217 protein-coding genes, 4 tRNA genes, 6 pseudogenes and 1 riboswitch (1 of these 228 running past the window's edge) are annotated in these 225,287 nt (G+C 64.2%); of the genes and pseudogenes, 144 read left to right on the forward strand and 83 right to left on the reverse strand.

Annotated elements, in window-relative coordinates; translation table 11 throughout:
* Positions 1–125: 125 nt before the first annotated feature.
* The 3 genes from AC56K1_RS00005 to AC56K1_RS00015 all read right to left on the reverse strand — a co-directional run bounded on the left by AC56K1_RS00005 (position 126) and on the right by AC56K1_RS00015 (position 2,234).
* Positions 126–371, reverse strand: coding sequence for a hypothetical protein (locus tag AC56K1_RS00005; RefSeq protein WP_497155821.1), 246 nt, complete (start codon positions 369–371; stop codon positions 126–128).
* Between the two features lie 141 nt (positions 372–512).
* Positions 513–794 (reverse strand): hypothetical protein, encoded by a 282-nt coding sequence (locus AC56K1_RS00010; protein ID WP_497155822.1) that lies wholly within the window; start codon positions 792–794, stop codon positions 513–515.
* Positions 795–1,229: 435 nt separating this feature from the next.
* Positions 1,230–2,234, reverse strand: a complete 1,005-nt coding sequence (locus tag AC56K1_RS00015) for a helix-turn-helix domain-containing protein (RefSeq protein WP_497155823.1) — start codon at positions 2,232–2,234, stop codon at positions 1,230–1,232.
* Between AC56K1_RS00015 and AC56K1_RS00020 the strand changes: the two genes are divergently transcribed.
* Entirely contained in the window at positions 2,233–2,565 is a 333-nt protein-coding gene (locus tag AC56K1_RS00020; protein ID WP_497155824.1) for a DUF1330 domain-containing protein, read from the forward strand. The two genes, AC56K1_RS00015 and AC56K1_RS00020, sit on opposite strands and share 2 nt — an antisense overlap.
* Entirely contained in the window at positions 2,562–2,987 is a 426-nt protein-coding gene (locus AC56K1_RS00025; RefSeq protein WP_497155825.1) for a hypothetical protein, read from the forward strand. Before AC56K1_RS00020 ends, AC56K1_RS00025 begins: the two co-directional genes overlap by 4 nt.
* Here AC56K1_RS00025 and AC56K1_RS00030 read toward each other — a convergent pair.
* Positions 2,977–3,288, reverse strand: coding sequence for a putative glycoside hydrolase (locus AC56K1_RS00030; RefSeq protein WP_497155826.1), 312 nt, complete (start codon positions 3,286–3,288; stop codon positions 2,977–2,979). The genes AC56K1_RS00025 and AC56K1_RS00030 overlap by 11 nt on opposite strands.
* Before the next feature lie 233 nt (positions 3,289–3,521).
* Here AC56K1_RS00030 and AC56K1_RS00035 point away from each other — a divergent pair.
* Positions 3,522–3,965, forward strand: a pseudogene (locus tag AC56K1_RS00035) (IS110 family RNA-guided transposase); the annotation flags it as partial.
* A 5-nt stretch (positions 3,966–3,970) separates the two neighbouring features.
* Here the strand turns inward: AC56K1_RS00035 and AC56K1_RS00040 are convergent.
* Complete coding sequence (locus AC56K1_RS00040) at positions 3,971–4,504, reverse strand: IS630 family transposase (protein ID WP_497156617.1); 534 nt, start codon at positions 4,502–4,504, stop codon at positions 3,971–3,973.
* Positions 4,476–4,970, reverse strand: a complete 495-nt coding sequence (locus AC56K1_RS00045; protein ID WP_497155827.1) for a helix-turn-helix domain-containing protein — start codon at positions 4,968–4,970, stop codon at positions 4,476–4,478. Before AC56K1_RS00045 ends, AC56K1_RS00040 begins: the two co-directional genes overlap by 29 nt.
* Positions 4,971–5,029: 59 nt before the next feature.
* Here AC56K1_RS00045 and AC56K1_RS00050 point away from each other — a divergent pair.
* Positions 5,030–5,611, forward strand: a pseudogene (locus AC56K1_RS00050) (IS110 family RNA-guided transposase); the annotation flags it as partial.
* A 304-nt stretch (positions 5,612–5,915) separates the two neighbouring features.
* Here the strand turns inward: AC56K1_RS00050 and AC56K1_RS00055 are convergent.
* From AC56K1_RS00055 to AC56K1_RS00085, 7 genes are all read right to left on the reverse strand, one after another.
* The gene (locus AC56K1_RS00055; RefSeq protein WP_497155828.1) at positions 5,916–6,296 is read right to left on the reverse strand and encodes a hypothetical protein; all 381 of its coding nucleotides are present in this window, start codon (positions 6,294–6,296) and stop codon (positions 5,916–5,918) included.
* Between the two features lie 105 nt (positions 6,297–6,401).
* Positions 6,402–6,800: a hypothetical protein gene (locus AC56K1_RS00060; RefSeq protein WP_497155829.1), complete on the reverse strand. Its 399-nt coding sequence runs from the start codon at positions 6,798–6,800 to the stop codon at positions 6,402–6,404.
* Positions 6,801–6,888: 88 nt separating this feature from the next.
* Complete coding sequence (locus AC56K1_RS00065) at positions 6,889–7,290, reverse strand: hypothetical protein (protein ID WP_497155830.1); 402 nt, start codon at positions 7,288–7,290, stop codon at positions 6,889–6,891.
* 154 nt (positions 7,291–7,444) lie between these two features.
* Positions 7,445–8,263, reverse strand: a complete 819-nt coding sequence (locus AC56K1_RS00070; RefSeq protein WP_497155831.1) for an abortive infection family protein — start codon at positions 8,261–8,263, stop codon at positions 7,445–7,447.
* Between the two features lie 165 nt (positions 8,264–8,428).
* Complete coding sequence (locus AC56K1_RS00075; protein ID WP_497155832.1) at positions 8,429–8,920, reverse strand: hypothetical protein; 492 nt, start codon at positions 8,918–8,920, stop codon at positions 8,429–8,431.
* A 1,018-nt stretch (positions 8,921–9,938) separates the two neighbouring features.
* A complete protein-coding gene (locus tag AC56K1_RS00080) occupies positions 9,939–10,361 on the reverse strand; it encodes an SMI1/KNR4 family protein (protein WP_497155833.1) in 423 nt (140 codons plus the stop codon).
* 182 nt (positions 10,362–10,543) lie between these two features.
* Positions 10,544–11,560, reverse strand: coding sequence for a hypothetical protein (locus AC56K1_RS00085; protein WP_497155834.1), 1,017 nt, complete (start codon positions 11,558–11,560; stop codon positions 10,544–10,546).
* A gap of 676 nt (positions 11,561–12,236) precedes the next feature.
* Here AC56K1_RS00085 and AC56K1_RS00090 point away from each other — a divergent pair.
* Positions 12,237–13,663, forward strand: a pseudogene (locus tag AC56K1_RS00090) (IS1182 family transposase); the annotation flags it as partial.
* A 320-nt stretch (positions 13,664–13,983) separates the two neighbouring features.
* Here the strand turns inward: AC56K1_RS00090 and AC56K1_RS00095 are convergent.
* Both AC56K1_RS00095 and AC56K1_RS00100 read right to left on the reverse strand, forming a co-directional pair.
* Positions 13,984–15,276 (reverse strand): PQQ-dependent sugar dehydrogenase, encoded by a 1,293-nt coding sequence (locus tag AC56K1_RS00095; protein WP_497155835.1) that lies wholly within the window; start codon positions 15,274–15,276, stop codon positions 13,984–13,986.
* Entirely contained in the window at positions 15,273–15,761 is a 489-nt protein-coding gene (locus AC56K1_RS00100; protein WP_497155836.1) for a DUF2231 domain-containing protein, read from the reverse strand. The genes AC56K1_RS00095 and AC56K1_RS00100 overlap by 4 nt, the downstream gene beginning before the upstream one ends.
* A gap of 61 nt (positions 15,762–15,822) precedes the next feature.
* Between AC56K1_RS00100 and AC56K1_RS00105 the strand changes: the two genes are divergently transcribed.
* Entirely contained in the window at positions 15,823–16,173 is a 351-nt protein-coding gene (locus tag AC56K1_RS00105; RefSeq protein ID WP_497155837.1) for a hypothetical protein, read from the forward strand.
* 306 nt (positions 16,174–16,479) lie between these two features.
* Here AC56K1_RS00105 and AC56K1_RS00110 read toward each other — a convergent pair whose 3' ends face one another.
* The 8 genes from AC56K1_RS00110 to AC56K1_RS00145 all read right to left on the reverse strand — a co-directional run bounded on the left by AC56K1_RS00110 (position 16,480) and on the right by AC56K1_RS00145 (position 25,720).
* Complete coding sequence (locus tag AC56K1_RS00110; protein WP_497155838.1) at positions 16,480–16,854, reverse strand: response regulator; 375 nt, start codon at positions 16,852–16,854, stop codon at positions 16,480–16,482.
* 14 nt (positions 16,855–16,868) lie between these two features.
* Entirely contained in the window at positions 16,869–18,332 is a 1,464-nt protein-coding gene (locus tag AC56K1_RS00115; protein WP_497155839.1) for an ATPase domain-containing protein, read from the reverse strand.
* A 203-nt stretch (positions 18,333–18,535) separates the two neighbouring features.
* Positions 18,536–19,687: a sensor histidine kinase gene (locus AC56K1_RS00120; RefSeq protein ID WP_497155840.1), complete on the reverse strand. Its 1,152-nt coding sequence runs from the start codon at positions 19,685–19,687 to the stop codon at positions 18,536–18,538.
* Positions 19,684–20,070, reverse strand: a complete 387-nt coding sequence (locus AC56K1_RS00125) for a response regulator (protein WP_497155841.1) — start codon at positions 20,068–20,070, stop codon at positions 19,684–19,686. The genes AC56K1_RS00120 and AC56K1_RS00125 overlap by 4 nt, the downstream gene beginning before the upstream one ends.
* Before the next feature lie 223 nt (positions 20,071–20,293).
* Entirely contained in the window at positions 20,294–23,002 is a 2,709-nt protein-coding gene (acnA, locus tag AC56K1_RS00130) for an aconitate hydratase AcnA (RefSeq protein ID WP_497155842.1), read from the reverse strand.
* Positions 23,003–23,076: 74 nt separating this feature from the next.
* Positions 23,077–23,640, reverse strand: coding sequence for a hypothetical protein (locus AC56K1_RS00135; protein ID WP_497155843.1), 564 nt, complete (start codon positions 23,638–23,640; stop codon positions 23,077–23,079).
* A complete protein-coding gene (locus tag AC56K1_RS00140; protein WP_497155844.1) occupies positions 23,640–24,629 on the reverse strand; it encodes an HpcH/HpaI aldolase/citrate lyase family protein in 990 nt (329 codons plus the stop codon). Before AC56K1_RS00140 ends, AC56K1_RS00135 begins: the two co-directional genes overlap by 1 nt.
* A gap of 101 nt (positions 24,630–24,730) precedes the next feature.
* Entirely contained in the window at positions 24,731–25,720 is a 990-nt protein-coding gene (locus AC56K1_RS00145; protein ID WP_497155845.1) for a malate dehydrogenase, read from the reverse strand.
* A 256-nt stretch (positions 25,721–25,976) separates the two neighbouring features.
* Between AC56K1_RS00145 and AC56K1_RS00150 the strand changes: the two genes are divergently transcribed.
* From AC56K1_RS00150 to gltA, 7 genes are all read left to right on the forward strand, one after another.
* Positions 25,977–26,750 carry a GntR family transcriptional regulator gene (locus AC56K1_RS00150; protein ID WP_497155846.1) on the forward strand — a complete coding sequence of 258 codons (774 nt, stop codon included), beginning with the start codon at positions 25,977–25,979 and terminating at the stop codon, positions 26,748–26,750.
* A gap of 341 nt (positions 26,751–27,091) precedes the next feature.
* Positions 27,092–27,505 carry a succinate dehydrogenase, cytochrome b556 subunit gene (gene sdhC, locus AC56K1_RS00155; RefSeq protein ID WP_497156618.1) on the forward strand — a complete coding sequence of 138 codons (414 nt, stop codon included), beginning with the start codon at positions 27,092–27,094 and terminating at the stop codon, positions 27,503–27,505.
* Between the two features lie 2 nt (positions 27,506–27,507).
* Positions 27,508–27,876 (forward strand): succinate dehydrogenase, hydrophobic membrane anchor protein, encoded by a 369-nt coding sequence (gene sdhD, locus AC56K1_RS00160; protein ID WP_497130315.1) that lies wholly within the window; start codon positions 27,508–27,510, stop codon positions 27,874–27,876.
* Between the two features lie 2 nt (positions 27,877–27,878).
* Positions 27,879–29,657: a succinate dehydrogenase flavoprotein subunit gene (sdhA, locus tag AC56K1_RS00165; RefSeq protein ID WP_497155847.1), complete on the forward strand. Its 1,779-nt coding sequence runs from the start codon at positions 27,879–27,881 to the stop codon at positions 29,655–29,657.
* Positions 29,658–29,706: 49 nt separating this feature from the next.
* The gene (locus tag AC56K1_RS00170; RefSeq protein WP_259207986.1) at positions 29,707–30,417 is read left to right on the forward strand and encodes a succinate dehydrogenase iron-sulfur subunit; all 711 of its coding nucleotides are present in this window, start codon (positions 29,707–29,709) and stop codon (positions 30,415–30,417) included.
* Between the two features lie 283 nt (positions 30,418–30,700).
* A complete protein-coding gene (locus tag AC56K1_RS00175) occupies positions 30,701–30,967 on the forward strand; it encodes an FAD assembly factor SdhE (protein WP_497155848.1) in 267 nt (88 codons plus the stop codon).
* 68 nt (positions 30,968–31,035) lie between these two features.
* Positions 31,036–32,337 (forward strand): citrate synthase, encoded by a 1,302-nt coding sequence (gltA, locus tag AC56K1_RS00180; protein WP_497155849.1) that lies wholly within the window; start codon positions 31,036–31,038, stop codon positions 32,335–32,337.
* Between the two features lie 58 nt (positions 32,338–32,395).
* Here the strand turns inward: gltA and AC56K1_RS00185 are convergent, their stop codons facing one another.
* The gene (locus AC56K1_RS00185) at positions 32,396–34,879 is read right to left on the reverse strand and encodes a hybrid sensor histidine kinase/response regulator (protein ID WP_497155850.1); all 2,484 of its coding nucleotides are present in this window, start codon (positions 34,877–34,879) and stop codon (positions 32,396–32,398) included.
* Positions 34,880–35,079: 200 nt separating this feature from the next.
* Between AC56K1_RS00185 and AC56K1_RS00190 the strand changes: the two genes are divergently transcribed.
* The 3 genes from AC56K1_RS00190 to rnk all read left to right on the forward strand — a co-directional run bounded on the left by AC56K1_RS00190 (position 35,080) and on the right by rnk (position 37,404).
* Complete coding sequence (locus tag AC56K1_RS00190; RefSeq protein ID WP_497155851.1) at positions 35,080–35,964, forward strand: PhzF family phenazine biosynthesis protein; 885 nt, start codon at positions 35,080–35,082, stop codon at positions 35,962–35,964.
* A gap of 324 nt (positions 35,965–36,288) precedes the next feature.
* Positions 36,289–36,636 carry a TfoX/Sxy family protein gene (locus AC56K1_RS00195; RefSeq protein ID WP_497155852.1) on the forward strand — a complete coding sequence of 116 codons (348 nt, stop codon included), beginning with the start codon at positions 36,289–36,291 and terminating at the stop codon, positions 36,634–36,636.
* A gap of 360 nt (positions 36,637–36,996) precedes the next feature.
* A complete protein-coding gene (gene rnk / locus AC56K1_RS00200; protein WP_497155853.1) occupies positions 36,997–37,404 on the forward strand; it encodes a nucleoside diphosphate kinase regulator in 408 nt (135 codons plus the stop codon).
* On the opposite strand, the gene AC56K1_RS00205 is transcribed toward rnk, so the two are convergent.
* The 5 genes from AC56K1_RS00205 to AC56K1_RS00225 form a co-directional block, all read right to left on the reverse strand.
* Positions 37,349–38,161: a phosphatase PAP2 family protein gene (locus AC56K1_RS00205; protein ID WP_497155854.1), complete on the reverse strand. Its 813-nt coding sequence runs from the start codon at positions 38,159–38,161 to the stop codon at positions 37,349–37,351. The genes rnk and AC56K1_RS00205 overlap by 56 nt on opposite strands.
* Entirely contained in the window at positions 38,139–39,779 is a 1,641-nt protein-coding gene (locus AC56K1_RS00210) for a phosphoethanolamine transferase (RefSeq protein ID WP_497155855.1), read from the reverse strand. Before AC56K1_RS00210 ends, AC56K1_RS00205 begins: the two co-directional genes overlap by 23 nt.
* A gap of 111 nt (positions 39,780–39,890) precedes the next feature.
* Positions 39,891–41,114: a sensor histidine kinase gene (locus AC56K1_RS00215; RefSeq protein ID WP_497155856.1), complete on the reverse strand. Its 1,224-nt coding sequence runs from the start codon at positions 41,112–41,114 to the stop codon at positions 39,891–39,893.
* The gene (locus AC56K1_RS00220) at positions 41,101–41,838 is read right to left on the reverse strand and encodes a response regulator transcription factor (RefSeq protein WP_497155857.1); all 738 of its coding nucleotides are present in this window, start codon (positions 41,836–41,838) and stop codon (positions 41,101–41,103) included. The genes AC56K1_RS00215 and AC56K1_RS00220 overlap by 14 nt, the downstream gene beginning before the upstream one ends.
* A gap of 29 nt (positions 41,839–41,867) precedes the next feature.
* On the reverse strand, positions 41,868–42,011 hold the full coding sequence (locus AC56K1_RS00225) for a hypothetical protein (RefSeq protein ID WP_497155858.1): 144 nt from the start codon (positions 42,009–42,011) through the stop codon (positions 41,868–41,870).
* 289 nt (positions 42,012–42,300) lie between these two features.
* Between AC56K1_RS00225 and AC56K1_RS00230 the strand changes: the two genes are divergently transcribed.
* Positions 42,301–42,783 (forward strand): nuclear transport factor 2 family protein, encoded by a 483-nt coding sequence (locus AC56K1_RS00230; protein WP_497155859.1) that lies wholly within the window; start codon positions 42,301–42,303, stop codon positions 42,781–42,783.
* A 49-nt stretch (positions 42,784–42,832) separates the two neighbouring features.
* Positions 42,833–43,732, forward strand: coding sequence for a tRNA glutamyl-Q(34) synthetase GluQRS (gene gluQRS, locus AC56K1_RS00235; protein WP_497155860.1), 900 nt, complete (start codon positions 42,833–42,835; stop codon positions 43,730–43,732).
* On the opposite strand, the gene AC56K1_RS00240 is transcribed toward gluQRS, so the two are convergent.
* From AC56K1_RS00240 to AC56K1_RS00270, 7 genes and pseudogenes are all read right to left on the reverse strand, one after another.
* On the reverse strand, positions 43,725–44,324 hold the full coding sequence (locus AC56K1_RS00240) for a CHRD domain-containing protein (RefSeq protein WP_497155861.1): 600 nt from the start codon (positions 44,322–44,324) through the stop codon (positions 43,725–43,727). The two genes, gluQRS and AC56K1_RS00240, sit on opposite strands and share 8 nt — an antisense overlap.
* 129 nt (positions 44,325–44,453) lie before the next feature.
* Positions 44,454–44,753 (reverse strand): annotated as a pseudogene (locus AC56K1_RS00245) (DUF421 domain-containing protein); the annotation flags it as partial.
* 84 nt (positions 44,754–44,837) lie between these two features.
* Entirely contained in the window at positions 44,838–45,017 is a 180-nt protein-coding gene (locus AC56K1_RS00250; protein WP_497155862.1) for an oxidoreductase-like domain-containing protein, read from the reverse strand.
* A 3-nt stretch (positions 45,018–45,020) separates the two neighbouring features.
* Complete coding sequence (locus AC56K1_RS00255; protein WP_497155863.1) at positions 45,021–45,401, reverse strand: BlaI/MecI/CopY family transcriptional regulator; 381 nt, start codon at positions 45,399–45,401, stop codon at positions 45,021–45,023.
* A gap of 62 nt (positions 45,402–45,463) precedes the next feature.
* Complete coding sequence (locus AC56K1_RS00260) at positions 45,464–45,886, reverse strand: hypothetical protein (protein ID WP_497155864.1); 423 nt, start codon at positions 45,884–45,886, stop codon at positions 45,464–45,466.
* 86 nt (positions 45,887–45,972) lie between these two features.
* A complete protein-coding gene (locus AC56K1_RS00265) occupies positions 45,973–46,635 on the reverse strand; it encodes a response regulator (protein WP_497155865.1) in 663 nt (220 codons plus the stop codon).
* Complete coding sequence (locus AC56K1_RS00270) at positions 46,632–48,263, reverse strand: ATP-binding protein (protein WP_497155866.1); 1,632 nt, start codon at positions 48,261–48,263, stop codon at positions 46,632–46,634. The genes AC56K1_RS00265 and AC56K1_RS00270 overlap by 4 nt, the downstream gene beginning before the upstream one ends.
* A 282-nt stretch (positions 48,264–48,545) precedes the next feature.
* On the opposite strand from AC56K1_RS00270, the gene AC56K1_RS00275 reads away from it, so the two are divergent.
* Complete coding sequence (locus AC56K1_RS00275) at positions 48,546–48,974, forward strand: KGG domain-containing protein (protein ID WP_497155867.1); 429 nt, start codon at positions 48,546–48,548, stop codon at positions 48,972–48,974.
* Positions 48,975–49,122: 148 nt separating this feature from the next.
* Here AC56K1_RS00275 and AC56K1_RS00280 read toward each other — a convergent pair whose 3' ends face one another.
* Genes AC56K1_RS00280 through AC56K1_RS00300 form a run of 5 tightly spaced genes read right to left on the reverse strand, consistent with a single transcriptional unit; the run spans position 49,123 to position 53,585 of the window.
* A complete protein-coding gene (locus tag AC56K1_RS00280; protein WP_497155868.1) occupies positions 49,123–50,514 on the reverse strand; it encodes a sulfite reductase subunit alpha in 1,392 nt (463 codons plus the stop codon).
* Complete coding sequence (locus AC56K1_RS00285; protein WP_497155869.1) at positions 50,511–51,515, reverse strand: FAD:protein FMN transferase; 1,005 nt, start codon at positions 51,513–51,515, stop codon at positions 50,511–50,513. The genes AC56K1_RS00280 and AC56K1_RS00285 overlap by 4 nt, the downstream gene beginning before the upstream one ends.
* 7 nt (positions 51,516–51,522) lie before the next feature.
* On the reverse strand, positions 51,523–52,338 hold the full coding sequence (locus AC56K1_RS00290) for a DUF4198 domain-containing protein (RefSeq protein WP_497155870.1): 816 nt from the start codon (positions 52,336–52,338) through the stop codon (positions 51,523–51,525).
* Between the two features lie 17 nt (positions 52,339–52,355).
* Positions 52,356–52,859, reverse strand: coding sequence for a DUF2271 domain-containing protein (locus AC56K1_RS00295; protein ID WP_497155871.1), 504 nt, complete (start codon positions 52,857–52,859; stop codon positions 52,356–52,358).
* Positions 52,860–52,913: 54 nt separating this feature from the next.
* A complete protein-coding gene (locus tag AC56K1_RS00300) occupies positions 52,914–53,585 on the reverse strand; it encodes a PepSY-associated TM helix domain-containing protein (RefSeq protein WP_497155872.1) in 672 nt (223 codons plus the stop codon).
* 296 nt (positions 53,586–53,881) lie between these two features.
* Here AC56K1_RS00300 and AC56K1_RS00305 point away from each other — a divergent pair, with 296 nt between their 5' ends.
* From AC56K1_RS00305 to AC56K1_RS00330, 6 genes are all read left to right on the forward strand, one after another.
* Positions 53,882–56,737 carry a 2-oxoglutarate dehydrogenase E1 component gene (locus AC56K1_RS00305; protein ID WP_497155873.1) on the forward strand — a complete coding sequence of 952 codons (2,856 nt, stop codon included), beginning with the start codon at positions 53,882–53,884 and terminating at the stop codon, positions 56,735–56,737.
* A gap of 66 nt (positions 56,738–56,803) precedes the next feature.
* Complete coding sequence (gene odhB / locus AC56K1_RS00310; protein ID WP_497155874.1) at positions 56,804–58,063, forward strand: 2-oxoglutarate dehydrogenase complex dihydrolipoyllysine-residue succinyltransferase; 1,260 nt, start codon at positions 56,804–56,806, stop codon at positions 58,061–58,063.
* Positions 58,064–58,126: 63 nt separating this feature from the next.
* Entirely contained in the window at positions 58,127–58,468 is a 342-nt protein-coding gene (locus AC56K1_RS00315) for a PspC domain-containing protein (protein WP_497155875.1), read from the forward strand.
* Between the two features lie 213 nt (positions 58,469–58,681).
* Positions 58,682–60,112, forward strand: a complete 1,431-nt coding sequence (gene lpdA, locus AC56K1_RS00320) for a dihydrolipoyl dehydrogenase (protein ID WP_497155876.1) — start codon at positions 58,682–58,684, stop codon at positions 60,110–60,112.
* 81 nt (positions 60,113–60,193) lie between these two features.
* A complete protein-coding gene (zapE, locus tag AC56K1_RS00325) occupies positions 60,194–61,291 on the forward strand; it encodes a cell division protein ZapE (protein ID WP_497155877.1) in 1,098 nt (365 codons plus the stop codon).
* A 20-nt stretch (positions 61,292–61,311) separates the two neighbouring features.
* Entirely contained in the window at positions 61,312–61,995 is a 684-nt protein-coding gene (locus tag AC56K1_RS00330) for a hypothetical protein (protein ID WP_497155878.1), read from the forward strand.
* Positions 61,996–62,229: 234 nt separating this feature from the next.
* Here the strand turns inward: AC56K1_RS00330 and AC56K1_RS00335 are convergent, their stop codons facing one another.
* Positions 62,230–63,021, reverse strand: a complete 792-nt coding sequence (locus AC56K1_RS00335) for a PP2C family protein-serine/threonine phosphatase (protein ID WP_497155879.1) — start codon at positions 63,019–63,021, stop codon at positions 62,230–62,232.
* Between the two features lie 193 nt (positions 63,022–63,214).
* On the opposite strand from AC56K1_RS00335, the gene AC56K1_RS00340 reads away from it, so the two are divergent.
* Positions 63,215–63,415 (forward strand): YdcH family protein, encoded by a 201-nt coding sequence (locus AC56K1_RS00340; protein WP_171081506.1) that lies wholly within the window; start codon positions 63,215–63,217, stop codon positions 63,413–63,415.
* Positions 63,416–63,455: 40 nt separating this feature from the next.
* Entirely contained in the window at positions 63,456–65,537 is a 2,082-nt protein-coding gene (gene yoaA, locus AC56K1_RS00345) for a DNA repair helicase YoaA (protein ID WP_497155880.1), read from the forward strand.
* A gap of 133 nt (positions 65,538–65,670) precedes the next feature.
* On the opposite strand, the gene AC56K1_RS00350 is transcribed toward yoaA, so the two are convergent.
* Positions 65,671–66,645: an NADPH:quinone oxidoreductase family protein gene (locus AC56K1_RS00350; RefSeq protein WP_497155881.1), complete on the reverse strand. Its 975-nt coding sequence runs from the start codon at positions 66,643–66,645 to the stop codon at positions 65,671–65,673.
* A 164-nt stretch (positions 66,646–66,809) separates the two neighbouring features.
* Between AC56K1_RS00350 and AC56K1_RS00355 the strand changes: the two genes are divergently transcribed.
* The 7 genes from AC56K1_RS00355 to rlmD all read left to right on the forward strand — a co-directional run bounded on the left by AC56K1_RS00355 (position 66,810) and on the right by rlmD (position 75,185).
* Positions 66,810–67,418 (forward strand): toll/interleukin-1 receptor domain-containing protein, encoded by a 609-nt coding sequence (locus tag AC56K1_RS00355; protein ID WP_497155882.1) that lies wholly within the window; start codon positions 66,810–66,812, stop codon positions 67,416–67,418.
* Between the two features lie 8 nt (positions 67,419–67,426).
* Complete coding sequence (locus tag AC56K1_RS00360; RefSeq protein ID WP_497155883.1) at positions 67,427–69,409, forward strand: tetratricopeptide repeat protein; 1,983 nt, start codon at positions 67,427–67,429, stop codon at positions 69,407–69,409.
* A 212-nt stretch (positions 69,410–69,621) separates the two neighbouring features.
* On the forward strand, positions 69,622–70,353 hold the full coding sequence (gene surE, locus AC56K1_RS00365) for a 5'/3'-nucleotidase SurE (protein WP_497155884.1): 732 nt from the start codon (positions 69,622–69,624) through the stop codon (positions 70,351–70,353).
* Complete coding sequence (locus AC56K1_RS00370) at positions 70,350–71,246, forward strand: protein-L-isoaspartate(D-aspartate) O-methyltransferase (protein WP_497155885.1); 897 nt, start codon at positions 70,350–70,352, stop codon at positions 71,244–71,246. The genes surE and AC56K1_RS00370 overlap by 4 nt, the downstream gene beginning before the upstream one ends.
* A gap of 150 nt (positions 71,247–71,396) precedes the next feature.
* Positions 71,397–72,329 (forward strand): peptidoglycan DD-metalloendopeptidase family protein, encoded by a 933-nt coding sequence (locus AC56K1_RS00375; protein ID WP_497155886.1) that lies wholly within the window; start codon positions 71,397–71,399, stop codon positions 72,327–72,329.
* 6 nt (positions 72,330–72,335) lie between these two features.
* The gene (rpoS, locus tag AC56K1_RS00380; protein WP_497155887.1) at positions 72,336–73,409 is read left to right on the forward strand and encodes an RNA polymerase sigma factor RpoS; all 1,074 of its coding nucleotides are present in this window, start codon (positions 72,336–72,338) and stop codon (positions 73,407–73,409) included.
* 375 nt (positions 73,410–73,784) lie between these two features.
* Positions 73,785–75,185: a 23S rRNA (uracil(1939)-C(5))-methyltransferase RlmD gene (gene rlmD, locus AC56K1_RS00385; RefSeq protein WP_497155888.1), complete on the forward strand. Its 1,401-nt coding sequence runs from the start codon at positions 73,785–73,787 to the stop codon at positions 75,183–75,185.
* An 86-nt stretch (positions 75,186–75,271) separates the two neighbouring features.
* Here the strand turns inward: rlmD and AC56K1_RS00390 are convergent, their stop codons facing one another.
* Positions 75,272–75,967, reverse strand: coding sequence for a Bax inhibitor-1/YccA family protein (locus tag AC56K1_RS00390; protein ID WP_497155889.1), 696 nt, complete (start codon positions 75,965–75,967; stop codon positions 75,272–75,274).
* A gap of 230 nt (positions 75,968–76,197) precedes the next feature.
* On the opposite strand from AC56K1_RS00390, the gene ndk reads away from it, so the two are divergent.
* The 19 genes and pseudogenes from ndk to AC56K1_RS00485 form a co-directional block, all read left to right on the forward strand.
* Positions 76,198–76,611: a nucleoside-diphosphate kinase gene (gene ndk / locus AC56K1_RS00395; protein ID WP_497155890.1), complete on the forward strand. Its 414-nt coding sequence runs from the start codon at positions 76,198–76,200 to the stop codon at positions 76,609–76,611.
* 86 nt (positions 76,612–76,697) lie between these two features.
* Positions 76,698–77,867 (forward strand): dual-specificity RNA methyltransferase RlmN, encoded by a 1,170-nt coding sequence (gene rlmN / locus AC56K1_RS00400; protein WP_497155891.1) that lies wholly within the window; start codon positions 76,698–76,700, stop codon positions 77,865–77,867.
* The gene (gene pilW, locus AC56K1_RS00405; protein ID WP_497155892.1) at positions 77,867–78,655 is read left to right on the forward strand and encodes a type IV pilus biogenesis/stability protein PilW; all 789 of its coding nucleotides are present in this window, start codon (positions 77,867–77,869) and stop codon (positions 78,653–78,655) included. The genes rlmN and pilW overlap by 1 nt, the downstream gene beginning before the upstream one ends.
* A gap of 24 nt (positions 78,656–78,679) precedes the next feature.
* Positions 78,680–79,684 carry a RodZ domain-containing protein gene (locus tag AC56K1_RS00410; protein ID WP_497155893.1) on the forward strand — a complete coding sequence of 335 codons (1,005 nt, stop codon included), beginning with the start codon at positions 78,680–78,682 and terminating at the stop codon, positions 79,682–79,684.
* Positions 79,685–79,705: 21 nt separating this feature from the next.
* Complete coding sequence (gene ispG, locus AC56K1_RS00415; protein ID WP_497155894.1) at positions 79,706–80,989, forward strand: flavodoxin-dependent (E)-4-hydroxy-3-methylbut-2-enyl-diphosphate synthase; 1,284 nt, start codon at positions 79,706–79,708, stop codon at positions 80,987–80,989.
* Positions 80,990–81,139: 150 nt separating this feature from the next.
* Positions 81,140–82,501 (forward strand): histidine--tRNA ligase, encoded by a 1,362-nt coding sequence (gene hisS / locus AC56K1_RS00420; RefSeq protein WP_497155895.1) that lies wholly within the window; start codon positions 81,140–81,142, stop codon positions 82,499–82,501.
* Positions 82,502–82,578: 77 nt separating this feature from the next.
* Positions 82,579–83,253, forward strand: coding sequence for a YfgM family protein (locus tag AC56K1_RS00425; RefSeq protein WP_497155896.1), 675 nt, complete (start codon positions 82,579–82,581; stop codon positions 83,251–83,253).
* Positions 83,254–83,339: 86 nt separating this feature from the next.
* Positions 83,340–84,512, forward strand: a complete 1,173-nt coding sequence (gene bamB, locus AC56K1_RS00430; protein ID WP_497155897.1) for an outer membrane protein assembly factor BamB — start codon at positions 83,340–83,342, stop codon at positions 84,510–84,512.
* 9 nt (positions 84,513–84,521) lie between these two features.
* On the forward strand, positions 84,522–85,865 hold the full coding sequence (gene der / locus AC56K1_RS00435; RefSeq protein WP_497155898.1) for a ribosome biogenesis GTPase Der: 1,344 nt from the start codon (positions 84,522–84,524) through the stop codon (positions 85,863–85,865).
* Positions 85,866–86,006: 141 nt separating this feature from the next.
* The gene (gene hfq / locus AC56K1_RS00440; RefSeq protein WP_106756584.1) at positions 86,007–86,243 is read left to right on the forward strand and encodes an RNA chaperone Hfq; all 237 of its coding nucleotides are present in this window, start codon (positions 86,007–86,009) and stop codon (positions 86,241–86,243) included.
* 32 nt (positions 86,244–86,275) lie between these two features.
* Entirely contained in the window at positions 86,276–87,487 is a 1,212-nt protein-coding gene (hflX, locus tag AC56K1_RS00445; RefSeq protein WP_497156619.1) for a GTPase HflX, read from the forward strand.
* A 3-nt stretch (positions 87,488–87,490) separates the two neighbouring features.
* Positions 87,491–88,783: an FtsH protease activity modulator HflK gene (gene hflK / locus AC56K1_RS00450; protein ID WP_497155899.1), complete on the forward strand. Its 1,293-nt coding sequence runs from the start codon at positions 87,491–87,493 to the stop codon at positions 88,781–88,783.
* A complete protein-coding gene (hflC, locus tag AC56K1_RS00455) occupies positions 88,783–89,655 on the forward strand; it encodes a protease modulator HflC (RefSeq protein ID WP_497155900.1) in 873 nt (290 codons plus the stop codon). Before hflK ends, hflC begins: the two co-directional genes overlap by 1 nt.
* Before the next feature lie 355 nt (positions 89,656–90,010).
* A complete protein-coding gene (locus tag AC56K1_RS00460) occupies positions 90,011–91,165 on the forward strand; it encodes an ATP phosphoribosyltransferase regulatory subunit (protein WP_497155901.1) in 1,155 nt (384 codons plus the stop codon).
* 3 nt (positions 91,166–91,168) lie between these two features.
* Positions 91,169–92,485, forward strand: a complete 1,317-nt coding sequence (locus tag AC56K1_RS00465) for an adenylosuccinate synthase (protein WP_497155902.1) — start codon at positions 91,169–91,171, stop codon at positions 92,483–92,485.
* Between the two features lie 31 nt (positions 92,486–92,516).
* A complete protein-coding gene (locus AC56K1_RS00470) occupies positions 92,517–93,056 on the forward strand; it encodes a phosphoribosyltransferase (protein WP_497155903.1) in 540 nt (179 codons plus the stop codon).
* A gap of 421 nt (positions 93,057–93,477) precedes the next feature.
* Positions 93,478–94,077 (forward strand): MarC family protein, encoded by a 600-nt coding sequence (locus tag AC56K1_RS00475; protein WP_171081459.1) that lies wholly within the window; start codon positions 93,478–93,480, stop codon positions 94,075–94,077.
* 84 nt (positions 94,078–94,161) lie between these two features.
* Positions 94,162–96,180, forward strand: coding sequence for a hybrid sensor histidine kinase/response regulator (locus AC56K1_RS00480; RefSeq protein WP_497155904.1), 2,019 nt, complete (start codon positions 94,162–94,164; stop codon positions 96,178–96,180).
* Between the two features lie 74 nt (positions 96,181–96,254).
* A pseudogene (locus tag AC56K1_RS00485) lies at positions 96,255–96,485 on the forward strand (RES domain-containing protein); the annotation flags it as partial.
* A gap of 53 nt (positions 96,486–96,538) precedes the next feature.
* Here AC56K1_RS00485 and uvrB read toward each other — a convergent pair.
* Positions 96,539–98,635 (reverse strand): excinuclease ABC subunit UvrB, encoded by a 2,097-nt coding sequence (uvrB, locus tag AC56K1_RS00490; protein WP_497155905.1) that lies wholly within the window; start codon positions 98,633–98,635, stop codon positions 96,539–96,541.
* A gap of 116 nt (positions 98,636–98,751) precedes the next feature.
* Between uvrB and AC56K1_RS00495 the strand changes: the two genes are divergently transcribed.
* The 4 genes from AC56K1_RS00495 to AC56K1_RS00510 all read left to right on the forward strand — a co-directional run bounded on the left by AC56K1_RS00495 (position 98,752) and on the right by AC56K1_RS00510 (position 101,202).
* Complete coding sequence (locus AC56K1_RS00495; protein ID WP_497155906.1) at positions 98,752–99,963, forward strand: amino acid aminotransferase; 1,212 nt, start codon at positions 98,752–98,754, stop codon at positions 99,961–99,963.
* A 114-nt stretch (positions 99,964–100,077) separates the two neighbouring features.
* Positions 100,078–100,153, forward strand: a tRNA-Asn gene (locus AC56K1_RS00500).
* Between the two features lie 171 nt (positions 100,154–100,324).
* Complete coding sequence (locus AC56K1_RS00505) at positions 100,325–101,050, forward strand: alpha/beta fold hydrolase (protein WP_497155907.1); 726 nt, start codon at positions 100,325–100,327, stop codon at positions 101,048–101,050.
* Positions 101,051–101,126: 76 nt separating this feature from the next.
* Positions 101,127–101,202: transfer RNA gene (locus AC56K1_RS00510), tRNA-Asn, on the forward strand.
* A 96-nt stretch (positions 101,203–101,298) separates the two neighbouring features.
* Here AC56K1_RS00510 and AC56K1_RS00515 read toward each other — a convergent pair.
* Positions 101,299–101,442: a hypothetical protein gene (locus AC56K1_RS00515; RefSeq protein WP_497155908.1), complete on the reverse strand. Its 144-nt coding sequence runs from the start codon at positions 101,440–101,442 to the stop codon at positions 101,299–101,301.
* Complete coding sequence (gene purT, locus AC56K1_RS00520; RefSeq protein ID WP_497155909.1) at positions 101,442–102,650, reverse strand: formate-dependent phosphoribosylglycinamide formyltransferase; 1,209 nt, start codon at positions 102,648–102,650, stop codon at positions 101,442–101,444. Before purT ends, AC56K1_RS00515 begins: the two co-directional genes overlap by 1 nt.
* A gap of 134 nt (positions 102,651–102,784) precedes the next feature.
* On the opposite strand from purT, the gene AC56K1_RS00525 reads away from it, so the two are divergent.
* Positions 102,785–102,860 (forward strand) — tRNA-Asn (locus AC56K1_RS00525).
* 119 nt (positions 102,861–102,979) lie between these two features.
* On the opposite strand, the gene AC56K1_RS00530 is transcribed toward AC56K1_RS00525, so the two are convergent.
* Positions 102,980–103,276, reverse strand: coding sequence for a hypothetical protein (locus AC56K1_RS00530; protein ID WP_497155910.1), 297 nt, complete (start codon positions 103,274–103,276; stop codon positions 102,980–102,982).
* Between the two features lie 192 nt (positions 103,277–103,468).
* Between AC56K1_RS00530 and AC56K1_RS00535 the strand changes: the two genes are divergently transcribed.
* On the forward strand, positions 103,469–105,118 hold the full coding sequence (locus AC56K1_RS00535; protein WP_497155911.1) for a response regulator: 1,650 nt from the start codon (positions 103,469–103,471) through the stop codon (positions 105,116–105,118).
* Here the strand turns inward: AC56K1_RS00535 and AC56K1_RS00540 are convergent.
* Together AC56K1_RS00540 and AC56K1_RS00545 are read right to left on the reverse strand one after the other, a co-directional pair.
* Positions 105,100–105,555, reverse strand: coding sequence for a response regulator (locus AC56K1_RS00540; RefSeq protein WP_497156620.1), 456 nt, complete (start codon positions 105,553–105,555; stop codon positions 105,100–105,102). The two genes, AC56K1_RS00535 and AC56K1_RS00540, sit on opposite strands and share 19 nt — an antisense overlap.
* A complete protein-coding gene (locus AC56K1_RS00545) occupies positions 105,555–107,825 on the reverse strand; it encodes an ATP-binding protein (protein ID WP_497155912.1) in 2,271 nt (756 codons plus the stop codon). The genes AC56K1_RS00540 and AC56K1_RS00545 overlap by 1 nt, the downstream gene beginning before the upstream one ends.
* A 182-nt stretch (positions 107,826–108,007) precedes the next feature.
* On the opposite strand from AC56K1_RS00545, the gene AC56K1_RS00550 reads away from it, so the two are divergent.
* A complete protein-coding gene (locus AC56K1_RS00550; protein ID WP_497155913.1) occupies positions 108,008–109,918 on the forward strand; it encodes a hybrid sensor histidine kinase/response regulator in 1,911 nt (636 codons plus the stop codon).
* Positions 109,919–110,112: 194 nt separating this feature from the next.
* Here AC56K1_RS00550 and AC56K1_RS00555 read toward each other — a convergent pair whose 3' ends face one another.
* Both AC56K1_RS00555 and AC56K1_RS00560 read right to left on the reverse strand, forming a co-directional pair.
* A complete protein-coding gene (locus AC56K1_RS00555) occupies positions 110,113–111,309 on the reverse strand; it encodes an esterase/lipase family protein (protein WP_497155914.1) in 1,197 nt (398 codons plus the stop codon).
* 204 nt (positions 111,310–111,513) lie between these two features.
* The gene (locus AC56K1_RS00560; protein WP_497155915.1) at positions 111,514–112,770 is read right to left on the reverse strand and encodes a dienelactone hydrolase family protein; all 1,257 of its coding nucleotides are present in this window, start codon (positions 112,768–112,770) and stop codon (positions 111,514–111,516) included.
* 237 nt (positions 112,771–113,007) lie between these two features.
* On the opposite strand from AC56K1_RS00560, the gene AC56K1_RS00565 reads away from it, so the two are divergent.
* The 3 genes from AC56K1_RS00565 to AC56K1_RS00575 all read left to right on the forward strand — a co-directional run bounded on the left by AC56K1_RS00565 (position 113,008) and on the right by AC56K1_RS00575 (position 114,983).
* Entirely contained in the window at positions 113,008–113,130 is a 123-nt protein-coding gene (locus AC56K1_RS00565) for a hypothetical protein (protein ID WP_497155916.1), read from the forward strand.
* Positions 113,127–113,756: a tRNA-uridine aminocarboxypropyltransferase gene (locus AC56K1_RS00570; RefSeq protein WP_497155917.1), complete on the forward strand. Its 630-nt coding sequence runs from the start codon at positions 113,127–113,129 to the stop codon at positions 113,754–113,756. The genes AC56K1_RS00565 and AC56K1_RS00570 overlap by 4 nt, the downstream gene beginning before the upstream one ends.
* A 105-nt stretch (positions 113,757–113,861) precedes the next feature.
* Positions 113,862–114,983, forward strand: a complete 1,122-nt coding sequence (locus AC56K1_RS00575) for a PA0069 family radical SAM protein (RefSeq protein ID WP_497156621.1) — start codon at positions 113,862–113,864, stop codon at positions 114,981–114,983.
* Positions 114,984–115,143: 160 nt separating this feature from the next.
* Here the strand turns inward: AC56K1_RS00575 and AC56K1_RS00580 are convergent, their stop codons facing one another.
* Together AC56K1_RS00580 and AC56K1_RS00585 are read right to left on the reverse strand one after the other, a co-directional pair.
* Positions 115,144–115,617 carry a YciI family protein gene (locus tag AC56K1_RS00580; protein ID WP_497155918.1) on the reverse strand — a complete coding sequence of 158 codons (474 nt, stop codon included), beginning with the start codon at positions 115,615–115,617 and terminating at the stop codon, positions 115,144–115,146.
* A 149-nt stretch (positions 115,618–115,766) separates the two neighbouring features.
* Positions 115,767–116,696 (reverse strand): helix-turn-helix transcriptional regulator, encoded by a 930-nt coding sequence (locus AC56K1_RS00585; protein ID WP_497155919.1) that lies wholly within the window; start codon positions 116,694–116,696, stop codon positions 115,767–115,769.
* A gap of 87 nt (positions 116,697–116,783) precedes the next feature.
* Between AC56K1_RS00585 and AC56K1_RS00590 the strand changes: the two genes are divergently transcribed.
* A complete protein-coding gene (locus tag AC56K1_RS00590) occupies positions 116,784–118,199 on the forward strand; it encodes a cytochrome P450 (RefSeq protein ID WP_497155920.1) in 1,416 nt (471 codons plus the stop codon).
* A 4-nt stretch (positions 118,200–118,203) separates the two neighbouring features.
* Here AC56K1_RS00590 and AC56K1_RS00595 read toward each other — a convergent pair whose 3' ends face one another.
* The 3 genes from AC56K1_RS00595 to AC56K1_RS00605 are packed head-to-tail and all read right to left on the reverse strand — an operon-like array spanning position 118,204 to position 120,552.
* Positions 118,204–118,779, reverse strand: coding sequence for a gamma-glutamylcyclotransferase (locus tag AC56K1_RS00595; RefSeq protein ID WP_497155921.1), 576 nt, complete (start codon positions 118,777–118,779; stop codon positions 118,204–118,206).
* A 45-nt stretch (positions 118,780–118,824) separates the two neighbouring features.
* Positions 118,825–119,628 (reverse strand): lipid II flippase Amj family protein, encoded by an 804-nt coding sequence (locus AC56K1_RS00600; protein ID WP_497155922.1) that lies wholly within the window; start codon positions 119,626–119,628, stop codon positions 118,825–118,827.
* Between the two features lie 3 nt (positions 119,629–119,631).
* Positions 119,632–120,552, reverse strand: coding sequence for a LysR family transcriptional regulator (locus AC56K1_RS00605; protein ID WP_497155923.1), 921 nt, complete (start codon positions 120,550–120,552; stop codon positions 119,632–119,634).
* 95 nt (positions 120,553–120,647) lie between these two features.
* Here AC56K1_RS00605 and AC56K1_RS00610 point away from each other — a divergent pair, with 95 nt between their 5' ends.
* On the forward strand, positions 120,648–121,667 hold the full coding sequence (locus tag AC56K1_RS00610) for a fumarylacetoacetate hydrolase family protein (protein ID WP_497155924.1): 1,020 nt from the start codon (positions 120,648–120,650) through the stop codon (positions 121,665–121,667).
* Positions 121,668–121,678: 11 nt separating this feature from the next.
* On the forward strand, positions 121,679–122,323 hold the full coding sequence (gene maiA / locus AC56K1_RS00615; protein ID WP_497155925.1) for a maleylacetoacetate isomerase: 645 nt from the start codon (positions 121,679–121,681) through the stop codon (positions 122,321–122,323).
* Positions 122,324–122,463: 140 nt separating this feature from the next.
* On the opposite strand, the gene AC56K1_RS00620 is transcribed toward maiA, so the two are convergent.
* Positions 122,464–122,898: a CBS domain-containing protein gene (locus AC56K1_RS00620; RefSeq protein WP_497155926.1), complete on the reverse strand. Its 435-nt coding sequence runs from the start codon at positions 122,896–122,898 to the stop codon at positions 122,464–122,466.
* 150 nt (positions 122,899–123,048) lie between these two features.
* On the opposite strand from AC56K1_RS00620, the gene AC56K1_RS00625 reads away from it, so the two are divergent.
* The 12 genes from AC56K1_RS00625 to AC56K1_RS00680 all read left to right on the forward strand — a co-directional run bounded on the left by AC56K1_RS00625 (position 123,049) and on the right by AC56K1_RS00680 (position 132,567).
* Positions 123,049–123,819, forward strand: coding sequence for a uracil-DNA glycosylase family protein (locus AC56K1_RS00625; protein ID WP_497155927.1), 771 nt, complete (start codon positions 123,049–123,051; stop codon positions 123,817–123,819).
* Between the two features lie 201 nt (positions 123,820–124,020).
* Complete coding sequence (iscR, locus tag AC56K1_RS00630) at positions 124,021–124,512, forward strand: Fe-S cluster assembly transcriptional regulator IscR (RefSeq protein ID WP_497130446.1); 492 nt, start codon at positions 124,021–124,023, stop codon at positions 124,510–124,512.
* Positions 124,512–125,768, forward strand: coding sequence for an IscS subfamily cysteine desulfurase (locus AC56K1_RS00635; RefSeq protein WP_497130448.1), 1,257 nt, complete (start codon positions 124,512–124,514; stop codon positions 125,766–125,768). The genes iscR and AC56K1_RS00635 overlap by 1 nt, the downstream gene beginning before the upstream one ends.
* Positions 125,769–125,792: 24 nt before the next feature.
* Positions 125,793–126,182 carry a Fe-S cluster assembly scaffold IscU gene (gene iscU / locus AC56K1_RS00640; RefSeq protein WP_497155928.1) on the forward strand — a complete coding sequence of 130 codons (390 nt, stop codon included), beginning with the start codon at positions 125,793–125,795 and terminating at the stop codon, positions 126,180–126,182.
* A gap of 30 nt (positions 126,183–126,212) precedes the next feature.
* Positions 126,213–126,536: an iron-sulfur cluster assembly protein IscA gene (iscA, locus tag AC56K1_RS00645; protein WP_171081410.1), complete on the forward strand. Its 324-nt coding sequence runs from the start codon at positions 126,213–126,215 to the stop codon at positions 126,534–126,536.
* A gap of 6 nt (positions 126,537–126,542) precedes the next feature.
* Positions 126,543–127,058, forward strand: a complete 516-nt coding sequence (hscB, locus tag AC56K1_RS00650; RefSeq protein WP_497156622.1) for a Fe-S protein assembly co-chaperone HscB — start codon at positions 126,543–126,545, stop codon at positions 127,056–127,058.
* A 126-nt stretch (positions 127,059–127,184) separates the two neighbouring features.
* Positions 127,185–129,089 carry a Fe-S protein assembly chaperone HscA gene (hscA, locus tag AC56K1_RS00655; protein ID WP_497155929.1) on the forward strand — a complete coding sequence of 635 codons (1,905 nt, stop codon included), beginning with the start codon at positions 127,185–127,187 and terminating at the stop codon, positions 129,087–129,089.
* A 248-nt stretch (positions 129,090–129,337) separates the two neighbouring features.
* Complete coding sequence (gene fdx, locus AC56K1_RS00660; protein WP_489873244.1) at positions 129,338–129,679, forward strand: ISC system 2Fe-2S type ferredoxin; 342 nt, start codon at positions 129,338–129,340, stop codon at positions 129,677–129,679.
* 25 nt (positions 129,680–129,704) lie between these two features.
* On the forward strand, positions 129,705–129,899 hold the full coding sequence (gene iscX / locus AC56K1_RS00665) for a Fe-S cluster assembly protein IscX (RefSeq protein ID WP_497155930.1): 195 nt from the start codon (positions 129,705–129,707) through the stop codon (positions 129,897–129,899).
* Positions 129,886–130,779 carry a class I SAM-dependent methyltransferase gene (locus tag AC56K1_RS00670; protein ID WP_497155931.1) on the forward strand — a complete coding sequence of 298 codons (894 nt, stop codon included), beginning with the start codon at positions 129,886–129,888 and terminating at the stop codon, positions 130,777–130,779. The genes iscX and AC56K1_RS00670 overlap by 14 nt, the downstream gene beginning before the upstream one ends.
* 7 nt (positions 130,780–130,786) lie before the next feature.
* Positions 130,787–131,818 carry a low-specificity L-threonine aldolase gene (gene ltaE, locus AC56K1_RS00675; protein WP_497155932.1) on the forward strand — a complete coding sequence of 344 codons (1,032 nt, stop codon included), beginning with the start codon at positions 130,787–130,789 and terminating at the stop codon, positions 131,816–131,818.
* On the forward strand, positions 131,815–132,567 hold the full coding sequence (locus AC56K1_RS00680; RefSeq protein WP_497155933.1) for an rRNA pseudouridine synthase: 753 nt from the start codon (positions 131,815–131,817) through the stop codon (positions 132,565–132,567). Before ltaE ends, AC56K1_RS00680 begins: the two co-directional genes overlap by 4 nt.
* Positions 132,568–132,751: 184 nt before the next feature.
* Here the strand turns inward: AC56K1_RS00680 and AC56K1_RS00685 are convergent, their stop codons facing one another.
* The 4 genes from AC56K1_RS00685 to AC56K1_RS00700 are packed head-to-tail and all read right to left on the reverse strand — an operon-like array spanning position 132,752 to position 134,967.
* A complete protein-coding gene (locus AC56K1_RS00685; RefSeq protein ID WP_497155934.1) occupies positions 132,752–133,264 on the reverse strand; it encodes an RDD family protein in 513 nt (170 codons plus the stop codon).
* Complete coding sequence (locus AC56K1_RS00690) at positions 133,251–134,000, reverse strand: DUF3106 domain-containing protein (protein ID WP_497155935.1); 750 nt, start codon at positions 133,998–134,000, stop codon at positions 133,251–133,253. Before AC56K1_RS00690 ends, AC56K1_RS00685 begins: the two co-directional genes overlap by 14 nt.
* A complete protein-coding gene (locus tag AC56K1_RS00695; RefSeq protein WP_497155936.1) occupies positions 133,997–134,401 on the reverse strand; it encodes a DUF3619 family protein in 405 nt (134 codons plus the stop codon). The genes AC56K1_RS00690 and AC56K1_RS00695 overlap by 4 nt, the downstream gene beginning before the upstream one ends.
* A complete protein-coding gene (locus AC56K1_RS00700; RefSeq protein ID WP_497155937.1) occupies positions 134,398–134,967 on the reverse strand; it encodes an RNA polymerase sigma factor in 570 nt (189 codons plus the stop codon). The genes AC56K1_RS00695 and AC56K1_RS00700 overlap by 4 nt, the downstream gene beginning before the upstream one ends.
* A gap of 720 nt (positions 134,968–135,687) precedes the next feature.
* Between AC56K1_RS00700 and AC56K1_RS00705 the strand changes: the two genes are divergently transcribed.
* From AC56K1_RS00705 to AC56K1_RS00730, 6 genes are all read left to right on the forward strand, one after another.
* On the forward strand, positions 135,688–137,415 hold the full coding sequence (locus AC56K1_RS00705) for an acetolactate synthase 3 catalytic subunit (RefSeq protein WP_497155938.1): 1,728 nt from the start codon (positions 135,688–135,690) through the stop codon (positions 137,413–137,415).
* Positions 137,415–137,906 (forward strand): acetolactate synthase small subunit, encoded by a 492-nt coding sequence (gene ilvN / locus AC56K1_RS00710; RefSeq protein WP_171081384.1) that lies wholly within the window; start codon positions 137,415–137,417, stop codon positions 137,904–137,906. The genes AC56K1_RS00705 and ilvN overlap by 1 nt, the downstream gene beginning before the upstream one ends.
* Before the next feature lie 80 nt (positions 137,907–137,986).
* The gene (gene ilvC / locus AC56K1_RS00715; protein ID WP_497155939.1) at positions 137,987–139,003 is read left to right on the forward strand and encodes a ketol-acid reductoisomerase; all 1,017 of its coding nucleotides are present in this window, start codon (positions 137,987–137,989) and stop codon (positions 139,001–139,003) included.
* 194 nt (positions 139,004–139,197) lie between these two features.
* Positions 139,198–139,968 (forward strand): SIMPL domain-containing protein, encoded by a 771-nt coding sequence (locus AC56K1_RS00720; RefSeq protein ID WP_497155940.1) that lies wholly within the window; start codon positions 139,198–139,200, stop codon positions 139,966–139,968.
* Between the two features lie 73 nt (positions 139,969–140,041).
* Entirely contained in the window at positions 140,042–140,905 is an 864-nt protein-coding gene (pssA, locus tag AC56K1_RS00725; RefSeq protein WP_497155941.1) for a CDP-diacylglycerol--serine O-phosphatidyltransferase, read from the forward strand.
* 291 nt (positions 140,906–141,196) lie between these two features.
* Complete coding sequence (locus AC56K1_RS00730; RefSeq protein WP_497155942.1) at positions 141,197–142,102, forward strand: alpha/beta hydrolase; 906 nt, start codon at positions 141,197–141,199, stop codon at positions 142,100–142,102.
* Position 142,103: 1 nt separating this feature from the next.
* On the opposite strand, the gene AC56K1_RS00735 is transcribed toward AC56K1_RS00730, so the two are convergent.
* Positions 142,104–142,604 carry a hypothetical protein gene (locus tag AC56K1_RS00735; RefSeq protein WP_497155943.1) on the reverse strand — a complete coding sequence of 167 codons (501 nt, stop codon included), beginning with the start codon at positions 142,602–142,604 and terminating at the stop codon, positions 142,104–142,106.
* 175 nt (positions 142,605–142,779) lie between these two features.
* Between AC56K1_RS00735 and rpsO the strand changes: the two genes are divergently transcribed.
* From rpsO to AC56K1_RS00780, 9 genes are all read left to right on the forward strand, one after another.
* On the forward strand, positions 142,780–143,049 hold the full coding sequence (gene rpsO, locus AC56K1_RS00740) for a 30S ribosomal protein S15 (RefSeq protein ID WP_171081371.1): 270 nt from the start codon (positions 142,780–142,782) through the stop codon (positions 143,047–143,049).
* A 181-nt stretch (positions 143,050–143,230) separates the two neighbouring features.
* The gene (gene pnp / locus AC56K1_RS00745; RefSeq protein WP_497155944.1) at positions 143,231–145,333 is read left to right on the forward strand and encodes a polyribonucleotide nucleotidyltransferase; all 2,103 of its coding nucleotides are present in this window, start codon (positions 143,231–143,233) and stop codon (positions 145,331–145,333) included.
* A 532-nt stretch (positions 145,334–145,865) separates the two neighbouring features.
* Positions 145,866–146,729 (forward strand): STAS domain-containing protein, encoded by an 864-nt coding sequence (locus AC56K1_RS00750; protein ID WP_497155945.1) that lies wholly within the window; start codon positions 145,866–145,868, stop codon positions 146,727–146,729.
* A gap of 9 nt (positions 146,730–146,738) precedes the next feature.
* The gene (locus AC56K1_RS00755; RefSeq protein ID WP_497155946.1) at positions 146,739–147,095 is read left to right on the forward strand and encodes an STAS domain-containing protein; all 357 of its coding nucleotides are present in this window, start codon (positions 146,739–146,741) and stop codon (positions 147,093–147,095) included.
* Positions 147,095–147,562: an anti-sigma regulatory factor gene (locus AC56K1_RS00760; RefSeq protein WP_497155947.1), complete on the forward strand. Its 468-nt coding sequence runs from the start codon at positions 147,095–147,097 to the stop codon at positions 147,560–147,562. Before AC56K1_RS00755 ends, AC56K1_RS00760 begins: the two co-directional genes overlap by 1 nt.
* Positions 147,550–148,596 carry a SpoIIE family protein phosphatase gene (locus AC56K1_RS00765; RefSeq protein ID WP_497155948.1) on the forward strand — a complete coding sequence of 349 codons (1,047 nt, stop codon included), beginning with the start codon at positions 147,550–147,552 and terminating at the stop codon, positions 148,594–148,596. The genes AC56K1_RS00760 and AC56K1_RS00765 overlap by 13 nt, the downstream gene beginning before the upstream one ends.
* Positions 148,593–149,969 (forward strand): ATP-binding protein, encoded by a 1,377-nt coding sequence (locus AC56K1_RS00770; RefSeq protein ID WP_497155949.1) that lies wholly within the window; start codon positions 148,593–148,595, stop codon positions 149,967–149,969. The genes AC56K1_RS00765 and AC56K1_RS00770 overlap by 4 nt, the downstream gene beginning before the upstream one ends.
* The gene (locus AC56K1_RS00775; RefSeq protein WP_497155950.1) at positions 149,966–151,867 is read left to right on the forward strand and encodes a hybrid sensor histidine kinase/response regulator; all 1,902 of its coding nucleotides are present in this window, start codon (positions 149,966–149,968) and stop codon (positions 151,865–151,867) included. Before AC56K1_RS00770 ends, AC56K1_RS00775 begins: the two co-directional genes overlap by 4 nt.
* An 82-nt stretch (positions 151,868–151,949) precedes the next feature.
* Entirely contained in the window at positions 151,950–152,267 is a 318-nt protein-coding gene (locus AC56K1_RS00780) for a DMT family transporter (protein WP_497155951.1), read from the forward strand.
* Between the two features lie 124 nt (positions 152,268–152,391).
* Here AC56K1_RS00780 and AC56K1_RS00785 read toward each other — a convergent pair whose 3' ends face one another.
* Together AC56K1_RS00785 and AC56K1_RS00790 are read right to left on the reverse strand one after the other, a co-directional pair.
* Complete coding sequence (locus AC56K1_RS00785; RefSeq protein ID WP_497155952.1) at positions 152,392–153,804, reverse strand: M16 family metallopeptidase; 1,413 nt, start codon at positions 153,802–153,804, stop codon at positions 152,392–152,394.
* 11 nt (positions 153,805–153,815) lie between these two features.
* Positions 153,816–155,216 carry a M16 family metallopeptidase gene (locus AC56K1_RS00790; RefSeq protein WP_497155953.1) on the reverse strand — a complete coding sequence of 467 codons (1,401 nt, stop codon included), beginning with the start codon at positions 155,214–155,216 and terminating at the stop codon, positions 153,816–153,818.
* Between the two features lie 377 nt (positions 155,217–155,593).
* Between AC56K1_RS00790 and AC56K1_RS00795 the strand changes: the two genes are divergently transcribed.
* Together AC56K1_RS00795 and AC56K1_RS00800 are read left to right on the forward strand one after the other, a co-directional pair.
* Positions 155,594–156,379 carry a GIN domain-containing protein gene (locus tag AC56K1_RS00795; protein WP_497155954.1) on the forward strand — a complete coding sequence of 262 codons (786 nt, stop codon included), beginning with the start codon at positions 155,594–155,596 and terminating at the stop codon, positions 156,377–156,379.
* Positions 156,380–156,499: 120 nt separating this feature from the next.
* Complete coding sequence (locus AC56K1_RS00800; RefSeq protein ID WP_497155955.1) at positions 156,500–157,111, forward strand: tetratricopeptide repeat protein; 612 nt, start codon at positions 156,500–156,502, stop codon at positions 157,109–157,111.
* Between the two features lie 136 nt (positions 157,112–157,247).
* Here the strand turns inward: AC56K1_RS00800 and AC56K1_RS00805 are convergent, their stop codons facing one another.
* On the reverse strand, positions 157,248–157,553 hold the full coding sequence (locus AC56K1_RS00805) for an SGNH/GDSL hydrolase family protein (RefSeq protein WP_497155956.1): 306 nt from the start codon (positions 157,551–157,553) through the stop codon (positions 157,248–157,250).
* A 350-nt stretch (positions 157,554–157,903) separates the two neighbouring features.
* Here AC56K1_RS00805 and AC56K1_RS00810 point away from each other — a divergent pair, with 350 nt between their 5' ends.
* From AC56K1_RS00810 to AC56K1_RS00970, 33 genes are all read left to right on the forward strand, one after another.
* Complete coding sequence (locus AC56K1_RS00810) at positions 157,904–160,204, forward strand: FdhF/YdeP family oxidoreductase (protein ID WP_497155957.1); 2,301 nt, start codon at positions 157,904–157,906, stop codon at positions 160,202–160,204.
* Entirely contained in the window at positions 160,201–161,043 is an 843-nt protein-coding gene (fdhD, locus tag AC56K1_RS00815; RefSeq protein ID WP_497155958.1) for a formate dehydrogenase accessory sulfurtransferase FdhD, read from the forward strand. Before AC56K1_RS00810 ends, fdhD begins: the two co-directional genes overlap by 4 nt.
* A gap of 35 nt (positions 161,044–161,078) precedes the next feature.
* A complete protein-coding gene (locus AC56K1_RS00820; RefSeq protein ID WP_497155959.1) occupies positions 161,079–162,074 on the forward strand; it encodes an MYG1 family protein in 996 nt (331 codons plus the stop codon).
* Between the two features lie 84 nt (positions 162,075–162,158).
* Entirely contained in the window at positions 162,159–162,341 is a 183-nt protein-coding gene (locus tag AC56K1_RS00825) for a hypothetical protein (protein ID WP_497155960.1), read from the forward strand.
* 147 nt (positions 162,342–162,488) lie between these two features.
* Entirely contained in the window at positions 162,489–164,903 is a 2,415-nt protein-coding gene (locus AC56K1_RS00830; protein WP_497155961.1) for a catalase, read from the forward strand.
* Between the two features lie 211 nt (positions 164,904–165,114).
* A complete protein-coding gene (locus tag AC56K1_RS00835; protein ID WP_497155962.1) occupies positions 165,115–166,095 on the forward strand; it encodes an NAD(P)H-quinone oxidoreductase in 981 nt (326 codons plus the stop codon).
* Between the two features lie 129 nt (positions 166,096–166,224).
* Positions 166,225–166,974, forward strand: coding sequence for a triose-phosphate isomerase (tpiA, locus tag AC56K1_RS00840; protein ID WP_497155963.1), 750 nt, complete (start codon positions 166,225–166,227; stop codon positions 166,972–166,974).
* A 64-nt stretch (positions 166,975–167,038) separates the two neighbouring features.
* On the forward strand, positions 167,039–167,554 hold the full coding sequence (gene secG / locus AC56K1_RS00845) for a preprotein translocase subunit SecG (RefSeq protein ID WP_497155964.1): 516 nt from the start codon (positions 167,039–167,041) through the stop codon (positions 167,552–167,554).
* Positions 167,555–167,799: 245 nt separating this feature from the next.
* Positions 167,800–167,884, forward strand: a tRNA-Leu gene (locus AC56K1_RS00850).
* Between the two features lie 166 nt (positions 167,885–168,050).
* Entirely contained in the window at positions 168,051–168,410 is a 360-nt protein-coding gene (locus AC56K1_RS00855; protein ID WP_497155965.1) for an NADH-quinone oxidoreductase subunit A, read from the forward strand.
* Between the two features lie 3 nt (positions 168,411–168,413).
* Entirely contained in the window at positions 168,414–168,890 is a 477-nt protein-coding gene (locus AC56K1_RS00860; RefSeq protein ID WP_020654624.1) for a NuoB/complex I 20 kDa subunit family protein, read from the forward strand.
* Between the two features lie 15 nt (positions 168,891–168,905).
* A complete protein-coding gene (locus AC56K1_RS00865) occupies positions 168,906–169,499 on the forward strand; it encodes an NADH-quinone oxidoreductase subunit C (RefSeq protein WP_497155966.1) in 594 nt (197 codons plus the stop codon).
* Complete coding sequence (locus tag AC56K1_RS00870) at positions 169,499–170,752, forward strand: NADH-quinone oxidoreductase subunit D (protein WP_497132302.1); 1,254 nt, start codon at positions 169,499–169,501, stop codon at positions 170,750–170,752. Before AC56K1_RS00865 ends, AC56K1_RS00870 begins: the two co-directional genes overlap by 1 nt.
* Positions 170,753–170,768: 16 nt before the next feature.
* Positions 170,769–171,245 (forward strand): NADH-quinone oxidoreductase subunit NuoE, encoded by a 477-nt coding sequence (nuoE, locus tag AC56K1_RS00875; protein ID WP_497155967.1) that lies wholly within the window; start codon positions 170,769–170,771, stop codon positions 171,243–171,245.
* Positions 171,242–172,537 carry an NADH-quinone oxidoreductase subunit NuoF gene (nuoF, locus tag AC56K1_RS00880; protein ID WP_497155968.1) on the forward strand — a complete coding sequence of 432 codons (1,296 nt, stop codon included), beginning with the start codon at positions 171,242–171,244 and terminating at the stop codon, positions 172,535–172,537. The genes nuoE and nuoF overlap by 4 nt, the downstream gene beginning before the upstream one ends.
* A gap of 21 nt (positions 172,538–172,558) precedes the next feature.
* Positions 172,559–174,889, forward strand: a complete 2,331-nt coding sequence (nuoG, locus tag AC56K1_RS00885; RefSeq protein WP_497155969.1) for an NADH-quinone oxidoreductase subunit NuoG — start codon at positions 172,559–172,561, stop codon at positions 174,887–174,889.
* Positions 174,890–174,924: 35 nt separating this feature from the next.
* Entirely contained in the window at positions 174,925–175,971 is a 1,047-nt protein-coding gene (gene nuoH / locus AC56K1_RS00890) for an NADH-quinone oxidoreductase subunit NuoH (RefSeq protein ID WP_497156623.1), read from the forward strand.
* Positions 175,972–175,980: 9 nt separating this feature from the next.
* A complete protein-coding gene (gene nuoI / locus AC56K1_RS00895) occupies positions 175,981–176,469 on the forward strand; it encodes an NADH-quinone oxidoreductase subunit NuoI (RefSeq protein WP_489875349.1) in 489 nt (162 codons plus the stop codon).
* Between the two features lie 20 nt (positions 176,470–176,489).
* The gene (locus tag AC56K1_RS00900; protein WP_497155970.1) at positions 176,490–177,182 is read left to right on the forward strand and encodes an NADH-quinone oxidoreductase subunit J; all 693 of its coding nucleotides are present in this window, start codon (positions 176,490–176,492) and stop codon (positions 177,180–177,182) included.
* A complete protein-coding gene (gene nuoK, locus AC56K1_RS00905; RefSeq protein WP_171081295.1) occupies positions 177,179–177,487 on the forward strand; it encodes an NADH-quinone oxidoreductase subunit NuoK in 309 nt (102 codons plus the stop codon). The genes AC56K1_RS00900 and nuoK overlap by 4 nt, the downstream gene beginning before the upstream one ends.
* A gap of 40 nt (positions 177,488–177,527) precedes the next feature.
* Positions 177,528–179,597 carry an NADH-quinone oxidoreductase subunit L gene (gene nuoL / locus AC56K1_RS00910; RefSeq protein WP_497155971.1) on the forward strand — a complete coding sequence of 690 codons (2,070 nt, stop codon included), beginning with the start codon at positions 177,528–177,530 and terminating at the stop codon, positions 179,595–179,597.
* A 26-nt stretch (positions 179,598–179,623) separates the two neighbouring features.
* Positions 179,624–181,123 (forward strand): NADH-quinone oxidoreductase subunit M, encoded by a 1,500-nt coding sequence (locus tag AC56K1_RS00915; RefSeq protein ID WP_497155972.1) that lies wholly within the window; start codon positions 179,624–179,626, stop codon positions 181,121–181,123.
* A 6-nt stretch (positions 181,124–181,129) separates the two neighbouring features.
* On the forward strand, positions 181,130–182,647 hold the full coding sequence (nuoN, locus tag AC56K1_RS00920) for an NADH-quinone oxidoreductase subunit NuoN (protein ID WP_497155973.1): 1,518 nt from the start codon (positions 181,130–181,132) through the stop codon (positions 182,645–182,647).
* 11 nt (positions 182,648–182,658) lie between these two features.
* Positions 182,659–183,000, forward strand: coding sequence for a DUF2818 family protein (locus AC56K1_RS00925; RefSeq protein WP_497155974.1), 342 nt, complete (start codon positions 182,659–182,661; stop codon positions 182,998–183,000).
* A 43-nt stretch (positions 183,001–183,043) separates the two neighbouring features.
* Positions 183,044–183,601, forward strand: a complete 558-nt coding sequence (locus AC56K1_RS00930) for an NUDIX domain-containing protein (protein WP_497155975.1) — start codon at positions 183,044–183,046, stop codon at positions 183,599–183,601.
* A gap of 4 nt (positions 183,602–183,605) precedes the next feature.
* Positions 183,606–184,313, forward strand: a complete 708-nt coding sequence (locus AC56K1_RS00935) for a hypothetical protein (RefSeq protein ID WP_497155976.1) — start codon at positions 183,606–183,608, stop codon at positions 184,311–184,313.
* Positions 184,310–185,053: a 2-C-methyl-D-erythritol 4-phosphate cytidylyltransferase gene (gene ispD, locus AC56K1_RS00940; protein ID WP_497155977.1), complete on the forward strand. Its 744-nt coding sequence runs from the start codon at positions 184,310–184,312 to the stop codon at positions 185,051–185,053. Before AC56K1_RS00935 ends, ispD begins: the two co-directional genes overlap by 4 nt.
* Positions 185,054–185,065: 12 nt before the next feature.
* Positions 185,066–185,578, forward strand: a complete 513-nt coding sequence (ispF, locus tag AC56K1_RS00945; protein WP_497155978.1) for a 2-C-methyl-D-erythritol 2,4-cyclodiphosphate synthase — start codon at positions 185,066–185,068, stop codon at positions 185,576–185,578.
* Positions 185,579–185,664: 86 nt separating this feature from the next.
* Positions 185,665–186,960: an MFS transporter gene (locus AC56K1_RS00950; RefSeq protein ID WP_497155979.1), complete on the forward strand. Its 1,296-nt coding sequence runs from the start codon at positions 185,665–185,667 to the stop codon at positions 186,958–186,960.
* Positions 186,961–186,963: 3 nt separating this feature from the next.
* Positions 186,964–187,272, forward strand: coding sequence for a hypothetical protein (locus AC56K1_RS00955; RefSeq protein ID WP_497155980.1), 309 nt, complete (start codon positions 186,964–186,966; stop codon positions 187,270–187,272).
* 78 nt (positions 187,273–187,350) lie between these two features.
* The gene (locus AC56K1_RS00960; RefSeq protein WP_497155981.1) at positions 187,351–187,905 is read left to right on the forward strand and encodes an NADPH-dependent FMN reductase; all 555 of its coding nucleotides are present in this window, start codon (positions 187,351–187,353) and stop codon (positions 187,903–187,905) included.
* Positions 187,906–187,991: 86 nt separating this feature from the next.
* Positions 187,992–188,366 (forward strand): ion transporter, encoded by a 375-nt coding sequence (locus AC56K1_RS00965; RefSeq protein WP_497156624.1) that lies wholly within the window; start codon positions 187,992–187,994, stop codon positions 188,364–188,366.
* A gap of 231 nt (positions 188,367–188,597) precedes the next feature.
* Positions 188,598–189,173: a phasin family protein gene (locus tag AC56K1_RS00970; RefSeq protein WP_497155982.1), complete on the forward strand. Its 576-nt coding sequence runs from the start codon at positions 188,598–188,600 to the stop codon at positions 189,171–189,173.
* Between the two features lie 52 nt (positions 189,174–189,225).
* Here AC56K1_RS00970 and AC56K1_RS00975 read toward each other — a convergent pair whose 3' ends face one another.
* The 7 genes from AC56K1_RS00975 to AC56K1_RS01005 all read right to left on the reverse strand — a co-directional run bounded on the left by AC56K1_RS00975 (position 189,226) and on the right by AC56K1_RS01005 (position 195,860).
* The gene (locus tag AC56K1_RS00975) at positions 189,226–190,458 is read right to left on the reverse strand and encodes an acyltransferase family protein (RefSeq protein ID WP_497155983.1); all 1,233 of its coding nucleotides are present in this window, start codon (positions 190,456–190,458) and stop codon (positions 189,226–189,228) included.
* A gap of 42 nt (positions 190,459–190,500) precedes the next feature.
* Entirely contained in the window at positions 190,501–191,262 is a 762-nt protein-coding gene (locus AC56K1_RS00980) for a LytR/AlgR family response regulator transcription factor (protein ID WP_497155984.1), read from the reverse strand.
* A complete protein-coding gene (locus AC56K1_RS00985) occupies positions 191,250–192,302 on the reverse strand; it encodes a sensor histidine kinase (RefSeq protein WP_497155985.1) in 1,053 nt (350 codons plus the stop codon). The genes AC56K1_RS00980 and AC56K1_RS00985 overlap by 13 nt, the downstream gene beginning before the upstream one ends.
* 93 nt (positions 192,303–192,395) lie before the next feature.
* Positions 192,396–193,382, reverse strand: a complete 987-nt coding sequence (locus AC56K1_RS00990; protein WP_497155986.1) for an FHA domain-containing protein — start codon at positions 193,380–193,382, stop codon at positions 192,396–192,398.
* Positions 193,379–194,836: a S1 family peptidase gene (locus AC56K1_RS00995; protein ID WP_497155987.1), complete on the reverse strand. Its 1,458-nt coding sequence runs from the start codon at positions 194,834–194,836 to the stop codon at positions 193,379–193,381. Before AC56K1_RS00995 ends, AC56K1_RS00990 begins: the two co-directional genes overlap by 4 nt.
* Positions 194,837–194,904: 68 nt before the next feature.
* Positions 194,905–195,555, reverse strand: a complete 651-nt coding sequence (gene ribA / locus AC56K1_RS01000; RefSeq protein ID WP_497155988.1) for a GTP cyclohydrolase II — start codon at positions 195,553–195,555, stop codon at positions 194,905–194,907.
* A gap of 89 nt (positions 195,556–195,644) precedes the next feature.
* Positions 195,645–195,860, reverse strand: a complete 216-nt coding sequence (locus AC56K1_RS01005) for a DUF3820 family protein (protein ID WP_497155989.1) — start codon at positions 195,858–195,860, stop codon at positions 195,645–195,647.
* Positions 195,861–195,923: 63 nt separating this feature from the next.
* On the opposite strand from AC56K1_RS01005, the gene AC56K1_RS01010 reads away from it, so the two are divergent.
* The 5 genes from AC56K1_RS01010 (at position 195,924) to sppA (ending at position 202,650) form a co-directional block, all read left to right on the forward strand.
* Entirely contained in the window at positions 195,924–196,343 is a 420-nt protein-coding gene (locus AC56K1_RS01010; protein WP_497155990.1) for a DUF1810 domain-containing protein, read from the forward strand.
* A 640-nt stretch (positions 196,344–196,983) separates the two neighbouring features.
* Entirely contained in the window at positions 196,984–198,522 is a 1,539-nt protein-coding gene (locus AC56K1_RS01015; protein WP_497155991.1) for an NYN domain-containing protein, read from the forward strand.
* 242 nt (positions 198,523–198,764) lie between these two features.
* Positions 198,765–199,199 (forward strand): hypothetical protein, encoded by a 435-nt coding sequence (locus AC56K1_RS01020; protein WP_497155992.1) that lies wholly within the window; start codon positions 198,765–198,767, stop codon positions 199,197–199,199.
* A 92-nt stretch (positions 199,200–199,291) separates the two neighbouring features.
* A complete protein-coding gene (locus AC56K1_RS01025) occupies positions 199,292–200,761 on the forward strand; it encodes a sodium:solute symporter (RefSeq protein WP_497155993.1) in 1,470 nt (489 codons plus the stop codon).
* A 32-nt stretch (positions 200,762–200,793) separates the two neighbouring features.
* Positions 200,794–202,650: a signal peptide peptidase SppA gene (sppA, locus tag AC56K1_RS01030; RefSeq protein ID WP_497155994.1), complete on the forward strand. Its 1,857-nt coding sequence runs from the start codon at positions 200,794–200,796 to the stop codon at positions 202,648–202,650.
* Between the two features lie 541 nt (positions 202,651–203,191).
* On the opposite strand, the gene AC56K1_RS01035 is transcribed toward sppA, so the two are convergent.
* On the reverse strand, positions 203,192–203,443 hold the full coding sequence (locus AC56K1_RS01035) for a WGxxGxxG family protein (protein ID WP_497155995.1): 252 nt from the start codon (positions 203,441–203,443) through the stop codon (positions 203,192–203,194).
* Positions 203,444–203,850: 407 nt separating this feature from the next.
* On the opposite strand from AC56K1_RS01035, the gene AC56K1_RS01040 reads away from it, so the two are divergent.
* From AC56K1_RS01040 to AC56K1_RS01055, 4 genes are all read left to right on the forward strand, one after another.
* On the forward strand, positions 203,851–205,992 hold the full coding sequence (locus AC56K1_RS01040; protein ID WP_497155996.1) for a S46 family peptidase: 2,142 nt from the start codon (positions 203,851–203,853) through the stop codon (positions 205,990–205,992).
* A 104-nt stretch (positions 205,993–206,096) separates the two neighbouring features.
* Positions 206,097–206,690, forward strand: a complete 594-nt coding sequence (gene pnuC, locus AC56K1_RS01045) for a nicotinamide riboside transporter PnuC (protein WP_497155997.1) — start codon at positions 206,097–206,099, stop codon at positions 206,688–206,690.
* Positions 206,687–207,238 (forward strand): AAA family ATPase, encoded by a 552-nt coding sequence (locus tag AC56K1_RS01050; protein ID WP_497155998.1) that lies wholly within the window; start codon positions 206,687–206,689, stop codon positions 207,236–207,238. Before pnuC ends, AC56K1_RS01050 begins: the two co-directional genes overlap by 4 nt.
* Before the next feature lie 62 nt (positions 207,239–207,300).
* The gene (locus tag AC56K1_RS01055) at positions 207,301–208,275 is read left to right on the forward strand and encodes an HDOD domain-containing protein (protein ID WP_497155999.1); all 975 of its coding nucleotides are present in this window, start codon (positions 207,301–207,303) and stop codon (positions 208,273–208,275) included.
* A 40-nt stretch (positions 208,276–208,315) separates the two neighbouring features.
* Here the strand turns inward: AC56K1_RS01055 and AC56K1_RS01060 are convergent, their stop codons facing one another.
* On the reverse strand, positions 208,316–210,448 hold the full coding sequence (locus AC56K1_RS01060; RefSeq protein WP_497156000.1) for a TonB-dependent siderophore receptor: 2,133 nt from the start codon (positions 210,446–210,448) through the stop codon (positions 208,316–208,318).
* 92 nt (positions 210,449–210,540) lie between these two features.
* Positions 210,541–210,645, reverse strand: a riboswitch (TPP riboswitch).
* 151 nt (positions 210,646–210,796) lie between these two features.
* Entirely contained in the window at positions 210,797–211,768 is a 972-nt protein-coding gene (locus AC56K1_RS01065) for a DUF535 family protein (RefSeq protein WP_497156001.1), read from the reverse strand.
* A gap of 327 nt (positions 211,769–212,095) precedes the next feature.
* On the opposite strand from AC56K1_RS01065, the gene AC56K1_RS01070 reads away from it, so the two are divergent.
* Complete coding sequence (locus AC56K1_RS01070; protein ID WP_497156002.1) at positions 212,096–212,803, forward strand: glutathione S-transferase; 708 nt, start codon at positions 212,096–212,098, stop codon at positions 212,801–212,803.
* A 42-nt stretch (positions 212,804–212,845) separates the two neighbouring features.
* On the opposite strand, the pseudogene AC56K1_RS01075 reads toward AC56K1_RS01070, so the two are convergent.
* Positions 212,846–213,238, reverse strand: a pseudogene (locus tag AC56K1_RS01075) (MFS transporter); the annotation flags it as partial.
* 130 nt (positions 213,239–213,368) lie between these two features.
* Between AC56K1_RS01075 and AC56K1_RS01080 the strand changes: the two are divergent.
* From AC56K1_RS01080 to AC56K1_RS01095, 4 genes are all read left to right on the forward strand, one after another.
* Entirely contained in the window at positions 213,369–213,842 is a 474-nt protein-coding gene (locus AC56K1_RS01080; protein WP_497156003.1) for a VOC family protein, read from the forward strand.
* A 97-nt stretch (positions 213,843–213,939) separates the two neighbouring features.
* Positions 213,940–214,788, forward strand: a complete 849-nt coding sequence (locus tag AC56K1_RS01085) for a PhzF family phenazine biosynthesis protein (RefSeq protein WP_497156004.1) — start codon at positions 213,940–213,942, stop codon at positions 214,786–214,788.
* 238 nt (positions 214,789–215,026) lie between these two features.
* A complete protein-coding gene (locus AC56K1_RS01090) occupies positions 215,027–215,815 on the forward strand; it encodes an N-acyl amino acid synthase FeeM domain-containing protein (protein ID WP_497156005.1) in 789 nt (262 codons plus the stop codon).
* A gap of 109 nt (positions 215,816–215,924) precedes the next feature.
* A complete protein-coding gene (locus AC56K1_RS01095; protein ID WP_497156006.1) occupies positions 215,925–218,873 on the forward strand; it encodes a putative bifunctional diguanylate cyclase/phosphodiesterase in 2,949 nt (982 codons plus the stop codon).
* A gap of 68 nt (positions 218,874–218,941) precedes the next feature.
* Here the strand turns inward: AC56K1_RS01095 and AC56K1_RS01100 are convergent, their stop codons facing one another.
* From AC56K1_RS01100 to ompR, 6 genes are all read right to left on the reverse strand, one after another.
* Positions 218,942–219,319 carry a DUF4124 domain-containing protein gene (locus AC56K1_RS01100; RefSeq protein WP_497156007.1) on the reverse strand — a complete coding sequence of 126 codons (378 nt, stop codon included), beginning with the start codon at positions 219,317–219,319 and terminating at the stop codon, positions 218,942–218,944.
* Positions 219,320–219,415: 96 nt separating this feature from the next.
* Positions 219,416–219,790: a RidA family protein gene (locus AC56K1_RS01105; protein ID WP_497156008.1), complete on the reverse strand. Its 375-nt coding sequence runs from the start codon at positions 219,788–219,790 to the stop codon at positions 219,416–219,418.
* A complete protein-coding gene (locus tag AC56K1_RS01110; protein WP_497156009.1) occupies positions 219,790–220,761 on the reverse strand; it encodes a threo-3-hydroxy-L-aspartate ammonia-lyase in 972 nt (323 codons plus the stop codon). Before AC56K1_RS01110 ends, AC56K1_RS01105 begins: the two co-directional genes overlap by 1 nt.
* A 45-nt stretch (positions 220,762–220,806) precedes the next feature.
* A complete protein-coding gene (locus tag AC56K1_RS01115; RefSeq protein WP_497156010.1) occupies positions 220,807–221,439 on the reverse strand; it encodes a class I SAM-dependent DNA methyltransferase in 633 nt (210 codons plus the stop codon).
* A gap of 3 nt (positions 221,440–221,442) precedes the next feature.
* A complete protein-coding gene (locus AC56K1_RS01120) occupies positions 221,443–222,816 on the reverse strand; it encodes an ATP-binding protein (protein ID WP_497156011.1) in 1,374 nt (457 codons plus the stop codon).
* Positions 222,816–223,517: an osmolarity response regulator transcription factor OmpR gene (gene ompR, locus AC56K1_RS01125; RefSeq protein WP_497156625.1), complete on the reverse strand. Its 702-nt coding sequence runs from the start codon at positions 223,515–223,517 to the stop codon at positions 222,816–222,818. Before ompR ends, AC56K1_RS01120 begins: the two co-directional genes overlap by 1 nt.
* 301 nt (positions 223,518–223,818) lie before the next feature.
* On the opposite strand from ompR, the gene AC56K1_RS01130 reads away from it, so the two are divergent.
* Positions 223,819–224,244 (forward strand): hypothetical protein, encoded by a 426-nt coding sequence (locus AC56K1_RS01130; protein ID WP_497156012.1) that lies wholly within the window; start codon positions 223,819–223,821, stop codon positions 224,242–224,244.
* Between the two features lie 171 nt (positions 224,245–224,415).
* Positions 224,416–225,287, forward strand: the start of a protein-coding gene (locus tag AC56K1_RS01135) for a flagellar assembly protein A (RefSeq protein WP_497156013.1). Its footprint extends 1,024 nt past the window's final position; the window shows 872 of its 1,896 coding nt (coding positions 1–872); it begins with the start codon at positions 224,416–224,418; its stop codon lies off the right edge, out of view.

Raw genomic sequence — 225,287 nt, forward strand, 5'->3', positions numbered from 1 at the left:
ATCAGGGTCCAGCACCTGAGGCAGGTGCAGTAGTACGAGACCGGATATACGTGAGCAGTCGTACCTCACGGCCTGAAGACGGATTGTTTGCAAACGAGGAGGAGTCCATATACGGACACAGGCACCTACTCTACATCGTCTCGCAATCTGTCTCGTGCCGTCTGCAACAGCTCCAGATAATCGAGTCGAAAGGGGGAAACAAGTTGCTTATGAAAGAGACAAAGCAAATTCCAAAGTGCTCTCTCTTCGGCTTGGTCAACGATCGTCAAATCGCTCGACTTCTCAAAGCGGCTGAGAAATTCGAACAAGACTAGCGCTTCGTCGGCAGTGAGCGAAATGTGTACTTCAGGAGTGTCGTTGTGTGTGTTCATCTTTTTTCCACTGACTAGCTTAGGAACCCTAACGTCCACTCCTGGCCGAAGGCGGCCGTTGAGCTCAGCATAGCAGGCCCCAGGAGCCGAAAAATCACAGGTTGTCACGAAGGACCGGGACCGACCCAAAGCAGACGACGATCAACCAACCCTAATGCTGTTCCAAGCACTTTGAAAAAGCACTTCGGAAATACCGTTGAGTGTCCCGTATTCGGGCTTCGCTGCCTCCCTCGCATCCCATGGCCCTTCGGGTAATGCCCCAAAGGCATCCGCCGGATTTTTATCGGTGTACTTCAGCGCACCCCCTTTTGACCGAACTTCGAGGTAGCGAGAGCAGTATCCGTCATCAGCAATCTCGAAGAAGCCTATGTACTCATCAAGGCCGTGTGTGTTTCCTGACGAGCAGTACAGGTAATGCTTCATCCAGTCGTGTCCTGATGGGCTGTTGTTATTCTGAGTACGTCCGCTGTTGGCCGAAGGCGGCCGTCCAGCTCAGCATAGCAGGTCGCTAGGGCGGAAAAATCCCGGACTGTCACGAAGGGCAGCAACCGACCCAAAGCGGTCTTCGCATTAGCAAGCTGCTGGGCGAGCTGACCGGCTCTCCTTGACAGGATCATGGAACCGGCAATAGCCGGCGTGATGCACGATACCAGGGGCCTACTGTCCACGTTAACGGTCACGGTCAGGGTGAACTGATCACCCCATTGCGGCTTGTAGTAGCTAATCCGAGGCCAAGGTGGAGGTGCGAAGTCGAGCGTGATGTGCGCCGCCGTACGGCAAGCCCGGCTGCGCGCGTGACACTGCACACATGGTGGAACTGGCGCGCGCGGCCGGTGTCGAGGCGCGCGCCTTCCTGCTCTAGGCTTGGTCGCCAAAGGTGGACTTGAACCAGTCCTCGGTCACGCTGTCGGCGGGGAAGAAGGTTTCCACCCGCAATTCGTGCAAGGTCACGTCGCGCGGCGTTCCCAGCGTGGCAATGGCAGTAAACAATTTCAACTCAACACCATCCTTGCACAGCGTGATCGGCAGGAAGGGCAAATTATTGCGGTCGGCAGCTTTATCCCACTGCGCCCACTGCCGTCCCGCATTGCCGGCCAGCGCCGTCAGCTCGAGCAGCAGCTTGCTGGCCTGGCTGCCGGGCCCGTCGCTCATCGCTTCGCGCTCGATCCAGTGCAGCGAATCGGGCGCCACGTCATCCCAGTTGGCAATGTAAGGTCGCACGCCGGCCGGGTCGAGCATCATCCGCAGCACATTGATGGCGCCATCGCCCGGAATCGCCTGGGCTGCCGGCATGTCCAGCAGCCACTTGAACATCCCCGCCGCCGGGCCATTGAGCATCTGCAGGTTCCACAAACGGTCCACGACCAAGGCGGGAAACGGCGCCTGCTGGCGCAGCATGAAGTCGAGCGCGTAGCGGACCGACGCCAGTTCTGGATCAGACAATTTACGCTCCTGATAGGCCGGCGCGAAACCGGCAGACAACAGCATGATGTTGCGCTGACGTAGCGGGATGTCAAGCACCACGCCCAGTTTGAGGATCAGTTCCTTGCTCGGCTGCGAACGGCCGCTCTCGAGGAAGCTGATATGGCGCTGCGAAACGTCGCCGATCATCGACAGCTGCAGCTGGCTATGGCCGCGCTTGCCGCGCCAATAGCGCAGCGCGGACGGAAAATCGGCGAAAAACTCGCTCGCCTGCGGCCGTTCCATCGTTTCGCTCATAACACCTCCCCTTGGTTTGATCGACATGCACAGCTTGAACCCACTGGGCCCCGCTGGCAACTGGCCACGATTACCTAGGAGGTAATTGCCGTGAATTGCGTCCAGGATGACACTGGCTTCACACCCAACCAGGAGAAAACCCATGAAAGCTTATGCCATCGCTCACTTGCTCAACGTCAAGATGGGAACGTCTATCGCCACCTACATCAAGCGCGTCGATGCCACGCTGCCCGCTTTCGGCGGCAACTTCCTGGTGCATGGCGTGGAGATCGAACGGCTCGAAGGCCCGTTCGACAGCAACGTCGTGATGATCGAATTTCCCGATATCGATGCCGCCCGCGGGTGGTACGCGTCCGACGCTTACCAGGACATCTTACCGCTGCGCACGGAAAACGCCGATTGCAGCGTCTTCCTGGTAGAGGGCGTCGCCCCCGGATACAAAGCCACCAACTTCCTCAACGGAGAAACAGCATGAAAACCATCGCCCCTATCCGCCTGCTCAAACTTGCCTTGTTTGCCGATGCCGGCGCCAGCGCCACACTCGCCGCCGGGCAACTGATGTTTCCCGCGCTGCTGGCAGAACAACTGTCGCTGCCTTCGGTGCTGCTGATGGAATCCGGAGTCTTTCTTGTAGGATACGTATTGATGCTGGTGGTGCTTGCCAGCATGGCCCGGGTCTGGGCCGCGGCCATTCAGTTCGTGGTGATCGGCAATGTCGGCTGGGCGCTGGGCTGCCTTGTGCTGGCGGCCACGCCAATGGTGTCGCCGAGCGGGCTGGGGGTTGCCTTCCTGATGTTCGAGGCGGTGTCGGTGCTGCTGTTCGCCTGGATGCAGCGCTCTGGCCTGCGTGCCTCGATCGACGCGCCGGCCAGGCCAGCCGCCGTAACTATCGCTTGATCTCGCTGCAGGCCAAGGCGCCCTTCGCCTTGGCCCCGCCGCCGACTATCTGAATATTGGCAAACGCAGCCTTGAACGCGCCGTCGGTCGCAACACTGAACGGCGTGCCGATATTGGCAAGATCGACGCCCGCAAAGCAAGCCAGCGGAATGATCACTGTATGCTTGCCTTTGCCGGCAAGCGCAGCAAGTGCCGGCGCAAGATCCAGCGTGCCTTGTCGATGCCCACCAGCACCGGCGCAAGACGCCGTTGACCAACACTGCCAACTGTGCCGCGAGCTGCCCCTGGTACCGTGTATCACTCCGCTATTGCCGGTTCCATGATCCTGCCAAGGAGAGCCGGTCAGCTCGCCCAGCAGCTTGCCAATGCGAAGACCGCTTTGGGTCGGTTACAGTCCTTCGGCTTAGACCGCTTTCGGTTACAGTCCTTCGGCTTAGACCGCTTTCAATGGGATGGACGCCCCCACCCGTAACGGCATCAGATGTGCCAAAGTGGAAGTGTCAACCAACCACTTGAGTCGAGGGGGGCGTCACCATGAAGATTACGACAATCGGCATCGATTTGGCGAAGAACGTGTTTCAGATTCATGGGGTCGATGCGCATGGCAAAGCAGTACTTAAGAAGCAGATTAAACGTGAGGAGATGGCAGGCTTCTTCGCTAACCTGGCGCCGTGTCTAATCGGCATGGAAGCATGCGGCGGGGCTCATTACTGGGCCCGGAAGCTGCAGAGTCAGGGTCACACAGTCAAGCTCATGGCCCCGCAGTTTGTTAAGCCATACGTCAAGACCAACAAGCACGACGCGGCTGATGCCGAAGCTATTTGCGAAGCGGTAACCCGTCCGACGATGCGCTTTGTTCCAGTCAAGCATGTCGAACAGCAGTCAATTCTGGCGTTGCATCGAGCTCGACAGGGTATGGTCAGAGCCCGTACTGCACAGGCAAACCAGATCCGCGGCCTACTAGCCGAATTTGGACTAAGTAATCACGAAAAATTTACTATGAATTCTGTCCCGAAACCTTTCATCAGGGACCGGATTTCGTCGAGCAGTGCCGTGCCATTCGTGGCGACGAAACGACGCCAGAAGTACTTGGCGTGCTTCCAGAGGATCTCAATGCGATTGAGTTCCGGGCTATAGGGCGGCAAATAGTAAAGGTGCAGGCCCTGACGTGCCCAGCGCCGCCGCTTTTTCTGCATCACCTCACCTTTGTGAATTGCCGCGTTATCGAGCAAGACAATGCGTGGCACCGAATGCGGCTGATCTGCGATCTGATCGAAAAAGGCAATGACATCTTCGCGCCTGGTCGGTCGCTGTTGAGTAGTCCAAATCAGCTGGCCGTCGTGGCGCAGTGCGCCAAGCACGTTGACCCGTTGCCGGTGTGCCAGCGGCTCTACGGACCGGGTTTCACCAATCCGGGTCCAGCCGTATTGCAACGAGGGATTCGGGCTGAAACCTGACTCGTCGAAGTACAGTAATTCGCACCGGTGTTCATGGTCGAGCCGGCCCAGGGCCCCGATTACCTTGCCGGCGCGCTCGAACGCCTCCCGGTTGCGTTTTTTTTAAACTGTACCGATAGCGTTTGTAGGTGAAATTCATTTCCTTGAGATAGCGTGCAGCAGTGCCCTGGCTGATCGATGCCTGATCATGGCGCTCCTTCAGGTGGCGCAGCAGTGCGGCAACGGTGCCGCCCTCTGATTGCGCCAACACCCCCAGCGCTTGCTGTTGCTGGGGCGTCCATTTCCGCGGCCGTCCCGTGTGGCGTCCCTCGTATAACCCCGCTAATCCAAGCTTGTTCCAACGCTGGCGCCACTGCTCGACACTGTTCAAGTGCACCGAGAACTCGTCGGCCGTCTCTTGCAGCGTCAGTCCCTGACTCAACCGCAAGATGCCCTGGGCACGCATGCGGGCCCGTGGATGAGGATGGAAAATTCCCATTTCCCGCAGTGTCCGCCGTTCAGTATCGGACAACATTAATAGTTTCATCGCAGCGACTCCTGCAGCAGTCTCCCATCTACATTTGACTCAAAATTTTGCGAGACTACTTAGTCGTCCCTCAAGGCATTACGCATCTATATCAACGTGTACCGCTGGTGCTAGAGCAAGCGAAAGACGAGCTACCTGGCCTATTCCGACAACTAATACAGCGTCTCATCGCGCACCTGAAACTAATCGACCGGCAAGTAGATGAGATGGAGCTCGAGATTCCGATGTGGCACCGTTCGAACCCATTGTCGCGCAAGCTGGAAAAGATTCCCGGCATTGGACCCCTCGCAGCAAGTGCCATGGTTGCATCAGTAGGCGATGCGAAGAGCTTTGACAACGGGCGGCAGCTCGCAGCGTGGCTGGGACTGGTACCCAAACAGCATTCCAGCGGAGGCAGGCCCACATTGCTGGGAATGAGCAAGCGAGGAGATTGCTACCTTCGCACATTGCTGATTCACGGGGCTAGGGCGGTGATTTACGCGCTCAAGCGCAAGCCACCAACTACAGGATGGCTTGCCAACTTACTGGCACGACGCGACAAGAATATTGTCGCTGTCGCTTTGGCGAACAAGAATGCACGAATCATCTGGGCGCTTCTGGCCCAGGATCGAGAATTCCGGTCTGATTACGCAACACCGTAATCAGACCGGTGAGCGGCGACGAAATAAAGAGGCTGTAGGCAGATCAAACCACCGATTGCTCAGGCAAACACGAAGTGATGGCAAGGCAGGTAAGACCATAGTCGGTAAAGCCCGTTTGGGTCGGAGCATAAAAAATGCGCGCTTTCGATTGGGGCGCCGACTAGCAAATCCCATCAGGGACCGTAGCAGTTACTGCTGCACCAAAGTCCGGATGTACGGGTGCAATCTTTACCTTCTGCTTATCATGGAACGAATGCTTGGCAAACCGGGGGCGTCCATGTACGACCCAAAGCGGACATACCAGTTAGCCGAGCCAACGCGAATGGAATTTTCTTCCAGATCGCGACGTGATGGTAACTCGGGTATGAAGCTCATAGCCTTTTTGATCCCAAGGGGCTGGCGTGGCATGCAAAACCATTGATGACACGTCAGTTTCTGAAAGGCCGTGTTTGCTCAAGATTTCAAGAGCTGTCGAGCGGAGAGCAGCCATGGCCAGCCTTAGTGGCTCAACTTTAGCGACAAGAAGTGGATAAGGATTGGCAGCTATAAGATCAACGTCTGTCGTCTCAAGATGTGCTTCGCGAAGTGCAATCGCCAGATGCGGGGAGATGCAGCTCAAGCCACTCGCCGCATGGTGGGCAATGTCGTGTGCTACGCCTGCGAGAACAGCAATTCGTCCCACCATGACTCCTTAATAATTATTTGGTTTGCGTCTGCTTCTGGCCGAGAGCGGGATCTCTAGCTAAATTCTTAGAAATCGATTCCTTATCATGGAATGGGCACTCAAGCTTCAAGCCGAGGTCCCAAGGCTCATCATTGCCCGCAACGCTCCTATAAAAAGGTTTGCGGAAAGCATCAGCCCGAATCCGATTGCTGTTAGCGACATACCTTCGCGCCAGCCGAAAAATTTTCCATCGACCGTTGCAGCTCGGTCACGAAAATACCAACCACCAATTATTATGGTTGTAAGCAAGCCGAGAAGCAAGAAAAGCCATTCTCCCAGTACGTTAATCAGCTCCTGCCCTGTAACGTTTTCGATGATTTTTAGCAGTCCGATAATAAAACCGAAGACAAAGCAGTGTTTCCAACTAAGTGATGTACGTCGATAAAACCTTGCCCCCAACTTTTGAAAGCAAGACACGCTAATTATAGAGAGGCCGACACTAATTAAATTAACGTGGTTTTGCATTTAGGTTTTCTGATTTGCTTCAAATTAGTTGGCAAAGACCGGTTTCGACCCATTCCGGACCTTCGGCATGAGCCAGTTTTCTCGAACCCTAGTCCTCTGCGGTAAGGACGCCGCGATAATGGGTCAGCTTTCCTTTGCCGTAGTGATCTAAGAACTCGGCCATGGCAGGCGTCACTTCAGATTTCACAGCAATCGTCCAGAATTTGGCTTCGCCAATCATAGGCACAAACCCCTCAATCAATCCGCGACTGGCGTTGTGGCTCGATGAAAGCAGCCAGTGCTGCAGAAGTCGAGTGACTTCGTTGGTTGGAAGCTGAGAAGACCGGACCATTGCAACCGCATACCTGTGATTGTGCCTGTACAGACCTTCAATAAAATCTACACGCTGCGGTACAGGCAGTGAGCGTATCCACTGACGAAGTTCGGTATCAACTTTGGCAGTGCCGGATCGACGCGTGAACTGCTCAGGCTTAAAACGAAGCTCATCCATGGCGTTGTCGCACGAAGTGTTTGGCGTAATCGCAAGTCATTTATGTTGTCGGTCCGCTTCTGGCCGCCTGCTGCCTTTCAGTGTTTTTCAGCGAACGCTCCCAAGCGCACCTTGGGAACAGCAGAGGCGTCTAGTCGGCTGGATACCTGCTAAGTCACGAGACCTTCTGTTCCCAAGACTCCAAAATGAACAAGGCTGCTGTATGAGCACTGTGAATTGCCAAGCGGGCATGTCTAGGCTGAAGTTTATATTGTTTCTTACCGGCGCCATGAGCAGAACTCGTATGCGTCCTTAGTGCACCGATTCCCTCAACGATAGCGAAGAGCCCAGTAAGAATTACTTGGAGATCTTTGTCTTCAACCACACCAGGATCGAATCCAAGGTCCTTTCGAACTACTGACCAAACGGACTTTAAGTCTTGCTTCGGCGGCGCCTCAAGACATCGTTCGGCAATGTAGACCTTGCAAACGCTCTCAAGAATATTGCTTGCGGCCGAGACCGCTTCTCTTGGGCTATGCTCGACATTGGCCAGCGCCCTGCTAAATTCATGATCGATTGCAGGCAGGTCGCGGGCGCCAATGTAGTCTTCTAGTGCTTTCGAAGGCGTGCCGAGCGTCCCAGAAATCAAGCCTCCGCGGACGTACTGAAGATCATAACGAGCAAGCGCTTTTCGAATTTTTTCTTGGTCATCCGTTTCGGTTCGTGGCGGGCCTTTATCGAACGGACTGGGTTCAGGCGGATCCTCTTCCATGTACGTTTCTATCAATCGGCCTAAAACACTTCGTGGCTGAACCGTTTCCTCTCGATTGACCCGACGTAGCCATTCCTGCGCCTTGACCCACTTGCTACCTTCAGGGGGTTCACCTGGGGCACCGGCATGCATGAACAAATTGTCCAGTGACGCGTGCGTGGTACGCTGTGAAAGCATCTCTGCGACGGCGGCAATCACTGGTGCCGGAATCAGCTTGCGCATAACCACCGCTCATTAAACAAGAAAGTGTCAGTGTAGCTCATTGCCAACGTCCGCTCCTGGCCGAAGGCGGCCGTCCAGCTCAGCATAGTAGGTCGCCAGGGCGGAAAAATCCCGGACTGTTACGAAGGGCAGCAACCGACCCTTTGCAGACGTTCCATGATGTATTTAGCCGCGGAATACTGAGGAGATCAAGTAGTTTTCCAAATCGTGTTCCGGGTTAAAAACATCTTGCGTTACCGGTGTCTTCAGCGCGAGCTGATACGGTCCGGCACCGTTGCAGATGATTATCACCTCTTGGTGTCGATTTGTTATCGTAATGCCGGATTCTGCGCTGAAATAGCCTGACTTCCTGAATACAAGTTTTTCGATCAAAGCGATGTTCTGCCACCTGTCTCCTAGTTCGACAATTGGTCTGGCAACATCAGACGCTTTGACCCGCTCGATCTCGAGACTACCGACCTCATCCCAGTTTTCCAGGTCATGCATCTCAGGCTGAACTCTCAACACTGTATCGTCACTCAAGCGGAGCCAAACAGTGGTAACGGAAACGTGTGTTCCGTAGTCTTTTCTGTTCCACGAAAATCCACGAAGTCCAACTGAAAGAATGTCTCCTAGAAGGGCTTCTCCAACTATAGGGAACACTTGAAATGTCTTCATGAAATTTTTTCATTCGATTGTGCTGCAAAGGTCTGCTCTTGGCCGAACCTGGCCGTTGAGCTCAGCATAGCAGGTCGCGAAGACGGAAAAATCGCGGACTGTCACGTAGGGCAGAAACCGACCCAGAGCGGACCAAGCCCATACGGTCACCGTCCTGATTCCAGAACGGCCATAAGGCACCAAGCAGCGCGTGCCGGCGCAGGGCAACGACCTCTTCTGATATGAATGGAAGTGGCCCCTCGCCGTTCGGATCGGTGGATCTCCCAGTGATCGCAATTCCCCCGCGAACAATCAGGTTCATGAACGTTCTACTGTCGGCCAGTTTTACGTCTACCCAATGAACGTCCATCTTCATTTCTGGGCCAAGCTTCGAACGAAGATGGGACGACAAAAGGATACTGGACATTGGTAGCCTGTATAAATTAGGGAACGGGCGTCTGTAATTGATGAGCGACACCAGCAAGCCAAGGTTTGCTCCTGGCCGATCTCGGCCGTTCAGGCCATGGCAGCAACCGACCCGAACCGGACTTTGTCCAACGCCGGCCTCACAGGGGTCCATCTACGAAGGGCTTGAGAGATTCGACTTCGGGAAGTTCATCTGCATCTCCTAAGCAATCGATCGACGAGATCTCTATACCAGCTAATAGGCCACCTTGTGAAAAGATCATGATTGCGAATAGGTAACCGCGTATGTCTCGCCAATAGAATTCCGAAAGCGGATACATCCCAGATGTTTGAGGTGTCTGACCAGCGACTGCAAAATCGACGCTTGGGCAGTCACTGCAATGGGCGACAACTTCCGCCTGGTCTAGCTGTTTCAAGAATCCGCGAGCGTAATCATCGGAGTGGCTTAAAAGCCAAGTGGCGAGCTCGCGTTCAGCATGGCTTAACGGACGAGGTTCCGATAGTGTTTCGAATTCATGAGTCATCGTTGTAGAAAAACTTTCGTAGAACCATCGCTCGCCGATGGCAGCCGATGTGTAGTGGCCGCTTGCGACCCAAAGCAGACAAAGCAGACTCAACGCTTTGCTTGAAAGCCTTCGATCACGAACGTGAGAAGGTCGCGCAAGCTGATGTCGCAATCGTAGGTGTTTCCCTCGTAGTCAGATGAGGGTAGCTGATGCGCATGATCGTAGTACATGACCCTCCAGACTCCGCGCTCCTTCAACAAAATAAAAAAAGCTCCGCCAGGACCGCTACCAATAGCCACGGAGCCTTTCGGAAGATCGTCCGCAAGCTCGCTCTGCCAGAACTCGAAATCAACGCCTGGTTGAAGATTGAACCCGAACAGACAGTCGCATAGCACCTCGGTTCCATCGCTCAGCCTGATGATGCGATTCTGCCGACAAATGCCTCCGTTATGGGTAGCTAAAAATTCGACGTACTCAGCTGGCAGGCCGAGGCCACCGGCTATGTCGAAAGCAGATTGAGTTGAATTCATCGAATAACTGGAGCGTTAGGCTATTGAGTGTAGCAGTGGCCGCTTCTGGCCGAACCCGGCCGTTGGACTCAGCATAGCACCTTGTCAGGGCGGAAAAATCGCAGACTGTCACGAAGGGCAGGAGCCGACCTAAAGCGGCCAGTCAGTCTTGCCTAAATAATTTCAACTCATGCATGAGACGATTAGGGTGAGGGTGTAAGGCTTGCAATGAGTGTCGGTATTGCCCAGGCAGGCAATAGCTTATGCTGGATGGTGCCGAAACAGGTCCTGCGTCCTTGTGCATCAAATTCAGGAAGAGCCCACGGACGATCAGGTTTACTACGCTCCGCAATGACAAGCCCAGAAGAAGGTTCAACGGCGAGGCAGAACTCCGGATTCGCAACACCAAGTTGATTAAAGTCAAGTCGGATTGGATTGTCCGGCGCATCCAGCCACAAAGCAAGTTGCCGGGAATTTCGCATCACATCAATACATGCCATGCTTACGGAAGTCGAGGTAACGGCTGACGTAACACCACCTCCGAGACCGAAGTAATGTTCTCCATTATGCTCGACAGGCGCCGTGATGCCGGCATTGCGCAGTAGCTTAATGTCATTCGACGACTTCGGCCCGGACACTACACGCATTCCAGTGACTCGATATGGCTCCGCCTGCTCTGGCCAGGAATCGATGAACGTCTTCAAAAGATCGTCCTGGGTCCACAAATCGCTCTCATTGTGGCCGCGCACATCGATTAAAGCTACTACGTCATCATAGACCATCAGGAAAAGCAGCCAGTCCGAACGTGCGGAAAAGCGCGCACCCGGAGCAGTGGGGGTGGTCGTCAAATGCATGTGATGGATACGCCAATCAGCCCATAGTCCATCGGTCCGCCGCTGGCTCTTGGATGAACTAATGTCGTTACCGATCGTGGTCTTGCTAAGATATGAGTTAACATCTTCTCCGTTGGCAAAGCGGGCTTCAATCTCGGATAGCGCCTGATCGATTTCTGCGGGCAAGTTTTGAACGGGGAAGCGCGACGATTTTTTAACTACGCGTGGTTGCGGAGCGATATGTCGTAACCGGTAATCCATCCAACGGTACAACACTTTGTCGTTCGCAATTGTGCCAGTAGCAGTAAAGGTCAGGCCATAAGCACGCACAAGGTCATGTGCAAGTTCTTCTATGTCAGTTTGGAATTGTTCTGCCGTTGTTTTCATCGTTGTCTTTTGTGATTAAGTAGTTTGTCGTCTCAAAGGCTCTGCGCGGACGCGAAATATCCAAGAATTATTTATACCTCGACTGTCTGCTTTTGGCCCAGGCTGTGTAAAAACGCACTGCGCCCCTCAGAGGAGTGCGTTAATTTGTGGTCGGTCTGAATCCAAGCTACGGGATAGCGCGGTTACGTTTTCTAGGGAAAGTTGCCCGGTTTGCGGTGAATCGGTAAGGAACAACCAATCGTGGTTCGCTAGCGCAACACTCACTCCACCAAGCTGGAAATTTCTACTTAAGTCAGCCGTGAAAAAAATCTGGGGAGAGTCATCGAAGTGCGCCCCGACGAGTACGACAATCATGCTGGCAGTCGTTGATCTTAGTGTCAATGACGCTTCATTCAGAGACGTAATTGAAGCAAGTCCTGTTTGAATCATGCCGCCCCCCGAGCGCAGATAGACTATTCCTAGTTGTTGCTGAGCAGATTGCCACCGGGAGATGGTGGACCAAATTTCTGGTGTAGTACTCATGCGTCATCCATAGTTTAAGGAAATGCAATCGGGGGGACACGTGTGATTTGCCTGCGGGCCGCTGCAGATACTATGCAATTCAAACTTATAAAGTTGGGTAAACGGTTATGGTTCTGTAAACGTTAAGCCAGTATCTCATCACTACGGGTGCGAAATGAAGCGCTTTATTACGGGCGAAGACCGCGGACAAGGCACGCTGCTACCCGAACACCTGGAGGACTACGTGGCCGAGGATAATCCGGTTCGTGTAGTCGATGTGTTCGTCGACGAGCTTGATCTTGCCACCCTGGGTTTTGCTCGGGTGGCGCCAGCGAAGAAGGGCCGACCGGCTTACCATCCGGCCGTGTTGCTAAAGCTCTACATCTACGGTTACCTCAACCGCATTCAGTCGAGCCGGCGGCTTGAGCGTGAGGCGCAACGCAATGTCGAGTTGATGTGGCTGACGGGACGCCTGGCGCCAGACTTCAATACAATAGGGAACTTCCGGAAGGATAACGGCAAGGGCATCCGGAACGTCTGCCGGCAGTTTGTTGTTGTGTACCAGCAGCTCGATTTGTTCTGAGACGCGGTTGTCGCGATCGACGGCAGTAAATTCAAGGCAGTCAACAGCAGTGACCGCAATTTCACCGACGCCAAGCTCAAGCGCAGGATGGCGGAAATCGAGGCGAACATCAGCTGCTACCTGGCCGAACTCGACACCGCCGACCGGCAGGAACCGGCAGTTGCATAGTCCAAAAGCGCTCGTCTAAACGACAAGATCGCCGCGTTGAAATCGCAAATGGCGATGCTCAAGGAAATTGAAGCGAAGCTGGAAACAACAGGTGAACGCAGATTTCGCTCACCGACTCGGACTCGCGCTCGATGATGACGCGTGGCTCAGGCATTGTTGCCTATAACGTGCAAACTGCGGTCGAGGCCAAACATCATTTGATCGTTGAACACGAGGTAACCAATAACGGTAGCGACCGCGACCAATTGTCTGGCATGGCCAAGAAAGCCCGTGCTGCTATCGGCACGAAAACATTGACGGCAATTGCTGATCGCGGCTACTTCAAGGGCGAGGAAATCCTCGCTTGCCATGCTGCGGGCATTTCCTCCCTGGTGCCACCGACGAAAACCTCCGGGGCCAAGGCAGACGGTCGATTCGACAAGACCGACTTTTTCTACGATCCGCAAACGAACGAGTACCGCTGCCCGGCGGGCGAATCCCTGATTTGGCGCTTCGCGAGTGTCGAGAAAGGGATGAAGAACCACCGCTATTGGAGCTCGAACTGCAAAGGCTGTCCGCTCAAGAACCAGTGCACGCCGAGCACGCAGCGGCGAGTAACCCGCTGGGAACATCAGGACGTGCTCGATGCGATGCAGGGGCGTCTTGAACAGACGCCGGATGCCATGCGAATCAGGCGCTCGACGGTCGAGCACCCATATGCAACGATCAAGGCATGGATGGGAGCGACGCACTTCCTGACGAAAGGGCTGGAGCGTGTGAAGGCCGAGATGAGCCTGCACGTGCTTGCCTATAGCTTCAGGCGCTTGATGTCGCTGCTTGGCATGCAGGGAATGCTGGCAGCGATCAGGGCGTACGCCCGTATTTTGACGCTACAAGGCTTGCTCAAAGTTGTATTCCTGCTGGCCTTGCCGAAAATGTTAAAACGGAATTGCAACGCCGTGGGCAATGCAATGCACTTCAGGATTCGCTTTGATCCGTACAATTCGACGCGCAGTCCTTCGTTTTGAGTTTTTACACAGCCTGGGCCGATAGCGGAAGTTCGAACAGTGTACGGCAGCTGTTGCTTGTCTTGCAAAAAATGACTCTGTGTGAGCCATTTTTTCAATAACTGCATCAGAAATTTTTCACTAACTTGGCACAGTTTTCACGTTCTGTGTCATCCGACACGGCATCAACGATTCCGGGCAACCCGCCACACCGTGTTTGCCAGGTCATCCGCGACGATGAGCGCACCGCGCGGATCGACCGTCACGCCCACTGGCCGCCCGCGCGTCTTGCCATCGGCATCGCGGAAGCCCGTCACGAAATCGACCGGCTCACCTGAAGGTCGCCCATTCGCGAAGGGCACGAAGATTACTTTGTAACCCACGGGCCGGGCGCGATTCCAGCTGCCATGCTCGCCGACGAACACGCCGTCGGCATACTTGTCGCCCATCACCGGGGACGAGAAGCTCAGGCCCAGCGCAGCCACGTGCGAACCCAGGCTGTAGTCGGGCTTGATGGCGGCAGCGACCTTTTTCGGGTCCTGGGGCATGACGCGGGTGTCGACGTTCTGCCCCCAGTAGCTGTAGGGCCAGCCGTAGAACCCGCCTTCGCGCACCGAGGTGAGGTAATCCGGCACCAGGTCCGGTCCAAGTTCGTCGCGTTCATTCACCACTGTCCAGAGCTGTCCGGTTCCCGGCTGCATCGCCAGGGCGGTCGGATTGCGCAGGCCCGTGGCATACGGCTTGTGGGCGCCCGTCGCGACATCGATTTGCCAGACCACGGCCCGGTCGAGCTCGGCTTCCATGCCGCGCTCGGTGATATTGCTGTTCGAGCCGATGCCGACGTAGACAAAGCGGCCGTCCGGGCTGATGGTCATCGCCTTGGTCCAGTGGTGGTTGATCTCGGAAGGCAGCTTGGCGATGCTGGTGGGCGGGCCGCCCGCCTTGGTCTGGCCTGCTTGGTAGTCGAAGCTGACCAGCTCGCCCTGGTTGGCGACGTACAGCTTGTTGTTGGCGAAGGCCAGGCCGTAAGGGGCATCGAGCTTGTCGGCGAACACGGTCTTGAGCTCGTACACGCCGTCGCCGTCGGCGTCGCGCAACAGGGTCAGGCGGTTGCCGCCCTTGACCTTTGTATTGCCCTTGGCCTTGATGTAGCCTGCGATGACGTCTTTGGGTTTGAGCTTGGCCGCCTTGCCGCCACGGCCTTCGGCCACCAGGATGTCGCCATTGGGCAGCACCAGGGTCTGGCGCGGGATAGCCAGGTCGGTGGCGATCGCGGTGACGGTGTACCCGCTTGGTACGGTCGGCTTTTGCTTGCCCCATTGCACCGGCTCGGCAATCTTCATGCTAGGCAGCAGGCCGCGCTGGGGAGCGGGCAGGGTGGGATTGGCGCCGCGTGCCTGCGTGCTGGCGCCCTTGTCGTTGCATGCGCCAAGCAGCAGCGCCGTGCCGAGTACAGTCAGTGCGCGGTATCGGTTCATGTCGGCGCTCCCGTACGCGTGGTAAGGCCCATCCAGGCCGTCATGCAGATCAGGAAGGTCACGACCACCGACAAGACCAGGCCGCCCGGCATGACCGCCCAGGCATCCTTGGCGTGCTGGAAGGCATTGATCAGCCCGAGCACCCAGGTCGCCAGCAGCAGCAGGAAATACACCAGCGGCGATCCCGCCTTGCGCTTTGACCGGACTAGATTGACCAGTGCAAACACCAGTGCAAGCCCGGAGAAGAGCAGGCCCCCGACGATCAGCCAGGATGCGAAATTACTCCATTGGATCTGATGGCTCTGGTCGTAGGCGATATCGCTCAGCAAGGCTCCTGAAAACAGGGGAACGGAGCCGGCAAGGAGGATCGCATGGAGCGGTCCGGGCGGGCTTCGGTAGTTCGGGCTGGCCGTTGCGGCAGTGGGCATGGGATTGTCCTTGATAATAGGTGATGGCTCCAACCTTATCGATAATGCAATGGTCATGTCGCATCGTTGATTCACGCGCGTGGCGTCAGGGCAAAATGGGCGAATTCAATTGAGGCGTATGATCGTTCCCAAGGCTGTCAGTTGGAAGACAGTTCTATTGCTTAAGGAGAATATTATGCGCATATTGTCGTTGACGGCGGCGACCGCACTCTGCCTGCTGGGGTGTGCAAGCCCACAGGAACGAGCACTGCAGCAGCAGGCTGAGATGGAGCAGATGATGGCGGAATACGGACCGGCCTGCACACAGCTGGGCTATGCGATGAACTCGGATCCATGGCGGGATTGTGTTCTTCAGTCGGAGATGCGTAGCGGAGGCCGGCGTGGGGGCGTGTCGACGTCGATCTTTGGCGGTTGGGGCAGCGGGGGCCGCGGTTCCGGCATCGGTATCGGCTTCGGGATAGGGCGCTAGCGACCATTGGTTAGCCTGTGTGCGACTATGTCGGCATGAAAAAAGGCTGGAACCTGTATGGTTCCCACCCCTTTTCGTCATTACAGGCCTGCGTGAACGGGCCCCAGGCAATTACGCGAACGGCAGGATGCGGCCGTGCTCGTAGTAGTCGACGTCGATCGGGGTGTCGATGCGAAGCAGCACTTGCCATTGCTGCGACTGGCCGTTTTTACAGTGTAGAGACGCGAACACCGGGCTGCAGGCATTGGCGTTCGAACTGGGCAGAGAGGTAAGGCGGGTCAGCTTTCTTGCTGCCTGCCTACTGGTTCAAGGAGTACGACTCGCCAGTAAGCTGCGGATTTCCGGCATCAGGCGGTCGAAGAACACTGGCTTGCGCAAGAAAACCTCGTAACTCGGACTGTCGAGATCGTGCCGCTCGGGCGCGCCGCTCATCAGGATGATCGGCGTGTTCCGGGTGCTCGGCCGGGCCTTGACCTGCACCGATAACTCGACGCCGTCCATATGCGGCATCATGCAGTCGGAAATGATCAGATCGGGCGTCCTGCTCGCAAGGAGCTCAATTGCCTGCAACGCGTTGTTAGCCGTGATGACCTCGAATCCCTCAAAGCCGAGGTACAAGGCATAGGTCTCAGTGATGTCCACTTCATCATCGACCACCAGGATCAGGGGTTTGCTATTCACGTTCGTCCCCATCCTCAACCGACGTTTCCGTCGGGTTCGGGCTCGCTGAAGTTCGCTTGGGACGTCAGGCCACCAACGGCCATTCCTTCGCCCGAAATCGTCATGATGCGGTTCGCCCCGTCGTATTCGTTCTCGCGCAGCTTCATGACCGAGATGCGGCGATGGTTGATATCGCCTACCGCGAAGTACTCCAGCAACATGATGTTCTCGTAGAGCATGGATGAAGAAGCTTCTGCCGCTGGCGAGCCCTTCTTGAAGTAGTGCAGCTGTTCGGTCACGTAGACCGTGACCCCTTGCCGCCTGAGTTCATTGCTCAGTGCCACGAAGAACGCGCGCGAACGTTCCGGATGCATGATCAGGTTGTCCAGCCCTTCCATGCCGTCGATGAACAAGCGCTTGACCTTGTGCGTGCGGATGCAGTCAAGCATGCGCGTCGCCAGGTCGTCGACCAGGATTTCCAGCGGCAGCTGCCACATCATCTGCAGCTTGCCGCTGTCCACATGCGGCTGCAGTTCGATCGAGATCTTGCGAGCTTTATGCACCAGGGTCTCGGGCGACTCGTGGAAGCCAACGATGAGGCAGCTTTCGTTAGCCGCGAGACCGGCGCCGATAAAATGCAGGCCCATCATCGTCTTGCCTACGCCTGGACTGCCAAGCAGGCAAGTGATCGAGCCCGCAACCACGCCTCCGCCAATGCGTTCGTCCCAGCTCGGAATGCCCACGCTCAAGCGACCCGTCGCGGCAGGCGGTGCCTGGGCATGTGTTGCCAATGCCTCGAAGCGCGGGTACACACGCACGCCTTCGCTGCCCATCTCGAACACATGCTTGCCCAGCAACTGTTTGGCGCCACGGATTTTAAAGACCTGCAACTCGCGGATCACGTTCAGACCCTGGCTGAATTGCCCGAGCTCGATCACGCCATCGACCAGCGTGTTTTCGATGTCGGTAATATTGCCCTCGACCGGCGAGAGCAGGAAGGTGGTGCAGGCCATCGATGAGACCAGCGAATTAAGCGAGTGCATGAACTCAGCCAGTGCAAGATCAGTGGCGCTCGAATTGCGTATTGACCGGAATCCGTCGATGATCAGGATGTGGGGCCGCTCTTCCGACAAGGTTGCGACGATCAGCTGCAGGAGCCCGCCCAGGCCACCTTTGACGAGGCTTGCATATGCTGAAAAAAATATGATTTCCTTGCCGACCAGTCCTTCATCGAAAAAACTGAAGTTGGAGAAGTGGTTGATCATCTTGGCATGCGACTCGCCAAGCAGGGTCATCACCACCACCTTCTTGCCCTGCTGCGCATGGTTGAAACCGACCTGGCAGGCCAGGGTGGTTTTCCCTCTGCCGGCCAAGCCCTGGATGAGGTAAAGATGCCCGGCCGGCAGTCCTCCACCGAGTACGGCATCAAGCCCGGCCACACCGGTTTGCAGCAAGGGCTGCGAGCCATGTGGCGTGTCGTTTTCTATATCTGCAAACATAATTTCTTCATAGCGATTGTCGGCTGGGCGGGATCGCCGTGCGCAAATCTCGGGTTATTAAGCGGACAAGGAGTAAAAGGCAAGCCGCATTAGCGGCCGCGCACATAAACAGGCGCAGCACTGTATGGACTCTCGATTCAATCACCGGAACGGGTCTGTTGAGGACAGATGGCGCAAGCAGGCTGCAATGAAAGGACAGGTGATCAGTCATCGCTCCTGCGATGCGGTATCACACGTGGTATGCGTACCGAGAAAATTACCCCATCCGCCTCGCTCGACGTCACGGAAACCTCACCTTTGTGGGCTGCGACAATCTCCTTAACCACGTAAAGACCTAATCCCAGATTTTGCGCCCCAGCCCTGACCCGCTCGTTTGAAGGACGTATGGCAAAACGCTTTACAGGATCGAAGAGTGTCCGCAATTTAGCCGGCGGGATGACATCGCCGTCGTTTTTCACCTGGTAGACCACCTCATCGGCAAGACCGAGTATCGAAACCTTGACGACACTTTCCGGCTTGCCGTGCTGGAGGGCGTTGGATATCAGATTCGCAAAGACTTGAGAAATGCGATCTCCATCCCACACGCCGGTCAGGTCGCCTTCGACCAGCAACTCGATCTTGCGGTCTGGATGGAAGGTGTTGGCCTCTTCAACCACGCCATGACAGATTTGCAACAAGTCGACCGTAATGGGATCAACCGGTATGCCGTCGCCGAGGTGCGATGTCGAGAAATCAAGCAGGTCCCGGACGATTGCATCCATCCGTTTCGTGCTGTTGAAAATTCGGAGAGCTACCTTGAGCGCCTGCGATGGAAGCGTCTGGTCCTGCAGCAGTACCTGGGCACCCATGCTGACCGCGCCGAGCGGGCTGCGGACATCATGGCCGAGAATCGCCAGGAAGAGGTTTTGCGCTTCACGCAACATCTGTGCATATCGCGCCATTGACTCGGTCTGCGCCTGGTCGATTGCCTCATTGAAGCGAATCATGTCCTGAATATCGCCGGCGGTGGTGATCTCGGCCTGGCCCGCCCAAAGGCGCAGCACGCTCGAGCGAAGGGCGCGGTACTCGGCCATCACCTGTTCACCTGTAAAGCCGATGGAGACCCGGCCAGCCCCGTGGATCTCGGCTGCGGTATCATCCGCCGCTTGCGGCCCGAGGCCTTTGGATTTGGCAATGCTCTCGCGTTCGCACTGGGGAATGTCGAGGTCGGCCGCGATGACCTTCAAGACCGCCGCAGCATGATCACGCAATTCTTTTTTGTTTGCATCGACCAGCGGTTCGATCGTCGAAGCGAAATCTTCCCACTCCTGCAGGATGCACTCGAGCTCGGACAGAATGAAAGTCGATAACCTCATGGATTCCCTTTTCTGTTCGGCTCGGCGTTGCCGTGATTTGCCAGCAACCTGCGTACTTCGAGCAGAAGAACTTCGGCTAGAAACGGTTTGCGCAGAAATCCGTCATAGCTTTCGCCCGGAGCAACATCGCACTTTAACGAACTACTCATCAATAAAACTGGAAACTGGCGATCCGCAGGCCTGGCCCTGATTTCTTCACTCAACTGCAGTCCCCCGATATCGGGCATGACGCAGTCGGAGATGAGAAGATCCGGCTGCGCTTCAAGGATCTTTCTCAGGGCTTCGGCACCATTGGATACCACGCTCACGGCATACCCATGCGCTTCCAGCATGACCGAACAGTTCTCTGCAAAATCAACATCATCATCTGCTATTAAAATCATCACCATCTCCTTGTAGGCCGTTTATTTGTCACCGAACGGTCCACGGGAATCGGTAAAGGGCTAAAGGCTCTCCCATCCTGAAAGTATGAGGAGGTGCTTCCATGGTATCCGTGCGCCAGGCCACACATAGGCTGGCTCATTGCGAGGAAATGCAAAAAAGGCCGAACCCGCCAGGGTTCGGCCTTTTTTTTGTCGAGGAGCCCGCTTGCGCGGGCCCCGGCAATTACGCAGCCAGCAGCTGGCGCAGCACGAACGGCAGGATGCCGCCATGCTTGTAGTAGTCGACTTCGATCGGAGTGTCGATACGCAGCAGCACTTGCACGTCCTGCGACGAACCGTCTTCACGGTGGATCACGAGGGTCGCCAGTTGTTGCGGCTTGATCTCGCCTTCAAGGCCTTTCAGGTCGTAGGTTTCCTTACCGGTGATGCCCAGGGTCTCGACGCTGTCGGTACCGATGAACTGCAGCGGCAGCACACCCATGCCGACCAGGTTCGAGCGGTGGATGCGTTCGTACGAACGCACGATCACGGCCTTCACGCCCAGCAGCTGGGTGCCTTTGGCTGCCCAGTCGCGCGACGAGCCGGTGCCGTATTCTTCGCCGCCGAAGATCATGGTCGGGGTACCTTGCGCCACGTACTTCATGGCCGCGTCATAGATCGACAGCTGTTCGCCGGTCGGCTGGTGGATGGTGATGCCGCCTTCGACTGCCGAACCGTCAGGCTTGGCCGGGATCATCTTGTTCTTGATGCGCACGTTGGCGAACGTACCGCGCATCATGATCTCGTGGTTGCCGCGGCGCGAACCGTAGGAGTTGAAGTCGGCCTTCAGGACGCCGTGCGCCTTGAGCCACTGGCCCGCAGGACCGTCTTCCTTGATCGAACCGGCCGGGGAGATGTGGTCGGTGGTGATCGAGTCGCCGAACACGCCCAGTGCGCGCGCGCCCTGGATGCCGGTGGCGGCAAGCTTCGGAGTCATCTCGAAGTCTGAGAAGAACGGTGGTTCGGCAATATAGGTTGACTCTGGCCAGTTGTAGACCTGGCCTTCGGTCGTCGAGACGCGCTCCCACAGTTCGCCCGGGTTGCCCTTGACGTCCGCGTAATTCTTCTTGAAGACTTCCGAGTTCATCGCGAAGCGCATCAGTTCGCCGATTTCCTGCGAGGTCGGCCAGATGTCGCCCAGGTAGACGTCGACGCCATTGGTGTCCTTGCCGACTGGTTCGGTCATCAGGTCCTTCGTCATGTTGCCGGCGATCGCATAGGCGACGACCAGCGGAGGCGAGGCCAGGAAGTTCGAGCGGATGTTCGGGTGGATGCGCGCTTCGAAGTTGCGGTTGCCCGACAGGACAGCCGAGGCGACGATGTCGTTCTCGATGATCGCGGCGTTCAGTTCCGGGGTCAGGTCGCCGGCGTTACCGATGCAGGTGGTGCAGCCGTAGGCGGTCACGCCGAAGCCCAGCTTGTCCAGGTAAGGCAGCAGGCCGGCGGCGGTCAGGTATTCGGTGACCACGCGCGAGCCAGGGGCCAGCGAGGACTTGATGTGCGGTGCCACGGTCAGGCCGCGCTCGACGGCCTTCTTGGCCAGCAGGCCGGCGGCCAGCAGCACGCTCGGGTTCGAGGTGTTGGTGCACGAGGTGATCGCGGCGATCAGGACGTCGCCGTTCTTTACGCGCACGCCGTTGGTGGTCTCGTACAGCTTGTGCAGGTCGTCCGGGTTCTTGTTGAAGCCATTCGCGGTGGTTGGCTTGCTGAACAGGTCGGCGAAGGTGTTCTTCACGTTGCCCAGTTCGATACGGTCCTGCGGGCGCTTCGGGCCGGCCAGCGACGGGGTCACGGTCGACAGGTCCAGTTCGATCACGCGGGTGTAGTCGATCTCGCCTTCCTGCGGGATGCCGAACATGCCCTGGGCCTTGTAGTAGCCTTCGAAAGCAGCCAGTTCTTCTTCGGTACGGCCGGTGCCGCGGAAGTAATCGACAGTGGCTTCGTCCACAGGGAAGAAGCCCATGGTCGCGCCGTATTCCGGGGCCATGTTGGCGATGGTCGCGCGGTCGGTGGTCGACAGCGAACGGGTGCCGGCGCCGAAGAACTCGACGAACTTGCCGACGACTTTCTCGCGGCGCAGCATTTCGGTGACGGTCAGCACCAGGTCGGTCGCGGTGCAGCCTTCGCGCAGCTTGCCCTTCAGGTTCACGCCGATGACGTCCGGGGTCAGGAAATAGACCGGCTGGCCCAGCATGCCGGCTTCGGCTTCGATGCCGCCCACGCCCCAGCCGACGACGCCGACGCCGTTGATCATGGTGGTGTGCGAGTCGGTGCCGACCAGGGTGTCAGGGTAGAACACTTCGCCCTGCTTCATGACGCCGCGCGCCAGGTATTCCAGGTTGACCTGGTGGACGATGCCGAAGCCCGGCGGCACGACGCCGAAGGTGTCGAATGCCTGCATGCCCCATTTCATGAACTGGTAGCGCTCGTTATTGCGCTGGAATTCCAGTTTCATGTTCAGGTCGAGCGCGTTCGGCTCGCGGAAGTGGTCGATGGTGACCGAGTGGTCGACCACCAGGTCGACCGGCACCAGCGGCTCGATCTTCTTGGCGTCCACGCCCATCTTGTTGGCGACGTTGCGCATCGCGGCCAGGTCGGCCAGCAGCGGCACGCCGGTGAAGTCCTGCAGCACCACGCGCGCCACGACGAAAGGAATCTCGTCGGTACGCTCGGCGGTGGCCTTCCAGTTGGCGACCTGGTTGATGTGCTCTTCGGTGACCTTCTTGCCGTCGCAATTACGCAGCACGGATTCCAGGACGATACGGATCGACACCGGCAGGCGCGACAGGTTCACACCGAGGGCTTCGCCCAGCGCCGGCAGCGAGTAGTACTGGCCGGCCTGGCCGGCGCCGACCGGGAATTCCTTCAGTGTGTTCAGGGTGTTGCGAGACATATGCTCTCCTTCAGTGGGATATTGTTATTCAAACCCGTTATTGCAACCAGGGATCCGGGGCTTGCGGCCGTGGATCAGCTTTTCTTTTCAACAGGCAGGGCGACCGTGACCGGCTCCGACTGCTTGGCGTTCTTGCATTCGTTGGCCAGCTGGCGGTTCAGGCGCGAGTCCAGCAGGATGCCCTTGGACGGGATGCCGATCCAGATCAGGCCCCAGTACGCGTTCTCGAAGCGCAGCGCGCCGGTGGTGGTGCCCACGCGGCTCAGGCGGTGCACCCGCTTTTTCCAGCGCAGCGCAATGTTGGCCGGGTCGTTCTCGTTGGTGTAGATCGTGACCTTGTTATTGAGCTCGCAGGCGTACTCGACGGTGACCGTGTCGGTGATGTCCGGTTCGGTCTCCTCGTGAGCGTCGTAGACGGCGGCAGCGCGCACCGACGCGTCGGCAGCTTCGGACTTCGCGGACTTGCTGGTTTTGCCCTTGGATTTCGCCTCGGCCCTGGCCTTGGCTTTCAGGACCGCTTCGGCTTTCGGATGCGTCTCGGTGGTTTTGGTGGTTGCCGCAGTCGCGTTTGCGCACATGCTGCTCGCGGCCAGCGCAAATGCGCAGGCGGCGAGGAATTGGGGGAGTGGGGTGGCCATCAGTTGGAATCCGTGTAGTTGACGATTGCGGCAGCGGCTTCCGGCAGCGCAAGGCCAGCCAGCTTCGCGCGCTGTAGAACGGTCCAATAATATCGGTAGCTTGCACGGTCGTGCAAGCGCCCATGTTGCGCGATCGGTCCCCACCCGGCGTTCATCGCCTCGGTGAGGATATTGGTCGCTTCGTTGACTTCGGACAGGCGCGGCGTGAAGGCCTTGAGGATCGGCTTGACCTGGCCGGGGTGGATGCTCCACATCCGGGTGAAGCCGAATTCGGCGGCGGCGCGCTGGGCGTCGTTGGCGACCGTGGCGCTGTCCTTGATGTCGGTGGTGACGTTGTGCGAGGCCACCTTGCCGTGGGCATGGCAGGCCGCGACCATCTCGAGCTTGGCGCGCACCACCAGCGGATGGGTGAACTGGCCCGGGGTGCGCATGGCGCTGGCCGGCACCGCGCCGTAATGGGCCGAGACGAAATCCATGATGCCGAACGACAGGCATTCGACCTGGGGCAGGGCGGCGATGTCGTAGGCTTCGCGCAGGGCGCCGTGGGTTTCGATCAGCACATGCACCCGAAGGTCAGCGCGGCCGGCCTTGGCGGCATGCTGGTTGACCAGGTCGATCGCGCGGATGACTTCCGCGGCGCTGTCCACCTTGGGCAGCACCACATAAGCCAGGCGCCCGCCTGCGCCGCCGACGATGGTGGCGACGTCGTGTGCGAAGTGCGCGCTCTTGGGGTCGTGCAGGCGCGCGCCGATGCGGTTGAAGCGGTTGTCCTCGCTGTTGACGAGGACCGTGACAAGCGCGGCGTGCTCGCTTTCGCTGCCGGCGGCGGCGCCGTCTTCACAGTCGAAGGTGATGTCGAACAGAGGGCCAAGCTCTTGTTGCAAGGCCATCGACTTGCGCATCAACTTCTCCGAACCGGCGTAGTGATCGCAGGCGGGAAGCAGGAGCGGCTGGCGTTTGCCCTGGAATAAAACCTCGGAAGGATGCATGTGTTTGTCGCTGGAAGCAGAAGCAGCCGTGCCGCCTGGGGTGGCGGCACGGCGGGTGCGGCGGACGGGAGGCTTGTCAGGCTCCATCTGCCGCGTGAAACTCAGGCCAGCAGGTGCGCCACGCCTTCACGTTCCTCGGTCAGTTCCTTGAGGGTGAGGTCGATGCGCTCTTGCGAGAAGGCGTCGATCTCCAGGCCCTGGACGATCTTGTATTCGCCGTTTTCGATGGTGACCGGGAAGCCGAACATGGTGTCCTTCGGGATGTTGTACGAACCGTCCGACGGGATGCCCATCGTGGTCCACTTGCCGCCCGTGCCGACGTGCCAGTCGTGCATGTGGTCGATGGCGGCGTTGGCAGCGGAGGCTGCCGACGACAGGCCGCGCGCTTCGATGATGGCGGCGCCGCGCTTGCCGACGGTCGGCAGGAAGGTGTCGCGGTTCCAGGCGTCGTCGTTGATCATGTCCTTGACCGATGCGCCGTCGATGGTGGCGAAGCGGTAGTCGGCGTACATGGTCGGCGAGTGGTTGCCCCACACGGCCAGCTTCTCGATCGAGGCGACTGGTTTGCCGGTCTTGGCGGCGACTTGCGACAGGGCGCGGTTGTGGTCCAGGCGCAGCATGGCGGTGAAGTTCTTGGCCGGCAGGCCAGGAGCCGACTTCATGGCGATGTAGGCGTTGGTGTTGGCCGGGTTGCCGACCACCAGCACCTTGACGTTGCGCGAAGCGACGGCGTCGAGCGCCTTGCCCTGCACGGTGAAGATCTGGGCATTGGCTTCCAGCAGGTCCTTGCGTTCCATGCCAGGGCCGCGTGGACGCGCGCCGACCAGCAGGGCGAAGTCGACATCCTTGAAGGCGGTCATCGGGTCGGCGTGGGCGGTCATGCCGGCCAGCAGCGGGAATGCGCAGTCGTCGATTTCCATCATGACGCCCTTGAGCGCCTTCTGTGCCTTCTCGTTGTCGATCTCGAGCAGCTGAAGGATGACCGGCTGGTCCTTGCCCAGCATGTCGCCGTTGGCGATGCGGAACAGCAGGGAATAGCCGATCTGGCCGGCCGCGCCGGTGACGGCGACGCGCATTGGGGTTTTAGCCATGATGAATCTCCAAAGTGGGAAAGAAAACAGTAGAGCAGAGGATGCGAATTCGGGAAAACAGCAATGATACCAAAAGCGGCACCTGTCAATTGGATATCGCGCGCGCGCCTGAGCGGACGCACGGAGGTCCAGCCGACCGCGAGTTTATTCCTCGGCTATTCGATCTGTCAATTCATATCATATGTCTTATATAAGACACATGTCTCGACCGCTATGCACTGGACGTACGTGTCCGTTTATGGTGAAATCGCGGTCTATGAACCCCCTTCCGAACCAGGCCGGTGATGCCGCAAGCGTCGCACACGCCAGCCAGTCCCCGTCGTTCCGCCCGTTGTACCAGCAGATCAAGGCCTTGATCACCCAGAGCCTGCAATCGGGCGAGTGGAAGCCGGGCGAGCTGATGCCGAGCGAGGTCGAGCTGGCCGGGCGGTTCAAGGTCAGCCAGGGCACGGTGCGCAAGGCCATCGACGAGCTGGCCGCCGAACACCTGGTCGTGCGCCGGCAGGGCAAGGGCACCTTCGTTGCCACCCATGCCGAGGAGCGTGCCCACTTCCGCTTCCTGCGCCTGATGCCCGACGAGGGCGTACCCCACCATCCCGACAACCGCGTGCTCGAGGTCAGGCGTATCCGCGCTCCGGCCGAGGTCGCGCGCCTGCTCGAACTGAAATCGGGCGATGCGGTCGTGTATATCAAGCGGGTGCAGTCTTTTGACGGCCAGCCGACCATCCTCGAGGAGCTGTGGCTGCCGGGGCAGCTGTTCAAGGGCCTGACGGCGGAGCGCCTGGTGGAATACAAGGGGCCGATGTACGGCCTGTTCGAGACCGAATTCGGCACGCGCATGATCCGCGCCACCGAACGGATCCGTGCGGTGGCGGCCGATGCCGCGGCCAGCGAGCATTTAGGCGTGGCCGAGGGCACGCCGCTGCTGTGCGCCGAGCGGGTGTCGTTTACCTATGGCGACAAGGCGGTGGAGCTGCGCAAGGGGATTTACTCGACGGTGAATCACCATTACCAGAACGAATTGTCTTAAGAGTTACACCGTAGGGTGGGCGGGGTGATTTCGGGCAATGCGCGGAATGACAAACGCCCGCGCGTTCACATTACGTGTCATGACACGTGCCGTGGTCAATCACACCGGCGTTGAACGCGCGGGCGGCGAAGCCGCCCACCCTACGAGGGGCCAGACCCTGCAGGGATCGCATGAAGCGATTAAAATATGTTGGTTTTGGGTAAGCGACGGACTGACCCGGTTCGCCGCACTGATGTACCGGTCATCTTCGCTGATGCTTGGTGCCCGGGCACAAAATCGGCGAAAATGAAGGGTTCATTGAAAAACTGTCGTCATAAGGGAGGTGTTACATGTCCGAAGCCGTGAGAGAAGCTGCAAAAAAAGGGCGGCCGGAGTTCCGCAATATTGGCATTGGAGATATTACGGGTAAATATCGCATGCCGCCATCGGCCATCGTGTCGATCCTGCACCGCATCAGCGGCGCCGCATTGTTCCTGATGCTGCCGTTCCTGCTGTACCTGCTGCAGGAGAGCCTGCGTTCCGAGATCTCGTTTGCCCACTTTGCGGGCATCGTCGATAACGTGTTCGTCAAGATCATCCTGCTGGGCCTGTCGTGGGCTTACCTGCACCACTTCATCGCCGGCGTTCGCCACCTGTTCATGGACAACCACTTTGCCCTGGACAAGGACGCCGCACAATCGACCGCACGCTGGGTGCTGGGCATCGGCCTGGTGCTGACTGCCCTGGTCGGCCTGAAAATGTTCGGAGTGTTTTAATCATGGCAACCAAGAATAATATCGGACCGCGCCGCCTCGTCGTCGGCGCCCACTACGGCGTGAAAGACTGGCTGGCGCAGCGCGTCACCGCCATCGTCATGGCCGTCTATACCATCGTGCTGCTGGTCTCCTTCCTGACCGCGCAGGACTTCTCCTATGAAGGCTGGGCCGGGCTGTTCTCGAAACAGTGGTTCAAGCTGTTCTCGCTGGTGACTTTCCTCGGCCTGTTCTATCACGCCTGGGTCGGCATCCGCGACATCTGGATGGACTACATCAAATCGGCAGGCCTGCGCCTGTTGCTGCAACTGGCGACCATCTTCTTCCTGCTCGCCTGTGCTGCGTGGACTGTGCAAATTCTCTGGAGCGTGTAATCGTGGCAGCAATCAAAACTGCAATCCCGACCCGTCGTTTTGACGCGGTCATCGTTGGCGCCGGCGGTTCCGGCATGCGTGCGTCGCTGCAGCTGGCTGAAGCCGGCCTGAACGTCGCGGTGCTGTCGAAAGTGTTCCCGACCCGTTCGCACACCGTCGCGGCCCAGGGCGGCATCGGCGCGTCGCTGGGCAACATGAGCGAAGACGACTGGTACTGGCACATGTTCGACACCGTCAAGGGCGGCGACTACCTGGGCGACCAGGATGCGATCGAATTCATGTGCCGCGAAGCCCCGAAGGTCGTGTACGAACTCGAACACTTCGGCATGCCCTTCGACCGCAACCCGGACGGCACGATTTACCAGCGCCCGTTCGGCGGCCACACCGCCAACTTCGGCGAGAAGCCGGTGCAGCGCGCCTGCGCCGCTGCCGACCGTACCGGCCACGCGCTGCTGCACACGCTGTACCAGCGTAACGTCCGTGCGCGCACCCACTTCTTCGTGGAGTGGATGGCCCTCGATATCATCCGCGACGCCGAAGGCGACGTGGTCGGCGTGCTGGCCCTTGAAATGGAAACCGGCGACACCATGATCCTGGAAGCGAAGACCACCATCTTCGCCACCGGCGGTGCCGGCCGCATCTTCGCCGCATCGACCAACGCCTTCATCAACACCGGCGACGGCATGGGCATGGCGGCGCGTGCCGGCCTGCCGCTGCAAGACATGGAGTTCTGGCAGTTCCACCCGACCGGCGTGTCCGGCGCGGGCGTCCTGATCACCGAGGGCGTTCGCGGCGAGGGCGGTATCCTGATTAACAGCAACGGCGAACGCTTCATGGAGCGCTATGCGCCGACCCTGAAAGACCTGGCGCCGCGCGACTTCGTCTCGCGCTCGATGGACCAGGAGATCAAGGAAGGCCGCGGCTGCGGTCCGAACAAGGACCACGTCCTGCTGGACCTGCGCCACATCGGCGCCGACACCATCAAGAAGCGCCTGCCGTCGATTCTGGAAATCGGCCACAAGTTCGCCAACGTCGATGCGACCAAGGAAGCGATTCCGGTCGTCCCGACCATCCACTACCAGATGGGCGGCATCCCGACCAACATCCACGGCCAGGTGGTCGCACCTGACGGCATGGGGAACCAGAAGATCGTCAACGGCCTCTACGCCATCGGCGAGTGCGCCTGCGTGTCGGTGCACGGCGCCAACCGCCTCGGCACCAACTCGCTGCTCGATTTGCTGGTGTTCGGCCGCGCGGCCGGCAACCATGTCGTCGCCTCGAACCTGAAGCAGAAGCTGAACAAGCCGCTGCCAGCCGACGCCGCCGACATCGCGCTGGAGCGCATGAACCGCCTCGAGACCTCGACCGGCGGCGAAAAGGTCCAGCACGTCGCCAATGACATCCGCGCCACGATGCAGAAATACTGCGGCGTGTTCCGTACCGACGCGCTGCTGAACCAGGGCGTGGAAGAGATCATGAAGCTGGACGAGCGCCGCAAGCACGTGTCGTTCCAGGACAAGTCGAAGGTGTTCAACACCGCCCGCGTGGAAGCGCTGGAACTGGACAACCTGATCGAGACCGCGAAGGCGACCATCGTGTCGGCCGCGGCGCGCAAGGAATCGCGCGGCGCCCACGCCCACAGCGACTACGAAAAGCGCGACGACGACAACTGGATGAAGCACACCCTGTGGTTCTCGGACAGCAACCGTCTCGAGTACAAGGCCGTGATCCAGAAGCCGCTGACCGTCGATACCTTCAAGCCGAAGGCCCGTACTTTCTAATATTGCATGGCCGGGGATTTCCCCGGCCTGGATGAACAGGTAAAACAACATGGCACGCACCGTCCAACTGAAGATCTACCGCTACGATCCTGACAAGGATGCGAAGCCTTACATGCAAGACGTCACCGTCGAGCTGCAAGACACCGACAAGATGCTGCTCGACGCGCTCCAGCGCATCAAGTCCGACGTCGACGACTCGCTCGCGCTGCGCCGCTCGTGCCGCGAAGGCGTGTGCGGTTCGGACGCGATGAACATCAACGGCAAGAACGGCCTGGCCTGCACCACCAACCTGAACGAGCTGACCCAGCCGATCGTGTTGCGCCCGCTGCCGGGCCTGCCGGTCATCCGCGACCTGATCGTGGACATGACCAACTTCTTCAAGCAGTACAACTCGATCAAGCCGTTCCTGATCAACGACTCGATCCGGCCGGAGAAGGAACGCCTGCAGTCGCCGGAAGAGCGCGAAGAGCTCGACGGCCTGTACGAGTGCATCCTGTGCGCCTGCTGCTCGACCTCGTGCCCGTCGTTCTGGTGGAACCCGGACAAGTTCGTCGGTCCGGCCGGCCTGCTGCAGGCCTACCGCTTCATCGCCGACTCGCGCGACGAAGCCACCAATGAGCGCCTGGACAACCTGGAAGACCCGTACCGCCTGTTCCGCTGCCACTCGATCATGAATTGCACGGACGTGTGCCCGAAGGGCCTGAATCCGAACAAGGCGATTGGCAAGATCAAGGAATTGCTGGTTCGCCGGGCGATTTAAGGTCGGCGTTTCAGTTCGCGGAGTTGATGTTGCGTCTCGATGTGCAAGCGTGCGTTGAGCGCGCGTACGGCTTAGCCGTACACCCTACGCAGGGTAGGCGGGGTAATTTCGGGCAGTGCCCGAAATGACGAACGCCCGCGCGTTCAAGTTACGCTCGCATCAGGCGCAATCACCGCACCACTTGCGGTATCCGTCGGTAATGATGCCGCAAATACCGTAAAAGTACCGTACTGCCGAAACCCGGCAGGCGGAGTATGATGTTGACCCAACAACGGACTCTAGTGTGAAAACGCATCAATCCGATCCTGCCAACCGTGCACGCCTGCGCTGGCGTTCGCGCCGCGGCTTGCTCGAGAACGATTTGATCCTCACGCGCTTCCTCGATGCGCATGAAGAAGCATTGAGCGACGAGGACGTCGATGCGCTGACCCGCCTGCTGGACCTGGCGGACAACCCGCTGATGGACCTGCTGCTGGCCCGCACCGAGCTGGAGGGCGAGGTCGACCAGCCGCACGTGCGCGCCCTGCTGGCGCGCCTGCGGCAAGCGTAAGCGGCCGGCATCGTCCGCGACAAGTTTCGTTTATTGTTTTTAGATCCACTCCCAAAGAAGGAAGTGCCATGAATATCTCTGATACCAAAGCCACCCTGTCGTTCTCCGACGGCAGCCCGTCGGTCGACATGCCGATCTACAAGGGCACGATCGGCCCGGATGTCATCGACATCCGCAAGCTGTACGGCCAGACCGGCAAGTTCACCTACGACCCTGGCTTCATGTCGACCGCCGCCTGTAACTCGAGCATCACCTACATCGACGGCGACAAGGGCGAGCTGCTGTACCGCGGCTACCCGATCGAACAGCTGGCCGAGAACTGCGACTTCCTGGAATCGTGCTACCTGCTGCTGAACGGCGAACTGCCGAACGCCGAGCAGAAGCAGAAGTTCACCGACACCGTCACCAAGCACACGATGGTGCACGAGCAGATGCAGTTCTTCTTCCGCGGCTTCCGCCGCGACGCGCACCCGATGTCGGTCCTGGTCGGCACCGTTGGCGCGCTGGCGTCGTTCTACCACGACTCGCTCGACATCAACGATGCCAAGCAGCGCGAGATCTCGGCGATCCGCCTGATCGCCAAGCTGCCGACCCTGGTCGCGATGGCCTACAAGTACTCGATCGGCCAGCCGTTCATGTACCCACGCAACGACCTGTCGTACAGCGCCAACTTCATGCACATGATGTTCGCCAACCCGTGCGAAGAGTACAAGGTCAACGACGTGCTGGTGCGCGCCCTCGACCGCATCCTGATCCTGCACGCGGACCACGAGCAGAACGCCTCGACCTCGACCGTCCGCCTGGCCGGTTCGTCGGGCGCGAACCCGTTCGCCTGTATCGCTGCCGGTATCGCCTGCCTGTGGGGCCCTGCCCACGGCGGCGCCAACGAAGCCGCACTGACCATGCTGAAAGAAATCGGCTCGGTCGAGAACATCCCTGCCTTCATCGAGAAGGTCAAGGACAAGAACTCGGGCGTCAAGCTGATGGGCTTCGGTCACCGCGTCTACAAGAACTTCGACCCACGTGCGAAACTGATGCGCGAAACCTGCCATGAAGTGCTGGAAGAGCTGGGCCTGCAGGAAGACCCGCTGTTCAAGCTGGCGATGGAACTGGAACGCATCGCGCTGAACGACGAATACTTCGTCTCGCGCAAGCTGTACCCGAACGTCGACTTCTACTCGGGCATCGTGCAGTCGGCCCTGGGCATCCCGGTCTCGCTGTTCACCGGCATCTTCGCGATGGCCCGCACCATCGGCTGGATCGCCCAGTGGAACGAAATGATCGCCGATCCGGAGCAGAAGATCGGCCGTCCACGCCAGCTGTTCGTGGGTTCGCCAGCGCGTGATGTGCCGGCGATTGACAAGCGTTAATTCACCGGTCGTAGCAAATGAAAGCGGACTTCGGTCCGCTTTTTTTTTGCCTGCTTCGTCAAGCGACCAAGGGGGTGGTCCGGGCCAGCGCGGCGCTGAGAAAGGCCAGGTCGACCGGCTTGGCGTACAGGTCGTCGAAACCGGCCGCAATGGCATCCAACCTGTCTTGCTGCTGGGCGTAGCCGGTGATGGCAATCAGGGTGGCGCCTGCCGTGGCGGCATCCGCGCGCAGGGTGCGGGCAAGGTCGAAACCATTCATTCCCGGCAGGCCGATATCGAGCAGGCAGACGTCCGGGCGGAATGCGGGCAGGCAGGCCAGGGCCTGTTTGGCCGACTGGGAAATCGAGACCTGGTGTCCGCAGGACTCCAGGTACATGGCCAGCATCGCGGCGGCGTCCTCGTTGTCGTCCACCACGGCAATGCGTAGCGCACCTGGCTGCGGCTCCTGGCGCGGCTCGGGGGCGCCATCGCATGCCGGCGCGGCGTCGGCCAGCCGGGGGAGGGTGACCTCGAACATGCTGCCCTCGCCGGGGCCGGCGCTGCGCGCCGTCACCATTCCGCCATGCAGGTGCAACAGGCTTTTTACCAGCGCGAGCCCGATACCCAGCCCACCCTGGCTGCGATCGAGTCCGCGCGCGCCTTGCGAAAATAGCTGGAATGCACTTGCCGTTAGCTCGGGAGTCATGCCGATGCCGTCGTCGCTCACCCGGATGGTATGGACGTCCGGTCCAGACTCGAGCAGGACCTCGATATTCCCGCCATCCGGAGTGTACTTCGCGGCATTGCTCAGCAGATTAGTCATGACTTGCACCAGCCGCTTGCGGTCACCGAACACGGCCGATGGCGTCGGCGGCAGGCGCAGCGCGAGGTGATGGGCGTGCTTTTCAAGCAGGGGGCGCACCTGCTCGACAGCGTCGGCGATCACGTCCCTGACGTCGAGCGCGACGCTGTCGAGTTCGACCTTCCCGCGCGTGACCCGCGAGACATCGAGCAGGTCGTCGATCAGGCCGGTCATGTGGCGGGCTTGCCGGGCGATGATGGCGCTGCTGCGGCGCACGGTCGGCTCGTCGCCGGGACGCATGGAGAGGATGGCGGCGGCAGAGGTGATCGGCGCCAGCGGGTTGCGCAATTCATGGGCCAGCATTGCGAGGAACTCGTCCTTCTTCTGGTCGGCCTGGCGCAAGGCTTCTTCCGCGCGGACGCGGTCGGTGATGTCCATTTGTGCAACGACGGCGCCGACGATTGCTCCGGCCTCGTCGCGGATCGGGGCCCCGGAATTGAGCACGATGCGACGCTGCTGCGATGCATCGAAGGACTGTACTTCAATGATCTGGCGCGGCGCCGCTTCCCCGCCCAGCGCCCGGCTCATGGCCCAGTCGTGCTGCTGCAGCGGCTGCCCATGGCGCGCGGAGCCGTCCGCCCACCATCCCTTCCATTCGCCGTATTCCTCGATATCCACGGGAAACGGATGGGTTCCCCATATCTTGCGGTTTTCGGCATTGACCTGGATGACTGCACCGGTCGCGTCGGCGACGATGATCCCGACCGGCACTGCTTCGAGCAGCGCGTCGAGACGCCGGCGCTCGTTCTCGGCCTGGCGTGCGGTCTCCACAGCATGGTGCTGGCTCGCACGCAGTGCTGTTTCAGCCTGCTTGCGCTCGGTGATGTCGCGGTAGAAGACCGCCAGGCCGTCGTTGGCCGGATAGGCGCGGACATCGATCCAGTAGCTGCGGCCGTCGGGGTAGGCATAGCTGGCCTCGAAGTTGACCGGCACCCGCTCCTGCATTGCGTGCCGGTAGTGGCGCGCCATCGGCAGCGCTTCCGAGCCGGGCCAGGCTTCCCAGTGCGACTGTCCGATGATCTCGGCAGCGGTACGGGTCTCGAACTTCAGGCCGCCCGCGTTGATCTGGCGCACCCGGAAATCGCCGTCGAGGAAAACGAAGCCCTCGTCCATGCCGTGGAGCAGGCGCTGGCTCTGGTCGCGTTCGAGTTCCAGCTCTTGCTGGATCCCTTGCTGGCGGATGAGCAGTTCGCGCTGGTCACGCAGTGCATTGCGCAATTCAATCTGGCTCATGACCTGCTGGGCGAGCGTCTTGAGGATGAACCGTTCCTGCGCGGTGAGCCCCTGCGGCCGCGGCTGCGTATCGAGCACGCACAGCGTGCCGAGCGCCACGCCGTCGGCGGTCTTGAGCAATTCACCCGCATAAAAGCGCAGGCCGGGCTCGTCTGTCACCAGGGGATTGCAGGCGAAGCGATCATCGAGGCGCGTATCAGGCACGACCATCAGGTCTTGCTGGAGCAGGGCGAATTTGCAGATGGAATCGTCGAGCGGCATCTCCCGCGTGCCCAAGCCAACCTCGGCCTTAAAGAACTGCCGCGTTTCCGCAATCAGGTTGACCGCCGCAATCGGCGCATTGAGCAGTTGGCTGAGCAGGAGCGCGACATCGTCGAACGCCTGTTCGCGCGGCGTATCGAGGATACCGTACGAATCGAGGACGGCGAGACGGGCGATATCGCCGCCGTGCGTCAAACCTGCATCCATGGTGAAAATCCTGCCAGTGTAAAGAGAGAGTAGAGCATTGTATCCAGTTGCCAGGATGCATAGCGCGCTTCTGGAGCCAATTCGTCCGGCGAAAGCGAACCTCAGTCCGTTTCTTTATCGGGCAGCAAGCGCCGCGATGGCCGAAGCAAGGTAGTGCCGGTACACTCATGGTCACCCTTCGATTTTCCTATCGGACCATCATGCCAAGCCTACCCCTCAAGACCGTCGATGTATTCACCACCGTGCCCTTCAAGGGCAATCCGGTGGCCGTCGTGCTGGATGCTGAGGACCTGTCGGCCGGGCAGATGCAGCAGATCGCCAGCTGGACCAACCTGTCGGAAACGACCTTCGTGGTCCCGCCCACGGCGGACGGCGCCGACTACCAGGTCCGCATCTTCACCCCCGGCGCCGAGCTGCCGTTTGCCGGCCACCCCACGATCGGCACCGCGCACGCGCTGCTGGAAGCGGGCAGGGTGGCGGTAAAGGACGGCGTACTGGTGCAACAATGTGCGGCGGGGCTGATCCGCTTGACCGTGGAGCAGCTTGACGCGGGCGCCCCCTGGATTTCATTCGAGCTGCCGGCGCCGGCATTCACGGCACTGGACGCGCGCCAGACCGCGCAACTGGAAGGCATCCTTCGCGCCGACCTGGAAGTGAATGTCACGCCCTACCTGGTCGACGTCGGCCCACGCTGGGTGATTGCGCAGTTGACCAGCGCCCGCGCGGTACTGGCATGCGAGCCGGACCTGCAGCGGATGAAGGCGCAGGACGGCAAGGACAGGCATACGGGCGTTGTCATCTTCGGCAAGCACGACGCGGGCAGTGCGGCGGAAATCGAAGTACGGGCCTTTGCGCCGGCCCATGGCGTCAATGAAGATCCGGTGTGCGGCAGCGGCACCGGCGCGGTGGCAGCCTACCTTCGGCATACGCGGCAGCTCGAGGAGTTCGGACGCGAATTCCTGGCCAGCCAGGGCGAAATGGTCGGGCGCGCCGGTGTGCTGCGGCTGTCAATCTCGGACGAGGCGGTCAAGGTAGGCGGCCAGGCAATCACCTGCATCGACGGCAGCATCGGCCGTCCGGATTAGCTGTTCACCGGTTGCCGGTGGTTCCATCGGTAGCCGGCATCTTTCTTCAAGTTGAGGCGCCGCGCCCCAGAACGGCAGGGCAAGCAGGCTGCCGACGCCAAACACTGCGGGATGCCCTGCATGCGCGCATGCGCGGCAGACAGGTTGCAGATGAGCAGCCAGGCCATGATCCCCGGTATCCATGCTCGCATCGCATGCCTGATTGATTTATCGATCAGCCAACTGTATAAGAGTTGATGAGTTGGATGCTTGATCCGGCCTGAACGGTTACAGTCCGGTGTGCGGCCTGCGAGCCGTACCCCTGTCAACAATCATGGAGAAGACGTGTCGACCGATCGCGGTTTTGTGGAATATGTCGCCGAAACGGCGAAGCTGGGCAGCCGGCTGGTGTACAAAAGGCTGTTCGGCGAATATGCGCTCTACCTGGACGAGAAGGTGATCGCCTTCGTCTGCGATAACAGCGTCTACATCAAGCCGTCGCAGGCAGTGAATACCCTCGCGCCGGATTTGCCGCAGGGGCCACCGTATCCCAACGCGAAGGCCTATCCGATCGCGGACGAACTGCTCGACGACCCGGATACGTTTCGCCGCCTGTTGCTCGACACCGCCGAGTTGATGCCGCCGCCGAAGCCGAAAAAGCCGGCCAGGGCCAAGCCGGACAGCGCGGCATAGGAAGCGGCGAGCGAAGGCAGCGCGTTGACGGATTCGCTGCAAGGGCTATACTGGCCTTGCCAGCAATCGACCAAACCCATGAACCCACCACGCTTCACACCGCCGCGCACCAGCGCCTGCCAGCAGGGCAGGGGCTTTGCCGCGTCCGTCGAGCGTGACTGCGCCGCCGTCCTGCGAGCGGTGCAGCAATCGTCGCGCAACCTCGCCTGGCTCTCCCGGGCTCGGTGAGGACCGCGGGAACCCAACCCGCAACCAGCGTCCTCCCGAGCCACCTCCACCCGATCCGATACGCCGGCCGCCCATGAAGGGTGGCCCTCACCGTTTTCGCCCGCCTGCCTGCGGGCACACCCTGGAGTACCTATGAAACCTTCTATCCTCGTCTCGTGGCTGGACATGGACCGCCTCGACCGCCTGTTGGACGCCTTGCCGGCTGCGCAATCGCGGGCGCGCGACGCGCTGCTCGATGAACTCGGCCGCGCGCGGCTCGCCGAGCCGTGGGAAATGCCGCCCGATGTCGTCACCATGAATTCGCGCGTGCGCTTTTCCTTCGAGGCCTCGGAGCAGCCCGTGACGATGACCCTGACCTATCCGAAGGACATGAACGGCGGTGCCGACCAGCTGTCGATCTTGACCCCGGTCGGCACCGCGTTGCTCGGCCTGAAGGTCGGCGACACCATGCGCTGGGAGCGCCCTGACGGCGGCATGTTCGAGGTCAGGATAGAGGGCATCGAGTACCAGCCGGAACGCGAAGGGGTGTACCACCGCTAGGCCAGCGCCCGGCGAGCTGCCGCGCCTGCAGCAGCATGACGAGGGCCAGCACGATGGCGCAGGCGATCCATACCGACCACAGCGTATGGGTCAGGAAGTGGGCGCCGCGCATCTGCTGCATCCATCCCACCGCCATGCCGAACGCGATGGCTGCGCCGGCTGCGCGGCCGGCCTTGCGGGGCTCGCCCGGCAGCCACAGTACCGCCAGCGAGACCAGCCACAGCGCGCTCGAAGCATGGCCCGCCGGCAGGCAGTGGCCGGGAATGGCGCCGGGCGGTAGCGCCTCGAACAGGCGCAGGTAGGGATGGCTGCCGCCGTAGCGCGCCAGGTCCCAGGGGCAGTGCGCATTGCTGCTTTGCTTGAGCAGGCTGATGGTCAGCGGCACCAGCGCCGCCGACCAGGCAATCACCTGCAGGCGCAGCCTTGCGAGCGGGCGTGCATGCGCGGCTTGCGGCCAGATCGCATCGGCCACTGCGGCGGCGATGAACAGCGCGGCGAGCACGGTCAACCCGGTCTTGAGGATACGGTGGCTGAATGTATCGGTAAGCCACGCCCGTCGCCACGGGAATGCGCTTGTCGCGGCGTCATAGAGGGCATCGGCCAGGTCGAGGTCGAGGTCCGTGAACTGTCCGAGCGCGAAGATCGCCAGCGCCGCAAGGGCCAGCCAGGCCCCGATCCGGAAGCCGGCCTTGGTACTCAGCAGTGGTGATGCGTCGTCTCGCGCCGGCGTGGTATCAGCTGTTGCGGACGCATGCATGGAACAAATCCAGTTTCGGGTTGAGGACGGCCGTGTCGACGTTGAGCATTCCGAGTACCGAATGGAATACGTTGTCGTGCGATAGCGCCTGGTCGCGGCGCGCCTCGAGGCAGGCGCGATCGATCCGGAAGCGGTCGCTGAAACCGTCCGACATCCACAGCATCATGGGCACATGCGTTTGCTCGTCGGGAGCGAGGATATAGGGCGCGCCATGCAGGTACATGTTGTGCTCGCCAAGCGATTCGCCATGGTCAGAGAAGTACAGCATCGACGTATCCACGCCTTCGTCCTTGGCTACGGTGCGCAGCAGGACGATCGTCTTTGCCAGGAAATGATCCGTGTAGAGGATCGTGTTGTCGTACGCAGCCACGATCGCCTCGCGCGAGCATTGTTCGAATTCGCCGGTCTGGCAAACCGGCCCGAATCGCCCGAATCCGGCGGGATAGCGCTTCGCATAAGCAGGGCCATGGCTGCCTTTCTGGTGCAGTACGATGACCAGGTCCTTGCGGGAACCCCTGATCAGCTCAGGCAAGCTGTCGAGCAGCCCTTCGTCGTAGCATTCGTCGCCGGCGCATTGGGTGTTGCCGGTGGCCGGTGATGACAGGTCAGTGAAAGCCACCCGGTCGCACACGCCCTTGCAGCCCGAGTTGTTGTCGCGCCAGAGCACGTCGAAACCCGCGTGCGAGAGAACGTCGAGCAGGCCTTCCTGGTGTTTTGCCTTGGTATCGTCGTAGTGTTCGCGGCCCAGCGCCGAGAACACGCAGGGAACCGAAACCGCGGTCGCCGTGCCGCATGACTGCACCCTCGCGAAATTAATCAGGCCCGGCACGCGCGCCAGCTGCGGATTGGTGTCGCGCGGATAACCATTGAGCGAAAAGTTAGCGGCGCGGGCGGTTTCTCCCACCACGATCACGGTGACCGTGCGCCCGGTCTTGCCGGCCCAGCGGTCGCCCCTGACGGCGTCGCGTCCGATCGCGGCCAGCGGAACCGGCGTGCTCCAGCGGTTGCGCAGGTATCCATTCAGGGCCTGGACGACATTGGTCGGGGTGAGCAGGTAGCGCAGCTCGCGGTGCTCGCGCACGGCGGGGGCCAGGCTTTTAAAAAGCAGCATCAGCAGCAGCGTCGCCAGGGCGAGCGAGCCGCCGGCAATGCCTGCGCGGTGGAGCACGCCGCGTACGCCATCGGGAAACCTGATGTGCGCACGGGCTACCAGCAATGACGGCAGGCCGCCCGTCAGGGCCACGAACAGCACCAGTTTCCAGCTCAGCAATTCAAACGCTTCGCGCGAGTCTGTCTCGAAGACATTCTGGATCATCGCCTTGTCGATGACGATGCCATATTGGTTGATGAACCAGGCCGAAGCCGATGCAGCCAGCAGGATCGCGATGAGTGCCGGCTTGGCCAGGAAGCGGAAGCTCACCAGCGTAAGCAAGGCGTGGAAGAGCAGGAGCACGATGGCGAAGCTGCCAAGCAGCAGCGGCAGGCGCCCCGGCGACACCCCCCCGACTGCGGGGATGAAGACCGACCAGAAATGGATGTTGGCGACGGACGCCAGCAGCAGCGCTACGGCAAGGACAAGCAGGTTGGCGCTGATGCGCCGGGAGAGGATGGCGGGCACGTCGTTTCACTTCAGGATGCACAGCCGGAATGGCTGAGTTACCCGTGAAGGGTAGCAAGGCGACCGTGAGCGGCCCGTCAACTGGACGTTAAGTTTTCGTGAACGGCCGCCTTACCTGGCCGGGAACGTAATCGTGAACGAGCTGCCGCCCCCCTCGCGGGGTGCGTAGGCGAAGCCGGCGCCGAGGAAATCGCAGATGCGGCGCGCCAGCGCCAGGCCCAGGCCCGTGCCGGCCGAGCCGACCGAGGGGCCGCCGCCCAGCCCGAGGGTCGCGACCACGGCCGGCGGCAGGCCCGGGCCGGTGTCCTCGACCACGACCTGGCCGGGCAGGAGCATGACCCGGATCTCGCCCTGGTCGGTGTACTGGCAGGCATTGCGCACCAGGTTGCCGATGGCGGCGGCGCACAGTTCGCGCGGCGCACGCACGCTCAGCGGCGGGCCGTCGATGAAGCGGATGGTCACCGGTTTGCCCGCCACCAGAGGACGATATTTTTCGACTTCGTCTTCCGCGATGTCGTCCACTGCCACCGGCGGCTGGGCGCCGAGTTCGGGCGCCCTGGCCAGCAGCAACAGCACGGTGACGCATTCGGCGGCTTCGCGCGCGGCGCGGTAGATGCGCTCGGCCGGCAGCAGCACGGCGGGCGAGGGCGCTTGCTGGATCAGGATCTCTGCTGCGCCCATGATCACGGTGAGCGGGCTGCGCAGCTCGTGGCTGACGTCCCCGGTGAAATAGCGCTCGCGGTCGAGGACGGCGCGCAGTTCGGTGGTGTGGGCTTCGAGCGCGCGCGCCAGCACGCCCAGTTCGTCGCGGCGTCCGCTGAGGGCGGGCGGAACGGTCTCGTTGCCGACCGACTGCGCCAGCTCGCGGATCGGCGTGACCACGCGCGTGCCCAGGAAGCGTCCCAGCAGGGCGGCCAGCAGCAGGAAGCCGGTGAAGGCGAGGGCGAACATCGAATACACCACCACTTCGATCTTGTCGTAGTCGCTTTCGTGGTCGACCAGCACCCAGGGCCCGCGCCCGTCGTGGCCGGCCAGCACGTGCAGGCGGGTGTCGCCGACGTCGACTTTGTGCACGCCGTCTGCAAGCCCGCGCAGCGGCGCCGGAATCGATTCGCTGCGATGAAAGCGCAGGCCGGCCGGCATGTCGATGCCCAGTCCCGCAGCCTCGCGCGGCGCGGCCCAGGCCACTGCGGCATTGAGGCGTTTGTCGACCAGCTCCACCTCGATGCCTTCGACGGCGACGGCGGCAATCACGGCGAAGAAGGCCGAGGCGCCAATGCCGAACAACAGGAATGCGAAGACGATGCGCTGGCGTATTGAATCAGCGCTTTTCATTGGATTGCGTATCGGGCTGCGTATCCTGGCCTGGCTCGCGCCGCGTTTCGAACTGCACCAGCTTGTAGCCGACCCCGGCGACTGTCTGCAGCATCGGGCTGGCGAAGGGCTTGTCGATCGCCTGGCGCAGCGAGTGGATATGCGTGCGCAGCGCATCGCTGTCGGGGCGGTCGTCGCCCCACACCGCATGCTCGAGCGACTCGCGCGTGACGATGCGCGGCGCGGCGGCGAGCAGGGTGCGCAGCAGGATGTAGCCGGTCTTGGTGAGCAGCACCGGCACCCCGGCGCGCGACGCCTCCTGGGTATCGGGGTCGTAACTGAGCTCGCCGAAGCGCATGGTCGCGTGCACCGCGTGGGTGGCGGCCGAGCGCCGCACCAGCGCCTTCAGGCGCACTTCGAGTTCGACCAGCGAGAAGGGCTTGACCAGGTAGTCGTCGGCGCCGCTGTCGAAGCCGGCCACCTTGTCGGGCAGGCTGTCGCGCGCGGTGAGCATCAGCACCGGCGTGGCCTTGCCCAGTTCCGTGCGCAGCTTGTGGCACAGCTGCAGCCCGTTCAGGCCGGGCAGCATGATGTCCAGCACGATCACGTCGTAGTCGTTCTCGGACGCCAGCGCCAGCCCGCCGTAGCCGTTGCGGGCGGAGTCGAGCTGGTGGCCCTTCGGTTCGAGGAAACCGTAGAGGTTGGCCAGGATATCGGGGTGGTCTTCGACAATGAGGATGCGCATGGGCCTATTCTAGTGCAGCCGCGCCGCCGTCAGCCATGGTGGTAGTCGATACTGCAGCATGCGTGCCGCCAGATCTCGAAAAAGCGGTCGCCGCTAAGGGTTGGCCCCTGCGCCCGCGCCTGCGCCGCGATGCGGCCGACCAGTTCGACGTCGTGGCGGTCGAGCGCCAGCAATCCTGGATCGACAGGTTCTGTGGATGGACCGGCATATGCTCGTTCACTGCGCGCACGCCTCGGGCTTGAATGGGAGAGGGCGGCCGGTTGACCATTCTCCGGAGCCTAATGGATGGATTGTCAAGATCGCGTTAAAGAAGAACAAGGAGCCACCAATTCACCCGGGCTGCATGGCGTCCGGCCGGCGCCGTTGGCAAAACCATCCTGCTGCTTTATTGTGAGCGGGTTTGCACGCTGCCTGCAACTTCGCGCTTCCCGCAGCCCTCACGGCCAACTACTGAAAGAGACCATGAAACGACTCCTTGCCGCCGCTGTCCTGTTCCTCGGCCTGATCGGCCTTGCCCACGCCGAGACCGACGCGGCCCTCACTAAACAGGTCAACGCCTTCGTCGACGAATGGCATGGAGATGCCGCCAGCGCGCGCCTGGCCTTTTTCGACAAGATGGCACAGGATGGCGTCTACATCGGCACCGACCGCTCCGAACTCTGGCGCCGCGACGAGTTCAAGACCTGGGCCAGGAAGTATTTCGACCGCAAGTCCGCATGGAGCTTCAAGGCCACCCGCCGCAACGTGTATTCGTCAAGCGACCAGTCGCTGATCTGGTTCGACGAGCTGCTCGACACGCCGAACATGGGGCCGTGCATGGCCAGCGGTGTGATCCGCAAGACGGCCAAGGGCTTCGAGATCGTGCATTACCAGCTGTCGATGGCCGTGCCGAACGAGGTGGCGGGGCAGGTGACAAAGTTGATTGCCGGGCACGCGAAAAAGTAAACCTGCGTGTGCTAACGTAGTTATCTCCAGGACTAGACAAATCAAGCAAGTGAACCCACCCTACATCGGCCGGTTCGCGCCGTCGCCGACCGGCCCGCTGCATGCGGGCTCGCTGGTCGCGGCGCTGGCCAGCTATCTCGATGCCCGGGCCTACCAGGGCGCCTGGCTGGTGCGCATCGAAGACATCGACGAAGGCCGCAGCGTGCCCGGCGCGGCCGAGGGCATCCTCGCGCTGTTGGAGAGGCTCGGCATGCACGCCGACGGCGAGATCGTCTGGCAGAGCCGGCGCAAGCACCTCTACCAGGCGGCCGCCGACCGCATCGCCGAGCATACCTACCCCTGCGGCTGCAACCGGCGCGAGATCGCCGATTCACGGCTTGGGCTGGCCCCGGACGGCGCGGCGATCTACCCCGGCACCTGCCGCTATGGATTGTCCGACGGCCGCAGCATGCGCAGCCTGCGCCTGCGCGTGCCGGACCCGGGCTACGACGTGGTCAGCTTCACCGACCGCTTTGCCGGCGAGGTCACCCAGCGCCTGCATGGAGAGTCGGGCGACTTCGTCCTGAAACGCGCGGATGGGTTCTGGGCCTACCAGCTGGCGGTGGTGGTGGACGATGCGCTGCAAGGCGTGACCGACGTGGTGCGCGGCGCCGACCTGCTCGATTCGACGCCGCGCCAGGTCTTCCTGCAGCGCGTGCTCGGCGTGCCGACGCCGCGCTACCTGCACGTGCCGGTGGTGCGTAATGAATTGGGTGAAAAGCTGTCGAAGCAGACCGGCGCGCTGGCGGTGGCGCCGGGCGACGAAGCCGCGGCGGTGGCTGCGCTGATGCAGGCGGCGGCCTTCCTCGGTTTGCAGATGGAAAAGGCGGTATCGCTCGACGCCTTCTGGCGAGGGGCGATACCAGCCTGGCGCCAGTTGCTGGCGTCCCGTGGCGCTGCGCTTACCTGAACATGGCTGGACGACGGCGCGACAGGACCGCCAGGCCTGCCAGCCCCGCTCCCAGCATGCCCCAGGTTGCAGGTTCCGGAATCGCCGCCACCGACGTATTGACCAGGAAGCCGCGAATCTCGCCCCCCGGGTATAGCGAGGTGTGGATGTTCAGGTAGACCTGGTTGCCCGTCAGCGCGTCGAGCATGGCCGCGCTGGCGCCGGCCGCCGTGCCGCCGAAGGCCGCCAGGAAGCTGGGGTTGTAGATCGCAGCATCGGTCAGGTCAAAGGTCTGGGTATAGGTGCTGGACGTGACCCCGAGCGGAAAGCCGAACAGCGGGATGGCAACGCCTGCCGCACCGGCCAGCGAACCGGTGGTGCAGCAATGCAGGTGGGCGCTCACCGTCGGCGCGGTCAGGTCGCTGAAGGGAATGTCCGCGGTGAGGATGTTCCCGTCGATTTCGAACGTCGCGATGCTGTACCCGGGCGAAGCGACGGGCGTGACTTCGGCGGGTCCACTGGCTACGGCCCGGTAGACTTCCTGGGCCTGGCTTGCCGGCGCCACCGTCAGGGCGAACGCTGTCAGCGCCAGGGCCGAGATTACTTTTTTCATGGCATACCTCCTGGATAGGAAAGAAACCAAAACGGCGCGTCCGACCGGACCGCCGCAGAAAAAAGTAGCACAAGCAATCGTAGCGAGCTACACCTTACGGGAAGTAAAGAGATACCCGACAAACATGTGTAGTACGGCGCTGCCGTCGACTGCCTTTTCAAACGATGCACTGCGCGAGCAGGCGACGGCGATCAGCGCATTGACGGCGACCAGCGTCGCCGCGCCAATCAAGCCGCCGATGAGCGAGGTGTCGCCGCCGCTGAGCGAATTCGACACCGCTTCGGACAGCAGCATGACGATCAGCAGGTCGAAAGGCGTGAACTGGCCGACGGTGCGGCGGCCCGACAGCCGCACCATGATCAAGAGCAGGATGTACACGGCAAGGGCGCGTACGACGAATTCCCACCATGGAAGATCCATGTCAAACATATCCACTCCACGCCATGACCGATGAGTTCATTCTAATCAAGATAGCAAGATCTTGATCCCAAGCGTGCGCGGCGAAAGCGCGGGTCAGGCGGCAGGCGGGACTTGCACTGCGTTGGCGGCTTCCCAGGCAGCCAGCTCGCGCTCGTAGCGTTCGAGCGCGGCTTCGTACAGGTCGAACACGCAGGGTGTGCAGCCGCTGCGGCAGCAATCCTCCAGCTCCGGCGGCAGCGGCGGCTGGGGCCGCGCGGAAGGAGGGGGCGGCATGGCTCAGTCCTTGCGGTTGAGGATCTGCTGGATCTCTTCGCGTTCCTTCTTGCTGACATGGCCGCGCAGTGCTGCCAGCACCAGTTCCTTGCCCGAGCCGGAGAAGGCCTTGTGGATCAGGTCCTTGATGAGGCTGGCCTGGTGCCTGTCCTGCGGCTGGGCCGGCGCATACACGTGCGCGCGCGCGCTTTCGTCGCGGCTGAGCAGCCCCTTGGCATGCATCACCTGCAGCAGGCGCAGCACGTTGGCATAGGCCATGTCGGGACGCACCTCGACCGCCGCCTCGTGCACCTGGCGGGCGGTGGCCGGGCCGAGCTGCCACAGCAGGCGCAGCATTTCCAGTTCGGACGGGGTGGGCTTGGCGGGAACGTCTTGGGTGCGCATGATTCTAGAATAAATGATCTAGACCGCCAAGTCGAGCCGTTCCCGCCGCGGGCGGGGCCGTGTCAGTGGTCGTGACGGTATTCGCGCAGCCGGAACACCGCCTCGCCGTTTTCGCGCCCGCACACCCCGGTCATTGTGGCGCCTCGGCCCAGCTCATAGGTCAGGCGCGCGCCCGCGGCCTTGTCGGCGCAGGCCGCGTGGGCTCCCGCCGGTACCGCCGGGATAGGTGGGGGCGCCGGTGGTGCAGGGGGCGCCGGCGGCACGGGAATCGAGGTCAGCGCCAGCGGAGCGGCCGGCGCCGGGCTGGAAGGCGGGGCTGGCGGGACGGGCGGCGCAGGCGGTACAGGCGGTACAGGAGGCGGAGGACACTTGTCCTTGTCCGCCGCATCGCATGTGTAGTGGACGTGCAGGCCGGGGTGGGCCATGGCCGCGCCAGAGCCCGGCAGGGCCAGCGCGGCGGTCAGTGCCAGCATTGTTGTTTTCATGGTGAACTCCTCTTGGCGGTGGCCCGCCTGGTCCGGCAGGCCATGGATGCATCCTGCCCGCCAAATGTGGAGAAACCGTGGAGGGGCTAGATGTCGCAGCGGTAACCCAGGCCGTAGATCGAGCGGATGGCGTCGAGTCCAGGCGCGGCGGCCTCGATCTTGCGGCGCAGGTTCTTGACGTGGCTGTCGATGGCGCGGTCGGTGGCGTCCAGGCTGTCGGCGCGCGCCGCGTCCAACAGCTGGGCGCGCGAGAACACCTGGCCGGGACGGCGCGCCAGCGCGGCGAGGATGGCGAATTCGCTCGGCGTCAGGTCGAGCAGGTTGCCGTGCACCTTGACGCGTCGCGCGGCCTCGTCGATCCTCAAGGCTTGCGCAGGCGAGGCGGCCCCGGTGCGGCGCAGGATGGCCTTGATGCGGGCCATCAGCTCGCGCGGGCTGAAGGGCTTGCACAGGTAGTCATCGGCACCGGCTTCCAGGCCGAGCAGGCGGTCGATCTCTTCCACGCGCGCCGTCACCATCACCACCGGCAGCTCGCTGAAGGCGCGCAGCTCGCGGCACAGCGACAGACCGTCGAGTCCCGGCAGCATCAGGTCGAGCACCACCAGCGCGGGCGGCGCGGCGCGCATCGCCGCCAGCGCTTCCAGGCCGTTGCCGAAGACGCTAGGTGTGTAGCCGGCGGCGCGCGCATAGTCGGCGACCACGGCGGCCAGTTCCGGCTCGTCCTCGACGATCATCAGGGCCGTGTTCATGCGCTCTCCCTTGCCAGCGGCAGCGAGACCGTCACGCGCAGGCCACCCAGCGGCGAGTGCGCAAAATCGAGCGCGCCGCCCTGGGCTTCGAGGATGCGGCGGCACAGCGCGAGGCCGAGCCCGGCGCCGCCATGCGCGCGGCTGCGCGAGGCATCGACGCGGAAGAAGCGCTCGCCCAGGCGCGCCAGTGCGTCATCGGGCACGCCCGGCGCGCTGTCGTTGATCACCAGGTGCACCTGCCTGCTGTCGGCATGTGCGTGCAGCGCGATGCGCCCGCCAGCTGCGGTGTAGCGCAGGCTGTTCTCGAACAGGTTGTCGAGCACCTGGTGCAGGCGGTCGGCGTCGGCCAGGACCAGCATCGGAGGCGGCGCGGCGCCGGTCTCCAGCACCTGCCCGGCGGCCTGCAGGCGCGCGGCAAAGGCCTGTGCATGCGTGGCGGCGAGCTGCCACAGGTCGAGCGGCGCCGGTTTGCAGTCCAGGGCCCCGACATCGGCACGCGCCAGCGCATACAGCTCGTCGATCAGCCTGTTCAGGGACAGCACCTGGCGCAGCATGGCGCCGACCGTCTCAGGGGTGGCGCTGCGTACGCCGTCCTGCAGCGCCTCCAGCTGGGCGCGCAGCACGGCCAGCGGGGTGCGCAGCTCGTGCGAGGTGTCGGCCACCCACTGGCGGCGCGCGCTTTCCGCGCTGTCCAGCTGCAGCGCCAGCGCATTGAAGTGGCGCGCCAGGTCGCCCAGTTCGTCGCTGCGCGTGTCCGGCAGGCGCACGTCGTAGCGCCCGCCCGCCAGCGCGCTCGCGCCCTCGGCCAGGCGCCCGATCGGCTGGCGGAAGTGGCGCGCCAGCAGCACAGCGGCCAGGGCGCTCAGTGTCACCGCTGCCGCCAGGATCAGCCACAGGCTGCTGCGCAGCTGGTCCAGGAAAGCCAGCGCCATCGCGTCGCTCGGCCGGTGGCTGCGCGCCACGCCCAGGTAGCCGATGGCGCGGCCATCGAGCTCGATCGCGCGCCGCGCCAGCGGCAGGGCGCCCGGCGGGCGACCGGCGAGGTAGCGGCCGTTCAGGTCGAGCAGCGTGGCGCGCTGGTGCAGGTCGTAGGTGACGCCGTCGGCGCGTGGCGCGTCAGGCGCTGCCGCACGCACCGCTGCGATATACGGCGGGGGCAGTGGCATTGCCGGGGGCGCGGGCGGGGCCGGTGGCGCCGGTGGCGCAACGGGGATACTAGCTGCGCGCAGGGGCGCTGGAGGGGGCGCCGGCTCGACCTCGGGCGAAGGCGGCGAAGGCGGCGAGGGCGGCGACTCAGGCGAGGGCGGCGATTCCGGCGAAGGTGGCGAGGGCGGTTCCGGAACTGCGCGCGCACGGCGCTGTCTTTCATCCTGCAGGCGTGCGAGTTCGGTGGCGATCCAGCCGCGGCGCGCGTCGCCATCGGGCAAGAATTCCCAGTTGCCGGCGGACCGGTAACGCACTGCCAGAGCACCGGAAAGTTCATCGAGACGGTCGAGCTCGATGCCGACGGCGTAGTCGCCGAAGCCGGCCAGCACGTTCTGGCGCAGCAGGAAAACGGCGCTGGCGGCCACCGCGAGGATGGCCAGCAGGACGGAGAGGAAGAGGCGGTGGCCGATGGAAAGTTTCACGGGGTCGCGTCAGCGTCGGACTACAGTGCTTGGGATAATTCGTTCTCGATTATTTGCAACAATGCTTCAGCGTATTCTAAGGCATAGCGCAGCAGAGCAATATTTTGGAATAGATTGCCTGTAGTTTGACAGACCAGAAGCCTGGTCGAGCAAGGCATTCTCCTACAAGCTTACTGCCGTCTTTGGGTGGCCGAGCGTGGTTGAGGCGACTACGATGTTCCTCACTCAGCCAGATCTTGGCGGGCTACTGAACACCACCGAACATTATGCTTAGGAGGAAATATGGCAGCGAACAATCAGGGCGGCAACAAAGGCGGCAACCAGGGCAATAAAGGCGGTAACCAGGGCGGCAACAACCAGAGCGACACCAGCAACCGCGGTTTTGCATCGATGGACCCGCAACGCCAGCGCGAAATCGCCAGCGAAGGCGGCCGTGCAGCCCACGCATCCGGCAATGCCCACGAATTCACGTCGGAAGAGGCACGCCGTGCCGGCTCGATGAGCCACAAGAATGACGGCAACAATCAAAGCGGCAGTGGTGGCACCCAGCAGAGTGGCCGCGGCGGGAATAACCAGAGCGACAGCGGCGGCGGCCAGCAAGGCGGGCGTGGCGAACAGGGGGGCAACCAGGCCAGCCGCGGTGTGCAGGGCGGCACGCCCGAGCAGCACGCTCGCGCCGGGGCACAGAGCCACAAGAACGACAAGCGTTAACCGGTTCGATTGACACCGGCTGCAGGCCGAGCGTTTCACGTACGCAGGACGCGTAGCGGGACCTTAACCGGGGCGGCTGGGTGAGGGGCCAGTGGTTTGCACGGAAGTGCGGCCGCTGGCTTTTTTTATGTGCGGGACCCTACAGCGTTTAATACACGTCGCGGCGATAACGACCTTCAGCCGTCAACGCGTCGAGTGCCTCCGTACCCAGCACCTCCACCAGCGCATCGTGTACGCCACCGGCCATGCCCTGCAAACTGCCGCACACATAAATCGCGGCGCCGCGGCTGATCCAGCCGCGCAGCTCGTCCGCCTGTTCGCGCACCAGATGCTGCACATACCTTGCCGTCGCCTGGTCGCGCGAGAACGCGAGATCGAGCCGCGCCAGGGCGTTCGAGGCCAGCCAGCCCTGCAGCTCTTCGCGGCACAGGAAGTCATGCGCGGCATTGCGTTCGCCGAACAGCAGCCAGTTGTCGCCACGGCCGCAATCGATGCGCGCCTTGAGCAGGGCGCGCAGGCCGGCCAGGCCGCTGCCGTTGCCGATGGCGATGAGGGGCCGCGCCGCGTTGCCGTTCAGGCGGAAGCGCTGGTGGGCGCGGATGCGCAGGCGGATCACGTCCTTCGGTCCCGCGCCCTCGCACAGCCAGCCGGATGCCGCGCCCAGGCTGCCGTCGTCGCGCCGCTGCAGGCGCACCAGCAGGGCCAGCTGCCCCTCGGAGGGTAGCGAGGAGATCGAATACTCGCGCGGATGGCCAGGGTCGAGCGGCACGCTCACCTGCGCCAGGTCGCCGGCTTCCCATGCGGGCAGGGCGCCGTCGACGGCGACCAGCGCGATCCGGTAGAGCGGGGCGCCGGCGCTGCCGGGGTTGACCAGAACGCGGCTGGCGATACGCCAGCCGCCATAGGCGGGTGCTTCCCAATCGGGGGCATCGCTGGTGCCGGCAAGGCGTCCGACCTGGTGCTGCCATTCCGCGAGCGCGGTGGCATGGCCACGGTCGACGTCGATGCGCTCGAACAGGGGCGTGGCGCCGCGCGCGGCGAGCCAGCCGTCCAGCGCGCGGCCGAAGCCGCAGTAGTTGGTGTAAGTGCTGTCGCCCAGCGCCAGCACGGCGTAGCGCAGGTGCGCGAGCTGCGGCGCGCCGGCCATCGTGATGCTGGAAAAGCGCGCGCCGCTGTCGGGCGCATCGCCTTCGCCATAGGTGCTGGCGATGAACAGGATGCGGGAAGCAGAGGACAGCGCTGCGGGATCGAGATCGGATATGCACACGGCGCGCGCCGACAGGCCGCCGGTGGCCAGCAGGGCCGCGGTGCGCTCGGCCAGGTATTCGGCGCTGCCGGTCTGGCTGGCGTACGCCACCAGCCAGTCGGCGCTGCCGGTCTGGCTGGCGTACGCCACCAGCCAGTCGGCGCTGCCGGCGCCGGCGCTGCGGCGTCGGTTGCGGCTGGCGTCGCGGGCGCGCCAGATCGCCAGGCACAAGCCGAGGTAAGCGGCGAACAAGGCCAGCGCGCTGCCCCAGCGCACGGGGTCGATCGTCATCATTGCAGCAGTTCGCGCCAGGCGCTGGAGGTGGCTTCCAGTAGGGGGCCGTCGCGGCGCAGCAAGTAGCGCGCCGCGATGCCGCGCGCGTCGGCAAAGGCAAGGCCTGCCTTGAGTCCCATTACGCCCAGGGCGGTGGACAGCGCATCGGCCGCCATGCAGGTGTTGGCCACCACCGTGCAGGAGGCGACCGCGTTGTCGATTGGTTGTCCTGTGCGCGGATCGAGCGTGTGCGACGCGCGCCGTGGGCCATACTGGAAATAACTGCGGTAGTCGCCCGAGGTGGCGATCGCCAGCCCATGGAGCGCGACGATCGGTCGCATCGTGGTAGCAGCATCAGGCACGCCTTCGATTTCGACCCACCACGGGTCGCCCCCCGGCTTGACGCCGGCCCCGCGCAGTTCGCCGCCGACTTCCACCAGGTAGTGCTTGACGCCGTGGCGCGCCAGGCAGAGCCCGAGGCGGTCCACCGTATAGCCCTTGGCAATCGAGGAAAGATCGAGGACCGCGCCGCCCGGCTGCAGCAGGCGCCGGCCGGCGCGGTCGAGTTGCGGCGTGCTTCCGGCGCGCGCCGCGAGCGCTGCAGCCACGGCATCAAACGAAGGCGCATGAAAGCCGGCCTGGTCATAGCGGTCCCTGGGGCCGAAGCCCCACAGGTTGACGAGCGTGCCCGCAGCCGGGTCGTAGGCGCCGCCGGTGTCTTCATGCACCTGCAGCGCGAAATCGATCACGTCGAAAAACTGCGGCGGCAGCGCATGCCAGCTGCCGCCTGGAGCGCGGTTGTAGCGCGAGAGCAGGGAGTCCTCAACCCAGTGGCTCATCTGGGCGACGATGGCGTCGAGCTCCCGCCGCAGCGCCGCGTCCAGGTCGGCCGTGACCCCGCCCGGCACGATCATCTGCGCCGACCAGTCCGTGCCCATTGCCTGGCCCGCCGCCTTGCGCAGCTGGCTGCCCGGGGGCGGCAGGACCAGTTCGATATCGAGCGGAACCAGGACGTCACGCATGCAGGCTTTACTCCGGCAGCACTTCGAGCGTGGCCGAATAGGCATAGCGGCGCGAACCCGGCTCGCCCGGTCCCTTTGCCTGCTCGACCGGGAACTTGGCGCTGAGCCAGTAGCGGTTCGGCTCCGGCAGCTTGAAGCTGGCTTCGCCCTTGGCATCGGTGACGACACGGATCTCACCGATCGTGCCGCGGAACTTGACGCCACCCGGCACCAGCGAGAAGGGGAAGTTCGGCAGCGGCTTGCCGTCCAGCTGGAAGCGGAACTTGGCCGGCTCGCCGGCGCGCAGGTCGTTCGGGTGGGTGACCGGCACCAGTTCAAGGCCTTCGCCGCCCGGCTTGAGCGCTCCGGTGGAGAGCTTGTTGGCCGACACGAAGGTCTCCATGCGGGTATGCGTGGTCGACTTCTGGACGTCGGTGGCGCCGGCCGGGATCTCCTTGGCCACGCTGGCCTCGGTACCGCGGAAGCGCTTGACTTCGCCACCCAGCTTGTAGCTGCCCATGACGTTGTTGCTGACCATGGCGATGCGGTAGGTGCCGTCCTTCGGCAGGGGCAGGTCGAGCGTCGAGCGCAGCTTGCCGAGCACCGCTGCCGGGGCCGGGCTGGTAGCGCCGCCAGGATCGGTGACGGTCACGCCTTCCATGCGCAGCGGGACGTGGTCGAAGTCGAACAGGCCCTCCGACACGGCGCCGTCGATGGTGACCCAGGCTTCTTCCTTCTCGACGAAGGTGGCGGAAGGCAGCATCCAGCCGCGGTGGGCGCTGGCGGCAAACGAGACGCTGGCCAGCGCCAGTGCGAGGACGGTCTTCTTGACGAGATGGTTCATGTGGTCTCCGGATGCTGTTATCGAATCGCGATCGCAACTAGGCCGAGTTCTTCCTTGCCCGGGGCGCTGGCCGCCAGCTTGCCCTTGGCCGGCAGCGTGAACGGCACGCGCACGACTTCGCGGCCGCCCGCTTCGCGCGCCGCTTCCACCACCAGCTTGTATTCGCCGGCCGACAGCTTGCCCGTTGCGCCCGCAAAGTTCATCGTGTGGCTGCCCGCCGCTTTGGTGGCGCCGCTGACGCCGTCCATCGGCAACCGCACGTCGCGGCCGGCCTTGCGCCACCAGGTGCGCAGGTCCTTGACCCATTTCTCGCCCGCGTTGTCTTTCTTCTTCACGTCGTACAGCACGGCCAGGTTCGAGGCCACGCTGCCGTCGCCTTTTTCGATCCAGATCGCGACATAGGGCTTGTGGTATTCGGCCACGTTCATCTGCGGCAGTTCGAACTTCACGGACAGGTCGGCAGCGACGGCCCAGCTTGAAGCGAGCGGCAAGGTCAGTGCGAGCGAGTGGGACAATTTCATTAGTTCGCCTTATATATGGTGGGGTAACTAGAAGCCAAGCAAATAGTTTACAGGTCAATGCACGAACAGCAGCGCCAGCACCGCCGGCAGCAGGATTCCGAAGCCGATCACCGGCCAGGTCGAGGGCCGGTTGGCCGCATGGTATTTCATGATCAAGAAGCCCGTGATGCAGAACACCACGCAGGCGATCGCGAAGATGTCGATGAACCAGCTCCACACGGTGCCGGTATTGCGGCCCTTGTGCATGTCGTTGAGCCAGGAGATCCAGCCGCGGTCGGTCTGTTCGAATTCGGCCGCGCCGTCAAGCGCGATGCGCAGCCAGGCGTCGCCGCCGGGACGGGGCAGGGCGATATAGGCGTCTTCCTCGCTCCACTCGGCGCGCTTGCCGCGCACGTCAACCGGGAAAGCGCCATTGGCCCAGTCGGCCAGCTCGCTCGGTAGCGGCACTTCGGCATCCGCATGGCCAGAAGCATAGGCTTCGAACTGGGCGCGCAGCGGCTCCGGCAGCGTGGCCTTGAGGCGGGTCACGACCGGCTTGGACTCGATCTGGGAGGCGTGGTTCAGGGTAAAACCGGTAAAGCTGAACAGCAGCATCGCCATCAGGCAGATGGCCGAGCTGATCCAGTGCCATTGATGCAACTGCTTGAGGAAGACGGCGCGGCGCGCGCCGGGCAGGGCAGAGGCGGGCGCGGCAGGTGCGGGCGTGGATGTTCCGGTTGAGCTCATCGTTAAATGATAACGATTATCATTTACGTGGTCAACCATCGGATGTGTTCTTTACACAAAGAAACAAATTAATCTGGGACGGCATCTGCCTTGCATGTGAGCATGCGTTACAATAACGTGCGCTAATTGGCAGCAGAGTGTCCGATGGCCGGCTTGGCGCGTTAGGCGCCTTATAGAAATACGTCCTTCCCCACAACTTGAGTAGTAGTGCGATCCGCTAACCGGTCAGGCCGTGTCGCGGAAGGTTACCTGAACCCGCCCAATAATTCGCGAAGCGCGAAGAAAGGTGAGCAAGAATGATGCAGCAACAGAATGCGAACTCGTACCTGTTCGGCGGTAATGCGCCGTATGTGGAAGAGTTATACGAAGCGTACCTGAACAATCCAGGCTCGGTCCCGGAGAACTGGCGCGCCTATTTCGACCAGATGCAGAACGTGCCTGCCGTCGACGGCTCGAACCGTTCCGACGTGGTCCACTCGTCCGTGGTCGCCTCGTTCGCCGAGCGCGCCAAGCAGGGCCCGATCCGCACCGTGGTCGCCTCGACCGACGCTGAACTCGGCCGCAAGCGCGTCGCCGTCACCCAGCTGATCGCCGCCTACCGCTACCTCGGCTCGCGCTGGGCCAACCTGGACCCGCTGCAGCGCCAGGAACGTCCGCCTCTGCCGGAGCTGGATCCGGCTTTCTACGGCTTCACGGAAGCGGACCTCGACACCGTCTTCAACATCAGCAATACCTACTTCGGCAAGGAAACCGCGCCCCTGCGCGACATCCTGAACATGCTGCGTGATACTTACTGCCGTTCCATCGGCGCCGAGTTCATGTACGTCAGCGATCCGACCGAAAAGCGCTGGCTGCAGGAACGCCTGGAGAGCACCCGCTCGACGCCAAGCTTCAACGCCGAGAAAAAGAAGCACATCCTCGAGCGCCTGACCGCGGCCGAAGGCCTGGAACGCTACCTCCATACCAAGTACGTCGGCGCCAAGCGTTTCTCGCTGGAAGGCGGCGAATCCTTCATCGCCTCGATGGACGAAGTGATCCAGCGCGCCGGTGAAAAAGGCGTGCAGGAGATCGTCATCGGCATGGCCCACCGCGGCCGCCTGAACGTGCTGGTCAACACCCTGGGCAAATCCCCGGCCGACCTGTTCGAAGAATTCGAAGGCAAGCACGCCGACGACCTGCCGTCGGGCGACGTCAAATACCACCAGGGCTTCTCGAGCGATATCTCGACCCCGGGCGGCCCGGTCCACCTGTCGCTGGCCTTCAATCCATCGCACCTGGAAATCGTGAACCCGGTCGTCGAAGGTTCGGTCAAGGCGCGCATGGAACGCCGCGGCGACCGCAAGGGCAAGGAAGTGCTGCCGATCCTGGTGCACGGCGACGCAGCTTTCGCCGGCCAGGGCGTGGTCATGGAAACCCTGAACCTGGCCCAGACCCGCGGCTACGGCACCGGCGGCACTGTCCACATCGTCATCAACAACCAGATCGGCTTCACCACCTCGGACCCGCGCGATGCGCGCTCCACGCTGTACTGCTCGGACGTCGTCAAGATGATCGAAGCGCCGGTGCTGCACGTGAACGCCGACGATCCGGAAGCGGTTGTGCTGGCCTCGCAGATCGCGATGGACTACCGCACCGAGTTCGGCAAGGACGTCGTCGTCGACATCGTCTGCTACCGCAAGCTGGGCCACAACGAGCAGGACACGCCTGCGCTGACCCAGCCGCTGATGTACAAGAAGATCGCCAAGCACCCGGGCACCCGCAAGCTGTACGCGGAGAAGCTGGCTGCGCAAGGCACCATCGCCGCCGACGGTGGCGACCAGCTGGTCGCCCAGTTCCGTGACGCGATGGACGCCGGCAAGCACACGGTCGATCCGGTGCTGACCAACTTCAAGAACAAGTACGCCGTCGACTGGGCGCCGTTCCTGAACAAGAAGTGGACCGATGCGGCCGATACCGCCGTGCCGATGACGGAACTCAAGCGCCTGGCCGAACGCATCACCAAGGTGCCGGAAGACTTCAAGCCGCACTCGCTGGTGGACAAGGTCCTGAACGACCGCGCCAACATGGGCAAGGGCGAAGTCAACCTCGACTGGGGCATGGGCGAGCACCTCGCGTTCGCCTCGCTGCTGTCGTCGGGCTATGCGATTCGCCTCTCGGGCCAGGACGCCGGCCGCGGCACCTTCGTGCACCGCCACGCCGTGCTGCACGACCAGAACCGCGAGCGCTGGGACCAGGGCATCTACCTGCCGCTGGCCAACGTCTCGGACAACCAGGCCAACTTCACCGTGATCGACTCGGTGCTGTCGGAAGAAGCGGTGCTGGCATTCGAATACGGCTTCTCGACCGCCGAACCGAATACCCTCACCATCTGGGAAGCCCAGTTCGGCGACTTCGTCAACGGCGCCCAGGTCGTGATCGACCAGTTCATCGCCTCGGGCGAAGTGAAATGGGGCCGCGCCTCGGGCCTGGTGATGATGCTCCCGCACGGCTATGAAGGCCAGGGTCCGGAGCACTCGTCGGCCCGTATCGAGCGCTTCCTGCAGCTGTGCGCCGACAACAACATGCAAGTGGTGCAGCCGACTACCGCCGCCCAGATCTTCCACCTGCTGCGCCGCCAGATGGTGCGCCAGTTCCGCAAGCCTTTGGTGATCTTCACGCCGAAGTCGCTGCTGCGTAACAAGGACGCCGGCTCGCCGCTGACCGACCTGGCCAAGGGCGGTTTCCAGACCGTGATCGGCGAAGTGGACGAGAAGATCGATGCGTCGAAGGTCAAGCGCGTGCTGGTCTGCTCGGGCAAGGTTTATTATGACCTGGTCAACACCCGCAAGACCCGCGGCACGTTGGACACCGCCATCGTGCGCATGGAGCAGATGTATCCGTTCCCGCACAAGTCGTTCGCCGCCGAGATGAAGAAGTTCCCGAACGCGCTTGAAGTGGTATGGGTGCAGGACGAGCCGCAGAACCAGGGTCCGTGGTTCCAGATCCAGCACAACATCTTCGAAAGCCTGGAAGATGGCCAGCGCCTGGCGTATGCCGGCCGCCCGGCATCGGCGTCTCCTGCTGTCGGCTATGCCGACAAGCACGTGGCGCAGCAGAAGGAATTGCTGGAAACCGCGTTCTCGAAGCTCAAGGGTTTCATCCTGACCAAGTAATGCATCCACTGCCCCGGGCTTCGGTCCGGGGCTTTTGCACAAGATAATTAACGGAGTTTACAAAAAATGGCACAAATCGAAGTCAAGGTCCCCGTTCTGTCGGAATCGGTTGCAGAAGCGACCCTGCTGTCCTGGCACAAGAAAGTCGGCGAGCCGGTCGAGCGCGACGAAAACATGATCGACATCGAAACCGACAAGGTGGTCCTTGAACTGCCGGCGCCAGGCGCGGGCGTGATCGTGCAACTGCTCAAGGCCGACGGCGCCACCGTCGTCGCCGGCGAAGTCATCGCCATCATCGACACCGAAGCCCCGACGCAGACCAGCCCGCTGGAAGTGAAGGCCATCCCGTCGGCAGCCCCGAACGCGCCGATCGCCGCCGCTCCTGCTGCAGCAGCCAGCGCCGGATCGCCGGCCGGCTCGATGTCCGGCGTGGCGATGCCTGCCGCCGCCAAGATCCTGGCCGACAACAGCATGACGGCCGCCGGCATCGACGGCTCGGGCCGCGACGGCCGCGTGACCAAGGGCGACGCCCTGGTCGCAGTCGCCAACAAGCCAAGTGGCTCCGCGCCAGCGCCCGCCAAGCCAGCGCTGCAGCAGGTTGCCGCGCCAGTCGCCAACCTGGGCGACCGTCCGGAAGAGCGCGTGCCGATGAGCCGCCTGCGCGCCCGTATCGCCGAGCGCCTGCTGCAGTCGCAGTCGACCAACGCCATCCTGACCACCTTCAACGAAGTCAACATGGCCCCGGTCATGGAACTGCGCGCGAAGTACAAGGACAAGTTCGAGAAAGAACACGGCGTCAAGCTGGGCTTCATGTCCTTCTTCGTCAAGGCAGCCGTCGCCGCACTGAAGAAATACCCGATCGTGAACGCGTCGGTCGACGGTAACGACATCGTCTACCACGGCTATTTCGACATCGGTATCGCTGTCGGTTCGCCGCGCGGCCTGGTGGTGCCGATCCTGCGCAACGCCGACCAGATGTCGATCGCCGAGATCGAAAAGAAGATCGGTGAATTCGGCCAGAAAGCCAAGGAAGGCAAGCTGACCCTGGAAGACCTGACCGGCGGCACCTTCTCGATCTCGAACGGCGGCACCTTCGGCTCGATGCTGTCGACCCCGATCATCAACCCGCCGCAGTCGGCCATCCTGGGCGTTCACGCGACCAAGGACCGCGCCGTCGTCGAGAACGGCCAGATCGTGATCCGCCCGATGAACTACCTGGCGATGTCGTACGACCACCGCATCATCGACGGCCGCGAAGCCGTGCTGGCCCTGGTCGCCATGAAGGACGCGCTGGAAGATCCGGCCCGCCTGCTGCTCGACCTGTAATTCACAACCCGCGGGGCGCGCCGGCAGGCAGCGCCGTGCAGGCACGTTTGGAAGGAGTAAGGCATGAACCTGTCGGACGAAATCAAGCGGCTGCACGAGCTGCACCAGGCCGGCGCGCTGAGCGACGCCGAATTCGAACAAGCCAAGGCGCGGGTGCTGTCTTCCGCCAACCTGGCCGACCCGGGTGTGAACCTGAGCAAGGGCGACGGCACCGTCACCGGTGAGCTGAGCACCCTGCGCCGTTCACGCACCGACCGCTGGCTGGGCGGCGTATGCGGCGGGCTGGCGCTGGTCTCGGGAGTCGATTCCTGGGTCTGGCGCCTGGTGTTCGCGCTGTTCACCCTGACCTTCGGGTTCGGACTCGCGATTTACCTGCTGCTGTGGATTTTTGTTCCCGAAGAATAAACCGTTCGATCTGCTGCATCGGTATTTGCACCAACAGCTCGTCGTTCCCGCGGAGGCGGGAGCCCAATTTTTTCGAACGGCTGCCTGCTTCAAGCGCAGGCGAGACGCAACAAACCTGGATCCCCGCCTTCGCGGGGATGACGGTGCATATGGTGCGCACTGGCGGACGCGCGTTCGCATACACCGGATCGACCCAAACAAGGAATTAACAACATGAGTGACAAACAATTTGACGTCGTCGTGATCGGCGGCGGTCCTGGCGGTTACATCGCCGCCATCCGTGCAGCGCAGCTGGGCTTCAAGGTCGCCTGCGTCGACGAGTGGAGCAATGCCGCAGGCAAGCCGGCCCCGGGCGGCACCTGCACCAACGTCGGCTGCATCCCTTCGAAAGCGCTGCTGCAGTCGTCCGAACACTTCGAGCATGCCGGCCACGCCTTCGCCGACCACGGCATCAAGGTGTCGGGCCTGGAGCTCGACCTGGGCACCATGCTCAAGCGCAAGGACACCATCGTCAAGCAGAACAATGACGGCATCCTGTTCCTGTTCAAGAAGAACAAGGTGACCTTCTTCCACGGCCGCGGCGCTTTCGCCGGGAAGGCGGAAGGTGGCTACACCATCAACGTGACCGGCCCGACCACCGACACCCTGAGCGCGAAAAACGTCGTCATCGCGACCGGCTCGAACGCACGCCAGCTGCCTGGCGCTGAATTCGACGAGAAGCTGATCCTGTCGAACGCCGGTGCACTGGCAATCGAGGCCGTGCCATCGAAGCTGGGCGTGATCGGCGCCGGCGTCATCGGCCTGGAAATGGGCTCGGTGTGGCGCCGCGTCGGCGCGGACGTCACCGTGCTGGAAGGCCTGCCGACCTTCCTGGGCGCTGTCGACGAGCAGATCGCCAAGGAAGCGCACAAGCTGTTCACCAAGCAGGGCCTGAAGATCAGCCTGGGCTGCAAGATCGGCGCGATCACCAAGGGCGCCAACGACGTCACCGTCGAATACGCGGACAGCACCGGCGCGGCGCAGAAGGCTACCTTCGACCGCCTGATCATCTCGATCGGCCGCGTGCCGAACACCATCGGCCTGAATGGCGAAGCGGTCGGCCTGCAGCTCGACGAGCGTGGCTTCGTGGTGGTCGATGACGAATGCCGCACCAGCCTGCCGGGCGTGTGGGCGGTCGGCGACGTCGTGCGCGGCCCGATGCTGGCGCACAAGGCCGAAGAAGAAGGCGTTGCGGTGGCCGAGCGTATCGCCGGCCAGCACGGCCACGTCAACTTCAACACGATTCCTTGGGTGATCTACACCTCGCCCGAAATCGCGTGGGTCGGCAAGACCGAGCAGCAGCTGAAAGCCGAAGGCGTGTCCTACAAGGCCGGTACCTTCCCGTTCATGGCCAACGGCCGTGCACGCGCGCTGGGCGACACCTCGGGCATGGTGAAATTCCTGGCCGATGCCGTCACCGATGAAATCCTGGGCGTGCACATCGTCGGACCGGTCGCCTCCGAACTGATTTCGGAAGCCGTCGTCGCGATGGAATTCAAGGCCTCGTCGGAAGACATCGCCCGCATCTGCCACGCGCACCCGTCGCTGTCGGAAGCGGTGAAGGAAGCCGCGCTGGCGGTGGACAAGCGTTCGCTGAATTTCTAAGTATTTCCCTTAGGGCGGGCGGGGCATGTCAGGCCACTGGCCTGACATGCCCCGCCCGCCCTACGTTAACGGCATCCAAACATGAACGTCCAAGAGTATTACCAGCACGCTCTCACCGAGCGCGGCTTCACGTCCGACCCGGCCCAGCAGGCCGCAGTAGACCGCCTGCAGCAGGCGTACGACGACTGGGTCGAGTACAAGGCCCAGCGGTCGTCCGCTTTCAAGCGCCTCATCAACCGTCCGGACGTGCCGAAAGGCGTCTACATGTGGGGCGGGGTAGGGCGCGGCAAGTCCTTCCTGATGGACTCCTTCTATTCGGTGGTGCCGGTGGTGCGCAAGACGCGCCTGCACTTCCACGAATTCATGCGCGCCGTGCACGGCCAACTGGATGAATTGAAAGGCGTGGCCGATCCGCTCGACGAAGTCGCCAAGCGCATCGCCAGGAAATACCGCCTGATCTGCTTCGACGAATTCCACGTCTCCGACATTGCCGACGCGATGATCCTGTATAACCTGCTGTCCGCCCTGTTCGCGAACGGCGTGAGCTTCGTGATGACCTCGAACTACGAGCCGTCCACGCTGTACCCGGACGGCCTGCACCGCGACCGCATGCTGCCGACCATCGCGCTGCTCAAGGAGAAGCTGGACGTGCTGAACGTCGATGCCGGCAACGACTACCGCAAGCGCGCGCTCGAGCAGGTCGAAGCCTATTACACGCCGATCAACGCCGCATCGGACCGGCTGCTTCGCGAAGCCTATGCCAAGGTGGCCGACACCGCCGACGAGCACCCGATCGTCCACATCGAAAACCGCGAGATCCGCGCGCTGCGCCGCGCCGGCGGCGTGATCTGGTTCGACTTCGCGACCCTTTGCGGCGGCCCGCGCTCGCAAAACGATTACCTCGAACTGGCGACCCGCTTCCACACCGTCGTGTTGTCGGGCATCCCGGCGATGTCGGCCGGCCAGTCGTCCGAGGCGCGCCGCTTCACCTGGCTGATCGACGTGTTCTACGACCACAAGGTCAAGCTGATCATGTCGGCGGCGGTGGAGCCCGAGGAGCTGTACACCCAGGGTATGCTGGCGAACGAATTCCACCGCACCGTCTCGCGTATCATTGAAATGCAGTCGCGCGAGTACATGCTCGCCGAGCGGCGCGGCGCGGCGGACGCCATCGCCTGATCGAACGAAAAAGGACATCCATGACGAGTCATCCAGCATTGCGCAGTGTGGTCACCTTCGCTGCGGCCCTAGTTCTCGGCGCCTGTGCGACGACAGAGCCGGGCCCCTCGGTGACCGCGGTCGAGCCGAGCACATCAAGCGCGCAGGCCGATGCGCGCCTGGCCGCCGTCGCCCTTGAACGCGTCTCGATCGAAGCGCGCTTTGCCGAGCGCGAAGCGGTCTGCTATAAAAAATTCTTCGTGAATAACTGCCTGGACGAGGCCAAGGAACGCCGCCGCGCGGCCCTGGTCGCCCAGCGCAATATCGAGATCGAGGCCGAGCGCTTCAAGCGCCGCCTGAAGGTGGAAGAGCGCGACCGCGAGATCGCCGCCGCGGACGCCGAGTTCAAGGCCGAAGAAGCCGCGCTGGCTGCCCAGCCGCCGGCGCCGCCGCGCGAAACCACCGCCGTGCCCCCACCGAGGCCGTCGCCGGCAGCGTCGCGCATCGCCCGCCGCAATGCCAAGGCCCAGGAAGCGGCGGCCCGCGCGCCGCAAGAAGCGGCCAGGGCGGCAGCCAGTGCCGCCGCGTTCGAAGAGCGCAAGCGCAAGTCCGAGCAGCGCCAGCGCGACGTCGCGGTGCGCAAGGCCGAGCGCGAGGCAAAGGCTGCGGCGAAACGGGCGAATGAAGAAGCGAAGGCGAAGGCGGCTGCGCCGGTTGGGAAGTAAAGCAGGCGGCCGGTACCTAGCCCTTGCCGATAACCCGTATATTATGATCCGTCATCCCCGCGAAGGCCGGAACAATGCTACTGGCATTGTTCCGTCCAAGTTCGCAGCGTGTCGCCTGCGCCTGAATGCATCGGTACGCATACAAATTCAATCCCGGCCTGCGCCGGGATGACGGTCTCAAAGCTGTCGGGTAAAAGAAGGTGGTCTCGGCGCCCCTACTGGTTTCGCTCTTGATTACACACTCTGCGCTACCTTCCCCGCCAGTGCCTGCGCCGTCTTCACCAGTTTCACGATCCCCATCGTGCAGTTCCCGCCCTTGCCCTGGGACCGTTCCGCCGCTTTGTCGATCAGCATCTCCGACGCCTGCCGTGGCGAAGCCCGGTCGATGGCCGCGGCCAGTTCGACGTCGGTAAAGAAATGCCACAGGCCGTCCGAGCACAGCAGGAAGCTGTCACCCGTGTCCAGCCCGGTGCAGTTGCCGATGGCCACGAAAGGCTCCTTGCGGCTGTTGCCGAGGATGTTGAACAGCAGTTTCGACTTGCGGTGGTTTCTGGCCGCGTCTTCCGGCAGGCGGTCGCTGGCCACCAGGTGCTGCACGTAGTCGGCGTCGCTGGTGCGCGATACCGGTTTGCCGTCCTGGAAGTGGTACAGGCGCGAGTCGCCCACATGCCCCCACACCGCTTCGCCGTGCGGCGTCAATATGAGCCCGACGAAGCTGGCGTGCGCCTCGACCTGGGAGGTGAGGGCGTTCATCTTGATGATGAGGTGGGTTTCGCTGACGATGTCGCGCAGCAGCTGGGCAATGCGTTCGATGGAAGCGTGGTCGCCCGGCTTGAATTCGTCGAAGACCTGGCGCGCGGTGTGCAGCACCTGCTCCGAGGCCGCGGCGCTGGCAATGCCGTCCGACAGCACCGCCAGCATGTAGCCCGGCGCACGGGCGCCGGTGAGCAGGGCGATGCGGTCGTTCTGCTGCGGACGGTTGCCGATGTGTTGCGCGGTTCCCGCTTCGATCTTGTATGGTGTCATAAACGTGTTGATTCCGTAGCGCCCGCGCCGATCTTTGTTGGCGGCAACCTCAGCGTAGATTAAACTATGCACCGAGAAGCCGTGGTGTTGCAAGCCGAACACACGCCGGCATGCTCCCGTGCCCGGCTATGCGCCCATGCGCACCGTCTTTTCCCGCAAACGCTTTTGAACAGAACTGTTTGGAACAGCAATCATGACCGACGTCCAGGACCTCCAGCGCCGCATCATCGAACTCGACGTGGAACACCGCGACCTCGATGCCGTCATTTCGATGCTGACCGCGGACGGCCATGGCGACCAGCTTCAGCTGCGCCGTTTGAAAAAGCGTAAGCTGCAGCTCAAGGATCATATTACGCTGCTGAAGATGCAGCTGGTTCCCGACATTCCAGCCTGAACCCATTCGCCGACATACAGGCTACGAAGAAACACGCATTTTGACCGATCATCTCCCCGCATCTGTTCCAGCCGCCGGGCCGGCGGACACGGCGCCGCCGCAGGGTGACGTCCTTCCCGCCAGCGCCCGCCCACCCGGCAAGTACGACGACGAGCTCGACCGTTTATTCGGTGCGGGCGGCCCGCTCGCGCCCGCCGTCGGCACCTTCAAGCCGCGCCAGGCCCAGACGGAAATGGCCAAGGCCGTCGCGCAGGCCATGGCCGACCAGAAAGTCCTGATGGCCGAGGCCGGCACCGGCACCGGCAAGACCTTTGCCTACCTGGTTCCCGCGCTGCTGTGGGGCGGCAAGACCATCATCTCGACCGGCACCAAGAACCTGCAGGACCAGTTGTTTTTGCGCGACATCCCGACCATCCGCGCCGCCTTGCGCGCGCCGGTCTCGGTGGCGCTGCTCAAGGGCCGCTCGAACTATGTCTGCCATTTCCATCTGGAACGCACGCTGAGTAACGGCCGCCTGACGTCGCGCGACGACGTCGGCCACCTGCGCGAGATCTCGCGCTTCATCAAGATGACCAATTCGGGCGACAAGGCCGAGCTGGCCAAGGTGCCGGAAACCGCGACCGTGTGGAACCTGGTCACCTCGACCCGCGACACCTGCATGGGCGCCGAATGCCAGTACTACCAGGACTGCTTCGTGATGAAGGCGCGCAGGGAAGCGCAACAAGCGGATGTGGTGGTGGTCAATCATCATTTGTTCTTCGCCGACGTGGCCCTGAAGGACACCGGCGTGGCCGAGCTGCTGCCGTCTGCCAATACCATCATCTTCGACGAGGCGCACCAGCTGCCCGACACCGCCACGCTGTTCTTCGGCACCTCGGTCTCGACTTCGCAGGTGCTGGAACTGTGCCGCGACGTACTGGCCGAAGGCCTGGCGCATGCGCGCGGGCCCGACTGGGGCAAGGTCGTCACGGTGGTCGAAAAGGCTGCGCGCGATCTGCGCCTGACCTTCCCGGAAGGATCGACGCGCCTGTCGCTGCCGCAGGTCATGCCAACCTCCGCCTTCTTCCCGGCGCTGGCCAAGCTGAAAGAGGAACTGTCCGGCATGATCACGGTGCTGGAAGAACACGCCGCGCGCGCCGAAACCATCGAGGCCTGCCGCGTGCGCGCGCTGGAACTGGCCGCGTCCTACGAAGCCTGGAAGGCCGATCCCGGCCGGGGCAAAGCGCCGGCGGGCAAGCTCGTCGAAGGCGACGAGGCGGTGCTGTGGGTCGAGGCTTTCTCGTCCTCGCTGCAGCTGCACAAGACGCCGCTGTCGATCGCGCCGATCTTCTCGAGCCAGCGCGAAGGCACGCCGCGAACCTGGATCTTCACCTCGGCCACGCTGGCGGTGAAGAACGACTTCAAGCATTTCTCCGAGCAGATGGGCCTGACCGGCGAACCGGCCATGACCTGGCCGAGCCCCTTCAACTATGGCGAGCAGGGCATCCTGTACGTGCCGACCGGCCTGCCGGAACCGAACTCGATGCATTACACCGACGCCGTGGTCGACATCGCGCTGCCGATCATCGAGGCCGCGGGCGGGCGCACCTTCTTCCTGTGCACGACGATTCGCGCAGTGAACAAGGTGGCCGAGCGCCTGCGCACGGAATTTGCCGAGCGCGGGCTGGACTTCCCGCTGTTCGTGCAGGGCGAGCGCGGACGCACCGAACTGCTCGATTCCTTCCGCACCGCCGGCAATGCCGTGCTGGTGGGCAGCCAGAGTTTCTGGGAAGGCGTGGACGTGCGCGGCGAAGCGCTGTCGCTCGTCATCATCGACAAGCTGCCGTTCGCCCCGCCCGACGACCCGGTACTGGCCGCGCGCATCGAGGTGATGGAAAAGCAGGGCATGAACGGCTTCATGCACCACCAGTTGCCGGAGGCGATCATCACGCTCAAGCAGGGGGCAGGGCGCTTGATTCGCGACGTGGATGACCGGGGTGTGCTGATGATTTGCGATCCGCGCCTGATTACCAAGCCGTATGGACGGCGGATCTGGCAAAGCCTGCCGCCGTTCAAGCGCACGCGCGTGCAGTCGGAAGTGATTGAGTTTTTCAAGCCCGCAGGCAACGCCGAACAGTCGTAACTCGCAGGGTGGGCAGGTTCCTTGCCCACGCGTTCAAATCTCGTGGGCTTGGCCCGCTCCGTGGCTTTCATGCGTGCGCTGAACGCGTGGGCAGAATCTGCCCACACCCTACGGTATGGTGGCGCCTCATCTGTCAGGGATTGATGACGACTTTCCCCATCACCTTGCGCGCCGCCATATCGTTCAAGGCCCGCGCCGTCTCCGCCAACGGATATCGAGCCGACACCAGCGGCTTCAGCTTCCCCTCCGCCATCCACCCCAGCATCTGCCGCATCGCCGCCAGGTTCGCCGCCGGCTCGCGCCGCACGAAATCCCCCCAGAACACGCCCACCACCGAGGCGCCCTTCAGCAGCATCAGGTTCCACGGCAGCTTCGGAATCTCGCCCGCCGCAAAGCCCACCACCAGGTGCCGCCCGCGCCAGGCAATCGAGCGCAGTGCCGGCTCGCTGTACCGCCCGCCCACCGGATCGTAGATCACGTCCGGCCCGCGCCCGTTTGTCGCCGCCTTGAGCGCCTCGCGCAGGTCTTCCTTCTCGTAATTGATGACGGCATCCGCCCCATGCGCGCGGCAGATCACCAGTTTTTCATCGCTGGACGCCGCGGCGATCACGCGCGCGCCCAGCGCCTTGCCGATCTCGATCGCCGCCAATCCCACGCCGCCGGCGGCGCCCAGCACCAGCATGGTTTCGCCGGCCTGCAGGGCGCCGCGGTCCACCACCGCATGGTGCGAGGTGCCGTAGGTGAGGGTAATCGCCGCGGCGGTGTCGAAGTCCATCCCCGGCGGCATCGGCATCAGCGCCTCCAGCGGCGCAATGGCCTGCTCGGCAAACGCCCCGGTGCGCGTGAACCCGATCACCTGCTGGCCCGGTGCAAAGGCCGTCACCCCAGGGCCGACGGCGCGCACTGTGCCGGCAAATTCATTGCCCGGCGTGAAGGGCAGCCCGGGGCGCACCTGGTACTTGCCCTGCACGGTCAGCACGTCCGGGAAATTCACGCCGGCCGCCTTCACGTCGACCACCACCTCTCCCGCGCCAGGCACGAGGTCCGGCAAGTCCTCGATCACCAGGCTGTCGATCGGTCCCCAATCCTTGCATCGCACGGCTTTCATTTGCTCTCCTCCAGCTTTAATTAATCGGCGGAATTATGCCTGAAGACCCGCTTCCCCAATACGGACGAGGCCCCCGGCAGGCTTGTGCGCACGCAAAGCAGCCGGGGTCGGCAGCGCTAGAGTCGAGCGGTACGCCTCTGGCAAATTGGAATCGGGAGCAGGAAATGGCTATCCGTTACGGGTGTTTCTTCAGCTACGCACACGGCAGGCATGACCTGATGAAACGGTTCAAGACTGCCCTGGCCGACGCGCTGCGCTGCTATCTCGAACCTTACTTCGACAACGAAGACGAACTGTTCATCGACACCGAGCAGCTGGGCGGCGGCGACGACCTCGACCGCAAGATCGCCCGCGCGATGTGCGAGAGCGTCTGCATGATCCTGATCTACACGCCGAAGTACGAGGCCCATGCCTATACCCGGCGCGAATACGCCGCCATGCGCCAGCTCGAGGCCGAGCGCGCCAGCTGGTACACCTTGCCCAGCCACCTCATCATCCCGGTGATCATGACGCGCCATCCCGATTCGCTGCCGTCGCAAATTACCGAGAGCAGCTTCTACGCGGACTTTTCTCATTTCACGATGGCGACCGCCGACATCAAGTCCAACCCCGACTTCCTGCCGGACATCGACAAGATGGTCAAGCGCATCGCGACGCATTACCAATGCCAAAAAAAGCATACGCCAGCCAACCATGACTGCAACCAATTCGTGCTCCCGGATGTCCCACCCGAGTGGCGCGCGCTGCCCGACCTGACCTTCCCGAAAAAATGAGGAGCCGCATGGATAACAACGAAAACAGGACATTGCTTCCAGCGCTGGAAAGTCCCGGCGCAGTCACCACCTTTTATGCCTACGAGGGCGGCCCCGCCCGTAACGCCCTGGTGACCGCGGCGGCGCTGCAGCTGGCCGGCGATTCTGCCCATGCGCCGGTGCTGGTGATCGACTGGGACCTCGATTCGCCGTCGTTGCACGCCTGGATGGCGCAAGATCTAGACGGCGCCGGCGAAGAGGAGGGTGCGGAACCTGCGCCCGGCCTGCTGGAATATTTCAGCGCCCTGCGCGACGGACTGCGGCGCCAGCGTTTTGTCAATGGCGACTGCGGCGAAGCGCTGGCCGAGGCGGTGCTCGATGCCGTCGACTGGCGCGCCTGCCTGCAGCGCGCCGACGGCCGCCGCCCGCTGTATCTCATGCGCGCCGGGCGCTTCGACGAGGGGTATGCCGACCGCGCCGGGCGCCTCGACTGGGATGGGCTGTTCGATGCCTGCCCGGCCCTGTTCCGCCGCTTCGCCGCGCGCATGCGGCGCCATTTCGGCCACGTGCTCATTGCCAGCGGCGCCGGCCGCTCGTCCTGCGTCAGCGTCTGCACCACGCTGCTGCCCGACCGCATCGTGGGCCTGTTCACGCCGGCCCCCGGCAGCCTCGATGGCTTCGAGGGGGCGGTGAAGCGCGCCATCGATTACCGCTGCACCCACGAAGACGAGCAGCGCCCGCTGATGGTCTACCCGGTGGCCTGCAGCGCCGACGGCGCGCGCAGCGACCCTGGCCAGCGCTGGCGGCGCGGCGACCCTGGCGCCGGCCTGGCTGGCTACCAGCCGCGCCTCGAATCGCTGCTGCGCGGCGCCTACGGCATGACGCGCCTGCGCCTGGACAGCTGGTTCGACGAATTGCAGCTGCCGCTGGCCGACGCGGTGGCCATCGCCCCGGCCGGCGCCGAATACCGCGCGCTGGCGCGCCCGGCCGCCTGCCTGCTGTCCTGGTTCGCGCATGGCCACTTCCCCTGGCAGTCGCTGGCCGAAGTGCGGCTGCGCATGGCGGTGGCGCGCTGCCGTCTTGATGCGGCCGAGGCCTCGCTGCCGGTGCCGCTGGCAGCCTGCCTGGCGCGCCTGGGCGCGCTGTGCCGCGACGAAGGGCGCACCGGCGAAGCCGACGAACTACTCGGCGAGAGCCTGCAGCTGCGCCGCGCCGGGCTGGGCGAGGATCACCCGCAGTCGCGCGCCGGCCTGCGCGCGCTGGCGGGGCTGCACCATGCAGCCGGCCGACTGCACGAGGCGCGCCGCGATTACGAATTGCTGGCCCAGGGCTGCGCCCGCAGCGCCGGCGCCGAACATCCCGATACCCTGGGGGCGCGCGCGCGCCTGGCCTGCGTGCTGGGCCAACTCGGGGAGGGCGAGCGCGCGCTGGCGCTGCACGAGCAGGTGGTGGCCACCTGCGAACGGCTGTGGGGCGACGCGCATGTCGCCACCCTCGACAGCCTGGAAGACCTTGCCGTGACCCTCACCGGCCAGCACGAATTCGACCGCGCGCGCATCCTGTGCGAACGGGTGCTCGATGGCCGCCGCCGCCTGCAGGGCAGCGAGCACGACGACACCCTGCGCTGCAGCCAGCACCTGGCCCAGCTGCTCGGCGAAATGGGCGACCTTGGCAATGCGCGCCGGCTGCTGGAAGCCGTGCTGCGGGCGCGCGAACGCCACGACGGCGCCGACGCCAACCCGACGCTGCAGGCGCGCGAGGCACTGGCCGACATCCTGTCCGCCCAGGGCGACCTGGCGGCCGTGCGCCGCATCCAGGAATCGCTGGCCTGGACCCGCGAGCGCCACCTCGGTGCCAGTCATCCCGACACCCTCAGCATCCAGCTGCGGCTGGCTTCCACCCTCGGCCAGCAGGGCGAAGAGGAAGAGGCGAGCCGGCTGCGCGGGCGGGTGGCAGAGCTGCGCCAGCGCCTGGAAGAGGCAGGCGGCGCAGGCGGCTTTGGCAGGCGCTGAGCGGCCGCGGCAGCGCGCGTGGGCCGGCTGCCTGCGTCGGCGCGCGCCGCCGCCGGGTGTGGCACATCGGCTACGGCGGGGTTGCCTGTTCGTCCACGCTGGTAGACGACGGCCCCGGGAGCGGCTCCCGGACGGCGTTAAAAATCGCCGCTGGGCAACAAAATAGCCTTGGATACGAACGACAAGGCCGTTGCTTCAGGTAAAATCCCTGCATGCGAATCCTTATCAGTAACGATGACGGCTACCTGGCGCCCGGTCTCAATGCGCTGGCCGAGGCTTTGTCCGCGATTGCGGAGATCGCGGTGTTCGCCCCCGACAGCAACCGCTCGGGTGCATCCAATTCGCTGTCGCTCGACCGTCCCCTGTCGGTCCAGCGCGCTGCCAATGGTTTTCATTTCGTCAACGGTACGCCTACCGATTGCGTCCACATCGCCCTGACGATGATGGAGGCGCCGCCCGACCTGGTCGTCTCCGGCATCAACAATGGCCAGAACATGGGCGACGACACGCTGTATTCCGGCACCGTCGCCGCCGCCACCGAGGCCTATTTGTACGGCATCCCGGCGATCGCGTTTTCGCAGGTGAACCCGGGCTGGGCCCATATCGATGCGGCTGCGCGCGTGGCGCGCGAGATCGTCGAGCGCCGCTTCGACAAGCTCGACCTGCCTTTCCTGTTCAACGTGAACATCCCGAACCTGCCGTATGAACAGATCGGTCCCTTGACGCCCGCGCGCCTCGGGCGCCGCCACCAGGCCGAGCCGGTGATCCGCTCGCAGGACCCGCGCGGCCGCGAGATCTTCTGGATCGGCGCCCCGGGCGCCTGCCGCGACGCGGGCGAGGGCACCGATTTCCACGCAACCGCGCAAGGCTGCGTCTCGATCACGCCGCTGCAGGTGGACCTGACCCACAAGACCCAGCTCGAACTGCTGCGGGGGATCGTATGAGCGAAGACCGCACCAGGGAGCGGCGCAGTACCTTCCCGCTGCCGCTGTCTTCGGTCACGGGGGCCGACCGCCGCAACCCGGGCACGCCGCGCGCGCCGGCGCCGGTGGCCACGCCGCAGACCGCCACCCGCAATGCCGCCCGCACCGCCTTCACCGGCGGCGCCGCGCTGCAACCGCAGGCGCCGTCGCCGTCGCCGCGTCCGCCCGGTTATGCCGCCTCGCACACACCGAGCGCGCCGAGCGTGCAGCGCTCCGATCTGATGGCCTCGGAAGCGGTGCGCCGCGCCATGGTCGGACGGGTCGCGCGCCAGGGCGTCAGGGATGGCCACGTGCTGGCCGCCATGGAAGCGGTGCCGCGCCACCTGTTCATCGAGCCGGCCATGTCGGCCCAGGCCTATGTCGACGCCTCGCTGCCGATCGGGCACCAGCAGACGATTTCGCAGCCTTATATCGTCGCCCGCATGATCGAAGTCATGCGTGCGGGCGGGCAGCTGGGCAAGGTGCTCGAGATCGGCACCGGCTGCGGCTACCAGGCCGCGGTGCTGTCGTTTGTCGCGCGCGAGGTGTACTCGATCGAGCGTATCAAGCCCTTGCACGAGCTCGCCAAAACCAACCTGCGCCCCTTGCGGATTTCGAACCTTCGTTTGCAATACGGCGATGGTATGCTAGGCTTGCCGCAGGTTGCGCCGTTCGACGGCATCATCCTCGCAGCTGCGGGTCTCGAAGTACCGCAAGCCCTGCTCGAACAGCTGGCCATTGGCGCGCACCTCGTCGCGCCGGTCGGCGCCCAGGTCCAGCACCTGCAACGCATTACCCGCATCGGCAAAAGCGAATGGGCCAGCGAAACGCTGGAATCGTGCCATTTCGTGCCGCTGCGCCCGGGTACCGTCTAGAACGGTCCGGTTTGACGCCGCCGCAAGGCCGGCCGGAGCTGCCATGCCAGCCTCGGCTGGCCTTGCGCAGCCCTCGCACGGCCGGGTCCGCCAATACGGCCCATCCGTTTGACGCGGCGCCACAGAACATAAATCAGAGCCAGAAAGACGATGAACCAAGTATCTCCAACGACCCAGGCAACCCGCTTAGCCCTGCTTACCCTGACCTTCGGCCTGCTGGCCGGTTGTACTTCCCTGACCCGCCACGCCCCGGTGGTCGAGCGCACCTCGCCGCCGACCCAGGCGCGCCCTCTGCCTTCGCGCGCCGAAGAGCCGAAAGACGAAAAAGGGATGCACACCGTGCGCCGCGGCGACACGCTGCTGCGCATCGCGCTGGACAATGGCCAGAACTACCGCGACCTGGTCGCCTGGAACAATCTGCGCGACCCGGACGATATCAAGGTCGGCCAGGTCCTGCGCGTCGCGCCGCCGGAACGCGGCGAGCGCAGCGCCAACGTGCAGACCCAGCCGGTGCCGACGCCGCCGCCGGCCACGCCGCCGCGCAAGACCGCGCCGCGCGCCGACAAGCAGCCGTACAACGATGCGAACGTCGCCAGCGCCCAGAAGGAGCCTGGCACCCGCGCCGAGCCAGCCCCGGCCCCGGTCGTGACCCCGCCGGCACAGGCGCCCGCAGCGGCCATTGCCGCCGGCAGCACCGTGACCGCGAACGACGATGAAAAGCTGAGCTGGATGTGGCCATCCGACGGCCGCATCGTCGCCACTTTCGACGAAGGCCGCAACAAGGGCATCGACATCGCAGGAAAGGCCGGCCAGCAGGTGGTGGCCGCCGGCGCCGGGAAGGTAATGTACGCTGGCAGTGGTATCCGCGGATATGGTAATCTCGTTATCGTGAAGCACAGCAACAGCCTGTTGTCGGCATACGCACACAACCGCAAGATCGTCGTCAAGGAAGGCGACAACGTGGCCAAAGGCCAGCTGATCGCGGAAATGGGCGATTCGGATGCCGACTCCGTGAAGTTGCATTTCGAGATCCGCCAACAGGGCAAACCAGTCGACCCGTCGAGGTTCCTGCCCGGCCGATAGGATGGTATGACGCAGCCGCCGCACTCGCACGACCAGCAGGAGACGGACGAGTTTCCGGACACGCCCGAAGGCGAGGGGGCGCTTGCGGCCGAAGGCGCGGACGATGTCGCGGACGATGTCGCGGACGATGTCGCGGACAGTAGGAACGGCCGGCAGGATAACGAAGCGGCAGACGCAGTCGACCTTCCGCATTCGCCCGAGCCCGACGGCATCGACGAGCTGCGCAAGGTCTTGCAGGCCGAGCTGGCCACCGACACTACCCAGCACTACCTGAACCAGATCGGCACCCGGGCGCTGCTCTCGGCAGCCGAGGAGTGCCGGGTCGCCACCCTGGCCAAGGCCGGCGACTTCGCGGCGCGCCAGAAGATGATCGAGCATAACCTGCGCCTGGTCGTCTCGATCGCCAAGCACTACATCAACCGCGGCGTCGTGCTGCTCGACCTGATCGAAGAAGGCAACATCGGCCTGATGCGCGCGATCGACAAGTTCGAGCCCGAGCGCGGTTTTCGTTTCTCGACCTACGCCACCTGGTGGATCCGCCAGAGCATCGAGCGCGCCATCATGAACCAGGCCCGCACCGTGCGCCTCCCGGTGCACATGGTGCGCGAGCTGAACCAGATCCTGCGCGCCAAATACCACCTGGAAGCGCAAAAACACGACGGCAAGGAGGCCGCCGTCGAGGACATCGCCAGCCTGGTCGGCCGCCCGGTGGAAGAGGTGCAGGACATCCTGGCCCTGTCCGAACACGCCGCCTCGCTCGACGCCCCGCTCGACAACGATCCCCAGTCCAGCCTGATGGACATGCTGCCCGACGACAACGAAGCCATGCCCGACGTGCTGGCCGAGCACCACGAGATGACGGTGCTGGTGCGCGACTGGCTGGCGCGGCTGCCGGACAAGCAGCGCCTGGTCGTGATGCGCCGCTTCGGGCTCGACAACGACGACCCGGCCACGCTCGAGACCCTGGCCGAGGAAATGGGCGTGACGCGGGAGCGGGTGCGGCAGATCCAGCAGGAGGCGCTGGTCAAGCTCAAGCGGGCGATGGCGGCGCGCGGGGTGGTGAGGGATTCGCTGTTGTAGCGGTGTCGGTTTGCAAAATTGGGGGGGCAATGCCAGTGGCATTGGTCCCGCCTTCGCGGGGACGACATTGGTTTATTGGTCGAGTGATCAGCGGTCGGCGAGTCGCTTGAGTTTGCCTAAAGACCGTCGTACGCGCCACTGGCGCCTACGACTTCCCGCGCAGGCGGGAGCCCAATTTCAACCAGCCGAAGCCTCATCGCGCACTTATCGCAGCCCACACAAACTCCCCCCATAGCGCCTACCCCGTTTCCTTGCTATCATGCCCGCCGGGCCGCTTCAGCCCATTTTTTGTTTCTAACGTCCTTTGATTCTAACGTCCCCCCACGCAGGCACCTGCCCGCTGGCCGGCCTGCCGCCCATTCTTTTTCTCTCGCCATGCAAGAAATTTTTATCGACATCAAATCCCTGGATGCGGACGCACGCGGCGTCGGCCACCTCGAGAACGAAGACGGCTCGCCGGGCAAGGTGGTGTTTGTCGAAGGCGCGCTGCCGGGCGAGCGCGTCAGCTATGAGACCTTGAAGAAGAAGAAGAACTGGGAATCGGGCCGCATGCTCACCCTGCAGCGCGCCTCGTCGATGCGCGTCGAGCCCAAGTGCATCCACTTCGGCGTCTGCGGCGGCTGCTCGATGCAGCACCTGGAGCCGTCGGCGCAGGTCGCGATGAAGCAGCGCGTCCTGGAAGACAACCTCTGGCACATCGGCAAAGTGAAGTCCGAGATGATCATGCGCCCGATGTACGGCCCGACCTGGGACTACCGTTACCGCGCGCGCCTGTCGCTGCGCCACGTGCCGAAGAAGGGCGGGGTGCTGGTCGGCTTCCACGAGCGCAATTCGGCGCTGGTGGCCGACATCGTCACCTGCGAGATCCTGCCGGACCACGTCGCCCGCCTGCTGGTGCCGCTGCGCGAACTGGTCGGCGCCATGTCGCTGTTCCGGGACGTGCCGCAGATCGAAGTGGCCATCGGCGAAGAGAGCACGGTGCTGGTGATGCGCATCATGGCGCCGCTGACTGCCGCCGACGAAGTGCTGGTCAAGGCCTTTGCCGACAAGTGGGAGATCGAGTGGTGGCTGCAGCCGAAAGGCCCGGACACCGCCTATCCGTTCTACCCGGCGGCCAAGGAGCTGTACTACACGCTGCCGGAATTCGGCATCCGCATGCCCTTCAAGCCGACCGATTTCACCCAGGTGAACCACCAGATCAACCGCGTGCTGGTCTCGAAAGCGCTGCGCCTGCTGGACGTGCAGCCAACTGACCGCGTGGCCGACCTGTTCTGCGGCCTGGGCAACTTCACCCTGCCGCTGGCGACCCGGTCGCGCGAAGTCGTGGGCATCGAGGGCAGCACGGCGCTCACCACGCGTGCGCTGGAAAACGCGCGGGCCAACGGGCTGGCGGACAAGACCTCGTTCTCGACCCGCAACCTGTTCGAGGTGACCAAGGACGACCTGGTCGCCCTCGGCCGTTTCGACCGCATGCTGGTCGATCCGCCGCGCGACGGCGCCATGGCCCTGGCCGAAGCCCTGGCCGAGCTGCGCAAGACCCGCGAGGACCTGATGCCGCAGCGAATCGTCTACGTCTCCTGCAGCCCCTCGACCCTGGCGCGCGACGCCGGCATCCTGGTGCACGGCGCCGGGTATGTGCTGCAGAAGGCGGGGGTGTGCAATATGTTCCCGCATACGTCGCACGTGGAATCGATTGCGGTGTTCGAGCTGGGGGCGAAGCCGGTCGCGCCGGTGGTTCCGGTGGATGCCGCGGTCGACGCCGGCGATTCGATTTAACAAGGACAAAACCGAAGCAGATTGCTTGCGCGGTCAAAAAAAAAGCCGACCCCGCAGGTCGGCTTTCTCGTTCCAGTTGAAACCGCTTAATCGCGGTCGCCGCCGGAAATGCCCAGCAGATGCAGCAGGCTGGTGAAGATGTTGTACACGTCCAGGTAGATCGCCAGCGTGGCCGAGATGTAATTGGTCTCGCCGCCGTTGATGATGCGCTGCACGTCGAACAGGATGAAGGCCGAGAAGATGCCGATCGCCAGCACCGAGATTACGATCGACAAGGCCGACATCTGCAGGAAGACGTTGGCAACGACTGCCAGCAGCAGCACGACCACGCCGGCCATCAGCCAGCTGCCCATGCCCGAGAAATCGCGCTTGGAGGTGGTGGCGATGCTGGCCATCACCGCGAACACGCAGGCGGTGCCCCCGAAAGCCGTCATGATCAGGGTGCCGCCGTTCGAATAGCCGAGCGTATGGCGCAGCAGCGGGGTCAGCATCAGTCCCATGAAGAAGGTGAAGCCGAGCAGGAAAGCCACGCCCAGCGCCGAGTGCTTGGTCTTTTCGATCGCGAACATGAAGCCGAACGCGACGGCCAGGAAGATGATCAGGCCGAAGCCGCCGCTCAGCATCGGCAGCTGCATCGACACGCCGATGAAGGCGCCGAGGACGGTCGGGATCATCGACAGCGCGAGCAGCCAGTAGGTATTGCGCAGGACATTGTTGCGCGTGACTCCGCGGCCAGCCTTGGTCAGGTCGATCGTGCTGCGAGGTTGTGAGTTAGGGAACATAGTGCCTCCGGTGAGTGGATGAGCGTCACTGCAAACATACAATGCGAAACTTAAGCGGCAATGAAAACAGGACGGTTTTACCCCATGACTCTACCACTTTGCCTGCCAATGGCGCAATATCGGCTATATGAGGGATGTATGGTAAAATTAAAGGTTGATTGAGCCCCAATTTTGTTCGCGGCGTTCTCAAGAATTTCTCAATTTTAACCTTTCTTTTATTGGAGTTTTACATGGCAATCGAACGCACCCTGTCGATCATCAAACCTGATGCAGTTGCAAAAAACGTCATCGGCCAAATCTACACCCGCTTCGAACAAGCCGGCCTGAAGATCGTTGCAGCCCGCATGACCCAGCTGTCGCGCGAGCAGGCTGAAGGCTTCTACGCTGCCCACAAAGAGCGCGGCTTCTTCAAGGACCTGGTCGACTTCATGGTCTCGGGCCCAGTCATGATCCAGGCCCTGGAAGGCGAGAACGCCGTCCTGAAGCACCGTGACCTGATGGGCGCGACCGATCCGAAGAAAGCAGAAAAAGGCACCATCCGCGCCGATTTCGCCGATTCGATCGATGCCAACGCCGTGCACGGTTCGGACGCTGTCGAAGCCGCACAAGTCGAAATCACTTACTTCTTCCCAGAACTGAAGTAATCGGCATCAGCTTCAAGAACCGCTCGCCCGATGCCCCGGGCCTGGCGAGCGGGGTTTGCATCACTTTTTAGTAATACAGGACAATCATGACGACTCTCACCAACCTGCTGGACTTCGATCCCGCGCAACTCGTGGCTTATTGCGGCGAGCTGGGTGAGAAGCCGTTCCGTGCCAAGCAGCTGCAGCGCTGGATCCACCAGTTCGGAGCCTCGAACTTCGACGACATGACCGATCTCGCCAAGTCGCTGCGCGAAAAGCTCAAGACCCGCGCCACCGTCGAAGCGCCGAAGGCCATCAGCGACCATACCTCGACGGACGGCACCCGCAAGTGGGTGATCGACGTCGGCAATGGCAACGCCGTGGAAACCGTGTTCATCCCGGAAGAAAACCGCGGCACGCTGTGCATCTCCACGCAGGCCGGCTGCGCAGTCAACTGCCGCTTCTGCTCGACGGGCAAGCAGGGCTTCAACCGCAACCTGACGGTGGCCGAGATCATCGGCCAGCTGTGGATGGCCGAATTCGAACTGCGCAAGACCAAGGGCATCGAGCCCGGCCCCAAAGGCGAGCGCCAGATCACCAACGTGGTGATGATGGGCATGGGCGAGCCGCTGCTCAATTACGAGCCGACCGCCACCGCGCTCAAGATGATGTTGGATGACAACGCCTACGGCCTGTCGCGCCGCCGCGTGACCCTGTCGACGTCGGGCGTGGTGCCGAACATCGACAAGCTGGCGCAGGACGTGCCGGTGGCGCTGGCCGTATCGCTGCACGCGTCGAACGACGCCCTGCGCGATGTTTTAGTGCCGCTGAACAAGAAATACCCGCTGCGCGAACTGATGGCCGCGTGCAAGCGCTACCTCGAATTCGCGCCGCGCGACTTCATCACCTTCGAATACTGCATGCTCGACAACTACAACGACAGCGACGAGCATGCGCGCGAACTGATCGCCCTGGTCACCGACCCGGTGGTGGGCCTGAACTGCAAGTTCAACCTGATTCCGTTCAACCCCTTCCCGGAATCGGGCCTGTTCCGCTCGAAGAACCCGCGCATCAAGGCCTTCGCACAGATCCTGATGGATGCCGGCATCGTCACCACCGTGCGCAAGACGCGCGGCGACGACATCGACGCCGCCTGCGGCCAGCTGGCCGGCGAAGTGCAGGACCGTACCCGCGTGGCCGAGCGCATGGAAAAAATGGCCGAGTACCAGAAGAAGTTCGGCGCCGACTTCGGGCGCATCGTGGAGATCGCGTCCTGATGTTGCGCGCCGGCCGCGTCGCCATCGTCTTCGCCTCCTGCCTCCTCGCGGCCTGCGCCAGCCCGGGCAGCGGAGAGCTGAAAACCGCGTCCGACCAGACCGCGGCGGAGAAGCGCGCCTCGATCCGGGTGCAGCTGGCCGTCGGCTACTACCAGGACGGCAAGTACGAAATCGCGCTCGACGAAGTCAAGCAGGCGATTGCGGCCGAGCCCGGCAATGCCGAAGCCTATGGCCTGCGCGCCCTGATCTACACCGCCATGGGCCAGATGCCGCTGGCCGACGAGAATTACCAGCAGGCGCTGCGGCTCGAGCCGGGCAACCCCGAGCTGTCCAACAACTACGGCTCCTTCCTGTGCCAGTCAATGGGCAAGCCGGCGCAGGCCATGCCGTATTTCGACGCCGCGCTGCGCAACCGCACCTACCAGACGCCGGTGAGCGCGCTGGTCAATGCCGGCATGTGCAGCATCCGCAACAAGAATGGCGAAGCCGCCGAGCGCTACCTGCTCGAGGCCTTGCGCTACAACCCCGACCTGCCGGCCACGAATGTGGGCCTGGCGCGGATTTACTACGAGCGGCGCGATTACACCCGCGCCGGTTTTTTCATTAACCGCCTGGTCGGGAGCTCGAAGCTCGACACGCTGTCGGCCGACGCGCTCTGGCTTGCGATGCGCGTACAGCGCAAGCTGGGTGACCGCAGCCGCGAGGCCAGCCTGGCCGCGCAGTTGCGGCGGCGCTTCCCGGGTTCGCCCGAGTACCTGGCCTTCGAGCGCGGCGCGTTTGATGAGTGACACTAGCAGAGTGAGACGAGGACAATGAACGAGCATGCAGACCAGCCCGCGACCCCGGGCAACGACGCCGGACTCCCTGGACAGACCCTGCAGTCCCAGCGCGAAGCGATGGGCTGGAGCGTCGAGCAGGTGGCCGATCAGCTGAAACTGGCGCCGCGCCAGGTGGTGGCGCTGGAAGCCGGCGATTACGCATCGCTGCCGAGCCCGGCCGTGACGCGCGGCTTCGTGCGCGCCTATGCCAAGCTCCTGAAAATCGACGCGGCCCCACTGGTGGCCAAGATCGAAATGAACATGCCGCCGGAAGCGCAAGCCGGCGCCAGCGCCTCGATCCCGCGCCGCGAACAGCGCCCGGCCGCGTTCTCGCAGAGCCGCTTCCCTATCGGCGGCAAGCGCTCGCGCGTGCCGGTGGGCCTGATCGCCGGCGCCATCGCCGTGATCGCCGCCGGCGCCGCGCTCTGGCATTTCGGCCTGATCCCGGGCAGCCGCCAGGAAGCCAGCAGCGAGGCGGTGCTGGAGACCCCGGTCATCACCACGACCCCGGGCACGGCAGCGCCAGCCGGCCAGGATCCGTTGCTGAACCCGTCGGTGCCGCTGATCTCGGTGCCGGCGCCGGGTTCGGAAAACACCGTGCCTGCCACTGCACCCGCGACTGCGCCTGCGACCACGCCGGCGGCCACGACGCCTGCTACCGCCCCGGGCCCTGCGCCGGCTGCCACGCCGCCTGGTGCAGCGCCCGCGACCCCGGTCGCCGCAGCGCCTGCCGCGGCAACGCCTGCGGCAACCGCCGGCGCCGGCGCGCTGGTCTTCAACGTGCGCGAAGACGCCTGGATCGACGTGCGTCCGGCCCAGGGCGGCAAGCCGCTGATCTCGCGCCTGGTCAAGGCCGGCTCGACCGAAACCATCGACGTCGCCGAGCCGGTCAAGCTGGTGGTCGGCAATCCGTCGGCCGTCTCCGCCACCTGGCGCGGCGCCAGCGTCGAGCTGCCGCAGGTGCCGGGCAAGACCGTCTCCCGCGTCGCCCTGAAGTAAAGCCCGAGTATGGAACAGAACATGATGTTGAACGCGCCTTGCATGGGCGAGCCGATTCCTTCGGGCCCGCAAGCGCGCCGCCTGCGCCGCAAGGTAGCGGTCTCGCACGGCCAGCGCACCGTCTGGGTCGGCGGCGACGCGCCGGTGGTGGTGCAGTCGATGACCAATACCGACACCGCCGACGCGATCGGCACCGCGATCCAGGTGAAGGAGCTGGCGCGCGCCGGTTCCGAGATCGTGCGCATCACCGTGGACACCCCGGCAGCTGCGGCGGCAGTGCCGGCGATCCGCGAGCAGCTCGATCGCATGGAAATCGACACCCCGCTGGTGGGCGACTTCCACTACAACGGCCACCTGCTGCTGCGCGACTACCCGGAATGCGCGCAGGCGCTGTCGAAATACCGCATCAACCCGGGCAACGTGGGGCAGGGCGCCAAGCGCGACACCCAGTTCGCCCAGATGATCGAGATCGCCGCGAAATACGACAAGCCGGTACGCATCGGCGTGAACTGGGGCAGCCTCGACCAGTCGCTGCTGGCGCGCATCATGGACGAAAACGCCTCGCGCGCCACGCCGTGGACCGCGCAGGCCGTGATGTACGAAGCCTTGATCACCTCGGCCATCGAGAACGCCCTGCGCGCCGAAGAAGTGGGCCTGGCGCGCGACAAGATCATCCTGTCGTGCAAGGTCTCGGGCGTGCAGGACCTGATCGCCGTCTACCGCGAACTGGCGCGCCGCTGCGACTACCCGCTGCACCTGGGCCTGACCGAGGCCGGCATGGGCAGCAAGGGCATCGTCGCCTCGACCGCGGCCCTGGCGGTGCTGCTGCAGGAGGGCATTGGCGACACCGTCCGCATTTCGCTCACCCCGGAACCGGGTGGCGATCGCACCCGCGAAGTGGTGGTCGGGCAAGAGATTCTGCAGACCATGGGCCTGCGCAAGTTCACCCCGATGGTGATCGCCTGCCCCGGCTGCGGGCGCACCACCTCGACCGTGTTCCAGGAACTGGCCGACAACATCCAGACCTTCCTGCGTGATTCAATGCCGGAATGGAAAAAGCTGTACCCGGGCGTCGAAGCGATGAACGTGGCCGTGATGGGCTGCATCGTGAACGGCCCGGGCGAATCGAAGCACGCGAACATCGGCATCAGCCTGCCGGGCACGGGCGAATCGCCGGCTGCACCGGTGTTTGTCGACGGCCAGAAGTTCGCCACGCTGCGCGGCGAGCGGATCGTGGATGAGTTCAAGACCATCGTGCTGAATTACGTGCAGAAGAATTACGGCCGCGAGGCGGTCGCACAATAAAATAACGGGGGCGCGCGAACACCGGCCACGATTGATGCGGCCCGCACCTCAAATACGTCGTACCCGCGCAGGCGGCTACCCAATGTCGTTGAGCAGTCGGCACGCATGCAAAATTGGCGGGAACGACGGAGTTTACGAGCTAACACTTATATGTCCAAACCAGAAAAAATCCTCGCCGTCAAAGGCATGAACGACATCCTCCCGCAGGATGCCCCGATGTGGGAGCTGTTCGAGAACACCGCAGAGACGATCCTGAAAAGCTACGGCTACCAGAAGATCGTCACCCCGATCGTCGAGGACACGTCCTTGTTCGCGCGCGCCATCGGCGCCGTCACCGACATCGTCGAGAAGGAGATGTACTCCTTCACCGATTCGATGAATGGCGACCAGTTGACCCTGCGTCCGGAAGGCACGGCCAGCGTCGTGCGCGCGGTGCTCGAACATAACCTGGTCTACGACGGCCCGAAGCGCCTGTGGTACAAGGGCCCGATGTTCCGCCACGAGCGTCCGCAGCGCGGCCGCTACCGCCAGTTCTTCCAGTTCGGCGCTGAAGCCGTTGGTTTTTCCGGCCCGGACATCGATGCCGAGCTGATCATGCTGTGTCGCCGCCTGTGGGATGACCTGGGCCTGCAGAACGTGCGCCTGGAACTGAACTCGATCGGCAATGCCGACGAGCGCCAGCGCCACCGCGCCGACCTGATCGCCTATTTCGAAGCCAACGAACCGGTGCTGGATGCCGAGGCCAAGCGCCGCCTGCACAGCAACCCACTGCGCATCCTGGATACGAAAAACCCCGCCATGCAGGAGATGGTCAACGGCGCGCCGAAGCTGCTGGACTACCTGGGCGACGAATCCCTGGCCCACTTGAATGGCCTGAAGAAGATCCTGGACCGCAACGCGGTGCAGTACACCATCAACCCGCGCCTGGTGCGGGGCCTGGATTACTACAACCGCACCGTGTTCGAATGGGTCACCGACGAACTGGGCGCCCAGGGCACGATCTGCGCAGGCGGGCGCTACGACCCGCTGATCGAACAGTTCGGCGGCAAGGCCACTCCGGCGGTCGGCTTCGCGATGGGCATGGAGCGCATCATCGAACTGATGAAGGGCCTGGGCGAGACCCAGGCGCCGAGCCAGTGCGACGTCTACATGGTCCACCAGGGCGAGGAAGCGCAGGCGCAAGCCTTCATCCTGGCCGAGCGCCTCCGCGATGCCGGCCTGGATGTTGTGTTACATTGCGCGACACCGGCCGGTAGCGGCAGCTTCAAGAGCCAGATGAAGAAGGCCGACGGCAGCGGTGCTGCCTTTGCCGTGATCATCGGCGACGACGAGATGGCCGCCGAGAAGGCCGCCGTCAAGGCGATGCGTGGGGACGCGGGCGAGCAGCAGCAAGCTTCCGTGCCCTTCCTGGAAGTGGTCGACTACGTGGTCGACCAGATCGTGGGCGGCGGCGGCGACCACGACTGCGCCGACGAAGATTGCAACGAGCACGGGCATCACCACCGTCCGTAAGCGACGGCGCCGGGCAGCAGCGCCGATCAGGGCACCTTCAATAACAACCGAGTAACAACTAAGAGCTAGAGCAGACAATGGCATACGATCTCGAAGAACAGGAACAGATAGCGACCTTCAAGGCCTTTTGGTCGCGTTTCGGCAACCTCATCACCTGGGTGCTGATTGCCGCACTCGGTTCCTACGCCGCATATAACTTCTGGAATTCGCAAAAGCGCACCCAGGCCGTCGAAGCCTCGGCCCTGTACGACGAGCTGCAAACCGCAGTGAGCGCGAGCGACAACGCGAAAGCCCAGCGCATCGCCGCCGACATGCAGAAGAAATACGAAGGCACGGCCTATGCGCAGATGGCTGCCCTGGGCGCGGCCAAGACCGCCTTCGAAGCCAACGACCTGAAGGCTGCCCGCACCCAGCTGCAATGGGTGGCGGACCACGGCAACGACGAGTACAAGTCGATCGCCAGGCTGCGCCTGGCCGGCGTGCTGCTCGACGAAAAATCGTACGACGCCGCGCTCAAGCTGCTGAACGAATCCTTCCCGGCGCAGTTCACCGCGGCCGTCGCCGACCGCAAGGGCGACGTGCTGGTGGCGCAGAACAAGCTGGCTGAAGCCCGCCAGGCCTATGTCGCCGCGCTGGCCGCGATGCCGAAGGAAAACCCGGGCCGCCAGCTGGTGACGGTCAAGCTCGAAGCAATCGGCGGCACGGCGCCGGTCGATGCGAAAGACACGAAAGACGCGAAAGCAGCCGCGTAATTCACCCCAGATTCACAGGCCCGCGCTAGCCCGAAGGGATGCGCGGGCTTTGCGTCCTCTATAGTCCGAGAACAAGGTAAAAGAATATGCGTATCAGCAGCAAACTTGTTGGTGTTGGTGTACTGGCCCTGATGACCGGTTGCTCGAGCCTGCCGTCGCTCCCGTCGCTCAGCTCGCTCAATCCCTTCGCATCGAAGAGCAAGACCGACCAGCCGGCGCCGCTCGTCGAGCTCAAGGGCACGATGGCCGTGCGCACCGCATGGAAGCTCGACATCGGCAAGGCCGGCAGCTACCAGTTCTCGCCTGCACTGACCGGCAATACTGTGGTGGTGGCCGGCGGCAATGGAGACATCGCACGCGTGGAAGCGGCCACCGGCCGCCAGATCTGGCGCACCAAGGCCGGCACCGATCTGTCGGCCGGCGTGGGCACCGACGGCAACCTGATCGTGGTCGGCGGCACCAAGGGCGTGCTGCTGGCGTTCGACATGGACGGCAAGCCGCTGTGGAAGTCGCAGCTGTCGAGCGAGATCCTGTCGGCGCCGGTCGTGGGGCAGGGCGTGGTCGTCGCGCGCAGCCTGGACAACCGCGTGGTCGGCTTCGATGCCAAGACCGGCGAAAAGAAATGGACCGTGCAGCGCGTGTCGCCGCCGCTGACCCTGCGCAATGCGCCGGGCATGGTGGTGGCCGGCAACGACGTCATCATCGCCCAGCCGGGCGGTAAATTGTCTTCGTTCATCCTGGCCACCGGCGCGCCGCGCTGGGACGTCGAGGTGGGCGTGGCGCGCGGCACGACCGAACTCGAGCGCGTGACCGATATCGGCGGCGCCCCGGTGCTGTTCGAGAACGACGTCTGCGCCGTGTCCTACCAGGGCCGGGTAGGCTGCTTCGACCTGAGCACCGGTTCGGCGCGCTGGACCCGCGACCTGTCGTCGGAAGCCGGCGTGGCCGTCGACCAGCGCTTTGTTTTCGCACCTGATGACAAGGGCGCGCTGCTCGCCTTCAACCGCGATACCGGCGCCTCGGCCTGGAAGAACGACAAACTCGCCTTCCGCCGCCTGTCCACGCCGCTGAGCTATGGCCGCGCGGTCGCGGTCGGCGACTACCAGGGCATCGTGCATTTCCTGTCGCGCGAGGATGGCAGCTTCCTGGCACGCGCCGCAACAGACGGCAGCCCGATCAGCGCCACCCCCGTGGTGGCTGGATCGCACCTGATTTTTCAAACACAAAATGGAACTGTGACCGCTATCGCGGTCGAATAGAATATCTACATGAAGCCGGTAATCGCACTCGTAGGTCGCCCGAATGTCGGGAAGTCGACCCTGTTCAACCGCCTGACGCGTTCGCGGGACGCGCTGGTGGCCGATCTCCCCGGCCTGACCCGCGACCGCCACTATGGCGAAGGCCGGATCGGTGAACGTCCCTTCCTGGTCATCGACACCGGCGGTTTCGAACCGGTCGCAAAAGAAGGCATCATGTTCGAAATGGCGCTGCAGACGCGCCAGGCCGTGGCCGAAGCCGACGTCGTCGTCTTCATCGTCGACGGCCGCCAGGGCATGACCCCGCACGACAAGACCATCACGGATTACCTGCGCAAGACGGGCCGCAAGGTCATGCTCGTGGTGAATAAATCCGAGGGCATGAAGTACACCTCGGTCACCGCCGACTTCTACGAGCTCGGCATGGGCGACCCCTACGTCATTTCCGCCGCCCACGGCGACGGCGTGACCGACCTCGTCAACGAGGCGCTCGATTTCGCTTTCGCGAGCCGTCCCGATGCCGAGCAGATGGGCGAGCACGTCGACCATGGCGTCAAGATCGCCATCGTCGGCCGCCCGAACGTCGGCAAGTCGACCCTGATCAACACCCTGGTCGGTGAGCAGCGCGTGATCGCCTTCGACATGCCGGGCACGACCCGCGACTCGATCGAAGTGCCGTTCGAGCGCGAAGGCAAACAATACACCCTGATCGACACCGCCGGCATCCGCCGCCGCGGCAAGGTATTCGAAGCCATCGAGAAATTCTCGGTGGTCAAGACCATGCAGTCGATCTCGGACGCCAACGTGGTCGTGCTGCTGCTCGACGCCCAGCAAGACATTTCCGAGCAGGACGCGCACATTGCCGGCTTCATCCTGGAGTCGGGCAGGGCGCTGGTAGTGGCCGTCAACAAGTGGGACGGCCTGCAGTCGGACGACCGCGACGAAGTCAAGATCGACCTCGACCGCAAGCTCGACTTCCTCTCGTTCGCCAAGACCCATTTCATTTCGGCGCTCAAGGGCACCGGCATCTCGCAGCTGATGAAGTCGGTGGACGCCGCCTATGCCGCGGCGACCGCCAACCTGTCGACCCCGCGCCTGACCCGCGCGCTGCAGGAAGCGATCGAGAAGCAGGAGCCCAAGCGCAAGGGCAGCACCCGTCCGAAGATGCGCTACGCCCACCAGGGCGGCCAGAATCCGCCGATCATCGTCATCCACGGTAACGCCCTCGAGGCCGTCAGCGAGCCTTACAAGCGCTACCTGGAACGCCATTTCCGTGACACGTTCAACCTGGTCGGCACCCCGGTGCGCATCGAGCTCAAGAGCGGCAAGAACCCATTCGCGCGGGAACAGAAATAGCCGTAGCAGTACGACAAAAAGTGGCAAAACAGGTTACAGTAAGCCTAGGGCCGTCATTCGCGAGAGCAGAATGGGGCCCAAGCACTTGAAAACCGGCAAATCGCCTCAAACTTTTAACTACAACAACATCACGGAGCTGTTATGAGCAACAAAGGGCAACTGTTACAAGACCCATTCCTGAACGCATTGCGTAAGGAGCATGTCCCCGTCTCCATCTACCTGGTCAACGGCATCAAACTGCAAGGCCATATCGAATCCTTCGACCAGTACGTCGTCCTGCTTCGTAACACCGTGACCCAGATGGTCTACAAGCACGCCATTTCCACCGTCGTCCCGGCCCGCGCCGTCAATCTCAACCTCGACCCAGAAGCCGAGTAAGGCCGATGGCTGACGCCCCCGGCATTCCCAGCATGCGCGCAGCGCTGGTCGGCATCGATTTCGGTGCCGGCGACTTCAACGCCAGCCTCGAAGAGCTGTCGCTTCTTGCGCGTTCCGCCGGCGCCGACCCGATCACCACGATTACGGCCAAGCGCAGCAGCCCCGATGCGGCCTTTTTCGTCGGCAGCGGCAAGGCCGACGAAATCAAGATGGCCTGCAAGGTCGACGGCATCGAGCTGGTCATCTTCAACCACGCATTGTCTCCCGCACAGCAGCGTAACCTCGAGCGCCGTCTCGAAGTCGGCGTGGTCGACCGCACCAGCCTGATCCTCGACATCTTCGCCCAGCGCGCCAAGAGCCACGAGGGCAAGCTGCAGGTCGAACTGGCCCAGCTGCAGCACCTTGCCACCCGCCTGATCCGCGGCTGGACCCACCTGGAACGTCAAAAGGGCGGTATCGGCCTGCGCGGCCCGGGTGAAACCCAGCTCGAGACCGACCGCCGCCTGATCGGCGAGCGGGTCAAGCAACTGCGCACCCGCCTGACCAAGCTGCGCAAGCAGCACGAAACCCAGCGCCGCGCGCGCGGACGCAACCAGACCTTCTCGGTGTCGCTGGTCGGCTATACCAATGCCGGCAAGTCGACCCTGTTCAACACGCTGACCAAGGCCGGCGTGTATGTTGCGAACCAGTTGTTCGCCACCCTGGACACCACCAGCCGCCGCCTGTACCTGGGCGAGGAAGCCGGCAGCGTCGTTATTTCCGATACCGTCGGCTTCGTGCGCGAGTTGCCGCACCAGCTGGTCGCCGCATTCCGTGCCACGCTGGAGGAAACCATCCACGCCGACCTGCTGTTGCACGTGGTCGACGGCAATTCGCCGGCGCGCATGGAACAGATCGAGCAGGTCAACGAGGTATTACGCGAGATCGGCGCCGATCACATTCCACAGATCCTGGTATGGAACAAGATCGATGCTGCCGGGCTGGAGCCTGGGGTGGAACGTGATGAGTATGATAAGATCAGCCGCGTTTTCATCAGCGCCCACAGCGGCGCCGGCCTGGACCTGCTGCGCGACGCGATCGTCGAGTCGGCCAAGGCGGCGCCCGGCCTGAAGCATGCAAAAGAAGCGCACGACACCAACGACGAAGCGCACGACGGCTTCGACGACGAGGAGCCCCCGGTGGACGGCTCCCCTGACGGTCCTGCCGATAATATGACAACCACCACCCATGTCGGGCCACACTAGCCTATGCTCGTTTCTTTACTCAAGCGTTGCGGCATCAAATTGTCGCTGAACGATCCACGTTGGGGCCACAAGCCCGGCGGTGACCACAAGGCCCAGGAGGGCCGCCGGCCGGGTGAAGGCCCGCCGGACCTCGATCAACTCTGGCGCGACTTCAATGCGCGCCTGAACCGCCTGTTCGGTTCGCGCGGCAATGGCAACGGCAGCGGCGATGGCGGCGGTGGCCCAGGCGGCCGCGGCGACATGCGCGGCGCCAGCGTCACCGCCGGCGTGGTGGCGGTTATCGTCGGCCTGATCTGGCTGGCCAGCGGCGCCTTCATCGTGCAAGAGGGCCAGACCGGCGTGGTCACCACCTTCGGCAAGCTCAGCCACTCCACCGGCGCCGGTTTCAACTGGCGCTGGCCGTACCCGATCCAGGCCCACGAGACCGTCAACGTCTCGCAGATCCGCACCGCCGAGATAGGCTACCGCGCCAACGTCCGCAACAAGCAGCCGCAGGAAGCCCTGATGCTGACGGACGACGAGAACATCATCGACATCCAGTTCGCCGTCCAGTACACGCTCAAGGACCCGGTCCAGTGGCTGTACAACAACCGCGACCAGGATGACACCGTGCGCCAGGTCGCCGAGACCGCGATCCGCGAAGTGGTCGGCAAGAACAAGATGGACTTCGTGCTGTACGAGGGCCGCGAGAAGGTCGCGGTCGACGTGCACCAGATGATGCAGACCATGGTCGACCGTTACAAGCTGGGCGCCTTGATCACCAACGTGACCATGCAGGCGGTGCAGCCGCCGGAGCAGGTACAAAGCGCCTTCGACGATGCCGTCAAGGCCGGCCAGGATCGCGCCCGCGCCAAGAACGAAGGCGAGGCCTATGCCAACCAGGTGATCCCGCAGGCCCGTGGCCAGGCCTTCCGCCTGATGCAGGACGCCGAAGCCTACCGCTCGATGGTGGTGGAGAACGCGACCGGTAACGCCTCGCGCTTCGACCAGGTGGTGGCAGCCTACGGCAAGGCCCCGGCCGTAACGCGCGACCGCATGTACATCGACACCATGCAGCAGATCTTCTCCAACACCAGCAAGGTGATGGTCGATTCGCGCGCGGGCAACCCGATGATCTACCTGCCGCTCGATAAACTGATTGGGCAGCACGCCGGCAGCGAGGGCGTCGGCAGCAAGTCCGGACCGGTGCAGGTGCCGCAGTCCGCGCCGCCGTCCGACGTCATGCAAGCCATGGACTCGGTGCGTCACCGCGACGACCGCGCCCGCGATTCCTCACGTGACCGGGAGAGCCGTTAATGAACCGCCTCGTAACTTTATTTGTGGCGGGCTTCATTGCCCTGATGCTGCTATCGTCCACCATCTTCGTGGTCGACCAGCGCCGCTTCGCCATCGTCTTCGCCCTGGGCCAGGTGCGCAGCGTGATCACCGAGCCGGGCCTGCATTTCAAACTGCCGCCGCCTTTCCAGAACGTGATCTACCTGGACAAGCGCATCCTCACGCTCGACACGCCTGACGCCGACCGCTTCATCACGGCCGAGAAGAAGAACATCCTGGTCGATGCCTTCATGAAATGGCGCATCACCGATCCGCGCCTGTATTTCGTCAGCTTCGGCGGGGACGAAAGCCGTGCCCGCGACCGCCTGTCGCAGATCATCAAGGCTGCCCTGAACGACGAGATCACCAAGCGCACCGTGCGCGAAGTGATTTCCGGCGAGCGTGGCCGCGTGATGGAAGCGGTCAAAGTGAAGGTCGTGGCCGAAGCGAAAGAGATCGGCGTCGGCGTGGTGGACGTGCGCCTCAAGCGCGTGGACTACATCGAGCAGATCAACAACTCGGTCTACGAGCGCATGAAGGCCGAGCGCACCCGCGTGGCCAACGAACTGCGCTCGACCGGCGCCGCCGAATCCGAGCAGATCCGCGCCGACGCCGACCGCCAGCGCACCGTGATCATCGCCGAAGCCTTCCGCGAGGCCGAGAAGATCAAGGGCGAGGGCGATGCCAAGGCATCGGTGATCTATGCCGATTCGTTCGGCAAGAATCCGGAGTTCGCGAAGTTCTACCGTTCCCTGGAAGCTTACCGCGCCACGTTCAAGAGCCGCAGCGACGTGATGGTGGTGGATCCGAATTCGGAGTTCTTCAAGTATTTCAAGGCGCCGAGCAGCAAGTAATTCTTCACGCGCTAACGCAACGCCACCAAATTGGATCCCGGCCTTCGCCGGGATGACATTGGTGGCGTTTGTTTTTTTGTGGAGGCAGCGACTCCGTTCGATGAATCCACCATCCTTAAAACCGTCGTTCCGGCAAAGGCCGGAACCCAATTTCGCTTGAAAACCCTTTAGCTCAACGGTATAGACAACCGTTGCTCATGACGCACTGACAAGCTCTCATCAGCTGTCAAACCAACATCCCCCGCCTACACCTCCCCATTTTCGGGTAAAATTGCCGATTCGGCGCTCGCACCGTGCGTCAGCACGCCTGCGTGCTCGTCCTTGCTCTTAAAACACAACCCGTTAGCTGTCGCCCATGCCGAACTGGCTTTTGCCCGAGAATATCGCTGATGTCTTGCCGTCCGAAGCGCGCAAGATCGAGGATCTGCGCCGCAAGATGCTCGATACCTTTCGCCTGTACGGCTACGAACTGGTGATGCCGCCGCTGCTCGAGTACGTCGAGTCGCTGCTGGCCGGGGCAGGGCAGGACACCGAACTGCGCACCTTCAAGGTGGTCGACCAGATTTCCGGCCGCCTGCTCGGCCTGCGCGCCGACATGACCACCCAGGTCGCCCGCATCGACGCCCACCTGCTCAACCGCGATTCCGTCACCCGCCTGTGCTATGCCGGCAGCGTGCTGCATACCCGTCCGTCGGGTCTGCACGCCACCCGCGAGCCGATCCAGATCGGCGCCGAAATCTACGGTCACGCCGGCCTGGAAGCCGATGCCGAGATCCAGGAACTCGCATTGGGCTCGCTGGCGCTGGCCGGCTTTAACGACGTGCGCCTGGACCTGTGCCACGTCGGCATCCTGCGCGCCATCCTTGGCGACGATCCGCAGGCGCGCCGCGACGAAGCCCAGCTCACCTGCCTGCTGCGCGCCAAGGATGCGCCGGGCCTGGATGAGTTGACGCAACATTACCTGCCCGGCACCCGCCAGGCGCTGCTGGCGCTGCCGCACCTGTACGGCGACGTCGAGGTGCTGGCGCGCGCGAAAGAAGCGCTGCCGCCGCTGCCGGGCATCACCCGCGCGCTCGGCGAACTCGCCGCCCTCGCGGCCTGCGCGATCGGCCGTGCCGAGGTCGCGATCGACCTGGCCGACCTGCGCGGCTACCAGTACGAAAGCGGCGCCATGTTCGCGCTGTACGTGCCGGGCCTGCCCAATGCGGTCGCGCGCGGCGGACGCTATGACCACGTCGGCGAAGCATTCGGCCGGGCGCGTCCCGCTACCGGCTTCTCGCTCGACCTGCGCGAACTGGCGCGGCTGCTGCCGACGGCCGAGCGCAAGCATTCGATCCGCGCGCCCTGGGGCAATGCCCCGGAGCTGCGCGAAAAAATCGCTGACCTGCGCAAGGCAGGCGAAGTCGTGATCCAGAGCATGCCGGGTCACGATAATGTTCAGGACGAGTTCGAGTGCGACCGCGTGCTCGTCCTCGAAAACGGAAATTGGATTCTCAAAAACTTAGGTTAAGTGATGTCAAATACTAACGTGGCAAAGAACGTCGTTGTGATCGGCACCCAGTGGGGCGATGAGGGCAAGGGTAAGATCGTCGATTGGCTGACCGACCATGCGGCCGGCGTCGTCCGTTTCCAGGGCGGCCATAACGCGGGCCACACGCTCGTGATCAAGGGCCAGAAAACCGCGCTGCAGCTGATCCCGTCGGGCATCATGCGCGAAGGCGTGGCCTGCTACATCGGCAACGGCGTGGTGGTCTCGGTGCCGGACGTGCTGCGCGAAATCGACAAGCTGGCCGCGGCCGGCGTCGAAGTCGTGTCGCGCCTGATGATCTCGGAAGCCTGCCCGGTCATCCTGCCTTACCACGTCGCCATCGACAAGGCACGCGAAGCCAAGCGCGGCGAGAACAAGATCGGCACCACCGGCAAGGGCATCGGCCCTGCGTATGAGGACAAGGTCGCGCGCCGTGCCATCCGCATCGCCGACATGCTCAACGAAGAGCGTTTCGCCGAGAAGCTGAAAGAGAACCTCGATTACCACAACTTCGTGCTGACCAATTACCTGGGCGCCGAAGCGGTCGACTTCCAGCAAACCTTTGATGACGCGATGGCCCTGGTGCCGCGCCTGCGCCCGATGGTCGGCGACGTCTCGTCGGCGCTGTACGCCGCGCACAAGGCCGGCGGCAGCCTGCTGTTCGAAGGCGCCCAGGGTTCGCTGCTCGACGTCGACCACGGCACCTATCCGTTCGTGACCTCGTCGAATTGCGTGGCCGGCAATGCCGCCGCCGGCGCCGGTGTCGGTCCGGGCATGCTGCACTACATCATGGGCATCACCAAGGCCTACACCACGCGCGTCGGTTCGGGCCCGTTCCCGGCCGAACTGCCGACCGATGCAGGCGTCGGCGAGCACCTGTCGCGCGTCGGCCATGAATTCGGCACCGTGACCGGCCGCGCCCGCCGCTGCGGCTGGTTCGACGCCGCGCTGCTGCGCCGCTCTGTCCAGATCAATGGCGTGTCGGGCATGTGCCTGACCAAGCTCGACGTGCTGGACGGTATCGAATCGCTCAAGCTCTGCACCGGCTACAAGATCGATGGCCGCCAGGTCGACATCTTCCCGGTCGGCGCCGAAGAAGCCGCCCTGTGCGAGCCGGTCTACGAAGAGATGCCGGGCTGGACCGAATCCACCGTCGGCGCCAAGTCGATGGAAGAGCTGCCGGCCAACGCCCGTGCCTACATCAAGCGCATCGAAGAGCTGGTGGGCGTGCCGATCGACATGGTGTCGACCGGTCCGGACCGCGAAGAGACCATCGTGCTGCGCCATCCGTTCGCAGCCTGATACAACCATAAGAGCATAGGAATAGCCTGAAATGAATACCCCTGCATCGACCGACAAGGACCTCTGGGTTTCGTGGGACGAATACAACCGCATGGTCGAGCGCCTTGCGCTGCAAGTCTATGATTCGAACTGGAAGTTCGACATGGTGCTGTGCCTGGCGCGCGGCGGCGTGCGTCCCGGCGACGTCATCTCGCGCATCTTCGACGTGCCGCTGGCGATCCTGTCGACCAGCTCCTACCGCGAAGAGTCGGGCACCAAGCAGGGCAACCTGGACATCGCCAAGTACATGACGATGACCAAGGGGCCGCTGGCCGGCCGGATCCTGCTGGTCGATGACCTGGCCGACTCCGGCGTGACCCTGCAGAAGGTGCGCGAGCACCTGCAGTCGAACTACCCGGAGGTGTCCGAAGTGCGTTCGGCCGTGCTGTGGGTCAAGGGCACCTCGAGCTTCAAACCGGACTACCACCTGGAAGACCTGCCGCACAACCCGTGGATCCACCAGCCGTTCGAAGACTACGACGGCCTGCGTCCGCACCAGCTGTCGGCGTGGATGAAGAAGTTCGAGAAGTAATTCACGGCTTCGGTTTTGGTGCACATGGCGGGGAAGGGTGAGAGCTCTTTCCCGCTTTTTATTGGGTCGGTTGCCTTGTGCGGTAGACGCTTGAGCAGGTGGCTACTCATCGGAATTGGCCGGACCAATGCCGGTGGCATTGTTCCGGCCTTCGCCGGGAGTCGCAGGCGCCAGTGGCGCGTACGACGGCTCTCAGGTAATCAGCACAAATTTTTCCTTTGGCCCGCCCCTATGTACGGCGTTCCGGCGAAGGCCGGCACCTGATTTTTTTCGCATACCACCACAATTATTTTGTATCTCTAGTTGTGCATGTGGCGCTTCCACGGAGTAAAACTCATTTCCGCACAGCCAGCATCCCGGCAATGTATATCTGTTAAGATCGCAAGATCCGCACGCCGGGCATCCCAACAATAACAGTGCCATGACCCAAAGCTTTTTTCAGACCTTCATCCTGCTGATCCTCGTCACCGACCCGTTCGGCAACGTTCCCCTGTTCGCCGCCGCCCTGAAGGACACGCCCGTCCAGCGCCGCCCACGCATCGTCGTGCGCGAGTGCGCCATTGCCTTCCTGTTGCTGCTGGTCTTCATGTTCTTCGGCCAGCACTTCCTGGCCGCGCTGCACTTGAGCCCGGTTGCGCTGCGTATCGGCGGCGCGGTGATCCTCCTGATCATTGCGATTCGCATGATCTTCCCGCACCCGGACGGCGTGCTGGGACGCAGCGAGCACGGGGGCGAGCCCTTCATCGTGCCGCTTGCCATTCCTGCGCTGGCCGGACCCTCGGCGCTGGCGACCGTGCTGCTGTTCAGTTCCGGTTCCCTGTCCGAGACCATGGTGCATGTCGCCGCGCTGGCCGCCGTGGCGGTCGTCTGGCTGGCGGTCTTTCTGAGCGCCGAGCGCCTGCAGCAAAAGCTCGGCCCGCAAGTCATGACGGCCTTCGAGCGCCTGATGGGCCTGATCCTGACCGCGATGTCGGTCGAGATGCTGCTCGGCGGTATACGCGAATTCGTCAAGACGCTGTGAGGCTCTGCGGTGTGGTGTAAAACGGGGTAACTCTGGCAAACTTCTGCCACGCACATTGCAGCATTCACCAAGACCAGACATCGCATGAAACAGGAACACGCAACACCCTCCGAATGGCTGCCCTTCCTGAGCGGGGGCGGTCACATGGGGGCCATGATGCGGGCGCATGACTGGTCGACTTCGCCGCTGGGCCATCCGCGCGACTGGCCACAGGCGCTGCGCACGACCGTCGGCCTGATGCTCAGCTCCAAGTTCCCCATGTTCGTCGCCTGGGGGCCGGAGCTCGGTTTCCTGTACAACGATTCCTATGCGGCCATCCTTGGCGAGAAGCACCCGGCTGCGCTGGGCGCTACCTTTCATGCGGTCTGGCGCGAGATCTGGGACGACATCCATCCGCTGATCGTACGTGCCCTCAAGGGCGAGGCGACCTATGTCGACCGGCTCCCCCTGCGCATGAACCGCCATGGCTACGACGAAGACACCTGGTTCCGCTTCTCGTATTCGCCGGTGCGCGACGAGGACGGCACCGTGGCCGGCATGTTCTGCGCCTGCGTGGAGACGACCGCCGAGGTGCTGGCGGAACGCTACCGGGAGGAAGAGAACCAGCGCCTGATGACGCTGTTCGAGCAGGCGCCGGGCATCATCGCCGTGCTGCGCGGCCCGGAGCACGTGTTTGAGATCGCGAACGAATCCTATACCCAGCTGATCGGCCGCCGCGAGCTGGTCGGAAAGTCGGCGCGCGAGGTCCTTCCCGAGGTCGCCGGCCAGGGCTTCTTCGAACTTCTCGACCAGGTCTACGCCACAGGCGAAGCCTTTGTCGGCCATGCGGTGCCGCTGCGGATCCAGCGCGATGCCACCGGTCCGCTGGAAGAGCGCTACATCGACTTCGTCTACCAGCCGATCCGCGACGCCGCCGGGGAGGTATCCGGCATCTTCGTCGAAGGCAGCGACGTCACTGCGCGCAAGCGCGTCGAAGACGAGCTGCGCGCGGCCAACCGCCAGAAGGACCAGTTCCTGGCGATGCTGGCGCACGAGCTGCGCAACCCGCTCGCACCGATCACCACCGCGGCCCAGCTCCTGCAGCGCGGCCAGCTCGACCCGGAGCGCGCGCACCACGCCAGCGCCATCATCACGCGCCAGGCCGAGCACATGACCGACCTGGTCAACGATCTGCTGGACGTCTCGCGCGTCACGCGCGGGCTGGTAACCATCGAGAAGGAAGAACTGGATGTGACCGGGGTCGTGCAGGGCGCGATCGAGCAGGTACGCCCGCTGTTGGACGCCAAGCGCCAGGAGCTGAAGGTCGAGCTGTGGGAGCAGCCGCTGTACGTGGCGGGCGACCGCACGCGCCTGGTGCAGGTGGTGTCGAACATCCTGAACAACGCCGCCAAGTACACGCCGCTTGCCGGCAAGCTGATCCTGCGCGTGACGGCCGAGGAAGAAGAGGCCGTCATCGCCGTGCGCGACAGCGGGCAGGGCATCGATCCGCAAATGCTGCCGTATATCTTCGACCTGTTTACGCAGGCCGAGCGCACGCCGGACCGCTCGCAGGGCGGGCTCGGGATCGGCCTGGCCCTCGTCAAGAGCCTGGTCTCGCTGCACGGCGGGCGCGTCTCGGTCCACAGCGAGGGCCTGGGCCAGGGCAGCGAATTCGTGGTGCGCCTGCCGCTGCTGCAGGCGCTTCCCGCCACCGCTCCCCTGCCGGAGGCGCCGCTGGAAGCCGCGGCGGGTCCGGTGCGGGTGCTGGTGGTCGACGACAATATCGATGCGGCGCAGATGCTCGCCATGCTGCTGGAAGCCCACGGCCACGCGGTCAGCGTGGAATACGACGGCAGTGGCGGCTTCGCGCGCGCCCAGCGCGAGCGCCCCGAGGTCATGCTGCTCGATATCGGCCTGCCCGACATGGACGGCCACGAACTTGCGCGCCGCCTGCGCGCCTCGACCGACACGGCCAATGCCGTCCTGATCGCGTTGACTGGCTACGGCCAGGGCGAAGACCGCGAACGCGCGCGCCAGGCCGGCTTCGACCGCCACCTGGTCAAGCCGGCCGACCTGTCGGAGCTGCTGCGCATCCTGGCGCAAGTGCGCGACCAGCCGGCCTGACTCCTGGCTTCCGTGCGCAGGCCCGGTTCGGGCATGGGTAAACCGGACCCGTCACATTGCAGGGGACCAGCGACATGAGAACCTGGAGAATTGCACAAGAAGATGTGGCGCTCGATCGCAGCTGCGAGGGCGCGCTGTATGCGGCGATGACGGTCGAATTGGCGGTGCTGGAAACCTTCGTGCATACGGAGGGCGACGATCCTTCCCTGGTGCCGGTCGCGGTGGACCTGCCGGACGATCCCGGCCTGGGCATGAAGGTGTCGCGCGAAGAGCTGCCGGATGGGTGGGACGACCTGGAAGACAGCGGCAGCGCGACCGGTACTAAATGTGATCGTGAATTGCGACTGCCGTCACAGCCTTACTTCCCCAGCATCGACACCACATTGTCCGCCCCCGGCGCCCCAAACGCCTGCTGCTTGAGCACATGCAGCTGGTCGCGCACCTGGGCCGCCTTCTCGAACTCGAGGTTCTTGGCGTGGTCCACCATGAGTTTTTCGAGGCGCTTGATCTCCTTGCTGATCTGCTTCTCGCTCATGGACTCGACCTTCGCCGTTTCCGCCGCTTCCTGCGCCCCCTCCAGCCTGCTGCGCTGGGCGGCATTGCTGTAGACGCCGTCGATCATCTCCTTGATCTTCTTCTTCACGCCCACCGGCGTGATGCCGTTCTCAAGGTTGAAGGCGATCTGCTTGGCGCGGCGGCGCTCGGTTTCGTCGATGGCGCGGCGCATCGAGTCGGTGACCTGGTCGCCATACAAGATCGCGACGCCGTTCAGGTTACGCGCGGCGCGCCCGATGGTCTGAATCAAGCTGCGCTCCGAGCGCAGGAAGCCTTCCTTGTCGGCGTCCAGCACGGCCACCAGCGACACTTCGGGCAAGTCCAGGCCCTCGCGCAGCAGGTTGATCCCGACCAGCACGTCGAAGGTGCCCAGGCGCAGGTCGCGCAGGATTTCCACGCGCTCGACGGTTTCGATGTCGCTGTGCAGGTAGCGCACCTTGATGCCGTGGTCGCCCAGGTATTCGGTGAGCTGCTCGGCCATGCGCTTGGTCAGCGTCGTCACCAGCACGCGCTCGTCCTTGGCAATGCGGTCGTTGATCTCGCCCATCAGGTCGTCGACCTGCGAGCGGGCAGGGCGCACGATGATTTGCGGGTCGACCAGGCCGGTCGGGCGCACCACCTGCTCGACCACGTTGTCGGCCTTGCCCTTTTCGTAATCCGCAGGCGTGGCCGAGACGAACACGGTCTGGCGCATCTTCTTTTCGAATTCTTCGAATTTCAATGGCCGGTTGTCCAGCGCCGACGGCAGGCGGAAGCCGAAGTCGACCAGGTTGACCTTGCGCGAACGGTCGCCGTTGTACATGGCGTTGAGCTGGCCGATCATCACGTGCGACTCGTCCATGAACATCAGGGCGTCTTTCGGCAGGTAGTCGATCAGGGTCGGCGGCGGTTCGCCCGGCATCGAGCCGGACAGGTGGCGCGAGTAGTTCTCGATGCCCTTGGTGAAGCCGATTTCGGCCAGCATCTCGAGGTCGAAGCGGGTGCGCTGCTCGAGGCGCTGCTCTTCGATCAGCTTGTTCTGCTGGCGGAATTCTTCCAGGCGGTCGCGCAGCTCGGCCTTGATCGATTCCACTGCTTTCAGCACCGTGCCGCGCGCCGTCACGTAGTGCGAGCCCGGGTAGACGGTGAAGCGCGGGATCTTCTGGCGCACGCGGCCCGTCAGCGGGTCGAACAACTGCAAGGATTCGATCTCGTCGTCGAACATCTCGACGCGGATCGCGAGTTCGGCGTGCTCCGCCGGGAAGATGTCGATGGTGTCGCCGCGCACGCGGAAGGAGCCGCGCGAGAAGTCCATCTCGTTGCGGGTGTACTGCATCTGGATCAGACGCGCGATGATGTCGCGCTGGGCCACTTTATCCTTATGGCGCAGCGTCAGGATCATCTTGTGGTATTCGTTCGGGTTACCGATACCGTAGATGGCCGAGACGGTAGCCACGATGACGACGTCGCGCCGTTCCATCAGCGACTTGGTGCAGGACAGGCGCATCTGCTCGATGTGCTCGTTGATCGACGAGTCCTTTTCGATGAACAGGTCGCGCTGCGGCACATAGGCTTCCGGCTGGTAGTAATCGTAGTAGGACACGAAATATTCCACCGCGTTTTGCGGGAAGAATTCGCGGAACTCCGAATACAGCTGGGCAGCCAGGGTTTTATTTGGCGCGAACACGATCGCCGGACGGCCCGCCTGGGCGATCACGTTGGCCATCGTGTAGGTTTTACCGGAACCCGTCACGCCCAGCAGCGTCTGGTACATCAGGCCGTCGTTGATGCCTTCGATCAGGCCGGCAATCGCGGTCGGCTGGTCGCCGGCCGGCTCAAAAGGCTGGTGCAGCTTGAACGGCGACCCGGGATAAGTGATGACCGTCGGTTCCGGGGCATTTGCGATGGATAAATCAGCCATACTTTCAGACCTTTGCTAGAATGGGAGTTCGCTTGCGGCACTGCAGCACAGTTATTGCAGTAGCGTCGCTGTCTATACAATTGCTGCGAACCCACCGACAAACTCAGTTTATCACGATGACTTCCACAGCCTCCGCCAGCCTCTTCGGCGCCATTGAAATGGCCCCGCGCGACCCGATCCTGGGCATTACCGAAGCATTCAATGCCGACACCAACCCGGCCAAGATCAACCTGGGGGTCGGCGTCTACTACGACGATAATGGCAAGGTTCCTTTGCTGCAGTGCGTGCAGAAGGCGGAAGCGAAGCTGATGGAACAGCAAACCCCGCGTACCTACCTGCCGATCGAAGGACTGGCGGCGTACGACAAGGCCGTGCAAGAGCTCGTATTTGGGGCCGGCAGCGCCGTAATTCAAGAGAAGCGCGCGATCACCGTGCAGGCCATCGGCGGCACCGGCGCACTCAAGCTCGGCGCCGATTTCCTCAAGCGTTTCTCGCCCGAGTCCGAGGTCTATATCAGCGACCCGAGCTGGGAAAACCACCGCGCCCTGTTCGAGAGCGCCGGTTTCGCCGTCAACAACTACACCTATTACGATGCCGCCACCCACGGCGTGAACTTCGAGGGCATGCTGGCCTCCTTGACGGCCATGCCGCGCGGCGCCATCGTGGTGCTGCACGCCTGCTGCCACAACCCGACCGGCGCCGACCTGACCCAGGAGCAGTGGGGCCAGGTTATCACCGCCGTGGTCGACAAGGGCCTGGTGCCTTTCCTCGACATGGCTTACCAGGGCTTCGGCGCCGGTATTCTCGAGGACGGCGCCGTAGTGCGCCGCTTCGCCGACACCGGCCTGCCTTTCCTGGTCTCGAACTCGTTCTCGAAGTCGTTCTCGCTGTACGGCGAGCGCGTCGGCGCGCTGTCGATCGTCGCCACCAGCGCCGAGGAGACCGCGCGCGTGCTCTCGCAGCTCAAGCGTGTCATCCGTACCAACTACTCGAACCCGCCGACCCATGCGGCCAAGGCGGTCGCGATGGTGCTGTCCACCCCGGAACTGCGCCAGCTGTGGGAAGAAGAGCTGGCCGGCATGCGCGTGCGCATCCGCGAGATGCGTGGCGCCTTCGTCGAGAAGCTGAGGGAAAAAGCGCCAGGCATGGACTTCGAATTCGTGCGCGAGCAGGTTGGCATGTTCTCGTATTCGGGCTTGAGCAAAGAGCAGGTGGGCAAGCTGCGCGAGCAGTCGATCTACGCCGTGGACACCGGCCGCATCTGCGTCGCCGCGCTGAACTCGACCAACCTCGACCGCGTCGTTGACGCCGTGGCGAAAGTTCTTTAAAATCCTGGCTCTTCGGAGTTGATTCAGTTCGATGTCGAAGAGCAGCAGCTTGCTTGCGCTGCACGCCGTGAATTTGACAGCGTGTCCTTGCAAACATATAATGTTGCGATCAATTCCCTGATAGCTCAGTTGGTAGAGCGACGGACTGTTAATCCGCAGGTCCCTGGTTCGAGTCCAGGTCGGGGAGCCAGAATTCTGAAAGGCCGCATCGCAAGATGTGGCCTTTTTTGTTTTCATACAAAGTTGCTCATCGGTAGTTGCTTTTCTATGCATAAAGAGTAGTCTGTCAATACATTCTTATTGGAACTGCACAGTGAAGCATTTACCAACGAGTAAAAGTATCGCGGTCGGAGGGCAGGTATTGCGCTTTTCCCTCTCAGGGGAGGGGAGGCCGACCATCGTCATGCTCAGCGGCTCCGGCGGCCCACTGGAAGGGTGGTTCAGGCTCTTTCCCGAGCTTTCCAAACTGGGTACGGTCGTCACCTACGACCGCCCCGGCGTCGGCGCCAGCGCCCGGGCCCGCGAGCCGCAACTGGGCACCACCGTCGCCCTGCAACTGCGTGCACTACTGCGCGAGATCGGGGCCCGGCCACCTTTCCTGCTGGTCGGACATTCTTTCGGTGGACTGCATGCCAACCTGTTTGCCCGCGTCTATCCCGAAGAGACTTGCGGCGTACTCTTCCTGGAGGCGACCGCGCCGGACGACGTGCTCCATATGAAACGCTACTTGTCCGGCCTGCAGCGCGCGGTGGCCGGGCTGCTCGACCGTCTGTCGCCGCCGGACCCGAACGACGAGATCAGTAACGAACTCGAGACCGTGGCCGAGATCGCCGAGGCGCCGCCTTTCCCTCCGATTCCCGTCACCGTGATCTCGGGCGGCAAGCGCCTGCCGCGCTGGATGGCCTCGTTTGAAGCCCAGCGCGAGCGCGAGCGGAACCAGGAAGCGCTGGCGCGCCTCTCGCCGTTCGGCGAGCGCGTGGTCGCGAAGGGGAGCGCGCATTTCCCCCAGATGTCCGAACCCCTGCTGGTCCTGGCAGCGCTGGAAAAGCTGGTGGCGCGGACCCGCGTGGCCCAGGTCGCGCGCTAGCTTCTGCAAGAAACTTGCCTTTCGAAAGCCGAGGGGTTCGCGAAATCGAAAAGCACTGCTATAATGCGGCCTCTAATCCCTGATAGCTCAGTTGGTAGAGCGACGGACTGTTAATCCGCAGGTCCCTGGTTCGAGTCCAGGTCGGGGAGCCAGAATGCATGAGAAGGGCCCGCAGCGATGCGGGCCCTTTTTGTTTTCTGCCGGAATTTTTACACTTGTCAAAAAACCGACGGTCCCGTGGCCCGCCCTCAGCTGCACTTCGGTTGGTTGATCGCCGGCGGCAGCCGGAGCTTGAGCGTGCGGCTGTCCAGTTTCGGGTCGCGCCGCTCGTCCTTGATGCTGAAAGCCATGTGCTTTTCATAAAGCGAGCGCAGGAAGGCGTCTTCGCTCATCAGCCCGGCACCGGCTTGACGCGCGACGCCGCTTCCAGCGCCCGCTGGCGCGCGGTGCCGATATCGCCGGCCGTGGCCAGCGCCACGCCCATGCGGCGGCGTTCGAACGACTCCGGCTTGCCAAACAGGCGCAGGTCGGTGCCGGGCACGCGCAGCGCGTCGGCCACGCCCTCGAAGGCGATGCCGGCGCCTTCCACCTGGCCATAGATGACGGCGGAGGCACCCGGCGAGCGCAGCGTCACGTCGACGGGCAGGCCGAGCACCGCCTTGGCATGCAGCTCGAATTCGCTCTGCACCTGGGTGGCCATCGTCACCATGCCGGTATCGTGCGGGCGCGGGCTCACTTCCGAGAACCACACGGTGTCGCCCTTGACGAACAGCTCGACGCCGAACACGCCGCAGCCGCCCAGGTTCTCGGTCACTTTCGCTGCGATCTCCTGCGAGCGCGCGAGTGCGATGGGGCTCATCGGGTGCGGCTGCCATGATTCGACGTAGTCGCCCTGCACCTGCCTGTGGCCGATCGGTTCGCAAAAACTGGTCTCCACCTGGCCGTCTGGACCGAGCGAGCGCACAGTGAGCAGGGTGATCTCGTAGTCGAAGTCGATGAAGCCTTCCGCGATCACGCGGCCGGCATCGACCCGGCTGCTGCTGGCGGCATGCTCCCATGCGCCGGCGACGTCGACGTCGCCGTCGAGTTTTGACTGGCCCTTGCCCGACGAAGACATCACCGGCTTGACCACGCAGGGAAAGCCCACGGCCGCGCAGGCCTGTTCGAGCTCTTCGAGGCTGCTGGCGAAACGGTAGGGCGAGGTCGGCAGGCCGAGTTCCTCGGCGGCCAGGCGGCGGATGCCTTCGCGGTTCATGGTCAGGAGCGCCGCGCGCGCGGTCGGGATGCAGGTAATGCGGCCCGCGTCTTCCAGCGCGACCAGGGTCTCGGTGGCGATGGCTTCGATTTCCGGCACCACCAGGTCGGGCTTTTCCAGCGCGATCAGGCTTGAGAGCGCCGCGCCGTCCGTCATGTCGATCACGTGCGCCCGGTGCGCCACCTGGTGGCCCGGCGCATTCGGGTAGCGGTCGACCGCGATGACTTCCACGCCCAGGCGCTGCAGCGCGATGATCACTTCCTTGCCCAGTTCGCCCGAACCGAGCAGCATGACCTTGGTGGCGGAAGGGGAGAGCGGGGTGCCGAGCGTGCGGGGAGTCGTCATGGATGCGGGCTGTCGTGAAAGCGGAAAGGTGGGAGTGGCGACTATAGCAAACGGGCGCCCGTGGCGCTGGAAGGCAGCCGTTTATGCGTGGCACTGGTCAAAACGTTTTCGGGCCGTTATAATGCGGCCTCTTTTCCCTGATAGCTCAGTTGGTAGAGCGACGGACTGTTAATCCGCAGGTCCCTGGTTCGAGTCCAGGTCGGGGAGCCAGAATTCGAAGGGCCGCATGCAAATGCGGCCCTTTTTGTTTGGCTGCCCGGCTTACCGCATTGATGCGCGCCGCCGTTCGGCCAGCTCGACCTGCATGCCGGTCTCCTGTCGACAGACCGTTAACGGGACTTCTTCTTGTTCGAGGTATACGTACGGGTATAGAAGCCAGGGGGCTTGTTCGCCACCCAGTCGATGAAGCTGCGCATCTCGTCATGGCCGCGCAGCGCTTCCCAGGTGTGGTAGGCCTGCAGCAGCTCGCGCTCGGTGAAGGCCGAGTGGATCTTGCGGTGGCAGATCTTATGAATCGGGAACTGTTCCTTGCCCTTGAAGGTGCGCGGCACCAGGTGGTGGCGGTCGATATTCACCGTGCCCAGCAGCCGGCCGCAGAGCGGGCAGGATGCTTCGGGCAGGGGCATGGACTCTGGCGGTTCGGGCTGGCGCTTGCGCATGCCCCGTAGATGGCGTCCGGGGCCGGAAGTTACAAGGTTCGAGCCGTCAATACAGGCGCACGATTCGAGGCCGTCCGTTGTGTCGTGAATTACCAGACGTGCTGTAGAATTAATGCTTACCCTTTTGCAATATCGTGCTGCATCCTTGACCATGACTCAATGATAGACGATCGTCCTGACTGCTCCATTCTCCTCATCGACGATGAGCCCTTCGCGCAGGACATCATTGCTCACGGCCTCAAGGGGTGCGTCAGGCATTCCCTCTGCTATGAATCGAATGCCGCGCGCGCCGTCGAGGTAGCGCGCATGGTCGGCGCGACCGTCGTGCTGGTCGACCTGCGCATGCCCGACCTGGACGGTTTCGCCGTCACCGCGCTGCTGCGCGCCCATCCCGATACCGCGGATGTCCCGGTCATCGTGCTCTCTTCCGAAGACGATGCCGAGGTCAAGGCGCGTGCCTTTGCCGTGGGCGCCAACGATTACCTGGTCAAGTGGCCGGACCCGCGCGAGCTGGTGGCGCGCGTGCGCTACCACAGCGGCGCCTGCGTCGCCCGGCGCCAGCGCGACGCCGCGTTTGCCTCGCTGCGCGTGAGCCAGGAGCAGCTGGCGGCCAGCCAGTCGGCGCTGCACCAGGCGCAGAAGATGGAAGCGATCGGCCAGCTCACCGGCGGCGTCGCCCACGATTTCAACAACGTCCTGCAGATCATCGGCGGCAACCTAGAGCTGCTCAAGCTGGTGGGGAACCTGAACGACAGCGCCCGCACGCGCGTGGAGATGGCCTTGAGCGGCGTCGAGCGCGGCGCCAAGCTGGCCGCGCACCTGCTCGCGTTCGCGCGGCGCCAGCCGCTGCAGTCGGTGGTGGTCGATCCGGCCCACCTGCTGCGCCAGATGGACGACATGATGCGCCGCCTGCTGGGGCCGAGCGCGCGCGTGGTCACCGAGATCGAGCCGGGACTGGGCAGCGCCACGGTCGACCCGGACCAGCTCAACAACGTCTTGCTGAACCTGGCCATCAATGCGCGCGACGCCATGGCCGGCAGCGGCACCCTGACCATCCGCGCCGCGAACGTGGACGGCTCCAGCACCGCTTTGCCGCCGGAAGTCTCGCATGGCCAGTACATCATGATCGAGGTGGCCGACACCGGCAAGGGCATGCCGCGCGAGGTGCTGCTACGCGCCTTCGAGCCCTTCTTTACTACCAAGCCGACCGGGCAGGGCACGGGCCTGGGCCTGTCGATGGCCTACGGCTTCGTGAAGCAGTCTGGGGGCGAGATCGTGCTGCGCAGCGAAATCGGCGAAGGCACCAGCGTGCGCATCTACCTGCCGCGCAGCGATGCGGCTCCCACTGTCGTCGAACAGATCGTTAGCCTGCCGCTCGCCGGCGGCCTGGAAACCATCCTGGTGGTCGAGGACGAAGACGCCGTGCGCGATTCCACCTCGGCCATCCTGTCGGCGCTGGGCTACGAGGTGCTGGAAGCGCCGGATGCGGCGGTGGCGATCGACATCATCGAGAGCGGCCGCCACGTCGACCTGGTGTTCTCCGACGTGATCATGCCGGGGCCCGTGACCAGCCTGCATCTGGGCGAGGTAGTGCGCACACGACTGCCGCAGGCCAAGCTGCTGTACACGTCGGGCTATGCCGAAGGCGTGCTGTCGCACGAGGGCAAGGTGGACGCCTCGGTCCACCTGCTGCAGAAACCCTATCATCCGGACGCGCTCAGCGCCCGCATCCGGCACCTGCTGCGCAGCGGGAAACCCGCAGCGGGCGCCCGTCCATCAGGCGCCCACGCTCACTGGGGCTTGATGTAGCGGCGCGAGCCCGGGGGCGGTTCGTTCAGGACCGCCCAGAAGATACCCAGGTCGGCGATCGCGCGCACGAATTCACCGAAATCCACCGGCTTGACCACGTAGGCGTTTACGCCCAGCTCGTAGCTGCGCAAGACATCCTGTTCTTCCTTCGACGAGGTCAGCATGACCACCGGGACGCTCCTGAGCGCCTCGGTATTGCGGATCTCCTTGAGCACCTCGAGCCCGTCCACCTTCGGCAGTTTCAGGTCGAGCAGGATGACGGCCGGGTTGCCGACCGCACGCTCGGCGAACTCGCCGCGGCGAAAAAGGTAGTCGAGCGCCTCGGCACCGTCGCGCATGACCACGACTTCATTGGCCAGCTGGCTCTTGGCCAGCGCAATCAGCGTCAGTTCGAGGTCGTGCGGGTTGTCTTCGACGAGAAGAATGGGCTTGAGCATCATGCGCCTTCGATAATGGGGTGTTTCGGGATACTGAACGAGAAGGTCGCGCCTTTTCCCTGCACGGAGTTGGCCCAGGCGCGGCCGTTGTGGCGCTCGATGATGCGGCGCACGTTGGCAAGACCAATACCGGTGCCCTGGAAGTCCTCCATGCGGTGCAGGCGCTGGAATACGCCGAACAGCTTGTGCACGTAGTCCATGTTGAAGCCGGCGCCGTTGTCGGCGATGTGGAAGACCGTTTCAGGGCCGCTGTCTTCCGATGTAATCGTGATCACTGCCGGGTCGCGCGCGCCGGTAAACTTCACTGCGTTCGACAGCAGGTTGAACACCGCCAGGTGCAGGAAGGTCGGGTCGGCGTGGACGGTCGGCAGCGGCTCGATATGCCAGTCGACGTTGCGGTTGGCCATCTCGATGCCGAGCTTGTCGATGCAGCCGGCCACCAGGTCGTTCATGTCGACCCTGGTCGGGCGCAGCGCGGCGCGGCCCATCTGCGAGAACGACAGCAGGTCGTCCACCAGCTTGCCGGCCAGGCGCGCCGATTCCTTGATGTTCTTCAGGAAACGCTGGCGCCGCTCCGGGTCTTCCACGCCGGTCGACTCGATCAGGAGGTCGGAGAATCCGACGATGTGGCGCAGCGGCGCGCGTAAATCGTGCGAGACCGAGTACGAGAAGGCTTCGAGCTCCTTGTTGGCGCGGCCCAGCTCCTCGGCCAGTTCGGCCATCTGCTCGGCGCGCTCGAGCACAATGCCCAGCAGCGCGGTGCGGAATTCTTCGGCCAGCTCGACTTCGGCCACGTGCCACGGCAGGCTGCGGCCGTGGATGGTCTCGCGCCACGACTGGAAGCTCAGGCGCGGCGTCAGCCGGGCCGGGCTTCCCGTGCCTGCAGCCGTGCGGGTGGCGTCCTTTTCATACGGGTTGCCGGCCCACTCGATGGTCTGCACCACTTCCGGGCGGAACCACAGCAGGTAGTGCTGGTGGATACGCGAGATCGGCAACGCCAGCAGGCCGCTGGCATTGCGTACCATGCTTGCCGCCGGTGGATACGCGTCCGCCAGGTGATCGGTGTGGAACACGCCGGAATGGCCATGCACCGCCAGCCATTCGGCCAGCACGCGGATCGCCGTCTCGTCGGGCGTGTCGCCATAGGTCAGCACGCGGTCGTCGACCACGATGGCCACACCGCCGGCGCGCCCGAAGCGCAGCAGCTCGGGGAAGACTGCGCTCATGTTTTCCAGGAAGTCGGCGCCCTTGGTCAGGTGGCCCAGCATCTCGACCATGATGCGGCGCACCTCCAGGCGGAACTGCAGTTCGCTGGCGTCTTCGCGCGACTCGATGCACAGCGCCAGGATCTGCCCCAGCTGCTCGCAGGTGGTGCGCTCTTCGACCGGGACCGGGCGGGGCGTGGCGTTGTGGCAGGAAATCAGGCCCCACAGTTTGCCCTTGACGATCAGCGAGACCGACATCGAAGCCAGCGTGCCCATGTTGCGCATGTATTGGAGGTGCACCGGCGAGACGCTGCGCAGCGCCGCGAACGACAGGTCGTTGCGCTTGCCGCTGGTGGGGTTCAGGCCCGGCACCAGGGGCGCGGCAACGTAGTTGGCGTCGTGGATCACGCGGATCGGCGAGAGCGTGTACAGCGCGCGCGCCTGGGCCGGGATGTCGCTGGCCGGGAAGTGCTGGCCCATGTACGAGTCGTAATCGTCTTCCTTCGACTCGGCCACCACGTGGCCATGGCCGTCCGGGTCGAACTGGTAGACCATCACGCGGCCGTAGCCGGTCACGGCGCGCACGTGGCGCGCGGCCAGTTCGGACAAGGATGGGATCGAGGCCGACTGGTTCACCTTGAGCAGGAAGTCGCCGATCACCGGATACAGGTGGCGGAAATCGGCTGCGCCCTCGCGCCCGACGTTTTCGAACTCGAGGATCACCAGGCCGTCCCAGGCATGCGCCAGCACGTCGAAGTGGACGCCATCGGCTGTATCGATCGTGCCGATATAGGACGGGCGCGAGGCCAGCCTGGCGGCGTCGAGTTCCGGCGCGAGGCGGGTCGCGGTGGCCTGGCCCACCACCTGCGCAAGGGGCTGGCCCGCGGCATCTTCAGCTGGCATCCCGGTCCAGCGCCCGAGGTTGGCGCTGGCTTGCAGCACCGCGAGGGAGGGGCCGGGCGACAAGGTCAGCATGAAGCCGTGCGGCTGGATGCTTCCGGGCGTGCGGATCGGCTCATTGGCGCAGGAGCTGAGGTCGAGGATGTCGGGGGAGGCCTGTGTCATATGCAAACGATAAAAGCGTGGGCGTTACAGTCCGGCATTGTAGCGTCAAATTCGGCAAATCAACCTTCAACATGGCCGATTGCCCGACATTTTCTTGCATAATCATGCTGTGCGTGCGGAGGATCTTGCTCAAGGGCGATATGATAGACATTTGTTGCAACAGACATGGAAGCGCCCGGTACATGAACACGTCCCATCCCGCCAAGCCCTCGCTCACCGACGAACAACGGTTCCAGTACCTGATCGCCGGCATCAGCGATTACGCGATCTACATGCTCGACCCCGCCGGCCACGTCAACAGCTGGAATGCAGGCGCCCAGCGCTTCAAGGGCTACAAGCCGCACGAGATCCTCAACGAGCACTTCTCGCGCTTCTACACCCCCGAAGATCGCGAGAGCGGCCTGCCGGCCCGCGCGCTGGCGCATGCCCTCCAGCACGGAAAGTACGAAGCCGAAGGCTGGCGCGTGCGCAAGGACGGCGCCCGCTTCTGGGCCCACGTGGTGATCGACCCGATCTACGACGAGCACCAGGACCTGCTGGGCTTTGCCAAGATCACGCGCGACGTCACCCAGCGCAAGCTGGCCGAGGACGCGCTGCGCGAGAGCGAGCAGCGCTTCCGCCTGCTGGTGCAGGGCGTCACCGACTACGCGATCTACATGCTCTCGCCGGAAGGCGTGGTCTCGAACTGGAACGTCGGGGCCGAGCGTATCAAGGGCTACAGCTACGACGAAGCCGTGGGCAGCCATTTCTCGCGCTTCTATGCGCCCGAAGACCGCGAAGCCGGCAAGCCGGTGCGCGCGCTGGCCACGGCGGCCCGGGACGGGCGCTACGAGGCCGAAGGCTGGCGCGTGCGCAAGGACGGCACCCGCTTCTGGGCCCACGTCATCATCGACGCGATCCATGGCGACGACGGCGAGCTGGTGGGTTTTGCCAAGATCACGCGCGACCTGACCGAGAAGAAGCTTGCCGCCGAAGCACTGGAGCAGGCCCAGCTCGCGCTGTTCCAGTCGCAAAAGATGGAATCGATCGGCCAGCTCACCGGCGGCATCGCGCACGACTTCAACAACCTGCTCTCGGTGCTCTCCAGCGGCCTGGAAGTGCTGGGCATGAGCCGCCAGGGCGGCGCCGACGCCAAGACGCTCGACAGCATGCGCCGCGCGATCGACCGCGGCGCCACCCTGACCCAGCAGCTGCTGGCCTTCGCCCGTCAACAGCCGCTGCAGCCGGAGACGCTCAGCATCAACCGCATCATCTCCGGTTTCGAATCGGTGCTGCGCCGCGCCGGGCATTCCGGCATGGAGTTCGAGCTGAACCTCGACCCGCAGGCTGGCAGCGCGGTGGTGGATGCCGCCCGCTTCGAGTCGGCGCTGCTCAACCTGGTCGTGAATGCACGCGACGCCATGCCCGAGGGCGGCCGGCTGACCCTGGACACGGCGCCGGTCAACTTGCGCGAAGGCGACGTCCTCGGCCTGGCGCCGGGCCCCTACGTCTGCATTTCGGTAACCGACACCGGCACCGGCATGTCGCCCGAAACCGTGCAGCGCGCCTTCGAGCCCTTCTACACGACCAAGGAAATGGGCAAGGGCACGGGCCTGGGGCTGTCGCAGGTGTACGGCTTCATCAAGCAGTCCGGCGGCGAGGTGGTCATCCAGAGCAGAGAAGGCGAGGGCACCTCGATCACGATCTACCTGCCGGCCGTCGCCACGCTCGAACGCGAACCGGCGGCGCACGACGACTCCGAAACCGTGCTGATCGTGGAGGACGAGCCCGATCTGCTGGACGCGGCCTCGGCGCTGTTCATGAGCATGGGCTACGAGGTGACGACCGCGGCCAACGGCCAGGAAGCGATGAACCTGCTGGCCAGCCGCGACGTCGACATCCTGTTCACCGACATCGTCATGCCGGGCGGCCCGAACGGCATCGAACTGGCCGAACACGCGCGCGAGAACTACCCGGGCGTCAAGGTGATGCTGGCCTCGGGCTATCCGCAACCGGCGCTCAAGCTGGACCAGCACAAGCTGGGGGATTTCACGTTCGTGAGCAAGCCTTATCGGTTGTCGGATCTGGCGCGCAGTTTGCGTAGTGTGCACTGAGGGGGGAGCTCATCGCGGGCACCCGCTTACCTTCACTTTATTGTTACCCTTTGATCCGTCATCCCGGCGCAGGCCGGGATCCAGTTCCGTCGCACCACGTTAGCGCTGCGCGGATGCGCCTAAGGCTATTCGCAAACCTTGGCCGGGCGACGGTCTTTAGGGTAACGGCTATACCGGCATTTGCGTCCGTCACGTCACAACCCAAAAATGATATCGCTCACCCGCTCATACAAGGTGTTCGCCGACGGCCCATTATTCGGCCAGTTGAGAATATCAAAGTGGTCATACCCCCTGTATTCCCCCAGATGATTCCACGTCCCCTTCACCGAGCGCCCGTCGTAGTCGCGCACCGGGTGCCCGAAGGGCGCGCGCATGCTCACCGTATTGACCACCCCATCGTTCGCAAACCATTCGCCGCCGACCTGCACCCGCCCCGGCGCCGCCTGGGTATAGCCGCCCAGGCCATGCTGGAAGCTTGATGGCACGATCCATTCGCCGGCCGTGCCCTTGAAAACGGGGATCATGTCCCGGCGCGCATACTGGTTCGAAACCGTTTGCACCGGCGCGACCGCGCGGTCGGTGCCGTTGCAGCACCAGCTGCCGGCTTCGGTCGCCACCGTGCCCACCGAGTAGTAATAGATATGGGGCGAAGTGCGCGCCCACAGGTTGAAGTCGCGCGCGCCGTCGGGCGAGAGTTCCCACTGCGCCCAGCGGTGCTGCAAGGCCGCCTGCAGCGGCGTGCGCAAGGCGGGGTTGGCGCTCAATACCGCGTCGGCATAGGTGGTGCCGTTGTGCGGGGCCGAGATCGTCGTCACGCTGCGCACCCAGCCGGTTTTCCCTCCCGCGTACAGCGTGTGGCCGCCTTCAATCTCGGGCGAGCCGTGTTCCAGCAGCTCGACCAGCGCGCGGATCGTGGTGCCGCCCTGGCTGTGGCCGATCAGGTGAATGGGGTGCTGGTCGTCCCAGGCCGGGTAGAGCGCGAGCGGATACCCCTGCGGGTTATTCTTCGGGTCGGCGGCCCAGCATTTGCCGCTTGGGGTCTGCTGCTGGCCGGGCGTGCCGTAGCGGCGCACGTGGGCTGGACCATAGTCGACACAGCCGCCCTTGATCTGCGCGTACAGGTCGGCCGCGCGGTCCCGGTTCGAGCTGATCGGCCCGACCACCGCCGCAAACACCGTGCGCGGACCGCGGTAGACCTGCATGTGCGAGGCGATGTCGCCATAGCCGCCCCAGTAATTGAAGCCGCTGTGCTCGAAGGTGTCGGGGCCGAAGCCGAGGAAGCCGTGCACCAGGATCACGGGATAGTTGTTGGCCGCGGCGGCCGGCGCGCAGGCTACCCCCGCGCCCAGCGCAGAGAGCGCGGCGAAACAGGCGTGAAGGAGGCGAACCATGAAATTCTCCGGAAATGGCGTCAGGGCCATTGTCGGATCTGGGGGAGGGGGGCGGTTTGCGCTTGATCGCAAACGCGGGCCATGCTGCCGTAGGGTGATCGGCTACACCGACCGTGCGTTCAACCTGGGTCAATCAACCACGGCGCGGATTAGTTTAGGTAATTTGAATGCGCGGACGGGAAGACCCGCCCGCCCTGCAACAGCTTAATTCGTCGCCTTGTTGCTGCCGATTGAGGTGCTCGGCGCCGAGCTGGCCGCGTCCAGCTTCCGCGCCGGCGTGACCGACGCCGTGACCGCCGCCTTTTCGGCCTGGTCCATGCGATCGCCATTCCACACCACGTAATCGTCGATCGAATACAGGCGGCAAGGATCGGTGCTCTTCGCGGTGCAGGTGGCCAGCGCGCGGCCGTCCGGGTCTTCGCCTTCCTCGGCCCAGGTCCAGGCTCCGCTCGACGACACGGCGAAGGCGCGCGGCGTCATCTTGCCCAGGTATTCCTGGTAGGCGCGGCGGCCGTTCCCGGACAGGAAGGGCACGGCATCGACGTCGTCGACCCTGGCGAAGTCGGTGCGCGCCGGGCTCGGGGGCGGCGGCACCTCGTGCAGCACCCTGGTCGGCATGCCGACCTGCTGCAGGAAGTGCATCGTGTCCGCCAGCCAGATCTTCCCGCCGTCGCGGCTGGCCAGCATGCCGTGCGCGTCGCGCTTGAAGGACGGGAACTCGACCAGGCGGCCACGCCCGCCGGCCGCCTCGAACGCGGCGTGCATGCGCTGCGCCAGCTCGGGGCCGAACAGGGAATCGTTCTGGCCATACATCCACAGGGTCGGCAAGGTGGCCTTCGAGCCGTAGTCGGCAAATGCCGACACCAGCGCCGAGCGCCATGCGCAGCGGTCGCTGTCGTCGCGCAGGCCGCCGGCGAAGTTGATCAGCCCGCGCACGCCCTGCAGCTCGCGGGTGCCGAGGGCGATCGTCGCCAGGCCCCCATACGACTGGCCGGCAACGACGATGCGGCCGGCGTCGACCCAGGGCTGCTGGCGCGCATAGGCGAGGGTGGCGGCGATGTCGTCGGCCTGGGCATGGCCATTGGCCGTCATGTTGCAGCCATGGTCGCGGTAACGGCCGGTGGAATTGGCGAAGCCCTGGCGCATTGGCACCATCACTGCATAGCCGCGTTTCACGAAGGCCGTGGCCATGTGATAGAAGCGGTCGCGCGGCTGCATGCTCGGACGGCCGGGATCCTTGCCGTGGTTGATGATGATGAGGGGGAAGGGGCCCGGGCCGTTCGGCTGGAACACCGTGGTCTCGAGCATCGCGCGATTCTGTGCGCCGGCCGGCACCTGGACGATGTGCTCGTTCATCCTGTGGTCGAGTTGCAACTCCTGCTGCACAGCGATACCGGGAAGCATGGCCAGAACGAGGAGCGCGGTGGCCGCGAAATTGCGAAGCGTGAGGCGTGGGTGCATGGTGACTCGGTCTCGACTGCGTACGAATGAACATGCGATCCGGAATAATTTCCGCAAGGCATAAGTTGATTCTAGGTACGCGTAGAGGCCAGAGCAATATCCGTTTAGCCAACTCTTGAGCTAAATTTTTGCGTCGTGCAAAGATGACCACGCCGGGAGGTGTCCGGCGTGGTGTTTCGTGAACGGTTATCATGCGAACCTGGCAAAAGGTGAGGCATCGCAGAGGGAAATGGTCAAGTGAGCAAGTACGCGCCGCGCGAATGGGCGCCCGACGAAAAGCCGATGCTCCCCGGCTCCCCGTCCACGCCCGCCGTGGACCTGTACCGCGCGCTGGGCGGCGGCTCGACACCCAAGCCATGAACGAACCCGTGTTGAGGCGCGCGCACTGCGCCACCTGCCTGCGCGCGCAATCGGCCTGCATCTGCCGCTGGATCACGCAGGTCGAGGCGCGGGCGGCGCTGCTGGTGCTGCAGCATCCGCTGGAAGTGGCCAATGCCAAGAACAGTGCACGCCTGCTGCACCTGAGTGTCGCGGGCAGCACGCTGGCGGTAGGCGAGGCCTTCGACCCGGCGGAACTCGACGCGCTGCTGCATGCTGGCGGGCGCGTGCCCGTGCTGCTGTACCCGCAGACCGCGCGCGACGCCAAGCTGCCGGAGCCGCCGCCCTTCGTCCCAGGCGATGCGGACCGGGTCCGGCTGGTGGTGCTGGATGCGACCTGGCGCAAGAGCCGCAAGATGCTCTACCTGAACCCGGCCTTGCAGCGTTTGCCGCGGCTGGCGCTGGTGGACGTGGCGCCGTCGAACTACCGCATCCGCAAGGCGCATGCGCCGCACCAGTTGTCGTCGCTGGAAGCGGCTGCCCTGGCGCTGGGGCAACTGGAAGGCGAAAGTGGAGCCTTCCAGACGCTGCTGGATGCCTTCGAGGGCTTCGTAGGGCAGCAGGCGGCGTATGCGGTGCATCCGCACCACAACACACGTCCTGCTTGAGTTCTGCGCGGCCCGGGCGTAAAATACTGTATAAATACACAGTATGGAGCCGACGTGCCCGACCGCGACCAACCGACTTGCCGCCAGCCCGTGGACGAGCAGCCGATGTTCGGCCCGCGTCCGCTCGCGGCGCGCAAGGGGCGGGGCGCCGTGTCGAACATGCAGGGCCGGTACGAGGTCAATGGCCGTGAAGAATTCGACGACGGCTGGGAGCGCGACGACGATGGTCCCACCGTCTTCCGCACCGTCGTCACCGAGGAACACGCCAAGACCATCTTGTCGCGCAATGCCTCGCCGGACATTCCGTTCAACGTCTCGCTTAACCCTTACCGGGGCTGCGAGCACGGCTGCATCTATTGCTTTGCGCGTCCGACGCACAGCTATCTCGGCCTGTCGCCCGGGCTTGATTTCGAAACCCGCCTGTTCGCCAAGGTCAATGCCGCCGAGTTGCTGCGGCGCGAGCTGGCCAAGCCGGGCTATGTACCCGAGCACATCGCCCTCGGCGTCAACACTGACGCCTACCAGCCCTGCGAGCGCGAGCTGCGCCTGACGCGCCAGGTGCTCGAGGTGCTCAGCGAATGCCAGCATCCGGTTGGCCTCATCACCAAGTCCGCCCTGATCGAGCGCGACATCGACCTGATCGCGCCCATGGCCGCGCGCGGCCAGGCCTGCGCCGCGATCACCCTGACCACGCTCGACCCGCAGATCGCACGCACGCTGGAGCCGCGCGCGGCCGCCCCGGCGCGGCGCCTGCGCGCCATCCGCACGCTCACCGATGCCGGCATCCCTGTCAGCGTCAGCGTGGCGCCGATCATCCCTTTCGTGACCGAGCCGGAAATCGAAAAGATCCTGGAGGCGGCGCGCGACGCCGGCGCGGTCGGCGCGCACTACGTGGTGCTGCGCCTGCCGAACGAGGTCAACCCGCTGTTCCAGGAATGGCTTCAAGCCCATTTCCCTGACCGGGCCCAGCGCGTGATGAACCGCGTGCGCGACCTGCGCGGCGGCAAGGATTACGACAGCGATTTCGGCAAGCGCATGCACGGCGAGGGCGTGTGGGCCGACCTGATCCGCCAGCGCTTTACCAAGGCGGTCGAGCGGCTGGGGATGGGGGAGTTCCGCGGACGTTTCGGCAGGCTCGATGGCTCGCAGTTCCGCAAGCCGCTGGTGGTGCCGGCGAGGCCGGGTAAGCAGGGCGGGAACGGGGCGGGGCAGCTGGATTTGTTCTAGACCTGTGACGTGCGGGCCGGGAGGGAAGCGGGGCAGGGATGCGGGGGTTGCCGCAGGCCAGTTAGCGGTATCGGCAGTCGGCTACCAGTATGGCGCAACTTGTTGTTGGTAGCCGGTAGCCGACGACCGGCCCCCTTGCGGCAAGGGGGCCGGCCAGCCCTTATTTTTTCTTCTGGATCTTGTTGTGAACGTCGTTCACCGCCATCAGCGCGGCCGAGCCGTAGAACTGGTGGTATTCCGCCACCATCTCGCCGCTCACGATGACCGGGTCGGCGTCCACATAGCTCTTGGCCTGTGCGATGTCGGAGGTTGCCAGGATGAAGATGCCGCGGCGGCCTTCCTTGCCGTCCAGCGGTCCGGCCACGGCCAGCTTCTTCTCGGCCGCCAGCTTGTTGATGTTCGCAAGGTGGCCCTCGAACATTTTCGCGCGCTCGGCCTTGTCCGTGACCTTGTTCGGGCCGGTCTTCAGGATCACGAGCACATAGCTGCGCATGCCCTGGTCATTGCCGCCGAGCGATTTGGCCAGCTCGGCGTCGTACTGCGCCGCTGGCTCGGCGGGCTTGGTCTGCGCCGCAACCGGCTGCATTGCCGCCAGCAGGAATCCACACAACACCATCAGCATCTTCTTCGACATTCCCTGTTCTCCGGTTATGGCGCGTGGCCTGCACGCACGTGTTGTCAAGACAGGCTGCAGCGCAACCCGCCGCATGCACGATTCTAGCGGACTTCCCTGCACCTGCCGTTCAACTATCCGGCCACAAGGCCGCTACCGACCCGTCGCGTTCACACCCACAGCCGGTAGATCCAGAACGATTCATCCTCGATGAAACGGTCGGCGAACTCGGTCGGCGAAAAGCCGCAGATTTCGCGGGTAACGCGGCTGAAATGGGCCTGGTCGGAAAAGCCTTCGTCCAGCGCCAGCGTCGCCCATTCGAAAGGCTGGCCGCTTTCATAGCGCTCGCGGGCGGCGAAGAAGGCGCCTTCAGTGCGCGTCAGCGCTCGCCACTGGCGCAGCGAGCGCCCGCTAAAGGACTTGATGCGGCGCTCGACCTGGCGCGTGCTACAGGTGTTGCGCCACTCGTGGGCTTGCCAGGCCAAGCGCTCGACCCAGTGCCGGCCCATCTGGCGCAGCGACGGCCGGCTGGAGCTGCGCCCCTGCACGCTGCGCCAGCGCTGGCCGAGATGTGCTTCCAGAACGCCCATCGCTGCGGCATCATCCGTGGCGCCGAGCAGGGCATCGAAGAAGGGCTGCCAGTGTGCCTCCACGGCATTCATCGCCGGCACGAACCGGTCCTGCACAGCGGCCAGGTCGAGTCCGAACAGCGCCTGCGCGACGTCCGGCAGGAAGCAGGCCATGTAGCCGCGGCCACTGGTCGGCGTCCAGGTGGTCAGCGGGCGCGATTGGCTGCCCGAGAACATGACGCGCGCGCCAAATCGTTGCCAGCCGTGCTGAGGGTCGACCAGGCCGGCATCGAGGCCGGGAAACCACGAGAGCGTCACCAGTGGCGAAGCGGGGAAATGCGACAGTCGCTGGGCATCGGTTAATTCGAGACGCGTTGTGTCGCGGCTGACCAGCACCAGCATGGCGCCCTGCAGCGCGGGCGGTGCGAGGTAGAGCCGGTCGTGCGGGAGGCGACCCTCCTTGCATAGGCGCGGCGCGCGCGCCAGCGGGTCGGGGCAGGCAAGGAGGTGGGTGTCGCAGTCGGGGACCATGGCCTGCAAGTATAGGCAGGCTTGTCAAGCCTGTCGATGTCGTTTGCGTTCAAGACGCGCCGGGCGAAGCGGTGAAAAATGGATGCCATGAATACGCCAACTCCTGCCCGATGTCCTTTCCATGCAGGCGGCCTGCCGCCTGCGCACATCCAGCACCCCGCCGGCACCTGGCCGCCCGGCCCGACATCCGGCTTGAGCGGCTGGAGCCTGCTGGCCCGCATGGCACGCGACCTGCCGTCTGCCCTTGCCGGATGGCGCCAGGAGTATGGCGACCTGGTGCACCTGCGCATGTGGCCGGAGCACCAGCTTGTCGTAGCCGATCCGCAGCTGGTGCGCGAGCTGCTGGTGACGCACCACGACGCCTTGATTCGCTGGGAACGCGGCATCGGCATCTTCGCCTACCTGCAGGGCAACAGCGTCCTGATCGCGGAAGCGCCGCAATGGGCGGCCAAGCGCCACGCCCTGCAGCCGGCCTTCGCGCCGAAAGCGGTCAAGGCTTTCGTGCCGACGATCGCGGCAGCGGCCGGGAAGGCGATGGGGGCCTGGCAGGCTGGCGGCAACGCGCCGATCGAGAGCCACCTGACTGCGCTGACGATGGACGTCATCATGCGAATGATGTTCTCGAGCGAGATCGGCGATGAAGCGCGCAGCATGGAGGCGGCGGTGCACGCGGCCTTGGTCACAGGCAATGCCGAGATGTTCTGGCCGGCCAGCTGGCCCGACTGGATGCCCTGGAAACGCCGCAAGCGCGCCGTACGCGCGCAGCTGACAGGACTGGTCGACCGCCACGTGCAGGCGCGCCTGGCCATGCCGGTCGATGCCTGGCCGGCGGACCTGCTCAGCCGCCTGCTGGAGCTGCACCGTGCCGACGGCGAAGCCTGGCCGCTCGACGCCGTGCGCGACGAATGCATGACGGCTTTCCTGGCCGGCCACGAGACCACAGCTGCCAGCCTGACCTGGTGGGCCTGGTGCATGGCCTCGAACCCGGCAGCGCAGGAGGCAGCGCGCCAGGAAGTGCAGTCGGTGCTGCAGGGTCGCGCGCCCGGCGGCGAAGACCTGCCGGCGCTGGGCTACCTGGCGCAAACGCTGAACGAGACGATGCGCCTGTATCCGGCGGCGCCGGTCTTGATGAGCCGGCGTTCGACCCGCGAGATTGCGCTGGGCGGCTGGACGATCCCGAAGCGCACCATGTTCATGATTCCGGTTTTCCTGATGCACCAGGACCCGCGCTGGTTTCCCGAGCCGCAGGCCTTTCGCCCCGAGCGCTTCGCCGCGGATGCGCCGGCGATTGCGCGCGGCGCCTTCATGCCTTTCGGGACCGGCCCGCGCGTGTGCCTGGGCCAGCACCTGGCGCTGATGGAGATGACGGTCATCGCCGCCATGCTGCTGCAGCGGTTCGTGCTGTCGGCGCCCAGGGGGCAGGCCGCGCCGCACCCGGTGCTGAACATCTCGCTGCGGCCGGCGACGCCCCTGTGCCTCGCGCTCTCGCCCGGCGCCGCGTAGGAAATCAGCGCTGCTGGCGCCGGAATTCGCCCAGGTGGCGCTCGATCTCGAACACATGCGCATCCGGCTTGCCCAGTTCGCGTAAGGCCTGCGCCAGCGCTACCAGGTAGTCGATATTGGGCCCGCTCGGGCCGCGCGCGGTGGCGATCTGGCGTGCGATATCGCGTTCGCTGGCCGGGCCGAGGAAGGCCGCGTTGTCGATGGTGGCGATGTAGACGATGCCCTCGAGCGCGCCGCCATCGTCGAAGCGAATCTCGGAGGCCAGGCGCAGGTAGCCGTTCTGTTCGCGGTGGTCGAGGTGGGCGAATTCCTCGGGTGTGACAAGGTAGGCCATGCCGTGGCAGGTCGCGCCCTCGTCCGGCACCAGGGTCACCACGCGTCCGGGCGCGGCTTCGGTGCCGCGATGGTCGTGCGAGCCTTGCCAGAAGCGGCGGCTCCAGCCCGTGATGCTGGCCGGCCGGCGTTCGATGAAGGGAAAGTCCGCCTTGAAGATCAGCGAGCCATAGCCGAACAGCCAGACGCTGTCGTGACCGTCGAAGCGGTCCATCCGGCGGTTGATTTCGATGGTGTTGAGCGACATCGGCGAAAGGGAGAACAGGGATACGCCCTATTGTAGCGCGCGGCCCTAGATGACGCGGGCCACCCAGGCGATCAGCATGCTGGATGGCACCAGCAAGGCCTGTGCGAGCAGCGTTCCGGCCAGGCGGCTGCCGACCAGCCAGACGATCGCCTTGCGGAACTGTGCGTCGCTGACCTTGCCTTCGATGACGTCGTCCGTCATGCCCGACATGTGCGGGTCGATGAAGATGGCCATCATGATCGTGGCGCCGCCATTGATGATGGACGAGAGCGTGCTCGAGGTGACCCGCACCGAGGGATCGAGCACGCCGGCATACAGCGAGGCGAACACGCCGACCGTCCAGAGTGCCGTGGCTGCCACGTTCAGCACGGTAATCCGGAACGACACGCCATGGCCGGAACGGATGCCGGTCATGTTGGTCGCCGCCGGGACGCTGGCGACATCCTTTACGTAGGACAGGCCGCCCTTGAAGAAGCCATGCAGGATCAGCTTGGGCACCGAGCGGTGGACCTGGAAATGCAGGACCGCGCGGCAGAACACGCGCTGGAAGGTCGGGATCAGGAAGGCCCCCACGATCGTCGCGAGGCTCGCCGAGACCAGCAGCCAGCGGAAATCACCCAGGAGCGACACCTGCGCCACGGCGTCGAGATTGGTCTCCACGCGCTTGGCCAGGAAGGGCCCGAGGAAGGAATTCGAGGTGCGCGAGACCAGCACCAGGATGCTGAACAGCGCGAACGACACCGCGATGCGCCGCGTGCGCACGCCGGCGATGCGCACCGAATAGGCCAGTGTGCCGATGAGGTGGATGACGAAGGTGAGGAAGCAGATCAGGAGCAGCTGGGTATCCACGAATCAGGCGCCGGTTGAGGTGTGATCGAGCTGCGCCTTCTTGACGAAGTCTTCGAGGAAGGCGATGAAGCTTTCGGCAGCGGGGGAGAGCGAGCGTCCCGGTCGGGTGTAGAGCAGGAAGCGGCGGCTCAGCATCGGATCTTCCAGCGGGCGCATCACCAGCCCGTAGAGCGTTGCCAGCGGCTGCGCATACGGCAGGCAGACCGTCACGCCCAGGCCGGCGCTGGCCATGGCCAGGGCGGTGGTCATGAAGGTGACCTCGTTGGCCGGCTTGACCGGCACCTCGCGCAGGGATGCGTGGACGTCGTCCAGCAGGCGCTCGGTGAACTGGCCCTGCAGCGAGATGAACGGATAGCGCACCACATCCTTCCAGGTCACGCGCTCCTGCTTTTCGAGCTCATGCCCCTTCGGGAACACCAGCGCGAAGGGCATCTCGAACAGCTCGTGCGCATCGAGCGGCGGCGCCGGCTCGCGCTCGGGACCGATGCCGACATCCGCCTCGCCCGAGAGCACGCGCGCGATCACGCTTTCCACCCCGGTGTCGCCCAGACGCACCTCGATGGCCGGACAGGCCTTGCGGTAGGCTGCGATCACCTCGGGCAGCAGCGTGCAGGACAGCAGCTGCGGCGCGGCGATGCGCACGATGCCTTTCTTCAGGCGGGTGTGGTCGGCCACGTTGGCCAGTGCGCCGTCGAGGTCGTCGATCATCTGGCTGAACAGCGGATACAGCTCGCGGCCAATGTCGGTCAGGATAATGCGGCGCGTGCTGCGGTCGACCACCTTGGCCTCCAGCGTCTGCTCGAGCTCCTTGATCAAACCCGAGAGGGCGGACTGCGTGACGTGCATGCTTTGGGCGGCAAGGGTAAAGTTACCCGTCTTGGCCAGGGCTACGAAGGCGCGCATCTGGCGCAAGGTCGGATTCATAAGATAGTCTGATAAATCAGGTGAAAAATACTGGTTGAATGATAGTTCGTTTTGAATTGTAATGGCGAAATGCAATCAATCCTGAAGGAAGCGCAATGAAACTCGCCACACTCAAGACGGGCGGCCGCGACGGCACGCTGGTCGTCGTCAGCCGCGACCTGGTCACCTGCCAGGCCGTCCCGAAGATCGCCCACACGCTGCAGGCCGCGCTGGACAACTGGGATGCCGCTGCGCCGCAGCTGAAAAAAGTCTATGAGCGCCTCAACCTGGGGACCGCCGACAGGGCCGAGTCCTTCATCGAGGAAGAATGCCATTCGCCGCTGCCGCGCGCCTACCAGTGGTGCGACGGCTCGGCCTATATCAACCATGTCGAGCTGGTGCGCAAGGCGCGCAATGCCGAGGTGCCGGCATCCTTCTACAGCGATCCCCTGATGTACCAGGGCGGCGCGGACTCCTTCGTCGGCCCCTGCGACCCGATCGCCGTGCTGTCCGAAGAATGGGGCGTCGACCTCGAAGCCGAAGTGGCCGTGATCACCGGCGACGTGCCGATGGGCGCCAGCCTTGAGGAAGCCGCCGGCGCGATCCGCCTGGTCATGCTGGTCAACGACGTCTCGCTGCGCAACCTGATCCCGAACGAGCTGGCGAAGGGCTTCGGCTTCTACCAGTCGAAACCGGCCAGCGCCTTCTCGCCGGTGGCGGTCACGCCCGACGAACTGGGCGAGGCCTGGGTCGATTCCAAGCTGCACCTGCCGATCCTGGTCACGCTCAACGACCAGCCTTTCGGCCGCCCGAACGCCGGCGAAGACATGACCTTCAGCTTCGCGCGCCTGGTCGCCCACGCGGCCATGACGCGCGAACTGGCCGCGGGCAGCATCATCGGTTCGGGCACGGTGTCGAACAAGCAGGGCGGCCTGCACGGTTCCAGCATCGAGAACGGCGGCGTCGGCTACTGCTGCCTGGCCGAAGTGCGCATGTACGAAACCATCGAAGGCGGCAAGCCGCAGACGCCGTACTTGGGCTTTGGCGACACGGTGCGCATCGAGATGGCGGACGCCGCCGGCGCCAGCATCTTCGGCGCCATCGACCAGGAAGTCACTCGCTATCACCGGAAATGACAGGAGGGGGCATGAAACTCTACACTTACTTTCGCAGCTCGGCCGCGTACCGGGTCCGCATCGCGCTGGGCCTGAAGGGACTGGACTACGACGCCATACCCGTGCACCTGGTGCGCGGCGGCGGCGAGCACCTGATGGACGACTACCGCGCCGTCAACCCGAGCGCGCTGGTGCCGGCCTTCCAGGACCATGCGATCGTCTTGAGCCAGTCGATGGCGATCCTGGAATACCTGGAAGACGCGTATCCATTGGTGCCCTTGCTGCCGAAGGATGCGATCGGCCGGGCGCGCGTGCGCGAGCTGGCGCAGATCGTGGCCTGCGACATTCACCCGCTGAACAACCTGCGGGTGCTGAACTACCTGAAGCACCACCTCGGCCAGCCCGAAGAGGTGAGGAACGACTGGTACCGGCACTGGATCATCGAAGGCTTCCACTCGCTCGAAGCCCACCTGGCGCGCAACCCGTGCACGGGCAGCTTCTGCTACGGCGACAGCCCGACCATCGCCGACTGCTACCTGGTGCCGCAGGTATTCAATGCGCAGCGCTTCAATGTCGACCTGGCGGCCTACCCGACGATCGCGCGCATCAACAGCATGTGCGTGGATTTGCCGGCGTTTAAGGCTGCGCATCCGTCGCAGCAGGGGGATGCGGAATAGGGCTTTGCGTCGGCGCGCAGGTCGAAACGTCAAATCGGGTCCCCGCGAAGGCGCGCGAAGGCGGGGACCCAAGTTCATACTGCAGCCAGGAAGCCCGGCGTCAATCCGTACAACCGGCACAGACGCTTTTGAAGCCGCCCTTACGCCCGATCCGGCTCCGACGGCGACGAAATCTCATCCAGCGCCCCATCCGTATCGCCGCGCGACTTGGTCGCGATATCCCCCAGCGACACGATCCCCACCAGCTGCTTCGAATCCTGGTCGATCACCGGCACGCGGCGGATCTGCACGTCGCCCATGGTGGCCAGCACGTCTTCTACCGTCTGGTTGCTGAAGCAGGTGCGCACATCGGTGCTCATCACGTCTTCCACCTTGGTTTCGCCCGGCGCCTGGCCCACGGCCGTCGAGCGCACCGTGATGTCACGGTCGGTGATCATGCCGACCAGCTTCTTTCCGTCGCACACGGGAATGGCGCCCACATTAAGCTCGTCCATCAATTGGGCTGCGCGCTGGATGGTGTCCTGCGGCGAGATGGTTTGTACGTCGGCGGTCATGACTTCACGAATGGTTTGCATGCTATCTCCTGGATGGTTGGTCGAATGCCCCGAAACGGGCAGCAGGTTGATCATGCCCTGAATCGCCAAAAGAGGATGTTAGATTGACCACTTAACGCTCACATGTCCCTGCGCTACAATCCGCCCCTCCCCGCGACCGCTCCCTCTGCCATGCCATCCCACACGATTCCCGCCCCGATCCTCGACGCCCTGGGGCTTGCCGATGCCTCCTGGCGCCCCATCCTCGAAGCCGGCCTGCAGGCCGTCGCTGCCGCCGACCCCGCCTACCTGCGGGCGCTGGCCGTCGACGACTACCTGCCGACGGGTGGCCGCATATTCGCCGCGTTTGCCCAGCCGCTGGACAAGGTGCGCCACGTGCTGGTAGGGGAGGGCCCGTATCCGCGCGCCGAGAGCGCGACCGGGGTCTGCTTCATGGATGGCGCGGTGAACGCGCTGTGGAGCGACACCGGCCTGTCCAAGCCGGTCAACCGCGCCACCTCGCTGAGGAATTTCATGAAGATGCTGCTGGTGGCAAGCGCGCAGCTGCAGGCGGACGATACGGGCGGCAGCGCCATGGCGCCGGTGGCGCTGGCTGCGCGCAGCAATGGCGCGATCCAGACCCTGCCGCAGCTGCAGGACAACCTGACGCGCGAAGGTTTCCTGCTACTGAACGCGGCGCTGGTCTTCCGCAAGCATGTGGCGCCCGTCATCGATGCGCGGGCCTGGCTGCCTTTCCTGCAAACCGTGCTGGCAGCGCTGGCAAGCCGGCCGCAGCCCCCGACGCTCGTTCTTTGGGGAAAGATTGCGGAGCAGTTGAGGAAATTGCCGGAGACGGAGAAGTTGCCGCAGATCGTTGCAGAGCATCCCTACAACCTCTCGTTTATCCGGAATCGGGAGATGCAGGAGCTGTTCGGGCCGATGGAATTGTTGCGGCTGCGCTAGGGCTGCCTGGACGCGCGGTCGGACGACCCAAGCACCCTACGGGAATCAAGGGCTCCCAAGACAACAGAGTCAGGATTTGCTATACTTGACTAAATCGTTCAACTAATCAGGTTATTCCGCCGGCATCAACCAGAATTTGATTGTTGCAGCGCACCGATGAGTTGGAAAGAGGAAATATTTTAACATTAACCGGGGTTGTGGATGCGTTTGACCACCAAAGGCCGTTTTGCTGTTACCGCGATGATCGATCTCGCCCTGCGCCAGGGCAATGGTCCGGTCACGCTGTCGGGCATCAGCCAGCGCCAGGCCATTTCGCTGTCCTACCTGGAGCAGCTGTTCGGCAAGCTGCGCCGCCACGCCATCGTCGAGTCGATCCGTGGCCCGGGCGGCGGCTACAGCCTGGCACGCTCTGCTTCCAAGGTGACGGTGGCCGACATCATCATCGCGGTCGACGAGCCGCTCGACGCCACCCAGTGCGGCGGCAAAGAGAATTGCCATGGCGCCGACGCTGCTTCCGGCACCCGTTGCATGACCCACGAATTGTGGACCACGCTCAACGCCAAGATGGTCGACTACCTCGATTCGGTCTCGCTGCAAGACCTGGTCGACCAGCAGAAGCAAAAAGAACAAAACGTCGTGGTGCTGCACCGACCCGCCGCCGCCGTACAGAAAATTGAAACCGGAGTGAACTGATGAACGCGCCTTTGGACAAAAAAACCGAGCAGAGCTTCGTGACTGCGCCGCATTTCCCGATCTACATGGACTACTCGGCCACCACGCCGATCGATCCGCGCGTAGCCGACAAGATGATTCCTTTCCTGCGCGAGCAGTTCGGCAATCCGGCTTCGCGCAGCCACATGTACGGCTGGACCGCGGAAGCGGCGGTCGAGGAAGCGCGCGCCCACGTGGCAGCCCTGGTCGGCGCCGATCCGCGCGAGATCATCTGGACCTCCGGAGCCACCGAGTCGAACAACCTGGCGCTCAAGGGCGCGGCCCAGTTCTACAAGAGCAAGGGCAAGCACATCATCACGGTGAAAACCGAGCACAAGGCCGTGCTGGACACCGTGCGCGAGCTCGAACGCGTCGGCTTCGATGCGACCTACCTCGAGCCGCAAGATAATGGCCTGATCACCGTCGAGCAGCTGGCCGCGGCAATCCGCCCTGACACCATCCTGGTCTCGGTCATGTTGGTCAATAACGAGATCGGCGTGATCCAGCCGATCGACGAGATCGGCGAATTGTGCCGCTCGAAGGGCATCATCTTCCACTGCGACGCCGCGCAAGCGACCGGCAAGGTCCACATCGACCTGGAAAAGACCAAGTGCGACCTGATGACCTTCACGGCGCACAAGACCTATGGCCCGAAGGGAATCGGCGCCCTGTACGTGCGCCGCAAGCCGCGCGTGCGCCTGGAAGCGCAAATGCACGGCGGCGGCCATGAGCGCGGCCTGCGTTCGGGCACGCTGCCGACTCACCAGATCGCCGGCATGGGCGAAGCCTTCCGCATCGCCAGGGAAGAGATGGACACCGAGATCGTGCGCATCACCGCGCTGCGCGACCGCCTGGCCAAGGGCCTGATGGAGATCGAGGAAGCCTACATCAACGGCGACATGGCGCATCGCGTGCCGCACAACCTGAACGTCTCGTTCAACTACGTCGAGGGCGAGTCGCTGATCATGGCGATCAAGGACATCGCCGTGTCGTCCGGTTCGGCCTGCACCTCGGCCAGCCTGGAGCCATCGTATGTGCTGCGCGCCCTGGGTCGCAGCGACGAGCTGGCGCACAGCTCGATCCGCTTTACGATCGGCCGCTTCACGACCGAAGAAGACATCGACTTCACCATCAACCTGCTGAAGTCGAAGGTCGGCAAACTGCGCGAACTGTCGCCGCTGTGGGACATGTTCAAGGAAGGGATTGACCTCAATTCCATCCAATGGGCAGCCCACTAACTATCGCATTCAAGGAGCACTACCATGGCATATTCGGACAAAGTACTGGACCACTACGAGAACCCGCGCAACGTCGGCGCCTTCGACAAGGGTGACGACGCGATCGGCACCGGCATGGTCGGCGCGCCGGCCTGCGGCGACGTGATGAAGCTGCAGATCAAGGTCAACGACCAGGGCCTGATCGAGGACGCGAAGTTCAAGACCTATGGCTGCGGTTCGGCCATCGCATCGAGCTCGCTCGTGACCGAATGGGTCAAGGGCAAGTCGCTCGACGAAGCGCTGTCGATCAAGAACACCCAGATCGCCGAAGAACTGGCGCTGCCGCCGGTGAAGATCCACTGCTCGATCCTGGCAGAGGATGCGATCAAGGCCGCCGTGGCCGACTACAAAGCTAAGCACGCCGCGAAGGCGTAATCAGTTTTACAGATACTGGAGCGAAGCCCTATGGCCATCACCCTGACCGAAAAAGCCGCGAAGCACGTCAACCGTTACCTCGAACGCCGGGGCAAGGGCATCGGCTTGCGTTTTGGCGTGCGCACGACCGGCTGCTCCGGCCTGGCCTACAAGCTCGAATATGTCGATGAGATGACACTGGACGACCAGGTATTCGAGTCGCACGGCGTGAAGGTCTTCGTCGACCCGAAAAGCCTGGCCTATATCGACGGCACCGAACTGGACTTCGCGCGCGAAGGCCTGAACGAAGGCTTCCGCTTCAACAACCCGAACGTCAAGGACAACTGCGGCTGCGGCGAAAGCTTCCGCATTTAATCCATGATGCAGAACCACTTCGAGCTGTTCCAGCTGCCGGCCCGCTTCACGGTCGATGCCGATGCGCTGGACGCGGCCTACCGCGAAGTGCAGGGCCGCGTGCACCCGGACCGCTTCGTAAACGCCACCGACGCCGAGAAGCGCGTCGCGATGCAGTGGGCCACGCGCGCCAACGAGGCCTATGCAACCCTGCGCAGCCCGCAAAAGCGCGCGCAATACCTCTGCGAGCTCAATGGCGTCGATTTGCAGACCGAGTCGAACACTTCGATGCCGGCGGCCTTCCTGATGCAGCAGATGGAGTGGCGCGAGGAGCTCGACGATGCGCGCTCGTCGAAAAATGCCGGCGCTTTGGATGCGCTCGATGCGCAGGTACGCCGCGAGCGCAAGGGCATGCTGGAGCAGGTGGGCCAGCAGCTCGACGCGGGCGATTATCAGGCCGCGGCGCAGGGCGTGCGCGCGATGATGTTCCTCGATAAGTTCGGCGATGAAGTGCAGTACGCATTCGAGGCCATTGAAGCGTAGGGTGGTCGGGTCCTCCCTACCGCGCGTTCAAATATGGCATGCATCGCGTCGACGCCAACGGTGGTTGAACGCGCGGTCGGCAAAGCTGGCCACCCTACAAGAAAAACAAACAGGTAATACGACACAATGGCACTACTCCAAATCGCCGAACCCGGCATGTCCACCGCCCCGCACCAGCACCGCCTGGCGGTCGGCATCGACCTGGGCACCACCAACTCGCTCGTCGCCACCGTCCGCAGCGGCATTCCGGAAGTGCTGAGCGACGAGGACGGCCGCCAGTTGCTGCCATCGGTCGTGCGTTACCTGGCCAACGGCAATGCCAACATCGGCCACAAGGCGCAGGCGCACCAGACCACCGACCCGAAGAACACCGTGGTCTCGGTCAAGCGTTTCATGGGCCGCGGCCTGAAGGACATCGCCCACGCCGAGAACCTGCCCTATGATTTCGTCGATGGCGACCGCGAAGGCGGTCATGGCATGGTCCAGATCCGTACCGTCGCCGGGATCAAGAGCCCGGTCGAGACCTCGGCCCAGATCCTCGCCACGCTGCGCCAGCGCGCCGAAGATTCGCTCGGCGACGAGCTGGTGGGCGCGGTCATCACCGTGCCGGCCTATTTCGACGACGCCCAGCGCCAGGCCACCAAGGACGCGGCCCAGCTGGCCGGCCTGAACGTGCTGCGCCTGCTGTCGGAGCCGACCGCCGCCGCCATCGCCTATGGCCTGGACCACGCCAAGGAAGGCGTCTACGCCGTGTACGACCTGGGCGGCGGCACCTTCGACATCTCGATCCTCAAGCTCTCGAAGGGCGTGTTCGAAGTGCTGTCCACCGGCGGCGACTCGGCCCTGGGCGGCGACGACTTCGACCACCGCCTGTTCTGCTGGATCACCGAGCAGGCCAAGCTGGCGCCGCTGTCGGACCACGACACCGCGACCCTGATGGTGAAAGCGCGCCAGGCCAAGGAACTGCTGTCGACCAGCGACGAAACCGTCATCGAGGCGATCCTGAAATCGGGTGAGCTGGTACAGGTGACGATCACCGCCCAGACCTTCGCCGAGATCACCAAGCACCTGGTTGGCAAGACCATGAACGCGATCCGCAAGGCGATGCGCGACGCCGACGTGAGTGTGGAAGACGTCGACGGCGTCGTGATGGTCGGCGGCGCCACCCGCATGCCGCACGTGCGCCGCGCGGTGTCCGAGTGCTTCCACACCATCCCGCATGCGAACATCGACCCGGACAAGGTGGTGGCGCTGGGCGCCGCCATCCAGGCCAACCTGCTGGCCGGTAACCGTGCCGAGGGCGACGACTGGCTGCTGCTGGACGTAACCCCGCTGTCGCTCGGCATCGAGACCATGGGCGGCCTGGTGGAAAAAATCATCCCGCGCAACTCGACGATTCCCTGCGCGCGGGCGCAGGAATTCACCACCTTCAAGGATGGCCAGACTGCGCTGGCGGTGCACGTGGTGCAGGGCGAGCGCGAGCTGGTGTCGGACTGCCGCTCGCTGGCGCGCTTCGAGCTGCGCGGCATCCCGCCGATGGCAGCCGGCGCCGCGCGCATCCGCGTGACCTACCAGGTCGACGCCGACGGCCTGCTGTCGGTGTCGGCACGCGAGACCCGCTCGGGCGTGGAAGCCTCGATCACCGTGAAGCCGTCCTACGGCCTCGGCGACGACGAAGTGGCGCGCATGCTGCAGGACTCGTACTCTTCGGCCCAAGGCGACATGCAGATGCGCGCGCTGCGCGAAGAGCAGGTCGAGGCCGAGCGCATTTTGCTGGCGACGCAATCGGCGCTGGACACGGACGCCGATCTGCTGGGTGCTGCCGAGCAGGAAGCGCTGGCGCTGCTGGTGCAAGGCGTGCGCGATGCGGTTCAAGGCTCGAACGACACGGCGCTGGAGCCGGGCGCACGCCAGGACGCCCTGCACGCAGCCGTGCAGGCACTGGCCAAAGGCACCGAAGAATTCGCCGCCCGCCGCATGGACAAGAGCGTGCGCAAGGCGCTGGCGGGCAAGTCGCTGGACGAAGTGTAAAACGCCTGACTGGACGATAACCCAAACTATTGACCGCCACATTTCAGACCGTCATTCCCGCGCAGGCGGGAATCCAGGTTCGCCGCGTCCCGTTACCCCACGCAAAATCGGGTTCCCGCCTTCGCGGGAAGTCGTAGCCGCCAGTGAGGGGTACGACGGTTTTGAAGCTGACAATTCGGGCTGAAGATAACAATGCGGGCGGTTGCGAACATGCACGCCAGCAAACAAAATATAACGAGGTAACCCAAGTGCCACAAATCGTCATCCTCCCCCACCCAGTCCTGTGCCCGGAAGGCGCCGTGCTGGAATCCCCGGCCGGAAAATCGGTCTGCGATGTGCTGCTCGAGAACGACATCGAGATCGAACACGCCTGCGACCGCGTCTGCGCCTGCACCACCTGCCACATCATCGTGCGCGAAGGTTTCGCCTCGCTCAACGAGCAGGAAGAAAAAGAAGAAGACATGCTCGACAAGGCCTGGGGCCTGGAGCCGAATTCGCGCCTGTCCTGCCAGGCGATCGTCGCCGACGAAGACCTGGTCGTGGAAATCCCGAAGTACACCATCAATCACGCAGCCGAAAAAAACCACTGATACCGCTGGTAGCCGGGAGCCGAACATGAAGTGGACTGACGTCAGCGCCATCGCCGAATCCCTGGCCGAGAAGTATCCCGAGGTCGACCCCGCCACCGTGCGCTTCGTCGACCTTCACAACTGGGTCGTCGGCCTCGACGGCTTCGACGACGACCGCACGCGCGGCGGCGAACGCGTATTGGAAGCCATTCAGGCGGCATGGATCGATGAAGCACGCTAAACAACCCCACACCAAAGTCCCGACAGTTCCAGAACTGCCGCCGGAAGTCCGCCCAGGCCAGTCAGTCGAGCTGCTGAAGGAACTGCACATCCTCACGCGCGACGGCAAGCTGAACCAGGATAGCCGCCGCAAGCTGAAACAGGTCTACCACCTGTACAACTTCATCGAGCCGCTGCTGCGCGACGTGCAGTCCGAGAAGCAGGGTGTCGCGCTGGTCGACCATGGCGCCGGCAAGTCCTACCTCGGCTTCATCCTCTACGACCTGTTCTTCAAGGGGCTGGATGACGGCTCGCACATCTACGGCATCGAGACGCGCGAAGAGCTGGTGCGGAAGTCCAGCGAGCTGGCCGCGCGCCTGGGATTTGGCGGCATGTCCTTCCTGCCGCTGTCGGTCGCGGAGTCGACCACGTCAAACCAGCTGCCGGCCACCATCGACATCGTCACCGCGCTGCACGCCTGTAACACGGCCACCGACGACGCCATCGATTTCGCGCTCAAGAAGAAAGCCAGGCACATGGTGCTGGTGCCGTGCTGCCAGGCCGAGATCGCGACCGTCCTGCGCAAGAACAAGGGCAAGGACCTGGGCCGCAGCGCGCTGACCGAGATCTGGCGCCACCCGATCCACACCCGCGAATTCGGCAGCCAGCTGACCAACGTGCTGCGCTGCCTGCAGTTGGAAAGCCACGGCTACCAGGTGACGGTGACGGAACTGGTGGGCTGGGAGCATTCGATGAAGAACGAGCTGATCGTGGCCACCTACAAGAACCTGCCGCGCCGCCGCCCGACCGAGCGCCTGCACGAAGTGCTGGCCGAGCTGGGACTGGATGAAATGAAGGCGCGTTTCTACACCTCGCAAGCTGAGACTTTGACTACGGATTGAGAACGAGATGAGCGACAAGAACAACTGGATCGACCTGCGCAGCGATACCGTCACCCAGCCATCCGCAGCGATGCTGGCGGCAATGGGGCGCGCCGAGGTCGGCGACGACGTCTACGGCGACGACCCGGCGGTGAACCGCCTGCAGGAATACGCGGCCGATCTGTTCGGCTTCGAGGCCGGCCTGTTCGCGCCCTCGGGCACGCAGACCAATTTGATCGCCTTGATGACGCACTGCGGACGCGGCGACGAATACCTGGTCGGCCAGGAAGCGCACACCTATAAATACGAAGGCGGCGGCGCCGCGGTGCTGGGCAGTATCCAGCCGCAGCCGATCGCCAACCAGCCGGACGGCAGCATCGCGTTGACGGACATCGAGGCCTATATCAAGCCCGACGACGTCCACTTCGCGCGCACCCGCCTGCTGGCGCTGGAAAACACCATCGGCGGGCGCGTGCTGCCGCGCGACTACGTGGCAGCTGCCACCAAGCTGGCCCACGACAAGGGCCTGGCCACTCACCTGGACGGTGCGCGCATCTGCAATGCGGCGGTCGGGCAGGCCATCAGCCTGCGCGCCGTCGTCGCCGGTTTCGACACCGTCTCGGTCTGCCTGTCGAAGGGCCTGGGCGCGCCGGTCGGTTCCGTGCTGCTGGGGCCTGCAAGCTTCATCGAGCAGGGCAAGCGCTGGCGCAAGATGCTCGGCGGCGGCATGCGCCAGGCCGGCGTGATCGCGGCGGCTGGCCAGTACGCGCTCGAGCATAACGTGCAGCGCCTGGCCGAAGACCACGACAATGCCGCAGCCCTGGCGCGCGGTCTGTCGGATATCGAAGCCTTGAGCGTCGGCACTGCGCAGACCAATATCTTCTGGATAAACGTCCCTGTCGCCGCTTGCGAGCCGCTGAAACAGGCTTTGACCCGCGAGCGTATCCGCGCCACGGTCGGCCCGCGCATGCGCCTGGTGACCCACCTGGACGTGTCCAGCCATGATGTCGCACGCACGGTCGACGTCTTCAAGAACTTCTTCGCCGGATGGCAGGCATGAGCGACCAATTGAAGCCTGTTGACGATGGCATCCGCCTGGCCAAGCGCGTCGCGGCGCAACTGGGCTGCTCGCGCGCCGAGGCGGAGCGCTACATCGCCGGTGGCGGTGTCAGCGTCGATGGCGAGATCGCCGAAGACCCGGCCAGCCGCGTGCTCCCGAGCCAGGACGTGCGCGTGAAACCAGGCGCCTCGGCCGAGGAAGCACCGCCCGTCACCATCCTGCTGTACAAGCCGGCAGGATCGAATTCCGGCGTCGGCGCGCGCGGCGAGCCGGCCCTGGGCTGCATCACGCCAGAGAAGCATGCCGCGCAAGGCCACGGCCAGCAGCGCTTTCTCAAGCGCCACCTGAACAAGCTCACCTTGACGACCCCGCTGGAAACCGATGCGAGCGGCCTGGTGATCTATTCGCAGGACTTCCGCGTGGTGCGCAAACTCGTGGACGACGCGGCGAAGGTGGAGCAGGAGTACATCGTCGAAGTGGCCGGCACGATCAAGGAAGGCGGCCTGGCGCTGCTCAACCACGGCCTGAAGTTCAGCGGCAAGCCGATTGCGCCGATGAAGGTGAGCTGGCAGAACGAATGTCGCTTGCGCTTCGCGCTGAAGGATGTCAAGCCGGGGCTGATCAACCACATGTGCAGCGAGGTCGGGCTGGAGATCGTCGACATGCGCCGCATCCGCATCGGGCGCGTGCCGCTGGCGGGGCTGGCGCTGGGGGAGTGGAGGTATTTGCTGGATTACGAGCGGTTCTAAAGCTCGCCACGTTTTTCGAACAAATTGGGTTCCCGCCTTCGCGGGAAGTCGTAGGCGCCAGTGGCGCGTACGACGGTTTGTAGGGTAGTGGTAGAACAGTGCTGCCTGGGTTCTTACCCTTACCCCTTGATCCGTCATCCCCGCGAAGGCGGGGATCGAATTTCGTCGCGTTACGCGAACCTTTTTATTTCCGCACCACCTTCGGCAACGCAATCAACCTCGTCCCCGCCAGCCGGTCGTGCAAGAACTGCCGGTCCTTGTCCAGGAAGGCCGTCAGCGCCCACGCGGCAATCCCCGCCATCAAGGCAAACGCCACCTGCTTGCCGCGCAGCCCAAACGCCCAGCACAGCAGCAGCGCCGGCAGGAACCACCCCCAGGCAAACAGGAAGCGCAGCGCCGCCGTCTTGAACGGCACCTTGGCGTAGCCCAGCTTCACCACCTTGATGCGCCAGGTCTTCATGGCCAGGGTGTGCCCGCTCTCGGTCCAGCAGTAGATGAAATAGGCCGCCGTCACCAACAGCACGAACAGGTTGCGCCCCTGCTCGGCCACCGGATGCTGGCTGTTGAGGGTCACCAGCAGGTAGAGCGCCACGGCCAGGATCTGGACCGCCAGCAGCAGGAAGAATTCATACAGCATGGAAAAGATGCGGCGGCGGATGGTCGGCGTGGCGACGATGACAGGGCTAGTTGCTTGCATTCGGTGAGGACGGGGCGGCGGAAGAAGGAGTCGCGGGTGCAGGCGCCGGCGCGGCGGCAGGCGGCATCGATGTGGTCACGGTCGGAACGGTGGCCGGGCCCGGCGCCGCGGAAGGCGCGGGGGCGGTGGGCAGGATACAGGCGGTGCCGCGGCGCATGGCGCCCGGCGGGCAGGGAGTCGGCATCTCGATGACCGGCGCCTGCGGCACGGCGGGCGCGCCCTGCGGACGGGGCGTGCCGGATCGCGCGAGCTTGCGCCGTTCTTCGGGAGAGAGCTGCTTGTAGCTTTCCCAGTTGGCGGCTTTTTCACCAGGCGCGAGCCTGCGGGTCTTGCTGTAGTTTTCGCGCGCGAGGTTGCGCTGGGCCGGGGTCAGGCGCATCCACTGGCGCATGCGCTCGTGCACGCGGCCTTGCTCGGCCGGGTTCATCGAGGCGAAGCGGTGCGAGAGCTCGAGCCAGCGGCGCTTGCGCATGCCGTCCATGCCGTCCCATTCCGCGTGCAGCGGCTTGAGCGCGGCCTGCTGGCTGCGCGTAAGTTCGCGCCAGAGCGGTTTGTCGAGGGTCTTGGCGGCTGGCTTGGCGCCGGCGGAGGTGGTTGCAGGGGTGCCGGCGCCGCGCGCGGCGGGCGCCGTCGATTCGGACCGGTTGTATATCGCCCAGGTCGCGGCCCCGGCAATCAAGACCGCTGCCGCAGTTGCAACAACGGCGATGCGAGGCTGTCGAGCGGACTTCGTCATTGCTGGCGCTGTTGCGACTCCATGTAGGCATTGAAGCCCTGGTCGAGGTAGGCCGTCAGGGGCAGCTCGTCGGCCAGCACGGCGGCGTCGATCTCGGCCATGGCGGCTACGCGCTGCTGCTGCTCGTACTGGTAGACGCCGCCCATGCCGAAGACCAGCGCCAGCATCGGCGCCGCCACCGCCAGTCGCGCCAGCGCCGGACCGGTGAAGAGGGCATGGATGTCGAACAGCGGCCACCTGGCCTGGCGCGTCGCTACCTTCGGCGCATCGGCCTTCTTGCGCGACAGTGCACGCGCACGCGCGGCAGCCAGGCGCTCACCGGTTGCAGCCGGCAGCGCGTCGAGGTTCTCGTTCAGGGCATGGCGTATCTTGTACGCCAGATTGATGTCGTCCGTGTTCATAGCTTGATTCCCTTGGCCTTGAGCGCCGCGGCGAGAGCGTGATTAGCGCGGGAGCAGTGCGTCTTGACGCTCCCCTCGGAACAACCCATCGCTTCGGCCGTCTCGGCCACGTCCATATCCTGCCAGTAACGCATGAGGAAGGCTTCCCGTTGACGCGTCGGGAGCTTTTCTACTTCTTGTTCGATGATGCGCAAGGTTTGTGCGCGCTCAAACTGGTCCGCGCTCGACTCGGCGGCGGCAGTTCCAGCCTCGGCTTCATAGGAGGACAGTATATCAAACTCCTCGTCGTCACCTTCCGGTCGGCTAAAGCCCGAGAACAAACTGACCCAGGTATTGCGCACCTTTTCACGGCGGAAGTAGTCGAGGATGGTGGTCTGCAAAATACGCTGGAACAGCATCGGCAGCTCGGCCGCCGGCTTGTCGCCGTATTTCTCGGCCAGCTTGATCATCGCGTCCTGCACGATGTCGAGCGCCGACTCGTCCTTGCGTACCGCATAGACCGCCTGCTTGAACGCGCGCCGTTCGACATTCTCGAGGAAGTCGTTGAGTTCTTTATCTGTGGCCATGCGTCGTGAAAGGGGCGGTCAAGCGGATGCCGTGAGGAAAACTCACGAATCCTAGCAAAAAACCAAGTCCGATGCACCGAATTCGCACAGCAGGGCGCAGCGGGAAGTGTCCGGGATGGCAAAACTGCATGAAGTTTCGCTGATAAGGTGTGCGCCGGCCTGGCCGCGGTCATGCTCATCGGCGGGCTAGTACCAGTTCCGGAACGAGAAAAACTGCAGTGCACCGATCTGGATAGGCTTGTCTGTTTAGGCTGGGTATTGTCGTTCCGGGGTCCGACATTGGCGCCGCCCACCCTGCGAATGTATCCTGAAACGACAGGCATTCGCTCCCTGCAATCGCCCTGTCTTGGACCGCAATAATTATTTTTCTTGAAGTCTTGACCAAAATGGTGCAACGCAGTAATGTGATTGGACGCTTTGCACCCCCGAAGCTCTCCGGTCATCCGGTCAGGCACATAAGGCCTTGTTCGGTTTGACGCGCTTTCATTTGTAGGCAGTTTGCTCCGACCCGCGCCAAAAGCGCGAGAGATGCGATTGACCGCCACAGACACTCAAGCCGAACGAGTTGCGCCCAGCGCCCGTGCGTAAGGACCCTACGGCGTCCTGAACCACAGACGTGACCGCAGAGAGAAGGGACGCATGAGCACTGTTGCGCGTTGACGCGTTTCGTTAGGAACGGGCATCCGATCAAAACACCCTCTGGGTCTTGAAAGGAATGACATGAATAACGAAGCATCAGTCCCCATCACGGGCGCTGAAATAGTGGTGCGTTGTCTCGCGGAAGAGGGCGTCAAGCACGTCTTCGGTTATCCCGGCGGGGCTGTCCTCTACATCTACGACGCCATTTTCAAGCAGGATAAATTCCAGCACGTCCTCGTCCGCCACGAACAGGCCGCGGTGCATGCCGCCGACGCCTATTCGCGCAGCTCGAACACCGTGGGCGTCGCCCTGGTCACCTCGGGTCCCGGCGTGACCAATGCCGTCACCGGCCTGTCCACGGCCTACATGGATTCGATTCCGATGGTCGTCATTACCGGCCAGGTGCCGAGCCATGCGATCGGCCAGGACGCCTTCCAGGAATGCGATACCGTCGGCATCACCCGCCCGGTGGTCAAGCACAACTTCCTGGTCAAGGACGTCAAGGACCTGGCCACCACCATCAAGAAAGCCTTCTTCATCGCCCGCACCGGCCGTCCCGGTCCCGTGCTGGTCGATATCCCGAAGGACATCAGCATGCACAAGTGCGTGTACGACTATCCTCGCGAGATCGAGATGCGGTCGTACAAGCCGGTCGACAAGGGCCATGCGGGCCAGATCCGCAAGGCCGTGCAGCTGCTGCTGCAGGCCGAGCGCCCGATGATCTACGCGGGCGGCGGCGTGATCCTGGCGAACGCCTCGGATGAACTGAACCGCATGGTCGACAAGCTCGGCTTCCCGGTGACGAACACGCTGATGGGCCTGGGCGGCTCGCGCGCGAGCAGCCCGCACTATGTCGGCATGCCGGGCATGCACGGCACCTATGAAGCGAACATGGCGATGCAGAACTGCGACGTCCTGATCGCGATCGGCGCCCGTTTCGACGACCGCGTCATCGGCAACCCCAAGCACTTCGCCTCGCACCCGCGCAAGATCATCCACATCGACATCGATCCGTCGTCGATTTCCAAGCGCGTCAAGGTGGACATCCCGATCGTCGGCAACGTCAAGGACGTGCTGGTCGAACTGCTGGCGCAGCTAGACGCCAATGCCGCATCGCCAAATACCAACGCGCTGCAGGGCTGGTGGAAGCAGATCGCCGAATGGCGCGGCAAGGATTGCCTGGCGTATGCGCCATCCGATGAGCTGATCAAGCCGCAGTCGGTGATCGAACAGCTGCACCGGGTGACGAACGGCGACGCCTTCATCACCTCGGACGTCGGCCAGCACCAGATGTGGGCCGCGCAGTATTACGGCTTCGACAAGCCGCGCCGCTGGATCAATTCCGGTGGCCTGGGCACCATGGGCGTTGGCCTGCCGTATGCAATGGGCGTGCAGATGGCGAACCCCGGCGCAACGGTGGCCTGCGTGACCGGCGAAGGCTCGATCCAGATGTGCATCCAGGAGCTCGCGACCTGCAAGCAGTATCACCTCACGCCGAAGATCATCCTGCTGAACAACCGCTTCCTGGGTATGGTCCGCCAGTGGCAGCAGATCGACTACGGCTCGCGTTATTCCGAGTCCTACATGGATTCGCTGCCGGACTTCGAAAAGCTGGCCGAGGCATATGGCCACGTGGGCATGCGCATCGAGAAGCCGGGCGACGTCGAGGGCTCGCTGCGCGACGCCTTTGCGATGAAGGACCGCCTGGTGTTCATGAACTTCCTGACCGACCAGAGCGAGAACGTCTGGCCGATGGTGAAGGCGGGCGCAGGCTTGAGTGAAATGCTGCTCGGCTCGGAGGACCTGTAATGCGACATATCATTTCCGTCCTCCTCGAGAACGAAGCCGGCGCGCTGTCGCGCGTGGTGGGGCTGTTCTCGGCACGCGGCTACAACATCGAAACCCTGACCGTGGCGCCGACCGAAGACGCGACCCTGTCGCGCATGACCATCGTCACCAGCGGCTCGGACGACATCATCGAGCAGATCACCAAGCACCTGAACCGCCTGATCGAAGTGGTGAAAGTGGTGGACCTGACCGAGGGCGAGCACATCGAGCGCGAGCTCATGCTCATCAAGGTGCGGGCGGTCGGCAAGGAACGCGAGGAAGTCAAGCGCACCGCCGACATCTTCCGCGGCCGCATCATCGACGTGACCGAGAAGACCTACACGATCGAACTGACTGGCGCCAAGAGCAAGCTCGATGCCTTCATCGGCGCCCTCGACCGCGCCTCGATCCTGGAGACTGTCCGTACCGGCGGCTCGGGCATCGGCCGCGGCGAACGCATCCTGAAAGTCTGACTCGTTGGGTGGTCGGCTCCGCCGACCGCGCGTTCAACGAACGCAAACAACCACACACATTTAAAAACTAAGGAATCACCATGAACGTTTTCTACGACAAAGACTGCGACCTCTCCCTCATCAAAGGCAAGAACGTCGCCATCATCGGCTACGGCTCGCAGGGCCACGCCCACGCACAGAACCTGAGCGAATCGGGCGTCAACGTCACCGTCGGCCTGCGCCGCGGCGGCGCTTCGTGGAACAAGGTCGAGCAGGCAGGCCTGAAGGTCGCCGAGGTCGATGAAGCGGTCAAGGCTGCCGACATCATCATGATCCTGCTGCCGGACGAGAACATCGCCGAAGTCTACAAGCAGAACGTCGAGCCGAACGCCAGGCAGGGTGCGGTGCTGGCCTTCGCCCACGGCTTCAACGTCCACTACGGCCAGGTGGTGCCGCGCGCCGATCTGGACGTGATCATGATCGCCCCGAAAGCCCCGGGCCACACCGTGCGCAACACCTACAAGCAGGGTGGCGGCGTGCCCCACCTGATCGCCGTCTACCAGGACAAATCCGGCTCGGCGCGCGACATCGCGCTGTCATATGCGATGGCCAATGGGGGTGGGCGCGCCGGCATCATCGAGACCAACTTCCGCGAAGAGACCGAGACCGACCTGTTCGGCGAGCAGGCCGTGCTCTGCGGCGGCGCCGTCGAACTGATCAAGGCCGGCTTCGAGACCCTGACCGAAGCGGGCTACGCGCCGGAGATGGCTTACTTCGAATGCCTCCACGAGCTCAAGCTGATCGTCGACCTGATTTATGAGGGCGGCATCGCCAACATGAACTACTCGATCTCGAACAACGCGGAATACGGCGAGTACGTCACCGGACCAAAGGTCGTCACCTCGGCGACCAAGGATGCGATGCGTCAGTGCCTGAAGGACATCCAGACTGGCGAGTACGCGAAGAGCTTCATCCTCGAGAACAAGGCTGGTGCGCCGACCTTGATCTCGCGCCGTCGCTTGACGGCCGAGCATCCGATCGAAGAGGTTGGTGCGAAGCTGCGCGCGATGATGCCGTGGATTGCGAAGAACAAGCTGGTCGACCAAAGCAAGAATTGATCGAGGGCCCGTAGGATGGGCAGGTTTTCTGCCCACCCTACGGGTAGCGACAATTCGACCACTGCCTATACAAATCGAGACACCTGTTTCTCCTGCGAGTCAGTTGCAACTTTCCATTACAAAAATACGATGGAAGTTGTGAAGACAGTATCGTATAAGTGACGCGGACACCCGCAACTCACTGGAGAACAACAATGAACCTTTCCAAAACCCTCGTCGCCGCTGCGCTCGTTTTTGCCTTCCAGGCCCAGGCGCAAACCCTCGCCGCGCCATCCACCGCCGGCACGCTGGTCGTGGTGCCGGCCTTCGGCGAGGTGAAAGCTGCCAACGACCAGGCCGTGATCACCTTTGCCGTCGAAGAGCACGACAAGGACAAGAACGCCGCTGCCGCGCGCGTCAACCGCAAGATGAAGGAAGGCACCGACATCGTGCGCCGCGCCGACCCAAGGGCCGAGCTCAAGACCATGGGCTATTACACCTACCCGGTTTACCCCGAAGTGCCGCCGATGCCGCAACCGGCAACGCGTATCCCGGCCAAGCCGGTGCCGATCGCCTGGCGCGTGGGGCAGTACCTGGAAGTGACAACGAAGAACCTGGCCGACCTGCCGAAAACCGCCGCTGCAGCGCAACAAGTTCTGCAAATCAACGGCGTGAATTTCGGTCTCAGCCCGGAAACCGAAAAGAAGCTCGATGACCAGCGCATTGCCGCCACCTACCGCAACCTGAACGCGCGCATTGCCTCGATCGCCGGCGCCATGGGGCGCAACCCGGCCGAAGCCGTGCTCGATACAGTCGATTTCGAGGGTTCCGGCAACTATGCGGGCGACGCGCAGGCGGCAGGCGCACCGATGATGATGCGGATGGGCGCCAAGCGCGAAATGGCCGAGCAGATGCCGGAACCGAGTTTTGAACCAGGAGAAACGACGCTCCAGATGCGTCTGGTAGGCAAGGTCCGATTCAAGTAAAGCTTGGCGATTCGCTAACATGCTGTTTCCGCCTCTATAATGCGGTAACAGCATTACTTGACTACGGAACCTTATGCCAAATTTTCCACGACGTAGAGCACCAGGGGTAGCCCCCAAAGCGCCACGATTTTCGCGACTGAAACGCTTTGGACGCCGCAAGGACCGCATCCAGGGCGAGCGCGGCCGCGGCATCTACCTGCTGCCCAACGCGTTCACGACCGGCGCGCTGTTCTGCGGGTTCTACGCGATCGTCATGGCGATGAACCAGCGCTTCGAGCATGCCTGCTGGGCCGTGTTCATCGCGATGATCCTCGATGGCCTGGACGGACGCATCGCGCGCCTGACCAACACCCAGTCGGAATTCGGCGCCCAGTACGACTCGCTGTCGGACATGGTTTCTTTTGGGGCCGCCCCGGCACTGGTGATCTACGAGTGGTCGTTGCGCGGCCTGGGCAAGCTGGGCTGGATCGCAGCCTTCATCTATTGCGCGGGCGCCGCGCTGCGCCTGGCACGCTTCAATACCAATATCGAGGTGGTCGACAAGCGCTTCTTCCAGGGCTTGCCCAGCCCGGCGGCAGCGGCGCTGGTGGTCGGCTTCATCATGATGATGACCGACCCCGACATCAACATCAGCTCGCGCCAGGTAGACTGGGTGAGCTGGGCCATCGCCGTGTTCGCGGGCCTGACGATGGTGTCGAACGTGCCCTTCTACAGCTTCAAGGACGTGAACTTCCGCAAGTCGGTGCCCTTCATCGTGGTGTTCCTGATCGCCCTGGCCCTGGCGCTGCTGGCGATCGACCCGCCGAAAGTGCTGTGGCCGATCTTCGTGATCTACGGTTTGTCGGGCTACGCGGTGTTCATCTGGCGCTTCGCCAAGGGCAAACCGGTGAGCATCATCCCGAACGACGACGACCCGGACGACAGCGTGCGTCGCTAGGAGGCCGGGCCGTCATTGGCGGTGCGGGTGCTCATGCAAACTTGGAGGGAGCAGTGCCAGTGGCATTGCTCCCGCCTTCGCCGGTATGACGGTTTTAAGGATCGCGGTATAACAACGATGCGCCGGCTTTTATCGTTGTCCCAAAAACCGTCGTTCCGGCGAAGGCCGGAACCCAAATCCGTCGCGTAGGGACGAACACCACCTTGCACCCACGCCCAAGGCCAGCTGGCGTGCGCTGCAATAAAGCCACCCCCTCATATACTCAGGCCATCCTCATCACCGGCCCGCCTGATGCCCAAATCCGCCATCGCCGTCTTCACCGCCACGCTGTTACTGGCCGCTTTACTCTCCGCCTGCTCCCCGCTTTCCCTCGTCAACGCGGTCTCGCCCAAGGGCGAAGCCCGCACCACCACCGACCTGCGCTACGCCCCAGGCAACCGGCGCTTGCTGGACATCTACCAGCCGGCTGCCGGTAGCACGAACGCCCCCGTCATCGTCTTTTTCTACGGCGGCAACTGGGTCAGCGGCGAGCGCAAGGACTATGCCTTCGTGGGCCGCGCCCTGGCGGCGCGCGGCTTCGTGGTGGTCATTCCCGATTACCGGCTGTACCCTGAAGTGCGTTATCCGGACTTCCTCGACGACTCGGCGCAGGCCGTGGCCTGGACCCGGCGCGAGATCGCCGCGCATGGCGGCGACCCTGCAAACATCTTCCTGATGGGGCATAGTGCCGGCGCCTACAACGCGGCCATGCTGGCGCTGGACGCGCGCTGGCTGGGCAGGCAGGGGAGCACGCCGGCGGCGCTGCGCGGCTGGATCGGCCTGGCGGGCCCGTATGACTTCCTGCCGGTGACGAACCGCACCACGCGTCCGGTCTTTCTCTACCCCGACACGCCGCCCGATTCGCAGCCGGCCGGCCACGTGACCGGCAAGGCGCCGCCGGCCTTGCTGGTCGCAGCAAACACGGACAATCTCGTGAACCCTGCGCGCAATACCGGTGCACTGGCTGCGCGCCTGCGCGCCGCACACGTCCCGGTACAAGAGGTGTATTACGACGGCGTCAACCACGTCACCCTGGTCGCGTCGCTGTCGACGTCCTTGCACCGCCTGGCGCCGACGCTCGATGCGGTGGAGGCCTTCGTGCGCAGCGATGGCGGGCGCCAGCCGGGTAGCTCGAAGGCCGCAGCAGCTGGGCCTTGAGTCAAGGCCCCTGCCTGTCACGTGGGTCATACAGGGGATCCGGCCCATTCATCATCTGCCGGACGATGCCCTGGCGGTCGAAGTGCACGTGCATCAGTGAGTTCCACACGCCGGCTTCCTTGTAGCGGTAGGACCAGACTTCGTAATCGCGCATCGCCACGCGCGAGACCTCGGCCGGCCGGCCGAAAGTGCGCAGCATGTCGTCCCTGGTCGCCGCATCGACCTTCACGGTGGCGAACTTCTCGCTGGTCAGGACCTGCTCGTAGGCGCCGAGGCGCCCGTCGGGGCCTATGCGCGCCATGAAGGTCTGCTGGCCCATCGGCCCGGTCGCGTACTCGAAAACCTGGTCGGCCCCATCGCGGTAGACCGCCGTCGGCGTTCCCATCTTTTGCTGCACGACGGCCACCGGGTCGCCCGGGCTGGGCGCCTGCCGGATCATGCCGGCGCAGCCGCCCAGCAAAACGAGGGCGGCGAGTGTTGTAATCTTGACTAATGATTTCATCGAATCCTCCGTCAAACGGTCCATCAACCCCATGATGCGCCATTCCACCGCTGCAAATAGTGGCCGCACGGCCGGTTTTCCCCTATACTGGCGGGTCTGCCCGTTTTGGGCAGGCAATTCGACAATCACGGTGCGCTGGGTTTCGACTCATGCACCGCATGTGAAAGGTAACATCATGTCCGTAGAACACATCAACAAAGCCGCGATCATCGCGGACAACGCACGTGGCCAGAACGATACCGGCTCGCCGGAAGTCCAGGTCGCACTGCTGACCGCACGCATCAACGAACTGAACGGCCACTTCAAGGCACACCAGAAGGATCACCACTCGCGTCGTGGCCTGATCATGATGGTCAACCGCCGCAAGAGCCTTCTGTCCTACCTGAAAAGCAAGGACGCAACCCGTTACCGCGACCTGATCGCCAAACTCGGCCTGCGTAAGTAATCGCTTGGGTCTGACGATTTAGTCAGGAAATGCCTGCGCCAGCTAGCTGTCGCGGGCATTTTTTGTTTTAGTAGTGTGCAGTTTTGTTGTTGGTAGTAAATGGCGGCGCCAAGCGCTCCGCCCTGTGGTGAGGTGAACGACAGCTCCTGAAAATCTGTCGGCAAAATGAAAGGGATTACCCATGTTTAACAAAGTTTCGAAAACCTTCCAGTACGGTCAACACTCGGTCACCCTGGAGACGGGTGAGATCGCCCGCCAGGCAAGCGGCGCCGTCCTGGTGTCGGTCGAAGATACCGTCGTGCTGGCAACCGTGGTCGCACGCAAGGACGCCAAGCCGGGCCAGGATTTCTTCCCGCTGACCGTCGACTACATCGAGAAAACCTATGCTGCGGGTAAGATCCCTGGCGGTTTCTTCAAGCGTGAAGGCCGTCCGTCCGAAAAGGAAACGCTGACCTCGCGCCTGATCGACCGTCCGATCCGCCCGCTGTTCCCGGAAGGCTACCTGAACGAAGTCCAGGTCATCATCCACGTCCTGTCGGTCAATCCTGAAATCGACCCGGACATCCCTGCCATGATCGGCGCCTCGGCTGCGCTGTGCATCGCCGGCATCCCGTTCAGCGGCCCGATCGGCGCAGCGCGCGTCGGCTACGCGAACGGCCAGTACATCCTGAACCCGACCACCACCGAGCTGAAGACCTCGCAGATGGACCTGGTCGTGGCAGGCACCGAAACCGCCGTGCTGATGGTGGAGTCGGAAGCCCAGCAACTGTCGGAAGAAGTCATGCTCGGCGCGGTCGTCTTCGGCCACGACCAGATGCGTGTCGTCATCGACGCGATCCACGACCTGGTGGCCGACGGCGGCAAGCCTGAAGTCGAATGGTCGCCGGCACCGAAGAACGAAGAACTGATCGCCCGCGTGACCGACCTGGCCGCCGAGAAGATCCGCGACGCCTACCAGACCCGCGAAAAGTCGGCGCGCCAGCAGAAGCTGAAGTCGCTGTCGTCGGAAGTCATGGCTGCCCTGGCAACCCAGGGCGTCAGCGCCGATTCGGGCGATGTCGGCAACATCCTGTTCGACATGGAAGCCAAGGTCGTGCGTTCGCAGATCCTGAACGGCGAGCCACGCATCGACGGCCGCGACACCCGCACCGTGCGTCCGATCGAGATCCGCACCAGCGTCCTGCCGCGTACCCACGGCTCGGCCCTGTTCACCCGCGGCGAAACCCAGGCGCTGGTCATCGCGACCCTCGGCACCGCGCGCGACAGCCAGAAGATCGACGCGCTGATGGGCGAGTACACCGACGACTTCATGATGCACTACAACATGCCTCCGTTCGCCACCGGCGAAACCGGCCGTGTAGGCACCCCGAAGCGCCGCGAAATCGGCCACGGCCGCCTGGCCAAGCGCGCACTCGTCGCTGCCCTGCCTAACCCTGAAGATTTCTCCTACTCGGTGCGCCTGGTCTCGGAAATCACCGAGTCCAACGGCTCCTCGTCGATGGCCTCGGTCTGCGGCGGCTGCCTGGCGCTGATGGATGCGGGCGTCCCGATGAAGGCGCACGTCGCCGGTATCGCGATGGGCCTGATCAAGGAAGGCGGCAAGTTCGCCGTCCTGACCGATATCCTGGGTGACGAAGACCACCTTGGCGACATGGACTTCAAGGTCGCGGGTACCCCAGCCGGCATCACCGCGCTGCAGATGGACATCAAGATCCAGGGCATCACCAAGGAAATCATGCAGGTGGCACTGGCGCAAGCCAAGGAAGCGCGCCACCACATCCTGGGCGAAATGCAGAAGGCCATGCCGACCGTGAAGACCGAGCTGTCGGACTTCGCACCGCGCCTGATCACCATCCGCATCAACCCGGAAAAGATCCGTGACGTGATCGGCAAGGGCGGCGCCGTCATCCGCGCGCTGACCGAAGAGACCGGCACCCAGATCGACATCACCGACGAAGGCATCGTGACCATCGCGTCGGTCGACGCCGCCGCCGGCCAGGAAGCCAAGCGCCGCATCGAAGAGCTGACCGCATCGGTCGAAGTGGGCAAGACCTACGACGGCACCGTGCTGAAACTGCTGGACTTCGGCGCCATCGTCCAGGTCATGCCGGGCAAGGACGGCCTGCTGCACATCTCGCAGATCGCCAACGAGCGCGTCAATGCCGTTGCCGACTACCTGAAAGAAGGCCAGCAAGTGCGCGTGAAGGTCCTCGAGACCGACGAGCGCGGCCGCCTGAAGCTGTCGATGAAGGCTGCCGATCCGGTCGAAGGCGCGGCGCAGTAATCAAGCGCTAAGCCGTAGCGGTTCGCCGCTTCGATCGAAAAACCGCCAGTGCGTGAGCCTGGCGGTTTTTTATCGGCTTTCGCGATCGGCTGAAGCCGTGCGATTCGTCGAACCCTGTCGGGTGGGCAGAATCTGCCCACCCTACGATGCACGACGGCTCCAGGGATCGCCGCTCTTTTCAACACGGCGCCACGCTCTGATGGCGCACGCAAGTCGCCCACCCACTTGCCACCTGCGTTGCCACGCAACAGCTGCATACCTGTCGTGCAGTTCGCCGACATCGGTGTATTCCTGCTCAGGACAGGGCAAGCGCCGCGTGGAGGCGACCCAGGAATGTACTGTATCGGTGCGCCCCGCGGAATCCTTCTACAACTTTTCGTTTGGAAGCAATTTGTCCTGTAATCAATTCAACAGTGCCATCTATTTAACACTCCAAATGGTATAGTTGGCCGTTTAACAGAATTCCAACCACGCCTGGCGATATCGAGCACAGGCGTCACCAAAAATCCAACATTCGACAAGGGAAATGAAGATGACGACGACGGATCTCGCGAACCAAATCAGCCAGTTGCTCCAGCAGGAGCAGGGCGCAATCGGCGCCGAATGGCTGGCGCAACTCGAATCGCTGATGGTCCGCGGCACGACCGCATCGCGCGAGCAGCTGCGCTCCCACACCCAGCAGTTCCTGGCGGCTTTCATCGCGGCGACCCGTAGCGGCGAGCTGGAAAACATCGAGCACCGCTCGTGGGACGAAGTACGCGACCTGCTGGCAGACATCTCGTCCTCGCGCGCCAAGGCAGGTTCGACGCCAAGCGATACCGCGACCTTCGTGTTCTCGTTCAAGCAGCCGGTGTTCGCGCGCCTGCGCGACGGTTTCGCCGCCGACCAGCAAGGACTGGCTCGTGCCTCGTGGCTGGTCAGCACGCTGCTTGACCAGCTCGGCCTGTTCACCATCGAGGTGTTCCAGAAGACCAAGGACCAGATCATCGTGCGCCAGCAGCAGGAACTGCTCGAGCTGTCCACGCCGGTCGTCAAGCTGTGGAACGGCATCCTGGCGCTGCCGCTGATCGGCACCCTGGACTCGGCCCGCACCCAGGTGGTGATGGAAAACATCCTGCAAAAGATCGTCGACACGGGCGCCATCATCGCCATCATCGACATCACCGGCGTGCCGACCGTCGACACCCTGGTGGCCCAGCATCTGATGAAGACCATTGCAGCGGCCCGCCTGATGGGCGCGGACTGCATCATCAGCGGCATCCGCCCGCAGATCGCCCAAACCATCGTGCACCTGGGAGTGAACCTGGAAGACGTGATCACCAAGGCCACGCTGGCCGACGCCTTCCTGGTGGCGCTGGAACGCACCGGCACCACTATCACCCTCAACAAGGCATAAGCGCACGACATGGAACGGATTCCTATCCTCCGCATGGGCGACCTGCTGCTGGTGACGATTCAGGTCGACATGCATGACCGCCTGGCCATGACGCTGCAGGACGACCTGACCGAGCGCATCGTGAGCGACGGCGCCAAGGGTGTGCTGATCGATATCTCGGCGCTTGACCTGGTCGATTCCTTCATCGGCCGGATGATCAGCAATACCGCCGCGATGGCGCGCGTGCTCGACGCCCGGACGGTCGTGGTCGGCATGCAGCCGGCGGTGGCCATCACGCTGGTCGAACTCGGCCTGACGCTGCATGGCGTCAAGACGGCGCTGAATGTCGAAAAAGGCATGGCGCTGTTAGGAAAGAGCTTCAGCTAATGAGCGACGCGCAAACCAATGCAGTCCTGTTCGAGACTGACCTGCTGGAGCTCCACCGCCAGCAGCGCAGCGCGCGTGTCACGCTGCGCCTGCGGTCGGACGAGGATGTCGTGGGACTGCGCAAACAGGTGCGCGAACGCGCGGTGGCAATCGCGCTGTCGCTGGTGGACCAGACCAAGCTGGTGACGGCTGCCAGCGAACTGGCGCGCAATACCATTAAATATGGCGGGGGTGGGGAAGTCCACCTGGATTCGCTCAACGACGGCGTGCGCAACGGCATCTCCTTGATCTTCGTCGATGCCGGTCCCGGCATTCCCGATATCGACAGTGCGCTGCGTGACGGGTTTACAACCGGTGGCGGCCTTGGTCTCGGCTTTGGCGGATCGAAACGCCTGGTGGATGAGTTCGAGGTGGAGAGCCGTCCGGGAGAGGGGACAGCAGTGCTGGTAGTCAAATGGAAACGCTGATCAGTTCGTTGACGCCGCAACTGGTCTGTTCGATCGAACATGCCAGCGATGTCGCGGCGGCGCGCAGGGAAGGGCAGAAGCTGGCGGGCAGCCTCGGGTTCAATGAAACCCGGGCCGGGATGCTGGCGCTGATCATCACCGAAGCGGCCACCAATATCCTCAAGCATGCGGATCGCGGCGTAATCCACATCGGCCCGGCGCAGTCGAGCGCCGGAGTCGGCATCGACGTGCTGGCGCTGGACGAGGGGCCCGGCATTTCGAACCTGTCGGCCAGCCTGGTGGACGGGGTCTCGACCGCCGGCACCGCCGGCACCGGCCTGGGCGCCATGCGGCGCCAGGCCGATGAATTCGACGTGTATTCGCAGCCGGGCAAAGGCTCGGTCTTCTTCATGCGTCTGTGGCGCGATGTACCGCCGCCGGACCACTGTGGCGTCGAAGTCGGTGCGATGCTGACTCCCTTGGCAGGCGAGGACGAATGCGGCGACGGCTGGGGCGTGCGCTGCGGGCCGCGAGGCGCAACCCTGATCGCGTCGGACGGGCTCGGGCACGGACTGCATGCGGCGCGCGCGTCGGCGGCCGCGATCGGGGTGCTGGACAATCCGGCGCGGCCCGTGGCCACGGCGTCGGACGTGGTGCACGCGGCGCACGACGCGCTGCGCGGCACGCGCGGCGCCGCGCTGGCTGCGGCCCGCATCGATTATGCGGCGTCGGAACTGCGTTTCGCCGGCGTCGGCAATATCGCCGGCTACGTGTTCGACGATAACCGCCGCGCGCTGGTATCGCACAACGGCATCGTCGGCCACAACATGCGCAAGGTGCAGGAATTTTCCGTGCCGTTCCCGCCGGGTGCGACCTGTATCCTCCATTCGGACGGCATCCAGACCCAATGGGACCTGGACAAGTATCCTGGCCTGATCGGCCACAGCCCGGCGCTGATCGCCTCGGTGCTGATGCGCGACTTCATCCGCCGCCGCGACGACGCCATGGTGCTGGTGGTGCGCAGGACGGGAATGCCGCCGGGGGCGGCCGGGTGAGCGCGCAGCGCATCCTGAATGTCGCCCTCGACAACGACGAGGACGTGGTGCAGGTGCGCCAGCGCGCGCGCCAGCTGTCGGCGCTGCTGGGCTTTTCGCAGCAGGACCAGGTGCGCATCGGCACCGCGGTCTCGGAAGTGGCGCGCAGTGCCTGCCACCAGGGTTCCGGCGGGCGCGCGAGTTTTGCCTTCGACGACGAGGGCCGCTACCAGAAGCTGGAGGTGAGCATCCATGCCGGCACCGGGCCGCGCGAAGCGGCGCGCCAGGTGCTGCCGCCTGACGCCGATCCTGTATCCGCGCCCGAACTGGCCCTGGTCACGGCGCACCGCCTGATGGACGAATGCGAATCCGAACCCATCGGCGCCGGCGGCGGCATCGGCAAGGTCACGATGCGCAAGATCCTGCCGCGCGGGGCCGCGATCACCCGGGCCAGGCTGCTGGAAATCAGCACGCGCCTGGCCGAGACGCCGGTCGCCAATCCCCTGCACGAAATGCAGCTGCAGAACCAGGAACTGGTCGCCACGCTGTCGGAGCTGCGCGAGCGCCAGGAAGACCTGATCTCGCTCACGCGCGAGCTGGAAGACACCAACCGCGGCATCGTGGCGCTGTATGCCGAGATCGAAGACAAGGCCGAACGCCTGCGCAAGGCCGACGAAATGAAGTCGCGCTTCCTGTCCAATACCAGCCACGAACTGCGCACGCCGCTATCGTCGATCCGGGCGCTGGCCCAATTGCTGCTCAGCCGCATGGACGGCGACCTCACCGTCGAGCAGGAGCGCCAGGTGCAGTTCATCGCCACTGCCGCCAACGATTTGTCCGAACTGGTCAATGACCTGCTCGACCTGGCCAAGATCGAGGCCGGCAAGGTCGAGGTGCATTTCGACCCGGTGGTGGTGGATAACCTGTTCCGTGCGCTGAAGGGCATGCTGCGCCCCCTGGTGGATGAAACGCGGGTGGAGCTGGTGTTCGAGCCGGACAGCATCCCCGATGCGTTCGAGTCCGATGAAGGGATGATTTCCCAGATCCTGCGCAACTTCATCTCGAATGCCCTCAAGTTTACCGAGAACGGTTCGGTGCGGGTCTCGGCGACCCTCGATCCGGTGGACACGATCCGCTTCGACGTCACCGACACCGGCATCGGCATCAGCCCCGAGAACCTGCACCTGATTTTCGAAGAATTCAGCCAGATCGAGCACCCGCTGCAACGGCGCAGCAAGGGTACCGGCCTGGGACTGCCGCTATGCCGCAAACTGGCGGACCTGCTCGGCGGGCGGGTCCTGGTCACCAGTGCTGTGGGTGCCGGATCGACCTTTTCACTGGAACTGCCGCGCCGCCATCCATCCAGGGATAGCAACCATGGAACGAACGAATGACTTCCCACCCGACCAAGCCCCCCACGATCCTCAACGTCGACGATAACGACGGGGCGCGCTACGCCAAGACCCGTATCCTGCAAAGCGCGGGCTTCGCGGTCATCGAGGCTGCCAACGGCACCGACGCGCTCGAGATCGTGCACGAGCAGCACCCGACCCTGGTGCTGCTCGACGTCAAGCTGCCCGACATCAACGGCATCGAGGTATGCCGCCGCATCAAGGCCAACCCGGACAGCAGCATGGTGCTGGTGCTGCAGACTTCCGCAGCCCTGACTGGGCGCGCCGACAAGATCCGCGGCCTGGAGGGCGGCGCCGACAACTACCTGGCCGCGCCGATCGAGGCCGACGAGCTGATCGCGAACGTCAATGCGCTGGTGCGCATGCGCCAGACCCAGGTCGAGCTGCGCGACAGCGAAGAGCGCTTCCGCCAGATCACCGACAACATCGACGACGTGTTCTGGATGTTCTCCGTGCTAGATGGCGCGCTGGTCTACGTCAGCCCGGCCTATCCGGCGCTGTGGGGACGCAGCGTCGACGCCCTGCGCGGGCAGCCGGCGTCCTGGCTCGACGCGGTCCATCCGGACGACCGGACGCGCATGGCGCAGCGATGGGAGCAGCTGGCCCTGATGCCGCACTACGACGAGGAATTCCGCCTGGCCGGAACCGACGGCAAGACACGCTGGGTGCGCGATCGCCTGTTCCCGGTGCGCGGCCAGCGCGGCGACGTCTACCGCGTGGCGCGCGTGACCAGCGATATCACTGCGCGCAAGGAAATGGAAGCGCTGCTGCGCGCGGCCGACCGCAACAAGAACCAGTTCCTGGCCACGCTGGCCCACGAGCTGCGCAATCCGCTCAGCCCGATCCGCAATGCCGCGGCGCTGCTGGGCACCGCAGGCGACAGCTCGGGTGAGCGCCAGGCGCGTGCGCGCGAAGTCATCACGCGCCAGGTCGACCACCTGGCGCACCTGGTCGACGACCTGCTGGACGTGGCGCGCATCTCTGAAGGCAAGATCGTGCTGCGGCGCGAGGACGTGAACCTCGGCACCGTGGTCCACCAGGCCATCGAGACCGCGGGACCCTTGATCGCGGCGCGCCGCCACCGCCTGCAAGTGAAACTGCCGGAGCAGCAGGTATGGGTGTCCGGCGACCCGGTGCGCCTGGCCCAGTCGATCGGGAACCTGCTGCACAACGCCGCCAAGTTCACCCCGCAGGGCGGCGACATCACCATCACCGCCAGCCTGCGCGGCGAGCACCACGTGCGCATCTCGGTGCACGATAACGGCATCGGCATCGCAGAAGACAACCTGCCGCGCATCTTCGGCATGTTCGCCCAGGTCGACGTGCCGCCCGACCGCGCGCCGGAAGGGCTGGGCATCGGCCTGTCGCTGGTGTCGCACCTGCTCGAACTGCATGGCGGGCGCCTGATGGCCGAGAGCCCCGGCATCGGCATGGGCAGCACCTTCACGGTCGAACTGCCCCTGCTGCGCGTGGCGTCAAACGAGCCGGCGCTGGAATGCCATCCGGCCGCCGACTCGGGCGGCAGCGGCATGCGCGTGCTGCTCGTGGACGACAACATCGACGCGATGGAAATGATGGGCTTCCTGCTGGCCGAAATGGGCTACGAGACCTGCACCACCTCCGACGCTTCGCAGATCGAGGGGCTGGCACTGCACCACCGGCCCCAGGTGATCGTGCTCGACATCGGCCTGCCTGGGATCGACGGCTACGAGGTCGCGCGCCGCATCAAGAAGAACCCGGCGCTGGCCGGCATCCGCCTGGTGGCCCACACCGGCTACGGCTCGCCCGAAGACCGCAAGCGCGCCCTGGAAGCCGGCTTCGACGCCCACCTGGTCAAGCCGGCCGAGCTGGACGACCTGGAAAAGGCGCTGAAGGGGTAGAATGGCGGCTGGAGGAACGGCCTCCCCCATATCGGGTATCAATGACCGGGACGGCCCGGCATTTCGAAAGGAGAGCCGGGATATGGCCTGGATCATGTTGCTGGTAGCTGGAATCTTTGAGGTGGTGTGGGCATATGCGATGAAGCAGTCGCATGGCTTCAGCCGCTTGTGGCCCACCGTTGTTACCCTGGTCGCGATGGCGGCCAGTTTCGTTTTGCTGGCTGCGGCGATGCGGACCATTCCACTGGGGACGGCGTATACCATCTGGACCGGGATCGGTGCGGTGGGGGCATTCGTGGTGGGGGTGACCTTGCTGGGCGAACAGCTGAATCTTATGCGCGTGATCGCCGCGGTGTTGATCGTCTCCGGCCTTGTCTTGATGAAGATGGCGGCTGATTGATGCGCTAACGGGTTTCGAAAAAATTGGATTCCCGCGAAGACAGGAATCCAAGTTCGTCCCACACCGCGAACGTAGAAAGCCCCGCACCGCGGGGCTTTCTCACATCAGCACGCAGGCCGAGGATTTATTTCTCCTGCACCGTAAACTCCCCGAACGCCTTGAGCTGCTCACCCACCGCAGCCTGGTCGCCAACCACGACGATCGACTGGTTCTCGGGCGAGAAATACTTCTTCGCTACGTCGCGCACCTGCTCCGGCGTCACCTTCTGGATGCGCGGCACGTACTCGCCCAGGAACTCGGGCGGCAGCCCGACCAGCCAGTTTTGCGCCAGGGTGCCGGCGACCGAGCGCTGCAGCTGGTTGTTGATCATGTAGCCGCCGGCGACGTAGCGCTTGTTCATCTCCATTTCCTTCGGCTGCACCAGATCAAGGCCGATTCGCTTGTACTCGCTGAAGTATTCGTTCAGCGCCGCACCGGTCACCTCGTTGCGCACGTCCGCGCCGCCGACGATCGCGCCGCCTGTGCGGTTCATGCGGGCGCCGGCCGAGGCGCCGTAGGTGTAACCCTTTTCCTCGCGCAGCTTGATGTTCACGCGGCTCGAGAATCCGCCACCGAGGATGGTGCTGGCCAGGCGCAGAGGGATCTGGTCCTGGGCGCTGGCGGCGATGCCGGGGCTGCCCAGGCGCAGGGTCGACTGCACGCTGCCGTTACGCTGCAGCAGGATGCGCGCCGGCTTGGCCATTGCCGGCGCCGCTGCGGTGTCGGGCGTTGCCGGGCCGCTGGCCTTCCAGTCGCCGAACGCCTGCTGCGCCAGTTTCAGTCCCTCCGCTTCGGTGATGCGGCCGGTGATGACGAGCAGGGTGCGGTCGGGGCGCACGCGGCGGGCGTGTTCCGTGCGCAGCATGTCCTGGGTCACGGCGTTGATCGCTTCCGCGGTCGGGGTGGTGCGGCTGTACGGGTGGTCGCCATAGATGGCCTTGCTGACCGCGCGCTCGGCGCGGAAGGTCGGCTGGGTCTCGGACACGCGCAGCGCCTGCAGCGCGTTGGTCTTGGCCAGCTGCACTTCGTTTTGCGGGAAGGCCGGCGTGCGGGCGACTTCGGCCAGCAGCTGGGCCATCTGGCCGGCCTGCGAGGACAGCGCATTGCCCGAGACGACGATGCCGTCCGCGTTGGCGCTGGCGCCGATTTCACCGCCCATGCCTTGCGCGGCTTCGGCGATGGCGCGCGAGTCGCGCTTGGCCGTGCCTTCGCTGAGCAGGCCGGCCATCATGGAGGCGAATGCCGGGGTTTGCGGCGCGTCCGCAGCGAAGCCGGCGTTGCGCACGGCCAGCACGAAGTCCACGCGCGGCAGGCCCTTGCGCGGCACGACCCAGACGCTCAAGCCGTTAACCAGGGTCTTCTTGGCGATCTTCGGCACGGGAATAGGCTTGTCCTTGCCATAGGCAGGCATGCCGAGTTCTTTTTCCGCGGCAGGCGCGGCGAAGGCTGCCGGCGCGAACGCCAGGGATATAGCCACAGCGAGCATCAGTTTTTTCATCGATGCGCTCCTTATTTGTTGGCGCCAGCAGGGGCGCTGGCAGTTGGCGATGCGGCGCCAGGTGCCGCGAGCATGGCGGCCGGCTTGCGGTCGATGACGGTACGGTTGGCCGGCACCAGGTAGGTGCGCACCGCGCGCTGGATGTCTTCCGAGGTCACGCCTTCGATCCAGCCCGGGATCTTGTTGACCACGTTGGCATCGCCCCACAGCACCTGCATCTTGGCCATCATGTCGGCGCGGTTGATGAAGCTTTCCATCTGGTTGTTCCAGTCGGCCAGCATGCGGGTCTTGACGCGCTTGAGGGTGGCGGCATCGACGCCGTTCTGGGCGACCTTGGCGATTTCCTCGTCCATCGCCTTGAGCAGCGCGTCGGCGCTGCTGTTGGGCTTGTATAGTGCGAACACGGTCAAGAGGGTCGGGCCGTCGTATTCGAACGGGCCGGTCAGGCCGAACAGGGTGTCGACGTTGAGCGCGATTTCGCGGCCCTTGACCAGGCCCTGGTAGAACAGCGAGGCGTCGCCGCCGGCCAGCACGTCGGCCAGCACGGCAACCGCGGCCTGGTCCTTGTGGCCGCGCGGCGGGATTTTCCAGGCGGCGGCGACGGCCGGCACCTGGGCCAGGGCGTCGCTCTGCACGATGCGCTTCTCGACCGTGTTCAGGCCTTCGCTGAAGTCGGTGGCTTTCGGGGTCGGGCGGGCCGGGATCTTGCCGAAGTATTTCTGCGCCAGCGCGAAGCCCTGGGCCGGGGTGATGTCGCCGGCGATTGCGATCACCGCGTTATTCGGGCCGTAGTAGTCGCGGTGGAAGGCGCGCACGTCGTCCAGGCTGGCGTTCTCGAGGTCTTCAAAGCTGCCGTAGCCGTCATGGTTGTTTTCCCATTTCTGGAAGGCCTGCTGGCTGATGTCGATCCACATGAAGCCGCCGTAAGGCTGGTTCTTCACGTTCACGCGGATCTCTTCCTTGACCACGTCCTGCTGGTTCTTCAGGGTGGCGGCGTTGAAGTCGAGCGTCTTCATGCGGTCCGCTTCCAGCCACAGGATCGGTTCCAGCGCCGACACGGGCGCGGTCTCGATGTAGTTGGTGAAGTCGGGACGGGTCGAGCCATTGTTGCGCCCGCCGCCGCCGGTGATGGTCGTGTCGAACACGCCCTTCTTGGCGTTCGGCGTGCCCTGGAACATCAGGTGCTCGAACAGGTGGGCGAAGCCGGTGCGGTTCTTCGGTTCCAGGCGCATGCCCACGTGGTAGACGACCGAGACGCCGACGGTCGGCGAGCTGTGGTCTTCGGTGACGATGACCGTCAGGCCGTTTTCTAACTTCTTGACGTTGACCGGCAAAGTCCACTGGTCCGCGGTGGCGGCGAAGGCCGACAGCGAGAAAGTGAGCCCGGCCAGCAAAACAGGTAATTGGCGCATGCGCATGGGTGACCTCGAAAATGTACTCGGGAAGGTGAGCTTTACTGATGAATCCATTGACGGCCTCGGCCATCATGCGCTGCATATTAGCGCAAAGACATGCCAATAATTAATCTTTTTTTGACGGAAAGTTTGCTCTATATCCAAGGAATGTTTCAGGACGATAAGGGACATCCATCCCGCCATATGCCGCCCTGAGCCGCGTTTTATGCAGTTCATCGCAGGGAGGTAGGACGCGCCAGCAGGAGCCGATATAGTTGCAACATGCTAAGACCGCGACCTGGGCATCCCGGGTTGCTGGCAAGGTTGCGGCAGGGCTGGCCTATCCGGCCGGCGCCAGCCGGCGCTCAAGACTATATATGTATGTGGAGAATTCGATGAAACACTTGTTCAAGCTCGGCGCTGTTTTCGCCGCACTGTGCGCCGCGCTGTTCACCTTCATGGGCATGGCCGTCGCCGCGCCCGAACGGGTCACTGAAACCCGTCCCGTCGATGCGCGCGTGGTGCGCGTCAAGCTCGATGGCGTGGTGGACCTCAAGATCCGCCAGGGCGCGACCCCGATGCTGGTCCTCACGGGCGACCCGCGCCTGCTGGGCAAGACCACCACGCTGCAAAGCGGCGACACCCTCAACATCGGCACCGAAACCCGCGGCGTGAGCATCAACCTGGGCCGCAGCATGGGCCTGCACGCCGAGCTGACGCTGCCGAACCTGCGCGAAGTGAGCTCGGAAAGCGTCGGCGGCACGACGGTCAGCGGCTTTTCGGGCGATGAGCTCGAGCTCAACCTCGATGGGGCCGGCTCAATGAATGTATCATGTAATTACAGGGTCCTCAGCGCCAGCCTGGGCGGTGTCGGCAGCATGAAAGTCCATGGCATCGACAGCGATAGCGTCGAGCTGGACCTGAGCGGCGCCGGCTATGTGACGCTGTCGGGGCGCAGCAAGCAGCTCAAGGCGGAGCTCGGCGGCTTGGGCGGGCTCGATGCCCAGTCCTTCTCGGCCGAGAAGGTGACGCTGGAGCTGTCCGGGCTGGGCAACGCCACCGTCACCGCCCGCGACAGCGCCAACCTGACCCTGTCGGGCATGGGTTCGGTCACGGTGTACGGCAAGCCGGCCAACCGCAAGGTGAGCGTCGACGGCCTGGGCAAGGTCAACTGGAAGTAAGGCAGCTGGGCAGGGACGAACAAGCAAAGAACGAGCAAAAGCGAGCACCAGCCGACAAGAACAATGGGAGTCCTCACGGGCACCAAGGGTACGCAGAGATCCTGATCCGATGTACGAGACATGAAAAAACTATTCGTAGCGATCGTCTTCGCGCTCGGCCTGCAGGCCGGCGCGCAGGCGGGCTTCGCGGAAGGGGCAAGCGCTTATAACGCGCGCAACTACGCGACAGCACTGAAAGAGATCGTCCCGCTTGCCCGCTCCGGCCACGCGGAAGCCCAGCATTTGCTGGGCCTGATGTATTACATGGGCCGCGGCGTCACGCGCGACTACAAGCAGGCGTTCTCGTGGCACCACAAGGCTGCCCAGCAGGGCAAGGCCGACGCCCAATACGTGGTCGGCGCCATGTACTACACAGGCAACGCCGTGCCCCAGGACCAGCGCCATGCGGTGTCCTGGTTCCGCAAGGCGGCCGAGCAGGGCCACGGCGAAGCCCAGCACGCGCTGGGACTGATGTACCGCTACCACCAGGGCGGCATGCCGCAGGATATGGTGCTGGCCTACATGCTGTGGAATTTGGCCGCGGCCAGCGGCAACCACAACGCGGTCGAGCAGCGCGCCGCGATCTCGCGCCAGATGACGCAGGAGCAGATCGAGGAGGCGCAGTCGCTGTCGCGCACGTGGAAGCCGGGCCGGCCGCTGCCGACGGCCTCGCGGACGGGGAATAATTCGTGATGAGAACCGCCGGCGATGCCGGCGGTTCTTGTTTGTGGATTCACGATAGCCGGTGTCGTGTGATCTGTCGAATCCCGTAGGATGGGCAATTCCCTTGCCCGCGCGTTCAGATCACGGATGCTTTGACGCGACGTGGTCATTGAACGTCGTGCGTCCGTCGATAAATCCGGGCGTCCAGGCCGCGCAGGCGCGCCGGGTGCGCCGGGTCACGCGTGGCGCGGTCGAAATCGAGCACCGCGTCGAACTCGTCGTGGTTGCGGATCCAGTTGTTCACCGCCTGCCGCACGACTTCCTCCTCGGGCGAGTAATAGCCGGCGCCCTCAAAAGGCGTGAGGGTGGCGCCGATGATGGCGATGCCCTTGGCGTGGGCGCGTGCGATCAGCTGGCGGTAGCCGGCGATCAGGTCCCCGACGGTCACCGCGCTGGCCGTCGTGGTGGACACGGTTCGTGGGTAGACGAGGCGAGGCCATCCTTGAAGCGCCGGACCACATCGGCCAGGCCGGGAAGGAAGCGTTTCATTCGTGTGCTCCTTGAAATGACAGCCATGCGTCAGGCATGAGCTCGTTTAGCCAATCTAACGAGCTCGGCAGCACGGAACAAGGCTGCCGCAGGCCCCGCCTTTGCGCAGGATCGAGGCGCCGAAAGATTGACATTCCTCCACGAATCTTTTACCGGTGTCCTTGGCAGCGTTGTCCGGGATTTGACTCGGATATCTGCCGGCAGGGTACGCACACGCACCGAGACGCGAATGGAAGCCGGCTAGGGTGGCCCTTCCATCAGCGAGGAGCAGCCATGAGCAAGAGTTCAGATGTACGCATCGAAGACCCATTGATGCCGGCCGGCGGCTGGGGTTCGCTTGGCGAGGTCGCCACCATCCTGTTCGATCAGCGGGTGCCGCTGAAGGACAGCCGCCTGCTGCTCAAGCAGAACAAACCGGACGGCTATGCCTGCGTCAGCTGTGCCTGGGCCAAGCCGGCCAACCCGCATCCCTTCGAATTCTGCGAAAGCGGCGCCAAGGCCACGGCCTGGGAAACCACCAGCAAGACGATAGGCGCGGACTTCTTCCGGCAGCACACCGTGACCGGGCTGGAAGCCTGGGACGACCACCGGCTGGAAGACCAGGGCCGCCTCACGGTGCCGCTGCGCTACGATGCGCAATCCGACAAATACCGCGAGATCGCCTGGGACCAGGCCTTTGAAGAAATCGGTGCGGCCCTGCGCAGCTACGCGCCGAAGAATGTCGTGTTCTACAGCTCGGGACGGGCTTCGCTCGAGACCTCCTACATGTACGGGCTGCTGGCGCGCATGTACGGCAACAACAACCTGCCGGACAGCTCGAACATGTGCCACGAGAGCACCTCGGTCGGACTGCAAAAGACCATCGGGGTCCCGGTCGGCACCGTGGTGCTGGACGACTTCGAAAAGACCGACTGCATCTTCTTCTTCGGCCAGAACGTGGGCGTGAACAGTCCGCGCATGCTGCACCAGCTGCAGGCGGCGCGCAAGCGCGGGGTGCCGATCATCACCTTCAATCCGCTGCGCGAGCGTGGCCTGGTGAGCTTCACCAATCCGCAGTCGCCGCTCGAGATGCTCACCGGGCACGAGACCGCGATCAGCACCCAGTACCACCAGGTCAAGCCGGGCGGCGACACGGCCGCCGTCATGGGCCTGTGCAAGGCGATCCTGGCGCTGGACGATGCGGCGCGCAGCGGGGGCGCGCGGCGCGTGCTCGACACCGCCTTCCTGCGCGAGCACACCCACGGCTTCGAGGAGTTCGAGGCCGCAGTGCGCGCCTGCGAATGGGGCGACATCGAGCGCGAATCCGGTCTGTGGCGGGGCGACCTGGAAAGCGCGGCCGCCGTGTACTGCAAGGCCAGCGCCGTGATGGCGATCTACGGCATGGGCCTGACCCAGCACCGGAACGGCGTGCAGAACGTGACGATGATGGTCAACCTGCTGCTCCTGCGCGGGAACATCGGCAAGCCCGGCGCCGGCGTGTGCCCGGTGCGCGGCCACTCGAACGTGCAGGGCCAGCGCACGGTCGGCATCACCGAAAAGCCCGAGCTCGCGCCGCTGGACAAACTCAAGGAACAATACGGCTTCGAGCCGCCGCGCGAACCCGGCATGAATACGGTCGAGGCCTGCGAGGGCATCCTGGAAGGGAAGATACAGGCGTTTGTCGGCCTGGGCGGCAACTTTATCCGCGCGGTGCCCGAGCGCGGCCTGATGGAAGCGGCCTGGCGCGAGCTGCCGCTCACGGTGCAGATTGCAACCAAGCTCAATCGCAACCACGTCATCCACGGCAAGGCTTCCTACATCCTGCCTTGCCTGGGACGGATCGAGATCGACCGCCAGGCCGGCGGGCCGCAGGACGTGAGCGTCGAGGACAGCACCGCCTGCATGCACGGCTCGCGCGGGATGGCCGAGCCGGTGGCGTCCACGCTGCTGTCCGAGCCGGCTATCGTGGCCGGCATCGCGAAAGCCACGCTGGCCCCCAACCCGCGCGTGGACTGGGACCGCTGGGTGGCCGATTACGCGACCGTGCGCGATGCGATTGCCGAAACCTATCCCGAGATCTTCCACGATTTTAATGAGCGGATGTGGACGCCGGGGGGATTCCGCAAACCGGTCGCTGCAGCAAGCCGGGTCTGGAAGACCGAGAGCGGCAAGGCCGGCTTCACGGTGCCCGAGGACCTGAAAGGCAATCCGGACCTGGGCGGCGGCCCGGCCACGCTGCGCCTGTTCACGGTGCGCAGCGACGGCCAGTTCAACACCACGATCTACAGCCATGACGACCGTTTCCGCGGCGTCTACGGCAGCCGCATGGTGATCTTCATGTCGCGCGCCGACATGGCGAAACATGCGCTGGCCCAGGGCGAGCTGGTGGCGCTGCGCACCGCTGCCATGGATGGCGTCGAACGGCGCATCGCCGGGCTTGCGGTCGTGCCCTACGACGTGCCGCCGGGCTGCATCGCCGGCTACTTCCCCGAGCTCAACCCTCTCATCCCGCTATGGCACCACGCCAAGGAAAGCAAGGTGCCGGCGGCCAAGGCGATCGACGTCATCCTCGAGCGTGACCGGAGGCCGTCGTGAACGCGGGCGAAGCCTTCTTCGCGCCAGGGGGCGCATCAAGGCTGGAGGCCGCCTCCTGGGTCGATGGCCGCTTGGCGCCGGGTACGGAAGTGGTGGCCGACGAAGTGCCGGTCGCTTTGGTCTACAACGGCATCAGCCATGCGGTGATGCTGGCCTCGCCCCAGGACCTGGAGGATTTCGCGCTCGGCTTTTCGCTGGGCGAGCGCATCGTGCGCCATGCGAGCGACATCTACGACATCGAGGTCGAGCACACCTGCAACGGCATCGCCATCGAGATGCGCATCGCCTCCGGCGCCCTGGTGCGCCTGAAGGAGTCGCGCCGCGCGCGGACGGGCAAGACCGGCTGCGGCCTGTGCGGGGTCGAGAGCCTGGCCTGGTTCGAGGACGAGGCCCTGGACCCGCCGCAGGCAAGCGCCACATCGGCCGTCTTCGAGCACGCCGCGCTGCACCGCGCCATGACAGCCATGGCGGCGCGCCAGCAGCTGCACCATGCGACCGGCGCGGTGCACGCCGCCGGATGGGCCGAGCGCGACGGCTCCTTGCATTGCGTGCGCGAAGACGTGGGCCGCCATAATGCCCTCGACAAGCTGGTTGGCGCGCTGGTGGCTGACAAAGTGGACACGTCAGGCGGGTTCGCGGTGGTCACGAGCCGCGCCAGCTTCGAGATGGTGCAAAAGGCCGCGCGCGCGGGCTTTCCGCTGCTGGCCGCGATCTCGGCGCCGACCGCGCTGGCCGTGAAACTGGCCGGGCGGGCAGGCCTCACGCTGGCCGGTTTCGTGCGCGGAGGGCGCCACGTTCTTTACACGCATCCGCAACGACTTTCCGGGATGCCGGTATGATCCTGTCCTTCGAATAAAAGCACCTGGAGTAATCAATGGTCATCGTGACCCACAACGGCAAGTTCCATGCGGACGACGCATGGGCGGTCGCCGCCCTGCATATCCTGTTCCCCGAAGCGGAGATCGTGCGCACCCGCGACAGCGCGGTCATCGAGGCGGCCGATTTCGTCGTCGACGTCGGCGGCATCTGGGATCCGGCCAGCGGCCGCTTCGACCACCACCAGAAAGGCTTCGAGGGCGCCCGCGCCAGTGGCGTGCCCTATGCCAGCGCGGGCCTGGTCTGGCGCGAATTCGGCGGGCGCTGCGTGGCCGCGCTGGCCGCCGCCCATACGGGCCACCAGATCGATGCCGACACGGCGCAGCAGCTGGCCTATGCCATCGACACCGACATCGTCCAGTACCTCGACCTCTCGGACGTGGGCGCGGCCAGGAATGCCCCGGGCGGCTACGGCATGTCGGCCGTGGTCTCGGGCTACAACCCGAACTGGATGGACGAGCAGCGCCTCGGTTACGGGCTGGAGGCGGAAGCCTACCGCCTGGCCCAGTTCCGTAAAGCAATGGCCTTCCTCACCGACGTGATGGCCAATGCCGTGAACTACCGCGTCGGCGCCACGCTGGCGCTGGCGCAGGTGCGCGCGGCCGAACCGATGGAGGGTGGCCGCCTGCTGTTCCTGAAGAATGCTGCGCTGCCATGGACTTCCGTGGTGCGCAAGGAAATGCCGAAGGTGCTGTTCGTGATCAGCCACAGTTTGTCGGAAGACCGCTACATGCTGCACACGGTGCCGGCCACTACCGATACCTTCGACGCCCGGGCCGACCTGCCGGAACCCTGGGCCGGCCTGCGCGACGCGGAACTGGCGGCGGTAACCGGCGTACCGGACGCCAAGTTCTGCCATAACGGCCGTTTCATTGCTGCAGCGAATTCGTTTAACGGCGCCTATGCCATGGCGAAACAGGCGCTGCAGGCGGTGGACGAGGGTTTGACGCCGCTTTTCGAGATACGCGATTCTCGGGCGGCAATTCCCGTTTGAGTTAGGTAAGGCACTGTCGCAGCGCAGAAGAACGACTATCTTGGGCTCATGGCGAAGATAGTTTCAATGCGAAAGCTGTATGCAATGCAACGCATGTCGGCCGCCCTCAACCGGGCATCGGCGGCGCGGCCTTTCGGCCCGGACACCGACCGGGCGCTGCGGTGGGCCGCGGCCTGGGGCATGTCGGCCGGCATCCGCACCCAGCACACGCGCCTGCGCCTGCGCCGCGACACCCTGCTCGGCGTCTGCCACGAGATCCATCGCTAGAGGCGTATCATAGTGTCGTTCTATCGGGTCGATAGTGATAATAAGACGCTGTCTATGCCGCACCGTTAGATACGCAACAGTTCGCTTGCCTCCTGCAAGGCTATGTTGTCGTTGGTAGTTCCTATAACGAATAACAGTGAGGCAGAGATGGCTAAAAGCAAGAACGTGCCAGGATCAGTGGCTGGCGCCGGTTCCATCATGAGCACCATGGCAGGTCCGTCGGACCCGACACCGCCGTCCACCCTGGGATCGAAGGATCCGGTCAGCCGGCGCCTGCTGGAAAAAATGGCCGCCGGCCAGGAGCTGGCGGCCGACATGCCCTTCAACCCGAACAAGCCGGACGAATACGGCGACGCCGCCCGCACGCCGGAGCCGGGCGCCACGGCCAAGCCGTCGACCCCTGGCGCCACCGGCAGCACCAGCAGCGAGATCGTCCAGTCCGACAAGGTCGGCGACGGTCAGCCGCCGATCGGCCAGAACCCGACCGTCGGGCCGCTCGACCGCGTGCGCGTCGACGCCAGCGACCGCCACCTCACCACCAACCAGGGCGTGCCGGTCGCGGACAACCAGCATTCGCTAAAGATCGGCCTGCGCGGCCCGACGGCGCTGGAAGACTTCATCCTGCGCGAAAAGATTACCCATTTCGACCACGAGCGCATTCCCGAGCGGGTCGTGCACGCGCGCGGCTCGGCAGCGCACGGCTTCTTCGAGGCCTATGAAGACTTGAGCGCGGTCACCCGCGCCGCGCCGTTCAAGGCCAAGGGCAAGCGCACCCCGGTGTTCGTGCGCTTCTCGACCGTCGCCGGCGAGCGCGGCTCGACCGACGTGGCGCGCGACGTGCGCGGCTTCGCCGTCAAGTTCTATACCGACGAAGGCAACTGGGACCTGGTGGGCAATAACATTCCGGTCTTCTTCATCCAGGACGCGATGAAATTCCCCGACCTGGTGCACGCCGTCAAGCCGGAGCCGCACCATGGCATGCCGCAGGCGGCCAGCGCCCACGATACCTTCTGGGACTTCGCGTCGCTCTCGCCAGAAATCGCGCACATGCTGATGTGGGTGATGTCGGACCGCGCGATCCCGCGCAGCTACCGCACCATGCAGGGCTTCGGCGTGCACACCTTCCGCCTGATCAATGCGCAGGGCGAATCGCAGTTCTGCAAATTCCACTGGACGCCGCTGGCCGGCACCCACTCGCTGGTGTGGGACGAGGCAGTGAAGATCTCGGGCGCCGATCCCGACTTCCACCGCCGCGACCTGTGGGAAGCGATCGAGGCGGGCAACTTCCCCGAGTGGGAGTTGGGACTTCAAATCTTTACCGAAGAGCAGTCGAATTCATTTGGCTTCGACATCCTCGATCCAACGAAGCTGATTCCGGAAGAGCTGGTGCCGGTGCAGAAGGTCGGCCGCATGGTGCTGGACCGTAACCCCGACAACTTCTTTGCCGAGACCGAGCAGGTGGCTTTCTGCACCGCCCACATCATCCCCGGCATCGATTTCTCCAACGATCCGCTGCTGCAGGGCCGCATCCACTCCTACCTCGACACCCAGCTCTCGCGCCTGGGCGGCCCGAACTTCCACGAGATCCCGATCAATGCGCCGATCGTGCAGGTCCAGAACAACCAGCGCGACGGCATGCACCGCCAGGCGATCCACCGCGGCCGCGTAAGCTACGAGCCGAATTCGCTGGCGGGCGGCTGCCCGTTCCAGGCCGGCAGCAAGGGCTTTACGAGCTTCCCCGAGCGCGTGGCGGAAGACAAGGTGCGCGGCAAGCCGGAACTGTTCGCCGACCACTATTCGCAGGCGCGCCTGTTCTACCAGAGCCAGGCCCCGGTCGAACAGGCTCACATTGCCAACGCCTTCCGCTTCGAACTGACGCGCGTGCAGACGGTGGCGATCCGCCTGCGCATGCTGGCGCTGCTGGCCAATGTCGACGACGGCCTGGCGGCGAAGGTGGCCGAGGGCCTCGGCCTGGAAGTGCCGGAGCCGCTGCCGCTGGCCACCGATGCGCCGATTCCGACGTATCCGCCATCGCCGCCGCTCTCGCTCCTGAGCCGCGCCGGCATCACGGGCGTGCGCACCCGCCGCGTCGCGATCTTCGTGGCGCCGGGTGTCGATGGGGCGCAGGTCGCCTCGATTTACGCCAGCCTGGTGATGGATGGCGCCGTGCCTCGCCTGGTGGGTAACCTGCTGGGCAAGGTCAAGGCGCTTGATGGTTCGATGCTCGACGTCGAAGTGTCGCTCGAGGCCGGGCCGTCGGTGCTGTACGACGGCATGATCGTGCCGGACGGCGCCAAGGCGGTCGAGGCGCTGGCGCGCAACGCCCACGCGATCGACTTCGTGCGCGAGCAATACCGCCACTGCAAGCCGATCCTGGTGCTGGGCGCGGGTGAGGGCCTGCTCGACAAGGCCATGGTGCCGAAGGCGCTCCCTGATGGCTCGGACGATCCGGGACTGATCATCGGGATTGCAGCCAAGCCGGATACTGCGCTGGATCAGTTCACGCTGGCGCTGGCCGGACACCGGGCGTTCGCGCGGGAGACGGATCCGCCGGCGGTGTGAGTTTCAGGGTCTGATGAAACGCCAGCTTCGTGCTGGCGTTTTTTTTGCCGCAGCCGGAGGTCTACGGTGCGTGTGGCGGAATGCGTAAAACTCAGGTGCCGGCCTGCGCCGGTACCTAAGTACCGTGCAGACCGTAATTTCCGTTGACGCCCTCCGCGCGCGGTTTTGCCGCCTCCCGTACAATTGCGGTTTTTTCAACCCGGGAGCAGTCATGCGCGCCATCGAGATCACCCAGCCGGGCAAGCCGGACGTCCTGCAGCTGTGCGAACGCCCGCTGCCCGTGGCGAAGGGGGGCGAAGTGCTGATCAAGGTGCACGCGGCCGGCATCAACCGCCCGGACGTGCTGCAGCGCCTGGGCAAATACCCGGTGCCGCCTGGTGCGTCCGACCTGCCTGGCCTGGAAGTGGCCGGCGAAATCGTCGACGGCGACTACGCCGCAGCCGGCTACAGGAAGGGCGACATGGTCTGCGCGCTGGTGCAGGGCGGCGGTTACGCCGAATACTGCACGGCGCCTGCCGAGCAATGCCTGCCGATCCCCGACGGCTTGACGCCGCTGGAAGCCGCTTCGCTGCCGGAGACTTTTTTTACGGTTTGGACAAATATTTTCGACCGCGCGCAGCTCTCTCCGGGCGAGACCCTCCTGGTGCAGGGCGGCACCTCGGGCATCGGCGTCACCGCGATCCAGCTCGCAACCGCACTCGGCCACCGCGTATTCGCCACCGCTGGATCGGATGACAAGTGCCGCGCATGCGAAGCCCTGGGCGCCGAACGCGGCATCAACTACCGCCTTGAGGACTTCGCGGCGGTGGTAAAGGAGCTGACGAACGGGAAGGGCGTCAACGTCATCCTCGACATGGTCGGCGGCGACTACCTGCCGCGCGAGATCGATTGCCTGGCCGATGACGGCCGCATCGCCCTGATCGCGCTGCTGGGTGGCGCCAAGGCCGAGATCGACCTGGGCCAGGTATTGCGCCGCCGGCTGCACATCAGCGGTTCGACGCTGCGCCCGCGCCCGGTCGCCTTCAAGGCGGCGATCGCGCGCAATTTGCGACGGCAGGTCTGGCCGCTGTTCGCCCAAGGCAAGCTCAAGCCGGTGATTTACAGGACTTTCCCGCTGGCGCAGGCAGCCGAGGCGCATGCGCTGATGGAGTCGAGCACGCACGTGGGCAAGATCGTGCTGGAAGTGATCTAAGCGATTGAATCAAAAAGGGAAGTGCGGGGGCCGCCTAGGCTCGAACGGGGCCGGGAAAGAAGCCCAGCCATTGTTTGACCGCCACATATTCGACCGCTAGAATAGCGGGTTATTTAACTGTGGACTCGTATGCGTTCCAAACTCGTCGTAGGTAACTGGAAGATGAACGGCAGCCGTGAAGCCAATGCGGTGCTGCTGACCGGTATCCTGGCTGGACTGGCCGATGCCAGGGCCGCTGCCGCCGTGTGCGTGCCGGCGCCTTACCTGTACCAGTGCCAGGATCTCCTGAAAGGCAGCGCGCTGGCCTGGGGGGCGCAGGACGTGTCCTGCCAGCCCAGCGGCGCCTATACGGGCGAGGTCTGCGCGGCGATGCTGCAGGATTTCGGATGCCGCTACGTCATCGTCGGCCATTCCGAACGCCGCGCCTACCACGGCGAATCGAGCGAGCTGGTGGCCAGGAAAACGAAAGCCCTGCTGGATGCGGGCATGACCCCGATCGTCTGCGTCGGCGAAACGCTCGAGCAGCGAGAGGCCGGGCAGACCATGGAAGTGGTCAATGAACAGCTCGGCGCCGTGCTGGACAAGATCGGCGCCGATGCCATGGACAAGATCGTGCTGGCCTACGAGCCGGTGTGGGCGATCGGCACCGGCAAGACCGCCACCCCCGAAATGGCCCAGGAAGTACACGCAGGCCTGCGCGAAAAGCTGCGTGCTTGCAACGCGGACAGCGCGGAAAAGGTATTGGTGCTGTACGGCGGCAGCATGAAGCCGGATAATGCGGCGGACCTGATGGCGCAGCCGGACATCGACGGCGGCCTGATCGGCGGCGCAGCCCTGAAGGCGGCGGATTTCCTGGCGATCATCCACGCAGCACAGTAATCCCGCACTACCGTAGTACAGAATTACCGCATTTAATCGTCGTTAACTTGGAAATGGAATTGCAATGAACACCCTGTTTAATCTGGTTATTGTCGTGCAGGTTATTTCGGCCCTGGCCATTATCGGCCTGGTGCTGGTCCAGCACGGCAAGGGCGCCGACATGGGCGCGGCCTTCGGTTCGGGCGCCTCGGGCAGCCTGTTCGGTGCGTCGGGCTCGTCGAACTTCCTGTCGAAGTCGACCGCCTTCGCCGCCGCCGTCTTCTTCGCCTCGACCCTGGCGCTGGCGTATTTCAGCAACAACCGCACTGCCGGCCCTGATGGCGGCGTGATGGAGCGCGTCACCGTGCCGTCGTCGAAGGCACCGGCCACAGGAATCCCGAGCGACATCCCGGGCGCCGGCCCGAACGCCGGCGCGACCACGGTCGTTCCTGCCAACGACATCCCGCAAACCCCGGGCGTCGCCATTCCGGCCGCGCCAGGCCAGGCCGCTCCTGCGCCTGCCGCACCAGCTGCTGCAACGACTGCAACCCCGGCCGCCCCGGCCGCCCCGGCCCCGGCCCCGGCCCCGGTCACCAAGTAATTCCTCGATTTCCGTCGCACGGGCGCCGCACGCCCGTTCGCGATTAGCGGTAGAATGCGGCTCGCTGTCAGTAGCGCGGGCTGGATTCTTTCGCAGCCCGGCCAGAATTAGTACTGAGTGCACGTGATCGGCTGTAAAGATTAAACGTCAACATTAAATTGTTGAGAATTTGCGTAAATTCCTTGTGATAGCGCAATTTGTGCATTGAAAAGTAGTGCTAAAGCAGGGTAAAATACTGGTCTCCAGCCGACGTGGTGAAATTGGTAGACACGCTATCTTGAGGGGGTAGTGGCGCAAGCTGTGCGAGTTCGAGTCTCGCCGTCGGCACCAAGATACAAAGAAGCCAGCAAGGGCGCAACGAGCAAACGCTCTCCTGCCTGAGCTGGCTTTTTTTACGATTCGTGCGGTCCTGGTGGAAGGTTCTGGCCAGGTAGTACGGTTCGGCGCTGCAGCCCTGCAGTGTTTCATTAACCGATCGTTCAATACAGGCTTCATCGTGAACCTCGAAAATTATTTCCCCGTACTTCTCTTTATTCTGATTGGCGTCGGCGTTGGTGTCGCCCCGCAGGTGCTTGGCCGCCTGCTCGGCCCGCACCGTCCGGATGCCGCCAAGCTGTCCCCGTATGAATGCGGCTTCGAGGCCTTCGAAGACGCGCGCATGAAGTTCGACGTCCGGTACTACCTGGTCGCGATCCTGTTTATTTTGTTTGATCTGGAAACGGCATTCTTCTTCCCATGGGGCGTCTCGATGCGCGAACTGGGCTTTGCCGGCTTCGTGACGATGATGGTGTTCATCGCCGAATTCGTCGTCGGTTTCTGGTACATCTGGAAGAAAGGTGCCCTTGATTGGGAATAAGCCATGGCAATTGAAGGCGTATTAAACGAAGGTTTCATTACCACCACAGCCGATAAGCTGATCAACTGGGCGCGCACCGGGTCGATGTTCCCGATGACGTTCGGCCTGGCCTGCTGCGCGGTCGAGATGATGCATGTGGGCGCAGCCCGCTACGATCTCGACCGTTTTGGCATTGTGTTCCGCCCGTCGCCGCGCCAGTCGGACGTGATGATCGTCGCCGGCACGCTGTGCAACAAGATGGCTCCCGCATTGCGCAAGGTGTACGACCAGATGGCCGAGCCGCGCTGGGTGATCTCGATGGGTTCCTGCGCCAACGGCGGCGGCTACTACCACTACTCGTATTCGGTGGTGCGCGGCTGCGACCGCATCGTCCCCGTCGACGTCTACGTGCCGGGCTGCCCGCCAACCGCGGAAGCCCTGCTGTACGGCATCATGCAGCTGCAGAACAAGATCAAGCGCACCAATACCATCGCGCGCTAAGAACAGCGAATCACCATGACGACTAAACTCGAATCCCTTGAACTCGCCCTGAAAAATGCTCTGGGCGAGGGCGCTGCCATTAGTTCCGCGCTGGGCGAAGTAACTGTGGTGGTCAAGGCCGCCGACTATCTCGCATCGATGCAGACCCTGCGCGACGCGCCGACCCTGCGCTTCGAACAGCTGATCGACCTGTGCGGCGTCGACTACTCGCAGTATGGCGAAGGCACCTGGGACGGCGCGCGCTTCGCGGTCGTCTCGCATCTGCTGTCGATCGAGCACAACTGGCGCGTGCGCGTGCGCGTGTTCTGCCTTGATGACGACATGCCGATCGTCGAATCGGTCACCGGCATCTGGCGCGCCGCCAACTGGTACGAGCGCGAAGCCTTCGACCTGTTCGGCATCCTGTTCGACGGCCACGGCGACCTGCGCCGCATCCTGACCGACTACGGCTTCATCGGCCACCCGTTCCGCAAGGACTTCCCGGTCACGGGCTATGTCGAGATGCGCTACGACCCCGAACAGAAACGCGTGATCTACCAACCGGTAACGATCGAACCGCGCGAGAACATCCCGCGCGTGATCCGCGAAGAAACCTACGGGACGAAATAATGGCTGAGCTTAAGAATTACACCCTGAACTTTGGTCCGCAGCACCCGGCAGCGCACGGCGTGCTGCGCCTCGTGCTGGAACTGGACGGCGAAGTGATCCAGCGCGCCGACCCGCACATCGGCCTGCTGCACCGCGGCACCGAGAAGCTGGCCGAGACCCGCACCTACCTGCAGTCGGTCCCGTACATGGACCGCCTGGACTACGTGTCGATGATGTGCAACGAGCACGGCTACGTGCTGGCAGTCGAAAAGCTGCTGGGCGTGGAAGCGCCGGTGCGCGCGCAGTACATCCGCGTCATGTTCGACGAGATCACCCGTATCCTGAACCACCTGATGTGGCTGGGCGCGCACGCGCTCGACATCGGCGCCATGGGTCCCTTCCTGTACGCTTTCCGCGACCGTGAAGACCTGTTCGACGTGTACGAAGCGGTGTCGGGCGCGCGCATGCACGCGGCCTACTATCGCCCCGGCGGCGTCTACCGCGACCTGCCGGACCGCATGCCGCAGCACAAGGAGTCGCCGATCCGTTCGCGCAAGGCCATCGACGCCCTGAACCAGGACCGCCAGGGTTCGGTGCTCGACTTCATCGACGCCTTCACCAAGCGCTTCGACGGCTATGTCGACGAATACGAAACCCTGCTGACCGACAACCGCATCTGGAAGCAGCGCACGGTCGGCATCGGCGTGGTTTCGCCCGACGACGCGAAAGCCATGGGCTTTACCGGCGCCATGCTGCGCGGCTCGGGCGTCGCCTGGGACCTGCGCAAGCAGCAGCCCTACGCCGTCTACGACCAGATGGACTTCGACATCCCGATCGGCACCAACGGCGACTCCTACGACCGCTACCTGGTGCGCATGGAAGAGATGCGCCAGTCGAACCGCATCATCAAGCAGTGCGTGGCCTGGCTGCGCGTGAATGCCGGCCCGGTAATGATCGACAACCACAAGATCGTGCCGCCGAACCGGATGGACATGAAGTCCAACATGGAATCGCTGATCCACCACTTCAAGCTGTTCACCGAAGGCTTCCACGTGCCGGAAGGCGAGGCGTATGCCGCGGTCGAGCACCCGAAGGGCGAGTTCGGCATCTACATCGTGTCGGACGGCGCCAACAAGCCGTACCGCCTGAAGATCCGTACCCCGGATTACGCCCACCTGCAGAGCCTCGACGAAATGGCGCGCGGCCACATGATTGCCGACGCCGTGACCATCATCGGCACCCAGGACATCGTGTTCGGCAGTATCGACCGTTAAGAGGCTAGGAAAGATTATGTTATCGCAGCAGTGCTACCAAAAAATCGATCGCGAGCTGGCCAAGTACCCGGCTGACCAACGCCAGTCGGCCGTGATGGCCGCGCTGGCCCACGCCCAGGTCGAGCTGGGCTGGCTGGCGCCAGAGACCATGCAGGAAATCGCCGACTATATCGGCATGCCGGCGATTGCCGTGCAAGAGGTCGCGACCTTCTACAACATGTACAACATCAAGCCGGTCGGCCAGCACAAGATCACGGTGTGCACCAACCTGCCATGCGCGTTGTCGGGCGGCGAACGCGCTGCAAACCGCATCAAGGATGCGCTGGGCATCGGCTTCCGCGACACCACCGCGGATGGCAAATTCACGCTGCTGGAAGGCGAGTGCATGGGCGCCTGCGGCGACGCACCGGTGATGCTGGTGAATAACCACCAGATGTGCTCGTTCATGAGCGACGAGAAGATCGACGCCCTGCTTGAGGAACTGAACAAATGACCAGCCTGCACGACCGTCACATCAATCCGCTGATCCTCAAGGACCTCAACGGCGAGAACTGGCACCTGGCCGACTACGTGAAACGTGGCGGCTATTCGGCGCTGCGCCGCATCATCGAAGAAGGCATCTCGCCGGAACAGATCATCGCCGACCTGAAGGCTTCGGGCCTGCGCGGCCGCGGCGGCGCCGGTTTCCCGACCGGCCTGAAGTGGAGCTTCATGCCGCGCCAGTACCCTGGCCAGAAATACCTCGTCTGCAATACCGACGAAGGCGAGCCGGGCACGTTCAAGGACCGCGACATCATCCGTTATAACCCGCATGCGCTGATCGAAGGCATGGCCATCGGCGCCTACGCGATGGGCATCACCGTGGGCTACAACTACATCCACGGCGAGATCTTCGCGGAATACCTGCGCTTCGAAGAAGCGCTGGAAGAGGCGCGTGCCGCCGGCTTCCTGGGCGATAACATCATGGGTTCGGCGTTCTCCTTCCAGCTGCACGCGCACCACGGCTACGGCGCCTATATTTGCGGCGAAGAGACCGCGCTGCTCGAGTCGCTCGAAGGCAAGAAGGGCCAGCCGCGCTTCAAGCCGCCGTTCCCGGCCTCGTTCGGCCTGTACGGCAAGCCGACCACGATCAACAACACCGAGACCTTCGCAGCGGTCCCGTTCCTGCTGAACATCGGCGCCGAGAACTACATGGCGCTGGGCAAGCCGAACAACGGCGGCACCAAGATCTTCTCGATCTCGGGCGACGTCGAGCGTCCGGGCAACTACGAAGTCCCGCTGGGTACCCCGTTCGCCAAGCTGATGGAGCTGGCCGGCGGTATGCGCGGCGGCAAGAAGATCAAGGCCGTGATTCCTGGCGGTTCGTCGGCGCCGGTCGTGCGCGGCGAAGTCATGATGGACACCGACCTCGACTACGATTCGATCGCGAAAGCCGGCTCGATGCTGGGTTCGGGCGCCGTGATCGTCATGGACGAAACCCGCTGCATGGTCAAGTCGCTGCTGCGCCTCTCGTATTTCTATTACGAGGAATCCTGCGGCCAGTGCACGCCTTGCCGCGAAGGCACCGGCTGGATGTACCGCATGGTGCACCGCATTGAAAACGGCAAGGGCCGTCCGGAAGACATGGACCTGCTGAACAACATCGCCTTCAACATCAAGGGCCGCACGATTTGCGCCCTGGGTGACGCAGCCGCGATGCCAGTAGAAGCGATGATCAAGAACTTCCGCGAGGAATTCGAATATCACATCGAGCACAAGCACTGCCTCGTGCCCGCATACCTTTAAACCAGGTCAGGTAACGATCAAATGGTTGAAATTGAATTAGACGGCAAGAAAGTCGAAGTCGCACCAGGTTCCATGGTGATGGACGCCGCAAACAAACTCGGAACGTATATTCCGCACTTCTGCTATCACAAGAAATTGTCGATCGCAGCGAACTGCCGCATGTGCCTGGTCGAAGTGGAAAAGGCGCCGAAACCGATGCCTGCCTGCGCGACCCCGGTCTCGCCTGGCATGATCGTGCGCACCCACAGCGACAAGGCTGTGCAGGCGCAGAAGTCGGTGATGGAATTCCTGCTCATTAACCACCCGCTGGATTGCCCGATCTGCGACCAGGGCGGCGAATGCCAGCTGCAAGACCTCGCGGTCGGCTACGGCAAGAGCAATTCGCGCTACGACGAAGAAAAGCGCGTGGTGGCCCCGAAAGAGGCCGGCCCGCTGATCTCGATGGAAGAGATGGCGCGCTGCATCCAGTGCACCCGCTGCGTGCGTTTCGGCCAGGAAGTGGCCGGCGTCATGGAATTCGGCATGGTCGGCCGTGGCGAGCACTCGGAAATCACGACCTTTGTCGGCAAGACCGTCGACTCGGAAGTGTCGGGCAACATGATCGACCTGTGCCCGGTCGGCGCGCTGACCAGCAAGCCGTTCCGCTACACGGCGCGTCCGTGGGAACTGTCGCGCCGCAAGTCGATCGCGCCGCACGATTCGCTCGGCACCAACCTGATCGTCCAGGTCAAGGGCGGCAAGGTCATGCGCGTGCTGCCGCTGGAAAACGAGGCCATCAACGAATGCTGGATCTCGGATAAAGACCGCTTCTCGTACGAGGCGCTGGACAATGCCGACCGCCTGGCCAATCCAATGATCAAGCAGGGCGGCGTGTGGCAAGAGACCGACTGGCAGACCGCGCTCGAATACGTGGCCCACGGCCTGCGCAACATCCGTCACGAGCATGGCGCCGACAGCGTCGCTGCGGTGGCCACCGCGCACTCGACCGTCGAAGAACTGTATTTGCTGAACAAGACCATGCGCGGCTTCGGATCAAGCAACGTCGAGTTCCGCCTGCGCCAGGTTGACTTCTCGCTCGACGGCCAGGTCACGCCTTGGCTGGGCATGCCGATCGCCGGCATCTCGCAGCTCAAGCGCGTGCTCGTCATCGGTTCCTTCCTGCGCAAGGATCACCCGCTGGTCACGACCCGCCTGCGTACCGCCGTCAAGGGCGGCGCCAAGCTCTCGCTCCTGCAGGGCGCGGACGACGACCTGCTGATGCCGGTTGCGAGCAAGCTGATCGCCGCACCGAACGACTGGCTCGCTGCCTTGTCGGAAGTCGTCTCGGCTATCGCCGGCGCCAAAGGCGTGGCAGCTCCGAGTGGTTTCGAGGGCGTAGAGGCCGGCGACGCCGCCAAGGCCATCGCCGCTTCGCTCACCAGCAGCGATGCACCCGGCGCCGTCTTCCTGGGCAATGCCGCTTCGCACCACCCGCAAGCCTCGCAGATCCACGCCGCCGCGCAATGGATCGCCGAGCAGGCCGGCTGCAGCTTCGGCTCGCTGGTCGAAGCGGCCAACACGGTCGGCGGCTACCTGGTGGGCGCCACCGGCAAGGGCGAAGCTGCTTTCGCCACGCCGAAGAAAGCCTATGTGCTGCTGCACGCGGAACCGGAACTCGATGCCGCCAACCCGCAGCAGGCTCGCGCCGCCCTGGATGGCGCCGAGATGGTCGTCGCCATGTCCTCCTTCAAGCACGGCATGGACTTCGCCGACGTGCTGCTGCCGGTCTCGCCGTTCAGCGAAACCGCCGGCACCTTCGTCAACTGCGAAGGCCGTGCACAAAGCTTCAACGGCACCGTCAAGCCGCTCGGCGAAACCCGTCCGGCCTGGAAAGTGCTGCGCGTGCTGGGCAACCTGCTGGGCCTCACCGGCTTCGATTACGAGACCTCGGAATCGATCCGCGACGAAGCGCTGGGCAAGGGCGTGCTTGACCACTCGGCCAAGCTGAACAACGTCGCCAAGCTGGCGCCGTCGGCCGGCAACTATGCTAGCGCCGGCGAGCTCGAGCGCGTTACCGACGTGCCGATCTATTTCACCGACGCGCTGGCGCGCCGTTCCGAGCCGCTGCAGCGCACCGCCGATGCGAATGCGCCGCTGGTGAGCCTGTCGAAAGCCGTTGCCGAGCAGCTGGGCGTGGTCGCGGGCGACCGCGTGCGCGTCTCGCAAGGTGCGGGCAGCGCCGTGCTGGTCGCCAACGTGGATGCACGCCTGCCGTCGAACGCAGTGCGCGTGGCTGCCGGCCATCCGGCGGTCGCCACCCTCGGCGCGATGTTTGGTGCAATCAATGTTGAAAAAGCAGGGGAGGGCAAGTAATGGCACAGCCCGGTTATATCGATAGTTTCTATGAAATGGGCGCCGCCAGCCCGTTCGCACCGGTCTGGCCAGTGATCTGGACCGTGATCAAGATCCTGTGCGTGCTGTTGCCGCTGATGGGCCTGGTCGCCTACGCCACCCTGTGGGAGCGCAAGCTGATCGGCTGGATCCAGATCCGCGTCGGTCCGAACCGCGTCGGTCCCGGCGGCCTGCTGCAGCCGATCGCCGATGCGCTCAAGCTGCTGCTCAAAGAGATCGTGATCCCGACCAAGGCCACCACCAGCCTGTTCGTGATCGGTCCAGTGATGACCATCATGCCGGCGCTGGCCGCCTGGTCGGTGGTCCCGTTCGGCCCGCAAGCCGCACTGGCCAACGTCAATGCCGGTTTGCTCCTGCTGCTGGCGATCACCTCGATGGAAGTCTACGGCATCATCATCGCCGGCTGGGCTTCGAACTCGAAGTACTCGTTCATGGGCGCCATGCGCGCCTCGGCCCAGATGATCTCGTACGAAATCCCGATGGGCTTCGTGATGGTCGTGGTGCTGATGGTGTCGGGCAGCCTGAACTTCTCGGACATCGTGCTTGGGCAGCAGGTCGGTACCTTCGCCGGCATGGGCCTGAACTTCCTGTCGTGGAACTGGCTGCCGCTGTTCCCGCTGTTCGTGATCTATTTTGTCTCCGGCCTGGCCGAGTGCAACCGCCACCCGTTCGACGTGGTGGAAGGCGAGTCGGAGATCGTCGCCGGCCACATGGTCGAGTATTCGGGCATGTCGTATGCGATGTTCATGCTGGCCGAGTACGCCAACATGATCCTGATCGCCACGCTGGCCGCGATCATGTTCCTGGGTGGCTGGTCGGCGCCGTTCGCCTTCCTCGAATTCGGCGCCATCGGTGGCTTCTTCTGGCTGTTCGCGAAGATGTTCATCCTGGTCTCGCTGATGATCTGGGTCCGCGGCACCTTCCCGCGTTACCGCTATGACCAGATCATGCGCCTGGGCTGGAAAGTATTCATTCCGCTGACCCTGATCTGGCTCGTTCTCGTCGCAGTCTGGATGCAGACGCCGTGGAACATCTGGAAGTAAGAGAGAAAAATGAATCGAGTGAAAGAAATTCTCGGCAGCCTCATGCTGACCGAACTCTTCAAGGGCCTGGCCCTGACCGGCAAGTATGCGCTGTCGCGCAAGATCACGGTCCAGTACCCTGAAGAGAAGACGCCGATGTCGAACCGCTTCCGCGGCCTGCACGCGCTGCGCCGCTACCCCAACGGGGAAGAGCGCTGCATCGCCTGCAAGCTGTGCGAGGCGGTCTGCCCGGCCATGGCCATCACGATCGAGTCGGCGCAGCGCGAGGACGGCACGCGCCGCACCACGCGCTACGACATCGACCTGACCAAGTGCATCTTCTGCGGCTTCTGCGAAGAATCCTGCCCGGTCGACTCCATCGTCGAAACCCACGTGCTGGAATACCACGGCGAAAAGCGCGGCGATCTCTACTACACCAAAGAGATGCTGCTGGCCGTGGGCGACCGCTACGAAGCCGACATCGCCGCCGCCCGTGAGGCGGACGCGAAGTTCCGCTAATAAGAAAAGGCTGTCAAGTCATGGAATTTACAACTGGTTTGTTCTACGTGTTCGCGGCCATCATGGTGCTGGCCTCGCTGCAAGTCATCACCACCAAGAACCCGGTCTATGCCGCGCTGTTCCTGGTGCTCGCGTTCTTCAACGCGGCCGGCATCTGGATGCTGCTCAAGGCCGAGTTCCTGGCCATCGTGCTGGTGCTGGTCTATGTCGGCGCCGTGATGGTGCTGTTCCTGTTCGTCGTCATGATGCTCGACATTAACGTCGACCGCATGCGCGAAGGCTTCTGGGGCTATTTGCCTGTGGCTTCGGCCATCGGCGCCCTGATCGTGCTGGAGATGGCCGCCGTCCTGTGGCGCGGTTTCCTCGGCTTCGAGCAGTCCGCCGAAGCGGCTGCCGCGAACATCGGCGGCACCAAGGAACTGGGCCTGCTCATTTACACCAAGTACATCTACGGCTTCGAGATCGCCGCCGTGATCCTCCTGGTGGCGATCATCGCCGCAGTCGCCCTGACCCTGCGCAAGCGCAAGGACACCAAAGCAATCGACCCGGGCCTGGCCGTGCGTGCCAAGCGTAACGACCGCCTGCGCATCGTGAAGATGGACGCGGTCAACCAGCGTGCCCTCGATGCAGCATCGGTCGAGGCAGCAGCCCAGGCCGCCGCTGCCGCAGCACCCGCCGCCGGTGTGCCGGCCGTACCGAAGGAGACCCCATGACTTTGTCGCTCGCACACTACCTGATCCTGGGCGCGATCCTGTTCGCGATCTCGATCGTGGGCATCTTCCTGAACCGGAAGAACATCATCATCCTGCTGATGGCCATCGAACTGATGCTGCTGGCGGTGAACCTGAACTTCATCGCGTTCTCGCATTACCTGGGCGACGCGGCGGGGCAGATCTTCGTGTTCTTCATTTTGACCGTCGCGGCCGCCGAATCGGCAATTGGCCTGGCGATCCTGGTGGTCCTGTTCCGCAACCTGGACACGATCAATGTGGAAGACCTCGACAGCCTCAAGGGCTGACCGGTCTCGGCACGATAAACAATAACGACTAAGGTTCAACATGGCGGGGCAACTCAATTCCTCACTCTTACTCGCGGTGCCACTGGCGCCGCTCGCAGGCTCGGCGATTGCCGGCCTGCTGGGTACGAAATTTTTCGGCAACGTGGTCGGCCGCAAGGTCTCCCACACGGCAACCATCCTCGGCGTCCTGATTGCACTGATCATCTCGGTCCAGACCCTGATGGCCGTGCTCGACGGCGCGCCGGTCTTCAACCAGGACATCTACACCTGGATGAACGTCGCCGGTCTCAAGCTGGCGGTCGGCTTCCAGATCGACACGCTGTCGGCAATGATGATGTGCGTGGTGACCTCGGTGTCGCTGATGGTCCACATCTACACGATCGGCTACATGGCCGAGGACGAAGGCTATAACCGCTTCTTCTCGTACATCTCGCTGTTCACCTTCGCGATGCTGATGCTGGTCATGTCCAACAACTTCCTGCAGCTGTTCTTCGGCTGGGAAGCGGTGGGCCTGGTCTCGTATCTGCTGATCGGTTTCTGGTACACCCGTCCGACCGCGATCTTCGCGAACATGAAGGCGTTTTTGGTGAACCGGGTGGGCGACTTCGGCTTCATCCTGGGCATCGGCCTGCTGCTGGCTGCCGCCGGCAGCATGCAGTACGACGAAGTGTTTGCTCAATCGGGCAAGCTGGCTGCGATGACCGTGCCGGGCACCGGCTGGCCGCTGCTCACCGCGGCCTGCATCTGCCTGTTCATCGGCGCGATGGGCAAGTCGGCGCAGTTCCCGCTGCACGTCTGGCTGCCTGACTCGATGGAAGGCCCGACCCCGATCTCGGCACTGATCCACGCCGCGACCATGGTCACCGCCGGCATCTTCATGGTGGCGCGCATGTCGCCGCTGTTCGAGCTGTCCGATACCGCGCTCTCCTTCGTGATCGTGATCGGTTCGATCACCGCGCTGTTCATGGGCTTCCTGGGCATCATCCAGAACGACATCAAGCGCGTGGTCGCTTACTCGACGCTGTCGCAGCTGGGCTACATGACCGTCGCGCTGGGCGCCTCGGCCTATTCGGTGGCCGTGTTCCACCTGATGACCCACGCCTTCTTCAAGGCGCTGCTGTTCCTCGGCGCCGGTTCGGTCATCATCGGCATGCACCACGACCAGGACATGCGCAACATGGGCGGCCTGCGCAAGTACATGCCGATCACCTGGATCACCTCGCTGCTCGGTTCGCTGGCCCTGATCGGTACCCCGTTCTTCGCCGGTTTCTACTCGAAGGACTCGATCATCGAAGCGGTGCACGCCTCGAACATCCCGGGTGCCGGCTTCGCCAACTTCGCGGTGCTGGCCGGCGTGTTCGTGACCGCCTTCTACTCCTTCCGCATGTATTTCATGGTCTTCCATGGCGAGTCGCGCTGGAACCATCCGGTCAAGCACAGCGAAGGCCACGATTCGGACGCGCACCATGAAGAAGACGAACATGATGCGCATGACGACCACCATCACCATGGCCTGCAGCCGGGCGACAAGCCGCACGAGTCGCCGCTGGTCGTGACCCTGCCGCTGATCCTGCTGGCGATCCCGTCGGTGATCATCGGCTACCTGGCGATCGGCCCGATGCTGCACGGCGACTTCTTCAAGGGCGTGATCTTCGTCGGCGAGAACCACACCGCGATGGCAACCCTGCGCGAAGGATTCCACGGCGCCGCCGCAATGGCGATCCATGGCCTGCAAACCGCACCGTTCTGGCTGGCCCTGGCTGGCGTGGCCCTGGCTTACTACTGCTACATGGTCAACCCGCGCGTCCCGGCCTGGTTCTATGCCAAGTTCAAGTTCCTGCACACCCTGCTGGACAACAAGTACTACATGGACAAGTTCAATCAGGCAGTGTTTGCAGGCGGCGCTCGCGCCGTTGGCGGCGGCCTCTGGAAGGTGGGCGACCGCGGCCTGATCGACGGCCTGCTGGTCAACGGTTCTGCACGCCTGGTCGGCTGGTTCTCGACCGTCGTGCGCAACCTCCAGACCGGTTACATCTACCACTACGCGTTCTTCATGATCGCTGGCGTGCTGGCGACCCTGCTGTACTTCTTCCCGTTCTGGCGCGGTTAATCAGGCCAAGATAAGAAAAGCGAAAAATGATGCAGTCAATTTCTACATTTCCTCCTTACCTGAGCCTGGCGATCTGGCTTCCGATCATCTTCGGCCTGGGTATCCTGGCCGTCGGCCGCGAAGGCAACAAGGGGCTGACCCGCATGCTGGCCCTGGTCGGCGCCGTCATCAGCTTCCTGCCGACGCTGCCCTTGATCGCGAACTTCGACAACGCCGCCCACGGCATGCAGTTCTATGAAGTGGCAAGCTGGATCGAGCGCTTCAACGTGTTCTACAAACTCGGCGTCGACGGCCTGTCGCTGTGGTTCATCCCGCTGACCGCCTTCATCACCATCATCGTGGTGCTGGCCGCATGGCAGGTGATCGAAGACCGCGTCGGCCAGTACATGGGTTCCTTCCTGATCCTGTCGGGCCTGATGATCGGCGTGTTCGCCTCGATGGACGGCCTGCTGTTCTACTTCTTCTTCGAAGCCACCCTGATCCCGATGTACATCATCATCGGCGTCTTCGGCGGCCCGAACCGGGTCTACGCGGCATTCAAGTTCTTCCTGTACACGTTCTTTGGCTCGCTGCTGACCCTGGTCGCGATCGTCTACCTGTACAACGCCTCGGGTTCCTTCGACATCCTCGAATGGCACAAGCTGCCGCTCACGATGAACGAGCAGATCCTGATCTTCATCGCCTTCTTCATGGCCTTCGCCGTGAAGGTGCCGATGTGGCCGGTGCACACCTGGCTGCCGGACGCCCACGTGGAAGCGCCGACCGGCGGTTCCGTGGTGCTGGCCGCGATCATGCTGAAACTGGGCGCCTACGGCTTCCTGCGTTTCTCGCTGCCGATCACCCCGGACGCCTCGCATTACCTGGCACCCGTCGTCATCGTGCTGTCCCTGATCGCCGTGATCTACATCGGCCTGGTGGCCCTGGTCCAGAAGGACATGAAGAAACTGGTCGCTTACTCGTCGATCGCCCACATGGGTTTCGTCACGCTCGGCTTCTTCATCTTCAACGACATGGGCGTGCAGGGCGGCCTGATGCAGTCGATCTCGCACGGCTTCGTGTCGGGCGCGATGTTCCTGTGCATCGGCGTGCTGTACGACCGCGTTCACTCGCGTGAAATCGCCGATTACGGCGGGGTCGTGAATACGATGCCGAAGTTCGCGGCCTTCGCCGTGCTGTTCTCGATGGCCAACGCCGGCCTGCCTGCCACCTCGGGCTTCATCGGCGAATTCATGGTCATCCTGGGCGCCACCCAGTTCAACTTCTGGACCGGCCTGCTGGCGGGCACCGCGCTGATCCTGGGCGCCGCCTACTCGCTGTGGATGGTCAAGCGCGTCGTGTTCGGCCCGATCGGCAACAAGCACGTCGCCGAACTGACCGACCTGAATGGCCGCGAGTTCGCCATCCTTGGCGTGCTGGCGATCGCCACCCTGTGGATGGGCCTGTATCCGGCGCCGATCGCCGAAACGCTGCAGGTGTCGGTCTCGGACCTCTTGCAACACGTCGCAGTCAGCAAAGTGCCTCAATAAACTGCCATGAACGAAATGAACTCCACCCTGCTAGCGGCGACCGACACCAACCTGGTGCCGGTCTATGCCGAAATCTTCCTGCTGGTCGCGGCTTCCGCGATCCTGCTGATCGACATGTTCCTGAAAGAGGGCAAGCGCAACCTGACCTACGCGCTGACCTTGCTCACCATTGCCGGCTGCGCCGTGTTCTCGCTGGCCGATTTCAATTCGGGCGCGACGGTGTACACCTTCAGCGGCATGTACGTGTCGGACCCGATGGGCAACCTGCTCAAGCTGTTCACCTACCTGGCCACCGCCATGACCCTGGTGTATTCGCGCCAGTACTCCGGCGACCGGGCCATGATGTCGGGTAACCTGGGCGGCGAGTTCTACGTGCTCGCGCTGTTCTCGATGCTGGGCCAGATGATCATGATCTCGGGTAACAGCATGCTGTCGCTCTACCTGGGCCTGGAACTGATGTCGCTGTCGCTGTATGCGCTGGTAGCCCTGCGCCGCGACCACGCCGTCTCGACCGAAGCCGCGATGAAATACTTCATCCTGGGCGCACTGGCCTCGGGCTTCCTGCTGTATGGCATCTCGATGATCTACGGCGCCACCGGTTCGCTCGACATCACCACCATCGGCCAGCTGACCGCCGACAAGGCCGTGCGCAACAACACCATCCTGGTCTTCGGCCTGGTGTTCGTCGTCGCCGGCCTGGCCTTCAAGCTCGGCGCCGTGCCTTTCCACATGTGGGTGCCGGACGTCTACCAGGGCGCGCCGACCGCCGTGACGCTGCTGCTGGGCGGTGCGCCGAAGCTGGCCACGCTCGCCATGACCTTCCGCATCCTGGTCGAGGCGCTGCCTGGCTTCGCTTTTGATTGGCAGCAGATGCTGATGGTGCTGGCCGTGCTGTCGCTGGCGATCGGCAACATCACCGCGATCGCCCAGACCAACATCAAGCGCATGCTGGCCTATTCGACCATCGCGCAAATGGGCTTCGTCCTGCTGGCCCTGCTCACCGGCGTGGTCGACGGCGACAACACCGACGCCGCGTCGTCGTACAGCGCCGCCATGTACTACATGATCACCTATGTGCTGACCACGGTCGGCAGCTTCGGCCTGATCATGATGCTGGCGCGCGCCGGCCACGAAGCCGAGCACATTGCCGACTTCAAGGGCCTTGGCAAGCGCAGCCCATGGTTCGCGATCGTCATGACCATCCTGATGTTCTCGCTGGCAGGCGTGCCGCCGATGGTCGGCTTCATGGCCAAGTGGGCCGTGCTGCAGGCAGTGGCCAACGCCGGCATGGTGTGGCTGGCGATCGTCGCCGTGATGTTCTCGCTGGTGGGCGCCTATTACTACCTGCGCATCGTCAAGACCATCTGGTTCGACGACGCAGCGGATACGGCAGCCATCCACACCCCGAACGACATGCGCGTGGTGATGTCGCTCAACGGCCTGGCCGTGGTGGTGCTGGGTATCATCCCGGGCTGGCTGCTGGCGGTGTGCTACAGCGCCATGCAGGCTACCCTCCTTAAGTAAGCAGGTCGCCGGTGGATTCTTCCCTGGCTGTCTGGCTGGTGGTCGCGCTCTCCCTCGCGGCCGCCAACCTGCCTTTCCTCACCGAGCGCGTGTTCGGCCTTGTTCCCCTCAAGGCCGGCGCCGCCGCTGACGGCGCAGTGTCTCCTTCCTTGCGTACGAAGTCGCTCCCGCTGCGCCTGCTCGAATTAATTGTCTTATACTTTGTCGTCGGCTTTCTGGCGCGCATGCTGGAATCCCGGATCGGCGGCGTGTTCGCGCAGGGCTGGGAGTTCTATGCGATTACCGGGTGCCTGTTCCTGGTGCTGGCGTTTCCCGGGTTTGTCTGGCAGTACCTGCGCAAGCGCCGTTCGTAGGGTGGCCGGCGAAGCCGCCCACCCACCGTAAAACGGAGTCCGCATGACCGTGGAATTGAAAGAAACCCGCATCGACGGCGGCATCGTCTACAACGGCCCCTTCCTCAAGGTGGAACGCGACCAGGTGCGCCTGCCGGACGGCTCGATTTCCCACCGCGAGCTGATTCGCCACCCCGGCGCGGTCGTGATCCTGCCGCTGCTGCCCGATGGCCGCGTGCTGCTGGAGCGCCAGTTCCGCTATCCAAATGGGCAAGTCTTCATCGAATTCCCGGCCGGTAAAATCGACCCGGGCGAAGACCACCTCGATTGCGCCAAGCGCGAACTCGAAGAGGAAACCGGCTACACCGCCGCCAAGTGGCGCTTCGTCTGCACCATCCACAATGCCATCGCCTATTCGGACGAACACCTCGAGCTGTTCCTCGCCGAAGACCTGACGGAAGGCCAGCAGAAGCTCGACGACGGGGAATTCCTCGAGACCTTCACCGCCACCGTGCCCGAGCTGCTCGGCATGGTCCAGCGCGGCGAGATCACCGACGTGAAGACCATCATCGGGACCTTCTGGCTCGAGAAGATCCTCTCTGGCGTGTGGAACCCCGCCTGACGAAATGAAACGCCTGCTCGCGTTCGTGCTGCTGTGCTGCGCGCTAGCCGCCATGCCGGCGCAGGCAGCAGCGCGCACCGAGTTCCAGGCGCGCTGCGAAGACACGATCGGCGAAAGCCTGTCGGTCCTGACCGGCACACGGAACGGTTTTCGCATCGATAATACGGTCGGTTACCGCTCCCTGACCGTCATGAAAGGTAGCGCCCGGCCCGGGCAATATGTGCTGGGCCTGACACGCACGGAATCGCACGTGAGCATCAACGTCGGCGGGCGCCTGCTGGTCGACCCGGCCAGCGGCTACGAATGCATCGCGCCGCACATCGAGGTCAAGCTCTACTACCCACCGATCGTGGTCTACGTCAGCCGCGAATTCGTGCCGAGCTCCTGCGCCTACCAGGAAGTGCTGGCCCACGAGATGCGCCACCTGAACACCTACCTGGGTTTCCTGCCACAGGCCGAAGCGCGGGTGCGCCGGGCGCTTCAGCGGCGCTTCCAGGACAAGCCCCTGTATGCGCGCACCGGCCAGGCGCAAAACCTGCTGCAGCGCGAGATCGACCGTGGCTGGATGCCCTATATCAAAAGCGAAATGTCCAGGGTCGAGGCCATGCAGGCCGCCATCGACTCTCCGCAAGAGTATGCCCGGCTGGGCAAGGTTTGCGGAGGTGAGGTACAGTCTTTGCTCCGACCCACCCGAACACGCAGGCCATCATGACGAACCCATCCGTTTCCAAGCCACCAGCGCGTTATATCGCCCTGATCCCGGCAGCCGGGGTTGGCGCGCGCATGGGGGCGAGCAGCCCCAAGCAATACCTGCAGCTCGGCGGCAAGCCGATGCTGCGGCATACCCTCGACGCCTTCGTGTCGAGCCCGCTCATCGCCCACACCTATGTGGTGGTGAGTGCCGACGACCCCGTCATCGATTCCATCGTGCCGGGAGCGGGCGTGACCGTGCTGCGCCACGGCGGCGCCAGCCGCATGGACTCGGTGCGCAACGGCCTGCTGGCCCTGCACGGCATCCTGCACGAGGACGACTGGGTGCTGGTGCACGATGCGGCCCGGCCAGGGCTGGACGCGGAACTCATCGAGCGCCTGATCGTCGAAACAGGTGAGCATCCCGCCGGCGGCCTGCTGGCCCTGCCGGTGGTCGACACGGTCAAGCGCAGCGTCGCCGATGAGGTGGCGACCGTGTCGCGCGACGGGCTCTGGCTGGCCCAGACGCCGCAGATGTTCCGCTACCACCTGCTGTGCCGCGCCCTGGACGCGGCCACGGACCCATCCATGATTACCGACGATGCGAGCGCGGTTGAAGCGCTGGGACTGGCCCCCAAGTTGGTGGAAGGGCACCCGCGCAACCTGAAAGTCACGCTGCCTGCCGACATCCGGATTGCCGAGATGTATTTGGCCGCGTATGCAGCGCAGGCGCCATCCGAATCGCACCCTGAACCGAACTGAAAAACTGAACCTATGGCACTAGCTTCCTATAATCCCGCTCCGCCGTTCCGCATTGGAACCGGCTATGACTGCCACGCACTGGTCGAAGGGCGCAAGCTCATCGTCGGCGGCGTGACCATCCCGCACCGCCTGGGCCTGCTCGGCCATTCGGATGCCGACGTGCTGCTGCACGCGATCATCGATTCGCTGCTGGGCGCCGCCGCGCTGGGCGATATCGGCAAGCATTTCCCCGACACCGACCCGATGTTCGCCGGCGCCGATTCGCGCACGCTGCTGCGCGAAGTGGGGCACCGCGTGGTGGCCACCGGCTACACCATCGGCAACATCGACGCGACCATCATCGCGCAGGCGCCGAAGATGGCCCCGCATATCCCGCACATGGTCTCGCGCATCGCCGAAGACCTGGGCGTGTCGCCGCTACAGGTGAACATCAAGGCCAAGACCAACGAGAAGCTCGGCTTCCTCGGGCGCGAAGAGGGCATGGCGGCGGAGTCCGTGGCAATGCTCATCCGAGTGGCGGAATAGGGTAGTATCTAGTGCCTCTCTGTCATGTGCGTGCATATGCACTATAATCTGCCGGATGGGCATTCCGCCCGGTCGAGGAGCCGCACATGACTACCGCACCCGGGGTTGACCCCGCAGCCCCAGCCGCCATGACGCCGCGCGCGGCCTGGATGCTGATCCTCGCCGCCAGCGCGATCCTGATGATCACGATGGGCGCGCGCCTGACCACGGGGCTGTTCCTGTCCCCGATCAATACCTCGACCGGTCTCGGCATCGCGTCCATCAGCTTCGCGATGGCGGTGGCCCAGCTCATGTGGGGCGCCTCGCAGCCGGTGTTCGGCGCCATCGCCGACAAATACGGGCCGGCGCGGGTGATCGTCATCGGCGGCCTGATGCTGGCCGCGGGCACCGCCGCCACCCCCTTCGTCGACTCGGAGTGGGGCCTGATCCTGACCATGGGCCTGCTGTCGGCCGCCGGCGCGGGGGCGGGCAGTTTCTCGATCCTGATCGGCGCCACCGCCCAGCGCTTGCCCGCCGAGCGCCGCGCCTTTGCTTCCGGCTTCATCAATGCGGGTGGCTCCTTCGGCCAGTTCGTGTTCGCCCCGCTGATGCAGGCGATCATCGTCAGCGCCGGCTGGGTGGCGGCCATGCTGACGATGGCGGCCTCGACGCTGCTGACGATTCCGCTGGCGCTCGGCATGCGCGGCAAAAAAGCTTCGGTTCCCGCAGTGCCGGCCGCCGGACCAAGCGCCGGCAGCGCGCCTTCGGCGCCGGCGCCGGCGGGTATCTCCCTCACCGAGCAATTGCGCCAGGCGGCGCGCGACCGCAGCTACCTGTGCCTGCACCTGGGCTTTTTCACCTGCGGCTTCCACATCGCCTTCCTCGTAACACACCTGCCCGGCGAGGTCGCTCTGTGTGGCCTGCCGGCCGGCGTGTCGGCCACGGCGCTCGCCCTGATCGGCCTGTTCAACATCGCCGGCAGCCTGATGGCCGGTGCGCTCGCCACCCGCTACCGCATGAAGTCGCTGTTGGCCATCATCTACGCCAGCCGCGCCGTGATCATCGTGCTCTACCTGCTGGCGCCCAAGACCGCGCTGACCTTCTACCTGTTCGCCGGCGCGCTCGGCTTCACCTGGCTGGCGACCGTGCCGCCCACCGCCGGGCTGGTAGGCAAGCTGTTCGGCATGCGCTACCTGGCCACACTGTTCGGCATGACCCTGCTGTCGCACCAGATCGGCGGCTTCTTCGGCGCCTGGCTGGGCGGCCTGAGTTTCGTGCGCTTCGGCGACTATAGCTGGATGTGGTACGCCGACATCCTGCTGGCCGTCGCTGCCGCCCTGGTCAACCTGCCGATCCGCGAGCAGCCGGTCGTGCGTCCGGCGCTGGCCCCGGCGAAGGGCTGAGCGATGGCGAGGGAAGCCTGGGCCTACCGCGAGGTCGCGGTCGAATCGAGGCTGGATCCCCGCACCGGCCGCCTGTGCATCCGGCCGGTGCCCGGCCAGGCTTACTCATCCTCGCTGCGGGTACAGTGCTCGCGCCGGCTCACCGACCCTGAACGCTATCCGGCGGGCACGCGCTTCCTGCTGTCGGCCAGGCTGACCGATCGCCTCGGCGGGGAGCCTTTCCTGTACGCCTGGCACGGCGACCCGGTGGACGTGATGGGCGCGGCCCGGCTCAAGCGCTTCCTGGAAGAGCGGCGCCGTCTCCGCATCTAGGCTCCCATCCACTGCCGCGCAACGCGTCCTTGCTGAAATGGTTACCATCGGGTTTTCACGACCGACCTGGAGAAGCATATGGCCACAAGGAATATCGCCGTCATCGTCGGCAGCCTGCGCAAGGATTCCTTCACGCGCAAGGTGGCGCAGTCCATGATCGAACTGGCGCCAGGCGCCCTGGCCATGGAGATCGTCGAGATCCGCGACCTGCCGCTCTACAACCAGGACGACGAGACCGACCATCCGCCCGCCGCATTCACGCGGTTCCGCGAGCGCATCCGCCAGGCCGACGCCATCCTGTTCTGCACCCCTGAATACAACCGGTCGGTGCCGGGCGCGCTGAAAAATGCGATCGACGTCGGCTCGCGCCCCTATGGCAAGGCGGCCTGGGAGGGCAAGCCCTGCGCGGTGGTCAGCGTCTCGCCGGGCGCCCTGGGCGGCTTCGGCGCCAACCACCACCTGCGCCAGATGCTGCCTTTCCTGAACATGGCCTGCATGCCGGCGCCGGAGGCCTATGTCGGGGGCGTGGCCGGCAAGTACGACGGCAGCCGCCTGCTCGATGACGGCACGCGCGTCTTCTTCCAGTCCTTCATCGACGCCTTCGCCGCCTGGGTCGAGCGCCATGCCCGCTAGACACCGGGTCCCGGTACGCAACACGGTCGAGCTCAAGGGTTCTCCCTGCGAATGAAAGCCGCGCCCGCACCGCGCGCCGCTTCGACATCCTGCTGGTGGGCGCCATTGTGCTCAGCATCCTGGTGGTCGTGCTCGAGAGCGTGCCCGCCATCGGCAAACGGCATGCCGGCCTGATGCGCGTGCTCGAATGGGCCTTCACGCTGCTGTTCACGATCGAATACCTGGCGCGCCTAGCCTGCGTGCGCCAGCCGCTGCACGACGCCACCAGTTTCTTCGGAATCGTCGGCCTGCTGTCGGTGCTGCCGACCCATGTGTCGCTGCTGGTGCCCGGCAGCCAGGCCTTGCTCGATATCCGCATCCTGCGCCTGCCGCGCGTCTTCCGCATCTTCAACTGTAACGGCCGAGATGACGGCACTGCGTGTCGACCGCCGTCATGGCATGCGTGCAGCCAGGACCTGTGACAGCTGCGGCAGTATCGGCCACGATGCAGCGGCCTCGTAGTGCAAGGATTGCGGGGCGGCACTGCCGGTCTCCGTGACCTGGCGCGGTGGCGGGAGCCGCGCACGTTTGACGCGGATCAAACGCGCCCCTGGCTGCCCCTTTAGGCTCATACCTTCGTGCCGCAGCCACCAGCTCAGCCGGACGGCCGCGGCTTGCCGTTCCCATCCATACCAGACAAGTGAGGTCTATGCATGTATCCCTTTTCGCAATCCGTGACCCCGGCCGTGCGCAAGCACATGGACGCCCAGACCGCCTTCCTGAACGACATGTCGAAATCGGTGTTCCACGCCTTCCAGCAGATGTGCGAGCTGAACATCCAGCTGGTGAAGACCCTGGTCGAAGAAGGCACGCTCGCGGGCAGGCAGATGCTCAGCGCCGAGCGCCAGACCGAGATCTTCAGCACCGCCTCGATCCGTGCCCAGCCCACCAGCGAGAAGCTGCGCGCCTACCGGCAGCACATCGCGCGCCTTGCCGCCGATACCCAGGCCGAACTGGCCCGCGTGACCGAGCAGCACGTGCAGAACACGGGCCGCACCGCGCGCGCCCTGGTCGATGAAGTCGCGCGCACCACCGCCGAGGAGACCGAGCGCAGCATCCGCACCCGGCAGGAGGCATTGCGTTCCGCAAGCGATCCGTTCGCCCATCCGAGCGGCGCCGCCGACACCTCGCTGCGCAGCGACGGCGCGGAAACGTGCAGCCGTCCCGCTGCCGGGCAGGGCGCCCAGCAGGGCCAGGGCAGCCATCCATCGGTCAACGCCACACATTGATCGGCGCGGGCCGACCAGGGCAGTGTTGTCGATGTCATCCTGCGGGCCCGATTCAGCCCGCAGCCACTTCACCCGGCACGGCCGCCAGCGGCCGTGCCGCCAACCGCCCCCCGGTTTGTCCCTCCTGGCGGGACGCCAGGCCGAACAAGGGCCGCAGCACCCCGATCCGGCGCACGATCTCGAACAGCCCGAAGCTCAGCGCCAGGGTGAGCACCACCAGCACCATTGCTTCGACACCCGGCGCCATGCGCATCGGCTGCAGCGCATGCGCCATGGTCACGATCAGGGTCTGGTGCAGGATATAGACCGGGAACACGGCTTCGTTCAGGTAGCACCTGGCCGGTCCATCACGGTCCAGGTGACGCCGCGCAAACCCGCAGGCAGCTACGATCGCGCTCCAGGCCAGCAGCGCATACAGCGCGTACATCAACGGGCGCAGGACCCCAATGGTCTGCGGCGCCAGCACGCCATCTGGCGTGGCATCCCAGACCCGCAGCAAGGCCCATCCGGCCGCGGCGATTGCGAGTGCATGCCAGCGCACCGCTTCGAGCCTGGCCCAGAACCCCGGCACCCGCGCCACCAGGGCGCCGAGCAGGAAGGGGATAAGACACATCGCATGGTTGTACCAGTCGCCCACCACCGCATGGGTGGTCGGGAAACGCTCGACCAGCAGCACCCGCGCCAGCGCCAGCACGGCGGCCGGCAGCGCGATAATGCGCCAGCCCTGCAGCAGGCTGCCGGCGCGGGCGGCCAGCCAATCAAAACGCTTGCCTGGCAGCGCCACGCACCCGGCCAGCAGCACCGTATAGATCCACAGGTAGGCCACGAACCACAGGTGGTTCCAGGTAGGCATGACCAGGCAGTCTTCGCGGCAGAAGCCATCGTAGCCGATCAGGTAGAGGCGCATGAAGGCGCCATAGCCATCGCTGAAGCCCAGCTTTTCGACTACCTCGAGATAGGCTTGCGGCGGCACGATCACGAGCATCCCGAACAGCAGTGGGATGAGCAGGCGGCTGCTGCGCCGGCGCAGGAAGGCGACCGTGGCCTGGCGTGCCAGCATCAAGCTGGCGCCGGCCCCCGCGATGAAGAACAGCAGGCCAAGGCGCCAGGGCGAGGACAGCTGCATGAAGGGTTCCGGCCCGGTGCCGGCGAAGGGGCTTTTCACATGCCAGTCCCAGCTCACGTAATACATGCCCACGTGGTACAGGATCAGGACGAAAAAGGCGAGGATCCGCACCCAGTCGAGGAAATACAGGCGGGCGGCGCTCTGGTGTTGGCTGGTCATGGTGCGCTCTCGAAAAAAGAAGTGTGACCAGCTTGCCGCGCTTTACCCGGGCGCGCGACCGTTTTGTGGCGAAGCGGGCGCCCCGTGGGGCAGGCCGGAGTGCGAGAGGGCATTCAGCACCGCCTGGCGGAACTGGCGGCTGCACGGGACCCGCGCGCTGCTTTTGAGCACCAGCTCGCAGTCGCCTTTTTCCAGCGGATGGATGTGCGCGATGCAGGCGATGCGCACCGCCGCGCGCCGGTGGCAGCGCACGAAGCCGGGGCCGATGCGCTCGAGCAGGCCGGTCAGGGTCTGGCGCAGCAGCGGCTGCGCGCCTGCGGTATGCAGGACCACGTAGTTGTCGGCCGTTTCGAGCCACTCGATCTCGGCTACCGGCACGACCCGGGTGGCGCCACGCTCGGCCACCAGCAAATTCAGGGGCGACAGGCCGGTGGGCTGGGGCCGGCCGGCCGCATGGCGCTCGCGCAGGCGCTCCAGCGCGCGCCGCAAGCGCAGCTGGTCGAAGGGCTTGAGCAGGTAGTCGATCGCGCCGGCATCGAATGCGCGCAGCGCATAGCCATCGTAGGCCGTCACGAACACGACCTGCGGCGCCGGGCTTGGAAGCGAAGCGGCCAGGTCGATGCCCGACAGCCCCGGCATCTCGATGTCGAGCAGCAGGGCGTCGGGCCGGAATGCGGCCAGCATCGCCATCGCCTCGTGCCCATCGTCGGCCTCGCCGATGGCCTCGATGTCAGGTTCCAGCGCCAGCATCCTGCGCAGGCGCGCCCGCGCGGGAGCTTCGTCGTCGACGATCAGGATGCGCATGGGACCCTCAACTCGGCACGCACGCCGGCCGGTGCGAGCTGGGTCAGTGCGATGCCGGCCGCGTCGCCGTGAAGAAAGGCCAGGCGCGTGCGCAGATTGGCCAGGCCGATCCCCGGCTCGCTCTCCGCAATCAGGCCGGCATCGTCGTCGACCCGCAGCACCAGGCTGCCGCCTTCGCGCCCGGCGCTGACCGTGATATGGGTCGGCTCGCGGCGCCGTTCGACCGTGTGCTTGAAGACGTTTTCCAGCAGTGGCTGCAGGCTGACGGCCGGCAGCTGCACGTCCAGCACCTCGTCGGCGATCTGCCAGTCGATGCGCACGCGGCCGGCGAAACGCTCTTCCATCACGCCCGCATAGCCTTGCGCCAGGCGCAGCTCCTCGGCGAGGGTGGCCTGCGCCCGTTCGCCCAGCGCCAGCGTGGCGCGCAGCATGTCGGCAAGGCGCACCAGCATGGCGTCGGCACGGGCGACATCTACGTGCATCAGCGAGGATACCGTATTGAGGGCGTTGAACAGGAAGTGCGGCTGCATCTGGCGCGCCAGCGACTGCAGTTGCGCCTCGCGCAGCAGCGCATTGGCCTGCTCTGCGCGCAGGCGCGCACCGAGCAGCTCGCGGTAGGACAGCAGGCCGAAGCCGATCACGGTGAACAGCCCGATGAAGACGGTGATCTTCAGCGATTCATACACAAACACCCGGGGCCAGGGCTCGTGCGCGTACTGCGCGCCGGCCAGCGCATATACCGCATGGCGGATGCCGAAGACCAACGGCACGAAGCTGATCCAGTACAAGGGCAGCAGCAGCGCCTGGCGCGCGAACCAGCGCGCCGGGGTGGCAATCAGGCCGTCGTAACGCGCGTTTGCGCGGCGCTGGACCAGCAGCAGGAGCGTCGCGACCAGCGCCGAGGACAGCTCCCAGAGCACCGGCTGCCAGTAAGCGCTGCCGCCGTCGCGCCGGTAGTCTTCGACCGCGACCAGCACCATCAGGGTCCAGAACAGGACCCAGGCCATGGCGGCGGCACGCTTGCTTCGGTTGGTGTTCATCGGCACAGGGGGCTGGAAGGATGAGCGATGATCGGCCATCCGCCGGTGCTTGTCAAAGCAGCGCGCATGGACGCCCTTCGGCGCGCGGTCTTGTCAGTTGCCGCCCTTGGCGGCCTGGCCGGCGCGCTCCGCATCGATGTCCGCGCGCATCGCCGCGACCGATCCCATGTAGTCGGCCACCGTGGCATCCGGGCTGGCCCGGAGCTGCGGCGGCAGCAGCACCGACATGTACAGCTCGTCGGCGGTACGCCCATGGCGCTGCTCGTTGCCGATCAGCACCAGGCCCGAGCCGAGGAGGGCCACGGCCGCGCACAGCGCGCGCAGGCGGCGCCGCAGCGGGGGGTGGATGGTCGCGAGGTGGAAATAGATGATGCCTGCGACGGTCGCCACCGCTGCATGCGAGCCGTAGCGCGTGAGCCATTCGAACGAGCCGGCATAGGCCACCACGCTGCCCAGCAAGCGCACGCCGACCAGGGCCGCCACCCCGCAGCCGAAGATGAACAGGTGGCGCCCGAGGCGCGCATGACGCCCGAACAGGCGGTTCAGGAAAGCCCACAGGCTGCTCCACAGCAGCGCCGCGCCGATGCCCCAGGCCGGCGCCAGCACGTAGTACAGCAGCTCGAAGGGCTGGGCGTCCAGCAGCCAGGCCACCAGCAGCGCCACCGTTGCCGTCAGCAGCACGCCGGCGGCGCCCGGCAGCAGGCCTTCCCAGCCGTGCATGGTACGGTCGACCATCTCGGGCGGCACCGGGAAACCGGCCGGGCGCACCCGCAGCGAGGTATGGCCCATGCGCACCACGGTGTCGCCTTGCATGACCACCTGCTGCACCCGGCGCCCGGCATGCACCACGCCGTTGCGGCTGCCGAGGTCGCGCAGCACCAGGGCGCCGTCCTTGCCGGCATCGATCTCCACGTGGTGGGCCGCGGCATAATCGTCGTCGACGATGAAATCGTTGTCGTAGGCGCGCCCGACCCGGATCGGCAGGCGGGTGGCCCGGTGCCGGTGCATCACCTCGCCGCTGCGGGCCAGCATCTCGATGGTCCACGGGCCGCCTTGAGCGTCGGGCGTGTGCTCCGTCATCGGCGCAGGTTGCGCCCGAAGGCGCCGAGGAAGGCGCGCGTGACGCGCATGCCGTTGTCGTAGGAGACCCCGGAGATATCGAGCCGGCTTTGCAGGCTCGATTCGGCCGCGTCGGTGCTGGCCGTGAGCAGGGTGAAGTTGTACAGGCCTTCGAACTTGCGGTAGGCGCGCACGCAGGTCACCGCGCGCAGCGGCAGGGTGCGGGTGTGCACGAACTGCTCGGTGCAATGCGGCTTGGTCAGGCGCGCGTCACCGGCGCCGCGCGGCTGGTCGGTGCGGAACAGGCGGCTGGACAGGGCCGCGAAGGGCAGCGGGTGCAGGTTGTCGGAGCGGATGTACTGGTGGGTCATCGACACGTGCCCGGTCTGCTGGGCCGCCGACACATAGACCGCCGCTTCCATCGCGCAGCTCATCGCGTCCGAGGTATAGGCGGTGGCCGCCTTCACGTTCGAGCGCCCCCAGCAGCGCAGCTGGCCCGACTCGCGCACCGGCACCAGATACGGCCCCATGCTCTTGATGGCCAGCGGCTCCTCCAGCAGGCGGTCGACCATGGCGCGCTGGTGGGTCAGCAACTGGCCGGCGATCACGGGGTTGAAGTCCTTCGGGGGCCGCAGCTGCGCTTCGGCCTTGCGCAGCAGCTCCTGCGCATACTTCACCGGCACCAGGAAGCTGACCGATTCGCCGTCGCGCCGCTTGGACACGTTGACGCCGGCCACCAGGCCGTTGCCGGTCACGCTGGGACCGCCGCTCATCCCGGAATTGATGGTGCCGCTGAAGATCAGCTGGTCGTAGAAGCTGCGCGTCACCACGCCGTTATACGCGCCTTCCGAGATCGCAAAACCGAGGTCGAGCGGATTGCCGAGCGAGTACAGGCGCTGGCCCTGGTTCAGGCGCAGGGGACGTTCCGGCAATTTGAAGAAGCCGCGGCCCTTGCGGTCGACCCGCACCACGGCCAGGTCGTGCAGCACGTCCACCGCCATCAGCTCCACCGGGCCGCTGGTGCCGTCGGTGTCCACGAATTCGGCAGTGTAGACGTCCGGGTCGAGCGCCAGTTGCGACACGACGTGGTAGTTGGTCACCACCAGGTTGCCGGTGCCGACCAAAAAGCCCGAGCCGACGGTGGACTGGGTGCGCCCGTTCTTGAGCAGCATGCGGATCTGCAGCAGGTCGCCGCGCGCCGAAGCATACAAATCCTGGGCGGCCGACGAGGGCAGGGGCAGGGCCTCCTGGGCATCGACTTCGCCGGGCGCGGGAGCGGACGGGGTGACGCCGGGCGGCGCGGAAGGCGGCAGGTGGGGCGGCGCGGCAGACGGCGTGGCGGCGGGGAGGGCAGCCGGGCCGGCAGGGCGCGTGGCAAGCGGCGCCGCGCCCGCTGCGGGCCGGACTGGCCGCTGGGCCTGCGCCGCGACGGCCGCCAGGCAAGTCAAGAGCAAGGCAACGGCTTTCCGTTTCATGCATTCTCTTTTTAGCAAGATGAAGCCCTATCTTGCCACCGGACAGGCAGTGCGTGCGCGCGTTAGCGTCAGGTCGTGCCGGGCTCCGCGACGGCGTCCGGGGTCATCATGTGACCGAGCTTGGCCTGCTTGGTGTCCAGGTAGCTGTTGTTGAAGACGTTGCGGTTGACCAGCAGCGGCACGCGGTCGGCCACCTCGATGCCGAGGCGGGTGAGGGCGGCGATCTTGCGCGGGTTGTTGGTCATCAGGCGCAGCGAGCGCACGCCGAAATGCGCCAGCATCGGCTGGCACAATTCGTAATTGCGGGCGTCGGCATGAAAGCCCAGCTGCAGGTTGGCCTCGACCGTGTCGGCGCCGGCTTCCTGCAGGCGGTAGGCACGGATCTTGTTGAGCAGGCCGATGCCGCGGCCTTCCTGGCGCAGGTAGAGCAGCACGCCGCGGCCTTCCTCGGCGATGCGTTGCAACGCGCCTTCGAGCTGGGCGCCGCAGTCGCAGCGCTGCGAGAACAGCACGTCGCCGGTCAGGCATTCGGAATGCACGCGCGCCAGCACCGGTTCGCCGTCGCCAATGTCGCCCAGCACCATCGCCAGGTGCTCCTTGCCCGTGGCATGCTCGACGAAGGCGTGCAGGGTGAATTGCGCCCACGGGGTCGGCAGGGCGCACGAGGTGACGTAATCGAGCAGCTGGTCGCTGGCGGGCAGGGTGGGCATGGCAGGCATGGCGTTTCTCGTGGTTGGAGCGTGTTGCTGTAACCGTGTAGTTTACCGGAAATCCGCCCCAGCCGTGCGCCGGCCCCGGCCGCACCCGCTCAGCGCGCGCGCCGCAGCGGGTCGAGCAGGCCGCGCAGGTCGTTGTGGTCGAGTTCGTACATCAGGGCCAGCAGCTGGCCCAGTTCGCCGCGCGGGAAGCCTTCGCGGGCGAACCAGCCGAGGTAGTGGCCGGGAAGGTCGGCGATCTTGCGCCCCTGGTACTTCCCAAAGGGCATGTCGCGTTCCAGCAGGAGGGTGAGGTGTTCGCTGTTCATCGTGCCGCACTTTAGCAAATCCGGGGAACGTTGTAGCATTTGTCGGACAGGGAGGAGCACATCATGGAAACCGAATTCGACCTGGAGCGCTTCGTCCAGGCGCAGGCGCCGGTGTACGGCACGGCGGTCGCCGAGCTGCGCGCCGGGCACAAGCGCACGCACTGGATGTGGTTCATCTTTCCCCAGATTGCCGGGCTCGGGCACAGCGAGATGGCGCGCCGCTATGCATTGCGCAATGGCGACGAGGCCGCCGCCTATCTCGCGCATCCGGTGCTGGGTCCGCGCCTGCGCGAATGCGCATCGATCGTGGCCGCGCTCGACGGCCGCAGCGCCGAAGAGATATTCGGCCATCCCGATACGATGAAATTCCGGTCGTCGATGACCCTGTTCGCCGACGTGGCGCCGGACGAGGCGGTGTTCCAGGCCTGCATCGACAAGTATTTCGACGGCGAGCCGGACGACGAGACGCTGGCGCGCCTGTAAGGCTGCCTGGCGAGCCTGGCCCAGGCCGGCCAGCAGGCAGGCCAGCGGCGCCATGCTGCGCGCCCGTTCCAATGCCCCCCCAAGGCCCCATGTTCGACCTGGACCTCGTGGCCGGACAGTTCCAGCAGGGGAATCGGGTAGCGCTGCACAGGCAGGGTGTCGGGCCGGCCGGTTTCCCGCACCCGGGCCGGCGAGGCGCGCAGCTTCGCTTGGTTCGTGCTGCTGGCCGGGTCGTCCGGATTCGACGGGAAGGCCGTGAACAGGCTGACTCCCGGCAGCTCCTCGCGCCGGCGCCGGGAAGCGCTCAGGAATGCATCGTTGACGGCGAGGATGATGGCTGCGGGCGTTGGGGACAACAGGTATTCGCCGATGGGCGAACTGTTGAACGCCGACTCGCAGACGGAGGGGGAGAGCATGGTTCGGTTGGGACGTGACGGTTTAGCGAGAGTGAAAGAGGCGAGCTGATGGTGATCGGGCAAAATAGGGGAGTTCCTGCCGTAAATAGCATATATGCAACGGGCAAACGTGCGGGCAGTTTTGCCCGCACCCCGGCCCCGCATGCGAGCAAGACGCCATGGGGAAGCGTGTTGCGTATAATTCAGCGTCAGCTCGTTCACTCATTACCAGAAAAAAACAACTCATGGCTTCTTCCGACAACATCAGCATGGCGGTGTTCTGCGACTTCGAAAACGTCGCACTCGGCGTGCGCGACGCCAATTACGAAAAATTCGACATCCGCCCGGTGCTCGAGCGCCTCCTGCTCAAGGGCAGCATCGTCGTCAAGAAGGCCTATTGCGACTGGGATCGCTACAAGGCATTCAAGGCCCCGATGCACGAGGCGAATTTCGAGATGATCGAAATCCCGCACGTGCGCCAGTCCGGCAAGAACTCGGCCGACATCCGCCTGGTGGTCGATGCACTCGACCTGTGCTACACCAAGTCGCACGTCGACACCTTCGTCATCATCTCGGGCGATTCCGACTTCTCGCCGCTGGTCTCGAAATTGCGCGAAAACGCCAAGCGGGTGATCGGCGTGGGCGTCAAGCAGTCCACTTCCGACCTGCTGGTGGCGAACTGCGACGAATTCATCTTCTACGACGACCTGGTGCGCGAAGTGCGCCGCGCCGCCGCCAAGCGCGACGAGCGCAAGGCCGCCCCGCAGAACAACCGCCGTCCGACCGACGACAAGCGCAAGGAGGAACTCGAGGCGCGCAAGGTGCAGGCACTCGAAATGGTGGTCGAGACCTTCGACGCCCTCACTTCCGAACGCGGCGACACCGGCAAGATCTGGGCTTCGCTGCTGAAGGACACCCTTAAGCGCCGCCGTCCTGACTTCTCCGAGACCTATTACGGCTTCCGCACCTTCGGCAACCTGCTCGAAGAAGCGCAGACGCGCGGCCTGTTCGAATTCGGCCGCGACGAGAAATCCGGCACCTATGTCTTCCGCAGCGCCAACGCCCCGTTGGCGATGCCGGCGCCGGAGCTGGTGGTGGTTGGCGACAGCGGCGACGACGAAGCGGGCGCACAGGCGGACGAGGGCGATGCCGCCGTCGAGGGCCGGGGCGAACCGCGCCGCCGCAGCCGCGGTGGCCGCAACAAGGGAGCAGGGCGTGGCGAAGCGGCCGAACAGGCCGCGCCAGAGGCTGTCGCACCGGAGCCGGCCGTGCAAGAAGCCGAGCTTGCGGAGCCTGTGGACACCAGGCCGGAGCCGCGCGGTCGTGGGCGCGGTGGCCGCAAGAGCTACCGTGGTGAGGTAGCGCCGGTGGCGCAGGAGGTGGATGTGCCTGTGGCGGCGCCGGAAGTGGCAGAGCGCGCCGCACATGATGCGCGTGCGGCGCAGGAAGCTGCTGAGGAAGCGGTTGCGGAAGCTGTCGAGCCCGAGGCGGCATCTGCCAAGGAACGCCGCCGCGCGCCGCGCAAGCCGGCGGCACGCAAGGCTGCGGCCGCCGCTGCCGTCGAGGAGACTGTAGCGCCGCCAGCCGAAGCGGAGCCGGCGCCCGCGCCGGTGCCTGCCAGCGCCAGCCATGACGACGATTTCGACGACGATACCAGCGACGATGTCGATGGCAACGTTGCCGAAGGCACGGCGCCGCGCAAGAAGTCGGCGCGGCCGGCACGCAAGCCGGCGGCGCGCAGCGCAGCACCGCGCGGGCGTCGTCCGGCAAAGGCGAAGGAATAGGCCTTTGCTTCTGCGGTAGGAACGTGGGTTCCCGCGAAGGCGGGTACCCGATTTTGCAAACGAAGCTTTTGGGCGTGCTGTTTCCCGCATACTCCCGTACTTCCTACCTCGCATCCTCGCACGTCGCACCGCACACCCTGCACCCCGTGCGCCACCCCTGCAGCCCCAATGTAATAATGCCATCGCCTGCCTGCGCAGGCTGACGGGGTATCCGCCCCGCACGAGCGTCCCGGGAGCCTGCCATGCGCGTATTTGCCGCAGTTTCTTCTGCCCTAGTGGCCTTGCCCTTGCTCCTGGCCGCTCCCGCCCGCGCCGCACCCCCGTCCGACCATCCCATCCTCGGCATCTGGAAGCTGAGCCTGCCCGACCTGAGCTGCTCGGAAACCTACCGCTTCCGCGCCGACGGCACCACGCTCGTCACCAGCGCCGAAGAAGTCTCCGAGAGCGCATACCGCATCCTTGATAAGCCCAGCGCCAAGGGCTTCTACCGGCTGGACGACCAGATCACCAAGGACAACGGCAAGAAAGACTGCGCCGGCGCCATCATGAAGGTCGGCACCAGGGCCACGAATTTCATCCGCTTCCACCCTTCGGGCGCGCTGTTCCTGATGTGCGCCGACGAAACCATGGAGACCTGCATCGGGCCCTTCCGGCGGGTGCAGGGCGAGGAAGCCTGAGCCGGCGGGCAGTGGCCGGGGCCGGACGCCATTCCCGGTGACTTCGCTTGGGTGTATATTGCTGGGCGAAACGACAACTGCATTGGAATTCCATGTCACCGGTACTACTGTTCTGCATCCTCATCGGCTATTTCGCGCTCCTGCTCGGCGTGGCCTGGGCCACCTCCCGCAACGCCAACAACGACAGCTTCTTCATCGGTAACAAGAGCAGCAACTGGATGCTGGTCGCCTTCGGCATGGTCGGCACCACGCTGTCCGGCGCCACTTTCATCAGCGTGCCCGGCGCTGTCGGAAAAGACGCCTTCGGCTACGCCCAGATCCTGATCGGCTACGTGTTCGGCTACATCGCCGTGGCCTATATTTTGCTGCCGCTGTACTACCGGCTCGGACTGACCTCGATCTACCATTACCTGGACGTGCGCCTCGGGCGCCGCGCCTACCAGAGCGGGGCGGGCTTCTTCATCATCTCGCGCCTGCTGGGGGCCACCGCGCGCCTCTACCTGGTGGTGAACATCCTGCAGGCGATCATCCTCGACAGCCTGGGCATCCCGTTCTGGATGACGACCCTGGTCATCCTGGGCATGATCCTGATGTACACCTACCAGGGCGGCGTGAAAACCATCGTCTGGACCGATACCCTGCAGACCACCTGCATGCTGTTCGGCCTGTTCGCCTGCGTCTGGTTCCTGCTGGGCGAGCTGGGCATGTCGATCCCCGAAAGCCTGAACCAGATGCAGTCGCAAGGCCTGGCGCGCATCTTCACGCTCGACTTCGACAGCCCCAACTTCTTCCTCAAGCAGATCGTGGCCGGCATCTTCATCGTGCTGACCATGACCGGCATGGACCAGGAAATGATGCAGAAGACCATTTCCGTCAAGACGCTCAAGGATTCGCAGAAGAACCTGTTGACCCTGACCGCCGTGCTGGTGGTGGTCCTGATGAGCTTCCTGTTCCTGGGCGGCCTGCTCTACCTGTATGCCCCCGTAGCCGGCGTGACCGCCACCGGCGACAAGATCTTCCCGGCCGTGATCATGGGCCATTTACCCGCCACGGTGCAGATCATCTTTTTGATCGCCCTGATCTCGGCGCTGTTTCCAAGCGCCGATGGCGCCATCACCGCGCTGACCTCGTCGTTCTGCATCGACATCCTCGGCATCAAGCGCCGCACCGACATGCTCGACGCCGCCAAGGAAACCCTGCGCCGCCGCGTGCACCTGGGTTTTGCCGGGGTGTTCCTGTTCCTGGTGATGGGCTTCAAGCTGGCCGACAACCCGAGCATGATCGTGGTCATCCTGAAGCTGGCTGCGTATACCTATGGGCCGCTGCTGGGCCTGTTCACCTTCGGCATGATGACGCGCCGCAGCCTGAATGACCGCCTGGTGCCGTTTATTACGATCGGCGCACCGATTCTATGCGCACTCCTTGAGTACAATCAGGAACACCTGCTCGGTTCCTACCGCCTTGGGCTGGAATTGCTTATGGTAAATGGCATACTGGTGTATGCCGGACTGTATGCGATTTCGCACAAGGAAAATGCCGGGACGGCTGCCGTCGCGGCCTGAATCAAACTAATTTACTGACCTGTGGAGTGTTGATGGCTTTCAAACCCTTGAGTGCGTTGCGCCGCGGCTTCGGCATGCTGTGGAATGCGGTGGACTTCACCCGTCGCACCGTGATGAATTTGCTGTTCCTGCTGATCGCGCTCGTGGTCCTGGTCGCGGCCTTCTCCGGCGGCGTCAAGCCGATCGGCGACAAGAGCGCGCTGGTGCTCGAACTGAAAGGCGACCTGGTCGAGCAGCACGAATCGAGCTTCCAGGACACGCTGCTCGACAGCGTCGGCCGCGACAGCAAGCGCAGCGTGCGCCTGCGCGACGTGCTGCGCGTGCTCGATGAAGCGGCCAAGGACAAGCACATCACCACCGTGGTGCTGCTGCTCGACCAGATGGATGGCGGCGGCATGGCCATGCTGCGCGAGATCGGCGCCGGCATCGACCGCGTCAAGGCATCCGGCAAGAAGGTCGTCGCCTGGGGCGGGATGTACGACCAGAAGCGCTACCTGGTCGCTTCGCACGCCGACGAAGTCTATGTCCACCCGATGGGCATGGTGATGATCGAAGGCTTCGGCGGGCGCCGTAACTACTACCGCGACGCCCTCGACAAGCTGGGCGTGACCGTCAACCTGATCAAGGTCGGCACCTACAAGAGCTTCGCCGAACCGTATATCGCCAACGGCCCGTCCGAGGCGGCCCAGGAAGCCGACAGCTTCCTGTACGACGCCCTGTGGCAGGACTACACGGGGCAGGTCGAGAAGAACCGCAAGCTCCCAGCCGGCGCGGTCGCCAAATGGATCGAGACGCTGCCCCAGCAAATGGATGCGGCGGGCGGCAGCGCGGCCAAGGTGGCGCAGAACGTCAAGCTGGTCGACGGTGTCAAGACCCGCGACGAAATCCGCGAGATGCTGGTCAAGCGCGGCGTCTATGACGAGGGCACCAAGTCTTTCCGCCAGGTCGGGTACCTGGACTACCTGGAACGCCACCCGCAGAAACCTTTCGGCGAAGCGGTGGGCGTGATCGTAGCCTCGGGCAACATCACCGAAGGCAGCAGCGGCCCGGGCGTGGTCGGCGGTATCACTACCGCCAATCTGATCCGCCAGGCGCGCGAGGACGAGCAGGTCAAGGCCGTCGTGCTGCGCGTCGATTCGCCCGGCGGCAGCGCCTATGGTTCGGAACTGATCCGGCGCGAGCTGGAACTGACCCGCGCCGCCGGCAAGCCGGTAGTGGTGTCGATGGGCAGCGTCGCGGCATCGGGCGGCTACTGGATCTCGATGGCGGCCGACGAAGTCATCGCCGACCCGGCCACCATCACCGGCTCGATCGGCGTGTTCACCATCCTGCCGACGGCCGAGAAGGTGAGCGACAAGCTGGGCATCCATACCGGCGGCCACACCACGACCTGGCTGGCGGACGCCTACAACCCGCTGCGCCCGATCGACCCGCGCTTTACACAGCTGATCCAGAGCAGCATCAACCACGTCTACAGCGAGTTCACCACCAAGGCCGCGGCGGCGCGCAAGACCACGGCCGCGAAGATCGACGAAGTCGGCCAGGGCCGGGTCTGGACCGGCGCCCAGGCCAAGGAACGTGGCCTTGTCGACCGCCTGGGCAATTACCGCGATGCCCTGAACTCGGCCGCCAAGCGCGCCAAGCTGGGCGCGGACTACCGCGTAGCCTATGTCGAGCGCCCGATCAACAAGGTCGAGCGCTTCCTGAACATGATGGGTGCCTCGAGCGTGCAGGCGCTGAACATCCAGGTGAAACTCGGCCTGATCGATGTCGCACTGCCGGCCGGCCCGGCGGCCCAGGTGATGCAGGACATGGCCTTCCTGAAGGACGTGGCCGATGGCCGCAAGCCGTTCGCCGCCGTCACGCACTGCCTGTGCGCCGCGCCGTGAGGAGATTTGTAGCCGGTGTGTAGCCGGATACGACAGCGACAAGACGGGCGCGGAGCGAATTCCGCGCCCGTTTTCCGTTTACGCCCCGGAAGTCCCGGCATCGGTGTGCATCGGTGCCAGGCCTGTCCCCCTTGTAACAAGCCGGTGCGTGCGATGTACGCTACGAAACATGTGAAGCCGGGTAGCGCGCTGACCTTTTCTCATCAGTATTGTACAAATGGCATCTTGGCCGAGAGAACAGGGATGAGCATGGAGTCGAACCCTTCCCCGCAGTCTGTCCTCACCAGGCCACGGTCGCGCGCTATCGGCAGACCGTGCTCGCGGCCTTCGCCGACGTTAATTCCAGTTTGGCGAATCCATTGCCGGCCGGCGGCAATAATGGATGCCGCCAGCCGTATAATATGAATCGTCTGAATGCATAATGGCAGGGCAGCGAATCATTCGCTCCCTGCCATTTGCATTATTTACTCATCCACGACGACCGTTCAGTTTGCGGTATTGCGGCGCCGTATAAAACGCCGCAATACTGATTTAAAACTGATTAACGATTATTCGGATTGGTCGTGGTGGTGGTGGTGCGGTGCGCGTGGTCGTCGTGCTTGCGGCGCAGGCCGAGCAGGCCGGCCAGGCCCAGCAGCCCGATCCAGCCGTAGTCGCGCTCTTCTTCGACCGGGACGGTGGTGGTGGTCGAGGTGACGGTGGTATCCGGGGTGGTGGCGGTCTGTGCTGCGGCCGGCAGGGCGACGGCGGCGGTGATCGACAGGGCGACGATAGCTGGGATGATTTTTTTCATAATTGGCTCCAAGTGGTTTGATAAACGTTGTGTTTTACACGGGTCCTGAACTCTGCAATAAAACGCGCATAGGTTTAGAAGGTGTAGGTACCGTTCTGGGTTTAAGTATAGACAAGGTCGCAATATGCCTACGCACCGTAGCCAATAGGAAATTATAAAAAAATGGTCGCTCGTCGATAAGCTTTTATTCCGTCGTTTGAACCAGTTCAGGATGCGGTCAATCACCGGACAAATGCCCGAATATCGGCGCCCGATGCAGGATCTCGCTTCGAGCAGTGTCCAAGGCGTCCGGAACCGGGGCGTCCGGGTCGCACTTTACAGGCGTCAAGACGCCAAAAAAACGACCCGCCTCGGGTACAGGAAAGCTATACTCGCGGCTGTTTTTTCCATCCATCCTGGGGTTCATTTTGTTCAAATCCATCGTCTTGCCTGTCGCCCTGCTGGGCCTGGGCGCCCATGCTGCTGCCGATGAAGGTCAGTGGCAGCCGCACCAGCTGCCGCAACTCAAATCCGAACTGAAGCGCATCGGCATCACCATGCCGGCCGAGAAGCTGGCCGACCTGGGCAAGCACCCGATGAGCGCGATGGTGTCGCTGGGCGGCTGCTCGGCCTCCTTCGTCTCGCCGGACGGCCTGGTGGTCACCAACCACCACTGCGCCTACGGCGCCATCCAGCGCAATGCGACCCCGGAGAAGAACTACATCGTCAACGGCTTCCTGGCCAAAACCCGCGCCGAAGAGCTGCCGGGCGGCCCGAACGCCCTGGTTTACGTGACCGAAAAGGTCGAGAACGTGACCGAGCGCGTGCTCAAGGGCCTGGCGCCCACGATGAGCGGCCGCGAGCGCCACGAGCTGGTGGAGTCGCGCATCAAGACCCTGATTGCCGAATGCGAGACCGACAAGTCGGTCCGCTGCTCGGTGCCGGCCTTCCACCGGGGCCTGGAGTATTACCGCATCAAGCAGCTGATGATCCGCGACGTGCGCCTGGTGTATGCGCCGTCCGACCGGATCGGCAACTTCGGCGGCGACATCGACAACTACGAATGGCCGCGCCAGACCGGCGACTTCTCCTTCCTGCGCGCCTATGTCGGCAAGGATGGCCGCCCGGCCGATCCCTCGCCCGACAACGTGCCCTACAAGTCGAAGGACTTTTTGGTGGTGTCGGCCGAAGGCCTGAAGAACGGCGACCCGATCCTGCTGGCCGGTTATCCGGGCCGCACCAGCCGCTACAAGCTGCCGTCGGAGATCCGTTTCGCGCGCGACCTCGACTTCCCGGCCAAGGTCGCGAGCATCACCGCCGACCTGTCGGTGATCGCCGCCGCGACCCAGGGCAACCCGGCCTGGGACGTGCGCTATGCCAGCGTCGCCAAGAGCCTGAACAACGTGCTCAAGAAAACCCAGGGCCTGCTCGACGGCTTCGCGCGCAAGGACATCGCCGCGATCAAGGACGTGCAGGACGCCCAATTCCGTGCCTGGCACAAGCAGAACGGCGCCAATGGTTCGAAAAACATGCTTGGCGAGTTAGACGCCGTGATCGCGCAGGACATGGCGCAGTCGCGCCAGGAAGCCGCCTGGGCCGAAGCCACCCACAGCGACCTGCTCAAGAGCGCGCGCACCCTGTACCGTCTGGCGCTGGAACGCCAGAAGCCGAACCCGCAGCGCGAGACCGGCTACCAGGAACGCGACCTGTCCTTCATCAAGGCGCGCCTGACCCGCCTCGAACAGTCCTTCGTGGCGAACGTGGACGAAGCGCGCTACGGCGCGGCCCTGGCGCGCTATGCGCGCATCGACGCCAAGCTGCGACCGCAAGGTCTTGACGCGCTGCTGCCGGCGCCCAGTGCGCTGGGCGCGATGTACAAGGCGAGCGAACTGGGCGACACCGCCAAGCGCCTGGCCTGGATCGGCAAGGATCCGGACGCCTTCCGCAAGTCCGGCGACCCGTTCATCCAGATGGCGGTGCGCCTGCACGACACCGGCATGGTCCTGGAGAGCCGCCGCAATGAGCTCGAAGGCAATCTCGAACGCGTCATCCCGCAGTACATGAGCGCGGTGATCGCTTGGAAGAAATCGCAGGGCAAGCCGGTCTACCCGGACGCCAACTCGACGCTGCGCGTCACCTATGGCACCGTGGCGCCGTACTCGCCGCGCGACGGCCTGGTGAAGGGCCCGTTCACGACCGTGGAAGGCATCGTCGAGAAGAGCACTACCAAGGACCCGTTCATCGTGCCCGCCGCGCTGACGGATGCGGTGAAGCAGAAACGCTACGGCGTGTTCAAGGATGCGGCGCTGGGCACCGTGCCGGTCAACTTCCTGTCGAGCGCCGATACCACCGGCGGCAACTCGGGTTCGGCCGTCTTGAACAAGCGCGGCGAACTGGTGGGCCTGAACTTCGATTCGACCTATGAGTCGATCACCAAGGACTGGTATTTCGACAGCGCCATCACGCGCGCGATCCACGTCGACATCCGCTACATGCTGTGGGTGATGAAGGAAGTCGACCGGGCCGACAACCTGCTCATGGAAATGACGGTCAAGTACCCGAAGAAGTAAGAAGCCGGGTTCGTAGTCAATGAAGGCCGCGGCGGTGAACACCGCCGCGGCCTTGTCCTGTCTACCCGCGGCTGTTACCATCCGGCGTCTTCCGATTGGACCACATGAACGAAACGCTTACCCTCGCCGGGCTGGCCACCACGCCGCTGGAACTGGTCTCCTTTCTGCTCGCCATCACCACGGTAATCCTCAACATCCGCCAGAAGCACTGGGCCTGGCTGTTCTCGATCGCCTCATCCGCTACCTACGCGGTCGTGTTCTTCGACGCCAGGCTGTACGGCGACATGGGGCTGCAATTCGTCTTCATCGCGGCGTCAAGCTGGGGCTGGTACCAGTGGCTGCACGGCGCGGGCAATCAGCCGCTCGTGGTGACGCGCCTGAGGCGCGCGGCCTGGGGCTGGGCGATTGCCGCCTGGGCCGCGGGCTTCATCCTGCTGTCGTCCTTCCTGGACCACTACACCGACACCGACGTGCCGCATGCGGACGGCTTCCTTACCGCCGGCAGCCTGGTGGGCCAGCTCCTGCTGGGCCGCAAGAAGGTCGAGAACTGGATCGTCTGGATCGTGGTGGATGTGCTCTACGTCGGCCTGTACGTCTACAAGAGCCTGAACCTGACCGCCTTCCTGTATGCCCTGTTCGTGGTGCTGGCCTACACCGGCCTGCGCGCCTGGTCGAACATCGCAAGGAAGGACGCATGACGGCCCCGGTCCTGCGCATCGCGGTGCTGGGCGCCGAGTCGTCCGGCAAGTCCACGCTGGCCGAGGCGCTGGCCGCGCGCTATCGAACCCTGTGGGTGCCCGAATACCTGCGCGAGTTCGTCGACACCCACGCCCGCGTGCCCTTCGAGAGCGACCAGTACCCGATCGCCTGCGCCCAGCGCGCGCGCGAGGATGCGCTGGCTGGCCGCGCCACGCGCTACCTGTTCTGCGATACCACGCCCTTGATGACGGCGCTGTACAGCCGCCAGTACTGGGGCAGGGTGGATCCGCAGCTGGCCCGCCTGGACAGCCGCCACGACTATGCCTGGACCCTGGTGACGGCGCCCGACGGTCCCTGGGAGCCGGACGGCCTGCAGCGCGAATCGGAGGAAGTGCGCCAGAACGTGCACCGGATGCTGGTGCAGACCCTGGCGTCGCGCGGCATCCCCTACGTGCTGCTGGAGGGCGAACTGGGCCACCGGCTGCAGCAGGTAGAAGCATTGCTGGGGGGGCAAGGCAACGCCGCAGCTCAAGGAAACGCTTCTTAGTGCTAGGATTTGTTGCTGTATGGTATTAGAATAATTTTTTCTTCTACCGATGGCGGTGTACCGTGAAAAAATGGATAGACCGCTTGTTAGGCGGCACCAGCAAGGAGACCGATACGCCCGCCGGCCCCGGCCCGGCGGCAGCCGTGGACAGCGAGGACGCGGTGCTCGATATCGACACCGTCTTCTACCGCTGGCTGACTGCATCGAGCCGCGGCAACTCCACCATTGAGGCGGAAGCGGCGATCCTGGCGGAAGTGCACGCCCTGGCGGACGATCCCGAAAATGCGTCCGGCCTGGTGCCGCGCATCCCGGATTTGATCACGCAACTGCTCAACGCGCTGTCGAACGAGAATATCTCGAGCGCCGCGGTAGCGGCCGAAGTCGGGCGCGACCTGGTGCTGGTCGCCGAAGTGATCCGCGAAGCCAACAGCGCATATTACCGGCCGGTCAAGCCGATCGAGACCCTCGACGGCGCAGTCGCGATGCTGGGCCTGAACGGCCTGCGCATGCTGCTGGCGCGGGTCGCCTTCCGGCCGCTGGTGCGGGTCAAGGTCCAGGGTGTCGCGCGCGCCGTGGCGCCCAACGTCTGGCGCCACTCCGAACGCTGCGCCTTTGCCGCCAGCGTGATGGCGCCCGGCTTGTCGGCCAGCGTGTTCGAAGCCTACCTGGCCGGCCTGATGCAGAACGTGGGCCTGCAGGTAGCCTTCCAGGTGGCGGACCGCCATTGCGAGGGCAAGGTTCCGGGCGCGGGCAGCTTCGGGATCGCACTGTTCGAGGCCAGCCGCCAGCTGTCCTCGGTGATTGCCCGGCACTGGGATTTCCCGGCCGACGTGGTCGAGGCGATCGCCCGCTCAGGGGAGCCGGATGCAGCGGCGGCGCCGCACCTGGCCCAGGCCCTGGCCCAGGGCGACCGCATCGCCAAGCTGCGCCTGCTGCTCGACGCCGGGGTGATCGAGCCGGAAAGCGCTTTTGTGGCCACAGGCTTGAACGGCTTCCAGCGCCGCTGCCTGGGCAAGCTGGCCGACTTCAGCGATTGAGCGCTGCCTGCCACGGCGAAGGTGGCAGGCAGGGACGCTTCTAGAAGTCGAACTGGGCCGACAGGCGGAAGGTGCGCGGCGCGCCCGGCAGCAGGTAGCCGCCCAGCGACTGCGTCACGTCGCGCCAGTAAAACTTGTCGAACACATTGTCCACGCGGGCGCGCAGGATCGTATGCATCGCGCCGAACTTCAACGCGTACGAGCCGCCCAGGCCCGCCACGTGGTAGCCCGGCACCACCGCCCGGTTGGCCGGATCGAAGGCCTTGCTGCCTGAATACTGCCACAGCGCGTACAGTTTCAGGCCGGGCACCGCCGGCACCGCATATTCCATCCACGCAGTCGAACGGAACTCCGGCACGTTGGTGACGCGCTTGCCTTCGACATCGGCGTCGCCGGTGCCGGTCTGTTTCGCGTCCAGCGACATCATCGACAGGCTGTAGTTCAGGTCCGTACCCAGCTTGCCCTGGGCCGCCAGTTCCAGCCCGCGGTGCCGTTGCTCGCCGCCGCGGATAAAGGTGCCGGCGGCGTTCACGTATTCCAGGCCCTGCGTGATGTCGAACAGCGCGGCCGAGACCATGGCCGCGTTATTGACCATGCCTTTCACGCCGAGTTCAAGCTGCTTCGAGCGGCTCGGCGGCAGGGCGGTGTTCTCGTTGGTGGTGCCCATCTCGGCGATGCCGCCATGCTGCAGGCCGTGGCTCAGCGAGCCGTAGACGCTCCAGTCGCGCGCCGGCTTGTACACCAGCGCCACGCTCGGCAGCACGAAGGAGTCAATGGCATGCACGCGCGCTTGACCGATCTCGGCCAGTTCGTCGCGCTTGAGCTTCACGTAGCGCAGGCCGGTGTGCAGCGTCATTGTTTGGGACAGCGTGGCGACGTCCTGCACGAACAGCGAGCGCTCAAGGTCATTGCGGCGGGCCGTCACCGGGCCGGTCGCGGGATTGCCCGGTGCCTGATCGACCTGCAGGTTGTCGTAGATATTGCTGTAGCCGGCGTAGTCGTAGACGTATTCGCCGAAGCTGTCGTGGCGTTCCGACATGGCCGCGCCCACGGTCAATGCGTGGCGCACCGCGCCAGTAGCAAAGCGGCCCTGCAGCAGCGCTTGCGCGCCCCAAGGGGTCTTGCGCTCGCCCACGCTCTGGTAGTCGTAGACGTCGTAGTCGCCGTTGGAGCAGTAGCCCGGGTAGTAGCCGTCGCCTTCGTTGCTGCAGCCATAAGGGAAGGCGGTGTAGTCGTCGCGCTCGAACCAGTGCTTGTTCGCGTTGACGGTCGCCGTCCAGTCGGCATTGAGCCGGTATTCGAAGCGCAGGCCGAGATTGCTGCTGGTGGTGTCTACTGGCCTGGTCCAGGCCTGGGCGTTCAGCAGCGTCTTCGGCGATACGCCGGTCGGCAGGCTTGCGTTGCGAATCAACTGGTAGCCCGGCGCGGTGACTTGCGAGCGGTGCTGGCGGTCGAGGTCGAGCTGGAGCAAGGCGTCGGGCGTGATCTGCCAGTCGAAGGCGCCAGAGACGAACTGGCGCTCGCCGTCGGCGCCGCGCACATAGGATTTGAGGTTCTCAAGCGCGGCGTTGAGCCGATAGCCGAAGCGGCGGTCCTCGGAGCGGCCGCTCAGGTCGACCGAGCCGTGCAGGGTGCCGCGTTCGCTCACTTCCACCAGCGCCGAGCGCAGCGGCGTATTGGTCGGGCGCTTGGTCACGAAATTAACCATGCCGCCGGGCGCGGCGACGCCCGCCTGCAGGCCGGCCAGGCCGCGCAGGGTCTCGATGCGCTCCTTGTTCTCGAGCGGGATCTGGGTATCGGCGGGAATTGCGATGCCGTCCTTGCGGTAGCTGGTCGCGTTGTCGAGCGCGAAGCCGCGGATCGAGAACTGCTCGGCATAGCCAACCGCGTTATAGGCGTCTCCCACCGAGGCATCGAAGCGGGCCGCATCGGTGACGTTGCGGATCGACAGGTCTTGCATCTGGGTGCGGGTCAGGGCGCTGATCGCCGCCGGGGTGTCGAGCAGCGGGGCATCTGAAAAGCCGCCGATGCTGGCGCGGTCGCTGGCGACCCAGCGGCTGCCGCTGACGACCACCGAGGCGACGCCCTCAAGCGTTTGCTGCGCCGACGCGGTCGCGGAGAATGCCTGCAGGACGGCGCAGGCGAGGACGGATTGCTTCAGGTTGAATGTCATGTGTTTGCTCGTCTTCGCGCGCCACGATAACGATGCGGCGCGCTGCTTATATAAAAAGCCGGAGCCAACGTGGGGGAAGGGCAAACAAGATGGGGAACTGCGTTGCGCTTTCCTTCGCTGGCATTATCCAGATCAGGTACGAAGGGTATCTCTCACCCGAATCGTGCAATGCACGTCCAGGACCCCTAGCGAGGCGGCAGTGTACCACGGTCCCGGGCGGGCGTGGCGAATGTGACCAGCGGTGGTAGCGGCCGCATTGCCGCGAACCGTAGCAGGGCGTTGTCCGCCACCGCTTCCGGCGCGCTTCGATCGAGGCCGCCGGATGCGGGGACGGGGCTTGGCGAAGGCTCAGGCTTCCGCGGTGGCAGGCGCCGCCACCGTGCGCGCCTGGGCGCTTGCGGCCGGCACCATGTGGCGCAGCATGGTGGAACGGGTGGAGTCGCCGATGGCACGCCAGTATTCGCGCCGCTGCGCCGCGCGCTTGCGGTGCTTGGACGGCATCTCGGACAGCGGCTTGAGGTAGAAGGGCAGCGGCACCAGATAGCTGCGGCCCGGCATCTCGACCCCGCCCAGCACCTTCCAGAAGCCGTCGTAGGCGTTCTCGAAATGCTTGATGTCGAGCGGGTTGTAGGCGATGTGCGAGGTGCACTTGATGGCCACCACGCGGTCGATGCCCACCGCCTGCGCCACGCCCTGCATGGCGGCGAAGCAGAAGAAGCTCGGCGAATTGTTGGGGAAGGTTTCTTCGAAGGCGTCGAAGGCGGCGCCGGAATCAATCCAGCGGCCCTGGTTGCGCGTGACGAAAGGCACCATGGGCAGCTCGACGCCGGCCAGCTGGCCATCGACCCAGGTGTACGACAGGCGGTGCAGGTACTTGCCGTCGGCAACCAGCGAGATGGTCAGGTCGCCCTCGGCATCGCTGCGCGGCGCCATCTCCAGGCGCAAGAGGAAACTGTGTTCGCCGCTTTCCAGTTGCGCCTGGTGCTGCCACAGGGTGAGGCCGCCGCTGCCATACACCAGCTGGTGATAGGCGTTGCCGAAGGTCGTGTCTTCGAAGCGGTAATGCGAGAGCACGCATTGCACGCGCTGGCGCGCGCTCAGGTCTTTGGACAGGTAGCTGCGGTGGCTCAGGTGGTGGAACAGGTCGTCGTTGGGCGCGGCCGCGACGAAGCGGCGCACCAGGTCGAGACGGCAGAGGGCCTGGTGCTCGCGCCAGTAGCGCAGCACGCGCAGGCTGCGCGCGATGCTGAGCATCCAGGAAGCGGGCGTGTACTGGCCGCGGCGGGCGAGCCAATGCTTTGTCAAGTGAGCGAAGATCATGCGGGGCGCTCCATTCGGCGTAAAGTTGCGGGCGCGGCAAGGGCGCCCTGTCTTTAACTCGATGCCCGTCACAGGATGACGGGCTGACTTTGCAGAAAGTTAATTCCGCAAAGCATTATCTGCCGAAAAGCTAGCTTGTGCCCGGATAGTGCAAAAGGAATGAGGGGGTGAAACCTGGGTCAGAAGAAGCGGTCATGTGGTCTCTCTCTATTGTTTGACTTTTTGTTTTCGCCTGACGGGCAAACAAGACTACCATGTTTGTGCGGCGACACGCTTCCAATTCATCGCCGATAATTGCGCCAAACCGAAACACCTTGGGGGAGCGAGATGGTGTACGAACTTTTTTACTGGCCGGGCATTCAGGGGCGGGGAGAATTTGTCCGGCTGGCGCTCGAAGAGGCCGCTGCGGAATATGTCGACGTGGCGCGGCGCCCCGGCGGGATGGACCTGCTGCTCTCCGCGCTCGACACCGAAACCCATCCTTCGTTCGCGCCACCCTTCCTGAAGGTCGGCGAGATGACGATAGGCCAGGTTGCCAATATCCTGCTCTATCTGGGCGAGCAGCATGGCCTGGCGCCGCGTACCGATCCGGGGCGCCTCTGGGCCCACCAGCTGCAACTGACCATCGCCGACCTGGTCGCCGAGATCCACGACACCCACCACCCGATCGCCACCTCGCTCTACTACGAAGACCAGAAGCCGGAAGCCCAGCGCCGCGCCGCCGACTTCATCGACACGCGCCTGCCGAAATTCTTCGGCTACTTCTCGCGCATCCTCACCAATCCCGAACCGCGCCACTGGCTGGTGGGCGAAAAGCCCACCTATGCCGATCTGTCGCTGTTCCAGGTGGTCGAGGGCCTGCGCCATGCCTTCCCGAATGCGATGAAGCGCCTGGAGGGCGAGTATCCGGCCCTGGGCCTGCTGCGCGACCGGGTCGCGGCGCGGCCGAATATCGCGGCCTACCTGGCCTCGGCGCGGCGCGTCCCGTTCAACGAGAACGGGATCTTCCGACATTATCCGGAGCTGGACGAATAAGCCGCGTTCGTCGCATGCGACTCACGCCGCAGATCCGGACGGCGCGGCCAATGGGTCCTTGCGGTCGGCCAGCTTGCCGCCCCAGATATTCCCGGCCGCGACAGAGACGCCATACACCAGCATCACCAGGCCCACGCTGGAGGCCGCAAAACCCGAGACTTCCTGCGGGATCGGCGCCAGGTAGGTGAAGGCGATGAAGGAGCCCCCGTAGCCGGGGGTGGTGATGGCATACACCAGGAGCAGGCGCGGTTAGCGCAGCACGGCGGGCTGGGTCAACAGGCTTGGTGGCTTGCTGTCGGAGATGTTCGAGGGCGCCAGGATCGAGCTGCCGATCATGGCGACCACGCCCAGCAGCAACACGGCGAGAGAACTAGCCTGCCAGCCGACATGCTGGCCGATGAAGGTCCCGAGAGGCACGCCGGTGACCAGGGCCACGGGTCGTTTTCTCATTAGATGAATGTCTAACTATTGGTCGTAGCGTGCGCCCGGGTCAAGCCTTTGGGAGGTTGCATGAACCTTCAGCCGGGGCTAAGGTCATTCAGCTTGTCCAACCCGAGGAGATCCCATGAACGCCCCCCAATCCGCAGTCAAGCCCGTCGAAGACGGCATGCACACCGTCACCCCGCACCTGGTCTGCGCCGGCGCGGCCGAGGCCATCGATTTCTACCAGCGCGCCTTCGGCGCCGAAGAGATCATGCGCCTGCCCGGCCCGGGCGGCCTGCTGGCCCACGCCGCCGTGCGCATCGGCGATTCGATGGTGATGCTGATGGACGAGTTTCCCGACTGGGACGCCATCGGGCCGAGCACGCTGGGCGGCTCGCCGGTGACGATCCACCTGGCCGTGCCCGATGTCGACCAGCTGTTCGAGCGCGCCGTCGAGGCCGGCGCGAAGGCGCGGATGGCGCCGGCCGACATGTTCTGGGGCGACCGCTACGGTGTGGTCGAAGATCCATTCGGCCACCGCTGGTCGATCGCCACCCATATCCGCGACGTCTCGCCCGAGGAAATGGCGCAAGCGATGCAGCAGGGGATGGGGTAGAACCGGCCGGTGAAATCGCAGGCGCCGGCGGGAAGGCCGGCAAGGCCGCGGAGGGCGCGCTATGATGACGATTCCTTAACGACGGGACTACTTACCCATGGAAGTCATTGCGAATCTGGACGAGGTGCTGCGCATCGCAGCGTTTGACGACGGCGGCACAGGCGGTAATCCGGCCGGGGTCTGGATCGGCGGCGCCTTGCCGCCGGCAGCCGAGATGGCGAAGCTGGCGCAGGCCATCGGTTTCTCCGAGACGGCCTTCGCGGCGCCGGCGGGCGAGGGCTGGCGGGTGCGCTATTTTTCTCCCGAGTCCGAAGTGCCGTTCTGCGGCCATGCCACGATCGCACTGGGCGCGGCGCTGGCGCGGCGTTTCGGCGACGGCCGTTTTTCGCTGGCCCTGAACTCGGCAGCCATCACGGTCGAGGGCCGGGTCGACGGCGCGGGCGTGGCGGCCAGCCTGCAGTCGCCGCCTACCCGCAGCCAGCCGGCCCCGGCGCCGCTGGTCGACGCCGCGCTGACCCTGTTCGGCTACACCCGCGCCGACCTCGATGAGCGCATCCCGCCGGCGCTGGCCCATGGCGGCGCCGACCACCTGGTGCTGGCGCTGAAGAGCCGCGCTCTACTTTCGCGCATGTCCTATGAGCTCGACGCCGGACGGCGCCTGATGAACGGGCATGGCCTGGTGACGGTCGTGCTCGTGTATGCGGAAACCCCCCAGCTCTTCCATACCCGCAATCCCTTCGCCTCCGGCGGCGTGCTGGAAGACCCCGCCACCGGCGCCGGCACTGCGGCCTTTGCTGCTTACCTGCGCGACCTTGGCTGGCCGCACGGCGGGCGCATCGAGGTAGTGCAGGGCGAGGACATGGGCATGCGCTCGCGCTTGAGCGCCGAGATCGGGCCGGAGCCGGGCAGTTCGATCCGGGTGTCGGGCACCGCGCGCATGATGTGATGCTGGAGCCAGTTAAAGGCCGTGCGCGGCGGTCCGGACGTGCTGCTTATCCAGCCTGCATTTTTTTCTACACTATTTTTAACGTGCACGGTTTGATGTAGGACAGTTCTTTCACTGGAGTAGGATAAATAGAAGGCATAAAGTGCTTCTACTCAGCAATTAGATTGCCAGTGATCGGATTGATAATTTGATTCAGATAAGTTCTGTTTCATTCTTTCAACCCGAGGAGTCCCCCGTCATGTCGCTGTTTGACCCAGTCGTCTCCAACCCAGCCAGCGCCGGCGTGCGCGCTGCCCGCGAAGCACGTGCGGCCGGCCGCGCGACCGAGCGCTTGCCCTTCACCATTCGCCGGGTTGAAACCGAGGCCGACCTGTTGAAAGCGGTGCAGGTCCGCCACGCCGCCTACGCCCGCCACGTGCCGGAATTCGCGCGCACGCTGGCCCTGCCGGAAGCGGCCGACTACGACGACGACACCATCGTCCTGCTGGCCGAATCGAAGCTCGACGGTTCGCCCCTTGGCAGCACCCGGATTCGCAGCAACCTGCACCGTCCGCTGGGCGTCGAGGCATCGATCGAGCTGCCGCACTGGCTGCAGGGCCGCCGCCTGGTCGAAGCGACGCGCCTGGGCATCGACGAGGGCCGCGTCGGCCGCATGGTCAAAGTGGCACTAGTCAAGGCCTGCTTCATGTATTGCGAAGACAACGCCATCGATTACTCGGTCGCCACCGGCCGCCCGCCGGTCGACCGCCAGTACGAGCAGATGCTGTTCACCGATGTGTTCCCGGAGCAGGGTCTGGTCGCGCTGCGCCACGTCGGCAACATCCCGCACCGCGTGATGGCCTTCGAGATCGCCAGCTTCGAGCAGCGCTACACCGAGGCGCGCCACCCGCTGCTGAACTTCTTCTTCAACACCCACCACCCGGACATCGACATCGGCCCGGCCACGCCGCCGCCGGCCCAGGTGGCGCCGCGCGCCCACGTCCCTGCGCACCCGGCGTTGCAGGCACGCGAATTCGCCTTCGCCTGAAGGCATATTTAAAACATATTGCATGACTGCATCAATATAAGGCTGTATCCTTGCGCTTTGGCGCTCCCCCCGGCAACGGTGGGGGCATTCGACCGCCTTGATACTGCCTATGCCCATTCCAGCACCCACACGCCGTTCTACGCTTCCCGCCGCTGCACACGCGGTGGTGGAGCGGGTGTTGCAGGTCTTTGCCTATTACCTGATTCCGCTCGGGATCGGGATCGTTTCCCTGATCGCCCTGGTTTTCTGGCACGACCAGTACCGCACGGTAGGCGACGTACCGCTGTCGATGGTCGTCGCGGTCCAGACCGAAGCCTCGCTGGCGCCGGGCGCCGCGCTGGCGCGCGCCAAAGCCGGCGGACTGGTCACCGGTTATGACACCCATTTGTCCGAAGATCCGGTCTGGTTCGCTTTCGAGCCGATGCCGCGCGCCGGCAGCCAGGTGGTGGAATTCCCTTCGCGCCATGCGCAGGACGTCGCCTGCTGGGATGCCGGCAGCCTGGCCCCGCTGGGCACGGCCACGCGCGGCGCCGGCACCGGCTTCATCGAAGCCTCGAAAGCCGGCTTCGCCCTGAAGCTGGCGCCGCTGCCGTCGTCGCTGTTGTGCCGCTCGCGCTTCGCCGGCCCGGCGCGCCTGTCGGTGCTGCAATGGCCGTCGGACCAGTACGCACTCTCGGTCGAGCAATACCACCGCAAGTCGGGCCTGTTAGACGGCGGCATGGTGGTGCTGGCCCTGTTCATCCTGATTACCGCCCTGATCAACCGCCAGCCGTTGTACGTGCTGTTCGCCGGCTGGCTGATCCTGAATTTGCGCGTGGGCGCGCTGTCGGCCGGCTGGGACATCCAGTGGCTGGGCCAGACCCTGCCGTCCGACTGGTTGCTGCGCAGCCGCTCGCTGACGATCACGCTCTATGGCATCGCCACGCTCACTCTGTACCAGGCGCTGCTGCGTGAAAACATCGCCGCGATGCGCTACGTGCTGCCGATGCGCATCATGCAGTGGCTCTGCCTGCCGATGCTGGCCGCCGCCATGTTCCTGCCGTACGGCATGTACCTGCCGCTGCTGTGGGGCATTACCGTGTGCTGCTTCTCGGTCATGACGGTCGGCCTGTTCAAGATCATTGCGGAGTCGCGCAACCGCGTCGCCTCCTGGTTCGCCGCCTCGTTCGCGGTCAGTTTCCTGGCCACGATCGCCGAGGTCGCCTCGGCTGCGCTCGGCATGCGCGAACTGCTCGGCATCATCAACAGCGTCACCGCCGCCCTGGCATCGAGCCTGCTGGCGGCGCTGGCCGTGGCCGAGCAGATGCGCACCGAGACCGAGCAGCGCGAAGCGGCGCAGCAGGAACTCGAGCATGCCTACCAGGCCATGCCGGTGGGCCTGTTCACGCTCGACATGTACGGCCACTTCCTGAGCGTCAACCCGGCCCTGCAAAAAATGCTGGGCATTACCAGTTTCGTTGCCGGCCGCACCGCATGGCGCCAGTTCTTCACCGAAAGCACCTGGACCGAACTGCACGAACAAGTCCATGCCAGGGCCGAGGCCGAGATGGAACTGACCAGCCGCGACGGCACCCAGCGCTTCCTGGTCAGCGCCACCCTGGCGCGCGCCCGCATCGAAGGCGTGCTGCAGGACACCACCGAAAAGTACAAGGCCACGGCCCAGCTGCAGTTCATGGCCAACAACGACCCGCTGACCAAGGTCTATAACCGCCGCGGCATCGAGCGCGAATTCGCGCAGGCAGCCAGCGGCCTGGCCGCCGGCAAGCCGATGGCCCTGGCCTATGTCGACCTGGACCGCTTCAAGCTGATCAACGACCTGTTCGGCCACGCGGCCGGCGACGAAGTGCTCAAGCAGGTTTGCGAACGCATGGCGACCATGCTGGCCGGCGGCCAGCAGATCGGCCGCGTCGGCGGCGACGAGTTCGTGATCCTGATGCCGGAGACGGCGGTGCCGCTGGCCTCGATCATCTGCCGCGGCATCGTCGACCGCCTCGGCAACACGCCTTACCGGGTGGGCGACAAGGCCTTCCACGTGCGCGGCTCGGTCGGCCTGATCGAAGTCACGCCGGGCATCGCCATGAAAGACGCGGTGTCGACCGCCGACCGCGCCTGCCGCGAAGCCAAGCTGGGGGCGGGCGAAGGCCTGGTGGTGTATGAGCGCGGCGCCGAAGCCTTCCGCCAGCGCGCGGCCGAACTGGACATGGTGGCGCGCCTGTCCAGCACCAACGCCACCGACTGCCTGCTGCTGGAAATGCAGCCGATCATGTCGCTCAAGCACCCGCACGAGTCCTTGAATTTCGAAGTCCTGCTGCGCATGCGCGAAGCCGATGGCCGCATCGTGCCGGCAGGCGCCGTGATCTCGGCGGCCGAGAAGAGCGGGCGCGCCAGCGTGATCGACCGCTGGGTGCTGTCCACCACCCTGGCCTGGATCGCCGAGAACATCGACCAGCTGGTGAACACCCGTTTCGTCTGCATGAACCTGTCCGGCGCCTCGCTCAACGACGAGCGCTTCGTGCAGGACACCTTCGACATCCTGAGCCGCTACGTGCATGTCGCAAGTCGTTTGTGCCTGGAGATCACTGAAAGTGTCGCCCTGCACGACCTGGACAACACGCGCCGCTTCATCGACCAGGTGCGCAGCTTCGGCGTGAAGGTGGCGCTGGACGATTTCGGCGCCGGCTATACCTCGTTCTCGTACCTGAAAGAGCTGCCGGCCGACGTGCTGAAGATCGACGGCAACTTCATCGTCAACATCAACGCCCACCCGGCCAACGTCGCCATCGTCGAGGCGATCGTGAGCCTGGCCGTGAACCTGGGGATGAAGACGATCGCGGAATGGGCGGAAGACGCCGCCACCGTGCAGACGCTGTCGGAGATCGGCGTCGACTACGTGCAGGGCTGGGCCGTGGCGCGCTCGCTGCCGCCCGAGCGCATGCTCGAGGCCAGATCGTCGGCCGATTTCATCACCGACCCCGAAGTGCTCGACGTGCTGAAGGTGATCTGCGCGCAGTCAGCGCCGCACCTGGCAAGCGTGACGCGGCTGCATGATTTGCATTGAGGTGGGAGCGGGCAGATCGAAGGTGATTTGACCAGCTAGAGCGTTGTTGCTCAAATCGATCTTGCCACTCAATCCAGCGTCGCCAACCTTTGCCGCGGCGCCGCATCCAGCATCAGGAAATGCGCCCGCGCCTCCTTCAAGGTCGCGACATCGCGCATCATCGGCTTGGCCTTGACGCGCGGCGCCAGGTGGCGGCGCTGCACCGGTGGCGGCGGCAGGGCGACATGCTCGGCAGCCAGCGGATGCGGTTCGGCGCGCGGCGCGTCGTCAAGCACGCTGCTGCTGGCCAGGCGCACGATAGCCGTGCCGTCGTCGCAGGCCTGGTCGGTCAGCGTGACGTGGCCGGCGCCATCGACGCATTTGACGATGTCCGAACCGGCGAATGCGCCGGGGGTGGTGAGGGTGGTGGCTGCGATAATGAGGCTAAGGCAGAGATGACGCTTCATGGTCGACTCCTTGTTCTTGAGCCTCCATTATTGGTGTCAGATTGACAATTCTCTGTTCGGTAGCACACGCGTGCGCGCCAAACGCACGACAATCACTCAGCCGTTGGGCTTTTCAGCAACGAGTTGCACTTCCACCAGGAAACCATAATGCAGGACCGGGACCGGCGCCACCGCGCGTGCGGGCCGATGTTCGCCGAACACGCCCGCATATACGGTATTAAACGCTGGCCAGTGCTCGACGCCGGCCAGGTAGGCGGTGCACTGCACGACGTCCTGCAAGCCGCAGCCGGCCGCGCGCAGGATCTTCTCGCACTGGTCGAACACCGACGCACACTGGGTTTCGAAGTCGGTGCCGGCGAGCTCGCGCGCCGGCAGCACGCCCGAGACGAATACCAGGCCGCCGCGCGTGACGACGGCCTGCGAATAGTGACCGGCGGGCGCGGGCAATTCCGGCGACTGGACGAATTCCATCAGGCGCTTGTGACCAGTTCGGCGAAGCGCGACAGGTCGACGTTGCCGCCGCTGATCAGGATGCCGACGCGCTTGCCCTTGACGTCGACCACGCCGTGCAGGGCCGCGGCCGCTGCCAGGCAGCCGGTCGGCTCGACCACCATCTTCATGCGCTCGGCAAAGAAGGCCATGGTTTGCGCCAGCTGGGCGTCGCTCACGGTGACGATGTCGTCCACGTGGCGCTTGATCACTTCGAAATTGTGCACGCCGAGATGGGTCACCATCGCGCCGTCGGCGATCGTCTTCGGCACCGCGATGTGCACGATCTCACCACGGCGCAGCGACTGCTGGCCGTCGTTGCCGGCTTCCGGCTCGACGCCGACGACCTTGCAATTCGGCGACAGGGCCCGCGCCGCCAGCGCGCAGCCGGCCAGCAGGCCGCCGCCGCCGAGGCAGACCAGCAGCAGGTCCAGCTCACCGGTTTCCTCGAACAGCTCCTTGGCCGCCGTGCCCTGGCCGGCGATGACGTCCGGGTGGTCGTAGGGCGGAATCAATGTCATGCCGCGTTCTTCCGACAGCCGGCGCCCGATCGCTTCGCGGTCCTCGAGATAGCGGTCGTAGGTGACGACTTCGCCGCCGTACTCCTTGGTGGCCTTGACCTTCAGCGCCGGCGCGTCGCTCGGCATGATGATGACCGACTTGATGCCCGCCAGCTTTGCGGACAGCGCGATCGCCTGGGCATGGTTCCCCGACGAGAAGGTCACCACGCCGGCCGCGCGCTGGGCATCGTCGAACTTCGCGATCGCGTTATAGGCCCCGCGGAACTTGAAGGCGCCCATGCGCTGGTAGTTCTCGCACTTGAAGAACAGGGTGCCGCCGGTGAGCTGGTCGGCGGTGGTCGAGGTCAGCACAGGCGTGCGGTGCGCGGCGCCTGCGAGGCGCTCGGCGGCCAGTTCGACGTCACGGTAGGAGAGGGCGGCGGTATCGGTCATGTGGGGCTCGCGAAGGTGGAAGCCGTTAGTATAGCGAAGGAAGCATTATTCGCCTTTTGCCTGGCCCGGGCGCTGGACGACCAGGTAGACGTGCTGCTCCGCTAGCTGGTCATATTCGAGATGCCTGCACACGCAGCCCGCATCGGCAATGATCGCCAGCAGCCCCGGTATCCCCGGGGTGCTGTAATACACCTCAGGTCCCATGCTCGCGTCCACATGCTGGTCGGGTGCATCCAGCCCGCCGGCAGAGAACACGCAGACGCCGCCATCCTCCAGTGCCGCCAGGAGCTTCAGCATGACAGGGCGCTGCTGCGCCAGGGGAAGGTGCCAGAGACTGTCCCAGGCCGTGATGAAGCGGTAGCGGCGCGGCGGCTGCCATGCGCAGACGTCGGCCTGGTGAAGGACGACCGCCGGATCGGCCTTGCGAGCCAGGGCAATCATCCGCGCGGAGATGTCGATGCCCTCGATCTGCAGGCCATGCGCGCGCATCAGGGGATTGAAGCGGGTATTGCAGCCGCAGCCGACGTTGAGCGCCCAGGCGCCGGCCTTCGGCTCAAGAAAGGCCAGTGCGCGTTCGTGCTGCCGCATGCCGTTCGACGCGTTGAAGGCAGCGTCGAGCCAGCGTTCGGCCAGCGCATCGTAGGCCTGGGCGATCGCGGCGCTCGCTGCTTCCGGCATGCGTCAACCCGCCAGCGGCAAGGCCACCTGCAACAGCAAGCCGCCCCCTTCGCGATTACTCACCGTCAGCTCGGCGTTGTGGCGGGTGAGCACGCGCTCGACAATCGCCAGCCCCAGACCCGCGCCATTGGCCTGCCCGCGCGCGCTGTCCAGCCGCGTGAAGGGCTTGAGCAACTGTAGGATCTGGTCTTCCGGCACGCCCACGCCATGGTCGCAGATCTCGATCACGGCGCGGCGTCCGTGGCTGGTGGCTTTCACCCGCAGCACGATGGCGATGTCGGTGTAGTCCTGGTCAGGGGTCTTGCCGTATTTGCGGGCGTTCTCGATGATGTTGTTGACCACGCGCCGCAGGTCGGTGGCGTTGCCCATCACGTGCACGCCCGGCATCAGGTCGAGCGCCACCTTCAGGTCGCGGATGCGGCCGGCCTCGCGGCCGACGTCGGATAGCATTTCGGACAAATTCACTTCCACGAAGGTGGCGGCGTCGGTCGGCTTGGCGAAGTCGAGGAACTGGCCGATGATCGCGTCCATCTGGTTGATGTCCGACTGCATGCCTTCGCGCGCATCCTGCGGCAAATCGACCATTTCGATCTCTAACTGCATGCGCGCCAGCGGCGTGCGCAGGTCGTGCGAGATGCCGGCCAGGATCACCGCGCGGTCCTTCTCGACCTGGGCCAGGTCGTCCACCATCTGGTTGAAGCTGCGGTTGGCCTCGATGATCTCCTGCGAGCCTTTCTCTGGGAGCGGCGCCGGCCGCTCGCCCTTGGCGATGGCGCGCGCGCCTGCCGTCAGGCGCGCCAGCGGCAGGTTGACGAGATTCGAGATGACGGCGGCGCCGACCAGCGACAGCAGGCCGACCAGGGTGGCCCAGCCGAGCCACTGCACGCCGGACAGGCCGGTAAGGCGCTCGCGCTCGAGCATCAGCCAGTATTCGTCTTCGTCGATATTGAAGCTGATGTAGAAACCGGGCACCCCGTTCACGGAGCTCGACAGGCGCGTCTGCTTGCCGAGGCGCTCGCGCACGGCGGTTGCGATCTCCGCCATCACGGGCGTGTTCGGCGGCGGCTCGACGATGTCGTAGTCGTTCAGCGTGAGCACGCGGATGCCTTCGTTGGACACCAGTTCGAGCAGCAGTTCGCGACGCAGGTCCGGCGCCGAGTGGGTGAGGGCGGCCCTGGTGATGGTCACCGCCGACCCCACCAGCTCGGCGGTTTGCTGGACTTTCTGGTCGCGCTGAAAGACGCTGATCATGCCGATCCACGAGCCCATCGAGGCCGCTGTGAGCAGCGACATGAGCAGGAAGGTGCGCCAGAACAGGCCGCTGCGGTACCAGGCAAAGCGCGCGGCGCGCCGCGCCGCGGAGATCGGGGCAAACACTAGCGGGGCTGGCCTTCAGGAATGAAGACATAGCCCAGGCCCCAGACGGTCTGGATGTACAGCGGGCTCGAAGGATCGGGTTCGATGAGCTTGCGCAGGCGCGAGATCTGCACGTCGAGCGAGCGGTCGAAGACTTCGTATTCGCGGCCCCTGGCGAGCTCCATCAGCTTCTCGCGCGACAGCGGCTGGCGCGCATGGCGGGCGAACACCTTCAGTACCGAGAATTCGCCGGTGGTCAGCGGCACGGTCTCGCCGTTTTTTTTCAGCGTGCGCGTGCCCAGATCGAGCACGAAGTCGCCGAACTCGAAGGTCTGCGGTGTTTCGCTCGGTGCGCCCGGGATTTCGTCCGGGCCCTTGCGGCGCAGGACCGCGCCGATGCGGGCCACCAGCTCGCGCGGGTTGAAGGGTTTCGGCAGGTAGTCGTCGGCGCCCATTTCGAGGCCGACGATGCGGTCCACATCTTCGCCCTTCGCGGTGAGCATGATGATCGGGGTCCGGTCGCCGGCGCCGCGCAGCCGGCGGCAGATCGACAGGCCGTCTTCGCCCGGCAGCATCAGGTCGAGCACCAACAGGTCGTAGCGCTCGCGCAGCCACAGCTTGTTCATGGCCGGTGCGCTTTCGGCGGTCACTACCTGGAAGCCCTGCTCGGTGAGGTAGCGGCGCAGCAGGTCGCGCAGGCGCACGTCGTCGTCCACGACCATGATTTTCGCGCTGTGGCCATTCTGGGCGCCGGGGCTTGCGTTCGTATTGGTGTTGTTCGTCGATGGATTCATATGGATTCCAGAATTGTCAGATGCATGTCGCTATGGTAACGTCTTATCGATTGGACATCTCGTCCATATGGCTCAGCCATTACATTGTGTTACAAACTTTACCCAATCAAGCTTACACCTCAGACGGTATGCACATAAACTGGCTTCAAGTGAAGGACACAGTCAGCTATTGGCGGCAAGTGAAAATCACAGCTTATCTGTTTATATGGCATCGCGGAAGAGGAACACTATGAACGACGCGCTTATGAAAAACCAGGCAGCATGCGGCACCGCCGGGAATGGGTTCGTCCGGGGTTTCGCCACTTTCACGCGGCACGGTGTCGTCGCCTGCGTGCTGGCCTGCACCGCGGCCGGTGCCATGGCGCAAGAGCGCGACCGTAATCCGCGCCGCGAAGACATCCAGCAGCAGCAGCAGCAGCAGCAGCAGCAGCAGCAGCAGCGCGAGCGTTTCGACGCCCGCGCCCAGGATCCGCGCTTCGACGTGCGCGCCTACGAGATGCGCGAAGAGCAGCGCCGCGCGCAGATGCAGGAAGAGGCCAACCGTAATCGCGAAGAGCGCCGCGGCGGCCGCATGACGCCGGACGAGCGCCGCGACCTGCGCCGCCAGATCAATGAAGCCGGGGCGGACCTGTACCCGAACGCACGCCGCCGCTGAATGCGGCCTTGCTCTGCCATCACGGCGCCCGAGGGCGCCGTTTTTCATGGGCCACCGGATCCCGCACCCGTGTGGGAATGGTTTCATAAAAGAAATCTTATTGCCATACGTTTATTTGTATATCGCAACATGGTATCTTGGCGATTACCTGCCTGATTGAAGAGCGTGATCGTGTCCGACTCCGTAGTATCCAGCACCGAAACCCTGCCTGCCCCGCGCGCGCCGGCGTCCGCATTCGCGGGCGGCCAGTGCATCGCGAAGCAGTCCGACGGCGTCTATGCCGACGTGACCGCGCTCGGACCGGCCCTGCTGGCGGCGGTCGACGCCATCTTCCTGAAGAACCAATATCTTGCGGGCCTGGACTACGCGGTGCTGCTCAAGGCCCTGTTCGACCATGGCCCCGAGCTGCCGCGCAATGCCCGCGGCGAGACCATGGTGCGCCTGGCCGACGACATCCTGCCCTTCGACCCGAAGCGCCGCCTGCTCTACCGCGCCGCCAAGATCGCCGACGGCCAGGCCGAATACTATTTCGAGCCGGTGTTCCTGGCCGACGAAGAAGGCGTCGAGCAGCCGACCCGGCTCGATCTCGACGAATTCGTCGCCGACATGTGGACCAAGGGTATCCGCTTCGGCATCGATGTCGCGACGGTCCAGGAAGCGATTGCCACCGGCGCGGCCGGCCGTTTCACGGTAGCGCGCCGGCTGCCGCCGCGTGCCGGCGAAGATGCGCGCGTGGTCGAGGTCTCGAACGACCTGCACCGCAGCGACGCGCCGCGCCAGCTCGCCAACGGCAAGCTTGACCTGATGAGCTTCCAGAACCGTTTCCCCCAGGTCCACCGCGGCAACCGGCTGCTGCAAAAACTCCCGCGCGTGTACGGCGAACCGGGCTTCGACCTGTCCGGCATTGCGCTGCCGCCCGAGGTGCCGAGCGATCTCGACCTGGCCAGCCTGAGCGGCCCCGGCACCGTGGTCGACCGGATCGGGGAAGGCGAATTCCTGGTGGCCCTGCAGGACGGCTTTTTGAACGTGGACCGCGGCAGCAG

The organism is Telluria sp. ZB4P37 (assembly GCF_059685855.1).

Bases quoted from the DNA above. Each gene is read 5' to 3' on its own strand.
- AC56K1_RS01020 (WP_497155992.1), top strand. From the start codon at position 198,765: ATGCGCGTATTTGCCGCAGTTTCTTCTGCCCTAGTGGCCTTGCCCTTG.
- AC56K1_RS00580 (WP_497155918.1), bottom strand. From the start codon at position 115,617: ATGTCGAAGAAGATGCTGATGGTGTTGTGTGGATTCCTGCTGGCGGCA.
- hscA (WP_497155929.1), top strand. From the start codon at position 127,185: ATGGCACTACTCCAAATCGCCGAACCCGGCATGTCCACCGCCCCGCAC.
- AC56K1_RS00125 (WP_497155841.1), bottom strand. From the start codon at position 20,070: ATGATTTTAATAGCAGATGATGATGTTGATTTTGCAGAGAACTGTTCG.
- AC56K1_RS00280 (WP_497155868.1), bottom strand. From the start codon at position 50,514: ATGATGACGATCGACCCCGTGCGCTGGGGCAGCGCGCTGGCCTTGTTC.
- AC56K1_RS00635 (WP_497130448.1), top strand. From the start codon at position 124,512: ATGAACGCGCCTTTGGACAAAAAAACCGAGCAGAGCTTCGTGACTGCG.
- AC56K1_RS00900 (WP_497155970.1), top strand. From the start codon at position 176,490: ATGGAATTTACAACTGGTTTGTTCTACGTGTTCGCGGCCATCATGGTG.
- AC56K1_RS00185 (WP_497155850.1), bottom strand. From the start codon at position 34,879: ATGGATGCAGGTTTGACGCACGGCGGCGATATCGCCCGTCTCGCCGTC.
- AC56K1_RS00055 (WP_497155828.1), bottom strand. From the start codon at position 6,296: ATGGTGGGACGAATTGCTGTTCTCGCAGGCGTAGCACACGACATTGCC.
- ilvN (WP_171081384.1), top strand. From the start codon at position 137,415: ATGCGACATATCATTTCCGTCCTCCTCGAGAACGAAGCCGGCGCGCTG.
- AC56K1_RS00730 (WP_497155942.1), top strand. From the start codon at position 141,197: ATGCCCAAATCCGCCATCGCCGTCTTCACCGCCACGCTGTTACTGGCC.
- AC56K1_RS00550 (WP_497155913.1), top strand. From the start codon at position 108,008: ATGAACACGTCCCATCCCGCCAAGCCCTCGCTCACCGACGAACAACGG.
- AC56K1_RS00085 (WP_497155834.1), bottom strand. From the start codon at position 11,560: ATGAAAACAACGGCAGAACAATTCCAAACTGACATAGAAGAACTTGCA.
- purT (WP_497155909.1), bottom strand. From the start codon at position 102,650: ATGACGACTCCCCGCACGCTCGGCACCCCGCTCTCCCCTTCCGCCACC.
- AC56K1_RS00790 (WP_497155953.1), bottom strand. From the start codon at position 155,216: ATGCGCCAATTACCTGTTTTGCTGGCCGGGCTCACTTTCTCGCTGTCG.
- AC56K1_RS00620 (WP_497155926.1), bottom strand. From the start codon at position 122,898: ATGCAAACCATTCGTGAAGTCATGACCGCCGACGTACAAACCATCTCG.
- AC56K1_RS00760 (WP_497155947.1), top strand. From the start codon at position 147,095: ATGAGCGACGCGCAAACCAATGCAGTCCTGTTCGAGACTGACCTGCTG.
- AC56K1_RS01100 (WP_497156007.1), bottom strand. From the start codon at position 219,319: ATGAAGCGTCATCTCTGCCTTAGCCTCATTATCGCAGCCACCACCCTC.
- nuoH (WP_497156623.1), top strand. From the start codon at position 174,925: ATGGGCGCCGCCAGCCCGTTCGCACCGGTCTGGCCAGTGATCTGGACC.
- AC56K1_RS01080 (WP_497156003.1), top strand. From the start codon at position 213,369: ATGAACGCCCCCCAATCCGCAGTCAAGCCCGTCGAAGACGGCATGCAC.
- hfq (WP_106756584.1), top strand. From the start codon at position 86,007: ATGAGCAACAAAGGGCAACTGTTACAAGACCCATTCCTGAACGCATTG.
- AC56K1_RS00470 (WP_497155903.1), top strand. From the start codon at position 92,517: ATGAATACCCCTGCATCGACCGACAAGGACCTCTGGGTTTCGTGGGAC.
- AC56K1_RS01005 (WP_497155989.1), bottom strand. From the start codon at position 195,860: ATGAACAGCGAACACCTCACCCTCCTGCTGGAACGCGACATGCCCTTT.
- ispF (WP_497155978.1), top strand. From the start codon at position 185,066: ATGGCACTAGCTTCCTATAATCCCGCTCCGCCGTTCCGCATTGGAACC.
- nuoE (WP_497155967.1), top strand. From the start codon at position 170,769: ATGTTATCGCAGCAGTGCTACCAAAAAATCGATCGCGAGCTGGCCAAG.
- uvrB (WP_497155905.1), bottom strand. From the start codon at position 98,635: ATGGCTGATTTATCCATCGCAAATGCCCCGGAACCGACGGTCATCACT.
- AC56K1_RS00975 (WP_497155983.1), bottom strand. From the start codon at position 190,458: ATGACCAGCCAACACCAGAGCGCCGCCCGCCTGTATTTCCTCGACTGG.
- ispG (WP_497155894.1), top strand. From the start codon at position 79,706: ATGATGTTGAACGCGCCTTGCATGGGCGAGCCGATTCCTTCGGGCCCG.
- AC56K1_RS00935 (WP_497155976.1), top strand. From the start codon at position 183,606: ATGAAACGCCTGCTCGCGTTCGTGCTGCTGTGCTGCGCGCTAGCCGCC.
- AC56K1_RS00290 (WP_497155870.1), bottom strand. From the start codon at position 52,338: ATGAACCATCTCGTCAAGAAGACCGTCCTCGCACTGGCGCTGGCCAGC.
- AC56K1_RS00025 (WP_497155825.1), top strand. From the start codon at position 2,562: ATGAAAACCATCGCCCCTATCCGCCTGCTCAAACTTGCCTTGTTTGCC.
- nuoG (WP_497155969.1), top strand. From the start codon at position 172,559: ATGGTTGAAATTGAATTAGACGGCAAGAAAGTCGAAGTCGCACCAGGT.
- hflK (WP_497155899.1), top strand. From the start codon at position 87,491: ATGCTCGTTTCTTTACTCAAGCGTTGCGGCATCAAATTGTCGCTGAAC.
- AC56K1_RS00930 (WP_497155975.1), top strand. From the start codon at position 183,044: ATGACCGTGGAATTGAAAGAAACCCGCATCGACGGCGGCATCGTCTAC.
- secG (WP_497155964.1), top strand. From the start codon at position 167,039: ATGAACACCCTGTTTAATCTGGTTATTGTCGTGCAGGTTATTTCGGCC.
- iscX (WP_497155930.1), top strand. From the start codon at position 129,705: ATGAAGTGGACTGACGTCAGCGCCATCGCCGAATCCCTGGCCGAGAAG.
- rlmN (WP_497155891.1), top strand. From the start codon at position 76,698: ATGACGACTCTCACCAACCTGCTGGACTTCGATCCCGCGCAACTCGTG.
- AC56K1_RS00735 (WP_497155943.1), bottom strand. From the start codon at position 142,604: ATGAAATCATTAGTCAAGATTACAACACTCGCCGCCCTCGTTTTGCTG.
- AC56K1_RS00480 (WP_497155904.1), top strand. From the start codon at position 94,162: ATGAAACAGGAACACGCAACACCCTCCGAATGGCTGCCCTTCCTGAGC.
- AC56K1_RS00830 (WP_497155961.1), top strand. From the start codon at position 162,489: ATGGCTAAAAGCAAGAACGTGCCAGGATCAGTGGCTGGCGCCGGTTCC.
- AC56K1_RS00560 (WP_497155915.1), bottom strand. From the start codon at position 112,770: ATGCACCCACGCCTCACGCTTCGCAATTTCGCGGCCACCGCGCTCCTC.
- sppA (WP_497155994.1), top strand. From the start codon at position 200,794: ATGGCTTTCAAACCCTTGAGTGCGTTGCGCCGCGGCTTCGGCATGCTG.
- iscR (WP_497130446.1), top strand. From the start codon at position 124,021: ATGCGTTTGACCACCAAAGGCCGTTTTGCTGTTACCGCGATGATCGAT.
- AC56K1_RS01035 (WP_497155995.1), bottom strand. From the start codon at position 203,443: ATGAAAAAAATCATCCCAGCTATCGTCGCCCTGTCGATCACCGCCGCC.
- AC56K1_RS00250 (WP_497155862.1), bottom strand. From the start codon at position 45,017: ATGCCGCCCCCTCCTTCCGCGCGGCCCCAGCCGCCGCTGCCGCCGGAG.
- AC56K1_RS00135 (WP_497155843.1), bottom strand. From the start codon at position 23,640: ATGGCCACCCCACTCCCCCAATTCCTCGCCGCCTGCGCATTTGCGCTG.
- AC56K1_RS00680 (WP_497155933.1), top strand. From the start codon at position 131,815: ATGAGCGACCAATTGAAGCCTGTTGACGATGGCATCCGCCTGGCCAAG.
- AC56K1_RS00010 (WP_497155822.1), bottom strand. From the start codon at position 794: ATGAAGCATTACCTGTACTGCTCGTCAGGAAACACACACGGCCTTGAT.
- AC56K1_RS01115 (WP_497156010.1), bottom strand. From the start codon at position 221,439: ATGCCGGAAGCAGCGAGCGCCGCGATCGCCCAGGCCTACGATGCGCTG.
- AC56K1_RS00240 (WP_497155861.1), bottom strand. From the start codon at position 44,324: ATGAAAAAAGTAATCTCGGCCCTGGCGCTGACAGCGTTCGCCCTGACG.
- rlmD (WP_497155888.1), top strand. From the start codon at position 73,785: ATGCAAGAAATTTTTATCGACATCAAATCCCTGGATGCGGACGCACGC.
- AC56K1_RS00625 (WP_497155927.1), top strand. From the start codon at position 123,049: ATGCCATCCCACACGATTCCCGCCCCGATCCTCGACGCCCTGGGGCTT.
- AC56K1_RS00690 (WP_497155935.1), bottom strand. From the start codon at position 134,000: ATGACGAAGTCCGCTCGACAGCCTCGCATCGCCGTTGTTGCAACTGCG.
- AC56K1_RS00700 (WP_497155937.1), bottom strand. From the start codon at position 134,967: ATGGCCACAGATAAAGAACTCAACGACTTCCTCGAGAATGTCGAACGG.
- surE (WP_497155884.1), top strand. From the start codon at position 69,622: ATGCGAATCCTTATCAGTAACGATGACGGCTACCTGGCGCCCGGTCTC.
- AC56K1_RS00570 (WP_497155917.1), top strand. From the start codon at position 113,127: ATGAACGAACCCGTGTTGAGGCGCGCGCACTGCGCCACCTGCCTGCGC.
- AC56K1_RS00095 (WP_497155835.1), bottom strand. From the start codon at position 15,276: ATGAACCGATACCGCGCACTGACTGTACTCGGCACGGCGCTGCTGCTT.
- nuoI (WP_489875349.1), top strand. From the start codon at position 175,981: ATGAATCGAGTGAAAGAAATTCTCGGCAGCCTCATGCTGACCGAACTC.
- AC56K1_RS00330 (WP_497155878.1), top strand. From the start codon at position 61,312: ATGACGAGTCATCCAGCATTGCGCAGTGTGGTCACCTTCGCTGCGGCC.
- AC56K1_RS01085 (WP_497156004.1), top strand. From the start codon at position 213,940: ATGGAAGTCATTGCGAATCTGGACGAGGTGCTGCGCATCGCAGCGTTT.
- AC56K1_RS00285 (WP_497155869.1), bottom strand. From the start codon at position 51,515: ATGCGTGACGTCCTGGTTCCGCTCGATATCGAACTGGTCCTGCCGCCC.
- AC56K1_RS00265 (WP_497155865.1), bottom strand. From the start codon at position 46,635: ATGAACACGGCCCTGATGATCGTCGAGGACGAGCCGGAACTGGCCGCC.
- AC56K1_RS00980 (WP_497155984.1), bottom strand. From the start codon at position 191,262: ATGCGCATCCTGATCGTCGACGACGAAGCTCCCGCGCGGGCGCGCCTG.
- AC56K1_RS00695 (WP_497155936.1), bottom strand. From the start codon at position 134,401: ATGAACACGGACGACATCAATCTGGCGTACAAGATACGCCATGCCCTG.
- pnuC (WP_497155997.1), top strand. From the start codon at position 206,097: ATGAACGAAACGCTTACCCTCGCCGGGCTGGCCACCACGCCGCTGGAA.
- rnk (WP_497155853.1), top strand. From the start codon at position 36,997: ATGAAACCTTCTATCCTCGTCTCGTGGCTGGACATGGACCGCCTCGAC.
- AC56K1_RS00370 (WP_497155885.1), top strand. From the start codon at position 70,350: ATGAGCGAAGACCGCACCAGGGAGCGGCGCAGTACCTTCCCGCTGCCG.
- AC56K1_RS01015 (WP_497155991.1), top strand. From the start codon at position 196,984: ATGGCTTCTTCCGACAACATCAGCATGGCGGTGTTCTGCGACTTCGAA.
- AC56K1_RS00555 (WP_497155914.1), bottom strand. From the start codon at position 111,309: ATGGTTCGCCTCCTTCACGCCTGTTTCGCCGCGCTCTCTGCGCTGGGC.
- AC56K1_RS00780 (WP_497155951.1), top strand. From the start codon at position 151,950: ATGGCCTGGATCATGTTGCTGGTAGCTGGAATCTTTGAGGTGGTGTGG.
- AC56K1_RS00785 (WP_497155952.1), bottom strand. From the start codon at position 153,804: ATGAAAAAACTGATGCTCGCTGTGGCTATATCCCTGGCGTTCGCGCCG.
- AC56K1_RS00065 (WP_497155830.1), bottom strand. From the start codon at position 7,290: ATGGATGAGCTTCGTTTTAAGCCTGAGCAGTTCACGCGTCGATCCGGC.
- AC56K1_RS00295 (WP_497155871.1), bottom strand. From the start codon at position 52,859: ATGAAATTGTCCCACTCGCTCGCACTGACCTTGCCGCTCGCTTCAAGC.
- nuoF (WP_497155968.1), top strand. From the start codon at position 171,242: ATGACCAGCCTGCACGACCGTCACATCAATCCGCTGATCCTCAAGGAC.
- AC56K1_RS01110 (WP_497156009.1), bottom strand. From the start codon at position 220,761: ATGACCGATACCGCCGCCCTCTCCTACCGTGACGTCGAACTGGCCGCC.
- ispD (WP_497155977.1), top strand. From the start codon at position 184,310: ATGACGAACCCATCCGTTTCCAAGCCACCAGCGCGTTATATCGCCCTG.
- bamB (WP_497155897.1), top strand. From the start codon at position 83,340: ATGCGTATCAGCAGCAAACTTGTTGGTGTTGGTGTACTGGCCCTGATG.
- AC56K1_RS00835 (WP_497155962.1), top strand. From the start codon at position 165,115: ATGCGCGCCATCGAGATCACCCAGCCGGGCAAGCCGGACGTCCTGCAG.
- AC56K1_RS01130 (WP_497156012.1), top strand. From the start codon at position 223,819: ATGAACGACGCGCTTATGAAAAACCAGGCAGCATGCGGCACCGCCGGG.
- AC56K1_RS00300 (WP_497155872.1), bottom strand. From the start codon at position 53,585: ATGAGCTCAACCGGAACATCCACGCCCGCACCTGCCGCGCCCGCCTCT.
- AC56K1_RS00005 (WP_497155821.1), bottom strand. From the start codon at position 371: ATGAACACACACAACGACACTCCTGAAGTACACATTTCGCTCACTGCC.
- AC56K1_RS01060 (WP_497156000.1), bottom strand. From the start codon at position 210,448: ATGACATTCAACCTGAAGCAATCCGTCCTCGCCTGCGCCGTCCTGCAG.
- AC56K1_RS00950 (WP_497155979.1), top strand. From the start codon at position 185,665: ATGACTACCGCACCCGGGGTTGACCCCGCAGCCCCAGCCGCCATGACG.
- AC56K1_RS00995 (WP_497155987.1), bottom strand. From the start codon at position 194,836: ATGAAACGGAAAGCCGTTGCCTTGCTCTTGACTTGCCTGGCGGCCGTC.
- AC56K1_RS00410 (WP_497155893.1), top strand. From the start codon at position 78,680: ATGAACGAGCATGCAGACCAGCCCGCGACCCCGGGCAACGACGCCGGA.
- AC56K1_RS00360 (WP_497155883.1), top strand. From the start codon at position 67,427: ATGGATAACAACGAAAACAGGACATTGCTTCCAGCGCTGGAAAGTCCC.
- AC56K1_RS00795 (WP_497155954.1), top strand. From the start codon at position 155,594: ATGAAACACTTGTTCAAGCTCGGCGCTGTTTTCGCCGCACTGTGCGCC.
- AC56K1_RS00230 (WP_497155859.1), top strand. From the start codon at position 42,301: ATGAAACGACTCCTTGCCGCCGCTGTCCTGTTCCTCGGCCTGATCGGC.
- AC56K1_RS00190 (WP_497155851.1), top strand. From the start codon at position 35,080: ATGCCAAGCCTACCCCTCAAGACCGTCGATGTATTCACCACCGTGCCC.
- AC56K1_RS00215 (WP_497155856.1), bottom strand. From the start codon at position 41,114: ATGAAAAGCGCTGATTCAATACGCCAGCGCATCGTCTTCGCATTCCTG.
- AC56K1_RS00060 (WP_497155829.1), bottom strand. From the start codon at position 6,800: ATGCAAAACCACGTTAATTTAATTAGTGTCGGCCTCTCTATAATTAGC.
- hflC (WP_497155900.1), top strand. From the start codon at position 88,783: ATGAACCGCCTCGTAACTTTATTTGTGGCGGGCTTCATTGCCCTGATG.
- AC56K1_RS00610 (WP_497155924.1), top strand. From the start codon at position 120,648: ATGAAACTCGCCACACTCAAGACGGGCGGCCGCGACGGCACGCTGGTC.
- AC56K1_RS00350 (WP_497155881.1), bottom strand. From the start codon at position 66,645: ATGAAAGCCGTGCGATGCAAGGATTGGGGACCGATCGACAGCCTGGTG.
- AC56K1_RS00075 (WP_497155832.1), bottom strand. From the start codon at position 8,920: ATGAAGACATTTCAAGTGTTCCCTATAGTTGGAGAAGCCCTTCTAGGA.
- AC56K1_RS00220 (WP_497155857.1), bottom strand. From the start codon at position 41,838: ATGCGCATCCTCATTGTCGAAGACCACCCCGATATCCTGGCCAACCTC.
- AC56K1_RS00020 (WP_497155824.1), top strand. From the start codon at position 2,233: ATGAAAGCTTATGCCATCGCTCACTTGCTCAACGTCAAGATGGGAACG.
- AC56K1_RS00355 (WP_497155882.1), top strand. From the start codon at position 66,810: ATGGCTATCCGTTACGGGTGTTTCTTCAGCTACGCACACGGCAGGCAT.
- AC56K1_RS00340 (WP_171081506.1), top strand. From the start codon at position 63,215: ATGACCGACGTCCAGGACCTCCAGCGCCGCATCATCGAACTCGACGTG.
- AC56K1_RS01025 (WP_497155993.1), top strand. From the start codon at position 199,292: ATGTCACCGGTACTACTGTTCTGCATCCTCATCGGCTATTTCGCGCTC.
- nuoL (WP_497155971.1), top strand. From the start codon at position 177,528: ATGGCGGGGCAACTCAATTCCTCACTCTTACTCGCGGTGCCACTGGCG.
- AC56K1_RS00305 (WP_497155873.1), top strand. From the start codon at position 53,882: ATGATGCAGCAACAGAATGCGAACTCGTACCTGTTCGGCGGTAATGCG.
- ompR (WP_497156625.1), bottom strand. From the start codon at position 223,517: ATGGTCGTGGACGACGACGTGCGCCTGCGCGACCTGCTGCGCCGCTAC.
- AC56K1_RS00465 (WP_497155902.1), top strand. From the start codon at position 91,169: ATGTCAAATACTAACGTGGCAAAGAACGTCGTTGTGATCGGCACCCAG.
- ltaE (WP_497155932.1), top strand. From the start codon at position 130,787: ATGAGCGACAAGAACAACTGGATCGACCTGCGCAGCGATACCGTCACC.
- AC56K1_RS00100 (WP_497155836.1), bottom strand. From the start codon at position 15,761: ATGACCATTGCATTATCGATAAGGTTGGAGCCATCACCTATTATCAAG.
- sdhD (WP_497130315.1), top strand. From the start codon at position 27,508: ATGGCAACCAAGAATAATATCGGACCGCGCCGCCTCGTCGTCGGCGCC.
- AC56K1_RS00475 (WP_171081459.1), top strand. From the start codon at position 93,478: ATGACCCAAAGCTTTTTTCAGACCTTCATCCTGCTGATCCTCGTCACC.
- AC56K1_RS00205 (WP_497155854.1), bottom strand. From the start codon at position 38,161: ATGCATGCGTCCGCAACAGCTGATACCACGCCGGCGCGAGACGACGCA.
- AC56K1_RS00315 (WP_497155875.1), top strand. From the start codon at position 58,127: ATGAACCTGTCGGACGAAATCAAGCGGCTGCACGAGCTGCACCAGGCC.
- AC56K1_RS00775 (WP_497155950.1), top strand. From the start codon at position 149,966: ATGACTTCCCACCCGACCAAGCCCCCCACGATCCTCAACGTCGACGAT.
- AC56K1_RS00955 (WP_497155980.1), top strand. From the start codon at position 186,964: ATGGCGAGGGAAGCCTGGGCCTACCGCGAGGTCGCGGTCGAATCGAGG.
- AC56K1_RS00915 (WP_497155972.1), top strand. From the start codon at position 179,624: ATGATGCAGTCAATTTCTACATTTCCTCCTTACCTGAGCCTGGCGATC.
- nuoN (WP_497155973.1), top strand. From the start codon at position 181,130: ATGAACGAAATGAACTCCACCCTGCTAGCGGCGACCGACACCAACCTG.
- AC56K1_RS00755 (WP_497155946.1), top strand. From the start codon at position 146,739: ATGGAACGGATTCCTATCCTCCGCATGGGCGACCTGCTGCTGGTGACG.
- AC56K1_RS00590 (WP_497155920.1), top strand. From the start codon at position 116,784: ATGAATACGCCAACTCCTGCCCGATGTCCTTTCCATGCAGGCGGCCTG.
- AC56K1_RS00045 (WP_497155827.1), bottom strand. From the start codon at position 4,970: ATGAAACTATTAATGTTGTCCGATACTGAACGGCGGACACTGCGGGAA.
- AC56K1_RS00810 (WP_497155957.1), top strand. From the start codon at position 157,904: ATGAGCAAGAGTTCAGATGTACGCATCGAAGACCCATTGATGCCGGCC.
- ilvC (WP_497155939.1), top strand. From the start codon at position 137,987: ATGAACGTTTTCTACGACAAAGACTGCGACCTCTCCCTCATCAAAGGC.
- AC56K1_RS00015 (WP_497155823.1), bottom strand. From the start codon at position 2,234: ATGGGTTTTCTCCTGGTTGGGTGTGAAGCCAGTGTCATCCTGGACGCA.
- der (WP_497155898.1), top strand. From the start codon at position 84,522: ATGAAGCCGGTAATCGCACTCGTAGGTCGCCCGAATGTCGGGAAGTCG.
- AC56K1_RS01070 (WP_497156002.1), top strand. From the start codon at position 212,096: ATGGTGTACGAACTTTTTTACTGGCCGGGCATTCAGGGGCGGGGAGAA.
- odhB (WP_497155874.1), top strand. From the start codon at position 56,804: ATGGCACAAATCGAAGTCAAGGTCCCCGTTCTGTCGGAATCGGTTGCA.
- tpiA (WP_497155963.1), top strand. From the start codon at position 166,225: ATGCGTTCCAAACTCGTCGTAGGTAACTGGAAGATGAACGGCAGCCGT.
- AC56K1_RS00585 (WP_497155919.1), bottom strand. From the start codon at position 116,696: ATGGTCCCCGACTGCGACACCCACCTCCTTGCCTGCCCCGACCCGCTG.
- AC56K1_RS00150 (WP_497155846.1), top strand. From the start codon at position 25,977: ATGAACCCCCTTCCGAACCAGGCCGGTGATGCCGCAAGCGTCGCACAC.
- hflX (WP_497156619.1), top strand. From the start codon at position 86,276: ATGCGCGCAGCGCTGGTCGGCATCGATTTCGGTGCCGGCGACTTCAAC.
- AC56K1_RS00425 (WP_497155896.1), top strand. From the start codon at position 82,579: ATGGCATACGATCTCGAAGAACAGGAACAGATAGCGACCTTCAAGGCC.
- zapE (WP_497155877.1), top strand. From the start codon at position 60,194: ATGAACGTCCAAGAGTATTACCAGCACGCTCTCACCGAGCGCGGCTTC.
- gltA (WP_497155849.1), top strand. From the start codon at position 31,036: ATGAATATCTCTGATACCAAAGCCACCCTGTCGTTCTCCGACGGCAGC.
- AC56K1_RS00545 (WP_497155912.1), bottom strand. From the start codon at position 107,825: ATGACACAGGCCTCCCCCGACATCCTCGACCTCAGCTCCTGCGCCAAT.
- AC56K1_RS00685 (WP_497155934.1), bottom strand. From the start codon at position 133,264: ATGCAAGCAACTAGCCCTGTCATCGTCGCCACGCCGACCATCCGCCGC.
- acnA (WP_497155842.1), bottom strand. From the start codon at position 23,002: ATGTCTCGCAACACCCTGAACACACTGAAGGAATTCCCGGTCGGCGCC.
- AC56K1_RS00255 (WP_497155863.1), bottom strand. From the start codon at position 45,401: ATGCGCACCCAAGACGTTCCCGCCAAGCCCACCCCGTCCGAACTGGAA.
- AC56K1_RS01010 (WP_497155990.1), top strand. From the start codon at position 195,924: ATGGAAACCGAATTCGACCTGGAGCGCTTCGTCCAGGCGCAGGCGCCG.
- AC56K1_RS00115 (WP_497155839.1), bottom strand. From the start codon at position 18,332: ATGTTTGCAGATATAGAAAACGACACGCCACATGGCTCGCAGCCCTTG.
- AC56K1_RS00865 (WP_497155966.1), top strand. From the start codon at position 168,906: ATGACGACTAAACTCGAATCCCTTGAACTCGCCCTGAAAAATGCTCTG.
- AC56K1_RS01105 (WP_497156008.1), bottom strand. From the start codon at position 219,790: ATGGAATTCGTCCAGTCGCCGGAATTGCCCGCGCCCGCCGGTCACTAT.
- AC56K1_RS01095 (WP_497156006.1), top strand. From the start codon at position 215,925: ATGCCCATTCCAGCACCCACACGCCGTTCTACGCTTCCCGCCGCTGCA.
- hscB (WP_497156622.1), top strand. From the start codon at position 126,543: ATGCAGAACCACTTCGAGCTGTTCCAGCTGCCGGCCCGCTTCACGGTC.
- hisS (WP_497155895.1), top strand. From the start codon at position 81,140: ATGTCCAAACCAGAAAAAATCCTCGCCGTCAAAGGCATGAACGACATC.
- AC56K1_RS00120 (WP_497155840.1), bottom strand. From the start codon at position 19,687: ATGAGGTTATCGACTTTCATTCTGTCCGAGCTCGAGTGCATCCTGCAG.
- lpdA (WP_497155876.1), top strand. From the start codon at position 58,682: ATGAGTGACAAACAATTTGACGTCGTCGTGATCGGCGGCGGTCCTGGC.
- AC56K1_RS00260 (WP_497155864.1), bottom strand. From the start codon at position 45,886: ATGAAAACAACAATGCTGGCACTGACCGCCGCGCTGGCCCTGCCGGGC.
- AC56K1_RS00765 (WP_497155948.1), top strand. From the start codon at position 147,550: ATGGAAACGCTGATCAGTTCGTTGACGCCGCAACTGGTCTGTTCGATC.
- AC56K1_RS00535 (WP_497155911.1), top strand. From the start codon at position 103,469: ATGATAGACGATCGTCCTGACTGCTCCATTCTCCTCATCGACGATGAG.
- pilW (WP_497155892.1), top strand. From the start codon at position 77,867: ATGTTGCGCGCCGGCCGCGTCGCCATCGTCTTCGCCTCCTGCCTCCTC.
- AC56K1_RS01065 (WP_497156001.1), bottom strand. From the start codon at position 211,768: ATGATCTTCGCTCACTTGACAAAGCATTGGCTCGCCCGCCGCGGCCAG.
- ndk (WP_497155890.1), top strand. From the start codon at position 76,198: ATGGCAATCGAACGCACCCTGTCGATCATCAAACCTGATGCAGTTGCA.
- nuoK (WP_171081295.1), top strand. From the start codon at position 177,179: ATGACTTTGTCGCTCGCACACTACCTGATCCTGGGCGCGATCCTGTTC.
- AC56K1_RS00800 (WP_497155955.1), top strand. From the start codon at position 156,500: ATGAAAAAACTATTCGTAGCGATCGTCTTCGCGCTCGGCCTGCAGGCC.
- AC56K1_RS00595 (WP_497155921.1), bottom strand. From the start codon at position 118,779: ATGTCGCTCAACACCATCGAAATCAACCGCCGGATGGACCGCTTCGAC.
- AC56K1_RS01050 (WP_497155998.1), top strand. From the start codon at position 206,687: ATGACGGCCCCGGTCCTGCGCATCGCGGTGCTGGGCGCCGAGTCGTCC.
- AC56K1_RS00860 (WP_020654624.1), top strand. From the start codon at position 168,414: ATGGCAATTGAAGGCGTATTAAACGAAGGTTTCATTACCACCACAGCC.
- AC56K1_RS00070 (WP_497155831.1), bottom strand. From the start codon at position 8,263: ATGCGCAAGCTGATTCCGGCACCAGTGATTGCCGCCGTCGCAGAGATG.
- AC56K1_RS00460 (WP_497155901.1), top strand. From the start codon at position 90,011: ATGCCGAACTGGCTTTTGCCCGAGAATATCGCTGATGTCTTGCCGTCC.
- AC56K1_RS00105 (WP_497155837.1), top strand. From the start codon at position 15,823: ATGATCGTTCCCAAGGCTGTCAGTTGGAAGACAGTTCTATTGCTTAAG.
- iscU (WP_497155928.1), top strand. From the start codon at position 125,793: ATGGCATATTCGGACAAAGTACTGGACCACTACGAGAACCCGCGCAAC.
- iscA (WP_171081410.1), top strand. From the start codon at position 126,213: ATGGCCATCACCCTGACCGAAAAAGCCGCGAAGCACGTCAACCGTTAC.
- AC56K1_RS00080 (WP_497155833.1), bottom strand. From the start codon at position 10,361: ATGAATTCAACTCAATCTGCTTTCGACATAGCCGGTGGCCTCGGCCTG.
- AC56K1_RS00145 (WP_497155845.1), bottom strand. From the start codon at position 25,720: ATGGCTAAAACCCCAATGCGCGTCGCCGTCACCGGCGCGGCCGGCCAG.
- AC56K1_RS00870 (WP_497132302.1), top strand. From the start codon at position 169,499: ATGGCTGAGCTTAAGAATTACACCCTGAACTTTGGTCCGCAGCACCCG.
- AC56K1_RS00575 (WP_497156621.1), top strand. From the start codon at position 113,862: ATGTTCGGCCCGCGTCCGCTCGCGGCGCGCAAGGGGCGGGGCGCCGTG.
- AC56K1_RS00990 (WP_497155986.1), bottom strand. From the start codon at position 193,382: ATGACGGAGCACACGCCCGACGCTCAAGGCGGCCCGTGGACCATCGAG.
- AC56K1_RS00515 (WP_497155908.1), bottom strand. From the start codon at position 101,442: ATGAGCGAAGACGCCTTCCTGCGCTCGCTTTATGAAAAGCACATGGCT.
- AC56K1_RS00335 (WP_497155879.1), bottom strand. From the start codon at position 63,021: ATGACACCATACAAGATCGAAGCGGGAACCGCGCAACACATCGGCAAC.
- pssA (WP_497155941.1), top strand. From the start codon at position 140,042: ATGCCAAATTTTCCACGACGTAGAGCACCAGGGGTAGCCCCCAAAGCG.
- ribA (WP_497155988.1), bottom strand. From the start codon at position 195,555: ATGCCTGCCATGCCCACCCTGCCCGCCAGCGACCAGCTGCTCGATTAC.
- rpsO (WP_171081371.1), top strand. From the start codon at position 142,780: ATGTCCGTAGAACACATCAACAAAGCCGCGATCATCGCGGACAACGCA.
- AC56K1_RS00985 (WP_497155985.1), bottom strand. From the start codon at position 192,302: ATGAACACCAACCGAAGCAAGCGTGCCGCCGCCATGGCCTGGGTCCTG.
- AC56K1_RS00375 (WP_497155886.1), top strand. From the start codon at position 71,397: ATGAACCAAGTATCTCCAACGACCCAGGCAACCCGCTTAGCCCTGCTT.
- AC56K1_RS00540 (WP_497156620.1), bottom strand. From the start codon at position 105,555: ATGCTCAAGCCCATTCTTCTCGTCGAAGACAACCCGCACGACCTCGAA.
- AC56K1_RS00970 (WP_497155982.1), top strand. From the start codon at position 188,598: ATGTATCCCTTTTCGCAATCCGTGACCCCGGCCGTGCGCAAGCACATG.
- AC56K1_RS00605 (WP_497155923.1), bottom strand. From the start codon at position 120,552: ATGAATCCGACCTTGCGCCAGATGCGCGCCTTCGTAGCCCTGGCCAAG.
- AC56K1_RS00750 (WP_497155945.1), top strand. From the start codon at position 145,866: ATGACGACGACGGATCTCGCGAACCAAATCAGCCAGTTGCTCCAGCAG.
- AC56K1_RS00275 (WP_497155867.1), top strand. From the start codon at position 48,546: ATGGCAGCGAACAATCAGGGCGGCAACAAAGGCGGCAACCAGGGCAAT.
- AC56K1_RS00495 (WP_497155906.1), top strand. From the start codon at position 98,752: ATGACTTCCACAGCCTCCGCCAGCCTCTTCGGCGCCATTGAAATGGCC.
- pnp (WP_497155944.1), top strand. From the start codon at position 143,231: ATGTTTAACAAAGTTTCGAAAACCTTCCAGTACGGTCAACACTCGGTC.
- AC56K1_RS00705 (WP_497155938.1), top strand. From the start codon at position 135,688: ATGAATAACGAAGCATCAGTCCCCATCACGGGCGCTGAAATAGTGGTG.
- maiA (WP_497155925.1), top strand. From the start codon at position 121,679: ATGAAACTCTACACTTACTTTCGCAGCTCGGCCGCGTACCGGGTCCGC.
- AC56K1_RS00825 (WP_497155960.1), top strand. From the start codon at position 162,159: ATGCAACGCATGTCGGCCGCCCTCAACCGGGCATCGGCGGCGCGGCCT.
- AC56K1_RS00820 (WP_497155959.1), top strand. From the start codon at position 161,079: ATGGTCATCGTGACCCACAACGGCAAGTTCCATGCGGACGACGCATGG.
- AC56K1_RS00720 (WP_497155940.1), top strand. From the start codon at position 139,198: ATGAACCTTTCCAAAACCCTCGTCGCCGCTGCGCTCGTTTTTGCCTTC.
- AC56K1_RS00530 (WP_497155910.1), bottom strand. From the start codon at position 103,276: ATGCCCCTGCCCGAAGCATCCTGCCCGCTCTGCGGCCGGCTGCTGGGC.
- rpoS (WP_497155887.1), top strand. From the start codon at position 72,336: ATGACGCAGCCGCCGCACTCGCACGACCAGCAGGAGACGGACGAGTTT.
- AC56K1_RS00670 (WP_497155931.1), top strand. From the start codon at position 129,886: ATGAAGCACGCTAAACAACCCCACACCAAAGTCCCGACAGTTCCAGAA.
- AC56K1_RS00960 (WP_497155981.1), top strand. From the start codon at position 187,351: ATGGCCACAAGGAATATCGCCGTCATCGTCGGCAGCCTGCGCAAGGAT.
- AC56K1_RS01090 (WP_497156005.1), top strand. From the start codon at position 215,027: ATGTCGCTGTTTGACCCAGTCGTCTCCAACCCAGCCAGCGCCGGCGTG.
- AC56K1_RS00140 (WP_497155844.1), bottom strand. From the start codon at position 24,629: ATGCATCCTTCCGAGGTTTTATTCCAGGGCAAACGCCAGCCGCTCCTG.
- AC56K1_RS00170 (WP_259207986.1), top strand. From the start codon at position 29,707: ATGGCACGCACCGTCCAACTGAAGATCTACCGCTACGATCCTGACAAG.
- AC56K1_RS00390 (WP_497155889.1), bottom strand. From the start codon at position 75,967: ATGTTCCCTAACTCACAACCTCGCAGCACGATCGACCTGACCAAGGCT.